We start from the raw sequence: 230686 nt of genomic DNA on the forward strand, positions 1-230686 counted from the left end.
AAGGAAGAAAGACCTCCTGTTCACTGTATAGCTTTTGCTAATAATATTGTAGAGATTGGGGAGCCAAAGGTTATCAATGATGTGAGAGATTTCCTCGAGCACAAGATGGCGTCCATTCAGGCGCATCGTTCCCAATTCCAAGCTGCTGAGCTGTTGGGCAGCAAACCTTTAAATGATAAAGAGATCCAAGCTCGTTTTGGAACAGAACATTTCTGGATTTATCCGTTTGAATGATAATGATCTGCTAACTCATATTTACTATACAAAAGCTAAGTCCGGGCATATACGCTCGGACTTTTTTTGCTCATTTTCTACAAAAAATTCATTATTATGACGTTTTTTCTCGCTTACAATCGAATTATGATAGAGACCTTAGGTCTTTACTCCCTTTTTCAATATACATAACAAAGATCGGTGTTTTTTATTCACATGTATGGTAAGGTTTGGTAGGTTGGTCGACCAAACTAAATGCTTTTAAAAAGAGTAGAGGAGAGTTACATTGAAAAAGAGAATAATTTCAATTATGGTTGTTGCTATGCTTATTTTCATTCCAATAAATGCTGATGCAATGAACGTCAATCAAAATGAGACAGACTTTAAGGCTATTGTTGCTGGTATATCAGTTAATGAAACAGCGATCATGAGCATTGATGAGGTTCCTGAAATAACAATTAACTGGTTGCGTGAGCAAGGTGCAGCTGTCAATGAGGATAGTGCTATACAGTTTGTACCTGCTACTCAAAACATTGCAACAATGCGGAGTGGTGAAATAAATGGCGAAGCCATTCGTATTTGGAATGAATTGGATGACGGCGATATAAGTGTCAATACGATATTACCAATCTCACAAGCTAACATAATAAATAAGATAATTGAGGCCGGCAAGCCAACAGGAACACCGGGAACAGTCGGTTACGGATTGAGTTCTGTTAGTATATTTACTGCACATGCAGATGCGTATAACAACGTTACTTATATTCGCCCCTTGCGGCAAGAGGTTACGGCTTATGCAAACAACGGGTTCAATATTAATAATTTTACAGCTACCTGGGTTACTTTGGGTACTCTGCTGACCTATCCAGGATATACCGCTGCATCTGAAGCGAATGATTTTCCATTCAGGCATGAAATAGTTACAAGTGTCAGTTCACCAGTTATGGGTACAAAATATACAGGGTATAATGCATTAGGTAGTAATAGGGTATTTCTTGTAGGAGGGGGGCTCGCTTGGGCTTGCGGAGTGGTTTATGATATAAATGTAAACGGTAACATTCAACATTTTGAAGTTACCGGTATCTTGTAAAACATTTTGAAGATATTGTTTCTAAAAAGGTATAGTTAATAAGTGTTTTTCCTGAGATTTGTCATCTATTGATTTCGTCAGGTAAGGAGGTGTATCCGTTTGAGAAAATCATACTTCATTCTCATTTGTGGAATAGTCGTTCTTTCGCTGTTATCTACTGCATGCAGCAAGGATAAACCTAAGTATGCTGAGCTTTTCACACATGTGGAGAAGCATAGGGCTGTGTTCATGCAGCCGCGCGAAGAAGGGCTTGCTGCTTTAAAAATTACGGATGCCGTGGGTGAATACGATACAACTTTGGGTACAATCCTGCAAGATGATATCCTAACCGTCAATCAAATGGAGTTTATACAACAGGTTGTGGTAGATGTTAATACTAATAAAATCATAGGTTACCGGATAGGAACCGTTTTCCCTAGATCGGAAAGTGGCTTTCAAAATGCAAGAGAACTGGTGCGTGCTTTTCTGGATCATTACGAACCTGTGGAAGATGAAGAGACTGACAAAGTCGAGAAATCAGTCCAAACGATTGACAGGATGACTCTTCCGTTAAAGCCACTGGTAGGAAGTATTGAAGAATCATGGTCATACGGCAAGGGTGAGAATAAAATGCTCATCACCTACAAGATGACGAACAGTCTGGAAAGTGATGATGAATTGCCGCTGAATTTTTATTTCAGCCATGAAGAGAAGTAGGGATGACAACAGAACAGCTTGGAACCCATTTTTTACAGGGTTCAGGCTGTTTTTTTATTTGTGTGAATTGATGGCCCTTGTGGCTTTGTTATTTCAAAGACAATATATGATTTACAAAAAAATTTCCAGAGACTATTATATTTCTATGCGTAATATTTTCCTTTTTTAACTAGATTATTGTAAGAATTTATCTTTGGAGGTTCAAATGAAAAAGCACGACAAAATCATTTCCTTCATCTTCATGTTCATTATGATGGTGACGGCTATTTTCTGGGTAAACTCGACCACTAGTTGGTCTATGATGGGTACCCTTGCTTCCGTGGCCTGTTTCGTACTTTTTGTATTATTGGGACTCCGCACTATACCTGTTTTGACAGATTTCGTTCTGACAAATCCAGCACCTGAAGTAACTCTGGAAAATAAAACACGGGACAGAAAGCAGGCTTGGCTATATATTATCGGCTGGGTAGTGGCTAGTCGGGTCTTGCTTATGATTATCGGTTATATATTTTTGATCATACAGAATGGCTATTCCGGCGGTTTGTTTAGCAAAATAGCTGAGACCTGGCATATATCGGGGATCGACGCTTCACATTATTTGGGCATCGCGGAGAATTGGTATGTGACGGAGGGAGATCCGAAATACCATATTGTGTTTTTCCCTTTTTTTCCAAATCTAATTAAAGTAGTTCAGGTATTCGTAGGGAATTATCTCGTCGCTGGATTCATCGTTTCTAATATTTGCTCGCTTGTCGCTGCCTTGGTCGCCTATGAGCTTGCCGCACTAGACATGCATCGAAAGAGTGCTATGCGAGTAGTAAAGTATATTTTTATATTTCCGGCTGCGTTCTTTTTCTTCATCCCAATGACCGAATCTTTATTTCTGGCCTTATCGCTGTTGTGTTTATATTTTGTGAGAAAAAAAGAATGGCTCATCGGATGTTTATGCGGTGCACTTGCAGCGTATACGCGTTCTCCAGGGGTACTGTTGATTGTACCGGTTGCGATTGAATTTGCACGGGAACTTATCGGGAATTATAAATTACTAGATAAAAAAGCGTTTATACATAAACTGACCACCGCCATTGGCTGTCTTGCTATCATATCGATGGGTTTGCTGGCTTATCTTTACATCAACTACTATGTTACGGGAAATGCTTTTCAGTTCAGTATTTACCAGAGGGAGCATTGGTCACAGAAGTTCTATCTCTTTTTCGATACCGTAAGATATCAGATGGAATATGCGGTGGGCACCTTTAAAAGTGGAGATAGCCGTTCTTTTCTCGGCATGTGGCTGCCTAATTTAATCGCTATATTCTCAGCACTAATTATCATGTTTATGGGAGCAAGAAAACTACGGCCATCCTACACTGCTTATTTTATCGTGTATTTTGCTTTCGTAGTGGGAGCTACCTGGCTGCTGTCAGCCCCGCGTTATTTGCTTGTTGCATTTCCGCTAGCTTTTGCTGCCGTTGCGCTCACTAATGAAAAGCCGAAGGATGTTGCACTCACTGTTATATCTGTTGTGGGTAGTGTACTGTACTTGGCAATGTTTGTAGCGGGGTATCCGGTGTATTGAGGAATCGTGTTAAAATAGGAGAACGCCTAGGTGCGTTCTTCTTTTTTATTGCGAATAATCTTATAGAAACGATGGTGGGTATGAAGATTGATTACGACAATCAGGTGATCGAGTTTAATGTTCAATATGGAAACGGGAAAAAAATCTCCATTCATATAGATTCGTCAGGGCGCATAACACTCAAGGTACCTAAGAAAACATCTGAAGAGACGATTAAAAGTGTGGTTGAGCGTAATGGAAAAATGATTGTGGAGAAGCTGCAAAGTCTCGAAGCGGCTCGTGAAACGCCAAAGATGATCAGAGCGTACGAAGATGAAGGAAAGTTCCTGTATCTAGGCAAATATTATTCTCTGCATGAGCTTATAGAGACAGCGGAGCTAAGTGAAGAACAACTTCAGTTAAAGCTGAAAAAGTTCTATTTCTCTAGCTGCAAGAAGCTTATAGGAGAGCGGATCACTAGGTACCAGACGCAGCTTAGAGTAAAACCTAAGAGTATCGAGATTGTAGAGTCCAGGACCAAATGGGGAAGCTGCAGCTCCGATAAAAAGCTAACCTTTAACTATCGTCTGGCCATGGCTCCCGTGGAGGTTATCGATTATGTGATCATCCATGAGTTATGTCATTTGCTGCATATGAACCATGATCGTTCCTTTTGGCGACGGGTTGGAAGCCTAATGCCGGATTATAAGGAGAAGGAAGAATATTTAGCAAGATATGGACGGGCTATGACGTTATGAAAAAAGGGTATTCCAGTGCAACTAGAGTAATGGTTGCCGGGAATACCCTTCGTTATTTTAACCCCTTTGCAGCAATCGATAGAGGTTAAGTGCCAGTTGAATCTCGAATAGCTCATCTGAGTTTTTCAGATCTATATTTAGCAAATCTTTGATTTTATCAATCCGGTAAATAAAGGTGTTGCGGTGAATAAACATCGCTTTGGCGGCTTCGGTTACATTCTGATTGTACATAAAATAATACTCCAAGGTAGACATGAATCTCGTGTTCATCGTCTGGTCATGTTCATGGATGCCTCCCAGAACTTTGTTAAAGAATGTCTCCATTTCCGTAGGCTTAATATTGGAATCCAAAAAATGATAGACAGAATAATCCTCGAAGTGAGCAATGCTCCGGCTGTCTTTATTAAACCGCTGCATGAGCCGCATAACTTCCTGGGCCTCGAAGAAGCTTCGATGGAGCGAAGCAAGTGTCTTATACTGACTGCCAATGCCGATGAGAAAATGATTTTTAGTCATTTCCTGAGCCAGCAACTGCAGCACCTCTTGAGCAAAGGCTTTCGTATCGCTTACGGAAATTGGCGGTTTATTTTCATTTTTTCCGATCAAGATGATGATTTGCTGATTGCGATAGTAACAGATTAGCTCTCCACCTGCATTACTGGACAAGCCATAGATCAAATTGACACATTTTTTGACCATATGCTCCATTTCGTATTTTCTATAAACCATGTCCGTGTAGTTTTCCAGCTGTGTAGCTTCAATATGGATAACTGTACAGTAATACGCATAGTTAACTTTAAGCCCATGCATAGCAGATAGGGAATGCAGTGTTTCTGTTGAAGTAATATTGCCAGCTAATAAGTCGTCGAAGAAGTCCTGCCTAATTTTATGCTTTACCTCTTCGATTTCCTTGGCTTTGATCCGGTCCAGTGCAAGCATCGTGGATACATGCTCTAACGCGGTGTAGTCAAATTCAACCAGCTTGCGTACCGTTTGCAGAACGACGATATACGCGTAAGCGTTACTGGATACAGAAACCGGCATAATGCAGCACTTGTACGGCTGTCCTTGAGAATAGTAGGTGCGTTTGATGGATTTTTTGATTTCAGTAATATACTTTGGGAAAGCTACCGTGAACTCTGGTGGAAAAACAGGCCTGTTCTTCACCAGTGGCAGGAATTCCTGAAGTGGAGATGGGTTATCCTTATGATCCGTATAGCAGAGTAGGTTCCAGTCTCTATCTAATATAAGAACAGGGTTATGGATCGTGTCGGACAATTCCGCCGATATTTGCTCAATACCGCCTCCTTCGAGTGCGATTTTGAACAGCGCATTATGAAGGTCGAGCGAACGTCGGTTCACTGCATCGTAATCCGCGTTGGTCTTTTCGTTAATGATCGCAATGACTCTGGACAAGGTGTATTCAAAAGGGAGCTCCAGTAGCGGGAGTCCATGCTTATCAGCAAGCTCGATCATATTCTGCGGGATAGCATCGAAATATCGCTTCATTTTGATGCAGAGTCCTGCACAGTTATTCTCCACCAGCTCATGAATGAATTTGTTCTGCAGCTCCGTGCTGTCTTTGAAGATATATCCGGTGGATAAAAGCAGCTCGTTCGAGGTCAGCCAGTCAAATACGTCCGGATTCTCGATGATATTAACTACGGAGATTTGATTGTTTAGGCCAGAATGCCCCGCAACGATCTTTATGCCTTCGATGGATTTGATTTGTAAGATATCTTTTATCGTTAGCATCAATTCACACCCCTTATCTTCACCCATTGTGCAATGTGCATAGTGATTACTTGTTGTTTTTAGTGTTCTTGTATGATGACCCTCAGTGTGCGGAGGACTACAATAAGGGTGTCAGGTAACGTTTATCCGTTAAACTGTGATATATTTCACAAAAATATCCTTTTTCACACAGAAAGCAGCTCAATCTTCATCATTCTTGGAATTTTATGAACTGAGTGTAACATCTTCTATCATTCATCATCAACCGTTAAGGTTTTTTTATGAGAACGCTTTCTATATAGGATAACCTGACAGTAAGTGACCAAACCATTATCTACTTCCTTCTCAAGGGGGCGATCAAACGGAGCATTCTCAGAGCAAGTGTACCTCTTATTTAAAAGCTGGGATATCCAGTGATAGCGCGTTCTTTCATCGGATTCGAGAATCAAGATTTTTCGGAAATGTACACAGCATATTTGAGCGGACGATAAATGTAAGGTGCAAGACAACTGATGAATTATATACCATTGCGAGCAGTAGGATAGATAATGCGCCTAATACTTTGATCACAGAGGTTAGTAGTTTTTCGGATCTTGGACTGGTTGTGGGAGAAGAAGTTTTTGCGGAGAATGATCAATTATATATTGGCACTAAGCTTTCAATATCGATCAAGGAACTGACAGTTTGGCAGAGCTCTTTATCTATTTTTCCAATAGAACTAAAGACGCTAAGAGATAATTTGGCTGCGGCAAGGGCTTATATCAATAGCTATGGAAAACCAGGCGGTATGAAGCAGTTTGCGGGTTCTAGCAGCTTTGAGAGAGAAACGATGCGGCTGCTGGAAGAACGATCTTCAGGTCTTCTCAATGCCTTGGCGAATGACAGCATGGAAGATGCTGCTCATTATGCAATTCGACTAATGGGATTAGGCCCAGGGCTGACTCCGTCGGGAGATGATTTTTTAGTTGGATTGTTTGCTGTGATCCATCTGCCTCGGAGTCCTATTAGTAAATATCAGCCGTGGTGCAGGGAAGTCGTGATCGAAGCAGCTGAATTAACGAATGAAATAAGCTATATGGCTCTGAAAAAATCGGCTTGGGGTCAGGTGAGAGAGTCAATGGGTCAGTTGCTGCATTCGCTCATGTATGAGAGTAAGGAAACTATGCTTCTTGGCTTATCGGCAGTGCTGGATATAGGTTCTTCTTCCGGAACAGATATTGCCTTGGGGATCATTAGCGGTTTGAATCTTAATCTAGAACAACGTTGGAGGTAAGATATGTCGACTAAAATAGTAATTAAAAGAAACACATACTTTGATTCCGTCTCGCTCATGTCGTTGTCGACCAAAGCGAATCAAATAGAGGGTGTCGAACAAGCTTTTATCGCAATGGCTACTCAAATGAATAAAGAGGTATTAGCGAATATAGGGCTGATAACCCCTGAGCTAGAGGAAGCTAAGAATAGTGACCTGATGATCGTAATCAAAGCAGCATCCCCTGAGCTGGCTGAAGTTGCCTTTGAAGCAATCGAAGAGCTGTTTATTAAAAAAGACAGTGCAGTTGGCGGTACAGAGCTTAAATATCCAACAATTGAGTCGGCAGTGAAGAATATGACAGCAGCTAATCTTGCAGTGATTTCAGTCAACGGAGCGTTTGCAGCCAGAGAAGCAAGAAAAGCGCTGGAGAATAATCTCCATGTCATGATGTTCAGTGACAACGTAAGCGTAGAAGACGAAATTGAATTAAAAAAAATAGCACATGAGCGTGGATTGCTGATGATGGGGCCGGATTGCGGAACCGCGATCATTGGAAATATGGCCTTATGTTTTGCTAATAAGGTTCGTAAAGGCAATATCGGCATCGTGGGTGCATCCGGCACAGGAAGTCAGGAAATCAGCGTGCGGATTCACGATTTTGGCGGAGGCATCTCACAGTTGATTGGCACAGGCGGCAGAGACCTAAGTGAACGTGTCGGCGGAGTAATGATGCTTGATGCGATGAAAGCGCTTAACGAAGACGAAGCCACTAAGGTCATTGTGTTGATTTCCAAGCCACCCGCCAAAAGTGTGGAACAAAAAGTGCTGAATGAAATCAAAAATATGCATAAGCCTGTCGTGGTCTGCTTTATCGGAGGAACGGAGGAAGCTGTTCTGGAAGCAGGTGGACATTTTGCCAAAACAACCAAAGAGGCCGCGCTGAAGGCGGTAATTCTATCCGGCATTGATGAGAGTCAAATTGACAAGCATCCGCTAAACCTTCCACTGATTGAAGAGATTAAGGTCAAGCTGAAGCCAGAACAGAAGTATATTCGCGGGTTATTCTGCGGCGGTACTTTATGTGATGAAGCAATGTATCTAGCGATGGAGAAATACGACGATGTCTATAGCAACATTCCAAAAGATCCGGAATATCAGCTGGGTGATATCCATATCAGCCAAGGACATACGTTTATTGATTTTGGGGATGATGGGTTCACTAACGGCAAACCACATCCGATGATTGATCCTTCTTCACGGATTTCCAGATTCAAGCAGGAAGCAAAGGACCCGGCGGTGGGCGTGATCATTATGGATTTTGTATTAGGCTATGGATCGCATGAGGATCCAGTAGGTGTTATGGTGCCTGCAATTATTGAGGCTAAGCAAGCAGCGGAACAAGAAGGCAGACATTTGGAGATTGTCGGCTATGTACTTGGAACCGATCTGGATACACCTTCCGTCCAAGAACAGCTTGATAAGCTGGTATCCGCGGGCGTTACCTATGCAAGCAGTAATACGAATGCAGGACTTCTTGCCAGAGGTTTTGTAGAGAAGGGAGTATAACATGAGCAGAATCAATGAGTTATTTAAGAGTGAACTTCACGTTATCAATGTCGGCCTAGAAATGTTCAAGGATGATATCCTGAAGCAAAAAGGCAACGTAACCCATCTGGAATGGAAGCCACCTGGTGGAGGTAAGCCCGAATTAATTGCCGCACTGGATGCGTTAGAGCAAGAGGGGATTGCTGCAAAGATTGAGGCTGCCAACAAGCTGGCTGTAGAGCGAATCGTGAATTCACAACCGGTATTGGTTGGTTTTGATCAAGCGATCAATGTCGTACCAGGGATGACTAAGACTACGATATTGCATGCAGGGCCTCCGATTACCTGGGATAAGATGAGTGGTCCCATGAAAGGTGCAGTTACCGGCGCTTTGGTCTTTGAGGGCTTGGCGAAGGATCTGGATGAAGCTGCCGAACTAGCGGCATCAGGTGAGATTACGTTCTCCCCTTGTCACGAGCATAATTGTGTGGGGTCCATGGCAGGGGTAACCTCAGCCTCTATGTTCATGCACATTGTAGAGAATAAAACGTATGGCAACATCGCTTATACGAACCTTAGTGAGCAACTGTCGAAAATCTTGCGGATGGGTGCAAACGATGAAACGGTCGTTGCCCGTTTGATCTGGATGAGAGATGTGCTTGGACCGATGCTGCGTGAGGCGATGAAGTTCTCTGAGAACGGCATTGATCTGCGGCTCATGTTATCACAGGCGCTCCATATGGGAGATGAATGCCATAACCGCAACAACGCTGGAACGACTCTTTTGATTCAGGCATTAACGCCGCTTATCCTGAGAACGGATTTTACTAATGAGCAGAAAATCGAAGTGTTCGATTTTGTGGCAATGAGTGATTATTTCTCCGGACCAACCTGGATGGCTCTTTGTAAATGTGCGCTTGATGCTGCCCATGGCATCGAGTATAGCACCATCGTAACAACGATGGCCCGCAATGGCGTGGAATTCGGTATTCGTGTCAGTGGAATGCCAGGCAATACCTGGTTTACCGGCCCTGCGCAAAAGGTTGTCGGACCGATGTTTGCAGGGTATAAGCCGGAAGATTCGGGACTCGATATCGGTGACAGTGCGATTACCGAAACGTATGGTATAGGTGGCTTCGCCATGGCAACCGCGCCGGCGATTGTAGCATTAGTTGGGGGAACCGTAGATGATGCCATGAACTATTCTGTGAAAATGAAGGAAATCACTACAACGGAGAATCCAAATGTGACGATTCCTTTGTTGAACTTCCGCGGAATTCCTACTGGAATCGATATTCGTAAAGTGGGTCAAACCAGCATTATGCCAGTGATCAACACGGCTATTGCCCATAAGGATCCAGGTATCGGAATGATTGGAGCCGGAATCACTCATCCTCCAATCGAGTGTTTCGAGCAAGCCATTCTCGCTTTTAGCCAGAGCATGCATTCATAGAACCACCCGCCCTTCAGGCCTATTCAAGGGCCTGAGGGCTTCATAAGCCATTGGTATGTAAGCGCTAACGATCTAGGGGGAGATTTATTATGGATCAAGTATTTATGAAGATGTTCTGGAAAAAGGGAGATTGGGCTGCATTTTTCGGGTTGCTTGCTAACAATTTAACCAATCTGCTTACGATGATTTCACTGTTAATTTTTGTAGTAGGATTTCCGGAAGGTATGGTTTACGGCAGAGTCGTTCCTGCGTTTGGACTCGCGATTTTTATCGCAAGTATTGCTTATGGCTGGTTTGGATATCAGCTAGCCAAAAAAACAGGCCGAACGGATATAACCGCATTACCTTCAGGACCTAGTGCTCCATCGATTTTTACGGTAACTTTTCTAGTGTTAATTCCCGTATTTAGAGAAACCAATGATGCATCATTTGCGCTGCAAATTGGTCTCGTATGGTGCCTGTTCGAAGCTTTGATCCTTATTGTCGGCTCATTTCTGGGAGATGTGCTGCGTAAGGTTATTCCAAGAACCGTACTTTTATCTTGTTTGTCTGGACTTGGATTGTTATTGCTGGCCATGAACCCGATGCTGCAATCCTTTGAAACACCAGTGGTTGCCTTTGTTGTACTTGTGATCATCTTTATTAACTGGTTTGGCAAATCGCCGATATTCAAAAAAATTCCTACAGGATTTCTGCTGCTGATTGCTGGAACCGCGCTGGCTTGGATATTCGGTTTGCAGAATCCAGAAGCGATCACAACGGCTCTTTCAACACTGGGGTTTAATCCACCTGAGGTGCATATTACCAGCTTAATTCAAGGGATTCCGCATGCCTTGCCATACCTGGCTTCTGCAATTCCATTGGGACTGGCGAATTATATTTTTGACCTTGAAAATATTGAGAGCGCACATGCTGCGGGAGATCCTTATAACACTCGTAACGTTATGCTAACGAACGGGGTTGCTTCAAGTATTGGTGCTTTTACAGGTAATCCGTTCCCGGTAACTGTGTATATTGGTCATGCAGGCTGGAAATCTATTGGGGCTGGACTTGGTTATACCATAGCTTCTGGTTTCTCCATGTTAATTATTTGTCTCTTTGGCATAGGGGCACTGCTGTTGTCTATCATACCTGTTGTGGCGATTGTTCCGATTCTGGTCTATGTCGGGGTCGTTACGGCGAATCAGGTGGTTCGAGAGACACCTAAAAATGAAGTGCCCGTTATCTTTATCACCTTGTTCCCATGGATTGCTAACTGGGCTTTAACGCTTGCGAACAACATTTTTAATGCGGCTGAAACTTCGGCTTCTAAGGTGGGGATTGATCTCTTATTAAGTAAAGGGGTTTATTACAATGGGCTGATGCATTTAGGAAATGGTGCACCGCTTAGCAGCTTGATTTGGGGCTCCATCACTATTTTCTCTATCCTGAATAAACCACTGCGGGCTGCTGTCTTTGCTGTAATCGCGTCTGGCCTATCTTTATTTGGGATCATTCACGCGCCGAATGTTGGATTTGCTCAAGCTTCACTTATGCCGTTCGTATACGCCTATTTGATGGTTGCAGGATTATTTGTTTATAAGCATTTTTCAGACCTTCGTGACCCAGCGAACAAGCTGCAATCCGAATAAATAATTGATAAAAAGAAATAGGAGAGCTAAAGCCATGACTAATCAAACTCTGTCAGAAGATTTAATTCAAGCAGCGGATCGCGGGGATTTAGCTGCCGTAGAACAGCTTTTAGCTCGTGGTGCCGATGTTCATCATAAGGATGCCGGTGGTCGTACTGCGCTGATGGCGGCAACGCAAAAAAATCATATTCCTCTCGCTCAAAAGCTGATTGAAGCAGGCAGCGATGTGAATGCAAGAGATATCACTATGTTATCACCCTACCTGTGTGCCGGTGCCAATGGATTCCATGAGATTCTGTCTTTAACTCTTGCCGCAGGTGCGGATACAACCAGTGTAAATCGTTTTGGGGGAACTACACTGCTTCCTTCCAGCGAGAAGGGGTATCTAAGAACTGTTCAGAAATGCCTGGAAGCAGGTGTTGCAGTTAACCATATGAATAATCTGGGATGGTCTGCCTTGTTGGAGGCAGTAATTCTCGGGAATGGTGGCCGTTTATACTCCGATATTATTCAGTTGTTGGTGGATGCTGGAGCGGATGTTCAATTGCCGGATCGTGACGGCAAATCATCGTTGCAGCATGCAGAAGAACTGGGACAGGAGAGGGTCATCCGTATTCTCAATAAAGAAAAGCTACCGATTCATTCAAGTATTCAAAGCGCTCAAGAGCTAGCTCGGGCAGAGGATTTCCGGAAAGCAAGTTTGGTTATGGAACATGCAATGCAAGAGGACAGTAATAATTCAGACTTCTATTACTATAAAGGATACTTCTTAGGGGAACTCGGGAGATATGGGGAAGCTTTGGCAGCCTATCAACAGGCACTTACTATCGAACCGGATGACCTTGATTTCTATTTCTATACCGCAAATGCCTACCGAATGATGAAGCGATCCGAGCAAGCGTTAGCAGAGTATGATAAAGCGATAGAACGCGATCCTGGCGAAAGCTTCTTCCGCTATCATAAATCCAATTATTTAAGAGAGTTGGGCAGGCATGAGGAAGCGGTTAAAGTTATGGATCAGCTTCTGGAACAGCAGCCTGAACGGTATGATTTCTCGTTTCATAAGGCGAACAGCTTGAGATCACTTGGCCGGCATCAAGAGGCAGTTGAGGCGATTGAGAACGCAATTGCTAACGATCCGAGCAATCCTTTATATCATCATCATAAGGCACAGTCACTTGGTTTACTTGGTGATCATGAAATGGCCATTCAAGAAATAGATATTGCTATCAGCTATAATCCTGCCAATCCGGATTTTCACTCCGCGAAGGAACAATTTCAGCTGGCCCTTAAACGCTAATAAATGAGGATCAACTGATCCGTCAGGAGGAATGGAATGAGTAAATTTATAGTTGTAGCCATTGGCGGTAATTCATTGGTGAAAGACAATGGCCGCGATTCTATAGAGGATCAATCTGAGGCAGTACGTGAAATTGCTGTCAATATCGCTGATCTGGTGCAAGCAGGCAACGATGTGGTGGTTACTCACGGCAACGGTCCACAGGTTGGATTCGAGCTGAGACGAAGCGAGGTGGCTTCGGAAGTCACTGGAATGGATGTTACTCCGCTGGTCAATTGCGTGGCGGGCACGCAAGGGGGCATAGGCTATTTAATTCAGCAGGCCTTAACAAATGAATTCATTCATCGCAGATTAGACAAAAAGGTTGCCACAGTCATTACTCAGGTCGAGGTTAGCAAAAATGATCCGAATTTTCAGTCTCCCTCGAAACCAGTGGGCTCCTTCTTCACGCTTGAGCAAGCAGAGGAGATGAAGCGTGCCAAGCCAGATTGGGTCATCATTGAGGATTCAGGTCGTGGTTACCGCCGTGTTGTTCCATCACCTAAGCCGATTGATATCGTTGAAAAAGACGTCATTAAATCACTCATTGAGACGGGTTATGTGGTAATCGCTGTTGGCGGAGGCGGGATTCCTGTGATCAAAACCGAAAATAATACCTACGAAGGTATCGATGCGGTCATTGACAAAGACTTTGCTACAAGTCTGCTGGCCGAACAGATCGATGCAGAATCGCTGATCATTACAACAGGAGTTCCTCAGGTATGTGTGAATTTCGGTACGCCTGAGCAGAAGGCTCTTGAAGAAGTTACAGCGGCAGAAATGTTGGTATATGCGGAGCAGGGTCATTTTCCTGCTGGCAGTATGCAGCCTAAAATTGAAGCAAGTCTTAGCTTTTTGAAAAAAGAGGGACGTAGAGTTATCATTACCAATCCGGAAAATATGAAAGCTGCGATGAGCCAACAGGCTGGCACACATATTGTAAATTAATAGGATCTAATTTATCTCATTATTTCATGGAAACCGCCACTGATCTAAATCAGGGCGGTTTTTTGACATATTCATGAATTGTTATCTAACTGTTGCTTTCAGATGGCCATATTCTGGTGAATAAAAGGAAGATAAGAGGTAAAACTATGTCCACTATAGAGAAAAAAATACATTAAAATGCGGGGGTAAAAGATGATATCGAATAAAGGAACAACACAACGTTTTACCAGGGCTACAATTCTTTGTTGTATTTGTGCATGTATGGTATTGCTAAGTGGTTGCACTAAAGCAGCGGATGAGACTCAAGTGCCTACTCCAACAGCTCAAGTAGAAACTGCAGCACCTTCTGCAGAAGCAACTACACCTGTACCTACAAATAACGTAACAGAACAACCCCTAACATCTGCGTCACCCGGCTCAAATACTGGGAAACTTCCAGAGGGGGTTAGCGTTCAGAGAGTTATCAAGGAGGTTTCGTTAAAAGATAACTATCATAAAAAGGTTGAGCTGCTAACTGACGGAGGCAAGCAGGTCACCATTACAGATTCGAATCAAAAGATTGTTTTGCAGCAGATTGAATATGACGGAAGGATCACTGCTGTTAAGGGTAAACAGGTTACTGTTCAAGTAGAGGGCGGTAAAGAGCAAACCTTAACGATTCCTGATCATATAGTCATTGAAGATGAAGACAAGCTCGGATTGAATAATGGCGTTGAAATCGAGTGGACGGTAAATGCAGATGGACAAATCGAAAGTGTGGAATTGGACGATTAAAAATTTACCGAGGTGAGCTGGATGAAATTTCTAATCGTACTTGGTAGTATTCTTGTTCCCATTGTTATGCTGATGTTACAGGGGAAATCGATAAAGTGGCGTATGGTTTTTAATGTTGTTTCGGTCTTAAGTGCGATTATCTTTGGAAATATTTCCGCCTTGTCGATTTACGAGATATTAAGAGATCGTGCTGTGTTTATGACCTCGATCCATGCGATATTTTTGAATCCAATGTTTCTTATTACCGGAGCCTATCTTGGCGTATATTTAATTTATCGGTTGATGATAATTTCGTATGATGAGGTTTATATGTGATAGGTAGAATACAAATAGGGATGTTCCCTGAAGGGACACCCCTATTTGTGTTGTTAACAGGACCGATGCTTAAGAGGACTTTCCTACAACGTTTGTTCCGCTCTTCGTGATCTTGTAGGTGATAATATCCCCATTCCAGAAGTGGAACTTCAGGATAACCTCGCCGTCTTTAACATCTTTAAAGAACGCGGGAAGCAGCTTGATTTCTTTAGTGTTATAAGAAGGTGAGAAGGTATTGCCGAATTCCTTAAATGGAGTCCAGTCCTGCGGACCTGCATTGCCACCAGCGGTATATACAGCTTCCATTGTGGCAAGCTGGTTACCATTAAAGGTGGTCGGAATGGCAAAGGATTCAGTCGTGCCTTTTGCATCGCTTAATTTAGCTGTATCATACACAATGACCTTAAGTCTCCACGCAACACCCTTGTTGAATTTCAGAGTCAGCACGGCATTTTCACCGTATTTTTGGGAAGCTGTGAGCTTTTTGAGTTGGCTGGCTTTGAGGGTGAGCTCCTCACCATTTAAGGTGTAATCTTTACCTTTGGTCAGATACTTTCCGTTGGCACTAATGGTGGTTAGCTTATTGCCGTTCAGGTTTAGCTTAACCTTGGTATCTTTGATTTGTGCACCTTTTTTTAGGTAGACCAAATCGCTTTCGGTGCTGGAGGAACGCTCCTTCAGACCAGACATTAATACATTGTGGAGTTCAGGATCAGACCACTTATAAGTTTTACGGTTGAAATGCTGCCCGTTATCCCAGAGCATGGAAGTCATTTTCTTTTCTTTCAAATAATAAGTCAGATACTCAAAGAATTTAAGCTTCTCGCCCTGTTCAATCACACCCGTGTCTTTATCGAACCCGAGTAAACCAAATTCACCGACGATGACAGGGATGCCTTTAGCTACAAATGTATTGTAAACGTTATCAAAAGTTTGAGTGATATCGTTTTTTGTATCTTTTTCAAACGTGGTGTAGCCGGCAATGTTCACACTAAAAGGCCAGAAGCCATAGAAGTGAACGGTCGCAATAATATTTGGATCGTTCAGAGCCGTAATCGTCTTATAGAGATGATCCATTCTTGTTTGCGTAGGTGAAGACTCTAATGAAGGTAATACAAGTGGGCGGAGGTCGTTTTTCCCACCGGATTTGCGCACGATTTGATAGAAAGAGTTATTAAGTTCAGTAAGCATTTGCTCCATTTTTGCTTCGTCTGTGCTTCCACCATCGGTGAATCGAGGTTCATTTATGCTCTCGAACATCAGCTTATCGGATTTGTCCTTGAAGCGATCGGCAATTTGAGTCCAGGCTGCATTATAACGTGCCAGCGTTTCATCGTGTTTTTCTTCCATATGGCTTACCCATAGCCAGGAATCATGATGGACATTAATCATGACATAAAGCTTGGCGTCCAGTGCCCAGCCGACAACTTCTTCCACGCGGTCGAGGTAGGCCTTTTCTAGGGTATAGTCTGGTGCCGCACCCATGTGAGTATCCCAGGTCACAGGAATCCGAATGCTTTTATAGCCTTGAGCGGCGATCTTTTTAATAAGATCTTGGGTCACACGTGGATTGCCCCAGGAGGTTTCATCCTCACCTGTAGCATCTAAAGTATTGCCAAGGTTCCATCCGGGCTGCATTTCGTCTACATAGGATTGGATCTTACTCTTTGGCGCTGCCTTAGCTTGTTGCTCGTCCTTAGTTGCAGCTGCGGCCATGGATGAGAACAGAGAGAGCAGAAGAGCGGTGACAAGTGTCAATGATAAGAAGGATTTCTGGATTCGCGTAGTCATTGAATTCTCCTTTGTGAGATAAATTTAGGATGCTTGGACCTGGCTTTGACGCTGTACTTGGTGGTTAGATGAACACAAACACCTCCAGTTTTATTTTGTAAACGCTTTCTGAATATACCCTAACATAGAATACACTTAGCGAGTACCTTACTAATTTGTGGTAAATTCATATAAGAATTAGTGATTTAAATTAATTTACCCCACAGTTGGATAAAGAAATTATTTGAATAACCCTACTCGTAGAAATTGGTTATTAAATAGGATTATCTCTAGCTGCCCGTTATACAAAAAAGAAATATAACATGACAAAAACATATATATTAGATATGATGAAGCATGAAAATTTAAAATTAGGAATAGGTGCCAACTATGAATGTTGCGGAAGTACAATCATAGATTGGTTAAATGGAAAGCGGGTGTGAATCCCGCGCGGTCCCGCCGCTGTGAAAGAGGAGTCCTTGCAAAATGCCACTGGGAAACTGGGAAGGCAGCAAGGGTGATGATACTTGAGCCAGAATATCTGCCTTTTTCTGTTACACCATCAAACTCTACGATCGATAGAGAGGTGCTTGAATAGTGTTTGCCAGCTATTATTGTGGTTCACTATCTTAACCTCTTGACGTTTATGTTGAGTGGTTTTTTTGTGGTTATGAGAAAGTTTATTCTGTTTTTTATCATAGGTATGAAGGGAAGGGTTATGGAAAAATGAAGAAACATAAGTTTTTAGCGTGGTTACTTATTGTAGCTGTATTTATTACGACATTCTCTACAAGTGTAATCCCGGCTCAAGCAGATGGAGCAAGCTCTACCCTTAAAGGGTATGTATCTGTATCCGTAGAGAAATTCACCTTAGGCCAAGGGTATATTAACGAACCTATTAAAGTTCCGATTTATGAAGGCGATAATGGCGCATCTTTAATAACACGTGCGCTAGGTGATGGGAATTATAGATATTTAGGAAATATAGATAGTGGTTTTTATTTATCAGAAGTTAAAGATAGTGGCAGAAGTGAAGTCAATATTCCACAATATATTTTAGATATGATTTCAGCCGATGGGAATACAGTCGGCACTAAAGCAGACCCAGATTGGTTAAGTCAGTTTGACTACACCTCCATGTCGGGTTGGATGTATGCAGTAAATAATGTGTTTCCTCCGTTTGGGATGACCGATTATAAGCCTCAAGACGGTGACATCATTCGAACTCAGTTCACCACTTATGGCTATGGTTCTGATCTTGGCGGCTGGGGGGAAATCCCAGTTCAACTTGCCAATAAGGATGCTTTAACTGCGGAAATCGCCGAGATTAATAGTGCCCCTAATAAAGAAACTATTTTGGACAGACCAGTAGTGCAATCGGCAGTTTATGAAGCCTATTCCGTGCTCGAAAACATGGCAAGCTCTCAAATAAGTGTAGATCATGCGCTTGTCGGTCTTAATAATGCATTAGACATTGAACCCCCTGTTATTACAGTAAGTGGCATACAAGATAAACAGGAAGTATCCAATAAAGAAATAAGCTTCAAAGTAGCTGTCACAGACAATGTATATAGTGACATTACTCCAGAAGTGAAGCTGAATGGAGTTACTTTATCACCTGCAAATGGGGAGTACAAAGCTACTCTGAATTCAGGCAGTAATGCAATTACTGTAACGGCTCTTGACGGAGCTGGAAACAAAACAAATGTAACTTATCAGGTTACTTACAAACTGGAAACTACAGTTGCCGTCAAACAACAGTTAGATAAAAACCTTGCTTATATTTTAAATACTGTAAAGAATCCAACGTTTGGAACAGGCAGCGGAGAATGGTCGATCCTTTCTCTGGCACGGGCGAACTATACAGTACCTAACGGTTATTATGATCTCTATTACAATAATGTAGCTACGAAAATAGCATCAATCATTAAAGAGGATGGAAAACTCGACGCCAATAAAAGCACAGAGAATTCCAGAGCGATTCTAGGACTTACCTCTATCGGAAAAGATATCACAAATGTTGCGGGATATGATCTGAGAAAAGCACTCGCTGATTATCAATATATCCAAAAGCAAGGCAATAATGGTCCGATTTTTGCTCTGATCGCGTTAGATAGCCATAACTATGAGATCCCTGTAGTTGATGGAGTTACAGAACAGACCACAAGAGAAAAACTAGTTCAGTACATTTTAGATAAAGAGGTTAAAAAAGGTACAGCAGAAGCTGGTGGCTGGGCATTAGGCGTAACCAAAGCCGATGTCGATATGACTGCGATGGCGATGCAAGCTCTTGCACCTTATTATGCAACCCGTGATGATGTAAAAGCTGCCGTGGATCGGGCCATCCAATGGCTGTCCGATAACCAAAACAATCAAGGCGGATTTACAAGCTGGGGAAGCACTAGCAGCGAGAGTATCTCGCAGGTAATTGTAGCCTTAACTGGTGTAGGTGTAGATCCGCACACTGACGCTAGATTTGTTAAAAGTGGAAATTCGCTTATTGATGCATTACTTAGCTTTGCTGCACCTGAGGGTGGATTTAAGCATATCCTCACAGGCAAAGTAGACAATATGGCAACGGACCAAGGTACGTATGCACTTGTGTCCTATGATCGTCTGCTCAATCATAGCAACCGTCTCTTTGATATGAATGATGTGAAACTGGAACAACCAGAAGAACCGGGGCCTGGGCAACCAGAGGGTCCGAAAGAACTTCCGTTACCTTCTGGGGAGAACCCGAAAGTTGAAATCCCAAATGACGCTAATGATTATATCGTTCCGATCAGCGCTGGAGATAGCAACAAAGAAATCACAGTAGCTATTTCAGAAGAAAATCAATCAAAGGTTAGTGTCAATTTACCAAGTAATAGCGTCCTTCCTCAGATAGAGGCCATAAAAGGTAACGTATCTGTAGTCATTCCTAAGGGTGCAAAAGTTACAAGTGGGGATGCCTCTGCGATTGAACTGATTTCAGCTTTAACCGGTGCAGAATCTGCACTAAAAGATAGTGTGAATCAGATTATTCCTGGGGACAAGAAGCTTGATAACATTCTTCAAGCATTTTCCATGGGTGGTAGTGCAAGAGTAGAATTTAGTCAATTTATTACGTTAACCTTTAAGGACCTTAAAGGAAAAGAAGCTGCTTATATTCAAAATGGCACCCCTCATGCCATTCAAAAATTTGCAAGTGATGACTTAGGTTTTGCAAGCGGTAAGTCTGAGTATGCCTATGATAGTGGAAATGACTTAATTGTAAAAACCAATCACTTCACTGACTACATTGCGTATGCTTCCAGTGCAGTACAAACACCTGGTGGCGACGGTGGTAACGGTAATGGTAGCGGAAATGGTGAAGGAAATGGCGGCAACAATGGTGGCGGAACCACTCCATCGAAACCATATGTAATCCTGTCCGTGGATAAGCTTACGATTAATAAGGGATATGTTGTTCCATCTGTACAGGTAGAGCTACAATCTGGTGACACAGTGTGGTCTGTACTAAAAAGAGTGCTGGATAGCCGCGGTATCGACTATAGAGATTCCTGGAACAGTGACTTTGGAAGTGTATATGTTGAATCCATAGCTGGTGATGGGGAATTTGACCATGGCAGCGGCAGTGGATGGATGTATAATGTGAATGGGAAATATCCTAATTATGGAGCATCTTCATATGACCTAAGTTCCGGGGACAGAATTCAGTGGCGTTATACTACGAATTTGGGTGTGGATCTAAATGCACCGATACCAACTACAAGCCCTACTCCAACCCCAACGCCTAAGCCTGGTGCTACTCCTGCTCCTGGTGGGGGAGCTAATCCGGAAGCCGGCGTTGATCCAAATGTGAGTCCTTCTCCAACAGTGACTCCTAAGGATCCTACCCAGAACACGAATGATATTAAACAACTGTATACAGATGCTGATAAGATCTCTTCCTGGGCCTATTCAGCGATTGAAACAGCTACAGTAAAAGGATATATCCAAGGTAATAATGGTCAGGTGAATCCGAAAGCTTATATCACAAGAGCGGAGTTCACTAAGATTCTCGTTTCTGCATTAGAATTTGATATTAAGAGTGATAAAGGTATTACCTATAAGGATGTCGCTCTAGGCGATTGGTTCTATCCATATGTGAATGCTGCGCATAAGGCAGGTCTAATCACAGGCTTTAATAATGAATTTAAGCCAAATGACAAGATTACTCGTGAGCAGATGGCAGCAATTATCGTCAGAGCATTGGCCATCCCGGCGACGAAGCCAGGAACAGCGATTAAAGATATCAACACCGTATCGGCATGGGCCAAAGCAGATGTAGAGACCGTTGTTGCGACTGGTTTGATGTTAGGTGATGATAATCAATTTAAACCTAAAGAGCTTGTAACTAGAGAAATGGCGGCTGTTGTAGCTACTAGAACCCATGATTATAAGAGTGGGAACAAAGTGGTTAGTCCGACTATTCAGAATAAAGCAGTTAGTTCTTATATTCAGAACACAGCTGCCTTTTTGCAAAAAACAGTAACAAACCCGGTTATCTCCTCGGTTGGCGGGGACTGGACAGTGTTCGGGCTGGCACGTTCAGGCGTGAAGGTTCCAGATAGTTATTACACTAAGTACTACGCGAATGTAGAAACAACTCTTAAAGAAAAAGCTGGGAAGCTGCATAGCGTAAAATATACGGAATATGATAGAGTTATTTTGGCATTAACTTCAATCAACAAAAATATTGATAAAGTGGCGGGTTATAACCTACTGGAACCGCTCGCGGATTTTGATACTGTAATTAAGCAAGGTATTAATGGACCTGTGTTTGCTCTCATTGCACTGGACAGTAATCATTACGACATTCCAGTGGTTAAGGGTGTAAAGACGCAGACGACTAGAGAGCTGCTCATTGATTATATTTTGGGCAGAGAGATCAGCGGCGGTGGATGGGCACTAGGCAGTAATGCTACAGCGGCTGATCCAGATATCACGGGGATGGTCATTCAAGGCTTAACGCCTTATTACAAAACCAACGCCAAAGTAACAGCTGCTGTGGACCGGGGGATTGCCTGGTTATCCAAAACACAGACTGCAGACGGTGGTTTTGCAAGCTGGGAATCTACAAATTCCGAAAGCATCGCTCAGGTGATTGTAGCTTTAACTGGCCTTGGTATTGACCCGCATAAGGATTCCAGATTTATTAAAAATGGACATTCCGCAGTAGACGCATTGCTTAGTTTTGCTGCACCTGAAGGTGGCTTTTATCACGTGAAGCAGGGTGGAGTAGGCAATGGAGGCGCGCAACCAGGAGAAGTAGATCTTATGGCTACGGATCAGGCGATGTATGCACTGGTTTCCTATGATCGGCTCGTTAATGGCCAGACACGTCTTTATGATATGACTGACGTCAAATAGAATTTTATTTAGAGAGATAAGCAAGGGTAGCGTGTATACCCTTGCTTATTATTTAAGGTGGGACTAGAGAAATGAACAAGAAGAAATGGTTAACCGCGATACTAATCATAGGTGTATTGGCTATTGCCTTCTTTTGGGGCGGGGATTACCAGAAGAGCCCAAACAAGGTCGCAAGTAGTAGCGTTGAGACACAGGTTATAGAGCCAGAGAACACTGCTTCCGCAACAAATGATGATGTTGAACACACTGAGGCCATCGCTACCGAGACAACAGAGATAACACCGTCAGCTACGCCAAGTGAAACAGCTAAGCCCATTGAAACCCTAAAACCAAATGAATCGGCAACACCAACGGAAGCTGTAACACCAACAGGAACTGCAGCACCAACAGAAGTTGTAACACCGGTCGCAACAACAAAACCTGCTGCAACGAAGCAACCGACCGCAACGCCGAAAGCGGCTAAAACGTCCGTGCCGGAAACGAAAGCGACGGCAAAACCAGTAATCAAACCGGATTCAAAAGTAGCGACAACAGAAACCAAGCAGGAACCGAAAAAGGATAAATTTCTTACCGATCCAGTGCCAAGCGGGAAACCTAAGCCCGTGGAATGGCAAGATGCAACGGTAGATAAGAAGAAGCAATTAACGGCTACCTTGTCCGTCTCAGCGGCAACAATTTTAGATAACATGGATATTTTTAATCAGGATAAGCTTGAAGTATTGCCGGCAGATGGTATCATTTATAAAGCGCAGAAGGTAACCTTTTATGAAGGTGAGTCTGTGTTTGATGTTTTACTAAGAGAAATGAAAAAGAATAAAATCCATATGGAATTCAGTATGACGCCGATCTATAACAGTAATTATATTGAAGGTATAAATAATCTGTATGAATTCGATGCTGGAGAGCTTAGTGGATGGATGTACAAAGTAAATGGCTGGTTCCCTAACTACGGCAGTAGCCGCTATGTTCTCAAAGATGGAGATGTCATTAATTGGGTATACACTTGTGATCTAGGTCGAGATGTGGGTGGTTATGTAGCCACAGGAGGAGCTCAGAAATAATGAAGGATAGCTTTTCTACCTTTCATCCGTTTGTGAATTTTCTATATTTTGTTGTTGTATTGCTGTTTAGCATGGTGTTCATGCATCCTATATTTCAAGTGATTGCCCTTATTAGTGCTGTAGCCTACTCAATTATGTTAAAAGGAAAAAAGGGCATCCGATTTAATCTGCTTTACATGATTCCTTTTCTGCTGTTTATGGCAGTGATGAATCCTGTTTTTAATCACCAAGGGGTAACGATCTTGTTCTATTTAAACAACGGGAACCCTATTACGAAAGAATCGATTCTTTATGGCGTGGCAGCGGCGTGTATGTTTGTGACGGTAATTATTTGGTTCTCCTGTTATAACGTCGTGATGACCTCGGATAAGTTTATTTATATATTCGGAAAAATACTGCCGGCACTGTCGTTGATTTTTTCGATGGTGCTTCGTTTTGTTCCTAGATATTTAGCGCAAATCAAGGTGATTTCTAATGCTCAAAAATGTATAGGCCGGGATGTCTCACAGGGAAATCTCCTCGCGCGTGCGCGGAATGGCATTACGATCCTCTCCATTATGACCACCTGGGCTTTGGAAAATGCGATTGAGACAGCGGATTCCATGAGATCGAGAGGGTATGGATTGCCGGGCCGTACAAGCTTTTCTATCTTTCGGTTAGATGCCCGAGACAAAGTAGCCCTCTTGATCATGACAGGTTTAATTGCGCTGGTAGCCGTAGGGGCAGTGATGGGTGAGAACACCATGAGATTCTATCCGTCGATTAAAGCGAGCGCAATTACGCCTTTTAGTATTCTTATATATATCGCTTATTTTGCGTTATGTATGATCCCAGTGCTCATCAATATGGTGGAGGCAATGAAATGGAAATCTATCGAATCGAAGAACTAAGCTTTACTTTTCCTGAACAAGAGCAAGCGGCTCTTTCGAATATTAATCTTACGATTGAAAGTGGAGACTTCATTACTATTTGTGGAAAGTCAGGCTGTGGCAAAAGCACTCTGCTTAGGCAACTGAAAACAATTCTAACCCCACATGGCAATCGCCAAGGGACGATTTATTATAAGGGTCAACCTGTAGAGGAGATCGATCAACGCACACAGGCCGCGGAAATTGGTTATGTACTCCAAAGTCCGGATAATCAAATTGTGACAGATAAAGTATGGCATGAGCTTGCCTTTGGGCTAGAGAGCTTGGGGTATGATCATTCTACGATTCGTCTGCGTGTGGCGGAAATGGCCAGTTTTTTTGGGATCCAGACCTGGTTTCATAAAAGTGTGACTGAGTTATCAGGCGGCCAGAAGCAGCTGCTTAACTTAGCCTCCATAATGGCTATGCATCCCTCGGTTCTAATCCTCGATGAGCCTACCTCCCAGCTAGATCCTATTGCGGCTTCCGATTTTCTGGAGACGGTCAAAAAAATAAATCGTGAGCTGGGAACAACCGTGATCATGACCGAGCATCGTCTAGAGGATGTTCTTCCGCTTACAGATCGGTTGATTGTGCTGAATGAGGGAGCTGTGATCGCCGATGATACCCCGCAAAAGGTGGGCGAGGCTTTAAGTAAGCTGAACCATCCGATGTTTCTGTCCATGCCCTCACCGATGCAGATTGTTGCAGGAGTAGATCATGACTTAGCGTGGCCTGTGACTGTGAAGGAAGGGCGCCAATGGTTGGATGCTTTTCTAAAGGGTAAGACTCCTGCAACGGTGGCAGAAACTCAGCCTAGCACGAAAGAGGCCGGCCCTGTAGTCATAAAGTTTAAGGACGTATGGTTTAAATATGATAAAAATGGACCGGATATCATTAAAGATTTGTCGTTTGAAGTGAAGCAAGGGCAATTTTATTGTATTGTTGGCGGGAATGGAACAGGGAAGACATCGACGCTGTCGCTGATGAGCGGGATCCTTCAGCCATACAGAGGGAAGGTTCTTATCGGCGGGAGCAACCCTGCGAAGATGAATGCCAAAGCGTTGTTTACTAACAATCTGGGCATCCTCCCGCAAAATCCGCAAACCTTATTTGTGAAAAAAACAGTCGAGCTAGATTTATATGAAATGTTATCCCAGCTCTCTTTGACGAAGGAAGAAAAAACCGCCAGAGTTGAAGCTGTGGTAAAGTTCGCAGAACTGGAACATCTCCTCTCCATGCATCCGTATGATCTCAGCGGGGGAGAACAACAGCGTGCAGCGTTGGCGAAGGTGCTTTTGTTAGAACCAAAGATTCTGCTGTTGGATGAACCGACCAAAGGACTGGATGGACCCTTCAAAGAGAAGCTAGCCGTATTCCTGCAAAAACTCAATGCCGAAGGCGTTACTATTGTAATGGTCTCGCATGATGTTGAATTTTGTGCCAAGTATGCTGAGGTCTGCGCCATGTTTTTTGATGGAAGTATCATCACTACGAATGAAGCACAGAAGTTTTTTGCGGGAAACAGCTTCTATACAACGGCCGCCAACCGTATGGCGCGTCATGTATGGAATGAGGGAGTAACGATAGAGGGTGTGATTGATTTATGTCAAAGAAGCAGATAACGGATCGTCGTTTGAGTCGTCGAACTTTATTAGCGGCACTACTAATCCTCATAGTCATTCCAGCTACGATTTTATTAGGCATCTTTGTGCTAAATGATCGGAAGTATTATTTTATCAGTCTATTAATTGTTATCTATACGATGATTCCTTTTGCGATGGTATTCGAGAACCGGAAGCCGCAGGCGAGGGAGCTGATCGTTATAGCGGTGTTAGCAGCCATTGCCGTGGCGGGACGCGCAGCCTTTTTTATGTTGCCGCAGTTTAAGCCAGTGGTTGCTATTGTCATCATCGCAGGGGTAAGCTTGGGTGCGGAGGCAGGGTTTCTGGTTGGCGCTGTTGCAGGCTTTGTCTCGAATTTCTTCTTTGGGCAGGGGCCTTGGACGCCTTGGCAAATGTTTTGTTTTGGCATCATTGGCTTCCTGGCGGGCATTTTCTTCAAGAAGGGTCTGCTTAAAAAGAATAAGCTGTCGCTGTGTATATTCGGAGGCTTAGCGACGTTTTTCGTATACGGAGGCATTATCAATATAGGCTCGTTGATGATGTTCACTTCAGAGTTCTCATGGCCGGCTTTAATGACCACTTATATTTCAGGTTTTTGGTTTGATATGGTGCATGCGATCTCGACGGTGGTGTTTTTGTTTTTTATTGCTAATCCTATGATTGAGAAGTTGGATCGGATAAAAACGAAATATGGGTTGATTGAGCCTTAGGTTCTTGGTATTAGCTTTTGGACGTTGTGCGCTTTTTACGCTGGCGGACGCTCCGCTTTTCCACAATCAGTCCGTTCTCTCCGCTGCTATCAGCGCGAATTCCAAAACACCAACACACAAACACAAATACAAACTAAAGGCTCAACGCCTCCCGCTTCGGTTTTTACCGGAAGGGGGAGGGGAACTAGTGGCTACGAATCAAGCCACTGTGACAAGCCACTGAAAAGAGAATATACCTAGTAGTGATGCTCCTAGGTGAAGACTTATAAAAACAGGCGATGTTCCGGTATCCGGTATCGCCTGTTTTTGTCGATTCTGTGGAGTATCTCATTCATTATGCCAAACGTCCTAGAAGTTCATATCCCTATTTTTTTATTTAATGTATAATTCAGAGTGGTTTTTAACATTTTCTTACGAAAAATGGAAGTAAACTAGGTAGCTCGCTCATTTAGAAAATTATAGAACCTTTAAATAAATAGATTAAAAATAATGGGGAGATTTATTTGAGCACACATGTTACCAAAACATTCAAGTCTTTAGACCAACAAATTGATTTATTAAAAGAAAGAAAACTAATTATTAGAGATGAAGAAAAAGCTAAACGACATTTATTAGAAAAGAATTATTTTGACTTGGTAAATGGATTTGAAACATTGTTATTAACTGATTCAAAAGCTACTAATAAAGAATACAATGGTCTTTTTTTTGAAGACTTTTTATTGTTGTATGATTTTGATAAAAAATTGAATTTAGAGATTTTGAAAATTATAGATAAATTTGAAATCCGTTTGAAATCTTCTATGGCATATCGGTTTTGTGAAAAACATTATTTAAATGCTTCTGATTCTGCATGTTACATTGATATTAATAAGTATACGAATCCACGTTCAAATCATTTGAGTTTACCTAAAGATTTAGCTAAGAATATTTCAGGACATAAAATATTTCAGACAAATATTTATTTCAATGGGGCTACGTATAGTAATTTCATTGAGCATTGCAGAGCTAAATATCCTTATATATCTACTTATGATCACCCGCCGTTCTGGGTGACTATTAAAGTCCTTGAGTTTGGTTCTCTCTTTAGTTTATTATTAGGATTTGAAAGAGATGTTTTTGAAAAGGTCATTGAAGATATGGGGATGAAGTACATTGATAAACAAAAGTTTATCAACTCAGTACGAATTTTTATTGAATTAAGAAATACTTGTGCACATTTTCAATTAGTTAATAGATTTCGGACATCGAATCGTTTAAGGATTGATTCGGGTTTGATAAATGATTTAGGTTTAAGAACCAAAATTAATACTGCAGGAATTTCAACTTATTATGAAATAAGACTATATGACACTTTATTAGTACTTTCCCAGTTTGAAAGTCTAAAAGATATAGAAAAGCTATTTAAAGATTTTTATTTTAGACGTTGTAATTCAAAACGTGAAAAAAGCTTAATGGTAAAGATGTTCGAAAGAATGGGGCGGGGAAAGCATTCAGATTGGTTTAAACTAGGTATTAAATGATTTTTTCTTTATTAATTTTAGAATATATGTTATTATTTATACATAAAATAATCGTGCGTGACGGCGAGTTATCCGAGACAAAGGTTAACTGTTTAGTCAAAAAAAGAGATGCTTATAAGCATCTCTTTTTTTTATTCATTTCATCATAAATAATTAAAATGAATTTTTTAAAACCTATTACCATCTATCGCTCCGTTACAACACTTTGCGATGAACTTTGCACCACGGGCTGCCTATGAGTGGCTTCAAGTGTGGAGAGGTCACCGTCCAGTGTTTTGAGTCCGGGGAGCAGCAAGGCTGCGCTGGCGCAGAGCATTGGAAGCAAGCCGGCGATGACAAAAAGTGCAGGCACACCATAGAGTTCAGCAATCGCGGCGCCGGCAAAAGCACCAAAAGGCTGTAAACCGCCACCGATTAAAAAACGGATGGAGTTGACTCTTCCTTGCAGATTGCTCGGAACCAGACGTCCATGGAGTGAAGAGCTTAAGGAGCCGAAGAAGGGGCCTATCGTTCCGGTGGCGAATACGGCGGCGAGAGCAAAAGAAAAACTAGGAAACAACCCCCATAATGTTGTAACTAAACCGATGGTCCCCAGACTTCCGAGCATGACAAACCGCCTCTTTTTAATTTCCCCTATCATGGAAATGACGCTTAGCCCGACTAAGGTTCCAAGTGCGAAAACTGTACTAAGTGTGCCCATCGTCGCCGCATCACGGTGGAGCACTTCGCGTACAAAAGGAACCATCATGGTCCAGACGGCAATGGAGCTTAGATTACTAATAGAGGCCATCATCATTATCGTAAGCATGGCGGGGAATTGTTTATAGAAGGTAAAGCCCTCAGCTATTTCGCGAACGTAGATGGCAATGGAGAAACGGCCTGGAGCTGGAGAGGGCTTGGGTAGCTTCTGCAGGCACAGCAAGGTAGTGATGGCCGCAACGTAACATAACATGTTGATGCTAAGGGCTGGCAGCGCGCCACTGGCAGCGGTCAACGCCCCAGCCAGGGCGGGGCCCAGCAAGACTGCTGCACTTTTGCTGCCATCGATGATAGCAAAAGCCCGCACCAGCTTCCGGCTATCGGCAACGCCGGGAATAACAGCCATGGCTGTTGGCATGAACAGGGCGGCGCAGGCCCCGCTGAGACCAGCGGCGACAAACAGATGCCACAGCTGCAGTTGGCCAGCCAGACCCATGCCAAGTGGCAATGCTATAGCCAGCAGGCGAATGGCTGCCAAGCAGGCCATAAAGCGTACCCGGTGGAGTCGGTCGGACAGCGGCGAGCCCAGCAAGCGCAGCAGCAGCTCAGGTATGCCGGAGCTGAGTGCGAGTGCTCCCATCGCTAGTTTGGAACCCGTCAGCTCATAGACGAGCCATTCCATAGCCAACAAGCCAAAAGCATCCCCAAAAGCACTTAAAGTTATGGTTGAGAGTAAACCATAATAGCTGCGTTTTATCATAGCCTGTTCGCTCCTTTCTTATATTTCTCGCATATACGCTTACCGTCCTTATAAGGACGCTTAAGGCGTTTATGCTTGACTCTCTAGATATGACCCAATCTGTTGCGGTAGCCCATTTAAGGCTTCCAATCGCAGGCTATACGATGTACTTTTAACGTTGGTATGGACAATGACCAGCCCTGCTGCGCGCAGCGCGATCAGATGGTAGTGGATTGTACTTTTAGAAAGTCCGACTTCCCGCACGATTTCCGTGAAATTCAACTGCTTGCCTGTAAGCAGACGAAGGATATACAGCCGCGTCTCATCCGAGAGTGCCCTGGTAAGGCGAAGTAGTGCTGGAGCAGGCCGGCCAGCTTCCGGAGGGAGAACATCACAAGAGTAGCTAGTGAACACGAATTCATCAAACATAGAGGTGGTGACCAGTGGGCGGGCATGATATTGCGGAATGATAATGACCTGCTTCAGACGTTCGTTTGGATAGAGGCGCATTCCGTCGGTTGCTGCTTCAAAGACTTCCATATCATTGTTCCCATTCAGTGTCGTTCGTCTTGACTCGGCTTCCTGTTCAAGCCCTTTGAGGATATTAGGGTCGATTCCATTGAAGTAACCCGCGTTCCATTCGCGCAGGATGTCAGAGGCAGTGTCCCTTAGCTCGGAAAGATTAGAGGGGACCGATTGGCCGAAACGTCCAGATATTTCATACAGTTCACCCGAAGTTAACCCATCAAACCAATCCAGAAAGCTGCTAACCGAACGTTCTACCGGACAGCACCAAATGTAGGGAGCCAAACTGAAATCATCAAGTTTCTTAACGACCTCTTGCATTTTACGAAGCAACATCGGGGCAAATCTTGCTTGGACTTCACGTACCCAGAGCTTACCGGAATCCATAGCAGTATGGTTCTGCTTGCTTAGAAAAGCAGTCATACTGTTCACACATTCATACATGGGGGCAAAATCGACTTCTAATTTATATTCCATGAGTTTCTCCATCCTTTGATTAAGTTACTGAAACATTTATTAGTTCTATAATTATAGAACTTTTTATTGGTTTTATTGTAAACGAACTATATTCCATTTTCAATAGCTTTTCGACTGAAAACAAAAGAAATTTTAATTACGAAAAAAAGACAGTTCCGTTGGGCACATTTTGTGCATTAGGAACTGTCTTTTGATGTCTACACAATTTATATAATTTTTAGGAGTTCTGAGTAGATTGCTCAAATATAATCAATTGATTATATAAGTGTTTGGTTATATAATAAATCTGAAAATCAGATGAAGAAGGTGTTTTTAGATTTGAAGGAATTTCAGGGCATGAATGATTTGACTCAGGGTCCTATTATGCCTACCTTAATGAAATTAACGCTTCCCATTATTGCGACGAATTTCATCTCCACAACCTATGGCCTCGTCGATATGATTTGGGTTGGAAGATTGGGAAGTGGTCCTGTTGCCGCGATTGGCACGGCGAGTTTTTTCATTAATCTAGCGATTGCATTGTCGACTATGATTACGATCGGTACAGGGATTAAGGTTGCGTTTTGTATGGGATCTGGCCAGATAGAGAAGGCTAAATCTTATATGAAAAACGGGTTTGCGATGTCTATTTTATTAGGACTTCTCTATATGAGTTTAGTTCTGTTGACCAACAATCAGTTGATTGGTTTTTTTGATCTTGGAAGTGATGAAGTTGAACGGATGGCACGACAATTTTTAATGATTTCGATCTTCGGGACGGTATTTTCCATCGTAAATACTTTGTTTGCCACACTCTTAAACTCGATGGGAAATAGTAAACAACCGTTTCAGATCTTCTCTGTTGGTCTTATGGTTAATATCGTCCTTGATCCATTTTTAATTTTTGGCTGGGGCAGTTTTGAAGGTTGGGGAGTAGCGGGGGCAGCCACGGCAACATTGACAGCGAACATCTTAGTTACGGCTCTTTTTATCATAAAGACAAGAAAGTCAGAAATCATTTCGAACACATCAGCATGGGACATTCGTCAAATGAAAGAAGTAATTCGTATGGGACTTCCGATCACAATCCAACGGGTCACCTTTACGCTCATATCGATCGTCATTGCTAAGATCATAGTACGTTTTGGGGCGGATGCGATTGCGGTGCAAAAAGTAGGGATTCAAATTGAATCTATTTCTTATATGACTATTGGAGGACTACAGGGAGCTATTGCTGCCTTTTTTGGACAAAATTATGGAGCACGCCGATTGGACCGTATAGGGCAGGGATATCGTAAGGCTTTGATCTTAACCTCCATCTTTGGCGTGATCATATCGCTTATATTTATTGCGTTCCCGCAGCAGCTATTTTCCTTGTTTTTATCAGATCAGACAAGCCTGGAATTAGGCACTGATTATATGCGCATCATTGGCTACTCTCAATTATTTATGTGTATGGAATTAATGACAGTAGGTGCGTTTAACGGCATTGGCCAAACTCATATCCCGCCGATCTTCAGTATTACATTTACTGCACTGCGAATTCCACTAGCCTTGATTTTATCCGAACCTTTTGGCCTGAATGGGGTGTGGATGTCGATTGCTCTAAGCAGTGTGTTTAAAGGGGTTATTCTTGTGTTCTGGTTTAGAAGATCTTTATTCAAAATGAACAAACAGCAGATAAACTACTAAGTAAAGGATGATCGTTGAAATGGCTTTATTAAATCGTAAACTCATACAGCTTCTGAGGGATAACCATTTGAATAAGGAGCTTTTTCACGGCGAATTTGGACTGGAAAAAGAAAATGTCAGAGTGGATCCAGAGGGAAGGCTTGCGCTGACACCACATCCTAAAGCTTTTGGCAACAAAATGGAGAACCCGTATATTCAAACCGATTTCTCAGAGAGTCAAATTGAAATGGTCACCCCTTCTTTTGATTCTATTGATGAGACTTATAACTTTCTGGAGGCGCTGCAGGATATTGTGTCGCTTGAGCTCAAGGAAGAATATCTGTGGCCGAGTAGTAATCCTCCAAGGCTACCGAATGATCAGGACATCCCCATTGCCAAGATGGGTAATCCGATTGAGGATGAATACAGACATCAGCTAGCAGACAAATACGGTCGCAAAAGACAATTGCTGAGCGGAATCCATTACAATTTCTCTTTTGATGAACAATTTCTGAGACAGCTTCATGACATAACAGATCCACAGGTGAGCTTTAAAGAATTCAAAGACGCTACCTACTTAAAAATAGCCCGTAACCTATTGCGGTACCGTTGGCTTCTTATCTATTTAACAGGCGCCAGCCCTGTTTTTGATAAGACTTATATGGAACAATGTGTAGCTCGCGGGGAAACAGATGACGACAAAAGCTTTTATTATCAGAATATGAATTCACTGCGGAATAGCGAATGTGGGTATCGAAATGAAAAACCTCTTTATGTATCTTTTGCTTCGTTAAGGGATTATGTTCATGATTTACAAGCTTTGATCGAATCGGAAGAATTATTAAGTGTAAAAGAGTTTTATAGTCCGGTTAGAGTGAAGACAGCAAGAGGCAAACATCCTTTAGAGGAACTGATGCAAGATGGGATAGCTTATTTGGAGCTTCGGTTTATTGATTTGAATCCACTCTACAAAATAGGAATCGGCAAAGAAACGATGATTTTCATTCATCTTTTTATCCTGTATATGCTGCTGAAGGAGGACGAACCGTTCGGAGTAGAGGATCAGAAGATGGCGAATCTTAATCATGATCAACTAATCATGGAAGGAATAAAGGGATGTTTGCATGATTACGGGGATTCATGTACAACGATGGAGCAGCAGGCATTAACTTGTATTCATGAGATGCAGGATATGATCCAACTGTTGAACCCGGAGAATGAAGTGTTTTTGAACGTATTGCATGGAGCTAAGAATAAAATTGTAGAGCCAGACCGGAGTTTTGCAGCTATTGTGAAGTCGGAAGTTCAACAATCCTCTTTTGTACAATACCATCTGAATAAAGCTAAACAATATGCTAAGGAAAGTCTTGCGAATGGATACCGTTTTGTGGGATATGAGGATCTGGAGCTATCTACACAGCTTCTTTTGAAGGCAGCGGTTAAACGTGGCATTAAGTTTCAATTGATCGATCGGGAAGAGAACTTTGTAGTTCTTACGCAAGGTGATCATAAAGAATATATTAAGCAAGCTACGAAGACCTCCCTTGATTCTTATAGTACGGTATTAATCATGGAGAATAAGATCGTTACGAAAGAAGTTCTTAAACAGCAAGGCATTCGTGTTCCCGCAGGAGAAGCTTTTCGAAATCTGGAAGAGGCAATGAATGCGCATGGCACTTACCGTAACAAGGCTATTGTGATTAAGCCCAAATCAACCAATTTTGGACTCGGTATTACTATTTTTACAGACGACTTCTCTAAAGAAGATTATCAAAAAGCCTTCGAAATCGCCTTCGAGTTTGATCGAACAGTGCTACTAGAGGAATTCATGACGGGTAAAGAATATCGTTTTCTTGTCATGGGTGATGAAGTAGTCGGAGTATTGCACCGGGTTCCTGCAAATGTGATTGGAGATGGTGTACATACGATTGAACAACTAGTGCACGAGAAGAATAAGGATCCGTTAAGAGGCCGTGGGTACAAGACACCACTTGAGAAAATTCAGATCGGTGAAGCAGAAGCGATGTTCTTGAACAACCACGCTCAGGCTTGGAGTGATATTCCTCCATTAAACGAAGTCATCTATCTTCGGGAGAACTCTAATATTAGCACGGGTGGTGACAGCCTGGATTTTACGGATGAGATCCCAGATAGTTATAAGGCTCTGGCGATTCAAGCGGCTAAAGCTGCGGGCGCCACTTTTTGTGGAGTGGATATGATGATTGATGACATCAAGGAAGAAGCCAATGATACCAACTATAGCGTTATTGAGATTAACTTTAATCCAGCGATTCATATTCATTGTTATCCTTATAAAGGGAAGAACCGAAAGGCGGATGAACGGATTCTGAATCTATTATTTGGGGAATAAACAGAAGCTCAACCAGTACCTTAGGTTGAGCTTCTGTTTTTAAAGGGGCAATTCGCTCCCTCACCCACTACATGTTCATGTTAGGAGTTACCCGCAGCTGCAACGCCACTAAAGTTTCTGGCTTGGACATTATTAAAGGGATCTGTTGCAGCTGCATTTGTGAAGATCTCTGCTGTGTACTGAATTTGACCTGTTGCGACAGCCGCTGGTGGTGGAATATCTACTGCTGTAAAACCGAAAGCTTCATTTTCTCTGCTGATCGCAACCCCAAATGTCGTGGTGAAAATGATCGTTCCGTTTCTGCGAACATTAACGGTATTGGTATTGAAAAGAGGATTGTTTTCTACTTTTAGAAATCCGGTCAAAAGTACGCGGACATTGCCTTGATTCTCAGCCGACACGCCTGCGGTCTGAATACCAATATCCCCAAAAACAAGGGGAGTCGCTGCTAGTGGAATAACTGCTGGTGTAGCATCCGAAGCAGCTTGGTTGGATAGTCTTAAATCTACAAACTGAATGGTCATCTTATATTCACCTCCTAGAAATAGAATATGATAGAAGGAGAGTTAACTCTTGGATTTGCTATATAATTCATCAGCTACCTACTTGCATGGCTTGATGATCAAGTGTTAAATGAAAGAAGGGTTAGAAGTTTAAGGAAAGGCGGAGCTATTATCAAATATAGGAATAAGTCTAAAAGGATATTATTGATTTCATTGATGCTGTTGGCAGTAGTTATCATTGGTGCGGTGGTGCTTGGGGAACGCGGAGGAATAATGAGTAAATCCGAGAGCTCTTTCAAAAGTCCTGCTGAACCGTCGCCCCTTATCATTACACATGAGAATAGTACAGATGCTATAGAGAATTATGTCATTCTAAAGACGAGCTGGAATGGAGCGGACTATGATCGGGCTTCCTTTTACTATACGGCTTGGCATAGTGAACCTACGCTTCTAACGGGGCTGCATCGTTTGAAACCAGGGGAGAAACTGCAGGTCGACTTTGGAGATTACGCACCGAGTGAAGTCACAGTAAAGATGGCCTATCTAACTGAGAGCTTTGATGAATCGCAGCTTCCAATTGTAGAAGTTCCTGTAACACTCGTCGAAGGGAAATATGAATTTGTGAACCCTCCAGCATCCACCAGTGATATTCCCACTTCGGGCCGCGTCTTTAGTGTTATAGCTAGATGGGGTGAGAACATCTGCGAATATGTCTTCGCATCAGATGGCAAGTTTGATAACTATGAATATGATTTGTGAGGTTAGTCGAAGATAAGAGATGTTCTAAAGCCGGTCCGGTTTTGGAATATCTCTTTTTTTGTCTCGATTTTAGACAAATCTAACGATGTGTCTATTTTTTAGACAATGTACCGTTATTGTCTAGTTGGGGAGGACTGTTAACCTGATTAACCATTTAGGGCTAAGTTTAATTAGATCGAGAGACGGATGAGAGAATACCCGTTTTTAATATTATGAAAACAACTTTAAGACGAGGGAGGAGTGAGCGTCATAGGTACAGAAACGGAAGAACTGAATTATGATGACATTCAAGGAATCGTCTTACAAGAACGGCCTACCCCCTACGTAGGAACCTATGTATTGCTGTCTATCGATCATCAACAGGACGGGAAAGTGATGCTGAAGCGGCTTCTCGACGAAGTGACGTCGGCCGGACAGTGGAATAATCCTCACGAAGGTGCTTGGGTCAACGTTGGTTTTACCTATCAAGGACTCCAGAAGCTGGGGATTCCCAAGGAGTCACTCAACAGCTTCGACCTGGAGTTCCGGGAGGGCATGGCTGCGCGGGCAGCTAAGCTAGGGGATGTAAACGAAAGCAGCCCGGAGCACTGGGAAGACCCGCTGGGTACTGACAAAGTCGATGTGGCGCTTGCTCTGTTCGCGCCTACCAAAGAAGCGCTGCTTCAAGCAGAAGAAGCAGCCCGTCGAATCCACTGCGAACTGAATGGTGTATCCGTCGTTTACCAGCTGGATGTCGGAATGAATCCTGACGGACGTACTCATCTGGGCTTCATGGATGGAATCAGCAATCCGAGAATCGAAGGAAACCATATACCCAATGCGGTGGGGCAGGAAGCGGAGATTAAAGCCGGTGAATTCCTGTTCGGGCATTTAAATGAATCCGGCACTATAACACAGGGACCACAGCCGGCAGAACTTGGCCACAATGGAAGTTACCTCAGTTTCCGCAAATTGCATATGAGGGTCGCGACTTTCCGTCGTTATTTGCGGGAGCATGCGGATAACCGGGAAGAGGAAGAACTTTTGGCCGCTAAAATGGTAGGAAGATGGCCGAGCGGAGCCCCTTTAAGTCTGGCTCCTGAAGCAGATGACCCGGCACTGGGCGAAGATGTCAGCCGACGGAACGCATTTACGTATGGGGATGATCATAAAGGGTTGAAATGTCCGGTAAGCTCGCATATCCGTCGTGCATTTCCCCGAGACAGCTTGCAGGATTCGGTTGTTAATGTGAACATTCACCGGTTGCTCCGGCGGTCAACGATGTATGGCCCTATACTGCCAAAAGGTGTAATGGAGGATGATGGTCAGGATAGAGGCCTTATTTTTGCAGGTATATGCAGCTCGTTGTCCCGCCAATTCGAGTTTATCAAGAGCGATTGGTTAAATGGAGGCAATTTCGCGGGCATGTCAACCGAGAAAGACCCTATTACCGGTAAGAATGAGGGGGAAGGGATGTTTACCATTCCGGACAAACCTATTCGCCACCGGATGAAAGAAATTCCAAGTTTTTCAATCACCAAAGGCGGGGAGTATTTCTTTGTTCCCAGTATGACTGCATTACGGTGGATGGCAGAGTTGGATCAACATATATCTAAGGAGGAATTAACATGTTAGAAGGACAAGATCAGACTAATCCGATTACAAGCGCTGGACGTGCCGGCCTGCGGGAAGGTGAAATATCTGAGCTTACCATCATTGCGCCGCTTAAAGAAGGTGGGGCGGATCGTCTCCGTGAGAAGCTGAAAAAAAGTGCATCGAGACAAGCCGAAACGATGGCGAAGATCGCGACCGTTCACGACATGCGCTTCGTAATCTTTGATAACGACACGCGGCTGTTGTTCGCGACGGCTTATGATGGAGATTGGGATAGTTATATCGATGATTTTGGAACTGAAATTCCAGAGTTGTTGAATAACATGTTTAATGAAGTGAAGGATTTTCCGGGAATTGAATCTTCGGAAGCGAAAGACTTCATCGCTAACCATCAGATCACTGCATCCGGCTGGTACAGTGCTTATCCCGATGCCACGGTCAGAGATATTTGGCGCGGACAGCGAATTACGAAGGCCTGGAACGACTTGCTTGACGCATCACAAAGCTAAATAACTAGAAAAGGGGGCTTTGTCCCCTTTTCCTTCCTGATAAATTACAAAGAGGTGAACGAAAATGAACAATAATAAATTAGTGTCGTCTGAACTCGCAGAAGAAGCGGTAAACTCCATTGAGGAGGTAGCAGGCAAATATCCGGGTTATCGACGCGCGCACGCCAAAGGTGTTGTCTACCAGGCGGTGTTCACCCCTAACGGCCAAGCGGGTCCTTTAACAACAGCTGCACATTTGCAAAATCAAGAGGTGCAAGCTCTCGTACGCTTCTCCAATAGCTCGACTAATCCGTCCATCCCTGATGTTTTTTCGCCTGCAAAAGGAATGGCGGTTCAGTTTGTATTGCCTGATGGGGGCGTGACAAGTTTGGTGACAATTACATTGCCGATCTTTTTTGCCAAAACACCGCAATCCTTTATTAATATCTTACGTACAATTAAAGAAAATTCGTTTGAGGGAGCGACCATTGCAGACAAATTCAAAGCCGTCATGGAGAAGTATTCGGAAAGCCGGGCTGGGCTTCAAGCCGTGAAAATGCTGCAACCGCCACTCAGTTTTGCAACCAACCTTTATCATTCCATTCATGCCTATTACTTCACCAATGCTGCTGGCGAGCGGCGGGCTATTAAATATGAGTGGGAACCGGAAGCGGGTCTGCACTTTCTGGCCCAGGAAGAGGTGGAGAATCGATCTCCCGATTATTTGGAGGATGAACTAATCGAGAGACTGTCCAAAGGTCCTGTGGCGTTTCAATTGACAGTAATCCTCGGACAGGAGGGAGATCCTACGGATGACCCGACGTCTGCTTGGCCTGAAGACCGGGAACGGATTGTTGTAGGCCATTTGTCGATCACCGGCGTGGCAGACGAGAAGGCTCAAGAGTACGTCTTTGATCCGACAGTTGTACCTGCCGGCATTGAATGCTCTGAAGATCCTATTCTGAACTTTCGTCATGATGCCTATGCGGAGTCACATTCCCGTCGAAGTACTAATCAGTAAGCATTTATTTTATATTCTATGAATATGATCGGGCTGTCCTAGAATGTCTGCCGACATCCTTAGGGCAGTCCTTTTAGGTATGTCTTGTGACACTCTTGTAACAGAGATTGGCTACGATAGGTTACGAGGTGAGAGAATGAAGAAGTTTAAAGGATTTATCGTATTGATTTTGTTGGCAGTCGTAGGATGCAGTGCAGCAACACCACAAGCAAATCTTGAACCGGAGAAGGAGGTAAAGAAAGAGGTCAATGAGAAGATCGCTTTCTGGGATCAACAGCGTAAAGGAACAAATTTCATGAATTCCAAATCTATACCCGAAAATTATGATGCAGCGAAAGAAAATAATATAGAGTTCATTCGACTTGCGCCAGATAAATGGGCAAAAGATAGTGATTTCCTGTTTAACGATCAACCGGATGCCAATCCAGATAAAGACTTTTTAATAGGGAATGCAGATAAATACGAGGGGCTGGTTGAGGATGATTTTACAGCGTTAAAAGCAGACTTGGATGCAGCCGAGGCGCGGGGTTCAAAAGTAGTGCTGACAGTCCTTAGTCTGCCCGGAGATCGGTGGCGACAGTTTAATGATTATACAAATGATGATCGAATCTGGAAGGATTTCAGTTATCATGAACAAGCGGCAACGTTTTGGAAGGATCTTGCGGAAAGATTAAAAGATCATCCTGCGGTGGTCGGCTATAATCTGATTAATGAGCCACATCCTGAACAAGCTACTGGATTTAATGATTTCTGGACAGAGGATTACAACGAATGGTATAGCTCAGTGGAGAATACTCCGGCGGATTTGAATCTTTTATATGAGACTATTGTGACAGCGATTCGAACCGTAGATACGGAAACCCCTATTATCGTCAATTCTGGTCTGTATGCTACACCATGGGCCTTTAAATATTTGAAACCCATCGATGATGCGAATGTATTATATGCTTTTCATATGTACGAACCCTACGAACTCACCAGCCAAAATAAGAAAAAAGGTTTAACCTATGAATATCCTGGAACAGTTAAAGTAGGTGAGGAGAAGACGGAAAAAGCATTCAATAAGAAAGCCTTAAAGGATTTTCTAGAACCTATCGCACAGTGGGCAGAAAAAAATAACATCCCTGCTAATCGTATTGTCGCTGAAGAATTTGGCACGAACCGGCTTGTAAAAGGTGCAGATCAATACTTGGCTGATTTAATCTCGATTTTTGCTGATTACGGCTGGCACTGGGCGTTTTATGCGTTCCGGGAGGATACTTGGGATGGCATGGATTATGAACTTGGCACTGAGCCACCAACCTGGGAGTATTGGGAAGCGATAGAGAAGGGTGAACAGCCTGATCGAAAGACGGTCGATAACCCGATATGGAACGTACTGACGAAGGGATTAGGTGTAGAGAAGTTGCAATAACGTAGCATGAAAATATATGAAAAGGTGAAACCTGTAAAGGATTTCGCCTTTTTCTTCTGATAATTATAGGAAGGAGAATCTACTTTGAATATTTTAATTGCGGATGATGAGAAACATATGACCACTATATTGAAGACTTATTTTGAAAAAGAAGGCTATAACGTTTGGACAGCAGCGGACGGTGAAGAGGCGCTTGAGCTCTTTTTTTCGAATAGGATCGATCTTGTAGTGCTGGATTGGATGATGCCTAAGCGAAGCGGGCTTGAGGTTTGTAATGAAATCAAGAAGGTTAGTTTGGCTAAAGTTGTAATGCTGACCGCAAGGTCTTCCCATGATGATGAATTCAGTGCCTTGGATATAGGGGCAGATGAATATATAAGAAAACCATTCGACCCAAGGGTTTTGATGCTTAGAATTAAAAAAATGCTAGGCACTGAAAAAGTGGCTGCGATTAGGGATTTAGAAATCGATTTTGAGCGGAAGAAAGTGTACAAGAATGGGGCCGAACTGGCGTTATATAAAAAAGAATTTGAATTGCTAACCTTCCTGTATGAGCATAAAGGACGTATTTTATCCAGAGATGCCTTATTGTCTGCGGTTTGGGGAATGGATTATCTGGGCGAAGAAAGAACTGTAGATACGCATATTAAGAGGCTGCGCGATAAAATTGGGGCTGACCACGTGATCACGCATAGGGGAATGGGGTACAGCTTCCATGATAAAAATTCATAAAATAAGTACGAAGTTATTGATCATGGTGAGCATTATTTTGCTGATTGTTTTTGGTACGTCTTATTTCCTGCACAACTATTTCTCAGCAGATTATTACCTATACAAAATGAAAACCAAGATCAACACCATTTATGACGAAGTAAAGGATCTCCGTTTGGATCAACTCATGGAAGATGAAAGCAGGATCGAGAACAATAATAACGTAACGATTGTTAGGGTTGAAAACAGTGGAAGTACAGCAGAAATTAACGAAAACATTCAATTTGCGTTGTTTAAAGATAAGGTGGCACTTAATAAATTTTGGATCACAGATGAGGTATTACAAAAAGTAAAACAAGGCAACACGGTTAATCTTTTATTTAATCAGGGCAAATTGAAATCGAGTCTGTTAACGAAAATATACGAGCAGGATAGCAGTCTAATCCTCATAGGAACTGTGGTTGTGCACAATACAGATGCCTTGACCCTCGTAAATCAATTCAGCTTTTACTCCATTCTACTGGGGATTATTATCAGTTTGCTGTTAGTGGCTTATTTTTCAAAAAAGATCATTACACCGTTAGAACAATTACAGGATGTCGCGAAGGATATATCCAATCTCGATTTTAAACAAGTGACGATTCAAACGGGGGATGAAATCGAAGAGCTCTCGAAAAGCATCAATCAGATGAGTCAGCGTCTAAAGAGCACCCATGCCAAATTAGAGGAGAAAAATCAAAGTTTAAATACCCTTATCTCAAGCATTTCGCATGAAGTGAAAACACCATTATCCTTAATCCAAGCCTATACGATTGGCATTCAGGACGGTCTGGATGATGGCACGTATCCGGATATCATTTTGGAGCAAGTGAAGTATACGTCGGATATGGTGGATTATTTAATTAAATTGTCCAAGATCCAGAAGTCAGAAGTGCATAAAGAGCCTTTTGATCTTAAAGAGCTTCTGCTAAAAGTGATCTCACATTATAATATTACGTTAAAAAATAAAAACATAACCTTAATGAGCGACTTTCATTCGCTTGAATCCTCAATCGTTGAAGAAGATATCAGCCAAATCGAGATAGTATTCAACAACTTAATTAGTAATGCCATTAAATATGGTGAAGAGGATTTTTTTGAAATAAAACTAGGGAGTGACACTACGCGTACATTAAAATTTACGATCTCCAATAAAACCACTCGCCTGAAAACGGAGCATTTAGCGTATATCTGGGACCCATTCTATGTAATTGAAGAGTCTCGAAATAAAGAAATCTCCGGTACTGGACTTGGTCTGTCCATCGTCGCGGAGATTCTTGGCAAAAATGATCTGAAATACGGGTCCAAATTAGAGGACTCATATATTAGTTTTAGTATTTGGTTTGAAGTTAAGGAGGGAATTTTGGAACTGTAGGAGCGTTAGCGTTCGCCTGAAAGCTTTCCGAAGGAAAGCTCGCATCGGAAGCATAAGCTGTCTCCGGATGTTATCCGCTGATAGCGGTAAAATCAAAAACATCTGGAGACAACAGCGACCGAAAGTCCAACATTCCCGCAGTTACGCACAACACCTATTAAAGATCTTTTCACCGCATCCATCGCAATATCATTAATTTAACTTCAATAGCGCCGCATTATCAATAAAAGTAGCCGTATTAAAAAGCAGCAAGACATCCTTGATATCATTTTGAGCCATATAATCACTGATGTTTCCATTATAATAACGGATATCGATCACATGGATTTCAGGCACATGCTGAGTCAGGAAAGGAATAACGCTATGTGCATAAGAGTCCTTGATGACGAGCAGTTTTTTCTGTTTGACCGTTGTTGGATCAAGCTGGCTGGTGATTTTCATGAGCGCATGTACGCCCCCTAAGAAATAAGAGTACTTATCCTTTTTCTCCAGATAACTTAGGTCATACATACTTGTTAAAGTCTCACCGGTATCTTGAATGTACATTTGGGTGGATACCTCATGATTAGGTTTGTACATTTGAATGGAATCAGGTGTGACCCCGATAAATTGCCCCCGGGTATGATAGCTTCCGAGAAATGAATTACTCACAGTCTGAATCTGGTATTCGCTCTGGGACAGAGGCTGCCAGCCCATGCTTTGAGCATAGGCTACATAAGCTAAGTAGGCACCGTAGGTTGTCCAGTGATGGTCGGTCCGATAGTAAATGGGTTCTGCGGCATGTGGGCTAAGAACATCAAATCCATTTATAAAAGTAAGGCTATCTCCTACATCCTTAGCTATTGTTTGATTCACCTCAGCTTGCGAGTAGACAGGAGCTAACCAGGGGAGACGTTCCTTGTACAAGCCAACCGATGTCGGTGCGAGTAAGAAAGTGGTGTTTGCATCAGGATTGTTATCGGCAAAGCGTTTCACAGCTGCTGCATATTGCTGAACTTTAGTGTAATCAGGTGCTGCGAATTTTTCGAAAAGATAGCCGTCTTTTCCTTTATAGATTCCGTTATTCTCTTGCTGCAGCCTCATCTGTTCCACCGCCGATTTCACCCATACCCATTTGTCCCGAAATGGAAAATGATCAGTTACAAAGCTTTCGGCCTCTTCCGCATAGGTGTGGGATAATAAATTGTCCCATGTCAGAGGGGGGGCTTTTTGCAAATACCGGTTCTCAAGCTCAGAGAAACGCTGAACAGGCAGTAAGAAAAAGAGGATAGGGACCAGAAATAACGTTGCAACAAATCCTCCAACCAGGATTCGATCCGTCTTCTGCTTCATAAACAATCACCCCCTAATGGTTAGAACCGGAAATATAAAAATGGATTAAAGGTTGCATCTACTAAGTAGGCAACAGATAGGAAAAATAATACGCCATACCAAACAAGAGCAGGAACCGATCTAGGATCCATCCGCTTGGAGAGCTTCACAGGTGTAGAGGCAAAGGTTAACACCACGAGTAGAATCGCGTTCGTGTAAGTGAAGTATAAAGTGGTGTTATTCCATAACGGCTGTCCATTAAAGCCAAGCATCGCTTGTAAGTAGCCAATGACCAGAGGAAGTTCTTCAAAAGCGAATAAGACCCATCCGATGAGTATAAGTACTACAGCATATAAATGTCTTGTCCAACGGGGGAGGCGGCTTAATAGCTTTAATCCCCACCATTTTTCAAAGATAAGAATGACCCCGAAGTATAATCCCCAGAGCAGAAAATTCCAGCTGGCCCCGTGCCAGATACCCGTGAGCAGCCATACGATGAGGATGTTGCGCACTTGAACGCCTAACCCCTGGCGGTTGCCTCCAAGCGGGATGTAGACATAGTCACGAAACCAACTGCTAAGGGAAATATGCCATCTCCGCCAAAAGTCAGTAATACTCTGAGAGATATAAGGTTTGTTGAAGTTCTCGTTAAAGCGGAAGCCGAACATGAGACCGAGACCAATAGCCATATCCGAATACCCGCTGAAGTCAAAATAGATCTGAAAAGCAAACGCAATAATCCCAAGCCAAGCGGTAAAAGCAGGCAGGGAATCTAGATTGGAGCTGGATATGGTGTGCCAGAGCAGACCGATGTTGTTGGCGAGCAGTACTTTTTTGGCTAATCCGATTATGAATCTCCGTACACCTTCTGCGAACATGGGGATATCGACCGTACGTTCACGTAGTTGCCCGGCAATGGTGTTATATTGAACAATCGGACCTGCTACTAACTGTGGAAACAGGGCTACAAATGTACCGAAATCAATCCAATTGCGTTGTGCTTTCGTAGTTCTTCTATAGACGTCAATAATGTAGGACATGGATTGAAAAGTATAAAATGAAATCCCAATAGGTAAAGGTAAATCCGTTAAAGGAATATGTGTACCGAGGAGTCCATTTATATTTTGGATGAGAAAATCTGCGTATTTAAAATACGACAAGAAGCCTAGATTAATAATGACGGAACTAACCACAATCCACTTGCGCTGCACCGCAGTCAGCTTTGGTCTGCTGAGCAGTAGACCAAAGCTGTAATCTGTAATGGTGGACAGCAACATGATTACAATGTAGACAGGTTCGCCCCAAGCATAAAAAACCAGGCTGCTTAAAAACAATATGAGGTTTTTGATTCGCCAGGGCGAAACATAATAGAGCGCTAGGACAGCCGGCAGGAATAGGAATAGGAAAAGTAGGCTGCTGAATACCATGGTTATTTATTTTTCTGTGAAGTAAGTATCGAAGTCTGCTACGAGTTTATCTTGATCCGCAGGATCAGCAATAACGAACAGGAAATAGTTACCCTTTTTAATAAGTTTATAGTTCTTGGCATTTTCGTATTGATCAGGCAGATAGGTTTCGAATTGTTTTTGAACATCTGTTGCACGCGCTTTGATGGCATCCTCAACAGTAGTCATATCTTTTACATCTTTAACTTTCAGAACCGCAATTTCGTTAGTCTTCACATTCATCATAGGCATTCTAATGCTATAATCTTCAAGCAATTCTGGGTTCAGATGATATAGCTGTTCAACTGTAGCCGCATCAAGCTCCATTAAAGATGGCTGCTCTACTTTGCTCAGCATTTGATCGACCATTTCTTTTGCAGTTAGATTCGTTTCAATGGCAGCCCCATTGTTACTGTTGTTGCTGGAACAGGCGCCAAGCACCACACTTAGTACAATGGTTAACGCTAGCATGAAGGTATGCTTTTTCAACTTAGGTCACTCTCCTTGATGTATTGTCTGAATTTCTCTAGTTACTAACGTATATAGTCGATAGAATGTTGCGCTGGGGACTTACTCCGGATACTTTACCCATATTTTTGCGGAAATATGATATTCACATGAATTCATGCAAAGATCTTCCTCTCTTAGCTTGCGCAATGGTTGGTTATACTGTTACTGTAAGATAGATAGTTTTTAATAGAAGGGGATTGAACGGAATGATCGAAGAACTGAACAATGAACTACCGGAGAATTATGAGGAATTAAAGAAAGCTGCCAACCGCTCTGCGGATTGGAGAGCGCGTCTAGAAGCAGTTGAAGAGCTGGGACAGACCAACCACAAACAAATTATCGATATCCTGACGCGTTTAATGGAGAGCGATCCTGTATATACAGTTCAAGAAGCTGCTTACCTTAAGCTGAAGGCTTTTGGTGAAGACGTTAAGGTGCCATCGAAGAACAAGCCTGAACTAGTTAAAGGCGTATCCAAGATCCTGCTGAGAATTAAAAAGAGCCTGCCAAGAGATCATTCTTACGAGGACTTCAAAGAGAAGCTGAAGAAGATGAGAGTTGACGTGTACGACGCTTATGAAGGTGAAAAAGGCGCTGACTTCGATACGTGGCTGATGAAGATGTGGACTTCCGCAAATAAGTAAAGGATGACAATATGCACACCAATAAATTGACAGAACAATTTCAAGAATACCTTAAGCTGTCCGCAGAATTACGCCCTGATTATATTGCCAGCTTGGGCAAGGGTGGTAACGAAGCAAAGATTACGGCTGTTTTGCCGGAGACTCCTGAACTGCTGAAAGCTATTTATAGCACTGTCTCAGGGACAAGCAGTGAGGAAGAGGAACCAAGCCTTATCGAATTTATTCCAGGGTACCGCCTGATTCATATGGATGAATATGAAGAGGAGATGAAGGTATTAGCTGGGATATTGGAGGAAAAAGGTCAACATCCTGATGGAATTATCTTGCCTATCTTAACGAACTATGGCAGTGATTTCATTTGTTATTATAAGTCTGCTGAGGGTGTGGAACAGGTATGTGACCTGCTCCATGATTTCGGCGATTTAATTGTGATGTATGATTCGCCTGATAAATTCCTGGAGACCTTATGCGAGTTCTACAAGCAGGAGGTTTATTTCCTGGATGAAGAGGGCTACCTCGATTGCGATTTAGTATTAGAAGGCGAAGTTGGTGCGGCGCTGAACCCGGATGCGAAATATTGGTCCGAGTAACGGCCTGATGCCAAATAAACAAAGAGCAGCAGTCCATTTATGGACTAGCTGCTCTTTATTTTTTAATAAGGTGAATTTTATGGCTATGTTTATTCCTGCGCAGCTTGGTTCTCTTGCTCACGAAGCTCTACTCGCCGTATTTTACCGGAGGTCGTCTTCGGAAGATCCTGAATAAACTCGATTTTGCGCGGATATTTATAAGGGGCTGTCCACTCTTTAACATGGGATTGCAGCTCTTTTACAAGCTCTGGTGAACCAACAATCTCATCCTTGAGCACGATAAATGCTTTAACAATGTGCCCACGGATCTCGTCAGGACTGGCTACGACCGCACATTCCTTGACGGAGGCATGCTTCATCAATGCTTCTTCTACCTCGAAAGGACCGATAGTATAACCTGAGCTAATGATGATGTCATCCCCACGACCCTCGAACCAGAAATAACCATCTTCATCTTTCTTTGCCCGGTCGCCGGTTATGAAGAATTCGCCGTGTGTGGAGCTTTCTTTTCTGCCGGGATCTTTGTAGTAGGTGTGGAACAGGGCTGGCATACTCAAATGTACGGCAATATCACCAACCACTCCAGCAGGCAGTGGCTTGCCGTCTTCGTCCACAACCTCGACTAAGCCGGGTGCGATTGATTTACCCATAGAACCAATGCGTATTGGAGTATCTTTGAGTGTTCCGATAATTAGGGTGCTTTCCGTCTGGCCGTACCCATCACGGATCGTGATATCGAATTCACGCTGAAAGGTGTTAATAACCTCTTGATTTAATGGCTCTCCGGCAGATACTGCACATCGCAGGGTAGACAAGTCGTAACGACCTAAGTCTTCTGTTTTAGCCATTAGACGATATTCCGTTGGGGTGCAGCATAATACTTGAATTTTGTGATCCTGCAATAGCTGCAAATATTTTTTGGGATGAAAGGATCCACTATATACAAAACCTGTAGCTCCGTTGCCAAGAACGGTTAAGAAGGGACTCCAGATCCATTTTTGCCAGCCGGGAGCTGCTGTTGCCCAGACGGTGTCAGATCCTTGAATATCCAGCCATTGAGGTGAGGTGATCCGCAAGTGAGCATAACCCCAGCCATGACTATGAACGACCGCTTTAGGGTTGCCGGTAGTACCTGAGGTGTAAGCGAGAATAGCCATATCATCCCGGCGGCTTGCGACTGCTGTAAAGGTATCTGGTTGTCCAACCATCAGACTTTCTAGATCCAGCCAGCCTTCACCGAGTTCGTCTGAGCTGCCAGATACGGAAAGACGGTAATCGAGAGCAGGAAGATCCTCTGAGATTTTATTCACTTCCCCGGTTACTTCGGACCAAGCAATAACGGCTCTGGCTTCAGAATGGCGCAGGCGGTAGGATAAATCTTTGGCACGCAGCATTTCTGAGGATGGAATGATGGCAAGTCCTTGTTTCAGACAAGCTAAATAGATGACATAAGCGATGATGCGGCGTGGAACCATAACAAGAATACGATCCCCTTGTTGCAGCCCAAGCTTCGCAAGTCCTCCGGCCAGCCGGTTAGCTTGTTTGCGTAATTCACCGTAAGTAATTTCCTCATAATCTCCTTGCTCATTTAACCACTTAAGCGCAATCTTCTCAGGAGCATGGCTTTCCATTTCCGAAGTGAGATTGTAGAACTCAGGTGCGATCCATTGCTGATTATCCAATATGAACCTCTCCTATATCAAACAAGATGTGTATAACTGTTCTATTTAGTATATCACGTTATCCTAGTACCAGGTACTAGTACCTTGAGTTCTTAATGAATTTCGGGTTAAGATAATATGTGTAAGGTAAACTTATAATAGACCACAAATCCAGAAAGTGAGAACTTATGTTATGAATCACACAACTTTTGATGAAATATTCGCTATTATGGAAGCCTCATTTCCTACTTCTGAGATCAGAACCTTTGAGGGACAACAGGAGTTATTGGACGTTCCAGATTATCGTCTCATTACCGAGATGAATTCTGAGGGTAAAATTGTTGCTTTTATGGCCTGCTGGGAGTTTCCCGGTTTTCGTTTTGTAGAACATATAGCAGTCGACCCGAGCATCAGAGGTGGAGGAATTGGCAAAAAGCTGATGACTGAATACATCAGTCTATCTAACAAGCCTGTCCTTTTGGAAGTTGAGCGGCCACTGGGTGAAATGGAGCAGCGGAGAATCGGCTTTTATGAGCGGCTGGGCTTTCATTTGAACCCTTACGATTATGTGCAGCCTCCTTTGCGTGAAGGAAATGAAGATTTACCACTCTTAATTATGACTTACCCTAACCCTGTTGATGAAGAAGAATTCCAACTTTATAGAGAAATTTTATATTCAGAAGTGTATAAGGTTACAACTCCGTATCAAGGTTAAAGCCCTCAGCAATCCGTTAAATCCTTATGGGATAAGCGGGTTGCTGTTTTTCTTATACAAACCAGAGCTCCAGATGAATAGTTTCTTTACAAATTGGGTACAAGTTAAATACAACTTAGAGACATATTCCTTTAAAACTTGAGCTAAAGTAAAAACCGAGATTGATCTTCTAAGGAGGCATAACATATGAAAAGTAAAAAGTTCATTATAGCAACGATGGTATTTGGGATGGCAATTACAGGTTCGGCTGGTGTGTACGCAGGAACTAAGCTGCAAAAAATCACAGCATACCTCAATCACAGCATTGGATTTAAAGTGAATGGTGCAGCTTATACGCCTGTTGATAATAAAGGTAACACATTAGCTCCGATTACTTATAACAATACAACCTATCTTCCTGTACGTGCCTTGGCTGATGTGTTGAAGGTGCCAGTGACTTTTGATGCGGCAGCGAATCAGGTCATTCTGGGTACTGGAACTGTGGTGCCGGATAAAGATACATTAACACCAGTACAGTACAGCAACGCTCAAAAAGAACAAATTTCTAAAGCTTTTGCAAATTTCGATGGGTTTAAAACGGTTTATGCACCAGCACAAATGGTGAGTGGAGACGCTTTTCAAAAAGCAGCTAGCTCTGAAGATGGAGTGTACTTTTTGTTCGACCATATGAGGGTGAACGTTTCTCCACGTGACTACTCCTATGATTACAAAGGCGATACCGTAAAGCTTTCCAATGGTACAGAAGCTAAGTGGTACAGCCCTACCAGCGATTCATTGTTTTTGACCTATAAACTGGATGATCGTTTTGTGACGATTAGTTCTCCAGACAAGGCTTTGAGCAAGGCGCAATTAGAGAAGGTAGCAGTGAATGTGGTGAAATGGAGTAAATAACTCCTTTAAAAGCAAAGCTCAATTTACAAAAAGTAAAGCAGCAAGTCACTCCGATCCGGGAGGGCTTGCTGCTTTTTTTGTTTTCGTGTCTGCGTGTTCTATTTACTGTGCTGTTTATTAGGCAGCTTTTGGCTTGGTGTTCCTTTACCGTGATTCTGTTTGTTCTTTTCTGCTTTCTTCTGGGTGTCGTGTACTTTGTCTACAAAAGCCTGAGTATCGTCCATGTTTGTCCTCCTTGATCATAACCTTGCCGTTACTGTAACCACTTTTGCCTGATTAAATACACAAGCCGTTTTTACAAACTAGTGGATCAATCCGTACATTGTGAAAATATTTAGTAGTTACTATGAATGGATGCAAGCATTTCATAATAACAGTAAGGGAGACTGATTATGAACAGGTTATTAAAACAAGCAGTATCCATGACACTAGCCTTTGTTATGGTACTGGGACTTACATTTACAGGAATGCCAGCTTTTGCAGAAGACAGCAATGAGGATGCTGGATTACTGCAATTACAAACGCTAGAGCCAATTACACTACTGGCGGGCAATTCTACATGGAAATATCTAGATAACGGAACGGATCAAGGTTCGGTATGGCGGTCTGTTTACGATGATTCTACATGGGCATCAGGCCAAGCGCCGCTTGGTTATAAAGATTCTGGGGCCGGAGTCAGCAGCAAGCAATTTGGTGCTCTGAATACAAACATAAGCTACGGCACGGATAAAAAGAAGAAATATCGTACTTCCTATTTCCGGACAAATGTAACTGTGAATAAGGAAGAAATTACGAAATCGGATAAAGTATTAGGTAATTTTGCATTTGATGACGGAGTAGTGCTGTATCTGAATGGTGCAGAAATCTACCGCGAGGCTATGCCAACTGGTGAAATCGACTATCAGACACTTAGTACAACTAATGGCAGTGATCCAAATGAGTATACAAAGGTTGATCTAACGGAAATCGTAAAAGCCAATCTGAAGGATGGAAGTAATGAGCTTTCAGCTGAAGTTCACCAGACGGGCGACACTAGCTCTGACCTTTATTGGGATATGAGCCTGATTGCTTATCCTGTAGTGGAGACAGTAGAACCTGGAGTTGGGAAGCCTGATTCTATCGCAATTACTTTTAATGGCAACCCGCAGACTAGTATGGGATTCAACTGGTATGCACCTGAAAGTGTGACTGGCACCAAACTGGAAGTAGTAGAAGCTTCTAAATTGGAGAATGGCCAGTTTCCTGCGGCAGGCGCTCAATCTTATGAAGGGACATCCGTTACAACTAGTGTGTATATGACAAAAGCGGATAAATCAGCTAAAAAACCAGTTGTGCTAACCAGCCATAAGGTAATAGCGGATCATCTGCAGCCGGGAACGGAATATGCTTACCGTGCTGGGGATGGACAAGCTGATAACTGGAGCGACGTAGGAACTTTTAAGACAGAAGGCTCCAGTAATCAGGCTTATAAATTCTTATATACAACGGATTCCCAAGGAACAACTGAAGAAGATTTTGATATCTGGAATCATACCCTTCAAGAAGGATTAGCTAAATTCCCGGAAAGTGAGTTTATCCTGAATTCTGGTGATTTGGTGGATAACGGTGATATTGAGGAGCAATGGGGATGGTTTTTCAATAAGCCTAAGGATATTTTAGCGAATATTCCGTTGGTTCCTTTGGTAGGCAACCATGAAAGTAAAAACTATAGCAATTATAGCTCTCATTTTAATTTGCCGAACGTATCGAATACAGGTGCGAAACCTGATGGTTCTGTATATTCTTTTGACTACGGTTCAGCACACTTTATGGTAATTAATACAGAATATTATGGTGCAAGCTCAAATCTTGAGAATAACGAAATTTACAATAAACAAGTGGAGTGGCTTCGTAGCGAAGCGGCAAAAAGCAATCAGAAATGGAAGGTTGTGCTTCTGCATAAATCTCCTTATTCCGTTGCCAATCACACCAATGATACAGATGTACTCTTTTACAGAGCGCAATTAACGAAGGTGTTTGATGAGCTTGGCATTGACATGGTAATTGGCGGGCATGACCACACCTTTGCTAGAAGCTATCAAATGTACAACAACAAGCCATTGACGGATATTGTTCCGGACTCAAACGGAGTAGTAACTGATCCTAAAGGTACTTTATATCTGATTACAAATGCAGCGGGCAATAAGAAATACAACGTAGCTTCAGGAACATTCCCTTTTGCAGCTAAATACGGACAGCCTGGTAAGGAAATGTTCACGGGGATGACGGTAACGAATGATGAGCTTTCTTACGAAGCCTACACCACAACAACTGGTGGTTCTACAGATTTGTATGATAACTACAGCATTCATAAATCGGAAGTAGCAGTTAAACCTGTGCAAAATGCAAAGGCTACTGCAGCAGATGGTGGTAAAATAACGTTGACTTGGGATGCGCCAGCTTCCGGTGCACCAGTGTCTGGATATCGTATTTATGAGCAAAATGATCTGGTATCGGCAAATTGGACGGTCAGTGTTCCTAATGAAGAAGGTAAAGCCTCTTATACTTACACTGTAGAAAATACTAATCCAAACCAAACCTATCAATTTGTTATCAAAGCTGTAAGTGAAAGAACAAATTCAGAAGCTGCTATCGCTTCAACGGATTCGATTAAAAAAGTTACAGTTACCTTTAATGGTGACCCAGTGAGTGCAAAAGGCTTCACTTGGTACACAGCGTTGAAGTCTACTGGAAATGATCTGCAGGTTGTAGAAAATACGGGCGTTACTCCAGACTTTGCTAAGGCTGCTGAGTTTACAGGACGTTCGGCGGTTTCCAGAAATTCAAAGGATGAATTAGTTCATAAAGCGGAAGCTTCGGGCCTGAAAGCTGATACAAAATACTACTTCCGTGTAGGGGATAAAGCACTAGGCCTGTGGAGTGCAGTGGGAACTTTTGAAACTGCCGCTAAGACAGGAGCATTTACTTTTATCGATTTGGCTGATACACAGGCTAAGACCGAAGATGAAGCGATTCTTTCCGGTGAAACGATGGCAAAAGCACTTACGACGTTCCCGAATGCTGAGTTTGTGGCGATTAACGGAGATATCGTGGATACCGGAACTAATGAATCCCAATGGAATTGGCTGCTTGGTCATTCGCAAGACACCCTACTTAACACGACAATCGTGCCAGTAGCAGGGAATCATGAGGATAAGGCAAATGCCTTCTATGAGCACTACAATATTAAGGAAGCACCGGGCTCCGCAACAGAAACAGGAGCTTATTATTCCTATGACTACAGCAATGCTCACTTTGTAGTCCTGAATACAAATGAGAATTCCGATGAATTTGCTAACTTCAGTCAAGCACAGTTGGATTGGATGAAGGCTGACGTAAAAGCAGCGAAAGCTGCTGGTGCGAAATGGATTATCGTAGCTATGCATAAAGGTCCATACACAACCTCTAACCATGCTACTGACAAAGACATTATGGGTACAAATGGAGAAAGAGCGAAGGTTGCTCCAATGATGGCTGAACTGGGCATTGACTTGGTTCTTCAAGGCCACGACCATATTTATGCCCGGACCAAGCCAATTAAAGCTGATGGAACTGCGGCAGACACAGTGAAGATCAAGGAAAGCTTCAATGGTCAAACTGTAGAGTACACAGTAAATCCAGATGGAACGATCTATCTGATCCCGGCTACAGCGGGAGCGAAGGTTTACTACAAGAACATGAAACCAGAATTGGGAGATGCGTATTATAATCTCTTCGAAGTAGCAAATGAGAATACAGCAGCTAAATACGGACCGGACCCAAGTGATGCTACGCGTCCCAAACGCGGTCAAGTTCAGACCTTTGTAGGTATTACTGTAGATGCTGGTAAATTAACAGCTGTATCTTATGAGATCGATCAGAATATTAATGATGCTAAACCATACGTTCTGGAAGAGTTCGGTATTATTAAGGAAGCAGATCCTGAAGTAAACCCAACACCAGAACCGACAACAACGCCGACAACGGAACCAACAACAGCGCCGACAACGGAACCGACAACGGCGCCAACGACAGCACCAACAACAGGATCATCAACAGGACCAGTGGCAACAACAAAACCGACAGCAACGCCAACGCCAACAGTAGCACCAACAGCTACACCAGCACCAACAACGGTGCCTACACCAACCGCAACACCAGTAGTCAAACCATCATTGACGGATACTGGCAGCCATTGGGCAGCAGCGGCTATTGAGAAAGCAGCAGCAGGGGGCTTCGTTAGCGGTTATCCGGATAATACTTTCCGTCCTAATCAGAAAGTAAATCGGGTTGAATTTATCACTATGCTGGCTCGTGCCCTGCAATTGCCGGACAGTGGTAGCACTTCAAGCTTTAAAGATTCAGCGAAGATTCCGGCATGGGCTAAGTCTTTTGTAGCTCAGGCAGTAGCTTTGCAAATTATCAGCGGCTATGATGATGGTACCTTCCGTCCTACGCAGGAGCTTACTCGCACTGAATTAGCAGTTATGGTTGTTAGGGCTCTGGGTATTACAGTAGATCCAAAAGCGACCTTAACCTTCAATGATGCTAAGGATGTACCCGCATGGGCAGTGCCATATATTGCAGCAGCAGCAGAAGCGGGCATTGTGAATGGCATAGGACAAAATCGTTTCGCACCTAACCAGGTAGCGTCCCGGGCCGAAGCAGTAACAATCATTCTGAACTTGCTGGAGAAGCTAGGAAAGTAACTAAATCGGATGGTTTGAAAAAAGATTGCCTCAAGGTCATCGTTGATGACGGAGAGGCAATCTTTTTTTCGTAGCTGGGTAGTGTGAGGGAGGAGGCGATACGGTGGTGTGGCGGAAAAGAGAAGCAAAAGAGATTACACTCCTTCATCCTCTTTATATTTTCAACCAACATATGTTTAACGACCCACTCATTGCCAGGATATCGAGCCCTGATAGCACGATAATCTTTAATTTATCCAGCATATCTTTAATTTTGCGGCTATTTGTAAGGAAAGATCTGGGTTAGATTAGGGTGGACTAATCAAAGTAAGGCAGGAGGGTTGCCAACAAAATTGAATGCGCTTGCACGACCGGGGTTGAATACAGAATGTGCCTGCACGAACGGGGTTGAATACAGAATCTGTAGGCAGAAGAGAGTAGAAGTAGAAGTAGAAGTAGAAGTAGAAGTAGAAGTAGAAGTAGAAGTAGAAGTAGAAGTAGAAGTAGAAGTAGAAGAGGGGAGGAGCAGCAGAGGGACGGGACAACAGAAGTAATCTACTTGCTGTTCGGCGACATACACAGCACACATTACGCTTCATGGATGAGAGTAACCGAAACAACTACAGGACGAGGAGAGTGGAAAATGAACCTTCACACCGGTAAAAAGGCGCGTCGTAAGCTGACATCAGCTGTTCTGGCGGCAGCTTTGCTAGTTTCAGGACTTCCCCTAACGGCTTACGCCGGCGATACGTGGCCTTTTACAGGAGACAGTGCGCCGGGTACCAATCAGCCTAATGTACATGGATATACGAGCAGCCATATTGCGAACTGGAGTCCGGCAACCGATCCGGATGCAGAGCTGTTGAGATCGCGGGTGCCGCTGCAGAAGCGGAATGCCCCATTTGCTGCAACCCAAGCTAACCCAGCGCTTAGCGCAGATACACAGATGATCAACGTTGCTGGCGACTACGGGAATGCTTTTATTGAGAACGCGCCGTATACGAACAAGTTTGCGCAGTATCATTTTAACTTTTGGCAATATATCGATTACTACTCCTACTGGCATGGTACAGTGACTGCGTATACCCCGCCGGAATATTATGATGAATTGGCCCAGAAGGACTGGCAGCAAAAATGGTTCGAATTCGGCATGCTGAACATCCCGAACCCTACCTACACCGATGCAGCGCATAAGAACGGCGTGTTGTCATTGGCGGGGATCTTTTTTTCCAATAATGACCGTGGACAGCAGACGTACAAACAAATGATAGTTAAAGATGAGAATGGTAATTTTCCGGTGGCGGATAAACTGATCGAGATGGCCGGGTATTTCGGGTTTGACGGTTATTTTGTAAATCAGGAAGAGATGAATCCGAATGTAGCGACCCAGGATATCCCCGATTACATCGCGTTTATGAAGGTGCTGCAAGAGGGCGGCCTGTATGTACAGTGGTACGACTCGCTGAACACCAATACCGGTGCTAATACGTTCGCCCGGACGATTAATGATACCAATATCTCCTTTTTAGTGGATAAAAGCACCAAGGAACCCGTCTCCAATTCGTTTTTCTTCGACTACGGGGCTGGCAATACACAGATTACCAACGCGGCTAGTTACTTAAGCAATCTGAATGCCAGTCTGGGAACAAGCTACAACTTGTTTGAAGTTGGTTTTGCAGGGCTGGAAGCAGGCCGTGACCGGTTCAAGTCCGTTAACGGAACAGCGTTGATGAACAAGCTGGATAGCAATGGCTTGCCGCGGCTCAGCTTGGCTACACTCGGTGCGGACTTTGTTCATGCCGGTCTGGATGAGGACATGAACCTGTCTTACCCGGTCTCGCACAGATCCGAAAATGACTACCAATGGATGACAAAACTGCGTGAGCAGCTATGGTGGTCAGGCCCGAACGTGGACCCTAAGAATACGGTCAAATCGGCAACCAATACCGTTGCCGATGTTTATGCCGACAACCGTTACTGGCCGGGAATCTCGTCCGTCATTGCGGAGCGTTCGGTGATTAAGGACAAGAACTTTTACACCAATTTTAACACTGGACAGGGCTTGTCCTATTCCGTGAACGGTGAAGTATCGAACCCGGATGAGTGGTCTAATATGAGCCTGCAGGATATCCCAGTGACTTGGCAGTGGTGGCAGGATACTGCTGGCAATAAGCTTACTGTAGATTTTGATTATGGACCGGAGTACAACCTTGCGAGTACAAACCGTTACAACTATGAGCAGATCGGTGCGTATAACGGTGGCAGTTCACTGGTGGTGAACGGCAATCTGAATGCGAAGAACTTCTTGCGTCTGTACAAAACAGAGCTGGAGGTCAATGGCAACTCCAAGCTGTCGATCAGCTTCAACAAGCCATCTGCCACAGATGCTTCGGCGATGGCAGTAGGACTCATCCTGGCTGATGATCCGAATACCGTCGTAGAGGTCGCTGTTCCAAACAGTGGTCAGCACTCGGACGGTTGGTTGACAAAGGAGCTGGACCTCAGTGCATACGCAGGTCATAATATTGCAGCCCTTGGACTGGTCTTCGATCCCGGGCAAGGAACAGCGTCCACCTACCAGATGAACGTCGGACAACTGCGCGTTTATGACGGGTCTGCCGTAAAGCCCGCAGCTCCTGCGGAATTAGCAGTTGCGGAAGCTTTTACAGATACAGGTGAGATGGTTGTGAAGTGGAAGCTAGATCCCGATTACACTAAGATCAAGCAATATAATGTGTACGTGAATGATGTATTTATGGGCGGCAAATACGATGAGGTGTTCTACCTGAAGCATCTCCCGGTGAAATCCGGAACCCTTAAAGTGGTTGCAGTGGGTGCGGATGGAGTGGAGGGTGAAGCGGCAACGCTGGCTTTTGATCTGGATGCGGCGGTTTCCGGAGTGAAGGTGGATTCAAGTCCGGACGGGGAGTTGACAGTGAACTGGACGAACTCCGCCCAAGCCTCCGGTGACATTACCGTTCGAGTGCAGTCTTTGAATTGGATTACGACATCCGAACCGGTGTCACAGCAAGTGGTTGTCCCGGCAGGTGCAAGCACTGCGCTGTTCACGGGGATGCCGGTAAACGGCGATGATTACATTGTCACCGTTACCGCAGGCAACACCGATCCAGTCTCGGTCAGCGGCCAGTTCATCGACACGGTTGCGGAACCTTACGCGGAAGAATGGTCCTGGACGGACGGTAAGCTGAATCTGCCGATGCCGAATACCAGAGACTGGCGGTATATGTATGTGTATGAGGATGGGAATGCAAAATCTTTTGCCACAACGTATAGCTCTGGCAATAAGCCGATGATTATCCGTGGACGGACAACTAAGGCGAGCTTAAGCTTCACCTCGTCGGCAAAAGTTGTGCATGTGGTGATGGAGGATTATGCAGGCAACCGCTCCAAACCTGTCTATCTGAAAGGAAGCTATCCCGTTCTCTTTGATGCTAATGGGGGTGAACCAGCAAATACTGTGGCCGAGGCTGTGTATGGCACTTTGCTGATGGAGCCTACAGGCATTGCCAGAGAGGGTTATGACCTGGAAGGCTGGTACATTGGAGAAGGAGAAGATGCGCGAAGATGGAATTTTGCCGAAGATCTAATAACCGGTGAGCTGAACTTGCAAGCGAAGTGGGCCTTGCAAGCTCCAAAGGTGCAGATCGTAGGGGAAGGCTCCTTCCGTGAAAATACGTCCGCGACACTAACGGCAGTTGCCACTGGCGCTGGGCAGCTGACTTATGCCTGGTATGCGGACACAGGCAGCGGTTATGGAGATGCGTTGGGAGTGTCCGCCTCCTATACTATCCCTGCTTTGACTGCCGGGATGGATGGCAATAAGTACAAGGTCATCGTCACCAATGAATCTGGTGACAGCAGTGAAGCAGAGTACACAATTAACTTAACTCCGGCTGAAGCACCATGGGAAGCGCCTGATTTCATAACCGATCTTCCTTCTGCACTTGATGTCATTACTGGTGAAGAAGTGAAGCTGTTCATACAGATACGCGGGGATGTGGAATCGGTTCGCTGGGAGACGAAGGCAGCAACCGCAGAGGAATGGACTGTGGCGGAGAGCGTGACTTCGGCGGTATACGCATTTACTGCTTCTGAAACAGACAGCGGTACGCAGTTCCGTGTGGTTCTGACTGGAAAAGAGGGAACGGAGCCTTCAACAAGAACCGGTAATGAACTTACGGTGACAGTACATCCGGCACCCGATGCGCCAATTATCACCTCTAATAGTGTAGATAAGAATCCGGCAGTTGTAGGTGATAAGGTGTCTTTTGCCGTAGTAGCTTCTGCAGTTTATGGCGAGTTAAGCTACCAATGGTTGAAAGACGGGCAGGCCATTGAAGGTGCTGTGGAGCGTAATTATACGATTCCTTCTGCAAAAGAAACAGACAGCGGCGAGTACACGGCCGTAGTCACCAACACCAAAATACTGAATGGCCACCCTTACACGGCTGTTCAAAAGAGCGGAATTATTAATTTCAAGGTCCACAATACTCCTGTATCTACACCGCAGCCGACATCGGCTCCAGGGACAGGTACGGGAACTGGTGGAACGACTCCGGCAGCGACAGCAACGCCGCTTCCAATTCCGACTAGTGCAACATTGACGGTTTCAGCAAGTACACTCAGTGCACCTACTGAGAACGGCAAAGTGACGGTAAAGGTGCCGGCAGGCGTTACAGCTATCGAGCTGCCTGTAAATGCAGGTGAGTTGCTAGGGATCCGTCAACTTGAATTGTCCGCTTCGGGAACCACACTTGGTATTGCGCCGGAATTGCTGGTGCAATTGAAGGCTCTGCTTAATGAAGCCCAAGCTTCAGGCAGCAAGATTCAGGTGAAGCTCAGCCCGGAGACTTTGAACATGAGCACACTGAAAGCAGAGCGTGGGGTGGTCTTGCGGGGTACGGGTATGACGTTTGATCTGAGCATCATCGCGGGGAATGGCACATCTAGCCGTCTTCCAAGCTTCAGCAAACCAGTAACCTTACAATGGAGTGCAACAAATACGGATTATAATACTAATTTGCTTGGTTTATATGCTATTGCTGAAGGGGGTTCGCTTACCTATCTCGGCGGAGTGTACGCGAATGGCTTCCTGCAAGGGGAGTTTAGCGGAACAGGCAGGCTGGCTGTGCTGGAGTACAATAAATCCTTCGCTGATGTACCGTCTACTCACTGGGCTGCGGACACTATCCGCCAGCTGGCGGCTAAACATCTGGTACAAGGCACTTCCGAAAATGGATTTGAACCCGCCCGCAGGATTACAAGAGCGGAATTTGTGAAGCTGCTGGCTGGCGTGCTGGGACTGCAAGATCAGGCGGAATTGAAATTTAGTGATGTGCCTTCTGGTGTCTGGTATGAGCAGGACCTGGCGCGTCTGGTCCGGGCAGGTATTGTAGGCGGACGCACTGCTGAGCACTTCGATCCGAGTGCGAACATCAGCCGCCAGGAGATTGTCACTATGCTAATGCGTGCCTATGTACTGGAGCATGGAGCGCTTCAGTCATCAGCCCCGGCAACATTCACCGATTCCGGTGAGGTAGCAGCCTGGGCGGCAGACAGCGTGAATGCTGCTTCATCACTGGGTCTGGTGAATGGCCGCACGGACGGGAAGTTTGTTCCCGGTGGCTTGGCGACCCGTGCCGAGGCTGCGCAGTTCATCTTGAATTACATCCGGTAGATTATATAGCCTCACCACGGTCTGCCCAAGGAGCCCTTTGCTCCATGGGCAGACTGTCTTTGCTTGGCGGAGGATTGCAAGCTTTTACCAGCCACAGGCAGGAAGCACCTCATGCTATACTTTATTCATAATGACAAGCAGCGAAGCTTAGTCTTCCCCCTGCTGTAGGAGGTTGCTGATGTTTCCGGGGAAATTGTACAGAAAGTATCTGAAGAATAATCTGTTTATGAAAATCATCCTGCTCTTCTCAGTCATTGCCGTGGTCACCATTATCACCTTCTCCTACCTGATGTTCTTGCTCATGTCTCAGGCTGTAGTGCAGCGGCAGATGGAGATTCAGAAACGTACCGTGGAGAGCATCAACAGCTATATTGAGCAGAAATATGACTCTGTACAGTCTATGATGCGGGACGTGTACCGGGACACGGAGCTGACTGCTAATACGTCGTATTTGCTGGAGCATCCGTATGAAGATTACGTGAGGTACCGGCTGGACCGCTATTTCAACGAAAGTAATGCTACGACGGATACCGTGCAGTTTTTTCGCAATCAAGTTGAAGATGATCCTGATATCCGCAGTTTAATGCTCTACAGTGCAGCTGAACAGCAGCTGTATGTCTATAATGACCAAGGCAAATTTCAGATTATTTCCACTAATGCAGCCCACTCTTTCGTACCGGATGCGCTGTATCTGGAGGAGGAAGGCAGTGTCACCGCTCCAAACACTTGGGTCAGTCAGGCGATCTCATCTCCGGAGGGGCCGATGTTTACGGTTCGTACCCCGGTCAATAACAAGATATCACTTCGCAACATTGGTCAGCTTCTAGTCTATTTTGATGCCAGCGAGGTCTGGGGGAGTATGGGCAATTATAAGGATGACTTCAAGGGAAAGATTCTGGTGCTGGCAGCGGATGGGGATGTGTTATTTGATACCTCGGGCACCTATTATGGAAAGCGCTATCCTTATCCCGAGCAGATGAATTCTGCCTATACAGATGGTGAAGAAGTCGGCGGGATGATCATTACTAAGCAGACTCACACCCAAGGCGGATTTACTGTGTTGAGTGCTGTACCTAAGCAGGAATTAGCCGCCACTTATAGGGGATTGCGGAACATGATCTTCATTATCTGCTTGATCTGCCTGTTGTTTGCGATTATTACGCCCACTTTATTTATCAATAATTTTGCCAGACGGACTCATAAAATTATCAAGTTCACCCGCAAAGTGAAAAACGGTGACCTGGATGCCCGGATTACCGATGTCAGAGAAGACGAGCTGGGGCAGATCTCCAAGAGTTTCAACGACATGCTGGATGAGCTGAATCTTCATATAGACCGTGTGTTCAAGGCTGAAATCAAGCAAAAGCATACCGAAATCGCCGCGCTTGAAGCCAGGGTAAATCCACATTTTCTCTACAATACCTTGGAGGTGATCCGAATGAGGGCAATCTCTCAAGGAGCTTCAGATGTCGGGGAGATGATCTACAGCTTGTCGGTGTTGTTCAAAAGCTATGTTCACCAGAAACCCAAGCATACGATGAAGGATGAACTAGAGGCCTGCCGTTTATATCTGGAGCTGTTCCGCATCCGTTATAAGGATAAATTCTCTTATACAATGGAATGCGGGAAAGAGCTTACCGGAAGAGTTGTACTCAAAATGTCGCTGCAGCCTATCATTGAAAACTACATTCTACATGGGATGCGCGTGGACAAGAATGATAATCACATCAGTGTGGCTGTGGCCAAGGATGGCCAATATTTGCGTGCGGTAGTTACAGACAATGGGCGGGGGATTGCGCCGGACAGATTGGTCCAGCTCAAAGAAGGTCTTTTGCAGCCAGATGAACAATCGGAATCATTCGGCCTGCGCAGTATTCATGAACGTTTGAAGCTGCTTTATGGCAGTGAGTATGGCATTGAATTACAAAGCGAAGCGGGTACCGGCACAACCGTGACTGTGTATTTTCCCGATCTGGGAGAGGATGATCCAAACCATGTATAAAATTTTCATTGTGGACGACGAGCCTTTTATTATCGAAGGATTATATGACATTGTGGATTGGGCAGCACTGGGGATGGAGATTGTCGGCCACGCCGAGAACGGACAGGAAGCGCTGGAGTCGTTGCGGTTTGTTCCAGCGGATATTCTGATTACGGATATTTCCATGCCGCTGATGAACGGGTTGGATCTGATCCGGGCTGTGCGGGAGATTCAGCCGGAGATCAAAGTTGTTATCCTCAGCGGCTATGATGAGTTCGGTTATCTTAAGGAAGGAATGGCGCTCGGCATTGAAAATTATCTGCTCAAGCCTATTAATTTGCAAGAGTTCCGGGCAACATTAGTGACTGCCGCCGAGAAGCTGGGTGTCTCCCGTCAAGAGAGTCAATTCAATGCGCATAGTATTTCCATTCTGCGCGATAATGTGATGTACCGCTGGCTGCGGTGCCAGATTGGGCCTAAGGAATTCAGTGAACGGACTGATTTTCTGGGACTTAGACTAGATAAGCCGCTGGTGCAGGTAGCCCTGCTTCGCCCTGAACAGGACGCTGCCGAGTTATTTCAGGCGGTGGAAGAGGTTGTAGGCGGTAACCCGTCTTTGATTGCATTCCGGGATATGGATGGAGATACCGTGCTGCTGCATCTGCTTAGTGAGTATCAGCAGGGTAAAGAAGCGGTGGAAAGGCTTCATGCGCAGCTGCTGTTATCCCTAACTGGCGGTCCGCCAATGCGTCTGTCCGTAGGAACGGTGGAGGAGATGGAGGAGGCGGCGGCTCAGAGTTATGCCCATGCAAAGATGACTCAGGAATATTTCATGCTGTTTCCAGAGCGGAATTTGCTGCATTATGAGGAAGTTCAGGACAGGCATGAGGTTGCCGTCCAAGGTATGCCGCTGAATTGGGAAGATGATCTCAAGCTGATTATGGCGAAGGATAAGGAAGCGCTGCTGGTGCGGATCCAGGATCATTTTGAGCAGCTGCGGCGGATGGAGGGGATTACACCTGTGCTGCTGCAAGGCATTGCCATGGAATGGTTGATCCGCTTCAAGATGCAGCTGCAGGAGATTCGTCATGTGGAAGAACCGGAGCTTTTCGCAGACGGTTTTGGCCTCATTCGCTCTACAGTTTCCATAAATGAACTGACTCAGATTATTCAGGAAGCCGCTACCATTACGGTAGACGCCTTAGTTCGGGACGTAAAGAGTCCAGTCGTGCAGCAGGTGCTGAATTATATCCATGAGTCCTACAATGAAGATGTGTCACTGAAGACCCTCGGTGCCCAATACCATATTCACCCGGTGTATTTGGGACAGCTGTTCCATAAAGAGGTGAATGAGTCATTCACCGAATATATCAATAAATACCGGATTGAGAAGGCGAAGGAGCTGCTGCGGAATACCTCACTTAAAGTTCATGAAATCGCTCTCAAAGTAGGCTATTGGGAGACCGGCTATTTTTACAAACAATTTAAGAAGCATGTCGGGATATCTCCTACGGAGTACAAAGGGCTTGTCTAGCGGACCCCCGCTGCAAGCTTTTTCTTTATTTTCTACATGATTTATTTAGTTTAGCTTCTGTTTGAAAATGCTTTCATAAATTACAGTAAAGATAGTCCTTGAAGGAGAAAGCTGCTGGTTTAATTCCGGATTAGGCCAGCGATCTTGAGGTAAACAAAGGGGAGGTTATACAGGAATGGGCAACAACAAAAGAAAAAGGTTTTCCCTGTTACTGACATCACTTATGGCATTCTCGCTTGCGCTCAGCGCATGTGGCGGCGATTCAAACAACGCGGCAACTAACAGTTCAGGAGCGGGCGGCGACGGTGCATCATCCGAGAAACCGGTCGAACTGATCTGGTACACGATCGGCGGACCGCAGAAGGATCTGGACCGTGTCGTGGAAGAAGTCAATAAGTACACTAAAGAGAAGATAAATGTCACCCTGAAGATGAATATGATTGATTTTGGCGATTATACACAAAAAATGCAGGTTAAAGTAGCCGCTGGTGAACCCATGGACATTCTCTTTACATGCTCCTGGGCGTTCGATTATGTGCAAAATGCCCGCAAAGGCGCTTTTATGGAATTGGACAGCCTGCTTAATGAATATGGAAAAGGCATCGTGGACACGATTGATCCGGCGTTCCTGGAAGGCTCCAAGGTAGATGGACATAATTATGCCGTACCTGCCAACAAAGAGCTTCCGGCGCAAGAAGTTTGGCGCTTCAATAAAGAGCTGCTCGACAAATATAACCTCGACATTTCCGGGGTGAACACAATGGAAAGCATTGAACCACTGCTGAAGACGATCAAAGAGAATGAACCGGGCATCACGCCTTACGCTATGGTGAAGGATTTCATGCCAGTGCTGCCGTTCGACTACATCATTGAAAAGATGCCAATGGCTGTTTATATGGACACGAAGGATTACAAGATCGTGAACATTCTGGAAACACCTGAACTCAAAAGCACTCTTGAAACCGTTCGCAAATATTACAAGGCAGGTTATATCTCGCCGGAAGTAGCAACTACAACTTCGGTGGATGATCTCTATAAATCTTCGAACTGGTTCATGGATCGTGCGGCTACCCAGCCGATGGCGGACAATCTGTGGTCGGCAAGCTACGGCTATCCTGTAGTTTCCACGCCAGCTGGCAAACCTTACATTTACAACTGGTCCGTTATGGGTTCGATGCAAGCCATCTCGGCTAACTCCGCATATCCGGAGAAAGCGATGGAGTTCCTGAACCTGCTCAACACCGATCCGGTGCTGCGCAACATGATTGACTCCGGAATCGAAGGCGTGCACTACGAGAAGACCGGTGAGAATTCTATGAAGAACCTGGATGAATCCAAGAACTATGACATGCCAACCTTCTCGCTGGGCAATATCATGATCAACTATTTGAACGAGGGTGACCCTGAGAACAAATGGGAAGAGTTCAAAAAGTTTAATGAATCCGGTGTGAATGCACCGCTGCTTGGTTTTAACTTCGACACTTCCAAGGTGACCACTGAAATCGCTGCGGTTCAGAACGTAAAAGAAGAATACTGGTCACCACTGATGACTGGAACCGTTGATCCTGACGAGTATCTACCGAAAGCTATTGAGAAATTCAAGGCAGCTGGTTTGGACAAAATTATCGCTGAAGCGCAATCGCAAATTGATGCCTGGAAAGCGTCCAACAACAAGTAAAACATCAACGTAAGAGAAGATCGGGGCAGGGGCGTGGCCTCTGGACCCGGTCTTTTTTTTGAAATATAAGGACATACAGGAGGGATCTAAGTGTGAAGACAATCAGCGGATTTATAAAAAATATTATGAATAACAAGATTATGCTGCTCATGGTTTTACCAGGTGCGCTTTGGTTTCTCTTTTTCTCTTACCTGCCGATGATAGGGACGATTATTGCATTCAAAGAATACCGCTTTAGCCGCGACGGCTTCTGGGCGAGTATTATCAACAGCAAATGGGTGGGGTTAGACAACTTCAAGTTTTTGTTTACCACCAATGACGCGTACATTATTACCCGCAACACCTTGCTCTACAATGGAGCATTTATCCTGCTTGGCTTGATCTTGTCGGTTCTGATGGCGATTGTGCTGTCCGAGATTGTGAACAAGAAGCTGGCCAAAGTGTATCAGACCGGCATGTTCCTGCCCTACTTCCTGTCATGGGTCGTTGTCGGCTATTTTGCATTTAGTTTCCTGAGCTCCGAACGCGGGATGCTGAACCAGATCATGGGCTTTTTTGGCGCAGAGTCAATTCAGTGGTATTCGGAAAAAGCCTACTGGCCGTTCATCCTGATCCTAGTCTATCTGTGGAAAGCGGTTGGTTACAACAGCGTAGTTTATCTCGCAGCTATTATGGGGATCGACAAGTCGCTGTATGAAGCGGCGATGATCGACGGAGCTAGTAAGTTCCAACAGATTCGCAATATTACACTGCCGTTGCTGAGTCCAATTATCACGATCATGACCCTGCTGGCCATCGGTAAAATCTTCTACGCCGACTTCGGTCTCTTTTATCAGGTGCCTCGTAATTCCGGTACGCTCTACAGTGTCACGAATGTTATTGATACCTATGTCTATCAAGGCCTCAAAACAACGGGTGAGATTGGTATGAGCACTGCCGCAGGTCTGTATCAATCGGTTGTCGGCTTTACGCTAGTGATGACCTCTAACTATATTGTCCGCAAATACAACAAGGATAGCGCTTTGTTCTAGAACCTCATGAAAGGAGTGGGCCATATGTCTTCCATTACTAAGACTAAAAAAGAACGTGATTTCCACCATCTCTCAAAGCCCTGGAATGTCACTTTTAATCTGATAGCCGGCATCTTTGCGTTTCTGTGCGTGTTTCCGTTTCTGTTCGTCGTGATCATCTCCTTCACCGATGAGGTGGCGCTGGCGCGGGATGGCTATAAGCTGATTCCGGCAAAATGGAGTCTCGGCGCATACCGTTATGTGTTTGAATCAGGAGATATGCTGCTGCGTTCTTATGGTGTGACGATTTTTGTAACGGTGATAGGGACGATTATCAGCCTTTTGTTTATCGCTTTTTATGCGTATGCCATTTCCCGGAAAAGCTTCCGTTACCGCAATTTTTTCTCGTTCTTCGCGTTTTTTACCATGCTGTTCAACGGTGGACTTGTGCCGACTTATATTATCGTTACGCAGTTTCTAAGCCTGAAGGATACGATCTGGGCGCTGATTTTGCCGCTGGCGGTGAATGCTTTTTACATTATGATTCTGCGCACCTTCTACAGCACGAGTGTGCCTGATGCCATTATCGAATCCGGTAAAATCGACGGGGCGGGCGAGTTCCGTATCTTCCTGAAATTGGTGTTGCCTTTATCACTGCCCGGTCTGGCTACGATTGCTTTGTTCAGCACCCTCGGCTATTGGAATGACTGGTTCAATGCGCTGCTGTACATCGACAACCCGAATTTAGTCCCGCTGCAATCGATGCTGATGCGGATCGAGACCAGTATGCAGTTTATTTTGCAGAACTCCCAGAACAGTTCGCTAAGTCTGGAAGCTCTTCGCTCCATGCCGCAGGATACATCGCGGATGGCGATGGTCGTGCTGGCGACAGGGCCGATTATTTTTGCCTATCCGTTCTTCCAGCGTTATTTCATTCAAGGTCTTACCGTAGGGGCTGTTAAGGAATGAGTTATACAGACCCGAATTTACCTGCTGAAGAACGGGCGGAGCATCTGCTCGGACTGATGACTTTGGAAGAGAAGGCCGGTCAGCTGATTCAGCCTTTTGGCTGGCAGGCCTATGAACATAGAGACGGTAAGATGACCTTGACAGAAAGCTTCAAGGAGAAGGTTGCCGGGGGCGGCGTTGGTTCGCTTTACGGGATGTTGCGCGCTGACCCGTGGACCGGTGTGACGCTGGCTACTGGCCTGTCTCCGCGTGAAGGTGCGGAAGCGGTGAATACGCTCCAGCGGTATGTGCTGGAGCATTCGCGGCTGGGCATTCCGGTATTGATCGGCGAGGAATGCTCGCATGGCCACATGGCGATCGGGGCCACCGTATTCCCGGTGCCCCTGTCGCTCGGCAGCTCCTGGAATGTAGAGCTGTATCGTGAGGTCTGCCGCGCCGTAGCGCTGGAGACACGCAGTCAGGGCGGCGCGGTTACGTATTCGCCGGTGCTGGATGTGGTGCGCGATCCCCGCTGGGGCCGCACCGAGGAGTGCTTCGGCGAGGACGCTTACCTGATCAGCGAGATGGCGGTTGCGGCTGTTGAAGGTCTGCAGGGGGAATCCTTGCAGAGCGGCGGCAGCGTGGGGGCTACGCTGAAGCATTTTGTGGGATACGGCAGCTCAGAAGGCGGCCGGAATGCCGGGCCTGTGCACATGGGCTGGCGTGAACTGCTGGAAGTGGATCTGCTGCCCTTCAAAAAAGCGGTCGAAGCGGGTGCAGTCTCCATTATGCCTGCTTATAACGAAATAGACGGCGTGCCTTGCACGACAAATACAGAGCTACTAGAGGATATACTCCGCGAAGCATGGGGGTTTGAGGGTCTAATCATTACCGACTGCGGAGCTATAGAGATGCTGGCCTCTGGCCATGATGTGGCTGAAGATGGCATGGATGCAGCAGTGCAGTCACTGGAAGCCGGCATCGACATGGAGATGTCCGGGGAAATGTACGGCAAATACCTGGTGGATGCCGTTCGTGAAGGCAAGCTGGACCCGGCACTGCTGGATCGGGCGGTCCGCCGTGTGTTGACGCTCAAGTTCAGGCTGGGCCTGTTCGAGCAGCCATTCGCTGATCCCGATGCGGCTGAACGCGTCATCGGCAGCAAAGCGCATCAAGAGCTGGCCCGGCAAGTGGCGGGCGAGAGCATCATCCTGCTGAAAAATGAAGCAGGTGTGCTGCCATTGTCCAAGACCGCCGGCACGATCGCCGTCATTGGCCCTAACGCCGATGCCGGGTATAACCAGCTCGGCGATTATACCTCACCGCAGCCTCCGGCTAAGGTAGCGACCGTGCTCAGCGGCATCCGCAGCAAGCTGGCTGCAGAGCCGGAGCGGGTGCTCTATGCACCGGGCTGCCGGATCAAAGGCGATTCGCGCGAAGGTTTTGAAGCCGCGCTCGCTTGTGCAGAGCAGGCTGATACCGTTGTTATGGTCGTCGGCGGCTCCAGTGCACGCGATTTCGGGGAAGGCAGTATCGATCTCAAGACAGGCGCGTCCAAGGTGACGGAGAATGCCTGGAATGATATGGACTGCGGCGAAGGCATTGACCGGGTGTCATTGACCCTGTCGGGAGTGCAGCTGGAACTGATCCAGCAGGTTCATCAGCTCGGCAAACCTGTGATTGTTGTTTATATTAACGGCCGTCCGGTGAGTGAGCCTTGGATTGACGAGCATGTACATGCCATTCTGGAAGCCTGGTATCCAGGCCAAGAAGGCGGGCACGCTGTTGCGGATATCCTGTTCGGCGATGTGAACCCGTCCGGGAAGCTGACTGTATCCGTGCCGAAGCATGTGGGCCAGCTCCCGGTCTATTACAACGGTAAACGTTCCCGTGGCAAAAGATATCTGGAGGCCGATTCCCAGCCTCAATATCCGTTCGGCTTCGGGCTTAGCTACACTGAATTTACGTACTCCGGGTTGAAGGTGGAGCCGGAAGTAATTGCGGCTGGGGAGACGGCTACAGTTTCCGTGGACGTTCAGAATACAGGAGACCGTGAAGGCGCAGAGGTGGTGCAACTGTACATTTCCGATGTCGCCAGTAAGGTCACCCGTCCCGCCAGGGAATTGAAGGCTTTTGACAAAATCAAGTTGGCTCCGGGTGAGAAGCAAACCGTGTTGTTCACGGTAGGGCCGGAGCAATTGCAATATATCGGACCGGATTTAAGACCTGTTGTAGAGCCAGGAGCGTTTAAAGTGCTGGTGGGTAAGCATGTAAATGATACACTGAGCACCGATTTGACGGTGAGGGGGTAAAGACATGGAACGCATTAAACGCTTCATCCGCGAGCTCTCCGAGCAGCAATGGCTAGAGGTGCAGGAATTGCGCGATTGGGAGATTTTGTCCTCGGTGTATCAATTGCCGGGACAGTATGACAAGCTGCAGCCTTATAAGGACGGCAGCAATTATGATCTGTTCCCGAGTGTGCAAGGAACGACCTATTTCTTCCGCCGTACTTTGGAGATTCCGGCTAACTGGCTGCCGGGCCACATCGGGTTGATTTTTGCTTCAGGTGGGGAAGGGCTGCTGCGGGTGAACGGTGAATCGCGGCAAGGACTCGACCGCAATCATACCTTTGTGACCCTGACAGGTGATCCATCTGGCCGTCCGTTGGACCTGGAAATCGAACTCTTCGATCCGGTCCCCGAGCCGGTGGACCCATTAAATCAACAGGCGGTGATCCAGCCGCCGATTCGGATGATCCACAGCCAGCTGGTGCTGGTGAATAGACCTGTGCAGAGTCTAATGTACACGGCAGTAGTGATTCGCGATTCGGCAATTCTGCTGCCTGAGCAGGACCAGCGTCGTAAGCGGATGCTGGAAGCTTTGTATGTGGCAATGGATCAATTCGTTGGCCTTACCACGCAGGAGATCCGCGAGGGTGGTGAGATTTCGCGAATCGAGCAGAAGCTGCGGGGCAGAGTCGGGGAGATCGGCGGTCATGCCGAAGGAACAATCCACATGGTGGGCCAGTCCCATATCGATATTGCCTGGCTGTGGCCTGCGCGCGAGACCGTGCGCAAGACGAGCCGGACGTTCTCGACGGTGAATGCCCTGATGGACGAATATCCTGACTATCAATATGCGCAGAGCCAGCCGCTGCTGTTCGAATATTTGAAAGACAATGACCCGGTACTCTATGAGAAGGTCAAGGCACGCATCCGTGAAGGACGCTGGGAACTGGTCGGCGGGATGTGGATCGAACCGGATCTGAACATTCCGAGCGGAGAATCGTTGATGCGGCAAATGCTATATGGTCAACGCTTTTATCTCGAAGAGTTCGGGCGCACCTCGCAGATTGAGTGGCTGCCGGATACCTTCGGCTACTGCGCTTCTCTGCCGCAGATTCTGCAGCATGGTGGCATCAAATATTTTATGACCACCAAGCTGGGCTGGAATGACACAAATGTCTTCCCTTACGATCTGTTCCATTGGGTCGGCATTGACGGCACGCCGATGTTGTCTTACCTGAATCATGGGGTCAATGAGAATACGCTGCCCAAAGATATTCATGAACACTATCAGTCCTTCCGTGAAAAAGATAAACATAATGAGCAGATGCTGCTCTATGGGCATGGTGACGGCGGCGGCGGGGTCACCCGCGAGATGCTGGAATATATCCAGCGTGCCGAGCTAATGGTCGGCCAGCCGGAGAGTAAATACAGTAATGCCGCGGATTTCTTCGCGGGCATTACGCGCAGTCAGCCGCAGCTGCCGCAGTGGCGGGGCGATCTGTATCTGGAGCTGCACCGCGGCACCTACACCACGCACGGCCGCAACAAGCGGAACAACCGCAAGGCGGAAGTGTTGTACCGTGAAGCGGAGCTGTGGCAGACATTAGCTTCGCCGCAGCTGGACACGAAGCAACATACCGTAGTTGCCGGGCAGCTGCATCAGGGCTGGAAGCTGATTTTAATGAACCAGTTCCATGATATTATTCCGGGCTCGGCGATTACCGAAGCATACGAGACCTCGGAGAAGGAGTACGCAGAGGTGTTTGAGCTTGGCCGTGTTGCGCTTCAGCCGGGGCTTGCGGCATTGGCCGGGAACATTAACACGTCAGGCGAGGGTACACCTTACATTGTTTTTAATGGTTTGGGTTGGACGCGGGATGCCGTGGTCGAACTTGCTCTCAGCGAAGAAGTAGCCGCCAGCGGAAACTTTGCGGTGTATGGCGAGGATAACGTACTGCTGGAAGCAGATGTCCTGACGGAGGAGGCAGCAGTTTCTGGTGTCTCGGTTCTCGTTCCTGAGATTCCGGCCTTTGGCTACAAAACAATCTGGATTCGTGATCTGTCTCAGAACACATCCGATGAAAGTAATGTAGAATCTGCCGCTGCTGAACATAATCAAACTGCTGTAGGAGCTGTTCCCTTCGGCGACCGTTGGGAGACGGACTATTATCGTATTACCTTTAACGAGCGGGGAGAAGTCACCAGTCTTTTTGATAAAAAAGGAAACCGGGAGATCGTAAAATCCGGTGAGCCGGCGAACCGCTTCCACTTTTTCCATGACCGTCCGACGCTTTGGGATGCCTGGGACATTGACAACCGTTATGAAGCCCAACCCGCCGGGGAGGCTGAACTTATAGAAAAGGCAGTGGTCCGCACTGGTGCGGTGCAGGATATTTTGCGCTTCCGCTGGAAGCTGGGCCAATCCGAGATTACTCAGGATATGATTCTACATCACCATAATCCCCGGATTGATTTCCAGACGCATGTGAGCTGGAACGAAGCCCATAAGCTGCTTAAGGTAGGGTTTCCGATTGATGTTGTGACGGATAAGGCGACTTACGAGATTCCATTTGGTGCGCTGGAACGTCCGACCCACCGCAACACCAGCTGGGAGCAGGCGCAGTATGAGGTTTGCGGGCATCGTTTTGCCGATGTATCGGAACGTGGATATGGTGTCAGTCTGCTGAATGATTGCAAATACGGTTATGACATCCAAGGCAGTACCATTCGTTTGTCGCTCCTGCGCGCGCCGAAATGGCCGGATGCTACTGCGGATCTCGGCGAGCACGACTTCACCTATTCGCTATATCCGCACTGTGGGGATTGGCGGGAGGCTCATACTGTTCGCCGTGCAGCAGAGCTAAATCATGAGCTGTATACTTTTGCCGCTTCATCAACACAGGGGCAGCTGCCGCCAACAGGCTCATTTATTGGATTCTCCGGTGAACATGTGGTGCTGGATACGATTAAGCCATCCGAGGACGGGCAGGGGACTGTTCTCCGTTTCTACGAATCCTCGGGAGGCCGTGAGCAGGTTCAGCTCAAATGGCAGCATCCAGTTCAGAGCGTCTACCTGTCCAATGCTCTGGAAGAGCAGCTGGAACTGATCGAACATACGGCTGGCGGTGAATTGGAACTTCACTTTGCCCCTTACGAGATCAAAACAATTTACATCAGAAATTAAATAATCACATCACAGATGCAAAGGAGCATATCTCACTTGGAACAATTCCGATTACCCAAAATAGCAATGCCCCAGCTGCCGCTGCCGCAGGCTGTGCAAGAAGTACTTGCCGAAGCAGAGGAGAAGCTGGCACATCGCCCGAAGCTGTTGCAGCTGTTCAAGAACTGTTTTCCGAATACGCTGGAGACGACGACTAAACTGCTGGATGACGGAACCACCTTTGTGATTACCGGCGATATTCCGGCCTCCTGGCTGCGTGATTCAGTGGAGCAGGTAATTCAATACGTGCCTCTGGCCAAAAACGATCCCGATCTCCAGCGCATTATCGGCGGTCTTATCAAACGCCATATTCAGTATATTCATATCGATCCTTACGCCAATGCATTTAATGAGTCGGCCAATGACTGGCACTGGAACACTACGGATGTGACCGAGATGTCGCCATGGGTGTGGGAGCGTAAATTTGAGATTGATTCGTTATGTTTTGTTGTGCGCCTCGCTTATACCTACTGGAAAGAGACGGGCCTGACTGATTTCTTCGACGCTGGGTTCAAGTCGGCCATGCGCCAGATTTTCGATTTGTTCAAAAGAGAGCAGCGGCATTTCGAGCAGTCTCCGTACCGGTTCAGCCGCAATAACGGCATTCCGGAAGATTCTCTGCGCAATAGCGGTCTCGGCATGCCGGTGAACTATACCGGAATGATCTGGTCGGGCTTCCGGTCCAGCGATGATGCCTGTGATTTCCACTACAACATTCCTGGCAATATGTTCGCTGTTGTCGCGCTGCGCCAGATGCAGGAATTCGCGGAGTGGGTCTTCCGCGATCTAGACTTCCTGGCTGAACTTAAAGAGCTGGAGGTTGAAGTGGATCATGGCATCAAGCTCTATGGCATTTATCGCCATCCGGAGTTTGGTCCGATTTATGCTTATGAGACCGACGGCTTCGGCAATTACTGCCTAATGGACGATGCGGGAACGCCCGGACTGATCTCCATTCCGTATCTGGGTTACGCTTCGGCGGATGATCCCATCTACCAGAACACCAGACGTTTCGCATTGAGCAAAGAAAATCCGTTCTATTATGAAGGCACAGCTGCCAAAGGGATCGGCAGCCCGCACACTCCGGAGAACTATATCTGGCATATGGCGTTGTCTATGCAGGGCATTACGGCTCAGACTGCCGAAGAGAAGCTGGGACTGATTGCCATGCTGGAAAGTACGGATGCCGGAACCGGATATATGCATGAAGGCTTCCATGTGGATGATCCTAGTGTATTTACCCGCAGCTGGTTTGCATGGTCGAACAGTTTGTTCTCGCAGCTTGTCTATCGGGCGATGAAGGAAGGTATTCTGTGAGCGGGGGCCGTATCATCCTGTTCGCGGACCCGTCTTTTCCCGGGTATACCGCAGCGGGCGGACTGACAGCGGAACAGGCACAGTCTATAGGAATACATCATACTGACCCTCCTGTTCATGCAGCACAGCTAGCCGAAACGCTGGACAGTGCCAAGGCCGGGGACTGCTTCGTTAGCTTCCATGCTCCATACTTCCCAAAGGAAGCTTGGCCTTCCATCGTCGCTTATTTGAGCAGAGGCGGCAGTTTGATCAGCATTGGCGGTGCCCCGTTTAAGCATCCAGTCCGCCTAGTCGCTGAAGAGTGGCGGGTCGAAGCTGAGCAGACTGCCTATCACCGCCAGCTGCATATCCATGAAGCGCTGCGTGTGAGCAGCGCAGATCGCATACAGCAGCATGTCGCGCTTAGAGACATTCCGCTCTTCGTAGGCGATGAGCAGCTGCTGGCCCTGTCGGATACCTGGAACCTGGTGCCGCATGTCACTAAAAGCAGTGACCTGCCGGAGCAGATGGGTTCCAGTGGACCCATGGACACGCGGATCTACCCGCTGCTTAAGGGCATTACCGCCGCCGGGCGGGAAGTTTCAGCTCCAGCTGTGCTGTGGGAGCATATCGGCGGGCCTTTTGCCGGTGGCCGCTGGATCTTCATCGGCCAACCGCTTACGCCTGATTTCTGGAATCAAGGCGGAACGGAAGCATTAACCCGCTGGGCAACTTTTGCCGCTCGGGGAGTAACAGAGCTGTGGCTGAAGCCTAACTATGCTTCTTATGAAGAAGGCGAGCGGCCGCTGCTGTTTTTGCAGGGTCAGCGGCTAAGCCGTAGCCAATCGTCACCGACATCAGCGCAGTGGACCCTGAACATCACTCTGAGCAAAGACGGGGAGTCCATCCCATGTTTCACTCACGAGTGCAAGCTTGAGGTCAGTCGCGAGCTGAACTTCCTACGTGTACCGCTTGCTATAGAAATTCAACCTGGCCTGTATCATCTTTCTTGCCATGCTGTATCGGAAGAAGGCGAAGTGCGGATGTTGCGTCAAGGCTTTTGGGGATATGACGTGGGCCTGTTATCGCAGGGGGAACCGATTAAGGCTGGAAGAGATTATTTTATCAAAGACGGTCAGCCTTTACCTGTTGTCGGCATGACTTATATGACCTCTGACGTAGCGCGGAAGTTTCTATTCCTGCCAAATGCTGATGTCTGGGATCGGGATATGGCACAGATGCGGAAGGCAGGCATCAACTGGATTCGTACCGGCATCTGGACAGCCTACCGCAATATTATGCAGGTAGACGGTCATGCCTCGGAAGAAGTGCTGCGGGCGATTGATGCTTTTCTACTGACTGCGAAGCGGCATGAGCTGCAGGTTACCTTTACGTTCTTCTCCTTTACGCCCGAGACTTGGGAAGGGACGAATCCTTATCTCGATCCGCGCAGTGTAGAAGCGCAAAAACGGTTCATCCGCTCCATCGTCGCACGGCATCGCACGACAACCCATGTCGATTGGGATTTGATCAATGAACCGTCAATGTTCGATCCGCCGCGGATTTTCTCGGACGGACCGAGCTCGGCGCGAGATAAATATGAACGCGCTGCTTTCTCTGCTTGGCTGGAAGAACGCCATGGTGATATAACTTCGCTGCAAGAGCGCTGGAATATGACGCCGCTGGAATTGCCGGATTTTGCGGCTGTACAACCTCCTGAGCGAGAAGAGATTAACTTTAGTGTGCAGGATATTCATTCCGGGAAGCGCGGCACACGTTGGCTCGACTACTGCCTGTTCTCCATGGACATGCACAACGTATGGGCAAGGGAGCTTAGCGGCACTATCAAGGAACTCTGCCCAGATCATTTAGTGACCGTAGGGCAGGATGAGGCTTTAGGTGCCCAACGGCCATCGCCGTTCTTTTATGAGCGCGATGTCGATTACACCACTGTTCACAGCTGGTGGTTGAATGACAATCTGCTCTGGGATGGAATTTTTGCCAAAACCCATCATAAACCGAACCTCATTCAGGAGACCGGCATCATGTACGTAGAGTCGCCAGACGGACGGGCTAAACGCAGTGAGGAAGAATTGCGGGCCATGCTGGAGCGCAAATATGCCTATGCGTTTGCTTCTGGAGGTGCCGGGGCTGTGCAATGGATCTGGAACACGAACTTTTATATGGATAATGCCAATGAATCACAGATCGGTGCGCTGCGGGCCGATGGGACTGAGAAGCCGGAAGCGGATATGTCTTATGATTTTGGGCGGTTCATCGGCGAAGCCGGGGGATTATTTGACGGGCGGAAGCTGGAAGAGATTGCCGTAGTTTTCCCTTACTCGAATGACTTCTCTAACCGGAAGCTCGCCTATGATGCGACTACCCGCCTGACACGGATCTTATCTTATCAGCTTCATTTGCCTTTCCGCGCCGTATCGGAATACGATCTGGCTCCGCTGGAGGCAGAGCCGGCTAAGTTGATTCTCCTGCCGAGTGTGCACAATCTGGATACTGACGCCCTTCAGCAATTGCTGGACATAGTGGAGCGTACAGGTGCCGTTCTGCTCATTACTGGAGCATTGGGTGTTGATGCGTATTGGCAGCCTTCGGATCGTATGGACGCAATAGTAGGAGCCCGTAAACTTGGCAACATGCGCCGTGAGGAGCAGCTTCTATTGAACGGACGCAAGTTTGCAGTGTCCTACGGACAGAAGCGAATCGCAGAGCTAGTCAAAGAAACGCCAGCAAATGCAGATGTTGATTCGTCTAGCTCAGGAGGTGTAGGTGATCATCTCATCGAACGCCAGCTTGGCGCAGGTCGCCTGATCTGGTGCCCGCTACCTTTAGAACTGAATGACCGCGACGAGCCGATCGCCGCGCTCTACCAATATGCTGCACAAGCCGCAGGTATCGAAACCGGGCTGGAATGGATCAGCGGTGGAGACCTGCCAGGTGTGTACGGGCGAAAGCTTGCTTTTGCAGAAGGTTCATTGTATATCTTCGTATCTGAATACGCCTGGGATGCCGGACTTGAAATAAAAGATCCTGCAACTGGAGCTCATTACTCATTTTTACTGGAGAAAGAACGTTCGGTGTTGTTTGCAGCTGATTCAGCGGGCAAGCTGGTAGCTGTCTACAGACCTGAAGAGGTTAACATTACGCTTAATAAATGCTGAAGAACTGAGGTGTACACACAGATGACCCACACAACAACCAAAACAGCCCATATCGTGTCCCATACTCACTGGGACCGTGAATGGTATTTGCCCTATGAGAAACACCACGTCCGTCTGGTTCAACTGGTGGATGCACTGCTTGCGAAGCTGGACGGAGATTCCGCCTTCCGCAGTTTTTACCTCGATGGGCAAACCATTATTCTGGAGGATTATCTTCAGGTTCGGCCAGAGAACAAAGAGAAGCTGGAGAAGTATATCCGGGATGGGCGAATCTTGATTGGACCTTGGTACATTTTGCAGGATGCGTTCCTGACGAGCGGCGAGGCAAATGTGCGGAATATGCAGATCGGCCATCAGGATGCCGAGAAATACGGTGAGCCTTCCAAAATCGGTTATTTTCCTGATACCTTTGGATTGGTCGGACAGACTCCGCAGCTGATGTTGCAGTCAGGGATTACGAATGCTTTTTTTGGACGCGGGGTGAAGCCTACGGGATTTAACAACACTGTATCGGATGCAGGTTATGAGTCCTCTTTCTCCGAGCTGATCTGGGAAGGGCCGGATGGATCCAAAATTCTCGGTATCCTATTTGCCAACTGGTATTCTAACGGCAATGAAGTTCCTGTTGAGGAAGGTGCGGCTCGGGAATTCTGGGACCGTAAGCTTGCGGATGCAGAGAAGTATGCTTCAACGGGGGAGTTATTGTTCATGAACGGGTGCGACCATCAGCCTCTGCAATTGGATTTGCCGGAAGCTATCCGCACCGCCGAAAAGCTATACCCTGAAGTGAAGTTCGTGCATTCAAATTTCCCGGACTATCTGCAAGCCTTGGATCAGCAATTATCCTCGGGTCAGCGGGAGCTCTCCACCGTTACAGGGGAACTGCGCAGCCAGCGTACAGACGGATGGGGCACCTTAGTGAACACAGCCTCAGCCCGGGTTTATTTGAAGCAGATGAACCAGCTGGGCCAGACTCTTTTGGAAAAAGTAGCCGAGCCGCTGGCCTCCATCGCCTGCCTGTCCGGACAGGACTACCCGCACCATCTATTCACCTATGCCTGGAAGACGCTGATGCAGAACCATCCGCATGACAGTATCTGTGGTTGTAGTGTGGATGAAGTGCATCGTGAGATGGTAACTCGTTTTGATAAAAGCCGGCATGTTGCTGAGAGCATCATAGATGACAGTGCTAAGTTTATCGCAGATCAAGTGGAGACTTCTGGCTTTTCCGCATACGGGGAAGATGCAGTTCCTTTTATAGTGATGAATACCACGGGGTGGAAGCGAACGGGAACGGTAACTATAGAGCTGGATGCTGAACGGTTATATCTGCGCGAGGGTTATCCTTTGGATGAGACTGCCCGCAGAATGCTGGCTGTTGATTTGTCCGGCAGGATTCTCGTCGATCATACAGGGGAGGAATTAGCGTCTACAGTGGAAGATCTGGGTTTAAGCTTTGGTTATGATCTGCCTGATGACCAATTTCGTCAGCCGTATATGTGCCGCAAAGTGAGACTTACTTTTGAAGCACGCAATGTGCCTGCACTTGGGCTTTGTACTTACGCTTGGGTACAATCAACTACGGAATCCGCTCAGGGAAGCTCTTTAATAGAAGGAGAGCGCAGCTTGGAGAATGCATCTCTCAAGGTAGTTGTTGCTGAGGATGGTTCATTTACGTTATTGGATAAGCATAGCGATACCACTTATCGTGAGTTGGGGATTTACGAGAATACCGGAGACGTAGGCAATGAATACATGTACAAGCAGCCAGAAGGTGAACAAGCGCTGACGACCAAAGGCCAGCCTGCAGTTATTAAGGTGATTGAAGACTCTCCCTTCCGTGCGGCCATTGAGATCCGAATAGATTGGGAGATTCCGGCTTCGGCGGATGACACCTTGGAGGCGGAACAGCGTGCACTTGTGTATTATCCTGAGCGTAAAGCGCAGCGGAGTGTAAATACGGTGGTTTTGAAGCTTCGTACCGTCGTATCGCTGGAGCGGGAAGGCAAAGGTGTGCATATTGAATCCACAATTAATAACCAAGCCAAGGATCACCGGATACGAATGCTTTTCCCGACCGATCTGTCTACCGATGTGCATCGTGTGGATTCTATGTTTGAAGTGGCTATCCGAGATAATAATCCAGCACCAGAATGGGCAAATCCGAGCAACACTCAACATCAGCAATCCTTTGTGGATGTCAGCAATGGCGATGTAGGACTTACGGTAGCCAATCAGGGATTGAACGAATATGAGGTTCTGCGGGATGGACGCAATACTATTGCCATCACCTTATTACGCAGTGTAGGGGAATTGGGGGATTGGGGCTGGTTCCCAACACCGGAAGCACAGTGCCTGGGCGAATACACAGCACAACTGGAGCTGATTCCTCATTCTGGTGAGGGAAGTGAACAGCGGGCATATACAGAGGCCTATCAATTCCAGATCCCTTGGACGGTATGTCAGACCGGCCTGCATAGCGGGAAGTGGAACTCTGGATATACCCCATTGGTTTGGGAGGGAGACAACATGGCCTTCTCATCCATGAAAATGAACGGAACTTCCGGCGACTTGTTTTTGCGTTGGTACAATATGTCCGCTCAGCAGACACAGTTGCAACTGGAAGTGAACAGTCCTCAAGAGTATTTATTTAAAAGCAATATCTTAGAGCAGCCTAACCCTGCTTTACAAGGAGTAACGTCTTCGGTTCACCACTTAGAGGTCGGACCATCTGAGATTGTAACTGTAGGTGCGAAATTAAGCTTCTAGGTAAAAAGATGCCCCGGCGCTTCCCTGCTGGGGCATCTTTTGATTTACTTTCTTCTATAAGACTTGTGCCAATCTTGAATGGCCTCTTGGCGGGAGGGGAATCTCAACTGGATCCAATGGTTTGTTTCCCATTCATGAATCGCCTGCTGTTTAGTTTGGTAAAAGCTGTAGTCGCAAATGTTCCAGCTGTTATACAGTTTCTGATACCATTTCCCTTTAGGGATGTCGCCAGGATAGCGGCGGACGGCTTTATTGGCTTGTTTTTTAGCCCATGAGGAACCGTGTTTCTGTTGGTCGCTGCAAACGGGTTGCTTTTTCACACTTCTGCTCATTGATTCTCCAACCTCCTTTTAGAGGGAAGCTAGAGATCATGTAAGGTCTTTATATGAATCACCTCTTTGCCAAAAAAATAATGGAATTGATACCTATGTATGAAGGGGGCTCTGATGTTAATAGATAGACGCGGAAAAGGGGAAGGCGGTTGCGATACAATTGCGGAAAAGTATGTGTTTAGTTTTATTAAAATAAAGCTTGCAATGCATCTCCATACATGATATATTCTAAGTCCGGCCAAGAAGTACACATGCCGAGCTCGAAAAAGAAGTTAAAAAAAGAGCTTGACATTAAATAGCCGAACATGATATAGTATAAGAGTTGCTGCTGAGACATTAAACGGCGCCAACGAGAACTTGATCTTTGAAAACTGAACAACGAGTGAGTAGGAAATCACGTAAGTGAAATCCAAAATTAGAGAATTAATTTTCTCGTCAGATGTTTCAAAATGAGCATATCGCTCTTTTCAATACTAATTGGAGAGTTTGATCCTGGCTCAGGACGAACGCTGGCGGCGTGCCTAATACATGCAAGTCGAGCGGAGTTACTTTGAAAGCTTGCTTTCAAAGTAACTTAGCGGCGGACGGGTGAGTAACACGTAGGCAACCTGCCCTTCAGACTGGGATAACTACCGGAAACGGTAGCTAATACCGGATAATTTCTTTTTTCTCCTGAGAGAAGAATGAAAGACGGAGCAATCTGTCACTGAGGGATGGGCCTGCGGCGCATTAGCTAGTTGGTGGGGTAACGGCCCACCAAGGCGACGATGCGTAGCCGACCTGAGAGGGTGAACGGCCACACTGGGACTGAGACACGGCCCAGACTCCTACGGGAGGCAGCAGTAGGGAATCTTCCGCAATGGGCGAAAGCCTGACGGAGCAACGCCGCGTGAGTGATGAAGGTTTTCGGATCGTAAAGCTCTGTTGCCAGGGAAGAACGTCCGGTAGAGTAACTGCTACCGGAGTGACGGTACCTGAGAAGAAAGCCCCGGCTAACTACGTGCCAGCAGCCGCGGTAATACGTAGGGGGCAAGCGTTGTCCGGAATTATTGGGCGTAAAGCGCGCGCAGGCGGCTATTTAAGTCTGGTGTTTAAACCTTGGGCTCAACCTGAGGTCGCACTGGAAACTGGGTGGCTTGAGTACAGAAGAGGAAAGTGGAATTCCACGTGTAGCGGTGAAATGCGTAGATATGTGGAGGAACACCAGTGGCGAAGGCGACTTTCTGGGCTGTAACTGACGCTGAGGCGCGAAAGCGTGGGGAGCAAACAGGATTAGATACCCTGGTAGTCCACGCCGTAAACGATGAGTGCTAGGTGTTAGGGGTTTCGATACCCTTGGTGCCGAAGTTAACACAGTAAGCACTCCGCCTGGGGAGTACGGTCGCAAGACTGAAACTCAAAGGAATTGACGGGGACCCGCACAAGCAGTGGAGTATGTGGTTTAATTCGAAGCAACGCGAAGAACCTTACCAGGTCTTGACATCCCTCTGAATCTGCTAGAGATAGCAGCGGCCTTCGGGACAGAGGAGACAGGTGGTGCATGGTTGTCGTCAGCTCGTGTCGTGAGATGTTGGGTTAAGTCCCGCAACGAGCGCAACCCTTAACTTTAGTTGCCAGCAGGTTAAGCTGGGCACTCTAGAGTGACTGCCGGTGACAAACCGGAGGAAGGTGGGGATGACGTCAAATCATCATGCCCCTTATGACCTGGGCTACACACGTACTACAATGGCCGGTACAACGGGAAGCGAAGCCGCGAGGTGGAGCCAATCCCATCAAAGCCGGTCTCAGTTCGGATTGCAGGCTGCAACTCGCCTGCATGAAGTCGGAATTGCTAGTAATCGCGGATCAGCATGCCGCGGTGAATACGTTCCCGGGTCTTGTACACACCGCCCGTCACACCACGAGAGTTTACAACACCCGAAGTCGGTGGGGTAACCCGCAAGGGAGCCAGCCGCCGAAGGTGGGGTAGATGATTGGGGTGAAGTCGTAACAAGGTAGCCGTATCGGAAGGTGCGGCTGGATCACCTCCTTTCTATGGAGAATCGTTCTCTGCAATGAGAACATTCAAATCGGAAGCTCAGCTTCCAAAACTCAGGTTTAGGCCTGTTACTCACTCGTTGCTCAGTTTTGAGAGTTTAAGCTCTCAAGTAAGACTTGATCCTTGAAAACTGGATACCGAAACGAATTTGCGTTTTAGAACATCTTTTAGCAACTTGTGTAAGCAAGTAAATGTTATTAGTGAGATGATTCCAAAGAGAATGTCATCGTATGATATTTTCCTGCGGAAAAATCAAGGTTAAGCTAATAAGAGCACACGGAGGATGCCTAGGCGCCAGGAGCCGACGAAGGACGTGGCGAACAACGAAACTGCCTCGGGGAGCTGTAAGCAAGCTTTGATCCGGGGGTGTCCGAATGGGGAAACCCAGCTGTGGTAATTCGCAGTTACTCATACCTGAATACATAGGGTGTGTAGAGGCAGACCAGGGGAACTGAAACATCTAAGTACCCTGAGGAAGAGAAAACAATAGTGATTCCGTCAGTAGCGGCGAGCGAACGCGGAACAGCCTAAACCTAAGAGCTTGCTCTTAGGGGTTGTGGGACGTCTCACATGGAGTTACAAAGGAATATGGTAGGTGAAGAGGTCTGGAAAGGCCCGCGATAGAGGTAAAAGCCCTGTAACCTAAACTGTATTCTCTCCGAGACGGATCCCGAGTAGTGCGGGGCACGTGAAACCCCGTATGAATCCAGCAGGACCATCTGCTAAGGCTAAATACTACCTGGCGACCGATAGTGAAACAGTACCGTGAGGGAAAGGTGAAAAGCACCCCGGAAGGGGAGTGAAATAGAACCTGAAACCGTGTGCTTACAAAAAGTCAGAGCCCTATTAATGGGTGATGGCGTGCCTTTTGTAGAATGAACCGGCGAGTTACGTTTAACATGCAAGGTTAAGCCGAGAAGGTGGAGCCGCAGCGAAAGCGAGTCTGAATAGGGCGAATTAGTATGTGGACGTAGACCCGAAACCGTGTGATCTACCCCTGTCCAGGGTGAAGGTGCGGTAACACGCACTGGAGGCCCGAACCCACGTACGTTGAAAAGTGCGGGGATGAGGTGGGGGTAGCGGAGAAATTCCAATCGAACTCGGAGATAGCTGGTTCTCCCCGAAATAGCTTTAGGGCTAGCCTCGGTATAAGAGTAGTGGAGGTAGAGCACTGATTGGGTGCGGGGTCCGCAAGGATTACCAAGCTCAGTCAAACTCCGAATGCCATATACTTATTGCCGGGAGTCAGACAGTGAGTGCTAAGATCCATTGTCAAAAGGGAAACAGCCCAGACCATCAGCTAAGGTCCCCAAGTGTGTGTTAAGTGGGAAAGGATGTGGAGTTGCACAGACAACCAGGATGTTGGCTTAGAAGCAGCCACCATTGAAAGAGTGCGTAATAGCTCACTGGTCGAGTGACTCTGCGCCGAAAATGTAACGGGGCTAAACACACCACCGAAGCTATGGCTAGATGCTTTGCATCTGGGGTAGGGGAGCGTTGTGTAGGGGTTGAAGGTGTACTGAAAAGAGCGCTGGACACTACACAAGTGAGAATGCCGGTATGAGTAACGAAAAGATCAGTGAGAATCTGATCCGCCGAAAGCCCAAGGTTTCCTGAGGAAGGCTCGTCCGCTCAGGGTAAGTCGGGACCTAAGGCGAGGCCGAAAGGCGTAGTCGAAGGACAACAGTTTGAAATTACTGTACCACCGTAATCCGCTATGAGCGATGGGGTGACGCAGGAGGGTAGTGACGCGGACTGATGGATGTCCGTCTAAGCAGTGAGGCTGATGTGTAGGCAAATCCGCACATCGATAAGGCTGGGCTGTGATGGGGAGCGAAAATTATAGTAGCGAAGGTCATGATCTCACACTGCCAAGAAAAGCCTCTAGCCAGGAGAAGGTGCCCGTACCGCAAACCGACACAGGTAGGCGAGAAGAGAATTCTAAGGCGCGCGGAAGAACTCTCGTTAAGGAACTCGGCAAAATGACCCCGTAACTTCGGGAGAAGGGGTGCCCCGGTAGTGTGAATAGCACGAGGGGGCCGCAGTGAAAAGGCCCAAGCGACTGTTTAGCAAAAACACAGGTCTGTGCGAAGCCGCAAGGCGAAGTATACGGGCTGACGCCTGCCCGGTGCTGGAAGGTTAAGGGGAGTGGTTAGGGGTAACCCGAAGCTATGAACCGAAGCCCCAGTAAACGGCGGCCGTAACTATAACGGTCCTAAGGTAGCGAAATTCCTTGTCAGGTAAATTCTGACCCGCACGAATGGCGTAACGACTTGGGCGCTGTCTCAACGAGAGATCCGGTGAAATTTTAATACCTGTGAAGATGCAGGTTACCCGCGACAAGACGGAAAGACCCCATGGAGCTTTACTGCAGCTTGATATTGAATTTGGGTACGATCTGTACAGGATAGGTGGGAGCCGTAGAAATCGGAGCGCAAGCTTCGGTGGAGGCGCCGTTGGGATACCACCCTGATCGTATCTAGGTTCTAACCTAGTGCCCTAATCGGGTACGGGGACCGTGTCAGGCGGGCAGTTTGACTGGGGCGGTCGCCTCCTAAAGAGTAACGGAGGCGTTCCAAGGTTCCCTCAGAATGGTTGGAAATCATTCGCAGAGTGCAAAGGCATAAGGGAGCTTGACTGCGAGACCTACAAGTCGAGCAGGGACGAAAGTCGGACTTAGTGATCCGGTGGTACCGCATGGAAGGGCCATCGCTCAACGGATAAAAGCTACCCTGGGGATAACAGGCTTATCTCCCCCAAGAGTCCACATCGACGGGGAGGTTTGGCACCTCGATGTCGGCTCATCGCATCCTGGGGCTGAAGTAGGTCCCAAGGGTTGGGCTGTTCGCCCATTAAAGCGGTACGCGAGCTGGGTTCAGAACGTCGTGAGACAGTTCGGTCCCTATCTGTCGTGGGCGCAGGAAATTTGAGAGGAGCTGTCCTTAGTACGAGAGGACCGGGATGGACGTACCGCTGGTGCACCAGTTGTTCCGCCAGGAGCATGGCTGGGTAGCTACGTACGGACGGGATAAGCGCTGAAAGCATCTAAGCGTGAAGCCCCCCTCAAGATGAGATTTCCCAATTAGTAAGACCCCTTGAAGACGACGAGGTAGATAGGTTGGAGGTGGAAGTGCAGCAATGCATGGAGCTGACCAATACTAATCGGTCGAGGGCTTATCCTAAAAATACCCCAAAAAGTGAAGAAGAAGCTGCGAAGCTAATTCCGAATACTTTCCGGGGGCCCCGTAAGAAGGGCAAACGCAGATTCGTTTCGGATTCAGTTTTCAGGCGATTAAGCCTGAGCATTTACGCTGTAAATGCCCGTTTGGTGGCGATAGCGGAGGGGTTCCACACGTACCCATCCCGAACACGACCGTTAAGCCCTCCAGCGCCGATGGTACTTGGACCGAAGGGTCCTGGGAGAGTAGGACGCCGCCAAGCGGACAACCACATTACCCGTGGTATTTTTTTTGCCCTTAATATTAATATGTCTTAGAAGGGCCTTTAGCTCAGCTGGTTAGAGCGCACCCCTGATAAGGGTGAGGTCGGTGGTTCGAGTCCACTAAGGCCCACCATATTCCCTGATAGCTCAGTTGGTAGAGCACTCGACTGTTAATCGAGTTGTCACAGGTTCGAGTCCTGTTCGGGGAGCCATTTATGGAGAGGTGTCCGAGTTTGGCCGAAGGAGCACGATTGGAAATCGTGTAGGCGCCACAAGCGTCTCGAGGGTTCGAATCCCTCTCTCTCCGCCATAAAAATTATTAGCATGGCCCGTTGGTCAAGGGGTTAAGACACCTCCCTTTCACGGAGGTAACATGGGTTCGAATCCCATACGGGTCATATCATGGAGGCTTAGCTCAGCTGGGAGAGCATCTGCCTTACAAGCAGAGGGTCGGGGGTTCGATCCCCTCAGCCTCCACCATATTATTTTCACTGACGCGGGGTGGAGCAGCCCGGTAGCTCGTCGGGCTCATAACCCGAAGGTCGCAGGTTCAAGTCCTGCCCCCGCAACCAATTTACTCTTATACATTATGTTTAGGGATAAGCTGGTATGGTGAAAATGAATAGTATATACTAATTAATGACGCGGGGTGGAGCAGCCCGGTAGCTCGTCGGGCTCATAACCCGAAGGCCGCAGGTTCAAATCCTGCCCCCGCAACCAATTTACACTTATGCATTATGTCTATGGAACCGTGGTGTAGTTGGCCTAACATGCCTGCCTGTCACGCAGGAGATCGCGGGTTCGAATCCCGTCGGTTCCGCCATTTAGTTAATTATTATTGGGGATTAGCCAAGCGGTAAGGCAACGGACTTTGACTCCGTCATGCATAGGTTCAAATCCTATATCCCCAGCCATTTATGAGAGCCATTAGCTCAGTTGGTAGAGCACCTGACTTTTAATCAGGGTGTCGAAGGTTCGAGTCCTTCATGGCTCACCATTTTGTTTAAAGTGTGCGCGTGTGGCGGAATTGGCAGACGCACCAGACTTAGGATCTGGCGTTTCACGACGTGGGGGTTCGAGTCCCTTCACGCGCACCATGTTTTTGCGGACGTGGCTCAGCGGTAGAGCATCGCCTTGCCAAGGCGAGGGTCGCGGGTTCGATTCCCGTCGTCCGCTCCATATAGATTTTGCGCCCTTAGCTCAGCTGGATAGAGCGTTTGACTACGAATCAAAAGGCCGGGAGTTCGAATCTCTCAGGGCGCGCCATTTTTATTACTAAGCAGTTATAGTATTGTTAACGGGATGTAGCTCAGCTTGGTAGAGCACCTGGTTTGGGACCAGGGGGTCGCATGTTCAAATCGTGTCATCCCGATTTTATACCTTTGCGGGTGTAGTTCAATGGTAGAACTTCAGCCTTCCAAGCTGATAGCGTGGGTTCGATTCCCATCACCCGCTTATAAAGAGAAACACCTGCCGGTATTAGGCGGGTGTTTTTTTGTATAGTTAAGCACGTATGGATACAATAGGAACTAGAGATTTTATTTGAGGAGGGGCCAATGTTTGAATTTGAAGCAAGGTTAGTCAGACCAGATATGAATGGGAGTTGGACATATCTTACGGTTCCTTTTGACGCTGAACAAATATATGAAACTAAATCAAGGATACAAGTTAAAGGAAGCCTGAATGACATTCCCTATAGAGGAACACTCATGCCGCATGGTAATGGGAAACATTTTATGGTCGTGAAAAAAGAACTGCGAGACTTAGCCCATGCTCAACCTGGAGATATAGTTCGGGTGACAATGGAACAAGATCATCAATTGCGGGAGATAGAAGCTCCAGAAGATTTTCTGGACGCACTAAGCAGCAATGAGCAGGCAGAGGTATATTATAACAGCTTGGCTTATTCCTATCGGAAGGAATATGTGAGCTGGATCGAAGGGGCGAAAAGACCGGAAACCAGAGCAGCAAGGATCCAGAAGTCAGTTAATAAGCTGGAAGAAGGTTTGAGGCTTAAATAATAGAACAGCGTCCTCCTCCTTAATATCTGGAAAGGGACGCTGCTGTAGCGGGTATATAAGGGATCGTCCTTATATAAGAACGCCTACTTCACCATTATTCACGAACTTAATGCTTTCGATCTTCACCTCTAGTTGACCTGAAGGAATCGCTAGCTGACAAGTACTGCCGAGCTCAGCCAGCAGCAGCTGCATGCCTATAGGTGACAACATAGAAATCTTGTTATCGTTAGGTTCTGCTTGGTTAGGAAATACGATGGTATAGATATCTGTAGTATTATCGTCCAAGTAACGAAGCTGCAGCTGACTTCCGATAAAGACCTGTGAATTTAAATCTTCACCATTGAACTCAGTTAGTAATTGTTCCAGCTCGGAGCAATAACGGGATAACAGCGTTTCAGCGTTGCTTCTATCCTTGCTCCGTACCGGAAAGTACTGATTTAGAAATGCGATTTTTTCCTCATCAAAATAGATAAGCTGCTGAAGCAGCTGTGTCCGTGAGCCTTCATAGATAAGACTATGGTTCATAGTAGATTTCACCCCCTCTAAGTAGCACATTCCTTGTAAACCTGTTATGGTGTGTTGCCATCTTAAAATCCCTCCTATACAAATAGAGGTCCCCCAATGGAGACCTTCTGATCAGTATACCAGCTTCTATTTGTAAATCCAATCCATTTTAAAAGGGGAATTAAAACCTTCTAAATATTGTAATGAAAACCTTTGACTATTACATACTTGGGTGCTATGATAGGCTGATGCATAGGCATTTCGTAGAAAACTGCGAAATGCCTATACTGTATTTTGAAGATATTTTTACATTAATTGTTACCTGGGGAGTGATACGCCATGTACATTTCGTTGAGTTCACATATAGATTCCAGAACTATAAAATAACTACTTAATTTATTAAAGGAGGAGATCAGGATGATTCAAGTTAAAGAGTTTGTAGATGCTGATAATTCTTATGCAGAGAATAAAGCTAATGAGTTCCTGGCAGGACTACGGGAGGAACAGATTGTGAATATCTGTTACGGTTCGGTAGTTAAATCATCACGTGATGGGGCAGAGCACCAAAGAACCACTATACTGGTCGTGTATAAGACAAATGAAAGGCAATAACTGGAACACGTTTTTTTCATGTCTATCCATTGTCTCCACGCTGGGCGTTGTGATTGTCATCATTTATTATGTTTTCAGCTAATTAGCAAAAAGAGGACCTTTCCCATCTACGGGCAAAGGTCCTCTTTAGTTTATAAGTGCATTTACAATCTTACATTCCGTCTGGTACAGATAAACCCAAACCGGATGCGATACGCTGTCCCAAGTCTGGATCAGCTTTAAAGAAATGCTCAATCTGGAGACGTTTGATATCGTTACTTTCAACAGGAGTCATAGCGCCAACGATATTTTGAACTAGACGGGTACGTTCTTCTTCAGACATTAGACGGTACAAGTCACCTGGTTGTGTATAGTGATCGTCACTATTGTAGGAGACACTATCCGCATAACCAGAGACTTCGAACGGCGATGTTTTATGCTGCGGTGATTCTTTAGGTCCTCCTAAGCTGTTAGGCTCGTAATAGGCACCGGAACCGCCATTGTTGCCCAAGGCCATACCACCATCACGTTGATAGTTCTTCACTTCTACTTTTGGACGGTTGATAGGTAAACTGTTATGGTTGGGACCAACCCGGTGACGGTGTGCATCACCATAAGCGAACAGACGGCCTTGTAGCAATTTATCAGGCGAAGCTTCAATACCAGGAACGAAAGAGCCGGGGGAGAATGTAACTTGTTCTACTTCAGCAAAGTAGTTCTCCGGATTGCGATCCAATACCATACGTCCAACCTCGATTAACGGATAATCTTTTTGCGACCAGACCTTTGTTACATCAAATGGATCAAAACGGTAAGTCTTCGCATCCTCGATTGGCATAATTTGCACGTAGAGCTTCCAAGCAGGGAAATCTCCTTTATCAATAGCATTAAACAAGTCCTCTGTATGATAATCCGGGTTTTCCCCAGCGATTTTGGCAGCAAGGTCTGCATCTAGATTTTTAATGCCTTGTTCTGTTTTGAAATGGTATTTCACCCAGACTGCATTGCCCTCGGCATTTACCCACTTGAAGGTATGGCTACCGAACCCATGCATATGTCTCAGCGTAGCTGGAATTCCGCGATCCGACATCAAAATCGTTACCTGATGCAGAGATTCAGGCGATAAAGACCAGAAGTCCCATACAGCATTCGGGTTCTTCAGATGTGTCTGTGGATCACGTTTCTGTGTATGAATAAAGTCCGGGAATTTAATCGCATCACGAACGAAGAATACAGGCGTATTGTTACCTACGAGATCATAGTTTCCTTCTTCAGTATAGAACTTCACGGCAAATCCACGAGGGTCGCGTACGGTATCAGCAGAACCTAATTCACCAGCTACAGTAGAAAAACGAATGAACAACGGTGTACGTTTGCCTACTTCAGACAAAAAGTTAGCTTTTGTGTATTGGGTTAGATCTTTTGTAACTTCAAAATACCCGTGAGCGCCTGCACCTTTAGCATGAACGACACGTTCAGGAACACGTTCTCTGTTAAAGTGGGCTAATTTCTCAAGCAAATGGACATCTTGCAGTAAAGTGGGACCGCGGTCACCGGCTGTCATTGAATTCTGATTGTCGCCTACTGGAGCACCCCAGCTGGTTGTAAGATTATTATTATTGGAGCTCATTAATAGAATCACCTCATGAGATTTGATTTTAGATTTAGTATAAGTTCTATATTAATGTTTTTTAGAGAAATTGCAACACTTTTTAAATAATTGACTCATTACAATATGTGGTAATCGTCAATACATCGTTGGCACATTCAGATATATATGATAGACAAAGTGATTAATTGCTTAGCAGAATTAAAAAAGAAACAGCGCATCCCTACCATCACTGAAGGGGTGCGCTGCATTTTTTGATATAGAAGATATTCGGTTCTTGTACTTAGGCTTTAATGTACATTCTGTTGTAATATTCATCTAACATTCTTTTGGTGGCAAACTCCGTACGGGTGGTTTCGATACTCTTTTTCATCATTTGTACCCACTGTTCACGATTCTCGTAAAAGGTTGGGAGCACACGTTTCAATAAGGTGTTGTACAGTGCATCACTATCATGCTTATCCAGAACCTCAAAGTCTGTAGTTTCGAAGCCGTCTCCAATCTGCCAGCCATTCTCGCCATCGATGCAGGCTTCCGGCCACCAGCCATCCAGAATAGAACAGTTCAATACACCGTTCATAGCTGCTTTCATCCCGGAGGTGCCGCTGGCTTCCAATGGTCTGCGTGGATTGTTGAGCCAAATATCAGCACCGCGCGTCAGCTGGGCGCCAATCGTCATATCGTAATTCTCGAGGAACACAACACTCTTTGGATACTTTTTCATCATCGCTACTAGGTTACTGACGATTTTTTTACCGTTATCATCGAGTGGGTGCGCTTTGCCGGAGAATACAATTTGTATCTTTCCAGACTCCAGATAAGGTTCGATAATTTCTGGCTGCGAGAAGATCAGGTCGCTTCGTTTATATGGAGCTGCTCTGCGTGAGAAGCCGATGAGTAAATTGTCAGCATTTAAGCTAATGCCGGAACGTTCTTTGATGAACTGGATCAGTTCGCCCTTGATCTCTTTATGCACTGCCCATAAGTCTCCATCCTGTTCGTAGGCTTGCGTCATTCTATCATCTACCCAGGTAGGAGTATGGATGGCATTAGTAATGCCTATAATTTCCGATCTTCCGGCTACTTCCTTCCACATTTTATTAGCCGTATCGGCGTGTAGCTGGGCTACTGCGTTGGAAATACGTGATAGTCTTAGACCTGCAACCGTCATATTAAATGGCTCGCCGCCGATCCGCTCCATCTGGTCACGGGTTAAGCCGTTGAACGCACTCATATACTCAAGTCGGTCGAGAGGATGGGTTTCGTTGCCTTCTTTGATTGGTGTGTGGGTAGTGAATACGACTTCTTCGCGAGTGGCTTTCCACGCTTCTTCGAAGGTATGGCCTCCGGACATTTTTTCACGGATTAGTTCGATAGCCGCTAGAGCCGCATGACCCTCATTGAAGTGATAGACATCAATAGGGATTTGCAGTGCACGCATAGCTTTGACTCCACCAATCCCAAGCACGATCTCTTGTGCGATCCGTTCTTCGCCGAACCAGCCGTACAATTGGCCTGTGATCCAGGCATCATTATTCTCGGGAATATCCGTATCCAGTAAATACAATGTGCTGTTGCCAAAATAATCAGTTTTCCATACTTTGCATACCACATCGGTTTTTCGGACTTTAACAGTTACCTTAACCCCTGTATCTTCAAGAAACTCATAAACATAATTGTGATAGGAGTCGTACGGATTGCCATTGGCATCAATCTTTTGGTCCGTGTAACCTTGTTTCCACTTCAGCCCAATAGGGATGATAGGGGCGTTGATATCTTTTGCACCCTTGATGTAGTCTCCGGCAAGAATGCCCAGACCTCCGGCATACATTTTGAAATCGGAATGCAGCCCGTACTCCATACTAAAATAAGCGACTGACGGTAATTTTTGTTCGTTCACTTGATAAGCCTCCTAATCACGGATTAGATTAAATTGCAGTGAAGCTGCGGGCATTATCTTAGGTGCAAACGTTTGCTCAAAATAGTGCAGACAATCATTGTGGAAGCGATTGCACCACTATTCTAGCACACTCGATGAATAAAAGCATAACGTCAATTTGGTGAAAACAACCATTTTGAATCCAATGGAGCGGAATTGATTGATAAAGTGGACAGAAGCCCCTAAGATAAAGAGATTGAAGAAATAATTAATGGTGGTGTCTAAGTTGGATATAGTTGTGATTGGAAGCTTGAATATGGATATGGTGGTACGTACAAACCGGTCACCAAATGTAGGAGAAACCCTGATTGGACAAGCCTTTGCTCTATCTCCTGGCGGAAAAGGGGCAAATCAGGCCGTTGCCGCAGCACGTCTGGGTGCAGAGGTTAGTATGATCGGAAGAGTTGGAAAAGATACCTTTGGTAGTGAAATGCTGGAGATTATCAGGAATGAAGGCATTCATATAGAGCATATTTCTGTAAGTGAACATGAGGCAACAGGAGTCGCCTCAATCGTTATTGAAGAAGATGGAGAAAATCGGATTATCGTGGTACCTGGAGCGAATATTGAGCTTACGGTAGAGGATATTCAGGCATTGGAGGCTGTGATTAGCCAGGCTAAGATCATTGTGCTGCAGCTTGAAATGGATCTGGCGATGAGTGAGCAGGCGATTGCGATTGCCCATCGTAAGGGGATTCCGGTCATCCTTAATCCTGCACCAGCTAGAGTGCTAAAGGATGAGATGCTGGCTCAGGTATCTTACCTGACACCTAATGAGACGGAAGCCGGGATTTTGTCCGGAATGATTGTGGATAGCGCAGAGACTGCTGAGCAGGCAGCCCGTATTTTGCTGCAAAAAGGAGTACAGAACGTAATTGTAACCTTGGGTTCAAAAGGTGCCCTGATTGTGAATGCTGAAGGTGCCAAGGCTGTTCCAGGCTTCCCGGTAAAGGCGGTAGATACAGTTGCTGCCGGTGACTCATTTAATGGCGCATTAGCCCAGCAGCTGGTCTTAGGGAAGACCTTGGAGGAAGCCGTGAGCTTCGCTAATGCTGTAGGTGCATTGGCTGTAGGGAAAGAAGGGGCGATCCCTTCATTGCCGCAGTTGTCCGAGGTCGAGCAGTTTCTAAAACGTAAATCGCTGTAGAATAGACAGTACAGGATATTCAAGATCTATACTAGATGAGATAGGATAAGGAGCTTAAATAATGAGCAGAACAGTAACCGTTAAAAATGTGATCATCGGCGAAGGAATCCCTAAGATATGTGTTCCGCTAATTGGAGCGACCTTGTCTGAGCTGAAGCAGGAAGCGGAAGCGCTGAAAGTACTGCAACCTGATTTGGTGGAGTGGCGGACGGATTTTTTTGCTGAAGTGGAAGACGTTGCAGCTGTAAAGAACGCACTAAGCGAAATCTGTTCTGTGATTCCAGATCTGCCGCTGATTTTTACTTTTCGGAGTGCAAAAGAAGGCGGAGAGAAGCAAGTCAGCACGGAATATTACACAGCACTGAATAAAGCTGCTGCCGAGAGCGGTCTAGTAGATATAATAGATGTTGAACTATTTAATGATGAGCAGGATGTAAAGCTACTGATCGAAGCTGCTCATGTTCATAACGTGTCTGTCATTATTTCAAATCATGATTTTCAGGGTACACCTCCTAAAGAGGAGATCATCTCACGGTTATGCAAGGCGCAGGAGCTTGGCGGGGATTTGCCCAAAATTGCCGTTATGCCCCAAGATGCAGGCGATGTGTTAACTTTGCTGGAAGCTACACATATCATGAAGGAAAAATATGCAGACCGTCCGATTATAACGATGTCTATGGCGGGAGCCGGGGTGATCAGCCGTTTGGCAGGTGAAGTTTTTGGTTCAGCGCTTACCTTCGGAGCTGCACATAAACCTTCTGCACCTGGCCAGGTAGCTGTCGCTGAGCTTCGGAATACATTGTCGCTGCTGCACCGCAGTCTGTGATTTCTGCTGATTGCTATTGCCTCAAAAAAAAGGCATCCGGAGTATCCGGATGCCTTTTTCTATTTTAAAATATTGTTCGTGCGCTTACGCATTTTTTCCCGTATATACATGTACGGCATCTCTTAGAAACGCAGCGAGTCCAGGGCGGCGTTTGTCATAGTATTCGGTAAAACGTTCATCATCAACATACAATTGTGCAACACCAGCATGAGCTTCTTTGGAATAGGAATTCCAGTAGAAGGAGAGCCACTCACGGTGTAGGTCTGCACTTTTTTGCGCTAATACACTGGCAGGGTCTCCATGCTCCATTGCTTGCAAGAGTGTTTCGAACATCTCTTCCTCAAGCTGTTGTATAGCGGCATATTGTTCTTCTGTCATTCCTTTAAGCTTTTGGTTGGATTGATTAATGGTGTCATCTCCGTATTTCTCCCTTATTTCTTGGCCATATTTCTTTTCGTTGTCATCTACCAGCTTTTGTTTAAAGCCTTCGAATTTTTCAGTATCACTCATGCTAATTCTCCCTTCTTTTTGAGCCAGCGTCTTTTCGACGTTAGCGATTAATAGATCTAATTGCTGTCTTTTTTCCAGTAGCTTGTCATGATGCTCCCGCAGCGCTTTGGCTCCGTCGAATGAGGGCTCTGTCATAATAGCCTTGATACGTTCCAGACTTAAGCCAAGCTCCCGATAAAATAAAATTTGCTGTAGTAGATCTACTTCGGTACGGCCATAGATACGATACCCCGAAGAGTTGATTCTCGCCGGCTTAAGAATGCCAAACTCATCGTAGTAGCGCAGGGTCCGTGTGCTGATTCCAGCTAACTCTGCGAGCTTCTGCACTGTGTATTCCGTAGTATCACCTCCTACAAATCAAATGTACACCTTTACGTAACGTGAAGGTCAAATGGTTTTTTTAGCATATCCAAAACAGCGGCAGCTACCCTCTGAATGATCATGGGGAAGTCTGCCGCTGCTATGAATAAGTCTATAATGTTGAGCTTTGCTGCTTGAATTTATTTATGGCCCATCTGTGCTGTGAAATAATTGTGCAATTCCTCCAGCTTACGAGGGTCCGCAAGGGTTGCTTTGTCTGAGAAGTAGTGTTCAACGACAAGGTCCCAGGTAGGTACAATTTTTTGTGAGGTCATAGCCTTTATGGCTACCTTAACTGTTTTGCGTTCTTTGGCATTGGAGAAGGTATCTACGTAATGCTGTGAACGCTCAAAATCCAGATCCTTAAACACGGCGCGGAAGATCTCTGACGTCATCCGTGCATCATCCAGCGCCCGGTGTGCAGATCCAGTAGGCTCAAGCTCAAACAATGCCATCGCGCTTTCCACGCTGACATCATTGCTAAGACCACGCGCACGAAGAACTCCTTTGAGCAAATCGAAATACGTAGCGGACATCCAGTAGGATTCGTCCATCTTGTGCATGCGCACATCCTGAATGATTCGCTTCATGTCTTCGCCACCCCAGGTAAGCAGCAGAACTCCGTCTGTACTTAGATCAAGCCACTCTCTAAAAGCAGTGATGACTTTGGGGAAGCGGGCGGCAATGTCGATTTCCTCTTGAGGGATACCCGTTTTTTTCTTAATAAAGGAATTTAGGGTGGAGAAATATATAGGTTTGATCAAGGAAGAAAATTCATCCTTATACTGCAGTGAAGAGTCTAACCGGACGGCTCCAATCTCAATGACCTCCATAGGGTGCTCGCTGGCAAACTTACGGCCGTTGAATTCGATGTCCAGAATAATATAATCCACAGGTACTTGCCTCCGTTTCCATGACTGACGCTGTAGTGCTTAATACGTCGACTTCTCTATTTTAACAAAAAAAGTGATGTAATGGGGAATATGGAGACAAGCTAATATTTGCACAAAAAAATGAACCAGCACAACATCTGCGTACTGGTTCATTTAATCACTATTAAAATTTAATCCTATAAAAGATTAATGTCCTGAATCGGCAGCAGGTTCAGGCATATGAATCGGCTGTTCATTTATAACGGATCCGTCATCAAGACGAAGCCAGGTATTGAAGTCTTGAGTGCCTTTGACCAGCTCGATGACGCGTGCTCCCCGCATAAAGCCTTCTTTTCCATAAGTATTGTAGCCGGTAGCACGGCCATAAGAAAGACGTATGCCATACAGGTTGCCGCTAAAATCGTTGATATGGTCATGTCCGCAGAAGGTGCCAAGCACATCACCCATTTCCAGCAAAGCTGAGAATAAGCCCGAGTTCACCTCAGGTGAGCATACACGCTCAAACTTATGCCCATGACAGACTTGTGTAGACCAGACATCCCGATATTCGGGAATTGGAATATGGAAGAAAGCCAAGGCAGGCAGCCTGTTCTCAGCAGTCTTCGGATTCAGCCGCGCAGATTCAGCCGTCAGCCAGTTGATCTGATTCCGCCCAATCCAATTGTAGCCCGGGATATCCTCATACTCGGAGTAGCCGCCAGAGTCCAGAAAATACAAAATAGCAGCCGAGTCGTCCTCCTGATCTTTAATTTCAAGAGTGTAATTGCCCGAGCCTTCCAGCTCTTCTGGACCGGATTCGGTCAGGCAGTGGGGATGTTCCAGGGCAATTTGCATCAGTTCACTCTTTGAAATCAGAGTTTCTGTGTCATGGTTGCCGAATACAAAGGTCCAAGGAATGCCGGATCTCTCCACGGCAGCGACAGCTTCACGAAAAGCTTGTGCGGGGTGCTCGCATGCCTTGTTTCCCGGTGATACAGGACCCGTGTAAATAAGATCTCCCGTGAAAACCACAAGATCAGGTTGTTCCGCATCCAGAATGCGTTCCATCAGTGCCTCGGTAAGCTGATCCTCAGCTCTTCCATCCATCCAGTGCAGATCTGTAAATTGTACGATTTTAAAAGTGCCATCTTGCTGAAATGATAAACTGTGTCTCATTAGAATAATCTCCCTTACTATCGAATATTGAATAGCAAGCTGTGGAGGCGCCAACCACTCATTGCGCCAAGAGGGCGTTGAGGGATGACGTCGTTAGAAGCATAGCTATACGCAGGTCAGCCGATCCAGATCCGCTGAGTGCAATGATCTCCAGAGTTTCTACCGATCATAATATCATATTCCCCAGGCTCGAAGACCAACTGATCGTCTTTTCCGTAGAACATTAACATTTCTCTGGTGATTTCGAAGGAAACCACCTGTTTCTCATGCGGTGCGAGTGTAATCTGCTGGAAGCCTTTCAGTTCCTTGACCGGGCGCACGACACTTGCGCTGACGTCGTGGATGTAGAGCTGAACGGTTTCCTTGCCGGCGATGTCCGAAGTATTCTCAACTTCAATGGAGGCAACCACCCGATCCGCAGCTTCAACATTGAAGCTGTTGTAAGCAAACTTGGAATAGCTCAGGCCATAACCAAAACAGAACAGCGGGTCATTCGGGCAGTCCAGATAACGGGTCACATAACGCACATTAGGATACATAGGATCATAAGGACGTCCCGTTTGATAAGCATTGTAGTAGACAGGAATTTGCCCAACCGAGTAGGGGAAGCTCATCGATAAACGTCCGGAAGGATTATAATCTCCGAACAGCACATCGGCCAGCGAATTTCCTGACTCTGTACCCAGAAACCAAGCCTGCAGCAGAGCGTCGCTGGCATCAAGAACGGGTTTCAGCTCCAGTGGTCTGCCGCTGAATACAATGGTGACGACCTTTTTGCCGGTATCCTTCAGACGCCAGATCAGCTTCTCCTGATTGGCTGATAGGCGGAGATTGGATTTGCTTCCGCCTTCCCCGGTATCCTGCTGGTTCTCACCGACAGCGGCGAGAATTACATCACAATCCTTCAGCGCCTGGTAGGCGTCTTCAATTTCATCCTCCACATCAAAAACACCCTCAAGCATGCTTCCGAGCTCACCAGTCATGGCCGTAAAAATATTTTCGGCAGATGTTTTTTGCGAAAGGCCGGTGTAGAGTGATACAGCCGGATCTTTTTCTGTCCCGGCCCAACCGCCCAGCACATGAATGGAGGTGGCGAAAGGACCAGCCAGACCAATCTTCATGCCACGTTTAAGGGGCAAAGCATCATTGTCGTTTTTGAGCAGTACAACTGAGCTAGCTCCAAGCTCCCGTGCGGCCTGCAGATGCTCCGCGCTAGGTTTCGGAGCCTCATCCACCAGCGGATCTGCATCCTTAAATGGATTATCGAACAAGCCAAGCGCGTCCTTGAGCTCAAGCACCCGGATAACAGCTTCATCGATCAAGGCGATATCAAGCTTTCCTTCCTCGACCAGAGCAGCGCCGTGGTTTAGATAGTGAGTGGACATCATCTCAATATCCAGCCCAGCAGCCAGACTTTTCTCGGCTGCCTCACGGCCATCTATCGCGGCGCCATGGGGAATCAGCTCATTAACGGAATTGAAATCGGCGATGGTAACGCCGTTGAAGCCCCATTCTTCCCGTAAAATCCCGCGAAGAAGCTCGGAATTACCACTTGCCGGGATACGGTCAATGGTATTAAATGCGGCCATCACCATGGCCACACCAGCATCTACGGCAGCCTTATAGGCTGGCAGGTAGAACTCACGCAATACGCCGGAAGACATATCCACCGTGTTGTATTCCCGTCCGCCTTCGGGAGCACCGTAACCAGCGAAATGCTTCACACAGGCAGCGATGCGTCCTTTTTCTTTTAGGTCCTTGCCCTGATAACCCCGCACCATACTTTCGGTGACACGGGCATTCAGATAGGGATCCTCACCAGATGTCTCCATGACGCGTCCCCAGCGCGGGTCGCGTACGAGATCAGTCATGGGCGAGAAGGTGACGTGAATGCCGGCAGCCGCACTCTCCTTGGCGGCGATTTCAGCAAACCTTTCACAGGCTTCAAGGTCAAAGCTGCTGCCCATGGCCAGCGGAATCGGGAGGATGGTCCGGTAGCCGTGAATGACATCCGCCATGAAGAGCAGAGGAATCTTTTGTCGGCTGGTTTGCAAATGTCGGGTCTGTTGCTCGATTACATTCCGGGCTCCAATACCATTCAGAACACTTCCGATGCTCTCCATTACCTGCGGCTTAATATTCAGTTCCTTAAATGGTCCGGTTAAATCCACGGTATCGTCCAAACCCCAATAGTGAGGACCTAGCTGGGTTAATTGGGCCAGCTTTTCGTCCAGGGTCATATCGTTCACAAGATCTTGGATAAACGTTTTAGTCATGGTTAACTCCTTCCTCGTGAGCGCATTGAAAGTTAGTTTGTTAAATAGATGTGTAGTTCCCCGCCGGGCAGCGTAAGCATGATTTTATTAGCAAAACTTACGTTAGATAGGCGACTAAGGATGGGAGTGAACCGTTTACTCTCCTGGCACACAGCTCCGAGATGCGGAATGGGCCTGAGCTATAATCAGGTTCATTTGTTGTGAAAATCATAGCATTTCTCTCTTCGGATACAGGGCTGAGGCATAAATTAAATCAGAAGAGGATTGCATCATTAAGATGTTACATATGGAGACTGACATGTCTATGAATGAAAAGTATAAAAACGTTTCCACAAACGATACACCTCGATATTAGTCTGAACACCAAAAAAAGTCAATCGCCTTTGGAAAAACAGCTAATTTATATTTTTTTACGTGAAATATGTAACTTTAGTACTTGTAATTCAAAAATAAAATGAATTGACAGCGCATACATTTTGGGAGTATGCTTCTCACACAGAGAGTTTTACAGAAACACTGGAAACGTTTCTACAACACTCGATACACTTTTTTATGAAGGTTGGGCAAACTGTTTTTATTCTGGCTGCTGGACAAGAAAGGAAGGTAATTTATGCATGTGACTGAATGCATCTTTCAAATTGGAGGTGGGCACTTTGGCGAGACTGAAGCTTGTGGGTGGAAACATTGTTCGGGAAGTCATTAAGAACAAAGTTCTTTTTCTAATGTTGCTGCCTGTAATCGTATATTTCGTTATCTTTCACTATGCTGTAATGCCTGGAGCTTACGTCGCATTTGTAGATTACAAGCTCAATAAGGGGATTTTTGGAAGTAACTTTATCGGCCTTAAGAACTTTGAGTTTCTGGTTCAAAATGGGGATCTATGGAATATTACCAAGAATACGCTGCTCTATAATATCGTCTTTCTGGCTTTAGGTAATATCATTCAAATAGTATTTGCCATTATGTTGTCTGAGATCTCAGGCAAGTGGTTCAAAAAAATATCACAATCCGTTATCCTGTTACCGAATTTCATCTCCATGGTTATCGTCGGTGTGTTTGCCTACAATATATTCAATTTCAATTCCGGGTTTATCAATACGATGTTAACTGGAATGGGGCTAGACCGTTACGAGTTCTATTCCGATCCGGGCATCTGGAAATATATTATTGTGGCTTTCAAGATCTGGGCGGGTACCGGATATGGAATGATTGTTTATCTGGCAACGATCACAGGGATTAATCATGATCTGTACGAGGCTGCTTATATGGATGGAGCGACTACCTGGCAGCGAATCCGTTACATGACCTTGCCGATTCTGAAGCCAACCTTTATTCTGCTTCTACTGTTCGGTATGGGTGGAATTCTCAAGGGATCCTTTGACCTTTTCTATAATCTGATCGGTACGAACTCTGTACTGTATCCGCAGACAGATATCATCGATACCTATGTCTTCCGTTCACTGGTGGGACAATTCAACTTCTCTATGGGTGCCGCAGTGGGCTTCTACCAATCCTTATTCGGTCTGATCCTGGTGCTTGTAGTTAACTTTATTGTACGCAAGGTAGAACCGGACAGCGCTTTGTTCTAAGACTAGACACGAAACAGGGGTGATAAATATGGAAAAGAGTACAATCAAACAGGATTCCGGAAGCATTCTCATAAAAGCAGTCAGTTATATCTGTATCGCTATCTTTGCGCTATTCTGTTTATTTCCCTTCGCGTTGATGATCTCCTCATCGTTCATGAACGAGCAGGAAATTGTTCGTGAAGGCTACAAGCTGCTGCCGAAGGCATTTTCCTTTAAGGCTTACGAGATGCTATTCAACAACTCTACTCAGCTGGTGAATGCTTATCAGGTAACTATCTTCATCACCGTAGTGGGTACGGTACTCGGACTGTTTATGATGTCGATGGCCGGATTCGTGCTCAACCGTAAGGATTTCAAGTACCGCAACTTCTTTTCCTTCTTGATTTACTTTACAACACTATTCAGTGGCGGCTTGATTCCAACATACATCCTGATGGTTAAGCACCTGCATATGAAGGACAGCTTATTCGCCATGATTCTTCCGGGTGTAGTTGGTGCATGGTCCATCTTCCTGATGCGTAATTTCATGAAGGCGATTCCGGATTCCTTATATGAATCCGCTACCATTGACGGTGCTGGCGACTTTCGCATCTATTGGCGGATATTTATTCCGCTGGCGGTTCCATCCTTGGCTACTATTGGGCTTTTCTCAGCACTAGGCTTTTGGAATGAGTGGTATAACGGGATGTTGTATATTGACAGTCCGACGAAATATCCGCTCCAATACTTTTTGCAGCGAATGGTCAATCAGACGAACTTAGGAGCGCTAATCAACTCGGGAGCGGTCATCAATACTGCTGATCTTCCGACGCAATCCATCAAGATGGCTACAGCTGTGCTGGCCACTGGACCGATTATTCTCCTGTATCCATTTGTACAGCGTTATTTCGTAACAGGCCTCACCATCGGGGCTGTAAAGGGTTAATGGACGCAATCTTCTTTTCGAAGAGCGTTTATTATAAATGAAAGTTTCATAAATAGAAGAGAAAAGGGAGGCTTACCTAAATGAAAGGTAAAAAGATCGCGTCTTCTTTAATTGCTGTCCTCATGCTTACTGGAGCACTGACAGCCTGCACATCCAAGAACAACAATGAGCCGAGTAATGATCCGGCAGCCACGAAAGCTCCAGAGGCTTCAGCCAATGCAGGCGGAGTGGATACTTCCAAGGAAGCTAAGCTGGTGTACTACCTGTGGGGCAGCGAAGGAGTTAAAAATAAAGAAATCCTCGCTGAGATTAACAAGAAGCTCAAAGCTGATCTAAACGCTACGATTGAAGTGAAGTATATTGACTGGCCGGATATCGCTACTAAGTACCCGCTGCTATTTGCTTCAGGCGAAGAATTTGATATGTCGCATGCATCTCCCGGAGCTCCGGTGTCTTATTTCACATTGGCTAGTGAAGGCGCTCTAGTGGACCTTACAGATATGCTGGATAAAGTTGCTCCTAAGCTAAAAGCGGAAATCCCGGAAAGTGTGTGGGAGAATACAAAATACAAAGGCAAAATTTACGGTGTACCAAGTCTTTATAGCGAATACACACCTGCCGGTTATGCCTATCGTTCTGACTTGCTGAAGAAATATGGAATGGACAAAATCACTTCCATTGATGATATGGTTAAATACATGGATAATGTGGTTGCTAATGAGTCCTTCCCACCAATTAACGGCAAGGCAGAAGATGCAGCCAATATGTTCAGAATGCTCGTAGATACTACAGGGATGTGGCTTAACGCTCCTGGTATATCTTTGAATGAGCTGAATCTTGTGACCAAAAGTCCAGAGGACTACAAGACCGTCTTCCATCCAGCTTTCACTCAGGAATTTGAAGATTGGGCTGTGAAGATGCGTGAATGGGCGGATAAGGGTTACTGGAGTAAAGATGTGCTGTCTGCAACCCTAGGCAGCAAGGATAACTTCAGAGCAGCTAACTCCGCAGGTTATTTGACTCATGCTCAGGACTGGATCGGCCAATACGGTGCGGATTTGAAGGCGCAACCGGAATCAGATCCTTACTTCTTTACTTTTGCGGAAGCTAATAAGAAGATCAAACGTAAGATGGGCGTTGACAACTCGACTGTAATCAGCACGAACTCAGCTAATCCAGAGCGCGCTCTGATGGTGATCGAGAAGTTCATGACCGATGAAAGCTACTACAACCTCATCCAAAACGGTATTGAAGGCAAACAATATGTGATGGAAAATGGTGTTAAAAAGCAGCCTGCAGGCTTCAACGATAAAACGGACGGCGGAGGTTTCGCTGCTTGGTCACTTCGTAATGACAAATTCGTAGTTCCTACGGATACAGAAAACCCAATCCGTAACTCCTTATTCGCAGAATGGGATAAAGTGGCTATCGATGATCCTTACAATGGCTTCAGCTTTGATCCAACCAATGTTACAACTGAAATTGCTTCGATTTCCAACGTGAATTCACAGCTCGGTATTCAATTGATGCTTGGTAAAACAAGCAAAGATCCAAAAGCAGCTGTTGCGGAGTACCGTGATCAGTTGAAAAAAGCAGGAGTTGACAAGGTCATTGCCGAAGTAGAGAAGCAATTGGCTGCGTTTGTTCCTGTCAACTAAAGAAAGTTAAGGGGTGTAAGGGAGCTATAATTCGATATAGCTCCTTTACCCATAAATGGGGGAGTAAAGTGGATGTAAATATCAAGGATATCGCGCGGATTTCCGGTGTGGGCATCTCGACGGTCTCCAGGGTAATCAATAACAAGGGACCGGTGAGCAAGTCTACACGTGAGAAAGTGATGAGTGTGGTTAAGGAATACAATTATATTCCCAATTCCAACGCGCGGAATTTGAAAACTACACAATCTAAGAACATTGCACTTATGGTCAAGGGGATTACCAATCCTTTTTTCTCTAATATGATCAGAGAAATTGAACGGCAGGTCAATCTGCGGGGCTACCCGTTTCTTATCCAGCAAGTAGAGGATGGGACCGATGAAATCAATGCTGCAATTCAACTGGTGAAGGAGAAAAATCTGTGCGGGATTATCTTCATGGGTGGAACCTATGATCATTCTGAAGAGAAGTTCAAACAGCTGACGGTTCCGTTTGTGCTGACAACGATCACCTCAACGCAGGAAGTGAACCCGCTTATTTTTTCCAGCGTTATTATCAATGAAACGAAGGAAGCCTATAAGGCTACCAATTATTTGATCTCATTAGGTCATACGAATATCGGCTTTTTAGCCAAGTCTCCATTATTGGATGAAACCACGGGCAACCGGCGGTATTTAGGCTACAAAAAAGCACTCGAAGAGCAGGGTCTGCCCTATGATTCAGGGTTGGTTGAGGATTGTGAATACAGTCCCAGCTCGGGATTTAATGCTGCGCGGAGACTGCTCAACAAGAATAAGGGAATTACAGCTATATTTGCCGCTTCCGACACGATTGCCATCGGTGCTGCCAAAGCGGTGCTTACCGCGGGGTTATCTATCCCTGATGATATTTCGATCATTGGCTTTGACGGGATCGAGATGGCTGAATATTATCATCCTTCTCTTGATACAATCAGCCAGCCGGGTACGGAAATGGCCTTATCCAGTGTAGGTGTTCTGTTTGATCTCATTTCCGGACGTTCAAACCATCAGCATATTGTCTATGATGCGGTATTGCTCAAGCGTGGTTCCTGCAAGATGATTAAACCTCGTTAAGATCACACTATAAACCTTTATTGGAGTGGAACCGAAATGCAAGATACACTGAGAATAGGTACGATTGTACGTGGTGGAGAAGCCGTTAAGGTCATTCCACAAATTGTGGGGCATGGATTTGAATCATTTAATCTGAACTTTTGGCAGACCACCGGCGAAACCGATTTGATAGAAACGGCTGCACGACTGAGGGAGTTAGCTGCTGAACATGATTTTGTCATCTCTTCTGTGGGCATCTATGGCAATCCGCTCGCAGGCAGCGGCGACAATGCCGACACGTTGGCAAGCTGGGAGCGGCTGATTGATCATGCACATTTATTTGGCACAGATATTATAGGCGGATTCACCGGCCGATTGCCAGGTTTGTCCATTGATGAGTCCATCCCGAAGTTTACAGAGGTGTTCGGAGAACTGGCGAAGAGAGCGGCAGATCGTGGCCTGCGGATTGCTTTTGAGAATTGCGCTATGGGCGGAAACTGGCAGAGCGGAGAGTGGAACATCGCTCACAATCCTTCGGCCTGGGAGAAGATGTTCAATGCCGTTCCGGCGGATAATCTGGGATTGGAATGGGAGCCTTGCCACCAGATGATCGCATTGATTGATCCGCTTCCGCAGCTGCGCAAATGGATGGATAAAGTATTCCATGTGCATGGCAAGGATGCGACCATCGCTTGGGACATCGTTAAGGAATACGGTATTCATGGCCCCAAACCTTATGTATGGGACCGAACCGCTGGCTTCGGGGATACCAATTGGGTAGATGTAATCACCATCCTGCGCCAAGCGGGTTATAAAGGTACGATTGATATCGAAGGCTGGCATGATCCAGTGTATCGTGATGAGCTGGAAATGACCGGCCAGGTGCATGCATTGAATTACTTGAAATATTGCCGTGGTGGCAGCTTTGTGCCTAATCCGGTTTAAATGGTGCCGTATGAAAACAACCCAAAAATGACCTCGAAATCCACAGTGAAGTGGAGGATGAGGTCATTTTTTATAGTTAATCCTGATTTAATCCTGAATCAGATATCCTTGTCCCAGCTGTATTTCTTTGAAGCCAGCCAAATGGCGGGCTTGAAAGCGGATAGGGGTGCTGCCGCCAACCATAATGATATTTTGGATATCGGCAGCCCCTTCTGAAGGCAGGGAAAAGGCTCTGATATAGGCGTACTCTTCGGCTAGCGTCGTATAAATCGCGTTGATCAGCGGGTCATGTTCACCTTTTCCCATTAGATTCATGAGAATATATCCGCTTGTGTTCAACTTCGAACGGGTAATACTGAAAAATTCACGGGAGATCAAATGCCTTGGTGTACCAGCGGCAGTAAAGGCATCCAAAATGATGTAATCATATACCTGCGGGTCTTCGCCTTCAAGGATCTGACGTCCGTCACCGATCACTACGTTATCTTGACTATATCCAAAGCAGCGGCGGCTTAATTCGACTACTTGTTTGTCTAGCTCGGCTACTTTAAATCTTTTGTCCGGAAAATGTCCGGCAATTGTTCCAATTCCATGCCCAATAAGAAAAACATCCTCAAAAGAGGGGAGGTTGAACTCCATGAAGTGAATGATGGCCCGCGGATATTCAAAGAGAATCCGTTGCGGGTCATTAAGATCCATCGCACCTTGAGTGGCATGATTCGAGAACTGCATAACACGGAAGGAGCCTTTTTCACCATATAGTTCTGTTGTGTCGTAGACGGTTATTTCATGATTTTCGCTATTTCTTTGAAGCTCTGAATGCAAGTGATCAATCTCCTTATACAATACTAATTCGTTTATATTCATTGGGTGTAACCCCGACAACACGTTTAAAAAGCTTGTTGAAGTAGGCAGGATCTCCATATCCAACCTCTGCCCCAATCTCGTGAACCTTCAGGTCGGGAGCATTCTTGAGCAGATGTTTGGCTTTGCGCAGCCGAATTTCCGTGATGTAGTCCGTCAGTGTAAGTCCGGTCTCTTGCTTGAACAGCTTGCTTAAATAGCTTGGAGTCAAAAAAACCATATTTGCCAAAGTGTTCAGATCCGCATGCTGATTATAGTTAGCGGATATCCAGCGTTTTATGGTTTCTATGGCTGTGCCGGACATCTCCAGACGATGGGTTCTGATTTCGGTCAGAATGTTTGTGAAATGAGCGGTAAACATCTCCTCAATGTCGCAAAAGCTCATGCTGGACGCAATTCTGTCATCCAACCTGAGGTCGGGAGCACTTTTATTGCGGGCCTCGAATTCTTGCAGTTCCTTTTGTGCAGTTTCTTCAACCCATCGACAGACCCGGAGAATTTGGTCAGGACCGGCTTGTTGTGCTTTCAGCACTGAGAACAGGTCATGAATCCATTCTAAGACGCCTGTCACATTCAGAATCTGCAGGTTATGGATCAGCGGTTCTCTAATTGTATTAAAGTGATCCAGGAGGTTCATCTCCGGCTGTTGAATATTCTGAATATTCGCGTAATGTACAGGCTCCGGATTATATATGCCCATGTTGCAGGCTTGTTTAGCATCTAGGTATGCCTGTCTAAGCTTGGATACCTCATTATAACAACCGCTGGTACCTACATGTAGGATCTTTCCGTGTGCAGATATCCGCATAATGTCACCGATATCTTTTAAATCGTTGTCTGACAGCGGCTCAGCAGAATATACAATCCAGACGTAGAGTCCTTTTTGAATCTCCAAGCTGTCGAAGCTCAACGCCTTCTCTTGCCGCAGACTGTCTGCGCAGGAGCAGACGGTTTCTCTGGCGCTCCCTTTGAGGACAAAGACCGAGAAATAAGGCTGGGGCAAGGTAAGGCTGGATAATAGGAGAGGGGAAGAGGGCTCTTCGATATGTAAGACTGTCAATAAAAGCCCGGAACGGTGGCGTTCTTCCTTGTCGCGCGCGAGCTGCCGTTCTTTGTCTAGCCGATAAAGCAGCTCGAACAGCTGCTCTTTATTAATTGGTTTTAATAAATAGTCTACAGCTGAGCTGCGGATGGCTTCTCGGGCATAATTAAATTCAACAAATCCACTCATTAGAATAGAGTAGATCTGCGGATGGGTGGCTTTTAACTGTTTAATCAGCTCCAAGCCATTGATTTGCGGCATACGAATATCTGTAATCACAACATCAAGTTGAAGTGTGCTTAACTTATCTAATAGATGTTTTCCGTCGGAGTAGGTGCCGATGACCAGAAATTCGGCGCTTTCTTTACTGATCATTCGGGCCAGTCCTTCGCGGATTAAGATCTCATCATCCACAATCGCAATACGCAGCAATCTGAGCAGCCCCTCTCCTAAATAAATTCATCTTCACTGTATTTAGCGTTAATATCCGCAATGCGCAGGGTAACACGAGTGCCGATTCCAAGCTCACTCTCAACAAGCAGACCAAACGAACTGCCGTAATGCAGGCGAATTCTTTCATTTACATTTCGTAGTCCAATCCCGAACCTTTCATTGTCCGTTCCAGTCTGCAGACTATTGTTTAAGGAACGAAGGGTGGTTTCATCCATACCGATCCCATCATCTTCTACACAGAATACGGCATCTCCATGCTCGCTCCATGCGGTGATGCTCAAGGTGCCCAGTCCTACCTTTTGATCCAAACCGTGAAAGACAGCATTTTCTACGACCGGTTGAAAGACAAGCTTAATAACAGGAAGATGAAGGAATTCGTCCGGCACGTCGATGTTAAGTCTGAACTTGTCTGGGAATCGGATTTCCAGCAGCTGATAATAATTTCTCACATGATCCAGCTCTTGTCTAATTGTAACAGCCTCTTCGTTTCGGACAATGCTGTAACGCATTTGAAGCCCAAGTAAATAGGTTAGCTTCGCCACACGTGGATCATCATTGCTCTCTGCAAGCATGCGGATGGATTCCAGCGTATTATAAATAAAATGGGGATTAATCTGGTTTTGAAGCGCCCGCATATCAGCCTTTTGCTTCCGTTTCTCCGTGATGGACACTTCTTGTAACAGATCTTTGATCCTTATGATCATCCGATTAAAATGACTGCCCAGCATCCCAATCTCATCATTATATTTGGAATGCTGCCAGACATCCAGATTACCATGCTGCACCCGTTTCATTAAGCGGACCAAGGATTTAAGGGGTTTGGTCAGGGCATGGGAAATTATAGTCGCAACAAAAAGTGCAAAAGCAATGATAATCAGTGTGGTCAAGATAAGCGTATTACGATTCTTTTGTACAGGGGACAGGATACGTGTTAAAGGAATCGTAACCATAGTGGTCCACCCGGTCTGTTTCGAGACGGTATACACTGCAAGATAAGACTGGCCATTCAAGTCTATTTGAAAATGATCCTGCTGCTGATTTACTTGCTGCAGCAACAGCTTTGTATTCAGAGTTTGTGTATCGGCAGCCAGATTCGGAACCGCGGAATCTTCACTGGCATAAATCAGATCTCCATTGTTATCTACAATGAACGTGTTTCCTTGCGTAACTGCATTTACGGGATCGATAATGCCCTTAAACAGATTGATGTCTACATCGAAAACGAGAATTCCTATATTCTGCAATGTGCTTACAGAGTTAATTGTACGCAGAACACTAAAGACCTCTTTATGGACATTCGAGTTGGTGCGGATCGTATGTCTGCCCTGAATGACAGGCGCTGCTCCGGCATCTTCACTCATGGTTCTCCATTTGGCTAATCGTTCCTCTGGATACAGTTCATTAATTCCAGCGTCTTTATCATAAAAGACAGAACCGTACTGATCCACCAAATACACGGCAATGATCTCTTCCTTAGTATGATTCAAATAGCTAAGGAACATCGCCATGCCCGTATTTTTTTCCCAGTCGGTATTTTGCTGTGTCAGGTAGACTTGCACATCGGTGTTATACAGCGGCAGGGCTGTATATCTTTTGAGGTCGGCAATATATCGGTCGATGGTATCTGAAGCATTCGATGTCATTTGACCCGCACCGTCAGTCGCATTCACAAGAACCGAGTTGAACATGGAGCGGGACGATAGATAACTTACATAAGTGATCGGCAGAGAGATCAGAAAGACAAAGATAACGATCAGCTTGCGCTCCATCGGTAGATTGGCAAGGAACAACCACATTTTGCGTAAAGTTAACCGGATGTATGATAGCATTTGCGTTGTTCCTTTCCTGTAATAAGCTACCTACCTTATTTGACCGCTCCACTGGTTACGCCTTCAAAGATGTAACGCTGCAGGAAGAAATATAGAATTACTGTTGGCAGCAGGATAAGCAGAATAGCCGCACAGATTAAATTCCATTCCCCCGAATTGACTCCTTGAAAACGCATTAGGATCGTCGTAACTACACCAAGGCTTTGTTTCGGCATGTAGAGGTAAGGGATGTACATGTCATTGTAAATGCTAATGGTTTTCAGAATAATCAAAGTAGCCGTAGCTGGCGTAAGTAAAGGGAAAATAATCGACCGATAGATTCTGAACAGAGAGGCACCTTCTACCATCGCACTTTCATCGAGATCCACGGGAATATTACGGATAAATTGCAGATATAAAATAATTTGAATTACATCCGCTCCAATATAAAGCACGATCGGGGCGCCAAGTGTATTGTAAAGCCCCATGCTTTTGATGATACCAAAAGTCGCCACTTGTGTCGTGATACTAGGAATAATGGTGGCTACTAGATATGCACCAAAGACTACGGGTTTCAATTTGAAAGAGAAGCGTCCCAATACAAATGCTACCATAGTGCCGAACAGGATGTTCAGAATTAAAGTAATAGCTATAATGATTAACACATTACCAAATCCGTTAAGTAGACCCCCGCGCTGGAAAACGGCAGTGAAATTATCGAAATTCAAAAAGCTTTTTGGCAGTGCCATGGAGCTGCTGCTGTTAAATTCGTCAGTGGATTTAAAGGCATTGACGATGACCACATACGGAGGAAAGAGTACAACAAATACGCCGATAAGCAGCGAGAAGTATTTAATAACATCTGTGAAGCGAAATTTGGAGTATGTCATATCTATTTGTCCCCTCCCCGGCTTAGAACTAGTTGCTGTACTAACAGTACGACGACGACAAAGAAGAGCAAGATAATACTCATGGCAGAAGCGAGGCCGTAATTATTGTAAGCAAATGCAGTATCTACAACTTTTTGTACGTATGTTTCGCTGGCGCCTGCGGGGCCGCCCTTGGTCAACACGAAGGGGAGATCGAATACTTCCAGTGCCCCTGTGACGGTAAGAAATAAGTTAAGCTGGATGACTGGCTTCATATTCGGTAAAGTAATTCTCCAAAGTGTTTGAAAAGGTCCGGCACCATCGATCTTTGAGGCCTCATAGATATCGTTTGGAATGGCCTGTAAGGAGGCGATGTAGATTACCATGTTATAACCCATGAAACGCCAAAATCCTGTGGACGCCAGAGAATAGTTAACCAGTCCTTCTGTTCCAAGCCAACTGGTCTGTCCTAGTCCGGTAAGACCAATGCTATTCAGGAACATATTCAGAGAGCCATTGGTGGTGTCAAAGACATAACCAAACATAAAGGCGACGGCGACACCGTTCATAATGTAAGGGAGGAACAGTAAGATTCGAAATGCATTTTTTCCTTTTAACTTACTATTGAGCACAATCGCAAAATAAATAGCGACGATATTCTGGAGAATTCCCATCGCGAAATAAGCAAAGTTATGGGTAAATACCTTGAAAATATCGGGGTTGGAGAAGACTTCGCGGTAATTATCGAGACCGACCCAAGGCTTCTCAGGGCTATAGCCATCCCAATTCGTAAAGCTGTAATAAATCAGCTTGAGTGCCGGATAATACGTGAATGTTGCGAGCAGCAACAAAGGAATCGTGAGGAAGGATACAATGATAATCGTCTTCTGTTTGTTATAGGAAAGTGTTCCGAACATCGCTAGCCCTTCTTTCATAAAAACGTGGTATGGAAAGGCAAAATGGATTATCCGTAAAAGCAATAATCCATTTTGCTCCGTAGTGTACTTCGAATCAAAAGCTCAAATTAATAACCGAGGTCCTTCTTGGCTTTAGCCCAAGCTTTATTCCACTTGTCTAATACGGTTTGTGGATCTTTGGCAAGTACAAATTCCTGTACAACAGCAGGGAGATCCAGCTGTGCCTTGTTGCCGATTTCTGTAACCTTTGCATCGTCAACAGTTCCTTCTACCAGTTCTACTCCGGTAGCTTGGAATTCTTTCAGCTGAGTCAGATTGGATTCCTTGCCTTTTAATGGAGAGATAAAGCCGGCGAAATCCTCATAACCTGAATCCTCAATCATCCATATTACGAAGGCTTTAGCTGCCTCTAAATTTTTGCTGTTTTTGGCAACGGCATAGAAGAAGTCAGGGCTAAGGGTAGCGGATGGTTTACCCGAATTGTCATAAGGGAATGGGAAGAAGCCAACATTGTCTGAAGAAGCGCCTGCTCCGATAACTTGGTTAATAACCCAGTTGCCAAGATAGTACATGGCGAATTTGCCGGAAGCGATGTCCTTTTTCGATTGCTCCCAGTTGGTGGAGTTGATGTCTTTTTCCAGATAGCCTTTTTCATTGAGCTCTCTAAGTAGGCTGAAAGCTTTGCCATAACCGTTGTCCATAGTGAACGGTGTTTCAGAGTTCAGCTTAGCATTTGGAAAATCAGGATTGCCTTCAATTAAGCGTGGTGTGTCATAAGCCCAAGTACCAAGTGGCCATTTGTCTTTAAAGTTAGAGGACATTGGAATAACACCTTTTGCTTTCAGCTTCTCGCAGGCAGCCAGGAATTCATCCCAAGTCTTAGGCGTTTCGGTGATGCCGGCATCAGTGAATGCTGTTTTGTTATAAACAATACCGGAAGTAGAGTTCCCTGTAGTAATTCCGTAAAGCTTACCATCAAAGGATTTGAAGTCTTTAAAGGTGATCTGATCGTTCAAGCCGAGATCATCCAGTGAAGCAAAATATTTCGGCAGGTCGGAGTTAGGGATGGAAGGAATAAACATAACGTCTGGAAGCTCGCCGCTGGCCATTCTGACTTTAGCCTGTTGGTTATAGTCGGTTTGGGAAGCTTCGAATTCGACTTTAATGTTCGGGTATTTTTCATTAAAGCGCTTTAAATATTCGTCATATTCTTTGCCGATCATGTCTGTTCTGTTAGTTAGGAAGGTGATTTTGCCGCTGATATCAGCTCCTGCTGCAGGTTCGGCAGTTGCATTCGTGTCACCGCCGGTATTCTCTGCGTTAGTTGCTGCGGGCTTTTCAGTTGCGGCAGCACCGTTATTCGTGGTGTTGTCATTATTCGAACCACAACCAGCAAGTGTTGAAGATAAGACCATAATCATAACAAAGGATAACGAAAATAACTTATTTCTCATAGTTTAATCCCCTTTTCGTTTTTATTGTTAGCGTTTACATGAACATTATAGCTTTATCGAAGCCGTTAATAAATGTATTGTATTATTATTTATTGTCTTTATTTGTTTTGTTTCTGCGTTTATAATTAGCATGTACCTAACAATCAGATAACAAAATACAAAGAATATCAAAAGGGTTCAATGAATTAATTGAAGTCTTATGCTATTTTTGAGAAGTCTATGCTTACAAAACTTTAGGCATCTGCTTCCGAAGCGAGTTTTGCGCGAAGTCATTCAGAGAAGTCTATGCTTACAAAACTTTTAGGAGGTATTATGAAACATTTGCATATGGATCTTGCGAAGTGGGAATTTAGAGGCTGTGGTGATGAGGAGTGGCTTCCGGCGACTGTGCCAGGTACAGTCCATACGGATTTACTAAAGAACGGGAAGATTTCAGACCCCTTTTATGGAACAAATGAACATGATCTACAGTGGATCGATAAGAAGGACTGGGAATATCAAACCTCGTTGCAGTTGGGGGAAGAGTGGCAGGAGCTTGCTTGTACGGAGCTAGTTTTTGAGGGACTGGATACTTATGCAGATGTGTACGTGAATAATGTACATGTGCTCGCTGCTGATAATATGTTTCTGGCATGGAAAGTGGATGTCAAAGATCAGTTAAAGACTGGAGAAAATAATATACGGGTGAAGTTCCGCTCTGTGGTTAAGGAAGATTTACCGAAATTAGCGAAGCTGGGTTACGCGCTGCCTGCCTCGAATGATCAATCCGAGCTTGGGGGATTAGATGAACAACGGATTAGTATTTTTGCGCGCAAAGCACCTTATCATTACGGCTGGGATTGGGGCCCGCGTTTCTTGACCAGTGGAATATGGCGTGCGGCAGCTCTGGTGGGACGTGACACCGTTCAAATTACAGACCTCTATATCCGTCAAAATGTGATTGCTAAGGAAGAAGCTCGCCTGACCGCAATTGTAGAAGTGGATGCTCCTGCTGCTTGGCGGGGAATGCTGCGAATAAGTGCCGATGGTTTGGAGTGGATGCAAGCGGTTACTTTAGAAGAAGGCAAGCAGCAATTAGAGATGAATATTGTTATATCCGAGCCACAGCTCTGGTGGTGCAGAGGGTTCGGAGAGCCTCATTTATATACATTCCAGGCAGAATTGATACAAGATGCGGAAGTAGAGGTTAGCAAAAGTGTAAAAACCGGACTCCGCAGTATTGAATTGATTCGGGAGCGTGATGCCAAAGGAGCTTCGTTTTCTTTTGCGCTGAATGGAGTTTCCGTCTTCGCCAAAGGTGCCAATCATATTCCAAATGACAGCTTCACCACAGAAGTAACCGAGGAGCGGTATCGGCATGAAATTGCCACGGCAGTAGAATCGAATATGAATATGCTGCGCGTTTGGGGTGGCGGTATATATGAAGAAGATATTTTTTATCAGCTCTGTGATGAATACGGACTGCTGGTCTGGCAGGACTTTATGTTCGCTTGCAGTATGTATCCCGGAGACGAGGCGTTCCTTGAAAATGTGAAAAAAGAAGCCGAATACAACGTCAAAAGATTGCGCAATCATCCCTGCATCGCCTTATGGTGTGGCAACAACGAGATTGATTCGGCCTGGTCACAGTTCGAGGAAAATATGGGCTGGGGCTGGAAAGAAAAACTCGGCGCTGAGCAAAGAACGACAATGTGGGCCGATTATATTAAAATCTTCCACCGTATTCTGCCGGAGGCTGTAGCCGCGTTCCATCCGGGAGTGGACTACTGGCCGTCTTCGCCGCTGCGGGAGCTGACTGGTGATATTAATCAGCATGCGACACGGATTGTGGGCGAAGGGGATGTGCATTACTGGGGCGTGTGGCACGGGATCGAGCCTTTTGAGAACTATAATACAAAGGTTGGCCGCTTCATGAGTGAATATGGCTTCCAGTCGTTCCCGGAACTAAAAACGGTAATGAGCTATGTAGAAGAGCAGGATTTGGAGCTTACCTCAGAGGTGATGCTGGCGCATCAGAAGAATGGTCGCGGTAATCTGCTGATCAAAGAATATATGGATATGTATCTGCCGCAGCCAAAGGACTTCAAAGCCTTTTTATATATGAGTCAAATCCTGCAGGCCGAAGCGATCCGAATCGCGATTGAAAGCCACAGAAGAAATAAACCTTATTGTATGGGCACTTTATACTGGCAGATGAATGATTGCTGGCCGGTGGCTTCTTGGGCGGGCATGGATTATAACGGGCGCTGGAAAGCCCTGCAATATACCGTGCGTTCAAGCTTCAAAGATGTTCTGTTGTCTATCGACGGTACAGACCGTGAGAAGGTAGACATTCATGTCGTATCTGATTTAAGAACAGCAGTGAGCGCTGAGTTGGTGCTTACTTTGTATCAGTTTAACGGTTCGGTGCTGCGAGAGTGGGCACATCCCGTTGAGCTGGGAGCTGATTCTGCTGCTATCGTATTCTCGTCTCCTGTGGCAGAGCTGCTAGAAGGTCAAGGGGTGGGTGATGTATTGCTTGGAATTTGCTTGCAGGCGGATGGCCAGGTGATAGATCACAAGCTGCATTATTTTACTCCGGAAAAAGAAATTCCATTGCAGCGCTCAGTAATTACCGTGCTGGAAACTCCAGAGAGCGGTGGATTAAGCTTCACCGTGACCAGTGATGTATTGGCTAGAGGTGTATACCTGACTTCGGAAGAGGAAGGAATATTCTCTGACAATTATTTTGACCTTCTCCCAGGTCAGACCAAGACGATAGAGTTCTCACAACGCGGGAACGATGGAAGAGACTGGATTCCTGCCGCACCTAAAGGGCTAAAGGTTCAATCGATGGTTGATTTTGTGAGCGAAGATTTGCTGTAAATCCTAAGGAGAGAAGGACTGGCACATGGGGATTTTAGTTCAGGAAGATAAGGGATTATTCCATTTACAGAGCGCAGGGATGAGTTATATTCTTCAGCTTGTTAATGATTATCCGGCACATGTGTATTGGGGCAAGAAGCTGCGTAGTGGCAGCAATTTGGAAGGGCTGTTGAATCTGGGAGGAAATAGGGGTCTCGACCGGCTCCCGCAGGAATATCCCCAATACGGCACGGGAGATTTCAGAACACCTGCTTATCAAGTTAGGCTCGAAGACGGCACTCGTATTACAGAGCTGAAATACAGCGGGTACCGGGTAGTTGAGGGTAAACCCTCACTGCCGGGTCTGCCATCTGTATATGTTGAGTCTGCGCAAGAAGCACAGACGTTGGAGCTTACACTTAAGGATGATTACGCCAAGCTGAGTGTTATTTTGCGCTATACGGTTTTTGAACATACCAACGTAATCACCCGCTCTGTGGAGTTCACCAATGCGGGGGAAACACAGCTGCGATTGCAGCGTGCACTGAGTGCTAGTGTCGATTTCTCGTCTGGCGATATGGATATGATCTATTTGGCAGGAGCTTGGTCAAGGGAAGGTAATCTGACCCGTAGACGTCTGGTGCAAGGGGGTACGACCATTGGGAGCCGCAGAGGGATGAGCAGCCACCAGTTAAATCCATTTGCAGCGCTGGTGAAACCTGAAACGGATGAAAATCATGGAGAGGCCTACGGCTTCAGTCTTGTATATAGTGGAGGCTTTGAAGCTGAGGCAGAGGTCGATTCCTTCGGGATGACCCGGTTTACGATGGGGCTGAATTCTTTTGATTTCGCCTGGCTGCTGGAGCCAGGCGAACAATTCCAGACCCCAGAAGTAGTGATGGTGTATTCTTCCGAGGGGATCGGGGAAATGTCGAGAACCTATCATCGCTTGTACCGGACCCGTTTATGCAGAGGGTTATATAGAGATAAGGAACGGCCCATTCTCGTCAACAATTGGGAAGCCACCTATTTCAACTTCGATGCGGATAAATTGGAGTCGATTGCGGCGGAAGGAGCGAAACTCGGAATAGAGCTATTCGTGCTGGACGACGGCTGGTTTGGCAAAAGAGACGCAGATAACTCCTCTCTCGGAGACTGGGTAGAGGATCTGCGCAAGCTTCCTGGCGGATTATCTGATGTGGCGCAGCGTGTGAACAATCTAGGCTTGCAGTTTGGCCTCTGGTTCGAGCCGGAGATGATCTCGCCAGACAGCGAGCTCTATCGTAAGCATCCCGACTGGTGTCTGCATGTGCCGGGACGCCGCCGTAGCGAAGCCCGCTGGCAATTGGTGCTGGACTATACTCGGGAGGATGTACGTCAGTACATTTATGAGTCACTGTCCCGGATTTTCTCGACCGTGCCCATTAGTTATGTGAAATGGGATATGAACCGTTGTTTAACGGAGATTGGCTCTGCAGAGTTACCTTCTGAACGCCAAGGGGAAACCGCTCATCGTTATGTGCTTGGTCTGTATGAGCTATTGGAGCGAATAACTTCAGAGTTTCCGCATATCCTGTTCGAGAGCTGCTGTAGTGGTGGTGGCCGCTTCGACCCAGGCATGCTGCATTACATGCCGCAGACCTGGACCAGTGACGATACCGATGCTGTGGAACGACTGAAGATTCAGTATGGAACAAGTCTGGTGTATCCGGTTAGTTCGATAGGCGCGCATGTGTCTGCCGTGCCGAATCATCAGGTAGGACGGATCACCCCGCTGTCTTTTCGTGGAGATGTAGCTATGTCCGGTAATTTCGGTTATGAGCTGGATCTTACGAAGTTTACAGACGAAGAGAAGGAACTTGTGAAGGAGCAGGTTGCGAACTATAAACAAATCCGCAGTCTTGTGCAGCAAGGGAATCTGTACCGGCTGCAAAGCCCGTTTGAGGGCAATGAGACAGCATGGATGTTCGTGTCCGATGATCAGCGAGAGGCATTAGTTTATTACTTCCGGGTAATGGCTGTGCCGCACCCGCCCCGCCGTAGCCTGAAGCTGAATGGTTTAAATCCGGAGCTGGATTACATTCTGGAGGCAAGTGGTGAGGTTTACGGTGGTGATCGGCTAATGCAGGCTGGACTGGCTCTGCCGGATATCCAGCAGGATTTTGTTAGCGGATGTTATAAATTGAAGGTGCAGGAATAGAGTTTATTGCAAGTCACCAGCAAGCCATGAGCAAGCTATGAGCAAACAATGGGCAAGTCACCAGCAAGCCATGAGCCTAGCTAGTGGTTTGCTTTTTTTTGTTCAAAGATGAATTTGAATCAGCTGAAGCTGCGGATGGCAAGGCAGCCTTGATCGTATCCACCTCCACACATATATTTCTCCTGTTATGGCATCCTGTGCAGCTACCCTTGTGCATGACGCTATAGCTTTTTTGCATGTTCATATTCCGTTCATATTGAGGTCATAGAGAGTACATCTTCATTGGTTAATCTTAGCTTAGCAGTTAGTTATGGTAGTCCAAAACACAGCTGATGACAGGAGAAGATACGAGTGGAAATAAAAGAAAGAATGAAAATGAAGGCGGGCACGAGAACAAGTAAAATACTAAACATACTACTTAAAGTAGTAGGAGCAATAATCATCGCAATCGTGCTTTTTCTCGCTATTGTCTATACAGTTAATTTAATCAGCAATAAATCGGAACAAAATAAAATAGAACCCTATGGTCAGTTAGTACCCGTAGATGGGAAAAACATGAATGTTTATATTCAAGGAAAAGGTGAAGAAACAGTCGTGCTACTACCGGGTTATGGCACAGCAGCGCCAGCTCTTGATTTTAAAGCATTAATAGATGAACTGTCGCCGTTTTACAAAGTTGTCATGATTGAGCCTTTTGGGTATGGATTAAGTGATCTGACCAAAAAGGAGCGCAGCACAGAGAATATTGTAAGTGAAATTCATGAAGCTTTACAGGCTCTTAATATTGACCGTTATATTCTAATGGGCCACTCTATTTCAGGGATATATGGACTAGATTATGTTAACAAGTATGAAAATGAAGTGAGTGCATTTGTCGGGCTTGATAGTAGTGTTCCATCGATAAGCGAGAGGAAGATCGAAGCTTCGGAATTAAGAGCTATAAATCTGCTCAAAAAATCCGGTTTAATCAGATTGCAAATGAAATTTAGTGCTGACCCAATTGCTGAACTACCATTTGATGATAAAACAAAAGAACAAATGAGACTGATCAATCGCAAAAACATATTTAATCCCACCCAATTAAATGAAGCTGGAATGATGTATTCTAATTTTAAATCAGCTGAAAGCTTAACATTTCCTAAAAATCTTCCTCTTATTTTCTTTATACAAGCGAATCAACCAGCAACGGATAGATGGATACCAGAGCATGAAAAGCAAATCAAGGACTCTGTGCATGGAAAAATAGTGAAGTTTGAAGAGGGACATTATTTATATCGCACTAAAGCAAAAGAAATCGTAAAAGACTTTCAGGCATTTATGAAAGAAATAAAATAAGTGCTGCCGTCGAGCCGACCGGATTTCAGGATTTCCTCTGATTTTCGTTCGGGTTTTTATTATTCTGTAAGATATGGGGGAGTGCCACCAGTTAACGATGCTCCAATCATTATGGTCTGGTCTGGGATAAGAATGAGAAGGCGCCTTCTACATATGATGGAGAGTTCCCTTGGTTGCTTCTAGGTTCCTAGGTACCCTGCTTCGGATCGGACTCAGTAGTCCTTATTTGCTAAAAAAGAGGCAATTGGGACTACTTTCGGACCCCAGCGACGTTATTGGCTAATTATCGCGACCATATAGGGTGTTTTGGAGTAAATAGCTGCACCTGGGTCCGATACCATCTCAAATATGCGTTTTTTTCGCAAATAGTGGCTATACGGTCCGTAAGTAAATAGGAAGTAGGGGTGGTATGAAAGAGTATGAGAAAGTATGAGGAAGTATGAGGTAGTATGAGGGGGTTTCACCAGTTAACGATGGTCTAATCTTTAGGTTTGGTCTGGGATAAGAATGAGAAGGCGCCGACTACATATGATGGAGAGTTCCCTTGGTTGCTGCTAGGTTCCTAGGTACCCTGCTTCGGATCGGACTCAGGAGTCCTTATTTGCTAGAAAAGAGGCAATTGAGGTTACTTTCGGACCCCAGCGACGTTATTGGCTAATATCGCGACCGGATGGGGTGTTTTGGAGTAAATAGCTGCACCTGAGTCCGATACCATCTCAAATATGCGTTTTTTTCGCAAATAGTGGCTATACGGTCCGTAAGTAAATGGGTAAGTACGACCAGTGGCGAGTAACCAACTAATCGAATGGGTGAGTACGACCAGTGGAGCGTGACCAACTCATCGAATGGGGGAGCCTCACCAGTGGCACACGGAGCAACTCATCGAATGGTACTTTCCAATGATCGCCGGCTGACTCGCTAATTATCCGTAGTTTCCAGTAATCTACGGTGAGCCCTATCTTTCCACAACCTCCATAAATCCCACAATGAACACCACGGTAGCCTTTTTTAAGCTAGAGCATGTCCTATTTCCCTATAATCCACATTGACTTGGGTTTGTCACACCCCTATGATGATTATTAATATAAAAATATATGACACGAAGAGGAGCGAAACATCATGGCTTTGGAGATCGAACGCAAGTTTCTGCTGCCGGAATTTCCGGAGCAGCTGATTCAAAAGGGAGAATTGAAGATTGTTACCCGTCATAATATCGATCAGACATATCTGGCGATAGATGGTGGTCAAGAGCTTCGCGTGCGTAAAATTACGGATCTGGACTCAGGTGAGGTAACCTACACGCATACGTTTAAGGATGGCAAAGGGATCAAACGCGAAGAGATCGAATATTTTATCTCAGAGGGTTTATATAATCAGATGATCGAAGCGGTAAATGCGGTAGCTTTGGTCAAAGAGCGAATTACAGCGGTGTGGAATGGCACAACGGTTGAGATCGACGTATATTCCCAGCTGAAATTGTCCGTATTGGAGGTTGAATTTGAATCTCTGGAGGAAGCGGAAAGCTTTAAAGAGCCGGAATGGTTCGGTAAAGATGTTAGTACAGAACGGCAGTACAGCAACAAAACGGTCTGGAGAGAGCTGCAAAATAAGACAAAGAATTAACGGACTTTAGCGCGTAAACGTGGTAGTATATAGGGAAAACAAGCAGAAATAGCTTTATCATCCCTAGCTAGCTTAAGGATAACGTTTAGGGTGAAACTTATAGTTAATTATAAGAATTTATAAGTGGTGCAACTATAATAGCCTTATATTTCTGCGAGAAACAGTTGTCTTCTATATAGGACGACAACATTGTTTCTTCTTATCATATATTCTTGTCATATATTCTTGTCATATATTAACGAGGGGTTCAGGAGGATGAGCATGAAGTTTATAAGCACAAGAGGTAATGTGGAACCTAAAGGTTTTATTGATACGGTGTTGATGGGTCTTGCGGACGACGGTGGGCTGATGGTTCCATCCGAGATTCCAGTGGTTTCAGCAGCAACGTTGGAAGAGTGGAGAAGTCTTAGCTATCAGGAGTTGTTCCTGAAGATTGTTGCCTATTACACCAATGATGAGATTCCTTACGAGGATTTGCAGGAAATGGTCAACACCAGTTATGCCAATTTCCGCACACCTGAAGTAACACCTATACACCAAGTGGATGATTCTTTATATGTCCTTGAATTGTTCCATGGGCCTACTTTTGCTTTCAAGGATGTAGCGCTGCAATTTATGGGTGAGCTGTATTCATATATTTCCAAAAAACAAAACAAAATCATCCACATCCTCGGTGCAACCTCTGGGGATACTGGAGCGGCGGCCATTCAAGGTGTACGCGGCAAAGAAGGCATCAAGATCTGTATTCTCCATCCACATGGTAAGGTAAGTAAAGTGCAGGAGTTGCAGATGACTACGGTGGACGATAGCAATGTATTGAATTTGTCTGTTCATGGTAACTTTGATGATTGCCAGAAGGTGATTAAGGATCTGTTCGCAGATCTGGACTTTAAAGGTCGGTATCATCTGCGTGCAATCAATTCCATTAACTTTGTGCGGATTCTGGCGCAGACTGTTTATTATTTTTATGCATATCTGCATGTCGATGGCAGCAACGAGAAGAAGATTAATATCAGCGTGCCTTCCGGTAACTTCGGTAATATTTTCTCGGGCTATTTGGCTAAGCAAATGGGGCTTCCTATTAACAAGCTGATCATTGCTACGAATGAAAATAATATTTTGGAGCGTTTCGTGAATACTGGCGAATACAAACCAGGTAATTTCACAAGCACTTACAGCCCTTCGATGGACATCCAAGTGGCAAGTAATTTCGAACGGTATCTGTATTATCTGGTAGGCGAGGATTCTGAGAAGTTATCCGCGTATATGTCTAAGCTGCAAACCGAAGGCAAGATTACGGTTGAAGGCGAGGCGCTTCAGCAGGTGCAGAAGGATTTTGCAGCGCTGGGTGTAAAGAATGATCAATGCTTGAATACGATCGCTAAGTATCAAAAAGAATACGGCTACCTGCTTGATCCACATACAGCATGTGGAATCGCGGCTTACGAAGCTTTTAATGGCCCGGATGAGATTGGCATTACCTTTGCGACTGCACATCCAGCTAAGTTCGATGAGGCAATTACTTTGATCGATATTAAGCAGGAATTCCCGGCACAGATTAAAGCATTGTTCGAGATGCCACAACATCAAACCGTAGTGGATCATGACAAGGATGAAATCGTGCGTCAGCTGCAAGCTTTTTACGGATTGTAATATCATATACAGTCCTACTTCACAGCACAGCCCCCGTTCTTGGGATAAGGACGGGGGCTGTTTGTGCGTTTATAGTAGCTTCTAACATTAACGTTGCGGCGTACGGGTCTGCTCCCTAGCTTTTTCACAAAAAGCAGCGACCTTGTAAGAGACATAGTACGACAGCATTTTTTCAGAATCGGTAAAGTCGGTGTCCAGCAGTCTGCTGATAAGATCGAGCTTATATCTGAGTGTATTCCGGTGAATGTACAGCTCGTCTGAGGTAATCTGCATGTTCCGGTTATTTTTGAGATAAACGTAAAAGGTATGATACAGATTGGACTGGTGCACAGTATCGTATTCTTGAAGCTTGAGCAGCTCTGGATGGTAGTAGTTATTATCCTCGTTAAACACAACATCAGCAGAGAGCATCTCATAGAGCTGGATATCTGAATAGTAAGTCAGCTGCTGCTGCGGGCTGAGAATGGTACCGATCCGAATAGCGTTTCGGGAGTGAAGATAGTGTCTCCTACATTGCGTAAGATTAGTGAACATATTGCTGATGCCAAGCGAGATGCCGGTTTGGGCTAGAAATTCCTGCAGCTGCTTATTTACAAGCTCTTTGGAGAGATTTCCATCATGGATCATTACAATCTGCCCGTCATAATAGGTGGAAGGACTGCCCGGAAAAAGCTGTTGCAAACGTTCTCTTAAATAATCATCATAACGGCCTGAACCTTCATACCAGGTAAGATCGAACAGCAGCACAAGCAGCTGATTCCCGAACTTTAGTCCTGCACTCCGCATCCTGTCCTGAATAATCCGGTTGTCCTGAAGCTGTTCCTCTAGCAATGCGCAGATAAAATCTTCAACTTTTATATTTTTGGCGTTGCGATAGTAGCTATTTTTGCCCATCTCTTCGGCAAGTATGGTAGCGGTGATGGACAGCAGCTCGTTATCTCTGGCACGAAAAGGATTTGTGCATCCTAGAAGCAATACATTGCCGATTTGTTTGCCGGCTACTTTTATTTTGGAGATCAGTTTGGAGTTTGATGTTTCCTCGCAGGTTACCTCATAAGATTCATCGCTTTGTTTCCCACGCTGGACACTGTTCATTTTGCTCACAGCCGCAATGAAGTCGTAAGAGCAATAACCTTTGCGGATATTATCACTCCATATGTAATCGTCGATATCGGAAAGGTCAGAGTGAGCTACAATTTTGAAGCTGCAATCAAATACAATGACGGGATTCTGCAGTAGCTCGGCAGCTGTCTGTACGATAGCTGAAAGGCCTGCACCTGAAATGTATGCAGTAAACAAAGATGCGGTATAATGCTCCATTTCGATTTTACCTGATACTTGCTCATTTAAGGAAACATCCATTCATATCGCCCCCTGGTTCAATAATAGTGCAATATGCACTATAAAGAAGTGATTTTTGGTGCTTGTAAATATATTCACAAAGTATTGGACGCCTTAAACTAAAGGTGGAGGTGCTAAGCAGATGAAATATGAAAAACTGTTTGCAGCAGGTAAAATTGGACGCCTTGAACTTAAGAATAGAATTGTATTGCCGGCTATGGGAACGTCACTGGCTGCGGCCAGTGGTGAAGCATCGGATGAAATGATTGCTTTTTATGAGGAACGTGCCGCAGGTGGCTGTGGTCTAATCATTACGGAAATTACGCGTGTGGATAATGAGACCGGAGTAGGTACACCGAACCAGCTGAATGCAAGTGACTTGCTGTTTGTGCCGCGTCTGGAGAAACTGGCAAGAGCTGTGCATCGTCATGACAGCAAAATATTCCTTCAGCTCCAGCATCCGGGCCGGCAAAATCACGGACGGCTTATTGGAGGCAAACAAATTGTTGCTCCTAGCGCAGTGATGTCTTCAGCGATTGGGGAAATGCCCCGGGAGCTGTCTACTGAAGAGGTAGAAGAGTTAGTTCGTAAATTTGTGTTCGGAGCTTATATAGCTAAAACAGCAGGTATTGATGGTGTGGAGATCCATGGTGCCCACGGCTATCTCGTAGGACAGTTTCTGAGCCCACTTACCAATCTGAGAACTGATAAATATGGCGGTTCACTGGAAGGTAGAATGTCATTCCTGAACGAAATTGTGCTTGGCATCAAAAAGACCTGTGGCGCAGGATTCCCTGTATCGGTGCGAATCGACGGCGATGAATTTGTCTCAGGCGGGATTACACTGGATGAGGCTATCCAGACTGCGAAACATCTGGAAAGCATCGGAGTGGATTGCATAAATGTAAGCTCCGGCACTTATGAATCATCCAATACGATCATTGAGCCGATATCCTACCCGCAAGGCTGGAAAAAACATCTCTCCGCAGCCATTAAGCAAGCGGTGCAAATTCCAGTGATTGCTTGTGATGTGATCCGTAAGCCTGAATTTGCTGAGAGTCTGCTACAGGAAGGAAACACGGATTTTGTAGCCCTTGGAAGAGCCCAACTGGCCGATCCGGAGTGGGGTAACAAAGCGGCAGCAGGCAAAGAAGCAGAGATCAGAACCTGTATCTCTTGCCTGTACTGTATTCAGGAAGTAATGGAGTGCAAGGTAATCAAGTGTGCTGTCAATGCCAGAGTGGGCCGTGAGCTTGAATTTGCAGAACCAACCAAAGATGGCGCTGGCAAAGTAGTAGCTGTGATCGGCGGGGGTCCAGCAGGTATGGAAGCAGCACGGATTCTGGCGCTCAGAGATTTTAAACCTGTATTGTTCGAAGCCAGAGATGTGCTAGGCGGCAGCGTGGAACTGGGAAGCCGGCCACCATTGAAGGAGAAGCTGAACTGGTTTATTGATAATATGCAGCATCAGTTAGAGGATCTGGATGTTGATGTCCGTCTCTCTACGAAACCTACGCTGGAACAACTGAAGCAACTGAACCCTTATGCGGTATTTGTTGCTGCTGGGGCACAGCCTATAGTGCCTGTTATTCCGGGAGTAAAGAAGGCAGCGGTCTGCACCGTTGTTGACGTACTTAGTGGGTCAGTTGTGATTAAGAACAAGCAGGCTGTGGTCATCGGCTCCGGCATGACAGGGCTGGAAACGGCTGAATATTTAGCCGATATGGGAAATCAGGTCACGGTGGTGGAAATGCAGCCGCGGGTTGGTCCAGATGCCTATCTGCCAAATCTGATCGACATTGTGACTAGACTGAAAAAGAACGGCGTGGAGCTCTTAGCATCAACCAAGCTGGTAGAAGTGCAGGATGGCGCGATTGTGCTTGAGAATACGTCCACGGGGGAAACTTCGCTGAAAAAGACGGATGCTGTTGTATTATCCATTGGTGTTACACCCGATCGCTCATTTGTTGATGAGTTGAAGCAGGTACTGCCTAATGTGAAGGTGATCGGCGATGCAGGCAAGCCAGGCCGAATCGGACAGGCCATTCAATCTGGATTCGAAACGGCTTTTGTGCTGAACTAAAGGGTTACTAATCTAAGGAGGGTTCATTCATGGTGAGTTTTGTGAAAAGTTTCGCAGATATGCAGAAATACGGAGGCAAGCCAACCACCTTTTATGATGCAGAGATGCTGACGGTGTATTGGGAGACCAAACCAGAGATTATCGAGCGTTTGTTGCCGAAGCCACTGAAGCCAACAAGCCGGCCGCTGGTAAATGCTTTTATCGCAAATTACCCAGCTACGAACTTTTGTCCACCTTATCGTGAAGCTGGATTGTTCGTTCTAGCGGACTATAACGGACAATTAGGCAACTACTGCCTGTCGATGCCTATTACAAGCGATATCGGGATGGCTATGGGCCGGGAAGTATGTGGGCTGCCTAAGAAAATGGCCGATGTGCGTATGAACACCTCAGAAGATGGCATTGATGGGGCAATCGGCCGGCATGGCATTGACTTTTTCAACGTAAAAGCCACTATGGATGGACACTTCAATGACAATGGAACCGAGAAGATTCTGGAGGAATATTACGGCAAAGATATCCCTTTGTATAACATCAAATATGCCAATGCAATTGACGGAAACGGCTTCGATCTGATGCCAACCTTGGTCACACAGCGTTTAGTAAGTGAGGTTAAAGTCTATAAAGCGGCTGAAGCCTCTATCACCTTCCAAGACTCCCCGCATGATCCTTGGAGTGAGCTTGAAGTTGTGAATATGCTGGGCGCGGTTTACACCGTCAGTACAAATGTGCTTGAAAAAGGTAAAATTCTGGAGCCTCTGAATCCAATGGAGTATCTTCCATACTGCTATCTCCGCTGGGACTGGTGGGAGAACAATTTGCAACCTGTTTCCTCAGTATAAGCCTACGTGTTTGAAGTGAGTTTGTGCGAAATGAAACCGAAGAAGGATCGGCTAACCAAACATTAGGAGGAATTAGAATGACTAACCTTTTTGATTTGACGGGTAAGACAGCTATTATCGCAGGAGCATCCAGTGGAATCGGGGTACAATTCGCAGAGATGCTTGCTGAGCAAGGAGCAGACATTGCTATTTTGGCCAGAAGATATGACAAGCTTGTAGCAGTAGCCGAGGATATCCGGGCTAAATACCCTGAACGCAGAATAATTCCTATCGAGTGTGATGTAAGAAAAGAGGACCAGATTATTGTGGCTGTTCAAAAGGTTATGGAAACCTTTGGCAAAATTGATATTCTGCTGAATAATGCTGGTGTGGTGGATGCGGTTCCGATTGAGGCGCTGGAAGAAGAAGCTTGGGATCGGGTACTGGATACGGATTTAAAAGGTGTTTTCCTGATGTCGAAACATGTGATCCGGCATATGAAGGAACGGAATTACGGCAAAATCGTCAATACAGCCTCAATGCTAGGCCTTACAGCTTCTGCATCGGTTCCTACGCATTCTTACAATGCTGCTAAAGGCGGAGTGATCCATCTGACAAGAGGGGTGGCGGCAACTTATGCTAAGCATGGTATTACTGTTAATGCGATTGGACCAAGCTTGTTCAAAACTGAAATGACTGAGAATACGTTATTTGCAGAAAAAGCGCTAAAAATGTACAACGCAGTGTGTCCGATGGGGCGCCCTGGTAATCCGGGAGAATTAAACGGCGCCGTGCTCTACTTTGCTTCAGATGCTTCCAGCTACACTACAGGTCAGACTTTGTTTGTAGATGGCGGCTGGACAATTATATAGAGTTCATCTGGTTCTGTAAGCTCGGGGAATGATTGTAACTCCAAAAAAAGGGTATCTCAAAAGCCATGAAAGGGTGGCTGGGATACGCCTTTTTTTGCGTTGTACGATGAGCGGTGCTCCGCCAGTAACAAGAGAATTGCTGAATTTATCAGAAATTGTCGTTAATTTGCCTTAAAAAGTAGACATGACTACCTATGAGTGAGAAAATAGCATGTAGAGTTAGTAATAACTAAAAAGGACGGGATAACATCATGACAATTCGTTTCGGGGTCATTGGAACAAACTTTATTACAGACCGCTTCGTGCAAGCCGGCTTGGAGAATGAGGAGTTTATCCTGACAGCCGTGTACTCTCGCACAATGGAGAAAGGTCAGGCCTTTGCTGCTAAATATGCGGGAGCTACAATTTATACGAATTTGGAAGATATGGTGAAAAGCAAAGATGTAGATGCTATATATATTGCCAGCCCAAATTCTATGCATGCAGAACAAGCGATTATGTGCTTAAATCACGGCAAGCATGTGCTCTGCGAGAAACCGGCTGCATCCAACAGTACGGAGCTTAAAGCTATGATTGAAGCTGCGCGCACAAATGATGTGCTACTGGTAGAGGCGATGAAATCGACCTTTATGCCGAACTTTGGAGTGATTCGTGATAATTTGTATAAACTCGGCCAAGTTCGCCGTTATTTTGCAAGTTACTGTAAGTACTCCTCCAGATATGATGCCTACCGGCAGGGGACTGTGTTAAATGCGTTTAATCCCGCTTTTTCCAATGGCTCGTTAATGGATCTTGGAGTGTACTGTTTGTATCCAATGGTAGTGCTCTTTGGCAAGCCTCAATCAGTACAGGCAGTGGGTGTCATGCTCTCGTCAGGTGTGGATGGTGAAGGAAGTCTCATTATGAAGTATGACGATATGGATGCGGTAGTTATGCACTCCAAGATTTCCGACTCCTATCTGCCAGCTGAGATTCATGGAGAGAACGGTACGATGGTGATCGACAAAATCAATGAGCCTTATCAGGTGAAAATTTACTATCGTGATGGTACAGTTGAGGAGCTTACGTTGCCTCAGGTGTTTGAACCTATGTATTATGAGGTTGAAGAATTCATCAACTTGATTAAGAATGGTGAACGGGAGAGCAGAATTAATACTCATGAGAACTCCATGGCCGCAGCAGAGATTATGGAGGAAGCCAGAGCACAGATCGGTCTCCGCTATGCCTCAGATTTATAATAAATAGAATGGGGAGCAGGACTTGAAGACTTTTAAAAAGGTTTATATTGAGATAACAAGCGTCTGCAACCTCGCCTGCAGCTTTTGTCCACAAACCGCCCGGACGAAAAATTTCATGAAGCTTGATACGTTTAATACGATATTGGATGAAATTAAACCACACAGCAATCATATTTATCTTCACGTCAAAGGGGAGCCGTTGCTGCATCCCAAGATCGGTGAACTGTTGGATGCTGCTCATGCCAAAGGGTTCAAGGTTAATATTACAACCAATGGCACGTTAATTCATAAAGCCGGACCTAAAATTCTTGGTAAGCCCGCACTGCGTCAGATGAACTTTTCTCTGCACAGCTTTGATGGGCATGAAGGGTCAGAGAACCGTGAAGGCTATCTTTCAGAGATAATTTCTTTTGTACGGGAAGCCTCAGCGCAAGGGGTCATTATTTCTTTCCGCTTGTGGAATTTGACGGAGGATAATCTGACGAATCTGGAGAGAAGCCGTAACCGTGAAACCCTTGCCCTGCTGGAGGAAGCCTTCAACTTGGATTTCAAGATCGAAGAAAAGGTTGTGCCTGGCAGTGGTGTCAAGATTGCCCCACGCGTCTACCTTAATCAGGATCATGAGTTCCGTTGGCCAGCGCTGAATGAGCCGGAAGATGACGGAAAAGGGTTCTGTCATGCCCTGCGGAGCCAAGCGGCAATCCTTGTGGATGGCACGGTTGTGCCATGCTGTCTGGATGGTGAAGGAGTAATTAACCTAGGCAACATCCATGAAACTCCGTTCTCAGAGATTGTAGAGGGGGAGCGGGCGAACAATTTATTCTATGGCTTCTCACGTAGAGAAGCGGTGGAGGAGCTGTGCCGCAAATGTGGGTATCGGCAGCGGTTCGGAACCTAATGATTGGAATGCAAACAGAACCGGGACATGGCTATTTCATGAGTCCTGGTTCTGTTTTTTAATTAACGGGATTGTATATATAATAATAGGTCTTTATAGTCTCCACTTTGGAGCGAAGGAGGAGCATATGCTGAAATCACTGGAAGCCATCGCCTTATACCGTGAAGGTGTGCAAGATCATTTGGAGGATCACCTCTGGCTGAAGCTTATTGTCCAAGCGGAGGAGCAGATTGTAAATTTGGAACGTGTGGAATCTCTGGAGGAGCTGGATCGCAGGAATCCCGTACTGGACTATGTGGAACGTAGCTTGCAGATTCTGGACCAACTTCCCCGTTCTATTTGGATAAAAGAGCTGGTGGAAGAAACGTTAATTTGGTCAGAAACGGCTAAGGGAGGTACAGCAAAGGAGCGGCTGGTTTGGCAGGAGGAAGGGATCAATTGTTTTGTACATAATTTAGGTTCCGCACAGTTATATGAGAGATATTTAGGGAAGGCTGTCTCCGAGAAAGGTTCGATGATTCAGCGGCTTATTGAGACTCATGGACTTATAGGACAGCAAATTCGCGGAGAAGTGCCGCCGGAAGTCAATAAGCCACTCCATGATATAGTGGAAGATCAGCTGCTGACCGCGGAGGAACTGGAACGCCTGCTGACCGTGCTCAATCATTGCATCATCGGAGCTGTGTCTCCCGAGTTATGGCAGAATGTGCAGCATGAAGTGAAGCAGCTTATTGAGCTGATTTCTTCAGGCAATCTTGCTAGTCCTATGCCGATGAAGGAACGACTGCGCAGAATGCGGCTGGGTCCGATCTCTAGAGGAGAGGATTTCACTACGGAATGGGCTAAGCTGACGCAGGAAGGTTTCCATGCTGAACGGTTGGTTTCATTAAGTAAGATTACCTTCTGGTATGTAGAATCTGCACTACAGACCTTTTCGCTGGAGCAATTTCTGAAGGTGATGGTGCTTGCTGCCCAGAGGGCGCAGAATGAATCCTTAAGCCATATCAGCTTCGAGCATGTCATGAACAGCATTTACTACGATTACAAGGGTGTTAAGAAGACCAATGTTTATAAGAAGCGGATTATCGAAAAATATTTAGCGGAGCTTACATGGAAGGATATCGAGCAAGGGACTTTGCCTGCTGAGAACCCTCACCTACTCTTGCGGCAATATTCTAAGGAACATCTGCCAGACACGGTATTTTTTCAATTCCAATTCTCGGCAGCGGCAGAGAAGCTGATCGAATTCTGTATGGAAGCTGAAAAATCACCCTTGTATGAACGTGCTGTATTGCTGTTATTCGATCTATTCGAGCTGCGCAGGGATGCTTTTGACCGTTTTCATAATGAAGATACCTACTTAAGCCAAATGAATAATACAGCAGATTATAAAGCTGTAATTCTAGATCATGTCACTGGAAAAAAAGTGCTGGATATCGGTCCGGGCGGCGGTGTGCTGCTGGATTTACTGGAAGAGCGTATGCCCGAGGTTACTCCTATCGGCATTGATATATCAAGCAATGTAGTGGAAGCCTTGCGACAACGCAAGCAGCGGGAAGGTCGCCACTGGGAGGTGCTGCAGGGAGATGCGTTGAACCTTAAAGATTTCGTGGAGGCCGGAACGGTGGACACGGTAATTTTCTCTTCGATTTTGCATGAGCTATATTCTTATGTGCCGCTAAATGGTAATAAGTTCAATCACGACACCGTCTCCGCAGCTCTGCGAAGTGCCTTTGCTGTATTGTCAGCTGGCGGGGTTATCATTATCCGCGATGGGATCATGACTGAACCTGCATCATTGCTGCGGAGAGTTCGCTTTCTGGAAGAGGACGGTCTGGTGTGGCTGGAGCGTTATGCGAAGGATTTTGCTGGACGTCAGATTCAGTTTCAGAGATTAGGGGAACAAGAAGTACTCATGCCCGTTAATGATGCCATGGAATTTTTATATACTTATACCTGGGGCGAAGAGGCTTATATTCACGAAGTCCAAGAACAGTTTGGTTATTTCACCCCTACGGAGTTTGCCTCATTTATTGAACAGATTTTAGGAGAGCAGGCAAAGATTGAGGTCTTCCGGCATTACTTGCAAGAAGGTTATACCGAAGCTTTGCGTGATAGAGTAAGGTTCATGGATGAGAGCGGACAGGAAGTGGCGCTGCCGGACAGCACCTGCTTTATTGTGATTCGGAAGGAATAGCCGAAAAATACATCAGCTGCATCTAAAAAAAGCAATCGGCAGACCCTCTGCTGCGGAGGAGATCCGATTGCTTTTTTATATAGAGATTCTTGCCCTTGTTAGATTAGTACTTCTAGCTGCGACTTATCAGATTCTTCGGCTAAACGTTGAATTTCTTGATAGGTAGCTAATTGTTCTGTCCGCTCATTGGTGTTCTCTTCAAAAGGTTTAATTTCTGTTGAACCTGCTTTATCGATCTGATCTTTAATTTTATCTCCCGTGTCTTTCATGGCATCGCCTAACGTTTCGTTCATTTCCGATAGTTTAGTTTCGATTTTGGATAACTGCTCCCGTTTGGCTGTTGCGGAATGAGTAGAACGAGCCTCATCCAGCTCTATTTCCTTGGTCAGAACTTTTGCCTCGCCACGCATCTTAGTGTGGGTAGAAGAAACTACCTCCATTTGGCTAACATCTTGGCTTACAGAAACAATCGTATTCAATCTTTCGTTCTGTATCTCTTGCTCGGTTTTAGGTTCATCCTTTGGATTAGCTTTTTGAGCATCTTCTAAGTTCTTTTGTTGCTCTTCGAAGCTGTATTTTGCAATTTGTTGGTCAATCGTTTGGAGCTGCTTGTCGAACTCTTTAAGTTGATCTTGAATAGATTCGAGATTATGTGAACTTTTGGTAGTTCTTTCAATCAGACTGTTCTTACTGTCGATGATATTTTGTTTTTGTTTAAGCAGGGAGTTAACCATTCCGTCCATTTTGGATTGATTTTGAAAAGCAGCCTTTGCAGATTTACTTATTGATAATTTATCTCCATTACCATTACCATTACCACTAGTATTGCTGTTTGATTTCATAGTTTTATCATTAGTTTGGTGACTAACAGATACATTAAACCTCGTTCCCATAGATGAGGTCATATTCGTTATATGCATGGTTCATTATCCTCCTACGACGATAAGATCTATCTATAATATATCGGCAAATCAGCAGTAATATTTAATAAAGAGAGCTGTTAGCCGCAGCGTTGTTTGATGGACGCTTAACAGCTTTTTTGTCCAAACTATCCCGGAAGAGGAAGATATTTTCCATTTCAGGCTTTGTAATGTCTATTTACCGGTGAATTTTTGTCGAAAGTTAGAGGGAGAAATGCCTTCTTTCTTGGAGAAGCAGGAAGAGTAGTAAGTAATATGATGGAAGCCAACCTCTTCAGCGATGCGGGCAATGGACCAGGAAGTTTGAATTAACAGCCGTTTGGATTGTTCTAGACGATAGGACAGGAGATAGGCCATAGGGGTCACACCGTATATTTTTAGCATGTTTTTGGCGAGATAGTTAGGATGATAGTTAAGTTCTTTTTGAAGTAAGGAGTTAGAGACATCACGAGTATAATTTTGCCGAATGAACAATTCAATCTTCTCGGCAAGATGAATGGCGGTTGCATCGGATGCCTCGGCCAGATCGCGGTCCAAGAATTGCAGGAACTGTTGAAAGGAGGCTTGGCGCTTCCAGTTGCGCATCGACTGGGGTTCTTGTTCCAGATGGAAAAAGAACTCTAATACCTCCATTGCCTTCTCTGATATTTCCATATACTTCGGAATAAAGATCGAGCATACATCGCAGTGATTTAAATAAGCTTTTTGTTTATGGCTTTCGATGAGCTCGCTCTGATTCTCCAGACATTCGTTCATATCCTGACACTCGATCCAGCTGCCGAAGGTCTGGAAATGAATCCAGATGATTTCTGTTTCGATAGGACAAGGGGCAAAGCCATAGTGATGGGCATCTGGACGAAGGATGAGGAATTCTCCTTCCTTTAGCTCCCAGTGCACCTCATTCTCGGCGATGGGCAACATCCCCTTTTTAACAATGATTAGATCAAATACGCCGATGCAATTACGACTGATATGATAGTCTCCAGTATTGTAGTGAGCACGGCCACAGTCTATGAAATAAGGAATAGGCGGTGTGATAAAGCTAAGAATCGGTGAGTTCATCGCGAGCCTCCAATTGGAATCCATCGTTTTTTTATGATGTAGATGAAACTAGCCTGCACCTTTCCTGAACTCCGAAGGCGAGCATTTCATCGCTTTACGGAAAACCTTTATGAAATAGCTTACATTATCAAATCCGACCTCGAATGCGATGTCGGATATTTTTCTTTCACTTTGTTGCAGCAGATCGGCAGCCTGGCGAATCCGGTATGAGTTGATGTAATCGACCGGCGTTTTACGAGTCATCATTTTGAAGAAGCGGCAGAATTGCCCCTCGCTCATGGGAATAAGCTCTGATAGATCACGGGTACGGATCGGTTCCTGATAGTTATCTTGGATATAAAGAATCACCTTTTTAAGGCGGTTAATTTTGGTGGTATCAGCATCATCTGATTGGCTGCGGTTCTCAAATCGGCCCTCTGCGGTAATCTTGGAAAGCATGATTAGCAAAGTTCCTTTCATAAAGGTCTCAAATCCGGGCATTTTATTAGCGTATGCCTCCATCATTTGCTCCAGATGATGAAGCAGCTCCTGCTGCCAAGGGACATCGGGTGTAATATGTCTCGGAAAGCTCTGGCGTTTCTCTTGCAGTGGCAAAATCGCGTTTTGCTGGATCGTATCGTACTGGGCGCTAGCCAAAAGATCAGGCAGAAATACAAGCGCACAGAATTTGCAGGGGGTGTCTTCGTTCAGCACATAGGCGGCGTGTATATCGCCAGATTCGATAAATACCGCTTCGCCCGCGCGGAGTGGAAAATATTCTGTGTCTACTTGGAACAGAATTTCTCCTTCTAGCAGCATAAAGAACTCCGCTTCTTCATGCCAATGTGTATCGAGTACATGCGTTCCGGATGGAAGTTCTATCCAATAAGCTGCGAGTGGAAACATACTATCTCCATGAACTCTGTTTTCTTTTAGCAAACTCTGAGTTGTACGGTCCATATAAAGGCCTCTTTTCTTAGAAAAACATCAAAATAGTGTTATAAATGAGCTATATAGTATTAGTTTTGTTCATTTTTTATCGGTATAATGCAACTATAAACACCAAATTGAAAGGTGGCAAGTACACAATGAAATTTACTGATGGACTCTGGCTGGTTCGTGAAGGTATCACGATTAACGGCGCAGTTCAAAATTATGTTGTAGAAAAGACTCCCGAAGGATTAACAGCAATTACACAAACGACTCCAATCACAGGGCGCGCAGCAACGCTGAATTCAACCCTGCTTACTGTAAAATTCCATTCCCCGCTTCCAGGCGTGGTAGGCATTAAAATTATTCATCATGATGGTGTACAGGAACGTGGTCCGGTTTTCGAACTGACTAAAGGTACTGGCGATCATGTGAAGATTGAAGAAACGGATCTCGAAACCGTGCTGATCAGCGGCGGACTTCGTGTAGTGATTCGCAAAGGCGAACAATGGGCGGTGGATTTCTATCGCGGCGAAGAACGTATTACAGGCAGTGGCTTTAAATCCATGGCTTACATCACCGACCAAGACGGTAACACGTACATGCGTGATGAGCTGGATCTCGGCGTAGGCGAATTCGTATATGGTCTGGGCGAACGTTTTACCGCTTTCGTGAAAAATGGACAAACCGTTGATATCTGGAACAAAGACGGCGGCACTAGCTCTGAGCAAGCTTACAAAAACATTCCTTTCTACGTATCAAGCAAAGGTTATGGCGTATTCGTGAATCATCCGGAATTGGTTTCCTATGAAATCGCTTCAGAAAAAGTAAAAAAAGCCCAATTCAGCGTAGCTGGAGAAAGCTTGGAATACTTTGTGATTGATGGACCTACCATTAAAGACGTTATTAGCAACTATACTGCTCTTACAGGTAAACCAGCGCTTCCACCAGCATGGACTTTTGGCTTGTGGCTGACAACTTCGTTCACTACCAACTATGATGAAGAGACTGTAAATTCCTTCGTAGAAGGTATGGCAGAACGTGATCTGCCGCTGCATGTATTCCACTTTGACTGCTTCTGGATGCGTGAGTATCAATGGACTGATTTTGAATGGGACAAACGTGTATTCCCAGATCCAGAGGGCATGCTGAAACGCCTGAAGGAAAAAGGCCTGAAGATCTGCGTATGGATCAACTCTTATATTGGTCAACGTTCACGCTTGTTTGAAGAAGGCAAGAAAAACGGCTACCTGATCAAAAAGCCTAACGGCGATGTTTATCAATGTGACCTGTGGCAAGCGGGTATGGGGCTGGTGGATTTCACTAACCCTGCGGCTTGTGAATGGTATGCCGGCTACCTGCGTGATTTGGTAGATATGGGCGTAGACAGCTTCAAGACAGACTTCGGTGAGCGGATTCCTACAGATGTAGTTTATTTCGACGGATCTGATCCGATGAAAATGCACAACTACTACACTCAACTGTACAACAAAGTTGTATTTGAAGTATTGGAAGAGAAGCTTGGTAAGAATGAGGCAGCATTGTTCGCACGTTCTGCAACTGCTGGCGGCCAACAATTCCCAGTTCACTGGGGCGGAGATTGCTACGCAGATTATGAATCCATGGCAGAAAGCCTTCGCGGCGGTTTGTCTCTGGGCTTGTCCGGTTTCGGTTTCTGGAGTCACGATATCGGTGGTTTCGAGAACACTGCTCCGGCACATGTATTTAAACGCTGGTTAGCTTTTGGACTGTTGTCCAGCCACAGCCGTCTGCACGGCAGCACTTCGTACCGTGTGCCTTGGGCGTACGATGATGAAGCTTGTGATGTTACCCGCTTCTTCACGAAGCTTAAATGCAGCTTGATGCCTTACCTGTATGATGTGGCTGGGCAGGCTGCAGAGCATGGCTGGGCTTCTATGCGGGCGATGGTTATGGAATTCCCGGAAGATCCAACATGTGAAGTACTCGATCGCCAATACATGCTGGGTGATTCCTTGCTCGTAGCGCCTATTTTCCAAGAAAACGGCGAAGTGAAATACTATCTGCCAGCAGGTCGCTGGACTCACCTGTTATCTGGTGAAACTGTACAAGGCGGATCATGGCGCAAAGAGAAATATGATTTCTTCAGCCTGCCACTGTTCGTTCGTCAGAACTCCTTGCTGGCAATCGGCAGCATCGACAACAAACCGGATTATGACTTTGCGGATGGCGTGAAATTTGGCCTGTATTCACTTGAAGAAGGTACTACTACTTCTGCAACCGTACGTGATCTTAAAGGTGCTCCTGAATTGACTGTGAAGGCTGCCCGCAAAGGCAACAGCGTAACAGTTACTGCAGAAGGCAGCGGTAAAGAATTCTCGCTTTCCCTTAAAGATCTGGGAGCTATCGCTTCCGTAGAAGGTGCAGAGCAAGTGGATGAGACTAGAGTGAAAGTAAACGCAGGTGCAAAATCCGCATCGTTTACCATTACATTGAAATAAGATGATTTCTTAAAGCATATTGATATAGCCATAACCTCTCTTGTAGATTGGGTGAATGATCCGTTCCCTGGTTTATAGGAGAGGTTTTAGTGTTACAATCTTAACTAATAACGGGGGAAACGTTATGAATACTAATTTAATTAAGGGAAGTGGAGTTTTGAATCAGACGGACTATACCTCTGCTACGGTTCTTTCAACCGCCGCTAATTTTATTATGAATAGGCAAGAACCTTTTACACATACCTTCCGGACTTATATTCGTTTACGGGAAAACGGCCCGGTGCAGCTGAAATTTTGGCATAGCAATGCGGTGGATTCCACCTGGGATCAAGGGCTTGAAGCTTCGGGCAGTGAACCTGGGGGCAGTTGGGTGATCGAATCGGCTTTTATCGCGGATGGGGGCACTGAGCCAAACGGAGCTATTATTGAGCATACACAACATGCTGTCACTTTTGAAGGCAATGTCTCCAAGTCAGTAGCGGCCGGTGAATGCTTCTGGAGTGATGAGACAAGCATCAACCTACCTGATGGCCATTACTTAGCGTTTACATGGACGATTAAGACAACTACTGCGGGCAAATCCATTCCTTTCAACGTAGAAGGGATGCTGGCAACCGCTTATGATGCGCCCGGAAATCTGGCTGCACAGGAATCAGCCGATGGGTTTACAGAATCTGACAAGCTTTTGGTACTGCCAAGCTATATCGGATATAAGAAAGCTGTGAATAAGAAGCTAGTATTTTTGGGAGATTCGATTACTCAAGGTGTGCGGACATTAAAGGACGGATACGAATATTGGGCAGCGAGAATTGCGGATGGTCTTGGTGCAGAGATTGGTGTATGGAATCTCGGCTCAGGCTGGGCTAGAGCGTATGATGTAGCTGCGGATGGCCCTTGGCTTCACAAAGCTAAACAGAGTGATGAACTGATGATTGTCCTCGGCGTAAATGATATTGATATTGGCTGCCGCTCTGCAGATGAGTTACTTGGTGATCTGACAACTATTATTGCTAAGATCAAAACAGCAAATGCTGATGCTAGTATTATTCTAAGTACGGTGCCGCCGTTTAATTTTCAGGAGGCAAGAGAAGAGACTTGGCGTAGAGTGAATCATGAAATCCTGACTAACCCACCCGCTGGAGTAGACCGTGTGTTTGATATAGCAAGCCTATTATCGTTGCCTGCACCAGACGATCACCGGATCAGACCGGAATATATGAGTGGACAAGACGACCCGCATCCGAACGGCATAGCCGGTAAGACGGTTGCGGACGCCTTTTTAAACTGGTATTGATCAACTCTTAAATGTGTCCCGGTAGTCCTTAGGTGAAGATCCAACCTGTTTCTTAAACACTTTGCTGAAATATTTAACATCATGAAAACCGACCATTTCGGAGATTTGGGCCAGCTTCAGACGAGGATTCTGCAATAGTAGTTTAGCTTTATCTATTCGAATATTAACAATAAAGTCGGAGAAGTTAATCCCGTATTCCTGTTTGAATCGGCGAGAAATATATTCACGGCTAACAAAAAACTTTCCGGCCACTTCCTGTAAGGACAGGTCGGAAGCGTAATTAAGCTCGATGTATTTGACGATATCATGCATCGGATTACGTTCTTTAGCTTGTTTCAGGGCGATTACTTCGGCCAGCTCCTGCATTAGGGTATACGACCAGTCACGCCAAGCGAATAAGGAGAACGAGTAACCGTTCGTATAAGGAGCTGGGTGAAGCTGGTCGGCCTGTTCAAGCTCGGCCAGTGCGCCTTCAGCTTCAGGGCCTAACATTTCCCGTACCAGCTGGGAACGAAATAGTAGAGCATCATTTTTCCATGAGTTTAGGATTTCTGGTGTCACAACCCCACCTCGGCTAAGCTCATCTACCCAGTGCTGCGCAGCTGTTGATAATATCTCTGGACTTCCGCTGATGACTGCCATTTTCCAATCTTCCTTGACGTCAGCAAAGTTCGTTGTTGATACATTACCGCGAACCTCTGCTTTGGCGATCTCTTTACGATCTCTGAACTCCTCGGAGGAAGAGGAGAAATGGCAGTAATCCTCATGAATTAATAAGTTTCGGCGTTGTAAGGCCTCTGCCACCTCTGCACGCTGATAAGGTAACTGCTTAGGTAAGTTGCCGATGCTGCTGATTCCAAAATGCATTCGGACCTGCAAGGTAGAGTAGATGCCATGATTGATTCTGCCTATTAGCTCGACCACAGAGGTTTGAATATCCCACAGAATAATCGCAATCTCCGGAGGACCTCCCCAATAACGAAAAGCAACACCCTTAAGCGGACTGTGCAAAAATTCATTACAAATATTGACGATAGCGTAGTTCATTAGCTCGGTGTCTCCGCCAAAACGTTTAATCAACGGATTGTTACCCGCATCTGTCTGCACCAATATTAACCGAGCGGAATGGATGTTTTCCGGAATGATACCATCACTGCATAACCTCCGCAAAGATAAATCAGAATTGATCGGATCATCAATTAGTGCAGATAATAGCTTTTCCCCATAAATGGGCTTGAACTCATTAAGCTGAATACTCTGTTTCTGCCGTTCGCTTCGGTCGTCTTCTTCTGAGCGCCAGGCTGCAACTGCTTTAGCTACCGCTACATTGATTGCCTCGGCTTCGATAGGTTTCAGGATATAATCAATACCCCCATGCCGCACAGTCTGCCGTACGAACTCAAAATCATTATGTCCGCTGACTACAATAAACTTAGTGTTGCCGGCGAATTCGTTCACCCAGGTCATTAACTCTATCCCATTACCTGATTCCATCATCATATCCATAATGACTAATGCTGGTTTAGCCTGCCGGATGATCTCGATGGCTTCATTTCCATTTCCGGCTTCCAGAATTTCATCTATTTGATGGGCGTCCCAGTCGACAAGCAGTCTGACTGCCTTTCTAACTCTTGCCTCGTCATCAACAATCAACGCCTTCATATCTTTTCACGCTCCGCTATAATTTCAATTTCCAATTTCACTACTACTCCGCCTGCTCTAAGGTTATCCACAGTTAAAGTGGCACTATCTCCGCACACAAACTTGAGTCGAGCCAGAACGTTCGGCAGACCAATACCTGATCCTGTAGCTTCCTTGGTTTGCTCTGTATTTCTTAATAAATCTATATCTGTTCTAGTAGGATGCTGTAGCTTCTGCTTTAAAAGATCTAACTTCGCTGAAGGGATCGCATTTCCGTTATTTTGGATACAGATTTCCATCCGGTTGTCATCCACTCTTGCTGCGGTGATTTCAATGAATCCGTCACTGCGGGAAAGATTAAAGCCGTGTTTGAAATAGTTTTCTACAATAGGCTGTAAAATCATTTTCGGCATAAACGTCTCTAAAAGTGATTCCTCCATATCGTAGCGGAAACTGAACTTATTTTCAAAACGTTCCTTTTGCAGTTCAATGTAGGCTTTGACATGATCCAGCTCATCCTTAACAGTTACGATCTTCTCCTCATTGTACATGCTGTAGCGCATCATTTTGGCTAGAGCTGAAAGAAGTGAGTAAATTTGGGGCACTTTAAGCTCTAAGGCCAGCGTGCCAATGATCTGTAACGTGTTATTCAAAAAATGCGGGTTGATTTGTGCCTGCAGTGCCCGCAGTTCATTGGTCTTATTGGACAATTCCAGCTTGTACTCTCTTAAAATCAGGTTGTTGATCGTGTCCATCATACTGCGGAATCGCTCGGTAACCACGCCAATCTCATCTTTGCCCATAGGTTGAATTTCAACATCAAGATTACCGGTCTGCACCTGATTCATGTAACGAGTCAACTGCTTGATAGGAGCCGTGATTCGAAAAGAGATCAGGGTCGTTAACGTGGCAATTGTAATCAAAAGTAGAACAAGGAGGAATATATTGATCGCTGCCGCCTCATTGGCTTCCCGGAAAAGATAGGACGTAGGAATCTGCTTCACGAGGGTCCAATTTAAACCTTGGGTTTCGATTCTTTGGTAAATAAACACAGCATCTTCCTCTTCAAAATACCCTTGCGAGCTTTGATTTGTGGCGATTTGCTTGTTGTACCAAGAAGCGTGTAGGCGCTTGCCGTATTCCTCACTGTTGCTTCCGTATACAATCCTGCCATCGCCATCCAGCAGCCAAATGTTCTCCTGCTTCTGATCATATAACTGGCTGACGATGTCGGTAAGAGCCGTTAGCTTAACATCGATCGACAGGAAGCCGAGTGGGGTGGTAGTTGGAATCCTTTCAATTCGTCTATGCAATGTAAACACAGGCTCCGGTATGAGTTGCGGGATAGGTGAGGTTAGGCCATAGCTGTGACTTATATGTGTACTTTGTATAAACACAGGAGAACTGCTAGTGATCTCTGAGTCGGCATAAGGGGGGATACCCTGCCAACGTTTGGGTGTATTTTGGGTGAGCAAAGTGGCTTTTCTATCCTTTACACCGTAAAGATACACCTGGGATATATCTGGCATGGATGAAGAAATGTAATTTAGAGAAGAATAAATTCGTGTATTTGCTGCCATATCCTCATATCCCGCTTCGAGCAGTCTGTAGAAATCTGAATCTGAATAGACGATAAGGGAGAGACGATTGATCTCCTGAATCAGACTTTCGATGTTTCTATTGCCTTGAAAGAGGAGGTTCGTATTCTCATCTACTGCCCTTGTTCTTAGGGATTGAGTGCTATAGTGATAGCTAATAAACATGGTGGCCATAATACAGATTAACGTTGGCAGTAGGATAAAAACGATCAATTTTGTGCGAATCGTGTTCCATTTCATCGAAATTTGTCACATCCGATCAATATTTTACACCTGAAAGATCACTTTAGTAGGTGTGAGGTACCCTGAAAAAAACAGATAATATGTGTATAAAGCATAAACAAGTAAGTGAGCAAAAGAAAGGGGGGGGCAATAAATGCGCGGCACTAAGTTGTCCCAGTTAGGTCAACAGCTTTTTTTCGTTGGTCCGGCAGTTTTGTTTTTTACCTTAATAACGATTATCCCATTTTTGATGGGGATGTATTACTCTTTCACAGATTGGAACGGTGTATCCGGTAATGTAAGTTGGGTCGGATTTCAAAACTTTTCCACTATTTTCTCAAATGACCCTGACTTCTGGTCTTCCTTTTGGTTCACGGTAAGATTTACGGTGTTAGGTGTGATTTTGACTAACGTGGTAGGCTTCTTCTTAGCTTATCTGTTAACTAAACCTTTAAAGACACGTAACATGCTTCGGACTATTTTCTTTATGCCGAACGTTATCGGGGGATTGTTGCTTGGTTTCATCTGGCAATTTATCTTCATCAAAGGGTTCGCCACTATGGGCGACCTGACAGGATGGTCCTTCTTTAATCTTCCTTGGCTCGGTGATGCCACAACAGGATTCTGGGCGATTGTAATGGTCTTTGTTTGGCAGTCTTCCGGTTATCTAATGGTTATCTACATTGCCTCGTTGAGTAACGTATCTAAAGAAGTACTAGAAGCGGCTGATATTGATGGTGCTTCCCGTTGGCAGGTGCTACGCAATATCGTAGTTCCGCTAATTATGCCTGCTGTAACTATCGGATTATTCTTGGCCATCTCCTGGTCATTCAAAATGTTTGACCTTAACTTGTCCTTGACGAAGGGCGGACCGTTCAAATCGACGGAATCCGTTGCTATGAATATTTACAATGAAGCCTTCCTGAACAATCGTTACGGGCTGGGTACTGCAAAAGCGCTGCTGTTCTTTGTAATTGTAGCCATCATTACTCTGATTCAGGTCCGTATCACGAAGAGCAAGGAGGTTGAAGCGTAATGAAACCTACGGAAAAAAAGAGATGGAATATTGGTACGGAAGTGATAATGATCCTTCTGGCGCTGCTCTTTCTCTCTCCATTCTATTTCTTGCTCGCAAACTCGGTGAAATCCTTCGGTGAAATTCTGAGTGATGCGGCAAGCTGGCCAAAAGTATTTATGTGGTCGAACTATTCAACCGCCTGGAAATTAGCCCGTTTCGGTGAAGCATTCCGAAACTCGGTTATTATCACAGTGATCAGTGTTATTCTAATCTCTCTGTTCAGTGCGATGGCATCCTATCGTATGGTTCGGGCGAATACGAAATTCAATCAGTTCTTGCTGCTTATCTTTGTAGCAGCAATGGTAGTTCCGTTCCAAACGATTATGATTCCTATTCTGAAGGTCGTAAATGTTATTGGAGTAAACAACTCTTTCCTTGGTTTGATTATCACGAATCTAGGAATCAGTGTTCCGATGGCGATCTTCCTGTTCCACGGCTTTATCAAGTCCGTTCCTCTTGAAATTGAAGAGGCGGCTACAGTAGATGGATGTAATCCTATTACCGTGTTCTTCCGTATTGTGCTTCCTTTGCTGAAGCCAATGGTGATGACAACAATCGTGCTAAATGCACTTGGAATATGGAATGACTATCTGTTGCCATCCTTGATTCTTCAGGCACCAGAGCTTCGGACCATTCCACTAGCGACTTTCTCCTTCTTTGGTCAATATACCAAACAATGGGATATGGCACTTCCGGCTCTCGTAATCGGGGTCGCACCAATTATCATTTTCTACCTGTTTATGCAACGTTACATTGTTGAGGGAATAGCGGCTGGCTCGGTGAAAGGTTAACACCGAGCCCTCCGTTCCAAATATTTTTTAAGCAGTCCACTATTTTAAGGGGGAATATATAATGAAGAAGAAACACTCCGCAGTTGCTCTATCAGCAGTAATGGCAATGAGTTTAGCTCTAACGGCATGTGGTGGTAATAATAACGCTTCTAGTAACTCACAAAATGGAAGCGCTGGCACAAATTCAGGTGAAGTGAAGACCGTTAAGATCTTCCAATTCAAAACTGAAATCGTAGAAGGCCTCAATGAGCTTAAGGTTGAATTCGAAAAAGAATACCCTAACATCAAGCTGGATATCCAAACAGTTGGTGGTGGTGCGGACTACGCAGCAGCATTGAAAACTAAATTCGCTTCCGGCGATGCGCCTGATATTTTCTCCAATGGTGGATATGCAGAAATGGAACTTTGGGGAGACAAGATGGAAGATCTGTCCGACCAACCTTGGGTAAAAGATCTGATTCCTATGGCTGCAGAGCCTATGACTAAAGATGGCAAAGTATACGGTATGGCAATGAACCTTGAGGGTATCGGTATTGTGTATAACAAGGACTTGTTCGCTAAAGCGGGAATCACTGAAACTCCAAAAACATTGTCACAGCTTGAAGAAGCAGCTAAAAAGCTGCAAGCTATCGACGTAACTCCTTTTGGTAATGCATATCAGGAATGGTGGCTGCTAGGTAACCAAGGGATCAGCGTAGCCTTTGCACAACAAGATAATGTAGATGAATTCATCAAAGGTTTGAATGAAGGAACTGGTACAATTGTAGGCAATAAAACGTTTGAAGAGTGGAGCAAGTATCTCAAACTGACTTTACAATACGGACAAAAGAATCCTTTGACCACAGATGCTAACACTCACCTGGCAATGTTCGCAAAAGGCGAAACTGCAATGATGCAAGAAGGTAACTGGGCACAAACTCTTGTTGATAACATCACTCCTGATATGAACATTGGCATGTTCCCTATGCCAATCAATGAAGATGCTGAGAAGAATGACAAAATGACTGTTGGTATCCCTGCGAACCTTGTAGTCAACAAAGAATCCGGTTCTAAAGAAGAAGCAAAAACGTTCTTGAACTGGTTGGTAACTTCCGATATGGGTAAAGAGTACATCGTTAAAAAATGGAAATTCATCCCTGCTTTGTCCACAATCGAAGCAACACCTGAAGACATCGGTATGCTTGGAGCAGACGTATGGAACTATGTAAAAGAAAACAAAGTTTATGGCCTGCAATCCTCTAAATTCCCTGATGGTGTAACGCAAGAATTTGCCAGCGTGATTCAACAGTTCATTGCTGACAAGGTTGACGTTAACGGTTGGATGACTGGTATGCAAGCTGCATGGGACAAGCTTAAAAAATAAGTAAAGCACATTATAGAGAAGATTTAATGGATATTAGTGGTTAACAGAAGCGCTCTCCGTATACCTCATCAATTTGAGACGGGGAGCGCTTTTTTTGGGAAACAGGGCTGATTATCAAGGGATGGGGAGAAGCGCCAATGAAACGATATGATCATGTTCAGATGGGTGTGGACTATTACCCGGAGCATTGGGATGAATCCATGTGGGAACCAGATATCAAGTTGATGAAAGAAACAGGTGTTAAAGTAGTCCGGGTTGCTGAGTTCGCATGGAGCCGACTGGAGCCGGCTGAGGGGAATTACCAGTTTGAGTGGCTGGACCGTGCGCTGGACCTTTTTCATCAATATGATCTGCAGGTTGTGATGGGTACGCCAACAGCTACACCACCAAGATGGTTAACGACGAAATTTCCGGATGTGCTTCCGGTGTTTGCTAATGGAGAGATTTTTCACCCGGGGGTACGTGGACACCGCTGCTATAACAGCACATCGCTGCGTGAGTATGGCAGCCGTATTATTCTGCGTCTTGCCGAACGTTACAGTGAACACCCGGCCGTCATAGGCTGGCAGACTGATAATGAATTTGGCATGTTGGATTGTCATTGTGACGCTTGTAATACTGCTTTTCGAGCATGGGTACAAGCTAAATACGGAACACTGGCTGAGGTCAATGCAGAATGGGGAACCGTTGTTTGGAGCGGGGAGTACAGCGATTGGAATGAGCTTACCGTGCCGTTGGGCGGATCACCTCATCAGAATCCATCTTTTCTGCTGGACTTTCAGCGGTTTCAGTGGGATTCGGTGGTAGCGTTTCAGACAGCGCAGATCAATATTTTGCGTATGATTTGTCCAGAGCATTTCATAACCCATAACTTTCACAGCTATCCGCAGCGTCTCGATATGTACGCAGTGGGTGCAGATCTGGACGTGGCTGCGTTTGATTATTATCCGAATACTTCGCCAACCAAACAAGAGACAACGCCTTATAGCGGAGCACTTTCATTGGACGTAACCCGTGGCATCAAACGCCAAAACTTCTGGATCATGGAGCAGCTGAGTGGATCTCCGGGTTGTTGGATGCCGATGTGGCGAACCCCTTATCCGGGACTAATTCGTGCCTATGCATGGCAGGCGATTGCTAGAGGTGCGGATACTGTTGTTCATTTTCGCTGGAGAAGTGCAACTTCAGGAGCAGAACAATTCTGGCACGGGCTGATTGATCACAGCAATGTTCCCGGACGCAGATTAGCGGAGTTCACGCAGCTATGTCATGAGGTTAATGGGCTGAGCGGCAAGCTCCAAGGAACGATGCTGAAAAACGAAGTGGCTATCCTCCATTCTCATGAAGAGAAGGCTGCGCTGGATATTCAGCCGCAGGCAGAGGGCTTTGATTATTATGAGAACATTAAGCAGATTCACCGGGCGGTGACCAAGCTTGGCATGGGCTGCGATGTTATCGACCTCAGACAACCGCTTGATGGATACAAAGTAGTAATCGCTCCAAATTTATATTTGCTGGATGAGGAGATCGTACGTAATCTGGAGGATTTTGCCCTCGCTGGCGGGACCTTGCTGATCACCAACCGTAGTGGCGTCAAAAATATAAACAACATCGCAGTCATGCAACCGCTGCCTGGGCAGCTGAGCTATTGTACCGGCGTTGAAGTGCTGGAGTATGATCCGATTGGCGTTGAAACACATGTCATCGTGGATGCGGAGGGTAACCCATATGAATGTACGCAGTGGTGCGACATCCTCCGACCTGTAGTGGCCCAGCCAATTGCCTGGTATGGTGATGATTTCTATCGCGGCACACCCGCTGTAACTGTTAATTCCTTCGGCAAAGGTCAGGTTTATTACTTTGGAACCCATGCGGAAGAGCAATACTGGTCAGTTCTATTGGAGAACCTGGCTAAGGAAAAAGGGTTGTTATGCTTTGCAGGATTGCCAAACGGAGTACAAGCCTCCGTGCGGACTGGAGATCAGGGAAGCTTCTTGTTCCTGCTTAATCTGAGCCGCGAGTCGGTGATCGTTCCGTTGCCACGAGAATACAGCAGCCTGCTGGATAATAAGATTCGATCGGGAGAGCTCCAGCTCGAGCCGTATGGTGTTGAGGTGCTGGAGATTTGAGTGGTTTTGAGTAAAGAGATTTTGGAGTGGGTTTGGGAGTGTGGCAGGAGAGGGGAAAGTGGAGTGGGGAATGTGTGGAGTAGGGTGAAGTGAAGGTTGGTGAAGATGGAGTGGGGGATGTGTGGAGTAAGGGTGAAGTGAGGTTGGTGAAGATGGAGTGAGGGATGTGTGGAGTAGGGTGAAGTGAAGGTTGGTGAAGATGGAGTGAGGGATGTGTGGAGTAGGGTAAAGTGAGGTTGGTGAAGATGGAGTGAGGGATGTGTGGAGTAGGGTAAAGTGAGGTTGGTGAAGATGGAGTGAGGGATGTGTGGAGTAAGGGAAGAGCGGTGTAGGGGAATGTGTGGGGTAGGAATAGTGAAGTAAGTGGAAGTGTGGAGTAAAAAATGAGTGGAGTAGGGCATGTAGAAACTTCAACAGAAGCACAACAGAAGCACAACAGAAAATAGTTGCACTTCGTACACTTATTTGAAGTGTTGGAGTATTTAATTGGTTTTAGTTGCACTTTGTGCAGCTAAAAATTGGCTAATCCCGCTGCAAGGCCATATTCCGAGAATATAGTTGCACAGAATACACTTATATGGATAATATCTGCCGTGCAGGCTATTTTAAGTGTACAAAGTGCAATTATTTCGTCTGACTTACTCATACTGACTGAAGAGAGCTGCACAATGGAGTCCCCAACATGAGCAGATTTTCACAAGGAGTCCACCATGTGCAGATCTGCACGATCCATCTCACAGGTGCCGTACACTCGCAGCCAAATGCACCCAGCCACCGTACCGTACCGCACTTCACCGTACCGCCCAATTCTACACAATAGTAGCGCATACCATACTCTTACTACGTTCTAGCCGCATATTCGCAGCGAGCAATTTCTCCACAGCAGGCGGGGCATATTTAATGTAGGCGTCTAAATTGCTCCGGCGTAGTCCCGGATTGCTTGCGAAAAGTGGCTACATAATGGCTGACATCGCGGAAGCCGACTAGCTGGGAGATAGCTTTTACCGTAAGATCGGGTTGGCTTACGAGCATTTCTTTGCTTTTGCGGATGCGTAACCGTACGAAATAGGCATAAGGCGAGAGTCCGAAAGTTTGGACGAATAGGTTGTTAAGATAGCGCCCAGATACGCCTAGTTCATCGGCTAGATCGTTCAGTCCAAGATCAGGATCGCCATAATGGCTGTCCATCCATTTTAGCAGTGGCTGCAGCTTATCTACATTGCGGGAAATCGCCGTATTATTTTGAAGCTGGCCATATTTACTCAAAGTAAGCAAAAAACGATAAGCATCTGTGGAGGCGCCGAGACCAAACATATCCTGATAGGCATCATGACGATCCAGCATTTCCTTCAGCAAATTGGGGAGAGGCGCTTCATTTTCCCAACGGTAAAAAGAATTACTATTCATCCCAAGGGTCTCCAAAATAGAGTGTGCCGAATCGCCACCAAACGTTAGATAATAGGTACCCCAGTTTTTGGTGGAAGCCTCATAAAGATGGGGTGTATAAGGAAGTAGTAATACGCCGCTGCCTTCGGGCAGGGAAAAGGTTTTATTGTCAAAATGGATGATCCCTTCACCTTCTGAGGTTTGAAGCCAATGATACGTGTCATAACCATCGGGGCGGGATACTTTTTCCTGATCATGATTGTGCCCCATACTGTCTAAAGTGATTGGCAAGTGCTGTCCACCTTCATGGACGAATACGATCCTGCGATGCATGATTTCGGACAATGTTATCCTCTCCTGTTAGTTCTATATTCTTATATGTATGAGATATTATTTTATATTTAAAGGGCAACCTTAACCATTTACAATAGATATATAATTATACTATAAAGGGTGTGCGAAGTGTGATTAACGATAAATTACCTAAAATTTGGTACGGTGGAGACTACAATCCGGAGCAATGGGATGCGCCAGTATGGGCTGAGGATGAACGGATGTTCAAGCTGGCGGGAATTGATGTTGCCACAATTAATGTGTTTTCCTGGGCTTTAATCCAACCTTCCGAGGATACTTATGATTTCTCCTCATTGGATGAATTAATGGATAGACTATATAAAAATGGAACTTATGTATGTCTAGCTACAGGAACAGGAGCACATCCAGCTTGGATGGCTCATCGTTATCCTGAAGTGACCCGTGTCGATGTGCAGGGCAGAAAACGTAAGTTCGGCGGACGTCATAACTCTAATCCGAACAGTTCAGTTTACCGCAAGTATGCAGCGAAGCTGGCTGGTAAGCTGGCAGAACGCTACAAGGATCATCCGGCACTGGTAGCTTGGCATATTTCTAATGAATATGGTGGCTATGATTATTCCGAACAGTCCGCTGCTGCCTTCCGTGTCTGGTTGAGGGAGCGTTATGGTTCGCTGGATGCTTTGAACAAGGCTTGGAATACACGCTTTTGGGGACATACGTTTTATGATTGGGAAGAAATTGTGGTGCCAAATGAGCTGAGTGAAGAATGGAACGGTAACCGTACTAACTTCCAAGGAATCTCGTTGGACTATCGCCGGTTTATGTCTTATAGCTTGCTCGAATGTTACAAAATCGAATACGAAGCGATCAAAGAACACAGCACTAACGTACCTGTTACAACGAACCTGATGGGCTTTTATCCGGAGCTGGATTATTTTGAGTGGGCCAAGCATATGGATGTAATTTCTTGGGACAACTATCCTTCACTGGACACACCGGTCAGCTTTACAGCAATGACACATGATCTTATGCGTGGATTAAAAAATGGCCAACCATTCATGCTGATGGAGCAAACACCGAGCCAGCAGAACTGGCAACCGTACAACTCTTTGAAACGTCCAGGCGTTATGCGTCTATGGAGTTACCAGGCTGTAGCGCGTGGTGCAGATACTGTGTTGTTCTTCCAACTGCGTCGTTCGATAGGGGCTTGTGAAAAGTATCATGGAGCGGTAATTGAGCATGTGGGTCATGAACACACACGGGTATTCCGTGAATGTGCTGAGCTGGGTAAAGAGCTGGAGCAGCTTGGAGATCAACTACTGGATGCGCGCAGTGCAGCTAAAGTAGGGATCATCTACGATTGGGAAAATCGTTGGGCGCTTGATCTCTCAAGCGGACCGTCGGTTGCCTTGGATTACGTGAATGAAGTCCACAAATATTATGATGCGCTGTATCAGCAAAATATCGAAGCCGACATGATCGGGGTCGAAGAGAACCTGTCCAAGTATGAAATTGTTATCGCACCCGTAATGTACATGGTCAAGCCAGGTTTTGCAGAGAAGGTTGAAGCCTTTGTAAAAGCGGGCGGCACATTCATTACGACTTATTTCAGCGGTATTGTTAATGAGAACGACCTTGTAACGGTTGGAGGTTATCCAGGCGAGTTACGTAAAGTGCTTGGAATTTGGGCAGAGGAAATCGATGCATTACTGCCAGGTATGAGCAATGAGCTCGTGCTGGATAAAACGTGGGGTAGCTTGAGTGGTTCTTATAAATGTGATCTGCTCTGCGATCTGATCCATGCCGAAGGGGCAGAAGTTTTGGCGGAGTACGGTTCTGATTTCTATAAAGGAATGCCTGCATTGACTGTGAATAAATTTGGCGAAGGTAAAGCTTATTATGTGGCGACTAGCCCAGAAGCTGGATTCCTACAAGGATTCTTAGCGAATCTATGTGCCGAAAAGAACATTCAACCGCTGGTAACTGCACCGGAAGGTATCGAATCTGTTCAACGTGTGAAGGATGACGTATCTTACTTGTTCTTACTGAACCACACTGCCGGGGATTTAAGCGCGGATATTGGGGCAGCTGAGCGTACTGATCTACTGACAGGTAATGTAATCAGGGGTTCAGCAGTTGTACCGGGTCGTGGAGTATTGATTTTGTCGGATAAAAAATAGTTGAGTCTCGTCTAACCTATATAAATTTGAAATCCCCACTACAAAACGCTTTTTTGAAGCTGATCGTAGATGGGGATTTTTTTCTGTTATTTTTTGGTAGTTCAGTCGCTGCTCTTTTTGCCTTCAGCCATCCCCATTGGGGTTCCGCTGCTTAAGGTAATGCTCTCCGCCACAGTGGAATCTGATTTAAGCGTATATTGGATAATGTCATCAGCTTTCAGGTCAGCTAAGCTGATCGTGTTCTCCTGACGCGTACCATTGTCAAAGGTCATCGTTACAATTTTGGTATCAGCATCAATTGTAATATCTGTGGTTTCCTCGGAGAAGGTTTGCTGCATCCCGCCGCCCTGTGGTCCACCACCTTGTCCACCGCCGTCAAGGGCTCCGCCTTCCGGTATTCCCCCCTCTGGAGGTGTACCGTTTTCTGAGCCTTGATCACCTTCGGGTTTTTCCTGTGGAGTACCAGCCTGGCCGTTCTGCATATCGGCTCCAGCCGTATCTCCAGTGCCTTGTGCGGGCGGGGAAGGCATTTCTGACGTATAGATTGTAATTGTGTTGTCGCTAATACTCTTAATCTTGCCGAAATTCATGGACATGCCGGGTCTGCCGTTTTGTTGATTACCGTTTCCTTGAGATTGCTGTGCCTCAGTGTTGTCTGCGGGTGTTGTGTTCGCTGGGTTATTAGCAACAGCTGTTCCTTCGGACTCCGAATTGGTGCTGCAGCCAGCCAATAGTAGAGAAGCGAGTAGACTTCCTGAGATCATAATCGGTATTAATTTCTTCATTTATTTTCTCTCCTTAATAGTTTTAGATTGATTAGGAGAAATATATCAGACGGTTCTGAAAGGCTGCTTAAGATCAGCTGAAAGTTTGCCTAAAGAAATAGATCATGTAAATGCTATATAATAATCATATAAGTGGGATAAAACTCTGCAAAGGTAAGTCATGGTAAGAGATAACCAACGTTCAGGAAAGAGGCAGTACATGAAGAATTTACTCGTAACAGGCTACCGTGCGCATGAGCTCGGTATTTTTGACAATAAGCATCCGGGAATTCCTTATATCAAAAAGGCGCTGTCTAACAGATTAAAGCCGCTAATTGAAGAAGGCGTCGAATGGATTATTACCCCCGGCCAGTATGGTGTCGATCTTTGGGCTTGTGAGGTGGTATGTGAACTCAAGACTCAATATCCTGAATTGAAATTGGGGATCATTACGGCGCATACTGGACAGGAAGAGAAGTGGAAGGAAGAGAAGCAGGAGGAATACCGACGTATTATTGCGGGTGCGGACTTTTGCAGGGCGGTCAGTAATGCCCCTTATGACGGCAGCTGGCAGTTCAGGGCCAGAGATGACTTGTTGTTCCGCAAAAGTGACGGGATATTGCTCTTTTATGATGAGGATGCGGCGGAAGGCAGCCCGAAGTTTTTTAAAGAACGAGCGCTGAAGCTGCATGCAGAGGGGGACTACGAGCTGTTTCTTATTCATTCTGATGAGATTCAAAATATTGCCGATGAAGAAAATCAGCGAGATTATGAATAAAGCTACGAACGAAGACATTGCGAAATAAAAAAGCCCGAATCGGCATTGGGAAATCACCGTTACGGGCTTTAGTTTCTATTTGAACGAGAGGCGGAGAATAGGATGAGTGAGGTCAATCAAGCAGATATTTGTTATGTTATTTTGCTTAGCCCGACGAATCAAGACCGTAGAGACATGGAGATTATTCGTGGTCATGTTAAGCATTTACAAGAGCTGGACCGTAAAGGACAATTAGTGCTGTGTGGTCCCTTTAGTGATTGTCCTGGCGGTATGGTTATTGTAAGAGCGAACTCACGCGAAGAAGCCGTTCTCCTTGCCGAAAAAGATCCTTACGTGCTCTCTGGCATTCGTAGCTATGAAGTGCGTACATGGAGTCTGTCCCATGAGGGAAACAGGCATTTAGGTATTGTTCCGCTCCAGGAATAGGTTTAATCAAATGAAGCTTTTTAGCGAAGGTGCTTTTCGCACTTTGTAATGCTGCTCATAGGCATAGGCTAGCTTGATAAGCGTAGGCTCCTGATAAGCTTTTGCTGAGAAGGTTACACCAAAGGGAGCGCCGGCCGAAGTGTATCCAGAAGGAACGACGATGGACGGATATCCTGCTCTGGAAGTAATTCTGGCGCCAAAATCGGCAGGGAACAGCAGGGCATCCAGAGTGTATTCTTTCATAGTGGCATCGATCCCTTCTTCCTTGCACAGCTTCAGGTCAGTCGCACGATGGCGTAAATATTGAGCTTCGCTTTGTGTGCCGGAGGAGGTATATTCCGCATCTATTAATGTAGCTTGACCAAATCTCAAAGTCTCCACAGGGTGTGCATGATTAAAATCAATAATATCCTTCAAGGTTCGCATAGGTGCTCCTGGACCCAAATGAGATAAATAAGCATTCAGTGCTGTTTTGAATTCGTTTAATACCACCGAAGAGTAACTAATTTCGCGGGCGGTCTTAATATCCGCAGGATCAATGATGGTCGCTCCAAGCTCTCTCATTCTGTCGACGGAAGCGTTGAACAAAGCAAGCTGCTCATCTGTGAGCTCCTCAAAATAATAATCACGTGGTATCCCAATCCGAGCGCCCTGCAAACCATTCGGATCAAGGAATACAGTATAATCCTCGTGGATTTTACCTGTATTTGTTCCCATAGCTGCATCGTGCTGATCCTTGCCCAGCATGGCGTTTAGCAGTAACACGGCATCATGAACGGTTCTAGCCATAGGGCCTGCGGTGTCTTGTGTATTGGAGAGCGGCAGGATTCCTGAACGGCTGAGCAGCCCCACGGTTGGCTTAATGCCGATGATGGAGCCCAAATTACCGGGATTAAGAATCGATCCCGAAGTTTCTGTGCCAACAGAGACCGTACAGAAATTACAAGCGACAGCTACTGCTGAACCCGCACTAGAGCCGCCGGTTGGCGTAGAAATATTGTAGGGGTTAAGGACTTGCCCGCCACGGGAGCTATAGCCGGAGGGCATGCCGTTCGTCATAAAATTGGCGAATTCGGTCATATTGGCTTTACCCATAATAATGGCGCCGGCTTCACGCAGCTTGGTAACTATAAACGCATCTTCCCCGGCAAAAGAATTCGCCAAAGCCAGCGAACCCGCACTTGTATGCATTTTGTCCCCAGTATTGATATTATCTTTCAATAACACAGGTATCCCGTGCAGGGGGCCGCGTGGGCCATTAATTGCCCGTTCCACATCCAGAGATTCTGCGATAAACAACGCATCAGGATTAATCTCCAGTACAGAGTTAATCGTCAGGCCGTTTTTGTCGTGATCAGCAATGCGTTCATAATACATGAGAACTAGTTGTTTTGACGTAATTTCTCCGGCTTCTAATGCAGCTTGGATGTCCGGTATGGTGGCCTCTACGATTTCAAAACTCATATGCGTTCACGCTTCTTTCCCTCTAGGATATGGCTTCTCCTTCATCTAACCATAATTTGGGTGTCGTTGGTAGTTTTCTTTTTAGACTTACATTTTGATTGGCCATTTGATATATTCAGGTGTGCATTGTAATTTTTTTATTTTTCTAGATTAGGAGCTAAATTAAGAACATGAAAAACCACAACTTTGCTTCAAAAATTATCACTTTTTTTGTGGTGATGATAAGTTTTGCTGTTTTATCTTCAAGTCAAGCCTTTGCGGAAGACAGTGATCTCAAATGTTATTTGGACGGTAAGCAATTACATTTTAATGTAAGTCCTATACTGAAAGATGGAGTTACATACGTACCTATGCGGGCGATCTTTGAAGCTTTAGGCGCAACTATTAAATGGGATAATCATGCGAAGTCGGTCTCAGCGGTTAAAGGGGATATTAACATTTTTTATCTGGTCAAGGAAGGAAGAGTAATTGTAAACGCCAAAGAGCATGAGCAAGTCTTAAAGGGTATCAATTTTCAAAATAATACACTAGTCCCTTTAAGATTTATTAGCGAAGTGTTGGGTAGTAGTGTCACTTGGGACGAAGGTACAAAATCTATTTACATAACCTCACCAGTTGCCGAGGAGAAGCTTATTGCCCCGGTCAACAGAACAATTTCAGTAGGAAGCCAAGAGCAATCAAAATCGTTATCAGATGAGAGAAACAGGTTTGTTATAATCGTAAAGCACTACGGAATTAAAAATAATCAGCTGTATAGCTTGCTCGAATTTTCTAACATGGATAATAAAGACATCTCAATAAATTTTAAGTCTGGTGATCAAAAAATCATAAAGACATTCTCAAAGGAAAAGGACCCCATGCCGACTCTGAAATTTGAAAATTGTACGGAAGTAACCCATAAAGTAGTTATCGATAATATTGGCGGGAATATATATAAAATCCCGGAATTTTCAGTTAATCAGGCGTGTGTCAGTTCCAACCAATCCCAACAAGATGCGCTTGATGTATGGCGGAACAACAATTCCGGCCTCTCGGAATTAGGCAGTAACCTCGTGTCTGTCCGTAAATATATTCAAGATCAGACGGGTGGGCTGCAAAACTTTGTGATCCCGGCCAATAAAGCTGAACAGCTGATCTTGGTCGCCCCAGTTGGAGGGAAGGATAGGTTGGTTGTGGAGGGCGGTTATTTTGTAGGAGGTCTATCAAATAAGACTATAGAATTCCAACTAGATTATGAAGTGGTTTCCGAGCTCGATTTGGGTATTTATAGTTACATATATACGGAACCTGTATATTAAGGATCGTTTTATTAGAAAAGAGGTGTCCGAACGGCCAAAATAAATGGCTGCTCAGACACCTCTTTTGTTGTGAGTGTGTAGATTAAAGTCTGACAATTACTCCTGCGCTGCTGTAAATCCCTCTTCCGCTAAATATTCTTTAGCTTCCTCAAGCGTTTCAAACGCCATCTCCAGATTGAGGTCGGCATAGACATACCATAAATCATCCTCAAGCTTTAGGGTTAGGGTTTGGCCCTCATCATTAGTCCAGAGTGTATCGGCAGTTGCCGCAGCCTTTTTCTTTCTTTTGCTGGCTACAGGAGCATCAGGAATGTAAATAGACAGTGAGGTGATGGAGGCATCCAGCAAACTGCGCAGCTCGGATTCCGAGTAGTCGCGAATATTCACGAAGCCCTTATCGTCTGTCTCGTAGCCCCGCAGTAAGCCTGCGAACACATAGCCATTACCATTTGGATGCAGGTGAAAAGCCACGGTTTTCTTATCATGCTGGCTTTCCTCGTAGTGATAGTTCACGCGCCCAAGGGATACGTTTTTGCGTTCCAGCTGGGGGTAAGAGTCGAGAATCGCTAATTTTTGTTCAAAAGTAAGCATATACAGCCTCCGGTTTTCGGTGTGATTGTGCACATGATTATACCATGTCGCTGGATCGCAGACTATTTTTTAATCATCAAGCGGCAGAGACAGCACGAAGGTGCAGCCTTTGTCTGAGTGCTCCTCAAGCACGAGGCTTCCGTTCATAGATTCGGCCAGCAGACGGCTGAAGGTTAGGCCGAGTCCTAGACCACGCAGTGTGCTCTGCTTATCGCTGCCCCGGAAGAAGGCTTCGAAGACATGCTCACTATGATTGGATGAGATGCCAAGCCCGTTATCTTGAACACGGATTTCGGCAAAGCCATGACCTTGCTGCTCCAGCAGGTCTATCGTAAGCTGCACCCTTCGATCCGGAGCTTTGGCTTGTACGCTGTTATTAAGTAGATTGACGATAATCTGCTGGATACGAAGGGAGTCCCCACGCAAAAATAAGGGATTGATCGGCATGTGGAGCACGGGTTCAGCAACATCTTCCGCCTGTGTCAGTTTCCATTGATATACGATTTCTGATAGTAGTGGTACGGCATCGAGTCGGTCGTGACGAACGGAAACCATTCCTGCAGTCAGGGCATTGTAATCCAGAAGGTCGGCTACCATTCGCTGCAACCGCCCAGCCTCCAGCAGGGCAATATCCAGAAATTCCGCAGCTTCATCACCTTCAACGACCCCTTCGCGGACGGCATGCACCAGGCCTTTAATAGAGGTTACGGGTGTTTTCAACTCATGGGAGACTCCGGCCAGCATTACGGCTCGAGACTGCTCAAATTGCTGTAACTTGCCTGCCATCTCTTCAAAAGACATCATCAGCTCATGAATTTCCCGCTCTTTAGCATCCTTATCTAGAACGATATCATAACGGCCATGGCTGATTTGAGCCGCTGCCTCGACTACCTTCTGAATGGGTTTTGCCAGTTTACGAGATAAGAGGTAAATGGTTAGCCAACTTAAGATGATTAGAAACAGCAGCAGTATGGAGAAAAATATGATCTCCTCCTGTGGAATATGCCGCAGTGATTTTTTGGATTGCAGGACAATAACCTGTCCCAGTGTTTTGTCATCCGAATTTATGGGAGCCACAGCAGCTTTGAACTCCGGACTGCGGGAGTCGTTCAGGCTATCATTTAGCTTATATCTCATTTCCTTGTCAGTTAGAGGTGGCAGGGAGAATAGCATTTGACCTTGTTGATCAGTAATGATCACGCACATCTCTATGGTTAACTTGAAAAACCGCTTCCGGTCTTCGATCAGTTTTTCGAGATTATGGCTGATTTCAATGGAGCCTTCCATATTTAAGCTGCGATCTGCAATCTCCTGTGCCAAAAGCCCCGCAGTCTGCAGACGATTGCTCATAGCCTCCTGACGGATCCACCATAATGTAGCTAAAGCTGTGAGGAGCAGGCCTACACTAATAATGAGTAGATAACGTATCGTCCAGTAAGAAAGGATAGAGGTACGTTTGGCGTTGTTTCTCTTTAAGTTGTCCATAATTGATATCCCGTCCCCCTTAGGGTACGGATTTCCCCCTCACTAGTAGGCCAGTGCGACAACGCTTGGCGTAGTCTTTTGATCGACAAATCTACCGCCCGGTCGCTTCCTTCATAATCCATTTCCCATACAAATTCTATTAATTGCTCACGCGTACAAATCTGATTAGGTCTTTCAGCGAGAAATAACAGCACTGACATATCCCGAGGACTAAGACTCAGCTCAGCCCCATTTAAAAAGACAGCACGTGCTGTGAAGTCGATAAACAAACTGCCATAATGCCGTTTACGGCTGCCATCAGACCACTGCGAGGGACGGCGTAAGACAGCGTTCACGCGTGCTACCACCTCCTCGGGAATAAAAGGTTTAGACATATAATCATCCGCACCACCGTCGAGGCCGGCTAGCCGGTCATTGATCCCATCTCTTGCCGTCAGCATGATCACAGGGCAGCTGCTTTTTTCACGGATGAGCTTAAGCAGTTCAAAGCCGTCCATGTTTGGCAGCATGATGTCTAGTAATACTAATGAAGGAGGAGATATAGCAAAAGACTCCAGCGCAGCGCGTCCATCGGCTACACGGGTGACTTGAAAGCCTGCTTTTTTCAGATAAGCACTGAGGACCCTAGAGATGGCTTCTTCATCTTCTACAACAAGAATGGATTTCGTCAAATTGGAGTACCTCCAGTCCATAAAATTTACGACAAGTTTAACACATCATAGCCCGTTCTGCTCTGACTTCTTCCCGACATATTGCTTTGTTAGAATGAGGGACGAGCTTGAAAGCATACAGAAATTATGAATATTGGAGGGAACAGGATGAAGAGAAAAAGAATAGCCTTGATCGCTGCAGGAGTTATTATCGTAGGAGTAGTCACAGGTTATACATTACTGGATAAATCGCTGGGCAATAATGTAGAGATCGAGTCCGTGATTCCAAATCAAGCAACCACAGCAGATGCTGGAGAGACAACAAATAACACTGGAGCATCAGCAGGGGTGGCGGTCACAGCCGAACAATTAAACGGGGATTGGACCCTTGCGGAAACCTCTAAAGTCTATTGGTCAGTGACGACCTCTAAAGAGACAGTAAACTTCGTAGACAACAAAGTTCAGGGTACCTGGAAGGTAAATATAGAGGATTCTACTTCGATGGCCGGGGAAGGGACAGTGGATATGAGCGCTCTGGATTCTGGCAATAGCCAACGGGACGAGCATGTAAAAGGAGAGGATTTTCTATCCGTTACGGAATTTCCACAATCCACGTTTGTAGTGAAGTCATTTTCGGAGCTGCCGGCAGAATGGACTGAAGGAGCAACTGTGCCTGTTGAAATGCAGGGGACGCTTACCGTAAAAGGAGTAGAAAAGGACGTCACCTTTCAGTCGCAAGCGGTGTATAGCGGGGGACAGTTGATGTTGTCGGGAACGACAACAGTGGCCTTTTCTGACTTTGGTCTAAGCAATCCCCACACCGTTGTGCTGGATACAGAAAATAATCTTGAGGTTCGCTTGGAACTTGTGCTGACAAAATAGTAGCTCTTTCGTAAGGATAACGCTGCTGTGAAATTTATAGAGAGACTGTACTGAAGAGATTTTCCCAGGCTGTGTTGGCTTTTGGGAGAGTCTCTTTGGTTTGGAATGAATTGTATGTTTTAATAGTAGTATCTGTCGAATAACTAGCAATAGTGGAGGTGTTCTTTGTGATCAAGGTGGCGGCAGCAATTATACATAATGAAGAAGGGCAGATTCTTATTGCCCGGCGGCGGCAAGGTAAATCGCAGGCAGGTCTGTGGGAATTTCCTGGTGGCAAAATAGAGCAGGATGAGAGCATCGCAGAGTGTCTGCAAAGAGAGCTTCAGGAAGAGATGGGGATCACAATCCTTCCCTATGAGAGCTTTGGCATGAACGAGCATAACTATGGAGAGATAAAGATCCAATTGATTGCTTGGAAAGCGCGGTATCAGGGAGGTGTAATTGATCTGGTCGATCACGACGAACATAGGTGGGTGCTTCCGGCTGAACTGGATCAGTTCATGTTTGCTCCGGCTGATCTTCCTTTTGTAGAACGTCTAGTGATGGAATCAAAGCCGGATTGAAGGGAGATATAATATAATGTAGAAGAAAGGAAGAGCTTAAATGCCTGTATATGAAAAGCTAGTGCGTGACGGCATCCCCGATTTGATAGCTTCTCAAGGTAAAGATTTTAACACAAGGATATTAGAGTCCAAAGAATACATAACTGAACTACGTAAAAAATTGCAAGAAGAGTCGAAGGAATATTTTCAGGCAGCAAGTGATGAAGAAGCTCTGGAGGAGCTTGCCGATATGCTGGAAGTGATTCAGGCTCTGGCGGAGACACACGGGAGCAATAGCGTGGAGCTGGAGAAGCAACGTGCAGAGAAAGCTAAACGTCGCGGTGGATTTAAGAAGGGGATATATCTGATTGAAGTGGAAGGAGGGTAAAACGTTGTTCAAAACCAAACTGACGATGATCTTAAGCAGTGTGGTGGCCTTGATTCCTGTAGCTATTTATTTATTCCTTTATTCCAAAATGCCGGATACCGTGCCGATTCATTATGATGGGAACATGGCTGATCGATTTGTAAGTAAAGCTAGTCTGGAGGTTATTTTGCAAAGCGGGCTGGGTTGTTTGGGATTCATAATCATGAAGCTTTTACAGTTCCTTTTGCAAAAAGCGTTTATTCAAAGCTCTAACGAGCACTCAGCGGCCTTGAGCAAGATCTGGAATATTGCTATTTTGGTGGTGACGGTGGTGTTTGCTGGCATCAGTTCCTATACATTCATTAGAATGGTCTGATAGAATTAAAGAGACTTAGCAGAAGGATTAGGAGGAACATGCAAATGAAAATGGATAACGCTTACAAGGTGAGATGGGGAATTATTAGCACAGGCTGGATTGCTCATCAATTTGTTACTGATTTGGCGCATGCCAGTAATGGTGTGGCTTATGCCGTTGGGTCAAGATCTCAGGAAAGTGCCGATGAATTTGCTAAAAATCATGGGATTCCGCATGCCTATGCAACCTATGAGGAATTGCTGAATGACCCGAATGTAGACGCGGTATATATTGGAACGCCGCATCCTTTTCACAAAGAAAATGCTTTAATGGCGCTGCGTGCAGGCAAAGCTGTCCTGTGTGAGAAACCTTTTACCGTAAACAGCGGTGAATTGGAAGAAGTTGTGGCCTATGCTAGAGCACATAAGCTATTCCTGATGGAGGCAATGTGGAGTCGCTACATCCCGGCGATTGTGAAGGTTAGAGAATGGATTGCTGAGGGTAGAATCGGTGATGTTCGTTTGGTGAAGGCAGACCTAGGGTTTCGTACCGACTGGAACCCGGAAGGCAGATTGCTGAATCCGAAGCTGGGCGGGGGGGCGCTGCTGGATGTGGGGATTTATCCGGTTTCTTTTGCCTCCATGGTGTTTGGACCTCATCCTGAGTCTATTTCCAGCACAGTGCACATAGGTGAGACTGGAGTGGACGAGCATTTCTCGATGCTGTTGTCATATGGTAACGGGAAAACCGCTTCGTTGAACGGTGGTATTCGTCTTAACATGTTGGAGGAAGCGCATGTGTTTGGCACAGAAGGCCGTATTATTGTAGAGGGTACATTAGTGAACCCGAAATCGGCTGCGCTTTATATAGGAGATGAGAAGGTAGAGAGCTTTGTGGACGACCGTGCTTCTATTGGATATTGTTTTGAAGCGGAGGAAGTAGGACGTTGTCTTCAGGCAGGGCTTACAGAGAGTCCGGTGATGACATTGGATGAATCGTTAGCGATTCTGAAACTGCTGGATCAAGTGCGTGCACAGTGGGGGCTTAAATACCCTGGAGAGTAATTAAAATATAAATTAAACACCCCTCGGTGCAGTGCTACACAAGTAGCTCCGAGGGGTGTTGTTATATTAACTCAGCTGCGCTAGTTCTGATTATTGGCGTTTTTGCCTGCCTGGACCCAGCCGGCCACTTCAACGGTACGCTTCGCTTGATGAAAAACAGCGTCACGGATCCGATCCTGATCTTCGATCATTTTACCGTCTCCATCTACACTGACACTTGTTCCGTAAGGGTTGCCTCCCGCACCAAATGTGACTGGATCGGTATAACCGGGTGCTGCAACAATGGCTCCCCAGTGATACATCGACGTGTAGAGTGCCAAAATCGTAGCTTCTTGTCCACCATGCGGGTTCTGTGCTGAGCTCATGGCGCTGACGACTTTGTTTACTGTTAATCCTTTGCCCCAAATACCACCGGTTGTATCAATGAACTGCTTCATCTGGGAAGCAATGTTACCGTAACGGGTTGGGGAACTAAAAATAATCGCATCCGCTTCGACTATATCGTCGGGTGTGGCGACTGGGATATCTTTTGTTTTTTCAGCTAGGGCTTTCATGGCTGGATTTGCTTGAATTTTGTCCTCGGGGACCAGTTCCTGCACCTTCAGCAGTTTTACCTCAGCTCCTGCTTTTTCTGCGCTTTCCGCGGCCCATTGTGCTAGCTGGTAGTTAGTTCCTGTGGCACTGTAGTAGATGACAGCTAATTTGATTTTTGACATGCTGTAGTCATTCCCTTCGAGTGTAGTTCCATACTATTAATTACCCTAATGGTGTCTTTATAACCCAGAATGAAATCAATCTATTCGAACTGGACAGACAGATGTCCACTTTGCCTGTATATACTAAGTTCAAGCACAGGAAATGAGGGAGAATGGATGAATACTTATTTTGTAGAGAAAGCAAAAATGACCTTGGCGGGGGTTAGCATACGCACAACTAATGAAGCAGAAATGGGACCTGATGGAGGTTTGTCGCCGCTGTGGGAAACTTATTTTCAGAGTAATATTGCGGGGCAGATAGCTACGGTAAATCCTGAGTATATCTATGCTTTGTATACGGATTATGAGAGTGATGCGAACGGAGCGTATACCGTTGTGATCGGGCATGAAGTAGCTGAGGAGAGACATATAGAGGGAAGGCAGCTAGAGGAAGGCGAGCTAGAGGAAAACGAGCTAGTGGAAAGCGAGCTAGAGGAAAGCAAGCTAGAGAAAAGCGAACTAGAGGAAAGCGAACTAGTGGAAAACCAGTTCACCTATGCGGCTGTACCGGAGAGCAAATACATGGTTTTTAAGACGATAAAAGGTCCGGTATTTGAAGTAGTCGTGCAAGCGTGGGGGGAGATTTGGGCGTACTTTAAGGAGTCTGGGGAGGTAAGAACTTACACGGGGGATTTTGAGATTTATGATTCACGGAATTTTGACCCTGCTGACACGCAGGTTGAGATTTATATTGCGATTGAATAGATAGGGGAAGGATGGTTTTGTGTGCTTAGTGGGTTAAGTGCTTAAGCGGGAGATTTTAGGGAAAGTGTTATAGGAAGTGTTTATAGGGAAGTATTTTATAGGGAAAAAGGGATTTAAGGGAGTTGCTTCTGATAGTAGTATCAAGCAGCTTGCGAGAGAAAGGGGGGCTGCCGAGAGGTAGTCCCTATTTTTGCTGACGGCCAGGTACCGGGGAGAAGGGTTACTTGACGGTGGAAGAGAATATAAACAGCTTAAAATTCTCGGGATGTGTTGTTAATCTTTGCTGAGGCTTGCATTTAGGCAGACGGGGGGAGACATAAGAAAAGCCCTAGAGTATATATACTTAACTAATGTGTCTGCGGAAAAATATACGGTAAAAATCCCGTAGATTTGCTGGATTGGGCTCAAGTGGCGGGGATGTACGGTAAAAATCCCGTAGATTTGCTGGATTGGGCTCAAGTGGCGGGGATGTACGGTGAAAATCCCGTAGATTTGCTGGATTGGGCAGAAGTGGCGAGAATGAACGGTAAAAATCCCGTAGATTTGCTGGATTGGGCTCAAGTGGCGCGAATGAACGGTAAAAATCCTCTACATCAGCTGCATAGCGTCGAATTAGTCAGAAATAGGAGCAAAAATGCTCTATATTAGCCGCCCCGAGCTAAAATAGCAGGAAAGAGAGGCAAAAGTGCCCTACATTAGCCGCCCCGAGCTAAAATAGCAGGAAAGAGAGTCAAAAATGCCCTACATTAGCGGCAAACGCCGCTTGGACCTAGTCAAAGTTAGTTTGATGGAGGAGCTAGTGGAACTGTTGTTGTTAGTGGAGTTAATGCGCTTAAGGAACTGATTCAGTTGGTGAAACTAACGGAGTTGATAGAGCTAATGTAACTGTAGAAGTTAATGTAGTCGGCAAAGCTAGTTAGTTAAGCAAATGTGGTTGATGGAACTGAGGTGATTGGTGAAGCTGTTGTAGTTCATGTAGTTTCATGTAGTTCATGTAGTTCATGTAGTTCATGTAGTTCATGTAGTTCATGTAGTTTATGTAGTTTATGTAGTTCATGGAACTCATTGAGTCGGCGGATCCGATAGAGTTGAAGTAGAGATGACCAATTAGCCAACACACAAATATACAGAAATGGAGAATGCCAAATGGGAAAACAATTTACCGCTATACTACCTGTACATGAAGCGTTTATTCTTCGGCAGCACCTATTTTTCGTAGGGTCAGCGCCGCTTTCAGAAGATGGGCATGTTAACCTTTCGCCGAAAGGACATGATTGTTTTCGGATATTGTCTCCTAATCAGGTGGCCTATCTAGACATGACTGGCAGCGGTAATGAGACGAGCGCGCATCTGCTGGAAAATGGAAGAGTGACGGTTATGTTTTGTGCGTTTGAGGGGCCGCCTAATATTTTAAGACTGTATGGAACAGGGGCTGTGATTTTGCCTGAATCAGGAGAATGGGAAACACTGTCCCCTTTGTTTACATCTCTGCCTGGAGCTAGACAGATCATTTTGATAGATGTTCATAAAGTACAGACTTCCTGCGGATTTTCGGTCCCATTCATGAGTTATGCGGGTGAGCGGGATACGTTGCAGCGTTGGTCTATCCAAAAGGGCGAGGCAGGCCTGAAAGAATATAGACAAGAGAAAAACACTAAGAGTATAGACGGGCTACCCACACCTCTTGGACAAAAAAACTGACCAGAGAGGGTCTCCCATACTTATGGTCAGTAGAAGGAAGGCACAAACCATAGGGTTGCTTACTTAAGTCATTAAAAGTTGTCTGCTTCGTATATGTACACCCAAGCCGCTATAGTTGCTTGACTACTCATTATAAATGTTCACTAGGTGGATACAGTGTATGCTATAAACCATTACATTCGATCTCATTAGGCAAAGTAATAAGCTAATTGAACGCAACAAGTAATCCGTAATCCTGTAACCTGTAATCCCGTAATCAAAAAAATGAAGGACATAAGGGTGACGATTCATTTGGCATCCCATTGGAGGGTTTTTTAGAGTGTCTTTCCCTATTTAATAGTCTATTAAACTTATTGCTTTTACTGTTATTTCTATCATCGCATGCTCGTTTATTTAAACTTATAATGAAGGCGATGGGATGGGCTGCTTTTCCATCAATCATCGTTTACATTCTCATGTAGAAGTTATTTTACGTAGATTAATAAACGGACAAAGGAGATACAGCATGCTGCCATCACTCGCATTTCTTAAACGTCAATTAGAGGGGATTTTACGCAATAAATTTGCACAGGGGCATCAAACCTCGGGTTATTTAGCCAAGCTGGAACAGCTTCCCGCAAGCTATGATGCCTATCTGGAATTCGCTCATAGCTTGGTGGCCATTCCAATGAGGGACAATTGGCCTTACTATGAACCAAACGATTTACAAGAGATATGGCAGGAATGCGATCCGGCACGACCTTTAGGCCAGGTCGGCATCTTGAATCTTAAGGATAGCTCCAAGCGTGTGGAGGCGGGATTCCTCGCTTCAGTCTGTGGTTCAATGCTAGGCAAACCGATTGAGGTAAACCCCAGCTTGTCGGAATTGCGTAAAGCTTTAACTTCTGTAGGGGAATGGCCACTGAATGATTACATTTCTGATGAAGTTCTCCATGCTTTAGATCGTCGACATTGGTCTTGGTTTGAGACGACGCGGGGGCGGATTCGTTATGTGGCACCTGATGATGATATCAATTACACATTAATGGGAATGATGGCGTTAGAACAATTTGGCGATGGTTTTACGAAAAGAAATTTAAGAGATTTATGGATAAATCATCTTCCGATAAGTACTACTTGGGGACCGGAGAGGACCATTTTGCTTCGATCGGGGATTAGCTATCTGGAGCATGATAGAGAACTATTCAATCATTCTGAAATAGAGGCTTGGCCCGACTTCATGGTGCAAGATACAGAACTATGCGGAGCAGCGATTCGCGCAGATGCTTACGGTTATGCCTGCCCCGGTCAACCCGCTCTTGCCGCTGAGCTAGCTTGGCGTGATGCAAGTTTTACACATCGCCGGACGGGGATCTACGCCACGATGTTCATCGCCGCTGCGATTGCAGTTGCGCAAGTGCTGCGCGATCCTATTAAAATAATAAGTACTGCACTGCAATTCGTACCTGGAAGGAGCCGATTCTATGAGATTACTCAGGATTGCCTGCAGAGGGTAGCGAATGCAGATAACTGGCTGGAAGCTTATCAGAGCATTAACCATAAGTATGCAAATTATAGTCACTGTCAGGTTTATCAGGAAATAGGTACCTTAATTAATACATTTCGATTTGCAGACAATGTCGGTGACGGGATATGCAAGCAGGTGATGCAAGGCAACGATACGGATAGTTTTGGAGCAACAGCAGGCTCTCTGCTCGGGGTTTATTTCGGTTCTGACAGCCTGGAAACAAGATGGCTTGAGCCTTTCCAAGACCGGATTCATACGGGATTATCTAATTTTCATGAGCAAAAGCTATCCCGTTTGGCTGAGCGGATGGGGCGTTTGCCAGAGCTGTTGCATACTCACCAACATCGAATTGAACCCAGCGAGCTCTATGTAAACGAGAACACCGATTTAAACCTTTGAATTTGATTTCATCAAAAAAATGGTTAAGTGGGACCTATATAGAAGTGCTTTAGAAATTAAAAGTGCCAATTGAGTAGCTGAGTAAAAGTCACCGTGCTTAATGCAATACGACATTATCCCGTAACAGGTTACTTTTTGATTTTTTTCATCTATCCATAGACTGCTAGTACATGGAAAAAAAGACACCAACCCCCGGTTAGTGTCTTTTTGTCTAGCAACAGGTACTGCTAACAATGGCAAATTTGCTTGAAGATGTTACATCAAACGTAGATCACATAAGGGATGATGCGTAACCAATGGTGTGAAAGCGTCTAGAGCAGATTACTTGAAAGTTCAATGGATTGTTAAAAACATCCACAATAGGTAAATTAACGAGACTTAGACTACAGGATAATTACGAATGATTAACGAGCTATGTGATCTTCATGGCATTACGTACCTATTAACCATCGAAGCGCTGTTCAACGCTAGTTGCTATAAGTGGTGGAGCTTACAGGATCGTCGAGCCGACACAAAGACAAGGTTATCCCGTATGCCGTATGCCGTATGCCGTATCCTGTATCCTGTATCCCGTATCCCGTATCCCGTATCCCGTATCCCGTATCCCGTATCCCGTATGCTGTATCCCGTATCCCGTATCCCGTATCCCAAATCCCTACCGCCCAAAGCTCATGCTACCTACGGATTCCACTATAAACACAGGCACATATTGCTCGCCCATGTCTGTTCCAACGAGCTCATATCCATTCTGATATTGGCCACTAACTAACGCGTTACCTGTAACGGAACCCACTTCTCCTTGGAGCAAAATATAAATCCCATCCGAGTAAGCAAGACTATTGCCGAAGTTATCTACGACGATCTCACAATGAAAAGAGACCTTTTCAAAAGGATGAGTGGTCAGATCCGCAGCTGAGATTACGGCATACTCCTGAACAATCTCCGCGAATTGATAGATGCCGTCTACTTTACGGTAAAGTGCCGTTTGCCCGTCAACACCGTCTCCAAGATCTGCATTAGGCACGAGAATAGAGTCATCCGGCTGCAGTTCATAACTATCACCAGCTAAAGAAAATAACTGCGAAATACCATTCGATTTCATCTCATACGCTGTGAAAAGGGTGCGTCCACCTTCAACCTCAGATTGGGCTAAAACCACAGGTACACCTGAAGAGGTTGCCAACTGTTCATTAAAAGTAAGACTGCGCAGACTCTCGAAGCGTGGCAAGCTGTTTCCGGTTAATGTGACCACATTGTCGTCGTTATTCATCGCGGCATAATAGAGCACGCCACTATTATCCGTCCCGGCAACGATCACTTTTGTGCTCGATAGTCCTTTGCGTGAGATGACGTTGTTGTATTTGTCTTGCTCTTCTCCCCCAGGAAGGAGGCGAACAGGCTCTGCGATATTCCAGGCAATTCTAGCAGCGGCAATGTTTGTCGAAGTATCTTCTAGCGGGGCAAGATCTCCGTATAATTGTATCGCCTCGGCATATTGACCTTTAGTAGTCAGACGTTTGGCATTTTTTAGTAGCTTAGCCTTAGTGGTATCGATCAAAGTCAGCACCTTTGATGAAGTGATACCTGCCGATCCTGCAAAATTACGATAAGCTACAGCATGCCCTGCAAAAGCTGTGATATTGTCACCTTCAAGATCCTTGTTCAGGATGATCTTCCCGCTGCTTTCTGCTTGTTGAAGTACCCAAGGAGCTTCGTAATTATGCTGGCTATAAGCACTCATCAGGGACAGGGTGCTTTCCAGCATGCCGGTAAAGTTTCCTGCTCCTGCTAAGGATTTTAATATAGCTGTGTCATGGCTTTTAAACTTTGAGGCTAGTAAATCCTCTTTGGAAGCTGTACTTCCATAATAAGCATCAGGAATCTGCAAAAGATTCCATTTGAAGTTCTCTTCATTACTCACCCCTCCGCTCTGGTTCTGGGCAAGCTCGGCAAGGAACTGCTCCTTAAACTGACGGAAATAAGAGGTGAACTGGTCTGAAATGCCTGAGGCCGACGATAACTGGCGATAATAGGATTCATAGGAACCGCCTGGCTTCATATATGTAGCTTTTAAACTGAGCAGAGCTTGATAGCTCTTCATAAATCCGGTAAAATCCTTAGTCGCTGCTTCCTCCTTAGTAGAGGTTAACAAATCATTCAGAACCTTGCGGATGTCTGTGATTGGAGCTAATTCATCCAGACGTTTTGCGACTCTTTTTTCCTGGTAATCAATGGAATAGTTGGCCGCTGCTTGACGGTACTGATTCTCTGCATTAATCAGATCCCCGGCAGCGTAGAGACGGTCGGCTTCTTTGGTGATTTGTATTTTATCTGCGATGAGAAAAACCTTCTGTCCAAGCAGCACAAGCATGCATATACACAAAATGATCATAAAGTTTCGCAGGGTTATTAATTGTTTGAACGTCATATAGAGTAGCCTCTTTTTTCAAAATATAAGAAAGCCTAAGAAAGTATAAGTTTCACGGTATACATCATCCTTATATTTCTTTGAGAAACGGTTGGTTGTCATCAATAAGGATGTTTGCTTTATATTGGTTCATCTTGGCTTTCAGGTCTATTGGACCTCCGGGTCCCAGCGATATTTAGCTTCACGAATGTCAGCTACCCTGAGGTCTAAGCCGTTCCAAGGTTCATGGGGATTCGCAGCAATGAGTTTGGACAACCGCATAAAACGGTCCTTGGGCAGATCTTGCACGTATCGGCCAATCATATTGGAGTAGAGCAGGGCATAACGCTTCATTCTTACCGCCGCTCCTGCAACGCTCGTAAGGATGGTTAAGCCGTTAGCCATCTGGCGAATCTCCACTTCATAGTTCTTCACGTAGCGTAGTGTGCGATCCTTAATGAGATCAGGACGGACTTTAGCGATCTCGCCGATATATTCGGCTAGCAGTGGTTCGAAGTCTTTTAGAAGAAGCTGCTCCAGTTCTAGATCCATATCCTTGCGGAGTAAAAATCCATGCAGCAAAGCCACTCGCTGCCGCGCGATCCGGTCGCCGCGAAGCAGGATGGAGAGCTCGCGCAGCTTCTCATAGGCAAGAACATCATCCTCACGGAGTACGGAGACAGCTTCCTGACGGTTGACCTCCAGCCCTTCCTTGATGATGCCGATCCCACGACCAAGCAGCTCATTGAGAGAACGAAGATTCTCGTTCTGCCTTACTTTTCGCTGCGTATAGTACAATAGTCCAGCAAGCACAAGACCCCCGGCACCACACAATATCATTTGTTGGATGCTATTTCCAAAATAGACAGAGGCTAGTGTGAGCAGTAAGATGAATAGTAGGCGGGTATGCATCTTCCGTCTGGCTAGTGATGCTGCGTGCTGCTCTACAGCAATAAGTGAGGCTCTGCCACATTTGCTACAGCGGTCTTCGCCAAGAGCGGTATACCGCCCGCAGTGGCGACAGATTCGCAGCTTGTCATAAGCGTAACGCGGGGCCTTGAAAGGCCGGAAGGTAACGGGTCTTTTCTTATTCACGGCCTTTATCGCCTCCGTTCAAAGCGGCTAGCAGTCGATCGTTAATATCATCACGTGTCAGTGGTTTGCGCTGATGTGCGGCATAAATGGAAATCTGAATTACGGCAATTAGGAACGTAATCCCAAGAATGACGTATGAAATCATGGAACAATCCTTTCTCATGGACGCTCTGCAGTCCAGATGGCTTTTAGAATGATAATCTTCTATGCATCAATGCACTGGGTCCGGCGGTCCTAAAGTTGAAGTTTACAAGGTTTAATTATATCATAATGGCATGCTATTTACAGATTTTAGCGATAGTGCTGAACCTGTCATATGTGCCTAATATAACACAAGAGGAGCCCTATTTATGCTTCGTAAATATCAAAGTATTAGAACAACCAAGACTCTCTTTCTACGTATCTTTCCGGCATTGCTCCTGGCTCTTTGTCTAGCTGCCTCGCCTTTTGCAGCTGTTAAGGCCTATGCGGCAACGTCGGCGCAATCTCACATTGACGCTGTGCTTCTTATTGATGTCAGCAACTCCATGAAGACTAGTGACAAGAACAAAATCGCCAACGAAGCGATGAAAATGTTCATAGATATGTTATCCACCCAAGGTGATAAAGTAGGTATTGTTGCCTATACCGACAAGGTGCAACGGGAAAAGGCCCTGCTGCAAATTAGCTCGGAGAGCGATAAGCAGGATTTGAAGGATTTTATTGATGGTTTGGACCGAGGAGCTTACACCGATATCGCTATTGGCGTAGAGGAAGCTGTAAAGGTTCTGCAGAATGGAAGTGACCCTTCCCATGAGCCTATCATTGTAATGCTCGCTGACGGCAATAACGATTTCAATAAAGCGACAGGCCGGACGCAAAGTGAATCAGATAAAGAGCTGACGGCGGCCGTAGAGGTTGCCAAAAAAAATGGCTATCCCATCTATACTATTGGACTAAATGCAGATGGCAAGCTGAATAAACAAAGCCTCGCCAACCTGTCCAGTGAGACGGGTGGTAAAGCATTTTCGACGGACTCAGCAGATGATCTGCCGCAAATCCTGAGTGAGATTTTTGCCAGCCATTTGAAGCTGAAGGTAGTGCCTGTGCAGTCGATTACTGCAAATGGCGATTATCAGGATGTGACCGTCAACGTGCCTAACGGCAGTGTTTTGGAAGCCAATATCTCAATTATGTCTTCACAGCCTGTGACAGCGAAATTAACGGACCCGTCAGGGAAAGAAGTTACGATCCCCTCAAACAATGTCCTGCTGTCCAAGTCTTCTACTTATAGCTTGATTAAGCTACTGTCACCGCAGGAAGGAGATTGGAAACTTCAGGTTAAAGGTGTGCCAAAGGATAAGATTGATATTAATCTAGTCTTTAACTATGACCTGGAGCTTAAGATCGATGCGCTGCCATCAGCAACCTATAAAAAGGGTGATGAAATCGACATCACCTCCCATCTGTTCAGCAACGGTACTCAGGTAACACTCAGTAATTTGTATCAAGATATGAAGGCGGTACTGCTTGCTACAGATATTGATACAGGTGATGTGCAAGAAATCGAACTGGATAACTCCGGAGCTGTCTTCAAGGGTACATTTGAGGTAAAAGAAAGCCATAACTACGAGTTGAAGGTACGGGCAGAGGAAAGCAGCTTTTATCGGGAAAGTGCACCTATCCAGATCAGCGCGAAGACAGGCGGAGCAGCAACAACAGCACCTTCTACAGGGACTGGCAACGAAGAACCCCTGAAGGAAGCCTCATCCAAAACCCTGTATTACATTATAGGGGGCATTCTTTTAGTGCTGGCAGCGGGTGCAGCATGGTATGTGCTGAATAAGAAATCGGCACGTGGTTTTGTTGGACAGCTGGTAGTAGAGGTTAAAGACAGCAATACGGGTGAGAAGACCTACCCACAATATAAGAAGCTTGCAGGCTTCAAGGGCAAGTTCAGCCTTCATCAGCTGCTGCAATTGGCGCCTGAACTGAAGGAGAGCGAAACTGTTATTTTCACACCGGCTAAGAATGACCGATTGCTGTTACGCAGCGGAGAAGGTGTTACTGTGGAGAGATCCGGACGTGCTGCGGATGCTTCGCGTGGTCTTGAACTGAAGAGTGGGGACCGCGTTTCAGTATCTCTACAGACGGTAGATAAGACGATTTATCTGGAATATTTAGTATAGTAGGCAATGGCAATGTATGCCGCAGAAACAGTTTTGCTGCAAGATATCTGAAGTACAGCTTCCGCAAAACTTTTAGGAGGATAAGCATATGAAACCAGTAGTAAGAGAGCATATACAGCAGTTGGATGTATCACTAGGCGGCGGGATTGTCAGCGATAAAATCAGGGTGGATACGATTGATAATCCGATCCTGATCATTGGACTAGGCGGCACGGGCATTGATGCCCTGCTGCGTCTTAAATATCAGATTAACCGCCGCTTTAAACTGCCGGAGGATCCTATATCCAAGAAGAAACGGGACAAGCCGGATAATGTAGAATTTCTAGCTTTTGAGACGAATGAACAGGATCGCGGAAAAAAATACAAAGGCATTGGGCTGGACCCGCAAAATGAATTTGTACTCCTGGCGAATGCGGAAATCGGCGGACTGCTACAGAACCGTAGTATCCTCGATTCGTACATTACGGATTGGCTGTCACCTGAGCTGAGTATCACAGATGGTATGAATGGTGCTGCTGGTGTGCGGCAGGCTGGACGTCTGCTTTTGTTCACCAAGATTAATCAGGTTGTAGGCGCGATTGATAAGAAGATCAAGACGTTATCCGTAGGCACTAACAAAAAGCTGATGGTCTTTCTGCTGACAGGTCTGTCGGGCGGTACAGGCAGTGGGGCTTTCTTGGATATTGCCTATATCGTGCGCGGTATTATTGAACGTGACTATGGATCAGCCGGTATTGACCGTGTGAACACGCTGGGTTATCTCTTTACACCTGACGTGAACCTGTCTAATAAAAGTCTAAGCGAGCACACGCGTGAATATATTCGCAAGAACGGTTATGCAGCGCTAAAAGAGCTGGATTACTGGATGAATGTGGACAGTCGTGGTGAGCGGTTCCAGCAGCAATACGGTAATATTTTGACAGTAAATTCACCGCTGCCTCCATTTAATCTATGTCATTTGATCTCTGCAACGAATACCGAGGGTAAGCTGCTGGAGAATGCGTACGATTACTGTATGAACGTAACGGCGGAGAACATCACGAACTTTATGGCGAGTGAAGAAAAACAGTCTGGTGAAGAATTCGCCATCCATGATTATATCAGCAATATCCGCACCAACATTGCGCAGATGAACAAGACCTACCCAGCTAACTATGAATACAACATTATCGGTGCCTCGTCCGCTGTGCTTCCGATTGAGGAAATGACGACTTACCTGGCTTTCCGCTTGTTTGATAAAATGGAAAAAATGTTCCAGCAGGCGCCAGGTCAAGAGGATGTAGAAAAATTCGCACGTAAGCTTGGAATTGATCTCGACAGTATGATCAAGACGTTTGAATCCCGTGTGCCTGAGCCGTTGCCAGGCTACGAGAACAGCGAACGCTTGAGCCATGCCAATGTTGTTAAGAATCAAGTGGTAAGCATGGATACAGAGCTGGAGCAGAACTTCCTGGCTCGTGCCCGTGAAGAATATATCAAATCGAAAAAGCAGCTGCCTGGCGAAATTGTGGGACGTTTCAGTGAAGAGCTGGAGCGCATATTCCTGCATCCAGAGCAAGGACCGTTCTACGTTTCCCGCTTGCTGTATACCGAGAAGGGCTTCTGTATTTTGAAGCTGATTCAGTCTTATATTGAGGCTTTACGTGAAAGCTTGTTGCGTTTGCCACGTGATATTGAGACAGCGCAGGACAGTGCGGATGAGAAGCTGAGCGATGCCCGCAGTGCTTTTGTCTCCAAAGAGAAGAAGAAAAATGCCTATATTGAGGCTAAAATCAATGAGTATTGGCTGCACGCCGATGTAGAACGCACTGAGCAAATGATTCAATTTTACGAGGACTTATATGAGCTCTTAAACGATGAGAACAGCCGGATTTACGGTGTGTTTACAGAGATTCTTAGTGCGCTTAGCTCGATTTTTGCCAAGAACGGGGACATCCTTATCAATGGCGAAGAGCAGGCAGACTATAAAGGAAACAAAACTTATTATTGGAACATTGTGAACGTGCCGGATATTTCGGCGACCATCTCCAAGATTATGGATCAGAAGGACGGCGACGACCTGATTCGTGACTTCACCCGTGAAATGCTGAAGCATTCCGGACGTTGGGTCAAAGAGCAGGAGATTGATATCGTTCGCTCAATTTCGGAATTCCTTAGCGATAAGTTTGGGGATCTGATTACCCGTTCGATGGAGGATTTCCTTGTGATGAAATTCGGCCATGAAGAGCCGCTGGATAAATTCGTTGAGCGGATTATTGCCGGTAAATTGGACGAAGAGGCTGTGCCTACCTTCCACCTTAGCAATAGCTCAGGCAGCTTACATTTCCCATCATGGGGTTTCGTTTCCGTGCCTGTTAAAGCGCCGGGTATCCTAAAAGGGATTCGTAATTATCAGAATAATGCGCTTGGCAAATCGCAATTTACGATCAAGGAGAGCCAAGTGAAAAACCGTATTTTCTGGCTTAATACACGTAACGGTGTGCCACTTTTCGTATACACGCCGCTGCGGGTGTTTGAAGAAAACTATGAGCGGACCATTCTCGACAAGGAAGGGATCGGCCGCCATCTCGTGATGACGGATAAGAACAACTGGACGTATCTGCCTTCTCCGATTCCGGAAAAATCATGGGGCGACACTTACGTCAATTCTCGTGTACGTGATTATAACGCTAGAGTGCGTGCAGACTTTGCAAAAGCGCTGGCAAGTGGAGTCATTATTGAAAAAGGTGTAGATGAGAACACAAGTAACAGATATTCTGTTGTGTTCACCAAACCTTTTGATCTGGACGCCATTTTGAACGGTTTCGATATGCAGCTGCAATCTACACGCCCAAATCTCGGTGAAGTGAAGAAGGCGGTTGATGAGCTGAAGAGCCTGCGTGAGAAGGGCTTGGAGCGGGAAGGCATTAAAGATATCTTTGGCAGCATCAACAAGGACATGGCGCAGGAGAATCTCATTCGTTCACCGCAGCTGATTTCACGTGTTCGTGTGGAGCTGGCTAAATATGCTGAACTGACTGCCAAAGCCGCTGAGCTTGAAGGTGTGCTTCATCAATATCTGGACGAAGATAAGTGGATGGATCAGTTCATTGAAGCTTTGTATACGGACAGCATTATCAAAAAAGGCGCACTCTACGTTTATGACCGTGATGAAGAAGAGGACGCTTGGGAGCCGTTTGCTAATTTGATGAAAGAGCGCAGCTACGTAGAGTATGCCGTGTATCGGCACTTCCGGGAGCTGGATGAGAAGAGCCGCAGCGTACTGCTGCGTAAGGCAGCACGTCGTGCAGGTGAAATGACTGCCGCTGAAGACGTTACCCCGCTGCTCTATAAGCTGGAAGGACTGTATGTATCATTCCTGGAAGCACGCGACAGCTTGGAGTACGAACGGGTAGAGTATGAGAGCGGCGATGAGATGTACGGATTCTACAAGAGCATGACTAGCAAGCTCGGCAGTATCCGCAGAAAGTTGAAATAGGCCTATGATCAAAACACAGGCATTATCTTATGGTGAACAATATGCGGTACAGGAAGAGGCACAGCGCAGCAAAGGGGATGGACGCAGCAGCATCCATTACCCTGCCCTGTTTCTGTTCGTAGGCGACAAGGTTGCTCCGGCCATCGGTCCGGTGCTGGATAGCTGCGAACGAAAATGGGATAACGCCGGCGGTGTTATGGCATTACATGCTGTGACAGGTGCGGCAAAAGAGGGAATAGACGGAAGTATAAGTGGATCTGTTGCGGGAGGAAAAGACCGGGTGCTGGCCATGGCCTTGCCGGAAACGGCAGGGTCAGATCCACGCACTGTGCGTCATGAACTTTACCGCAAGTTTCATGAGGATACACGTTATCTTGCTGAAATGAATAAAGTTATCCGGCGGCTGAGCAACAGTATAGCGGATTATGGACGTCTATATTCATCTTTTGACGTCATCCATCTCTCTATCATTACGCGGGTTGATGATCCGCTTAATGTATTGCTGCCGGAAATTACACTGCTGGCTCGTGCTGTACTCGGCCAGTCCTTTAAGTCCGTACAGACAGATCTCTACGCTCTGATCAATGAGCGGGAGCAAGGGGATAATTTTGGATATTCCAGCTCAGTAGGGCTGGCTTTTCTGCGTGAATTGGACAGAATGCAAGCTACGGACTATAAGTTTAATGCGCCGTTACTTGTGACGGAAGACGGTCTGTCGATTCCAGTTGCCCATGGTCCTTCCGCATTATTTGACCTTGTGTATCTGCTCTCCGATAAGAATGAGCGCGGTATGATGTCTGCACACGGTATGGATGACAACTACGAGATTATTTCTCATATTAGTCTGCTCAAAAATCGGGTCCGCCCGGCTTCTGATCAGGCTACTGGTCATGGCGGATATAACAATATGACCTTCAAAAGCGGCATCAGGGGCAGCACTGGAAGACAAGGCTACGCCTCTGCTGGCTTTTCCGGGGTAAGAAGACCTAATGTTCAAATTGCTTTGGCGGTGCTGTATCATGCGTTCCGGCGGCTTGTCTCCGATATGCGTGAGGGTAGTTCGTGGACTATACGTGAACGGCAGGCGTTGTTAGGGCTGGACCCTGACAGCTTGCGGGAACACGCGGTACACCTACTTCCGGAGAAAGACGGCCTGAATGAAATGACGGGGTTAATGAGTCACGGACGCCCTACCTATAATGAACTGAAGCAGCTGTCACTTCGTGAAGCTGAACGGCAGTTGTTCGGTGACGGGGGCGAAGCTTATTTCCGCAATAACTTTGTGGCAGAGTCAAACCGGAGAGTAGAGGGAATGAATCCATTACGCCAATGGCGCACTATGCTGGCGGCACAGGAAACATCTACGCCAGCGGTAAACTTTTATCAGCTTACGGAGTGGACGGCAGATCGTGATGAAGCCGGAAGTGTGCTCCATCTTTTACGTCAGCATATGGCAGGCTTACGTTCCGCGATTCTCTCCATGCAGGAGGAGCTTGAGGATCTTTACGCAGAAAGCGTGGAGCGCCAGCCGTTCCAGCGTGTGCCGCTTTTTGATAAAAGAACAGTACGTAACTTCATTCATTATTTATTCTCAGCCGTATATGGCAAAAAATATGAACTATTGGGCCTAGAAAGTGAGCTTGCCCTATGCAGTCGTTTGGAATCTGCACTTGAGCAGCTTCATATGGAAAGTATGGCTCGTGTGAAAGCTATGGAGACTTTGGAGGAAGAATTGCGTATTACTGTTATGGACAGCATTGGGCGAACAAACGAAACAACGGGTCAGAACGTAATGGAATACTACCGCGTAGTCACAGAAGAAGTGATGAAGGATATCGAAACCCGGCGTGGACCTGGAATATTCTTCAGTGAGAAGTACATGGGCAGTATCTCCAAGCTCTTAGAACAAGGGAAAGAAGCTGTGATTGAGCGTTTGATTGATATTTGCCGCCGGGAGCTGCTGACAGCAGAACCTTTTAATTTATCTTTTGAGGAAGAGCTTCTGCGGCGTGCAAATGTTGCGGCAGCCTATGAGAATCGTCAGGTTCTATCGAGGGAAGAGCTGTTCAAGCGCTTGTATCATAATTTGGAAGAGGGCGCGGCCATTAATGTTCGGCTATTCGAATACACGCAAGAGCATCGTCATGAGGAGAAATATTTCTTCGGAGACAGCTCATCAGAATTCCTACGCTACGCCTTTGGAGTGGATGAGACAACCCGGATTTACCGGTTAGGATTCGTGCATGAGCAGCGGAGGAGCGGAGTGGAGAAGCTAAACCTGATGGGCGGCTTTCATTTAGAAGACCTGCTCTATTATCGCAACGGTAAGGTCTATTATGAGACTTATGCTCAGAATGGCTATCAGCTCCATGGGCTGAGTGAAGATCAGCTTCCTGAGATGCGCTGATGGCGTAATAGATAGGTCCCCTCACTTTAAGTCCCTTTATTGCCTTGGTGCAATAGAGTCATCGGATATAACTCTTAATTAGATTTCTGGGATAGGGACATTTCTCCTTATTTCCACTGCACACTATGCAATAGAATAGAAATAGATGTTTCTCCTATTCCATTCTATTGCACAAAGTGCAATTTGGGGGATGATAACACATCCGGGTAGCCCGTTTATCAGGCAGCATAACCCCCGGAATGTTTAAAGGATAAGAGTACAATTCAGATTTTACCCGGAAAGGAAGTATAACGATGCAGAGAAAAATCAATCTGCTGCTGCTCTTCTTCAGTCTGATCGGCGGCGGGGTCGCCTTTCTTTTTGGCGAATGGCTGCTAAGCTGGTATAACGATCTGCCTTCCATCCTGCTTGTGGGTATTTATTTTGCTATTGTGGCGCTGGGAGTCGGTGTAGGCTGCCTGCTTGCAGAGATGATCTCGCCACGACTGAACGGAGCTTCATGGAAGCAGCGCTATCTGGGGTTATCGTGGAAGCTGCTGCCTCTGATGATTGTACTTGCACTTGGTGTTGGAGCTTTAACGGAGTTTGTTTATGAGCTGAATTTTGGCGGAGCCAGACCAGTTAAGAATGTAGTAATGGCTATCGATGACTCAGGCAGTATGACACAGAGTGATCCCGATAATAGCCGGTATTCCGCAGCAAAAGCGTTAATTACAAAAATGGACACTGACAATAAGGTAGCCGTGGTGACCTTTAACAACGAAGCGGTAGTTGTCCAACCTTTAACGCCACTCTCAAATTCGGAGAATCGTGAGAAGGTGCTGACTGCAATCGATAATCTGCAGCCAACCGAAGGCGGCACGAATATTAGCGGTGCGGTCTCAGAGGCACTCAAGGAGATTGACAGTGACGGCAAAAAAGACCAAGGAGCCATGGTCATCTTGTTGTCTGACGGAGTGAGTAATTTCGATACCACAAGAGAGTTGCAGGCTTATGTAGAGCGCGGTATTGCCGTGAATACCATTGGTCTGGGCTTGAATGATCCAGCAGGCACTCAGCTGTTGCAGGATATTGCGAGAGTGACAGGCGGACACTATTATGATGTCAAGGATTCAGCCCTGCTGGGCGATGTGTTCCAGCAGATCTATGACCGTCTGGGAGATCGGACGCTGCTAACTGAGCGCAGTGATTCAACGGCAGACAGTCCTTATTATGCTGCGGTTCGTATTTTGTCACTGATGTTGATGGGAGCTGCGCTTGGATTAGGTCTGGGAATTATGTTTGATAACCGTCATTTGGCTAAAAGCTTTGGGATTGGCGGCGTAATATCAGGCTTGTTCGCAGGACTGATTCTGGAATTTGGACTTAGCGGTGACTCCTTTACAGATAGTCTTATTCGTCTTCTGGCTGTTCTTATATTAGCTGCTATTATTGCATTATTTACAGGCGTCATTCCGGTAGGAGAAGGACGTATTTATCGAAATAGAAGAAACAATAACGCAGCGCCTGCACCAGCATCGGATAACTTTCCGGGTCGGCGCAGAAGCCGGAACAGCAAAGGATTCTAGTGTAGCGGAAAGGGGTTTACAGTAATGAGGTACGCCGAGGTTAATGCTTCCGCTCCGGGAATAACGGATGTGACATCTCAAGTGGATGACCGATTCTGTACGCTGAGATGGCGCTGGCCGGACGGCGTGCAGGCGGTGTACATCCACAAAACCTCCGCAGAAGCGGCTGACATAGGAACCGGAGATGATCCGCCGGTCGGGATGAAGCTCTACACTCGTGAGGAATACAAATCTAACAATGGTTATCGTGATCGATTGGATGAGATCGGATTGATATCCTATACGATATTTGCTCGTCTTGCTGAGAACGGTGAGACTGCCCTGGTGAGGCAAAATGATGGTGTGAACCGGGTGATGGTCAGTGCAGGCAAAGCCCGGATCTATTATTCCATTCAACAAAAAAAAGCCTTATTCGGAAAACAAAAGACCGTACATATGGCGATTACGGCAGAAGTGCCCGTGGCACGGGATGTCCTCTGTTATGTCAAGAAACGTGGAGGGCATCCTGCAGGGAAAGAGGATGGTATTCTCTTTCCCTTCGTCCAGGATTTCGCTCCTGGACGCAATGTACTTCCGCCGATTGAAATCGGTAAGGATGATTTTGTACGCATCTTTTTCACCGATGGCAAGAAATATGGGCTTTATTACGAATTGGTACCGGAGTGAGACTGGGTCTACGCGTACAAGCGGGTAATGAGCAGTGCGTTCATAGCAAGTACGTAGATACAACTTTTGGGAGGATGAGTAGATGTCTTTTTTTAGCCGTTTTATGAAAAAGAATCAGCCGGAGCCGCGGCCGCTTTTTTACGATATAGTGTGCCCGTATTGCTTCACCAAGTTCTCTCCGGAGGATGTCGTCTTTCGGGCTATGCACAGCCGGGAGGACGATGAAAATTACGCATTGGGTGAGGATGACGCCTTGAACAAATACCGTGAGCGCTTTGGGCTTGATACGGTAGATGACATAGAAGCGATTATCAACCCGGCGGATATTCCGGAAGAATATCATCATTACACGGATCATGTGTTAACTGGGCTTACGGATCGTTACGGTGTGCTTACGCGCAGACGGCTTTGCCCGTCCTGCCATAATGAGCTGCCGGTGACTGCCGGGAAGGTGCCAAGTAACATCATCTCGATTATCGGGGCATCCCAAGTCGGGAAATCGGTGTATATGACCTCGCTGATCCACACATTGCAGCATACTACAGCAGGTCATTTTGATGCCGCTTGTATGCCGCTTAATGCAGAGATTAGCCGTAAGTTCCGTACATTGTATGAGGAACCGCTTTTTGAGCGTGGAGATCTGTTGGCTTCTACACAGAAGGAAAAAATGCAGGAGCCTTTTATCTTTCAATTTGTCTTTAAGGATGAAAATAAACCGCCACTGACACTTGTATTCTTTGATGTAGCAGGTGAGGGTATGGTGGATCAGGATTATCTTGGACTTCATGGTCAGCATATCAAGAACTCTGCGGGTATTTTGTTTATGGTCGATCCGCTGCAAATCCGTTCTATCCGTGAAAAGATTCATATTAACATCGGTGACCGCCCGGGAGAATGGGTCTCACAATATGACGAGCCGCGCGATGTGGTGCTGACGATGTTCGGTGATTTTATTGCCTATCAGGAAAAGAGCAAAACAGACATTCCAACAGCGGTTGTGCTTGCCAAAAGTGATATGCTGCATTCACTGAAGGATGAGGATGGCGATTACATCAAGTCCAACAGCAATGTGTTCAATAACTATGTTCACCGCAAAACATTAAACATGGACGAATTTCATAATATCGACGGGGAAATTCGCAGATTTATTGGTAAGGTGGACAGACCCTTTAAAGATACAATGGATGTTTATTTCGCGAATACGGGTTATTTTGCAGTATCTGCGTTGGGCAGCAACCCTGTGAATCAAAAGATTGAGGGTGTAGTTAGCCCGATTCGTGTAGACGAGCCTTTTATTTGGCTGCTGCATAAGCTGAAGTATATTGAGGGGAGCGACGGCCCGTGAATGTTTTCTCAGGGTCAACAATCGCCCAACAGATGTACACCCGCGAACGTCGCGGAGTGTTTCGTTCCACAGAAGGCTTCGATACGGTAGCGAAATCAGATAGTCTAGACAATAATTTTGTGAAAAAAATCCTTCATCCCTTCTGCCTCTACGATGCTCCTGCGGAGTTAACCGCACGTGGAGAGAAGGATGAGGCTGCATATCCTGGTGCGCTGCACCTATTTCATGCTGAGAACGGGGATACAGTTATTGGGCTTAGTCGTTATCAAGCGGCCGATTTCACAGGCCAACGAAGCGCTTTTTTTGCACATAACTATGTAGTTCCTGCTTCACGTTCCGAAGAAATTGTGCAGAGCTATGGAGACTGGCTGCATGCTGATTTTGCAGAGCGTTATACGGGAGAGCTTGGTGGAACCTTGCCGGAGCTGCCCTCTATTCCAGTTGTTCGCACAGACCGCAGCCCTGATCCAATTGCAGGCTTACGCCTGTTAGGGATTGATGAAGGGATATTCAAGGCATTATTGCAAGCGGTGATGCTCTCTGTAGCAGGTAAGAAAAAAATCTACGTGGCTCTAAACGTACCTATCACCGAGTTGTCCGCGCGGGCGGTGGAGCTTACAGAAATTCTGTATAGCGTGCTGCCGTATGAATTCCGCCGTAGATTAGGCGTGATTACGTATGCGAATGAACCGCAAAGCCGTAAATATATACATCTTAGCTTTGTGGAAAAAGGTTCACTTCGTCCCGGTGACCGCAGTATTGAGAAGGATTATACCTTTGATTTGGCTTCCGGACGGATGGGGAATGTCGATTTTGGCGAGACCCGCCAGCCTTATGCTGATTTGGTGTGGAAGCTGTTACTGCTGAATCCAGGAGATATTAACGACTTCGTAAGCTTCGCCGATCAGATTCTGCGTGGAGAGAGTCCTGAGCACAAGCTAACCCTTTCTTTCTATAATGAGCTGGCTATATTTTATGAGATTGAGCAAGGGAACGAGCATTTATATACGGAAAACAAGAGTGCGGTGCTAAGTGGTTTGCTTTCTTACCTTAAACCAGACGGTGCAATTCATTCTAGAATCCGCTTGAATGATATTTTCCTAGAAAGATTTGACCGGGAATTTGATCTGATTCGGCAAAGAAATGTGCCAGATCCGGCGATTATGGAATGCTTTAAAGAGTATTTTGTACTTAAGGATCACAATTACAGGGTCAGAATCGTGGATTATTTCATCAATGGGATGCTTCATAGTGTGGAAGCGGGCCGCAAGGATATTTTGAGTGCTGCTTACGGGATCATTGAGAGTAATGATGAGTTAAGTGCAGCTTACTTCCAGCGCGTGATGTCTGAAACTTATTTCCGTAAGCAGCTGCTTGAGCCTTACATGGAATCAAGACTAGCTGCGGCGTCCAGATCTGCGGATATTCTGAGCTTTGTGCTCCATTGGGGGCGGTTCCTGCCAGTGGCGTTAGAGCAGTCTTTTGCTCAAAATGCTGTGAAGGATTATTTGCTAGAAAAGCTCCAGCTGGAGCATGATCCGGTGGCTTCTGTGGCGGAAATTCATGAAATTGTAGATAAGGCAGAAAAAGATCGCCGCAAAGGAACAGGAGTTGCTCCTAAGGCACTCTCCCTAATGCAGGATCTTGCTGCTTCAGCAGATAGATTCTTACTGAACCGCTTATCGCTTTCTGATATGACGCAGGAGGAGCTTCTGGAGGTAGTTTTTTTACGGTATGGTAATGTTGTCGATTGGCAGCCGCCACTGGATAGGATTAGCAAGCAGAAAGAGAATGCGCTGCGTGCCGCTTACCGCTGGTTTGGTGAAGAGAAGCCGAATGAGGAGATTTTTACAGGATTGTCTCCGCAGGAACTAGACGATGTGCAGCTACTGGGTCGTCGTTTGCTAAAAGAGGCGCGTGTTCTGGAACCCTTTGAACGGCTTCCGCTAGCCTTTTACTATACAACTCAGCGTGAAGGGGGTCCGCTGGATTACGATGCGCTTCTGGAGCTGTTAAAGCGTAAAGCCGGTTCCGACAAAGAAATCATCTATCGGTTTTTTGCTTGGTCGCAAGGCAATCCTTTATTTACGGTTTCGAATAAAAAGCTGCAACCGGGTTACCGTAAGGCGATTCTGAAGTATTTCCTGAGCAGTGATCGTGAAGCGTTCAAGAATCGGGAATTCCGAAAGAACTATGTCGCGGCAGCTCGGCCTGCTCTGCAAAATGTGTACAATGAAGCCCGCTCCCAACTGGCTTCCCCGCTGGCGCGCTGGATCAGCCGCAGCCGATTTCGACTCTTAATCTCCGGCTCCATTACGGGTATTCTGGTGATTATTGCAATTATCGTATTCAGTATGCTGCGTCCGGATGATACGAAGACGGCTCTGCCGGGGACAAGCCCTGAGCCGACCCCTGTCCAGAGTGCAGGCAATATGCTGCCTCCGGCTTCAGTATACTTGAAGGATCAGAGCGTCGAAGGAGATAAGGGGAGCAGCATATTGGTGTTCACCTTCGCAAGTGCAGATGACTGTGTGCAGTTTCAACCGACTGAGGTTAGTTTAATGTCTTCGTCTACAGAGATAGATAAAAGCTTTAAGGTCGCTGCTACAAATGGCACTTGTCCAGTGCCGTCAACGGATGGGACGGATGAGGGAAACACCGCTGACGAGTCAGATACCGCTGGCACTACTGGAGGAACAGCAGAAGGTGCAGATGCTACTAATTCTGTAGCTGATGCATCTCCGTCTCCTACGCCTTCCTCTGATACTGAGAACAGTACTGGGTTACCTTCCGCAACAGCTGTGACTGAAGGTGAACAACCTTCCTATCAGGTTGAGGTTACATTGGAGTCTGGAGCGACAATTCTAGAGAAAAGTATGATCAAAGCCGGAAGATTTACATTGATCGTAGATCTCGATCCTAATATTCCACCAGCTTCTGATTCAAGTGCTGAACCCTCCCCGACTGCAAGTCCGGATGGAACAGTCGAATAACAAGCTTTCTGAACAGCAATAACTACCGGAAGGTGGCGTATTGCTGTTCATTTTTTTGCTGCCCATACTAAGCTTTTCTATAGACATGCTATGTATTAATAGATATGATTATGGATGTCAAAATAAGATACTACATACTGGAAAAGGTGCAGACTAAATCAATCTAGTCGTCTGCTTAAAAGGGAAGTCCGGTGCAAGAGTCCGGCGCGGTCCCGCCACTGTATGTGCGGAGCGTTTCTTCTATAAGCCACTGCCCCGAAGGTAGGGTGGGAAGGTGAAGAACAGCGATGAAGCATTAGCCAGGAGACCTGCCTTTTTCGTGAGCGTTTCTATTCTTCGTGGGGTAAGAATGTGGAACATATACAGATGGACTGTTGGCAGGAAGCAAGCGCCGCAGCCTCAATTTGTAATCTTCCCTGACCGCCCTCCAAAGGGGCGGTCTTTATGTTATGCGTCTTATTCCCGGCAGTACCCATTCTTATACAGAAAGAGGTTAAACAATGAAGAAAATCATGTCTTCCAAGTTTGTAGCACTTGGGCTGGCCTTATTCATGGTCATTTCAATTCTAGGAACATCTCTTGCTCCGGCGGGACAAATATTTGCAGAAGCGAGCGCTGGCGCCGGTCTGGAGGCAACTGCCGCGGAGCGGATTAATGTTGCGGATGCGACTTATGCGGCTGCAGAATATCTCTTGAAAGGTGGCGTGCAATCGGATTGGCAAGCCATTGGATTAGCGCAAGCAGGGTACAAGCTGCCGGCTAGTTACCTTTCAGAGCTTGAGAAAAAAGTAAAGGATGCAGCTGGCGATTTCACCAATGTAACCGATTATGCTCGAATCGTGCTCGCAGTGAGAGCGATTGGTGCAGATCCTACTAGCTTTGCTGGTAACGGAACGACTCCTGGCTATAATCTGATTGAGAAAATTTATAATAATAGCAAGCTCAGTGAACAGACGCTTAATAATCCGGTATATGCTTTACTTGCGCTGGATTCTGGTAAATATAATATCCCAAGTGACGCGAAATGGACGGCGGATAAGCTCCTTACGGAGATTCTCTCCAAACAGAATCCGGATGGGGGCTTTGCACTAACCTCAGGTGCAAGTGAGCCTGATATGACAGCGATAACCTTGACGGCTCTGGCGGCACATAAAAATAATCCCGAAGCCTACTTAGCAGGGCTACAAGCCGTAGCTTGGTTATCTACAGCTCAAGATAGCCATGGGGGTTACGGTGACAGTGCTGAAAGTAGCGCACAAGCAATCCTTGGACTCACCTCCTTCGGAGTTGATCCTAGTGGATTAGAATACACCAAAAACAAAGTGGATCTAATGGAGAACCTGCTTAGCTATCGTCTAGCTGATGGTAGCTTCACCCATAGCCGTGGTGGAAGCAGTAATATTCTGGCGACAGAGCAAGGTCTTCAGGCGCTGGTTGCCTATAATTTGCTATATAAAGGAAGCAACAGTAAGCTATACGATTTTTCCAAATCCTCCATTCAGAGCTCACTCATCTACGCTCCAGTAACGATTGAGGGACCACAGGCCACGTTGGCACAAGGGTACGCCTATGCTGGCAACGCACTTGGAGCGTTAGAGAAGCTGGCGCTTCAAACGAACTTGCCGATCACAAATCCTTCGGGCAGTTATGTGACTGGCATCGGAAGTATTGCTGCTGGAAGCTTTGGTGGTTATGACGGATGGATGTATGTTGTATCACGTGACGGAAAATGGATTAATCCCGATGTAGGCATGAGTGATTTTGTACTTAAAGATTCAGATCAGGTACTGGTTTATTATGCCGGAGATGACACTAAGCTTGTGGATTCCGTTACGCTTTCCAAAGCAAATCTTAAAGAGGGCGATTCCTTTACCGTCACTGTAACTAGTAAGACGTGGAAATGGGACGCTGCTACGAACACTTCCTCTCCTGTAACTGCAAAAGCTGCGGGTGTTCAGGTCCAAATTGGAGCTCAGACGGTAACGACGAATGCTAAAGGTGAGGCCGTATTCTCAGGAAATATGCCCGCAGGTGACTATACACTGACTGTAACTGGCTACCGTGAAGGCAAAGCCCCAACGATTGCTAAATATACAAAAGCTCTAAAAGTGATTTCTAAGAATGTAACAGCTTCGCTAACCGTTGAAGGCCCGGAAGGGTTGATTAGTGAGGGGACTTTGAAAGCCTCCAATGCCCTTGAAGCGTTGCAACAACTAGGGTCTACCGATGATTTTAAAGTAGATATCACCAAATCGTCTTATGGCAACTTTGTATCAGGTATCCATGGAGTTTCGCAAGGTACTTACGACGGATGGTGGAGCTTCGTGGTATCACGCGGCGGGGAGTGGATATATCCAAGTGTGGGTATGGATGCGTTCGAACTACAGGAATCCGATCGTGTACTTGTCTATTATGCAGGAGAAAATACACAGGTTGTAGATGCTGTGGTGCTTACCCCATCACAGCCAAAAGCTAATGAAGCTTTTACTGTAAAGGTTTCACAGAAAAAGTGGGTGTGGAATCAGGAAAGCTTAACTTCTGATCCGGTTACCTCACCGGCTGCAGGTGTGCAGGTTTCGGTTGGTGATAAGAAGGTAATCACGAATGAACAAGGTGTGGCTGTTGTTGATGGGGGTCTCCCAGCAAATAGCTATACAATAACTGTTACCGGTTATGCTAAAGATAGCGTACCGAGCGTAGCGCGTTATACTCAGTCTCTGACTGTCGGATCGTCTGTTATTGCTCCAGCAAAAGCTACCGCTACCCTCTCAGTGATTGGAGATAGCCGGAAAGGAACCATCCTAGCCAGTACAACAGTAGCTCTAAAAGAGGGCGAAACGGCTTATAGCTTACTAGTCAGTCAATTAGGGACTAAGGTAGTATCATCCGGCAACGCTGGAAGCATCTACGTGAAATCTATTGACGGGTTGGCTGAATTTGATGGAGGTCCAAGCAGCGGATGGAAGTATAAAACGAACCGGGATGCTGATCCAAGCATCAGTGCAGACAGTTATATTTTGCAGAACGGTGATACTTTGTACTGGTACTATACCTCTGGAGAATAAGGAAGAGGAAGTTTGATTAGGCGGGCACACATGGATTCGGAGTAATAGCGGATCGGGTGCCCGCCCTTTTTATATTTGAGGAAAGTCGTTTTATGACAATATATACTTTTATTCGACACAATATTTTAAAAATCATCAAACTCTTAGCCCTTCCGACCGATAAAAATAGATAGATCATAAGATAATGTGAAGGCGGAGTGTAGATGAAAAATTTGAAAGTGAAATACAAAATAGGGCTGCTTTTGGTATTCGCAGTAATTATGGTGAATGCTGTAGGGGGCATAGGCATCATCACAATGAACAAAATGGCCGAAAAGACAAATGAGACATATAATGAAAATTTATTGCCTGTTTCTTACGTAGGGCAGATGCGTACGAATAATCGGGCTATTGAATCCTATCTTTTGGAGCGTTTGATTAGCGTTGATGCCAGCAAAAACAAAGAACTTTCTGAGAGTATCCAAGTGAAGGTTCAAGATAATAATGAACTTATGAACAAGGTGAAAGCGATTCAGTATAATGATCCTGCTATTGTAAGTAAAATCAAAGAGTATGAGTCCTTTTTGCCAGATTATCGTGCACAGCGGGATAACATTATAAAGATTGCTGATAGTAATCATAATCAAGAGGCCTATAAAGTATTTTCAGGCGAATTTAACGAATCCCGTGAAAAAATGATCAACCTGCTTAAAGGAATTAGTGATTCTTTGCTTAAAGATGCTGATGAACACAATTCAGGTTCCATGGCAACCGCTAAAAGCATGCGTGTAAACAATACCATAATGATTACTTTCGCTTGGGTGATTTGTATCTTGATTAGTATTGCAATCATTCGCCTGATAACAAAACCGCTTAAAGAACTGCAAGGACTAATGAAGCGGGCAGAAGATGGAGATTTGACCGTGGTAGCAACGTACACCGCCAAGGATGAGATCGGCCAAATTAACAGTTCATTTAACAATATGCTGCAGGGCTTGCGGAAGATGATGCAAGGGATTGCAGAGAGTGCAGAACTGCTGTCAGCTTCATCGGAAGAGATGAGCGCTAGTGCTGAGCAGACCTCATTGGCTTCACAAATGATCGCTGTATCTTCTGGAGAGATTGCCGCGGGTTTTGATGAGCAGACAGAGAGCATTAACAGTACAACACGTTCCATAAAAGCAATGACCAATGATATTGCAGCCGTAGAGGGCAGCAGCTATGAAATGTCGGATCTAATGGGAGTAGTTTCCGGTTCATCGGATCGTGGAGTAGAGGCTGTAGACCAAATCATTGTGCAGATGAAGGAAATTGACCTCAGTGTAACTCAGAGTCAGGAGATTGTTTCTAATCTGGGGACATTGTCACAAGAGATTAATACAATTATTACAACGATTAACGGTATTGCTACACAGACGAATCTGCTTGCGCTCAATGCTTCTATAGAAGCAGCACGGGCTGGTGAGCATGGACGGGGATTTGCTGTAGTTGCTGGAGAAATTCGTAATCTGGCGGAAGCAACTAGAAATAGTTCTTTGCGGGTTACAGATATTATTACACATATCCAAAAGCAAACCGAAAGCGCAGTAGAATCCATGGCTTTGGGTACTGAGCTAGTCACCAATGGCGTAGTTCAAAGTCATCTGGTATCTCAAGCTTTTCATGAGATTCAGACTTCCATTAAAGAAGCTACCTTACAGACAGCGGAGATTAGAGAAGCGGTTGCTCATGTGGCCATGGAATCACAAGGTGTCGCAGCAGCTATGGAACAGGTCAACGTTATATCTAGTAAAGGTGCAGAAGGTGTTCAGGACACAAGTGCAGCGAGTCAGGAGCAACTATCCGCAATGGAGGAAATGTCGGCTTCAGCTCAGTATTTAGCGGTGCTCGCAGAAGATCTGCAAAAGACATTGTCCAGCTTCAAACTATAGACTTCATAATAATATTAAAACAGCAGAGCAGCGGTTCTCCAGTAACGGAGATCGCTGCTCTGCTGTTTGTGGTTATAGCAGATTGGGAGCAAGTGCGAGCCAACTGATCTCAGTTGGTCAAGGGGAGGGATGTAAGCTGGTCTCAGTAGGTCAGGGGGGAGAGATGTAAGTTGGTTTCAGTAGGTTGCCGGGTAAACATATGCTATGTGACCTCCAGCGACACTAGAGTCAAGACGGAGGCGTGGAAACAATAAAAACCTTGGGGATGCTCGGTATGCTCGTACTCCGGAACCTGTACCCCGTACCCCGTACCTCGTACCTCGTACCTCGTACCTCGTACCTCGTACCTCGTACCTCGTACCTCGTACCTCGTACCTCGTACCTCGTACCTCGTACCTCGTACCTCGTACCTCGTACCCCGTACCCCGTACCCCTAGTGTTCCCGGCTGATCTCTAGTTTTTCAAACACACTGTCTACTTGATATTCCCCAGTTTAAGGTCATCTGGGTCCGATGCGTGGAGTCATACTCATCCTCATATGCTATCGGACTCAGTAGCCGCTATTTGCCCATTTATCGCCATTGGAGCGAAGTTTCGGACTCCAGTGCAACTATTGGTGTGGAAAACACTGATAACGGGTGTTTTTTGCACCAATAGCGGCTATGAGGTCCGATAGCATCTGAAATATAGCTAAATCCAGCAATTAAGGTCTTCTGAGTCCGATAGCGTGGGCTCATACTCATCCCCATATGCTATCGGACTCAGTAGCCGCTATTTCCATATTTATCGCCATTGGAGCAAAGTTTCGGACACCAGTGCAGCTATTGGTGTGGAAAACGCTGATAACGGGTGTTTTTTGCATCAATAGCGGCTATGTGGTCCGATAGCACCCGAAACAGAGGCAAATCCAGCAATTAAGGTCATCTGGGTCCGATACCGTGGGCTCATACTCATCCCCACTGGTTTGGCGGACACAGCAGACGCCATTCGCTCATTTATCGGCTTTGGAGTGGAGTTTCGGACACAGCCGCCGCCGTTTGTACATTTATTGGCTTTGGAGTGGAGTTTAGGACTCAGTAGCCGCTATTTCCATATTTATCGCCATTGGAGCGAAGTTTCGGACACCAGTGCAGCTATTGGTGTGGAAAATACTGATAACGGGTGGTTTTTGCACCAATAGCGGCTATGTGGTCCGAAAGCACCCGAAACAGAGGCAAATCCAGCAATTAAGGTCATCTGGGTCCGATAGAAAAACTCGGGAGCATGAATGTGGTTGGATTAAACAAAAATTAGTGTTTAGTTCAAGACCAAAAAAAGAGGGAATCCCAACAGCTAGTTCACAGCTGTTGGGATTCCCTCTTGATTTTTTCAAAAAAACTCAGCGTGTATCCTTCCAGAAATTCAGAGGTTTCAGATCTGAGCTAATGACGTGGAATGTATAGCCTTCTTTTTTCAATGACTCTAAGATACGCGGAAGTACTTTAAGTGTAGCTTTTTGATCATGCATCAGAATCACTGGATTGGTCTGCGATTTCTGCAGCTTATGAACCTGATTCATAACCGAATTATAGATCGTTGTACTAGCATCCTTGTATTTCCAATCCTCTGAGTCCACGTTCCAATCCCACAGATGATAACCTTGAGCCAAGACTTTATCTCTAAAGGCCTTTGTGAAATAAGGCTTGCTTCCATAAGGAGGACGAATCAGTGTAGTGCTTTGACCTGTAATCTTTTTCAAAATGGCGTTATCGTTATCCATCTCTCCCAGCGCAGCCGCAGGTGAAGCATAAAACTTCTCTTTCCGGTGCGTCATTCCATGCAATGCGAGACCATGTCCTTCATTCGCAATCCGTTTCACTTGCGCAGTATGCTGGTTCATATTCGGTCCGATCATGAAAAAAGTTGCCTTCGCATCATATTTTGCCAAAATATCAAGCAATGTAGAAGTTGTAGCCGTTGGCCCATCATCAAAGGTGAGGTATACGGTCTTACCTTGCTTCCCAACAGTTGGCGTAGAAGTTCCAGGAGTTGCGGTTGGCTTCAATTCCTTTTTAAACTTACTTACAAATGTTGCATCATCTAATGTAGCCGAGCCATCTTTTACACGCAATAAATATTGATCTGCTTTAAAGGAAATTCCAAAACCAAGATAAGAGGTCAATTTCAGTGGAACCATTGTTTTTCCGTTTTTCAAAAATGTACTCATGGATATGGTCTTTCCATCGCCTAGAGTAGCTGTTGCATGATCATTCAGCAGTTTGATTGATCTGTTCTGACCTGTAACTTTTATCCCATCGCTCACTCCAGTTAGCGTTAACTTAAGTTCCTGTGATAGATCACGTAGAGGAACGTAATAGGTATCTTTTACCGAAACTGCTTCAATAGTTGTTAACTTATCGTTCACACCTAACCTAAGGGAGCCTGCACCTGCTGCATTCACTGAATCTATCGCTCGTATTGATCCGGAACCAATGAATAATACGATTAATAATAGCCATACTTTCTTTAAAGACATCGTCAAAAATCTCCTATCTATGTATATTTGTCTATTACCTTATCATACATTGATAGAATGAAATTTGAGAGATTGTAACCCCCAGCAGAATAATTTGTTACCTTTTAGAAGTTAACTGTGATTTCAACCACAATCATAAAAAGCACGCGACTCCAGCTAAATACTGGCGCATCAACAAAAAATGGTTAAAATCACCCTGTTTTGCGCAGAATAGATGTGTCTAAATTAGCAACTTTAGTAAACTATTGAACAAAGTTTGAACGGAATTTTTCAACCCATAAACAGCGCCGTTACAGTGATCTTTATCATACTATTAGAAACTTGTAACAAATTGATCACACATATTTAACTTGTTCGCCATTATTAAGGTCTTTTTTAGGCTAAATGGAAAAATAAGTCTTTTGCTTTCTTCCCCATAAATTCTTACTATATATTAAGGTTAATGTTGAGGGTTAATAAAAGAAGTATTGAAGGAAGGAGCTTAAGCATGAACAAAAAGGGACCGTTATACGCTTTATTTCTCAGCCTAATTTTACTCTTGCCAGGATGCAGTTCAATCGCTGTTCTGAATCCGAAGGGGCCGGCTGCAAGAACTTTATCTGACACGATCATTCTCTCCATTGTTATGATGCTCGGCGTTCTGGCAGTTGTCTACATCTTATATGTCTTTGTGCTTTTGAAATACCGTGCTAAAAAAAGCAACGAAGATTATATTCCTCCTCACGAGGAAGGAAACAAATGGCTGGAGGCTATCTGGATTACCATTCCGATTATTATCGTGGCATTCCTCTCCGTAGTCACCGTCAAAACAACAGTAGATGTAGAAAATGTTGCAGCGGATTATAAAGATCAGAAACCGCTTGTAATTTATGCTTCCTCCTCTAACTGGAAATGGCATTTCAGCTACCCAGAAGAAGGTATCGAAACAGTAAACTACGTTAACATTCCAGTTCACCGCGCTGTAGAGTTCAGACTGTATTCTTTCGGTACGATCTCAAGTCTTTGGATCCCACAATTGGGAGGACAAAAATACGCGATGAGCGACATGATCACAACCTTGCATCTTTCAGCTGATACTGTAGGTTCTTATGTCGGAAGAAATGCGAACTTTAATGGTAAGGGTTTTGCCCACATGGAGTTTGAAACACTTGCGATGACAGATAAGGACTATCAGGAATGGGTGAAAGACGTTAAAGAAACGGCGGGTCCACTGACGGAAGATGAATTTAAAGGTCTTTTGGAAATGGAACATGTCGGACGTAAAACGTATACGAATACTCACTTATCCTTTAGCCCGCCTCCGGGAAGCCATGGTGACCATATGAGTAATGGTGGCACTGAAATGGATACGGATAACGGAAGTATGGAGCATCAGGATAATAAAGAAATTCACCCGACTCCAGCACCATCCAGCGAGACGGAATTCAACACCGAGCCTAATCCAGAACTGGATGAGCCGACACCTAGTTCTCCATTAGAAGAGAGCACAACACATGACGGACACTAGTCAATGTTAATTGAACAACTTGAAAGGAGCGATTCCTAATGGATTGGGATAAATTTAAGGTCCACGGCGAACCCCTGATATACGGAGCTATGGCAAGTATTGTTCTGGCTACAATCGGGATTATCGTCGGCCTGACCTATTTTAAAAAATGGGGATATTTATGGCGCGAATGGTTGACTACTGTTGACCACAAACGTATTGGGATTATGTATATCCTCGCTGCATTGCTTATGCTTTTCCGCGGCGGCGTTGACGCTATTATGATGAAGCTGCAAACAGCAGCCCCGGACATGAAATTTCTTGACGCACAGCATTACAACGAGGTATTTACAACACACGGCTTGATTATGATCCTTTTTATGGCCATGCCGTTTATTATCGGTCTGATGAATGTTATCGTTCCGCTGCAAATCGGTGCTAGAGACGTTGCCTTCCCGCGTCTGAATGCTGTCAGCTTCTGGCTCTTCTTCTTTGGAGCTATGCTGCTTAACATTTCGTTTGTTATCGGGGGATCGCCAGATGCTGGTTGGTCCGCATATTTCCCGCTAGCAAGTCTAGAGTTCAGTCCAACGGTGGGTAATAACTATTACTCGCTCGCACTACAAATTTCAGGTATTGGTACGCTCCTCACAGGCGTTAACTTTATTGTAACGATTCTGAAAATGCGTGCACCAGGCATGAAGTTGATGAAAATGCCGATGTTTACTTGGTCCGTATTGATCACCAACGTAATTATCGTATTCGCATTCCCTGTGCTTACGGTTGCACTCGCGTTGATGATGTTCGACCGGTTGTTCGGCTCTCAATTCTTTACGATGGCCAATGGCGGTATGGATATGTTATGGGCCAACCTGTTCTGGGTATGGGGTCACCCTGAAGTATATATCGTTGTCTTACCGGCATTCGGTATTTATAGTGAAATTATCGCCACCTTCTCTAAAAAGAACCTGTATGGATATACATCCATGGTATTCAGTATGTTGATCATTTCCCTCTTGTCCTTCCTAGTATGGGCTCACCATTTCTATACAATGGGTCAAGGTGCTATGGTTAACAGCTTCTTCTCGATTACAACCATGGCCATTGCCGTACCAACAGGTGTGAAAATATTTAACTGGCTATTTACCTTACGAAAAGGGCGAATAACCTTTACGACACCTATGCTATACACCCTGGCCTTTATTCCGATCTTTACGATTGGTGGGGTAACAGGTGTCATGCTGGCTATGGCCAGTGCCGATTACCAGTACCATAATACGATGTTCCTGGTTGCCCATTTCCACTACGTTCTTATTCCGGGTGCGGTCTTCGCCGTTATCGCAGGGTTCCATTACTGGTTCCCTAAAGTATTCGGTTTCCGTCTGAATGAACGTCTTGGCAAGCATGCCTTCTGGTGGATTATCATTTCCTTTAACGTATCGTTCTTCCCGCTGTTTATTCTCGGACTTAAGGGTATGACCCGCCGACAATACACCTATTCTGCGGATACCGGATTTGGCCCGCTGAGTATGGTCTCATTCGTAGGTGCGATCGGTCTCGCTATTGGATTTGTAATCCTGGTTTATAACATTTACTGGAGTACTCGTTACGAACCAAGAGATACTGATGGAGATCCGTGGGATGCACGTACTTTGGAATGGGCAACGAAAAGCCCGATTCCAGCTTACAACTTCGCAGTGGTTCCAAATGTAAAAACACGCGATGCTTACTGGTCTGCTAAACAAGATAAAGTACCGCTTTTTGAAGATAAGATTACTAAGATTCATATGCCTAGCAACACAGGAAAACCATTTGTTCTGGGTGTTATCTTCTTCATTGCAGGGTTCTCTCTGGTCTTCAGTCTTTGGATTCCAGCGATCCTCTCTGGAGTAGGTATCCTCATTGTTCTAGCTGCTATGTCCTTTGATCGGGATCACGGATTCTACATCCCAGCAGAAGAAGTTATTGCTACTGAAAAGAAATTGCGGGGTGAGACAGTATGAAAATAGATGCGTCTAAGCCGCTTGAATACTCAACAGAAGAGAATAGTAATAAAATCTTTGGCTTCTGGGTTTTTCTAGGAGCGGAGATTGCACTGTTCGCTACGTTGTTCACTGTTTATTTTGTAATGGTAGACCGTTTTGCCAGCGGCCCTAGCGGGCCGGATCTTTTCGAAATTGGTCCAGTAATGATCGAAACATTGCTGCTGCTGACAAGTTCGTTCACGATTGGTCTTGCAGTTCATGCCATGCGGCATGGTTACCAAAAAGCCATGATGGTCTTTTTCGGACTAACCCTTCTAATGGGCCTCGGCTTCCTTGGTATTGAAATCACGGAGTTTGTCACTTATGTTCACGAAGGGGCTACACTTCAAACCAGTGGTTTCCTATCCAGTCTCTTTGTACTGCTGGGAACACACGGAGCTCACGTATCGTTCGGTTTCCTGTGGGGTGCGGCTATTCTAATCCAGTTGAAGCGTCAAGGTATTAATCCGGCTACGGCCAATAAATCCTTTATCTTCTCGCTGTACTGGCATTTCTTGGACGTTGTCTGGATCTTTATTTTCAGCTTCGTCTATCTGAAAGGACTGATGTAGCATGATGAAGCAATTGTTTCCAATTCGCCATGTGATGGGTTTCTTAGCCTCTCTTGTCCTTTCTGTGGCTGCACTTGCTGTAATCTACCTTGATCTATCCAACACTGCGAACATGGCTATCCTGCTTGTTACAGCCCTCATTCAGGCTTCCTTGCAGCTCTTCCTGTTCATGCATATTGGTGAATCAGCAGATACCAAGAAAGAACTTTACATCAATATCGCCTATGCCTTATTCGTTGGTCTAGTTACGATATTCGGTACGCTCTTCATCTTCGTATGGGGCTGGTATGCTTAATTACAGACGCTAATACTCAAAGGGACGTCTCTAAAGCCAAAATGGCTTAGGGACGTCTCTTTTTTTGCGTTTATTTAGGAGGTTTATTGTAGCGGATGCCCGGAAATGTGCGTCTTTTTAGGCAATAGCTGCACTGGAGTCCGGAACTTCGCTCAAAAGGCGGAAAATGTGCGAATAGCGTCATCTGGGTCCGAAAGCTACGGGGGAGATAAGGGGGGGCGGCGCGATCGGACTCAGATGATCTTAAAAGCGGGAAACAGCGGCGTTTGGATTGGTAACGGACCCCAAAGTCGTTATTGGTGTAAAAGGCGCCCGAAATGAGCGTCTTTTTGGGCAATAGCTGCATAGGAGTCCGAAACTTCGCTCAAAAGGCGAAGAATGTGCGAATAGCGTCATCTGAGTCCGAAAGCCAGGGGGATGAGGATGGCACAACGCTGTCGGACTCAGGTGACCTTAAAAGCTGGAATCAACGGTATCTAGAATTCTAAGGGACCCCATAGCCACTATTGGTGTGAAAAATGCCCCAAATGAGCATCTTTCTTGACAATAGCTGCACTGGAGTCCGGAACTTCGCTCAAAAGGCGGAAAGTGTGCGAATAGCGTCATCTGGGTCCGAAAGCTACGGGGGAGATAAGGGGGGCGGCGCGATCGGACTCAGATGATCTTAAAAGCGGGAAACAGCGGCGTTTGGAGTGGTAACGGACCACAAGGTCGTTATTGGTGTAAAAGGCACCCGAAATGAGCGTCTTTTTGGGCAATAGTTGCAACTGAGTCCGAAACTTCGCTCAAAAGACGAAAAATGTTCGAATAGCGTCATCTGAGTCCGAAAGCTACGGGGGATGAGGATGGCACGGCGCTGTCGGACTCAGGTGACCTTAAAAGCGGGAAACAGCGGCATTTGGAGTGGTAACGGACCCCAAAGTCGCTATTGGTGTGAAAAATGCCCGAAATGAGCGCCTTTCTAGGCAATAGCTGCACTGGAGTCCGAAACTTCGCTCAAAAGGCGGAAAATGTGCGAATAGCGTCATCTGGGTCCGAAATCCATGGGGGATGAGGGGAACTTGGCGCGATCGGACTCAGATGATCTTAAAAGCTGGAAACAGCGTCATTTGGAGTTGTAACGGACCCCAAAGTCGCTATTGGTGTGAAAAACGCCCCAAATGAGCGCCTTACTAGGCAATAGCTGCATAGGAGTCCGAAACTTCGCTCAAAAGGCGAAGAATGTGCGAATAGCGTCATCTGAGTCCGAAAGCCACGGGGAATGAGGATGGCACGGCGCTGTCGTACTCAGGTGACCTTAAAAGCTGGAATCAGCGTTATCAGGGTCCTAAAACTACTGTGGATGAGGTTGGCTCGGCGCGATCGGACGTAATTTTGATTAATAGCAAGGGATAGATAGATCCCCAAAGGATAATCTTGGGGTTTTTTTGTTGACATATAAATCAAACTGTATTAATAATAGTAGTACAGTTAATACACACCATAATGGATTTAATGCAAGATAGTGGAAGGAGGAAGGTTATGTTCGAACTGGACGTTCGTAGTCGGAAGCCGATTTATGAGCAGCTGACCGATAAGGTCAAGGAGATGATTCTGCATGGTATTTTGCAGACGGATGAACAGCTACCTTCTGTAAGGACGTTATCCCAGCAGCTAACCGTGAATCCCAATACGATTCAGAAGGCTTACCGTGAATTGGAACGTGAGGGGTATATCTATTCATTACAGGGGAAAGGAAGTTTTGTAGCCCCGATGAAAAAAGAACAAAATGCGATCAAAAAAGCGGAAGTCCGGAACGAGTTGCTGAGGCTGATGGCGGAGGCGGTATACCTTGGGTTCACCGCAGCTGAGATTAGTTCTTTGTACCAACAAGTGGAGAAGCAAAGAGAAGGAGGGAAGAGTGATGATTGAGATTCGGGGAGTCAGCAAATTATTTCAAGGCGAGAAGGCAGTCGACGATATCTCTTTAACGGTACATAAAGGAACAATTTATGGGCTGCTCGGCTCTAATGGCGCAGGCAAAACAACGCTGCTCAAAACATTGGCGGGCATCTACTCTCCAGATAAGGGGACCGTGCGGGTGGATGGTGAAGCGGTATTCGAACACCCGACGACTAAGCAACGGGTTATTTTTATGCCGGATGCTCCTTACTTTTTCCCACAATCCACCATGCTGCAAATGGCGGCCTTCTATCGCTCGATTTATCCGAGCTGGAATCAGAAGCGTTTTGAAGATTTGGGAACCGTATTTCAGCTCGATAAAAAGCGCAAGCTCAGTCGTTTCTCCAAAGGGATGCAGCGGCAAGCGTCATTCTGGTTATGTTTAAGCTGTATGCCGGATGTGCTGATTATGGATGAACCGATTGACGGATTAGATCCGGTGATGCGGCGTCAAATCAAAAACCTGCTATTTCAGGAGGTAGCTGAACGCGAGTTGACGGTAATCATTTCTTCCCATAACCTTCGTGAGATTGAAGATCTGTGCGATCATGTCGGGATTATGCATGGTGGGAAGATGTTGATTGAGAAGGATCTGGATGATCTTAAGGCGGATACACATAAGATTCAAGTGGCGTTTCGGGATGAACGGCATGAGATTCCGTTAGCTGCCAAGCTACAAGTTCTGCATCAAGAGCGCCGGGGAAGTGTGAACCTATATATTGTAAAAGGGGATCGTGAACGGATCAAAGCGGCTTTTCAGGTGTACGAGCCATACGTATTCGATTTGCTTCCATTAACGTTAGAAGAGATCTTTATTTATGAAATGGGGGATGTCGGATATGACGCGCAGCCATTACTACTTTAATAGCAGTATTTTTCGCCAGAACTTCCGCCAGCATGGCTGGATAGGGATTATATATGCACTCGGCTTATTATTTGCACTTCCATTACAGCTCTTCATGAGCAGCAATCCGGATGCAAAACCGCAGGAAGTTGATCATTTATTTCGCATAGCTGGTAGTGTGCAAGCCTTGTTTATCATTACGATCCCAGTTGCCGCAGGACTATTCTTATTCCGATACCTTCAGGCAAAATCACCCGCAGATCTTTGGCATAGCCTGCCTTTACGCAGAGAGCATTTATTTACAGCTCATCTGACGAGTGGACTTACCTTACTATTGCTGCCTGTTTGGTTAACTGCTGGGGTGGTTGCCGTTGTTAAGCCGTGGAGTGGTAATTTTTATATTTTTCAAGGCGCAGATATTTGGCAATGGTGTATTACAGTTAGTATTCTGACTTTGTTCCTCTTTTGCTTTAGTGTTTTTGTGGGAATATGTACGGGCCAATCTATTCTTCAGGGAATTATCATTTATATTTTGCTTATTCTTCCTGCTGTACTGATCTCATTAATCCACAGCCATTTAGCTATGTATCTTTATGGATATGCAAATGCAAACTCTAACTTGCGTGATTCTATTTCGCAGATATGGTCTCCTTTTGTTCATATCGTGTATTATTTTACCGGCAAACCCTTCACCAATACAGAATTATGGATTTATGGGGTATTGGCACTTCTATTTATCGGGTTGTCGTACCTGTTATACCGTAAACGTAATACGGAAAAAGCGGGTCAGGCTATTGCCTTTGGATATTTCAACCCACTGTTTAAAGCAGGGGTTATGTTATGTGCCATGCTTATTGCCGGTAATTATTTTGCGCAAATGAAGCAACAGCAAATGGGCTGGGTGATTGGTGGATATGCCATCGGAGCCATTATTGGTTATGTTGCCGCAGAAATGATTGTTCGGAAAACATGGCAGATTATGACGCGTAAAATGGTAGCTGAGTTTGCAGTTTATGCGGTAATGATAGGGTTACTTCTGTATATCCCGGTATCAAGTGTTACGGGGTATGAAGCCAGAGTGCCTTCCGGTGATAAGATTAGCGGTGTATATATGGGAGCTAACTACCGGTTGTATACCCCAACGGATGATTTGTACACTACACCCTACATGGGGCAGAACCCTTTTTCCGATGATAAAGATTATATAGAAGCTGTCCGTAAACTCCATCAAGCGGTAGTTGCAGTACGTCCAGAACTTACCTCACGACAATACGTTTATGAATATTTTACTCTGGCTTATCAATTGGAGAACGGCGATAAGCTAGTGAGGGAATACTGGATCCCTAATAAGGGGTTTGAATCAGAGCTCGAGGCGGTTAAGGATACCGAAGCTTACAAGTATGAAAAGTATGATTTAGCTCTCTTAGACAAAGACCTGGATTTTATGTGGGTTACTAACAGGAATAAAAAAGTAGCCATTTCTGATCCCGGGGAAATTTCAGAGCTAAAGGAGATTATCAAACGCGAAATTTCGAATATGTCCTACGAAGTACAAATAGATAAGGACGGAAAACCTGATGTGGCTAATATCCAAGTAGAGGTGAAGACAAAAGAGAACAGTAATCAAGTTATTACAGATTATGGTTATTATTATCCATGGAAATCTTCTTTCCATGAGCTTGAAAAGTGGATGAACGAAAAAGGTTATGCCGATAAAATACAAATAACAGCTGAAGATATCCAATCGGCAGAGATTATAAAAGATGATTATATGGACGAGCAAACACCTAAGAACCCTACTAGTCCTGAACAAAGAGTAGCGCTTGCACGCGAAAAGAATCGTACGGCTGTTACGAAGGATAAGACATTATTAACAGATATTTTGGACCATCATTTCCATTATGGTGTTGAGAATGGCAACTACATTGTGAAGTTGATGTACAAAGAGGGTTATAGCGATTTCGTAATGTTAAAAGAATCGGATATGACGCCTGAATTGAAAGCATTGCTGAAATAAGTTAAGAATAAGTTTAGAATAAGGTAAGTAAAAGATTACAGATAAAAGACTACTGGTTTACATAAACTGGATAGTTGGATTATGCTTTTGGAGATACGATAAGGATGAAATGGAACTTTCAGGTCAGCCTCTGAACCAGTATATTCGTTTCCGGTAAAATAACATCGCTGTATTAACTGGTAAGGAGTTTTGTATTTAGGTGAAGCCCGACCATGGACGATAGAGTCCATGGTCTTTTTTGCATAGTAAGAGGTAATACATGGATGTGTGATTGCTGTAATGCCTCTGGAATCTGCTTCGAAGAGATCCTTTACTGTAGAATAATATAAATAGGAAAAATTGAGGTGTAAATATAATGTTAAACAATACAGCGGAAGTGTCGTTAAGTAAGTTTATGACTAAGCTGCTTCGGCATACCCCAGAGCAATATGGTCTTATTTTGGATCCAGAGGATGGTTCCTGTAGGTTGGATGATTTACTGTCTGTTATTGTAAGCACTCCTAGATGGTCAGAGGTGACTGTGGGAGATATTCGGCAAGTGGTCGCAGATTGTGACAAGCAACGATTGGAAATCATTGACGACCGGATCAAAGCCCGGTACGGGCATAGCCATACAAAAATCACTTATGGGCCGGGGACTCCGCCTGCTATACTTTTTCACGGAACTCATTCTGGTGTGCTTTCTGTGATTTTGGAGGAGGGGCTCCAATCGATGGGACGGCAGTATGTTCATTTGTCTGAAGGGACTCATTTTGCCAGTTTAGCCGGAAGTCGCAGAGGGAAATTGATATTGTTAACCGTTGATACGATTAGAGCGGGTCAAATGGGTGTAACCTTTTATAATGCGGGTAATAAGGTATGGTTGGCAGGTCATATACCGCCTTCCTGTCTTAAGGTGTATACCCCGTAAGTTGAACTAGATCGACGTTTGGTTAGGAGGCATAATAACATGGATGAAATTCCAGATCACTTAGATCACGGATTACAGATTGTATTTATTGGGTTCAATCCTAGTATCCGTTCTGGCGAGGTAGGACATCATTACGCGAATCCGCGGAATAATTTCTGGAGAATATTACATCAGTCTGGGCTTACTCCCCGGTTGTATGATGCGTCTGAGGATGGGGACTTGCTTAAGCTGGGCTATGGGTTTACAAATATTGTTGCCCGTCCCACACGGGGAATCGACGATATTACTCGTGAAGAATACCAGGAGGGTCGGGAAATGCTTCGCTCCAAGCTGGAGAAATATCGGCCTCAAGTCGCCTGTTTTGTAGGTAAGGGTGTATATACAGAGTTTAGTCGCAGAACAAAAGCTAACTGGGGATTTCAAGGGGACGTGCCTCCAAATATAGATGGCGTTCGTGAATTTGTTGCACCCTCTTCTAGCGGATTAGTTAGAATGCCGATGGAAGAGATCGTTGGGATTTATCGCAGATTAGCCGAGTTTACGCAAGAGAACGATGGGTGATTGATGTATTTGGAGTTAGGGTGCTAAAGGACACAGGAGTCGTTAAAAGTAACAAATCACTCTAATTTGTGCGCTATCGGACACCAATGCAGCTATTGGGTGGAAATAGACTGAATATGAGTCCATTTTGGGTAGATAGCGTCTCTGGAGTCCGAAAACACGACTAAATGGCCGAAAATCCACGAATAACGGCGCCTGAGTCCGTAAGAGTAAAAGCTGGGGAATTGGCCATGGATCTCCGTAAATCCGTAAATCCGTAGACCCCGCAGATCCCGCAGATCCCGTAGCTCTCGCAAGCTCTGGCAAACTCCCGCATCTTAGCTATCTCTCGCTACTCTAGAATACACTCAAACACAAAAGGAGCAAGATTCCATATTGGAATCTTGCTCCTTTTGTAACTTCAAAGGGCAGTCTCAGTATATGAGACATGCCCTTAGTCCCTAATACATTAGGTCTCAATCAGCAGCAGAATGATAGAGGATAAGGATAGGCAAACACTAATCAGGCAAAGCACGGCAACGACCTGCTTCTGGTTCAGGCCTGCCCGAAGCAGGCGGTAATGAGCCTGGGTGGCATCGGCTTGATAAATGGACTTGCCTTGGATGAAACGTTTGACTACGACAAAAATGTTGTCGAAGATCGGTACGCCCAGCGCCAGAATCGGAATGAACAGCGACAGGACGGTGGCTTGCTTGAACGCTCCGTCGAGTGCAATTACCGCTAGGATGAAGCCGAGAAAGGTTGCCCCGGCGTCGCCCATAAAGATTTTTGCGGGCGGCTTATTGTAGCGCAGATAAGCAAGCGTAACGCCAATCAGTGAAATTGCCATAATGGCAGATGAGGATTGCCCCTTTGCCAGTGCGACAACAAATAATGTAATCGCCGAAATGGCCGTCAAGGCACCAGCCAGACCGTCCATGCCATCCGAGAAATTAATAACTGTGGTTACACCGAAGATCCAGATAATCGTCAGCAGAAACGATAGAATGACAGGCAAAACGATATAATCGCCTGAGAATGGATTGTAGAATCCGGTAAAGGCATTGCCAGAAACATAAACCAGGATCGCTGCGCTAACTTGTACAATTAACTTGGGCAGAGCTGGGAAATCTTTGCCTTTCGTTTTGTACCAATCATCCACCGTGCCTATGGTCAGCAACAGTACGCCACCTACAAATAATGCGACAGTCTCCATGGAGAAATCACGCGCGAACACCAGATAAGTGATAAAAAATCCGATGAATATGGCGTAGCTGGCCGTTAGCGGAATGGGCTCTCTATGAATTTTACGCTCAACGTCCTGCCGAGGCTTGTCCACAAAATCAAGCCGAAAAGCAAGCTTGCCGAGCGGCGGAATTAGAAAGTAGACGATAAGAAATGACATTAGAAATGATAAAACGTATAAAATGACGCTCACCACCGTTTTCTTTTTAAAATACCACAGATCGATTAAATCTACCTTAAAAAAGTAAAATTTTGTCGTGAGGGGTGTGAAGTTGACTTGCCAGCAACGCTGTAGTACCTTGTTGAGAAAAGCCTTTGGGGGATATTTATGAAATACGATGTTATTTTATTTGATGCCGACGATACGTTGTTTGATTATGGAATGGCAGAAAGTCACGCATTGTCTAATGCCTTTCTACACTTTGGGATGCCCACAGGTGCAGCAGATTATGCTGCCAGTTATCAAGAGATTAACCACGCATTGTGGAGGGATTTAGAACAAGGAAGGATTTCATCTGCGGCGCTGCGGGTTGAGCGGTTCAATCGGTTGTTTGCTGCACATGCGCTTGAGCTTGATCCTGAAACATTCAGTGAGGCCTATCTACGTTTCTTAGGCGAAGGAACCTTTCTGATGCAGGGAGCAATCGAGCTATGCGGAGAGCTTGCAGATTGCCGCCTGGCGATTATCACGAATGGAATCAAGGATGTGCAAACTTCCAGAATCCAAGGCTCGCTGCTGAGTGATACATTTGAGCAGATCATTATCTCAGAGGAGGCAGGATGTCAGAAGCCAGAGACGGGGATTTTTGATTATGCTTTTGCCAAATTGGGGATTGAAGATAAGGAAAAAGTATTGATTGTGGGTGACTCCTTAACCTCTGATATTCAAGGCGGAATTAATTATGGGATTGATACCTGCTGGTTTAACCCGCTAGGGAAGATTAATGAGTCCGGCGTTCAGCCAAAATACGAAATCCGAAACCTGTCGGAGCTACTAGATATTGTAGGGAAAGCTACTAACCTTCAATAATAAAATAAGGTGTGAGCGCATAAGCGGCTCACACCTTTTATTTAGTAACCTGAAGAGGTTTATTGCCGAGTATCCAGCGGCTTCAGATAAGCCTCGATTTGCTGGCGTTTCGATTCCAGAAATGGCGGCAGCGCAAGGGATTCACCTAAACTTTCCATAGGCTCATCTGTAGCAAAGCCTGGTCCGTCTGTAGCCAACTCAAAAAGGATGCCGTTAGGCTCGCGGAAATAGAGGGAACGGAAGTAGAAGCGGTCGACGAAACCGGAATTAGGAAGCTGTGCCTGGCGGATGTGTTCGATCCATTGCTTCAATTCGTCTTCATTATCTACGCGGAATGCGACGTGATGTACCCCGCCACGTCCCAAATGCTCTTGCTCCAGATCATTGCGTTCCTCCAGATGAACCTCAGCACCTGATCCGCCTTCACCAGTCTCGAATACGAGCACATCTGGCTGACCGGCAACTGTTGAAGGGTAGGTTCCTATACGGCGGAAGCCGAGCAACTGCTCCAGCACTACCGCTGTATGTTCTGCACTTTCTACTGTGAGATGTGCGGGTCCTAAGCCTACAATGCCATATTGGGCAGGTACTGGGCTTTTAGCCCAAGGAGTACCGCCGGCAACACCGTTATCATTTTCGTCGGATACGAGAATGAAACGTTGGCTCTCGTGATCGCGGAAGGATAAAGTCTGGCGTCCACCAAGTTCCTGTATCGTCCCATGCTCCACGTTAAGCTCGGTGAAGCGTTGCTCCCAGTAGGTAAGTGCGGCATCGCTTGGCAATCGAAGGGAGAGCGCGGAGATGCTGTTATTGCCCTCTCGGTTGCGGCCTGCCATCGGAAGCTCGAAAAAGGTTAATTCGGTTCCGGGATTCCCCTTCTCATCTCCATAGAATAAATGGTACACTGAAATATCATCCTGATTTACTGTTTTTTTAATGAGACGCAGTCCAAGTACCTCTGTATAGAACTTAAAGTTCTCCTGTGCTTTGCCTGTAATAGCTGAGACATGGTGAAGTCCTTTTAACGTTAAACTCATGGTAGTTACCTCCGTGTAAATGCTTTGGGTTTGTGGATTATTTTAATTTATTGTTAATATATCGATAAAATCTTTGGTGAATATTATTAAGTTACTATAATTTTAATAGTAATAAGAAATTTTTGCAAGTGGATATTAATGTTTCATGAAATTTAATTCATACATAAGGAGAGAGAATAGTGCACACAACAACAAGCTTGATGAAACAATTACAGGAGTTAGGGATTGATCCACGGGGGACCATTTTAGTTCATTCCTCGTTAAAAAGTGTTGGCGAAGTAGAAGGAGGCGCGAACACGGTGCTGGATGCACTCAGTGAATATATGAAGGATGGGCTGCTTGTTTTGCCAACGCATACATGGGCTTATATTAATGCGGATAATCCGCGCTTCTTTGTTCAAGATTCCCCATCTTGTGTAGGGATATTACCCGAGCTGTTCAGAAAACGTCCAGGTGTTGTCCGCTCTTGGCATCCGACTCACTCTGTAGCGGCTTTGGGTGTTGATGCTGAGGCGTTTACTGCAGGGGATGAACGTTGGGATACGCCATGCGCCCGTGGTTCAGTGTGGGGCAAGCTGCTTGATCGGAAGGCGGAAATAGTACTGCTGGGCGTCGATCTGCGGCGGAATACGTTCATTCACGGTATTGAAGAGTGGGTGGATATTCCGGGCAGAATGACGGATAGTCATGAGGAATTATATACGGTGACGCCGGGTGGCGATGAAATCATGGTGCCTTCTCGCAGACATTGTGGTCTCTCTTGGTCGGAGCATTTTTGGAAAGTGGAACGCGAGCTTGAGGAAGGCGGTGCCATGCGTAAGGGGAACTTCGGGGATGCACTAGTTAGAGTGTGTGGAACAGTAGAAACGACGGATATTTTAAGCCTGATGCTAAAAGAGAACCCTGATCTTTTCTCCGATAATGAACCGCTGCATGGTGAGTCCAAACCAGATCCGCTTCCAAAGACCAGACGTGAACAACCGTAGGTGGGAGAGGCTAAACCATTTTTTCAGCTCGCACAATCTGGAAGACGCTATCAATGTATGGTATATTAATCTCACTAAAACATAGTAAGGAGATTGGAAATGGAAAAAACATTGGTCTTTGGACACAAAAATCCGGATACGGATACTATTTGTTCGGCAATTGCTTATGCAGCACTCAAAAAAGAATTAGGCTGGGATGCTGAGCCAGTTCGTCTGGGTGACGTTAGTGGTGAAACGCAATTTGCGCTTGATCATTTCGGAGTTGAGGCTCCTCGTCTGGTAGAGAACGTAGCTGGAGAAGCTAATCAGGTTATTCTTGTTGACCATAATGAACGCCAACAAAGTGCGAATGACATTGATCGAGTGCGTGTAATTGAAGTTATCGACCATCACCGGATCGCTAATTTTGAGACTGCACATCCGTTATACTACCGTGCTGAGCCAGTAGGCTGTACTGCTACTATTCTTAACAAAATGTATAAAGAAAACGGTGTAGCTATCCCTAAAGACATCGCCGGATTGATGTTGTCTGCAATCATTTCTGATTCCTTGCTGTTTAAATCTCCAACCTGCACCGCTGAAGATGTAGCTGCAGCACGCGAATTGGCTGAAATCGCTGGTGTAAATGCAGAAAGCTACGGCCTTGATATGCTGAAGGCTGGTGCTGATCTTAGCGACAAGAGTATCGCTCAACTGATCTCCTTGGATGCTAAGGAATTCAAAATGGGTGAATACAAAGTAGAAATCGCCCAAGTGAACGCGGTTGACGTTAATGATGTACTCTCCAAGCAGGCTGAACTGGAAACTGCACTGACTTCCATTATTGCTGAAAAAGAATTGGATCTGTTCCTGTTCGTAGTTACAGATATCCTCAACAACGATTCGGTGGGTCTGGCTCTGGGCCGTGTTGCAGGTGCAGTAGAACAGGCGTACAACGTGAAGCTTGATGACAATAAAGCCCTTCTTAAAGGTGTAGTATCCCGTAAATCACAAATCGTACCGGTACTTACAGAGACGATTGCTAAACTGTAAAGCATTTTGACAGTTGTCTATGAGAGTAGATTGGATAAAAAGAGCTCATGCCCCATCAGTAGTTAAGATGGTGACATGAGTTCTTTTTGTTTTACGGCGTATTCTGCTACAATATTTTGGGAGGGGATCCAACTGATCCTCTTCCAATTGCATGAACTTTGAACCAGCATGAGGAATATGACAAAGGGATAGGGGATATTGGAAATGGAATTGTTTGCAGCATTGGAACGGGACGACTACGAGGAATTATTATTTTGTCAGGATAAGGCATCGGGATTAAAGGCGATCATCGCGATTCATGACACGACACTAGGACCAGCACTGGGTGGAACGCGGATGTGGACCTATGCTACGGAAGAGGAAGCTATTGTTGATGCGCTTCGATTAGCAAAAGGGATGACCTATAAAAATGCAGTATCCGGCCTGAATTTGGGTGGTGGGAAAACAGTAATCATTGGAGATCCCAAGAAGGATAAAAATGAAGCCATGTTCCGTGCTTTCGGAAGATACATACAAGGTTTAAATGGACGGTACATAACTGCTGAAGATGTAGGGACTACGGAAGAGGACATGAACATTATTTATCAAGAGACAGATTATGTTACTGGCACCTCACCAACGTACGGTTCTTCGGGCAATCCGTCACCAGCAACGGCTTACGGTGTTTACCAAGGAATGAAGGCAGCCGCTAAAGCCGCCTTTGGCAGTGATTCGCTCGAAGGGAAGACAGTAGCTGTTCAAGGTGTGGGGAACGTGGCCTTTACACTGTGCAAACATCTTCATGAAGAAGGAGCACAGCTTATCGTAACGGACATCCATAAACCAGCCGTTCAACGTGCAGTAGAGGCCTATGGCGCCAAGGCTGTAGATCCAGGCGATATCATCAGTGTAGATTGTGATATTTATGCTCCTTGCGCTCTTGGAGCGACAATTAACGATGAATCCTTACGGTTAATCAAGGCGAAAGTGATTGCAGGAGCTGCTAATAATCAGCTGAAGGATTCCTCGCATGGTGATGCACTTCATGAGATGGGGATTGTATATGCTCCAGATTACGTGATTAATGCAGGTGGCGTCATTAATATTGCGGACGAGCTGAACGGCTATAATAAGGAACGTGCCTTTAAGCAGGTGGCGAAGATTTACGACAATATTACCCGCGTAATGGAAATTTCCCGTTTGAACGGAATACCTACTTATGCCGCTGCAAACCAGCTTGCAGAGGACCGGATAGCGCTATTAAGAAATAGCCGCAGCACCTTTCTGCGTAATGGTCAACATGCACTTAGCAGAAGATCGCTGCGGGGATAAGCTGTAAAAAAAACTCGGCAATTTCCATCCGATTACAACTTCGGAGGGACTGCCGAGTTTTTTATGTTCTTTTATTTCTACAAGAAACGTTTATTTTATTTCGAGGACGGTAACGTGGTTTCTGCTTATTCCTAATTACTGAACCTTTTGCGGTTCTGGGTAAGTGACGCCGAAGGTGTCGACCGTCACCTTTTTCATGACTGGTGGCTCATCTGGACGATCAGAACCGTCACGAGGCAGGCTCACAATTCTTTTTACAGCTTCGATTCCTTCAGTTACTTTACCAAAAGCGGCGTAGCTTCCATCTAGACTAGGGTAAGCTGCATCCATAATAAAGAACTGGGAACCGGCAGAGTCAGGAGCCTGTGATCTTGCCATGGATAGAACACCTTCTGTATGCAGAAGGTTATTGGTGAACCCGTTGCCAGAGAATTCTCCAGCGATACTGTAACCCGGGCCTCCCATACCTGTACCATCAGGGTCGCCGCCTTGAATCATGAAGTTAGGAATTACTCTATGGAATATAGTGTTATCATAAAATCCTTTTTGAATAAGTGAGATGAAATTGTTTACGGTGTTAGGGGCAACCTCAGGGTATAGCTCAGCTTGGATGATATCCCCGTCTCCCATTTCAATGGTTACTAAGGGATGACTTGCCGTAGCTGAAGGAACGCCTTCAGTTGGGGCTGCACCTTCCCCAGGTGCTGATCCGCTGCTTCCATTATTACTGCTTGCATTGTTATTGTTTGGCTTGTTACCGCAACCTGCCGCAATAACCATGACCAGGCATAACATGATCAGAAGAATAGCGGATTTTGTTCGTGTAGACTTCACTAAATAATCTCTCCTTTTTATTGAATAATCTCGTAGGTACTTCCCATAATACCTCCTTTGTCCTATTACATGCAAAGGTCAGTTATGACTTCTGGGATTGGCACATCTTAAAAAGAAGTTTACAATGGTAGGATGTTTCCAAAGAGAACATCGAGAAAGGATGTGCATAGGATGCTCTTTTCGTGGAAGCGGAATTTGATCGTGCTTTGGGTAGGGGTTTTCTTTTGTAGTACAGCTTATTCGATCTCGATTCCCTTCCTTTCCATTTTTTTGAGCGACGAACTTGGGGTTTCAAATCATTTGGAGATTTGGTCAGGGGTTAGTTTTGGAATAACCTTTCTTGCCAGCGCTTTAATCTCTCCCTATTGGGGTTCGCTAGCCGACAAGTATGGTCGGAAACCGATGCTTATTCGCTCGGGTTTTAGTCTGGCAGCTTTATACCTTATTAATTATTTTGTACATGATCCTTATGTTTTTTTGATTGTGCGTGTGCTGCAAGGACTGCTTGCCGGTTTTGTTCCAGCAGCTATTGCAATGGTAGCCACCAATACACCTGAGCATAAGACGGGGTACGCTTTAAGTATTATGTCTACAGCCGGAGCGACAGGTAGTATTATTGGGCCATTAATTGGCGGTGTAGTGAGCTATTATACCAGCAACCGGATTGCTTTTTTATTCTCAGCGGGTATTGTACTTATCTCAGCGCTCATTGCTACTTTTTTTGCAAAAGAGGAGAACTTCGACCGTTCGGCTCCAAGGTCACATGTAAGTGATGATATCAGGGAAGCGAGAAGTAACCGAGCTTTTATTACTTTGCTCTCGCTGGCGGGAATCAGTACCTTCTCCGTTATGATTCTGGAACCGTTAATCCCAATTTATCTACTGGACATGGGGATCTCCAAAAATAGTGCCTCGCTAAGCTCGGGAATCGTATTCTCTGCTGTGGGGATTGCTACGGTGCTGATGGCTCCGCAGTGGGGCAGACTCGGCAGCCGAAAAGGCTTTGGGATGATCTTATTTATTGGTCTGATCGGGGGCGGGATCGGTAATATTCTACAGTTTTTTGTTTCGGGCTATGTAGAGTTCGCTATCCTTCGCTTTGCATACGGCTTGTTCTATGCAGGTGTGCTGCCGTCAGTCAATGCCATGATTGTACAAGTAATTGAGCCGGGATTCCGTGGACGGGCCTTTGGCCTGAATCAGGCGGCATCTCAGCTTGCGACGATGGCTGGACCGATTATCGGCGGCTTATTGGGCGCGGTTATTCCAATTCGCTGGGTGTTTGTAATCAATGGAGTGATGCTGCTGGTAGCAGCGATATTGGTTAAGACCCGCAAGCTGGAAGCGCAAATCGCCGCTGCTCGTCCCGCAGAACAGCCAACAACGATGCAGAGCTAACTGCTACCTCATTGAGCATGTCGTTATTTAGAAGAAACAACATAAAGCCGCCGCGCTCACAGCCCGGCGGCTTTATTCATATTAAGCTGCTATTCTCCCTGCGAACCGTTCAAAACGTCTGTTCCCGGCATAACATCCACTGGCGGGGAGGCAGGGTCAATAATGGAATTTGGATATACATCGTCTGCATCTGGAACATCCTCCAGCGGCTGATCTTCTTCTTCCATCTCCAAGAGTTCCTCATCCTTAGTATAATCCGTATCATCTAGGGTTAATCCTGCGGTTTCAGCGGCTAGATATGCATCGGATTCCACCAGCTCATCTCTTTCGATTACATCCTTAGGTGAGTTTAAACCAATATCTGCTGCCAAGTATTTATCGCCAACCAAGACAGGATCTGCGTCATCATCAACAATATCCTCTTCATCCATATCAGCTTGTATATAACGTTCATATTCAAAGTCAGCTTCAGTTTTATTTGGTGAACTATCCATAGCCGTTCACTCCTTTTTTATGATAAAATTTGAACTTCCTATGTTTATCTTTACCCGTTTGACCATGATCGAATCGCTGATCCAATAAATGGGTATGTCTATATTGGATTAGTAAAAAATGGGTGAAAGCAAAAGCCGATGAAAAACGTTCTTTTTCGAGAAAATTTACAAGAATAGGCAGGGATAGTGCGAAGCTTGTCGAAATTAAGAAGCATATATGAACGTTTAAACAACTAATGAATTACTGAGGTGCTACGATGAAGTTGCCAAAGCTCAATATAGCGGCTGCTTTTTTATTAATTCTACTGCTGACCGCTATGGTTCCTTTTGGTACGGCGATAGTGAGTGCTGAATCATCAGACTCTACGCTGCCCAATTGGGAGATTAAATTTGAACGTATAGAAATAGATCATATTGAAGAAGCTGTGGCAGCTCTTGATGAAGAATGGACTCGTGTTATGCCTCATGGGAAAAGCCCAGAGACTCCAAGTGGAGCAACCTCAGCCTGGCTGCGGTTTACTTTACCACAAATTAGTGATAAATCTGCGTTATTCATAGATAAAGTATATGGAAATAATGTTAAGGCTTATTTAAATAACGAATTAATATATGATTCCGGAAAAGATTTTAATTTCAATGGCAGTAAGGTTTTTATTCCTCTGTCCAAAAGTGTTGGAGGACAACAGCTATATTTATGGACCCATGGTGGCAGCAAAGACTTAGGGATCCACGGCGAAATAAGAGTAGGCCAATACGATGAGCTGTTATCTGTTTATGTAAAGCAGGGCTTAATGGATCTGATCATTGGAACGACGCTTATTTTTATTGCGGTTGTACTGCTGATCTGCTCGCTATTCATGAGAAAAGGCTATTTTTCAGGCGGATATCTATTGGTGCTGATTATTTTATCCATTGGCGTCTTAGTGGTAACGTATTCATCGTTCCTGCCGACAATCCTCGGCGATTATGGAGAGATCGTACTTGTTTTCTTTGATGTAGCTTTATATACGCTTTTGCCATCCTTTACATTTTATTTTGAGAAAATATTTGGTCCAGGGAAAAAGAGAATCGTTACACGTTTCCGTAAGTTTCAAATTGTCTATTCTGTATTTTGTTTTTCCCTAATGGTTATTAATATTCTTCTGTCCTATCAGGTGGATGACTTTTATCGATTGATGACTACGAGTGTGCTAGGTATCCTTATGATTGTACAAATTATACTTTTGATCAGCTTAGCGTTTATACACGCGAACCGTGGCAATGTAGATGCTGTTATTTTTACTTCAGGGTTCTCAATATTTGCTTTCATGTCTCTTAGTGAACTGGTCATGTTCTATGCATCGGGGCAATCCTATCAATTATATTGGTGGAAATGGGGAATGGTGATTTTCGTAATTGCCTTAATCGTCATTCTGGGAAGAAGGTTTACTCGAAACCATGAACAACTTATTGAATATTCCCATCAGCTTGAGAAGTTCAATAATGATTTGCAGCGCTCGGAGAAGATGGAGATTATTAGTGAGCTGGCAGCTTCGGTTGCCCATGAAGTACGGAATCCATTGCAGGTTACCCGGGGGTTTCTGCAGATTCTTGGGGAGCGTTCAGATCAAAAGGAGCGGGAATATCTGCAAATGGCAGTGACAGAACTGGATCGAGCTACGCTCATTATTACAGACTTCCTAACCTTCGCTAAACCAGGACTTGAAACCGTAGAGCAGCTTGATGTGTCTGAAGAGTTGAGGCATGTGACGGGTATTCTTTCTCCGTTAGCGAATCTGCAAGGGGGCGTCATTGAACTTAATCTGCAGCCAGGACTTTACGTTACTGGATCATCTGCCAAGTTCAAGCAAGCGTTTATCAACATTCTCAAAAATAGCATCGAAGCTTTAAAGGACAATGGGCTGATTAAAGTCACAGCCTGGAAGTCTGGAAAACATATAATAATCAGTGTTCATGATAATGGGGAAGGGATGAACCGGAATGAGCTGGCTCGGTTAGGGGAACCTTATTACTCCAATAAGACCAAAGGAACGGGGCTTGGACTGATGGTAACCTTTCGGATTATTGAGGCGATGGAGGGATGCACTGAGTTTCGCAGTGAGAAAGGGGAAGGGACTGAAATTATAGTAAAAATACCAGAACTTAGAAGAATTTAGAAGTAATTTATGATAATTCCGTTTTTTAGAAGGAAAGAGTGAGGGGCTGAGCGAAGTAGTACAGACAGAATATTGTTTCTGATACTTACTTCTGAGGTGCATATATGCGCTTGATGATTAAAGTCCTACATATAGCAATAGCTCTTACTCTCCTTCTGATAGGATATAGTTCAATTGTTGTATCAGCAGCGACCCCATATCCATCCCAAGAAATTACCAGTTGGCAGATGAGATGGGGCGATGGAACCGAAAACAGCGGCATAGAGGTTCCACAGAATAATGACCAGCAGTATTGGATAAATGTGAATGCTACGAAGGAAATCCCACATCTGCCATCAGGCGTATCCACTTCTTGGACTCGTATTTCCATACCTAACTTTAGTTATATCTCCCCTTCAATCTACATTGATACTTTATATGCTCTTCATGTGAAGGTGTATGTGAACGACCGTTTGATCTTCGAGGAAGATCGTAATTATATTAAGGATAACTATTCTTTGTTGTTGCCTTTGAGTCAAAGCGATAGTGGGAAAACATTATACATTTGGACTGAAACGCTGCAGGATAGAATCGGAATTAAAAATGAAGTAGTGATCGGTGAACACAACCTGTTAATCAATGATTATATTAAAAATGGACTCAGCGATGTGATTTTGGGCTGTGCTTTTTTTCTTGTGGCTATCGTTCTATTTATAAGCTCTCTCTACATTAATAGGGACTATTTTTCCAGTGTGGCTTCACTAGCCGTTGTAATAGGTTCAACCGGAATTCTCTCGATAACCTATTCTCCTTTTATTTATACCTTTTACAGCGATTTAGGCGCGATTAGTAATGTATTTCTTGATTTGGCTTTATTCTCACTTTTACCGGCGCTTACTCTTTTATTTGAAAAAATATTTGGCAGTGGAAAATATGCGATCGTCCGTCGTTTTCGTCAATTTCAAGTCATTTACTCCTCATTTTGTTTGCTATGTCTTTTGATCAATTTTCTATCGAATAATAGCTATATTGAGTTTTATTATTTTGTATCCACCACTATTATCGGGTTCATCCTCATCCTTCAGTTCATCTTGCTGATCGTATGTGTGATTATATTTTCGCTTAAAGGGAATAGGGACGCTATCATTTTTGCCATTGGCTTTGGAACGGCTGCATTTACTGTAGTGTCAGAGTTACTGTGGTATTACATTCATAAGGGGAACTATGATTTATTCTTGTGGAAGTGGGGCATTGTTGCCTTCATAATCTCCTTGATCGTAATTCTGGAGCGAAGACTAGCCTATAGCCATCAACAGGTTGTTAACTATTCTAAAGAATTAGAGCGTTTTAACAACGAATTGCAGCGTTCAGAAAAAATGGAAATTATTAGCGAGCTTGCTGCATCTGTTGCTCATGAAGTGCGGAATCCACTCCAGGTAACTAGGGGTTTCCTTCAGCTGCTTAGCGAGAAATCCGTTGGTGAAGAGGAAATATTTATGTCGATGGCCCTTAGTGAGCTGGATCGTGCTTCCGGGATCATTACGGATTTCTTAACCTTCGCAAAACCGGAATTTGAGACGATTTCCAGTCTGAATTTGTATAATGAATTTAAGCATATTGAGAGTATTATGCAGCCGCTTTGTCATTTAAATGGAGGAAAAATGATTCTCGATGTATCGGGCGAATTATGGGTGAAGGGGAATTCCTCAAAGTTTAAGCAAGCCTTCATCAACATTATCAAAAATAGCATTGAATCTTTCCGTGACGAAGGGTTTATCTATATGTCGGTGTATGCGGAAGAGGAGAACGTAATCATTCATATCAAAGACAACGGGGAAGGGATGGACGCGGATGTCCTGCACCGATTGGGAGAGCCTTATTTCACTAAAAAGAATAAAGGGACAGGTCTTGGATTAATGGTCACTTTCCGTATCATCGAAGCTATGCAAGGTAAAGTGAAATTTACAAGCAAAAAAGGAGTGGGAACCGAATCCATCACCATACTGCCATTGGCAGAAGCTCCGGATGATTCTCACTCCTTAGGGGGTTAATCTTGTTGTCTTACCACGAACCGCGTGGTGCTGCGGTTGCCTTCAATACATCGGATGTAGGACTTGGTGGAATTACAAGATAGAATTCGTTGGAGCCTTCTTCAACGGCTTTCAAGGTAACGCTGTCGGGAATAATTACGCCTAGTGCTTCTTGGAGAGCCGCTTTTGGGTCTGAGAGTAGTCTTTTCTTGAAACTTGGATCTTCCCATGCCTTTTGAATGACTTGATTTCTAAGAATTGCTTCTGACATAATAATCACCCTTCCCAAATTGTATATATTTACCTTTAATAATATAACATAGCAAAACTACTAATACTATTCTTTTTATTACAAAATAATAGAATTAATGGACATTTTTTGACAACCAATGATATAATCCTCCGTTTAGCAAGAGCTGCTTGTCCGCTTCGATGGAATCAGAGATCTGCTGTAAGTTACTTACTAGCATGGAATGGAACGCAATAAGATGAGGGGCATCAAGGTCGGAAGCTGTAACTTTGTTATGTGTGTCGTGTGCTAATTGCGTATAGGTATGTAGACCATTTGCAGTGAATAGATAAAATTCGACCTCTTGCGAAGTCAGTTTAGCTGCACTGCTGTTTGGCAGATGTTTGCGAGTTAGGGAGAGAAGACAATTATAGTTGCCCGCGGATAAATCTTCTTTCCAGTCCTCATAGTCATCCAGCATTTGCAGTGTAAGCAAAACTGAATGGATAAGCTCTTCAGCTTGCGGCACTAAATCACTCTTTCCAGACATCAGAAGGGCAGCAGTGCTGGATAGCTTGAGCGGACTGGCTTTATAGGCAATTTTGACCCGATCATTAAGAAAATAGTCACTGGTATTTTCGTTGCTAACACTATCTGCCCACTCCATGATATAACGATTAAATAAGATCCAGAAAGCGGATGGCTCCGGAAATAGTATCCGGTAGATATTTAAAAATTCGACATAAAGCAAATTTGCCAAGGGCAATTTTTCGTATGCGGAGGATTCTTGGCTGTCCATCAGGTCATCCTGTATGAAGAAATACAACATAAAAAAGACGTTGCCCATCGACATCTGGCGAGTAACCTCTGCAGAGATTCCGCATCCCTTCTGCAGCCAAAAGGGTAAAAGATAACATATGTAGTTTTTGTGGCTTTCAGCGTTAAATACGTTAAAATGCTCAAGATAGGACATACCTTGTTGATTTAGAGGTTCTGGAAATTCGGAAATAATCCGTCTGCTTTCTTGGAATACCAAGCGTAGTTCATCTTCGTAGTCATTTAGCCAATCCATAACAACCCTCCTATAAAATTTTTACGAAAATGGTTCTTTTGCCCTGATTATAGCTTTCTCTTTATTCCATTACAACTAAAATTTAGGAGGTATTAGCAAATATGGAATGGTATACTTTCGGCCAAATGCTTATGGCGATTCGAATGGGTCAAAAGGCGGAAACACCGGATGGCCGCATGGTTATGCGTACCTCCACAGGACTTTTTTGGATAAACGGAATCCTGCAGGGAAAAGTGGTAGAAATCAAAGACTATCTGTTCTCTGACCTATGGCGAATCTATGAGGATGAGGAAAGCCAGCAGGAGGGAATTGGAAGGGAACAACACGAGCAACGTGAGCGGGAGATGCTTGAGAATCAATATGAAGAGCTGCGCTGGGCGAACCGAAAACGTTAGTTCAACGTTCGATTACCCAACAGCAGCTATATAGAGAATCTTAATAAGAGGGATTAGGAACTTACGGATGCGGAGAGCTCTGATTTTAATGCTTCATATTGACTACGCAGGCGTTGAAGTTTCGAGATACTTTGCTCCAAGCCGCCGAGCCGGTTGCGTTCCGTCCACAAGAGACGATATTGGTGAAGGAGTACATCAAGATCATTGATTTGCTTCGTAATCAGCGCAGGATCAAGCGAATCTGGTGCTGATGTCAACTGTAGCTTGATTCTGCCAAGCTGCACAGCATGCTTCACGAAATGGATGCCATTACTCAATTCTTTCAGCACAAGAGCAGCATCCTCGCATTGAAGATCTAGCCCCGATAGCCGCGCCTCAATGGAGAGCAGATATTCTTCGAGATGATTGAAGTGTTCCTCAGTAAGCTTCTCTATGATTAGGAAATTGTCCAGATGGGTACGCAGCAGCAGGGACATTTCTGCATCATTCGAACGGTTGATACTGGATTCAAGCTGATAGTAATTGCCGAGATCCAGGAGCAGCTGGCCAATTCCCTCAGAACGATCTGCAAAAATAAATCTATTTAAATACTGTGCAGTATCTGCTTCCAGATTATGATCTACACTCCAGGATAGGGCTGCGCCGTAGGCGAAGCCGGCATAGCTGACCGGCAGATGCTGCCAGTGTCCAAAATCTCCCCAATCCGTAATGAGATAACCGATAGCACCGTTGTTTTTGCCATGAATAGCTGCACTGCGCAGATTGGCTAACATATTGTCCGTGCGTCCTGTAATGGAGTTCCATGAGCTGGTGCCTGGGCAGACATAAAAAGGAATACCTGCTTCACGGAATTTGAGTGTATCGGACTCGAAGGGATGCTCCGCGCTATAACCCCATTCCATAGCAATAATATCCTTAGGAAGCTGAGGAATCAGTTCGGGATGCTGGATAATGATATCGCCCCAGAATTGCATCGTTTTGCCACGTTTTGTAACCAACTCATAAATTTTTTGCAGGAATGATAAATAGAGTTGACCTTTGCCTTGAGCTTCAGCCAGAGCTTTGTTTTTACCAAGGCCGAGTTCATAGGTCTCATCGCAGCCTACATTAAACTGATTGGAGCTAAAGTAGGGCAGCAGATCGTCAAACATTTTGTCTAGCAGAGGTAGTACATTAGGATCTTCGGTATCAAAAGTACCAGGGTGCATAAATAAGCCTTCTGGATAAACGTCCTGCGCATACAAATTCTTCGGAAGCATAAAGCCTTCGGGAATTTCAGCTAAAGCGTTGAATTCTGGACGAGAGAGCCAGCCCTCCATATGCCCAAAGCTGTTCTGATTGGGAACAAGCTCTATATAACGTGCTTTGCAATAGGCATCCAGAAGCAGGATTTCCTCTCCGATAATTGGGGTTTCAAGCTCCCAGACTTGAGGGAAGGATTCATAAGCGAACGGAGCACCTTCTATATATAGCTGAAGTTCATTCATTTTCAAATCAGCCATAAGGTCAATGATCCGGTACAAGGTTTCTTGCTTCGGGATTTTATTGCGGCTGATATCTATGAGCAGGCCTCTGGCTCCAAAATCAGGTTCATCGCGAATATGCAGCTGAGGTATAGATTTTCCACTTTGTTCTATGATTTGTTTCAGGGTTGCTGCTGCGTAGAAGGCGCCTACAGGAGAGCTATAGGAGACAACGATACCCTTCTGATCGACAACAATCTCATACGCCTGTGCAGACAATAATGGCACATAGTTAAAGTTACAGACAGATACAACGGTTGGACGTAAGCCAATGGATAAAGTCAGCTGCAGATTCAATGCTTGTGCAATCACTTCCTGTAGTTTTCGTGCAGCTGGCATGGCAGATTGTTCTTCCATATTAGGAAGCACGATGCTTCCGCTTGTTGGGAAATGGAAGGAGCCTTGTGACAATGTGATTTCACGCGGATTAGGGAAAAGCAGTAGTGTAGAATGATTAAGCATAGCGTGGACACCTCTTATTCATGTAGAATATGATCATCTTCACAATAACCTTATCACTACTAAACAAGGGGAGGAATGCCTATAATGTCCAAGCACATGGATTATATGATCAGTCCATATCCAATAAGAATTATTGATCCGAAGGTTGAATCCTCCAAGCTGAAGCTCAAGAATATAAGGGTGGGACAGGCAGGACATCTGCCAGGAAGAACGTTATTCCGTTCAGGTGTAGTTTTTGAGCACTGGGCCATTGTTTACATAGTGTCAGGTAGTGGCTCCTACATGGAGATTGGGGGAAAAGAGCAGCAGGTACGTGAAGGCAGCTTATACTTTTTCCGCCCAGGTTACAGTTATAACTTTGGTCCACCACCGGGAGGCAGCTGGGATGAGTATTATATTAACTTTAATGGCACGCGTGTATCGGAATGGCTGGAATCGGGCCTCATAGCCGGGGGAAATGTTTTTCAAGCCCAATCTATAGTAGGTCTTACTACCTTATTTGAAGAAGTGCTGGAACGGATGGAGAGCGGAGAACCTGTAGATGCGGATCGGGCAGCATTATTGCTCGAAAGAATGCTGCTGGAGTGTTCTTTTATAATAGAAGAAAAAAGTTGGAATTCTCAGGCTGATTATATGCGTCAGATTCGGGAAGACCTGAACTTATGCATTTATGGTGAAATGGACCTAGAACAAATAGCGGCAAAACATCATGTTTCGATGTCTACGCTTCGTCGTCTTGTTCGGCGCAGCAGTGGATACCCGCTTCATGAATATATTCACCGTCTAAAAATGGCGGAAGCCAAAAAGTTGCTTTTCAACACCTCATTACAAATTAAGGAAATTTCTAGTATGCTTCATTATAATGATCCGTTCTATTTTTCTCGTTTATTTAAAAAATATATGGGGATCGCACCCCAGCTTTGCCGGAATAACATTTAAATCGACATCATCCTACTAGAGTCCCAACAGCAATTGTTATAATTTGTATAATTGTTGTCGTTTTATAAGATATGTTGAAAATTATGGATTAATATTACATAAATACGTTAGTTCTTATTAACTATAGTGGATAAAATTCCAAATTTTAGTGATAAAACCTACTAAAAAAATAATAAATTTTTTGTAACTATTTTTCAAATGGAAGCGCAAACATGGGAAATGTCAACTTGTTATTGTGATTTTTCTCATGTATGATGCTTTTATCGAGCACAGTACAATCTTACATTTTCCAAAAAACTGGAGAATAGGGTGGTGGGATGAAAATCAAACCAACTGCAGAAGACAAACTGATTGCGTATTACAGGTATTTTTCATTGTCCCTCACATCACTCATGTATCTTCTAGATCAGACGGGACCTTCCATAATTTATAAATCACTTATTATTGCTATACTTGTTATGTTTGCACAAACGTTCTCATTTTGTTATCGAAGGCTACGCAGCAGGCCGAAGACTCTCGTCCTGGCTGTTAGTATAGAGATGGTGGGAATTATCGCATTGACCTTGTTTACGGGTGGGTACGAAAGCTCTTTTAGGCTTTATGTGCTAAATCCTGTATTGATTGCTGCAGGGTCATTGTCCATTTATTTTGGATGGTCGTTGCTCTTAAGCTACATCAGTATTTTTGCGGTGCTCTGTTATTTTTTTATCAATTCTGCGAACAGAAATTTTCTGGAAATTGTATTTATAAATGGGAATCTGTTTCTAACACTGGTACTTACGGTTATAATAATGCAGATCGTTAATCGGATGAAGCGGCAACGTGAAGAATCGAATGCCCGCACGAAAGAGACGATGGAGCATATCAAATCCCTGTACCATATCGTGGAAACCTCAAGCCAACATGATTTCATGAATATCGGTCAAGTGATCACCGATTATGTTGTTAAGCTAACGAAGCTGGATAAGGCTTTGTTTTGGTTCGCCAAGAAAAGCGGAGAACCAGCTCCGCAGAGCAGGCAGACCGGCTGGCAGCAGGAAGAGGAACAGTTCCTATTCTCAGAACTGGGAAAACATGAGCATGAATGGAGATTGCAGCGAGAGCCTATTTTTAGAAATCTGCCGGGATTAGGAGATTTCCTGCTGATGCCTGTACGGATGAGCACCCGTTTTGTAGGGATGATTGGACTCAAGCTGGAGTCTACAGAGGGGCTGGAAGGCCGCAGATGGTATATTCAACAATTGATATTCTTATCTGAGCTAAGTGCGAATATTCTTGAAAGACATGAGCTTGGTGTGATCGAGAACCGGTTGATCATCACGAACGAACAGAACCGGATTGCGGATGAAATGCACGACAGTGTATCGCAGAGCCTTTTTGGTATTGTGTATGCGACGCATTCGCTGAAGGAATCGTGGAAGAGAATGTCAGATCATGAGCTAGAAGAACAAATAGAGCTTATTCATGATTCTGCCACAAAGGTTGCTAAAGAACTGCGGATCACGATCTACAGTCTTAGCTCCAAGAAGAGTGGCGGTCCTACTTGGTTGGGCATGGTAAGATCACATTTGAAGAGCTTATCCAGGTTAAATGATGTTGATATTGATTTAAAAATAACGGGCGATGATTTCAGTCTCCCTTATCCTTACCACAAAGCGCTTTTTCGGATTATCTCCGAAGCCACTGGTAATGCCATCAGGCATGGTGCTGCCAGTCGAGTGGAGGTAGAACTGTCTCTGAAGCCGACTTGGATTCGATTATTGATTTGTGATAATGGTGTTGGTTTTGATACTGATTTGTTATGGATTGAATCTGAAGATAGTGTAAGCGGACTTGGCATGAAGAATATGCAATATTTGACCCAGTCGCTCGGCGGCGACTTTCAGTTGTCCAGTAATGAGAGCACAGGAACAAGAATTATGATTTCGATTCCTGTCGGTGTAGCTGAATTAAAGAATGCATAAACTTTAGGCGGGAGGTCGTTTCTGTGAAAATCGTCATTGTAGATGATCATCCTTTAGTTAGAAGAGGACTGGCATCTGTCATTTCAATGCAGCCGAATGTGCAGTTTGCAGGTGAGGCAACGAATGGCCAAGAAGCGCTTCTTGTGATTGAGGAGACGCAGCCTGATCTCGTATTGATTGATCTTAAGCTAGCAGATGAATCGGGATTGGATGTCATTAAGACAGCACGTGCTCGTGGTATCGTTAGTAAGTTCATTTTGTTGACGTCATCTGCGAGCAGAGAGGATTTCCTGAAGGCTGAAGAAGTACTGGTAGATGGATATGTACTGAAAGAGGCGTTGCCTGAGGAGTTACTGTTTGCTATCCAATTGGTGCACAAGGGAAGAAAGTATTACGATCCTGGTCTGATGGAAGATAAAATGCGCATGAGTGGAAGCAGCCCAACGGATGAATTGACACCCAAAGAAAAGGAAGTCCTGATCGAGCTGGGACAGGGCGCATGCAACAGAGAAATTGCTTCACGTCTTTTCATTAGCGAATTTACGGTGAAAAAGCATGTCAGTCAGATTTTAGCAAAATTACAGGTGGCTGATCGTACACAGGCAGCGCTTTATGCAAATGCTGTCGGATTAACCAAATATGAAATGTCATACGAGTGAAAATTGAAATAATTCGTAAGCATTGTACATGAACACGGACAGGTTGTCCGTGTTTTTTTGTGCGTTAAAACTTAAATTAGCCCTATATATGGCACTAAAGTATACCTAATCCCCCTCTTAAGAGGTATAACGTCTTACTCCAAAGTGAAGAGGAAAGTGATGGTATGAGCCATGTGGCGAATGGTGTGGATTGATAGAATTAAAGCAACAACTGAAACTTTCATGAATGCTTTCAGAATGTAATTTTAGCGGAAGGAGGGTTACTGTGGAAAAGACGATTCTGGATTACATTAACCTGATTAAAAAAAGGTTTTGGCTCATCATGGTGTTCGTTTTGATCTCCTGTGCTACGACTTACTATGTTAGCAAAAACTTCGTTGAACCCGTCTATTCCGCTTCCGGACAGCTGCTTGTCAACAACATCGCCAAAGCTCCCGAGAGCAACAATCTTAACGATTTGAGCTTTAGCCTGAATTTAATTGAGAGTTACAAGGAAATTATGAAATCACCAACCATCATGAAAAGCGTAATAGAAAATCACCCGGAGTTTGGTCTCACGGCCGATGAACTAAGTCAGAAGCTTGAGATTAAAACCTCAGAGAAGAGTCAGGTGATCAACCTCAATGTTCAGGATGAAAGCTACACCAAAGCTGCCGGGATCGTAAATGCGGTATCGCAGACATTCATTCGAGAATTGCCGTCGCTGATGAGGGTAGACAATGTTACCTTGCTGACACCGGCCGATCCGACTGATGTTCCAGGGCCCTCGAACGGCGGGTTTGCGATGAATCTCATCATTAGCTTTGTTGTATCCCTTATGGCTGCATTAGGAATTATTTTGCTGATGGAAACACTTAATGGCACATTAAGGTCTGAAAAGGAAGCGGAATATGACCTTGGTCTACCGGTAATTGCTTCGATCGCAACCATTCGCAAACGTGATTTGGGTAAGGCGGCAGGCGACACCAGAGTGAAGGAGGGTGCTTATGTTGCGGCTAAATAAGAGTCTGGTTACAGACGTTAATCCATCCTCGCATATCTCCGAATCGTTCCGATCACTGCGCACATATATACGTCAGCTTGAACTAGCGCAGGGCGGCGGTGGAAAAGTGCTGCTCTTTACATCAGCAGAAGCTGGGGCAGGCAAGACGACAATCTTGTCGAATCTCGCGGTTTCTTTCGTCCAGGACGGCAAGAAGGTAGCGGTGGTTGACTGCAATCTGAGACATCCCGGTCTTCATACCGTGTTTGAAGTAGAGGGGAGTGACGGGCTTGCGGCTTATTTAAGTGGGCAAGAGGAAGCAGATAACATCGCAGTCCTCGGAAACTTAGCCAATCTGTCAGTCATCCCGGCGGGAAAAACTCATGTTAGTCCGCCGGATTTGCTGGGAAACCCCAAAATGACCGCTTTGCTTGAGGAACTAAAAGAAAACTACGATCTGATCCTGCTGGATTCTCCTTCGGCAGTCGATTTCAGTGATGCTCGTATATTGGCACCTCAAGCGGACGGCGTGATTCTGGTGGCCAGATACGGAAAGTCCAAACGGGAATCGATTCGCAAAGCGAAGACGCTGCTTGAACAGACCGGCTCTAATCTAATCGGAATTGCCATGAACCAGGCGAAGTAAATGTTTATGCTTTCGAAGTGAGTTTTGTACGAAGTCAAATCATTGAAGCTAATGCTCACAAAACTTTTAGGAGGTAAAGTGCGATGAAAAAGGTAAAAAAAGTAATCATACCCGCGGCAGGACTAGGTACGCGCTTTCTTCCTGCAACGAAAGCCATGCCTAAAGAAATGCTTCCGATTATCAATAAACCAACCATTCAATACATTGTTGAGGAAGCTATTGCTTCCGGTATTGAAGATATCATCATTGTTACTGGTAAAGGTAAAAGAGCCATTGAGGATCATTTTGACAATGCGTTTGAGCTGGAGTCTAGGCTTCTGGAAGATGGAAAGCTGGATCTGCTTAAAGAGGTTCAACGTTCAGCTAAGGTAGAAATTCACTATATCCGCCAGAAAGAACCGAAGGGTCTCGGGCATGCCGTATGGTGTGCAAGACGGTTTATCGGAGATGAGCCATTCGGTGTCATGTTAGGCGATGATATCGTCACAGGAGCCGTACCTTGCCTTAAGCAGCTGATCGATCAATATGAAGAAACACAAAACTCGGTTATCGGAGTTCAAGAGATTCCTGATGAATTCACGAATCGTTACGGTATTATTGAACCGGATTTGCAGGACGGTAAATTGTATCGGGTTAACAATTTTGTAGAGAAGCCGCCACTAGGTACGGCACCTTCCAATCTAGCGATCATGGGCCGGTATGTGTTTACGCCGAAGATCTTTAAGTATCTCGATTTGATGGAAGAAGGCGCTGGCGGAGAGATCCAGTTGACAGATGCCATTCAGAAGCTGAATCAGAGCGAACGGGTATATGCCTATAATTTTGACGGAACAAGATATGATGTCGGCGAGCGGCTTGGATATATTTTGACAACACTTGAATTTGCACTGCAAAGCGAAGATTTGCGCTATCCGGTGATGGATGCAATGGCGGAATGGCTGAATAAAATGGGACAAACCAGCTTGAGTAGTTAAGTTGAGTTCGCAAAATTTTAGATGAGGAGGATGAGCATGCAAAAACTGCCGGAAGACTACGAGGCGGTCCTGCCGAAACTTTACATGCTGCATACCGATGAGAGAAGGAAAGAAGCAGAGTCCTATTTGATAATGAAACGGATGATCGATATCTTTTTTTCCGCTCTTGGTCTTCTCGTGTTAATGCCATTATTTGTTGTCGTGGCGATTCTGATCAAGCTGGAGGATCCGAAAGGAAAGGTGTTCTTTCGGCAAAACCGGGTTGGGAAGAATGAAAAGCAATTCCCGATGTATAAGTTCAGATCCATGGTCAGTAACGCTGAGGAGTTAAAAGAAAACCTGATGGCCTATAACGAAGTGAGCGGTGCCATGTTCAAGATTAAGAACGATCCGCGGATCACACAAATAGGGAGATTCCTGCGCAAGACGAGCATCGATGAGCTACCTCAGCTGTGGAATGTGCTGATAGGTCAAATGAGTCTGGTCGGTCCTCGTCCTCCGCTTCCAGAAGAGGTGGCTCAGTATACGGATTATGACAAACAGCGTTTGACGGTTACTCCAGGTTGTACCGGATATTGGCAAGTAAATGCCCGAAACAGTGTCGGCTTCGACGAAATGGTACAGCTGGACTTAACCTACATCCATATTCGGAGCACCATGCTGGATCTAAAAATCATTGCTAAAACCGGACTGATGTTACTCGGTTCAAAAGATGCTTATTAATAATGTGGAAATTAGGTGAATGCCGATGCGTGAATACGGAGACGTTCCTAAGCTTTCCATTATCATCTGTACCTACAACAGAGCACCTTTATTGATCAAGACGCTTCAGTCACTTTTAAAGCTGGATCACTTAGAGCAGGCGGAGATCATTGTTGTGGATAATTGTTCCAAGGATGATACTGAAGCTTGCGTCAAAAAGTTTATAGGAAAGCATGGAGCTGATGTGGATATCCGCTACATGATGGAGCCGATGCAGGGGCTTTCAGCGGCTAGAAATACAGGAATTCTGGCTTCCAAATCGCCGCTGATTGCCTTTCTCGATGATGATGCCATACCTTGCCAGCGTTGGATAACAACGATTGTCAGTACTTTCGAGAGTAAACCGGAGGTCATGGCTATGGGAGGCAAAATCGCTCCGATATTTGAAAGTAAACGTCCGGACTGGTTGATTAAACCCTTTGAGCTTCCGTACACGATTGTTGATTTAGGTAGCCGGATTAAGGAATATCCCAAGCAACTTCATCCTTGTGGGGCCAATATGGCGATGCGGAAGCTCGTATTCGACATCAGTCTTTTTCCCCTAGATCTCGGAAGAAAGGGTGATTCTCTGCTCTCTGGTGAAGAGACCTGGTTATTCGGACAGATTCAAAAAGAAGGGCATTCCATCCTCTACCATCCGGAAATGGCGGTTGACCATTTCGTTCCGGCGGCCCGTTTGACGGAAGACTGGATTATGAGGCGCTATTATAGCCAAGGTATCTCTAACGCTATGAAAAGCGAAGGACTAAAAGGCAAGCTGCTTCTAGTGGGAAAGACAGCCGCTAAGCTCGTGTATATCCTGGCTGATTCTATCCTCTCAAGAAGTAAAGGAAGAAGGCTTTTGAATAAATGCAGGCTGGAGAGTATTCGTGGAACGCTTCATATGATTCTCAATCGGGAGAGGCATTCCGCAGCGGGGTGAGGGATTAACATGACAAATTTTGAGTGGGGCTCCAAATTAAATGTTTTGCCATACGGGATGCTCTATCTCATGTCGGCCCTGTTCTTTGGAACGGCGGTCATCTACCAGCCGATGATTGCGATAGCTGCCGTGCTTCTGATAATTTTGCTGGGAATCTCGATTTCACGGCCTGAACTGATCAGTTATTTCGTTCTAATCACGACGGCAATATCGATTAACTTTTTATATGATGGCAGCATGTTCGGAATGGAGATACTGTCCCTTTATAAATTGGTTATCGTGATGCTGCTTGTTCCTTGTATTCTGGTCAATGGCTTGCGGTTTCGTCTGAGTCACCCCTTGTGGGCAATGGTAGCGCTGCTGGTGATTACCTTTGGGTCTTCGATCTGGCTGCCGGAAATGACCTCATCCATTGCAGTTAAAGCTTTTATCGGTCTATCCATTCCATTCGTATTTTTATTAATCAACTGGAAAAAGAATGTAGCCGAGCTGCAAATCAAAATTATCTGTATGCTTCCCCTTGTTAGTGTAGTGGTTGGTTTGTTGCTGCAGCTTGCGCATGTTCATAATTTTCTCAACATCGAGTATACAGGCGCTGTACGGATTCAGGGGGCTAATATTCCTGCGCATCTAGCGATGCTGGCCTTTATGGGAGTAGCGATTCCATTTATAGAGGTGAAGCGGAATCCGCAGCAAGCACGCTTTTTCTATATCATGTTAGTTCTAAATTTCTTTATCTTGATTGGAACAGGAACAAGAGGGCCTATATTGGCACTTGGACTTACCGTTCTCTATTACTTCTATGATATTCTCCGCCAATATTTGAAGGGCAGAACCTATCTGCTAATTCCGTTGATGGGTGCATTTTTCCTGATTATGGTCGCCGTTTTCTGGCAGCTCGATAATTTTGAGAAACGTTCCTTTGAGAGACAGACAGATACGGCTGTTGATTTATCAGGAAGGTCAGAGGCATGGGAGTATTTCTTAAACAAGGCTGCGGACTCTCCTTGGTCTGGTAGAGGGCTTGGAGCAGTGACGGTAGCAAATGATGGAACATTGTATAAGGGTTTTGTAGTTCCGCACAACGAGTATATCCGCTTTTACTTCGATGGGGGATATATTGGCGCTATTCTGTTGATGTTCTCTTTATTGGCTGTATTTATTCTGGTGTACAGAGCATTGGCTCCGCCGATCA

Annotated in this window: 167 protein-coding genes, 15 tRNA genes, 3 rRNA genes and 2 riboswitches (2 of these 187 cut by a window edge); of the genes, 137 read left to right on the forward strand and 48 right to left on the reverse strand. The window is 45.4% G+C overall.

Annotated elements, in window-relative coordinates:
* From bshB2 to NST40_RS03830, 5 genes are all read left to right on the forward strand, one after another.
* A protein-coding gene (gene bshB2, locus NST40_RS03810) for a bacillithiol biosynthesis deacetylase BshB2 (protein ID WP_342410412.1) crosses the window boundary here: on the forward strand, positions 1–234 show its end. The gene continues 420 nt to the left of window position 1, outside the view; only the last 234 of its 654 coding nucleotides appear in the window; the start codon falls outside the window, past its left edge; it ends in the stop codon at positions 232–234.
* A gap of 265 nt (positions 235–499) precedes the next feature.
* Positions 500–1303 carry a hypothetical protein gene (locus NST40_RS03815; protein WP_076128604.1) on the forward strand — a complete coding sequence of 268 codons (804 nt, stop codon included), beginning with the start codon at positions 500–502 and terminating at the stop codon, positions 1301–1303.
* A 99-nt stretch (positions 1304–1402) separates the two neighbouring features.
* Positions 1403–1999, forward strand: a complete 597-nt coding sequence (locus tag NST40_RS03820; RefSeq protein WP_076128606.1) for a hypothetical protein — start codon at positions 1403–1405, stop codon at positions 1997–1999.
* Positions 2000–2204: 205 nt separating this feature from the next.
* Positions 2205–3578 carry a hypothetical protein gene (locus NST40_RS03825; protein ID WP_076276981.1) on the forward strand — a complete coding sequence of 458 codons (1374 nt, stop codon included), beginning with the start codon at positions 2205–2207 and terminating at the stop codon, positions 3576–3578.
* 80 nt (positions 3579–3658) lie between these two features.
* Positions 3659–4315 (forward strand): SprT family zinc-dependent metalloprotease, encoded by a 657-nt coding sequence (locus NST40_RS03830; RefSeq protein WP_038574107.1) that lies wholly within the window; start codon positions 3659–3661, stop codon positions 4313–4315.
* Positions 4316–4372: 57 nt separating this feature from the next.
* On the opposite strand, the gene NST40_RS03835 is transcribed toward NST40_RS03830, so the two are convergent.
* Positions 4373–6070, reverse strand: a complete 1698-nt coding sequence (locus NST40_RS03835; protein WP_076220287.1) for a PucR family transcriptional regulator — start codon at positions 6068–6070, stop codon at positions 4373–4375.
* A gap of 541 nt (positions 6071–6611) precedes the next feature.
* Here NST40_RS03835 and NST40_RS03840 point away from each other — a divergent pair.
* From NST40_RS03840 to NST40_RS03875, 8 genes are all read left to right on the forward strand, one after another.
* Positions 6612–7322: a DUF2877 domain-containing protein gene (locus NST40_RS03840; RefSeq protein ID WP_342410413.1), complete on the forward strand. Its 711-nt coding sequence runs from the start codon at positions 6612–6614 to the stop codon at positions 7320–7322.
* A gap of 3 nt (positions 7323–7325) precedes the next feature.
* Positions 7326–8870 carry an acyl-CoA synthetase FdrA gene (gene fdrA / locus NST40_RS03845; protein WP_342410414.1) on the forward strand — a complete coding sequence of 515 codons (1545 nt, stop codon included), beginning with the start codon at positions 7326–7328 and terminating at the stop codon, positions 8868–8870.
* A gap of 1 nt (position 8871) precedes the next feature.
* Complete coding sequence (locus tag NST40_RS03850; RefSeq protein ID WP_076276985.1) at positions 8872–10302, forward strand: DUF1116 domain-containing protein; 1431 nt, start codon at positions 8872–8874, stop codon at positions 10300–10302.
* Positions 10303–10391: 89 nt separating this feature from the next.
* Positions 10392–11933 carry a xanthine permease gene (locus tag NST40_RS03855; protein ID WP_342410415.1) on the forward strand — a complete coding sequence of 514 codons (1542 nt, stop codon included), beginning with the start codon at positions 10392–10394 and terminating at the stop codon, positions 11931–11933.
* A 34-nt stretch (positions 11934–11967) separates the two neighbouring features.
* Positions 11968–13233: a tetratricopeptide repeat protein gene (locus NST40_RS03860; RefSeq protein WP_076276986.1), complete on the forward strand. Its 1266-nt coding sequence runs from the start codon at positions 11968–11970 to the stop codon at positions 13231–13233.
* A gap of 36 nt (positions 13234–13269) precedes the next feature.
* On the forward strand, positions 13270–14220 hold the full coding sequence (gene arcC, locus NST40_RS03865; RefSeq protein ID WP_076105343.1) for a carbamate kinase: 951 nt from the start codon (positions 13270–13272) through the stop codon (positions 14218–14220).
* A gap of 192 nt (positions 14221–14412) precedes the next feature.
* Complete coding sequence (locus NST40_RS03870) at positions 14413–14994, forward strand: hypothetical protein (protein ID WP_076221251.1); 582 nt, start codon at positions 14413–14415, stop codon at positions 14992–14994.
* Positions 14995–15015: 21 nt separating this feature from the next.
* Positions 15016–15309 (forward strand): transposase, encoded by a 294-nt coding sequence (locus NST40_RS03875; RefSeq protein WP_342410416.1) that lies wholly within the window; start codon positions 15016–15018, stop codon positions 15307–15309.
* A 69-nt stretch (positions 15310–15378) separates the two neighbouring features.
* On the opposite strand, the gene NST40_RS03880 is transcribed toward NST40_RS03875, so the two are convergent.
* Positions 15379–17100, reverse strand: coding sequence for a cellulase family glycosylhydrolase (locus NST40_RS03880; RefSeq protein WP_339246463.1), 1722 nt, complete (start codon positions 17098–17100; stop codon positions 15379–15381).
* Positions 17101–17441: 341 nt separating this feature from the next.
* A riboswitch (cobalamin riboswitch) is annotated at positions 17442–17643 on the forward strand.
* Positions 17644–17805: 162 nt separating this feature from the next.
* On the opposite strand from NST40_RS03880, the gene NST40_RS03885 reads away from it, so the two are divergent.
* The 6 genes from NST40_RS03885 to NST40_RS03910 all read left to right on the forward strand — a co-directional run bounded on the left by NST40_RS03885 (position 17806) and on the right by NST40_RS03910 (position 28297).
* Positions 17806–22473 carry an S-layer homology domain-containing protein gene (locus NST40_RS03885; protein ID WP_342410417.1) on the forward strand — a complete coding sequence of 1556 codons (4668 nt, stop codon included), beginning with the start codon at positions 17806–17808 and terminating at the stop codon, positions 22471–22473.
* Between the two features lie 71 nt (positions 22474–22544).
* Positions 22545–23534, forward strand: a complete 990-nt coding sequence (locus tag NST40_RS03890) for a DUF4430 domain-containing protein (RefSeq protein ID WP_341001191.1) — start codon at positions 22545–22547, stop codon at positions 23532–23534.
* On the forward strand, positions 23534–24424 hold the full coding sequence (locus tag NST40_RS03895) for an energy-coupling factor transporter transmembrane component T (protein WP_076130087.1): 891 nt from the start codon (positions 23534–23536) through the stop codon (positions 24422–24424). Before NST40_RS03890 ends, NST40_RS03895 begins: the two co-directional genes overlap by 1 nt.
* Positions 24397–26067, forward strand: a complete 1671-nt coding sequence (locus NST40_RS03900; protein ID WP_076276991.1) for an ATP-binding cassette domain-containing protein — start codon at positions 24397–24399, stop codon at positions 26065–26067. The genes NST40_RS03895 and NST40_RS03900 overlap by 28 nt, the downstream gene beginning before the upstream one ends.
* Entirely contained in the window at positions 26049–26777 is a 729-nt protein-coding gene (locus tag NST40_RS03905) for an ECF transporter S component (protein ID WP_036684891.1), read from the forward strand. The genes NST40_RS03900 and NST40_RS03905 overlap by 19 nt, the downstream gene beginning before the upstream one ends.
* A gap of 503 nt (positions 26778–27280) precedes the next feature.
* Positions 27281–28297 carry an Abi family protein gene (locus tag NST40_RS03910; RefSeq protein ID WP_076276992.1) on the forward strand — a complete coding sequence of 339 codons (1017 nt, stop codon included), beginning with the start codon at positions 27281–27283 and terminating at the stop codon, positions 28295–28297.
* A 184-nt stretch (positions 28298–28481) separates the two neighbouring features.
* On the opposite strand, the gene NST40_RS03915 is transcribed toward NST40_RS03910, so the two are convergent.
* Entirely contained in the window at positions 28482–29756 is a 1275-nt protein-coding gene (locus tag NST40_RS03915; RefSeq protein WP_076219452.1) for an MFS transporter, read from the reverse strand.
* Between the two features lie 69 nt (positions 29757–29825).
* The gene (locus NST40_RS03920; protein WP_076219451.1) at positions 29826–30737 is read right to left on the reverse strand and encodes a winged helix-turn-helix domain-containing protein; all 912 of its coding nucleotides are present in this window, start codon (positions 30735–30737) and stop codon (positions 29826–29828) included.
* 318 nt (positions 30738–31055) lie between these two features.
* Here NST40_RS03920 and NST40_RS03925 point away from each other — a divergent pair, with 318 nt between their 5' ends.
* Together NST40_RS03925 and gshAB are read left to right on the forward strand one after the other, a co-directional pair.
* The gene (locus tag NST40_RS03925) at positions 31056–32408 is read left to right on the forward strand and encodes an MATE family efflux transporter (protein ID WP_256719010.1); all 1353 of its coding nucleotides are present in this window, start codon (positions 31056–31058) and stop codon (positions 32406–32408) included.
* A 19-nt stretch (positions 32409–32427) separates the two neighbouring features.
* Entirely contained in the window at positions 32428–34758 is a 2331-nt protein-coding gene (gene gshAB, locus NST40_RS03930) for a bifunctional glutamate--cysteine ligase GshA/glutathione synthetase GshB (protein WP_342410418.1), read from the forward strand.
* 80 nt (positions 34759–34838) lie between these two features.
* On the opposite strand, the gene NST40_RS03935 is transcribed toward gshAB, so the two are convergent.
* Positions 34839–35282, reverse strand: coding sequence for a hypothetical protein (locus NST40_RS03935; protein ID WP_036684901.1), 444 nt, complete (start codon positions 35280–35282; stop codon positions 34839–34841).
* Between the two features lie 183 nt (positions 35283–35465).
* On the opposite strand from NST40_RS03935, the gene NST40_RS03940 reads away from it, so the two are divergent.
* The 7 genes from NST40_RS03940 (at position 35466) to NST40_RS03970 (ending at position 42661) form a co-directional block, all read left to right on the forward strand.
* Positions 35466–36020, forward strand: coding sequence for a hypothetical protein (locus NST40_RS03940; protein ID WP_076179117.1), 555 nt, complete (start codon positions 35466–35468; stop codon positions 36018–36020).
* A 240-nt stretch (positions 36021–36260) separates the two neighbouring features.
* Positions 36261–37634, forward strand: a complete 1374-nt coding sequence (locus tag NST40_RS03945; protein ID WP_081393696.1) for a Dyp-type peroxidase — start codon at positions 36261–36263, stop codon at positions 37632–37634.
* Positions 37628–38122 carry a hypothetical protein gene (locus tag NST40_RS03950; protein WP_111502622.1) on the forward strand — a complete coding sequence of 165 codons (495 nt, stop codon included), beginning with the start codon at positions 37628–37630 and terminating at the stop codon, positions 38120–38122. Before NST40_RS03945 ends, NST40_RS03950 begins: the two co-directional genes overlap by 7 nt.
* A gap of 64 nt (positions 38123–38186) precedes the next feature.
* Complete coding sequence (locus NST40_RS03955; protein ID WP_248549453.1) at positions 38187–39122, forward strand: catalase family peroxidase; 936 nt, start codon at positions 38187–38189, stop codon at positions 39120–39122.
* A gap of 136 nt (positions 39123–39258) precedes the next feature.
* Entirely contained in the window at positions 39259–40536 is a 1278-nt protein-coding gene (locus tag NST40_RS03960) for a cellulase family glycosylhydrolase (protein WP_076219448.1), read from the forward strand.
* Between the two features lie 84 nt (positions 40537–40620).
* Positions 40621–41268 (forward strand): response regulator transcription factor, encoded by a 648-nt coding sequence (locus NST40_RS03965; protein ID WP_076276995.1) that lies wholly within the window; start codon positions 40621–40623, stop codon positions 41266–41268.
* Positions 41252–42661 carry a HAMP domain-containing sensor histidine kinase gene (locus NST40_RS03970; protein ID WP_342410420.1) on the forward strand — a complete coding sequence of 470 codons (1410 nt, stop codon included), beginning with the start codon at positions 41252–41254 and terminating at the stop codon, positions 42659–42661. Before NST40_RS03965 ends, NST40_RS03970 begins: the two co-directional genes overlap by 17 nt.
* A 192-nt stretch (positions 42662–42853) precedes the next feature.
* Here the strand turns inward: NST40_RS03970 and NST40_RS03975 are convergent, their stop codons facing one another.
* The 3 genes from NST40_RS03975 to NST40_RS03985 are packed head-to-tail and all read right to left on the reverse strand — an operon-like array spanning position 42854 to position 45906.
* Positions 42854–43993 carry a DHHW family protein gene (locus NST40_RS03975; protein ID WP_342410421.1) on the reverse strand — a complete coding sequence of 380 codons (1140 nt, stop codon included), beginning with the start codon at positions 43991–43993 and terminating at the stop codon, positions 42854–42856.
* A 20-nt stretch (positions 43994–44013) separates the two neighbouring features.
* On the reverse strand, positions 44014–45399 hold the full coding sequence (locus tag NST40_RS03980; RefSeq protein ID WP_076220123.1) for an MBOAT family O-acyltransferase: 1386 nt from the start codon (positions 45397–45399) through the stop codon (positions 44014–44016).
* 6 nt (positions 45400–45405) lie between these two features.
* Positions 45406–45906, reverse strand: a complete 501-nt coding sequence (locus NST40_RS03985; protein WP_036684911.1) for a DUF4358 domain-containing protein — start codon at positions 45904–45906, stop codon at positions 45406–45408.
* Positions 45907–46133: 227 nt separating this feature from the next.
* On the opposite strand from NST40_RS03985, the gene NST40_RS03990 reads away from it, so the two are divergent.
* Both NST40_RS03990 and NST40_RS03995 read left to right on the forward strand, forming a co-directional pair.
* Positions 46134–46571, forward strand: coding sequence for a HEAT repeat domain-containing protein (locus NST40_RS03990; RefSeq protein WP_036684913.1), 438 nt, complete (start codon positions 46134–46136; stop codon positions 46569–46571).
* An 11-nt stretch (positions 46572–46582) separates the two neighbouring features.
* The gene (locus NST40_RS03995; protein ID WP_076185078.1) at positions 46583–47161 is read left to right on the forward strand and encodes an SMI1/KNR4 family protein; all 579 of its coding nucleotides are present in this window, start codon (positions 46583–46585) and stop codon (positions 47159–47161) included.
* An 89-nt stretch (positions 47162–47250) separates the two neighbouring features.
* On the opposite strand, the gene NST40_RS04000 is transcribed toward NST40_RS03995, so the two are convergent.
* Complete coding sequence (locus tag NST40_RS04000) at positions 47251–48846, reverse strand: AMP-binding protein (protein WP_076276998.1); 1596 nt, start codon at positions 48844–48846, stop codon at positions 47251–47253.
* 169 nt (positions 48847–49015) lie between these two features.
* Here NST40_RS04000 and NST40_RS04005 point away from each other — a divergent pair, with 169 nt between their 5' ends.
* Both NST40_RS04005 and NST40_RS04010 read left to right on the forward strand, forming a co-directional pair.
* Positions 49016–49537, forward strand: a complete 522-nt coding sequence (locus NST40_RS04005) for a GNAT family N-acetyltransferase (protein ID WP_036684918.1) — start codon at positions 49016–49018, stop codon at positions 49535–49537.
* A gap of 186 nt (positions 49538–49723) precedes the next feature.
* Entirely contained in the window at positions 49724–50428 is a 705-nt protein-coding gene (locus tag NST40_RS04010; RefSeq protein WP_076130101.1) for a hypothetical protein, read from the forward strand.
* 98 nt (positions 50429–50526) lie between these two features.
* Here the strand turns inward: NST40_RS04010 and NST40_RS04015 are convergent, their stop codons facing one another.
* Positions 50527–50652: a DUF4023 domain-containing protein gene (locus NST40_RS04015; protein ID WP_051491363.1), complete on the reverse strand. Its 126-nt coding sequence runs from the start codon at positions 50650–50652 to the stop codon at positions 50527–50529.
* A 168-nt stretch (positions 50653–50820) separates the two neighbouring features.
* On the opposite strand from NST40_RS04015, the gene NST40_RS04020 reads away from it, so the two are divergent.
* From NST40_RS04020 to NST40_RS04080, 13 genes are all read left to right on the forward strand, one after another.
* On the forward strand, positions 50821–55155 hold the full coding sequence (locus NST40_RS04020) for an S-layer homology domain-containing protein (RefSeq protein ID WP_342410422.1): 4335 nt from the start codon (positions 50821–50823) through the stop codon (positions 55153–55155).
* A gap of 320 nt (positions 55156–55475) precedes the next feature.
* The gene (locus NST40_RS04025; RefSeq protein ID WP_342410423.1) at positions 55476–55688 is read left to right on the forward strand and encodes a hypothetical protein; all 213 of its coding nucleotides are present in this window, start codon (positions 55476–55478) and stop codon (positions 55686–55688) included.
* Between the two features lie 89 nt (positions 55689–55777).
* Entirely contained in the window at positions 55778–60832 is a 5055-nt protein-coding gene (locus NST40_RS04030) for an S-layer homology domain-containing protein (protein WP_342410425.1), read from the forward strand.
* 178 nt (positions 60833–61010) lie between these two features.
* Complete coding sequence (locus NST40_RS04035; protein WP_076208103.1) at positions 61011–62834, forward strand: sensor histidine kinase; 1824 nt, start codon at positions 61011–61013, stop codon at positions 62832–62834.
* On the forward strand, positions 62827–64347 hold the full coding sequence (locus NST40_RS04040) for a response regulator transcription factor (protein WP_076105357.1): 1521 nt from the start codon (positions 62827–62829) through the stop codon (positions 64345–64347). The genes NST40_RS04035 and NST40_RS04040 overlap by 8 nt, the downstream gene beginning before the upstream one ends.
* 175 nt (positions 64348–64522) lie before the next feature.
* The gene (locus NST40_RS04045; protein WP_076130103.1) at positions 64523–66025 is read left to right on the forward strand and encodes an ABC transporter substrate-binding protein; all 1503 of its coding nucleotides are present in this window, start codon (positions 64523–64525) and stop codon (positions 66023–66025) included.
* A gap of 101 nt (positions 66026–66126) precedes the next feature.
* Positions 66127–67056, forward strand: a complete 930-nt coding sequence (locus tag NST40_RS04050) for an ABC transporter permease subunit (protein ID WP_036684959.1) — start codon at positions 66127–66129, stop codon at positions 67054–67056.
* 24 nt (positions 67057–67080) lie between these two features.
* The gene (locus NST40_RS04055) at positions 67081–68004 is read left to right on the forward strand and encodes a carbohydrate ABC transporter permease (protein ID WP_076219931.1); all 924 of its coding nucleotides are present in this window, start codon (positions 67081–67083) and stop codon (positions 68002–68004) included.
* On the forward strand, positions 68001–70295 hold the full coding sequence (locus NST40_RS04060) for a glycoside hydrolase family 3 N-terminal domain-containing protein (RefSeq protein WP_342410426.1): 2295 nt from the start codon (positions 68001–68003) through the stop codon (positions 70293–70295). The genes NST40_RS04055 and NST40_RS04060 overlap by 4 nt, the downstream gene beginning before the upstream one ends.
* A 4-nt stretch (positions 70296–70299) precedes the next feature.
* Positions 70300–73458 (forward strand): alpha-mannosidase, encoded by a 3159-nt coding sequence (locus NST40_RS04065; protein WP_342410427.1) that lies wholly within the window; start codon positions 70300–70302, stop codon positions 73456–73458.
* Between the two features lie 36 nt (positions 73459–73494).
* Positions 73495–74814: a glycoside hydrolase family 125 protein gene (locus tag NST40_RS04070; protein WP_342410884.1), complete on the forward strand. Its 1320-nt coding sequence runs from the start codon at positions 73495–73497 to the stop codon at positions 74812–74814.
* A complete protein-coding gene (locus tag NST40_RS04075) occupies positions 74754–77972 on the forward strand; it encodes an alpha-amylase family protein (RefSeq protein WP_342410428.1) in 3219 nt (1072 codons plus the stop codon). Before NST40_RS04070 ends, NST40_RS04075 begins: the two co-directional genes overlap by 61 nt.
* Positions 77973–77993: 21 nt before the next feature.
* Positions 77994–80741: an alpha-mannosidase gene (locus NST40_RS04080; protein WP_342410429.1), complete on the forward strand. Its 2748-nt coding sequence runs from the start codon at positions 77994–77996 to the stop codon at positions 80739–80741.
* A 44-nt stretch (positions 80742–80785) separates the two neighbouring features.
* Here the strand turns inward: NST40_RS04080 and NST40_RS04085 are convergent, their stop codons facing one another.
* Positions 80786–81073, reverse strand: a complete 288-nt coding sequence (locus NST40_RS04085) for a hypothetical protein (RefSeq protein ID WP_076221172.1) — start codon at positions 81071–81073, stop codon at positions 80786–80788.
* 474 nt (positions 81074–81547) lie between these two features.
* Here NST40_RS04085 and NST40_RS04090 point away from each other — a divergent pair.
* From NST40_RS04090 to NST40_RS04180, 19 genes are all read left to right on the forward strand, one after another.
* Positions 81548–83105, forward strand: a 16S ribosomal RNA gene (locus tag NST40_RS04090).
* A 262-nt stretch (positions 83106–83367) separates the two neighbouring features.
* Positions 83368–86293: ribosomal RNA gene (locus NST40_RS04095) — 23S ribosomal RNA — on the forward strand.
* A 142-nt stretch (positions 86294–86435) separates the two neighbouring features.
* Positions 86436–86552 (forward strand): 5S ribosomal RNA (gene rrf / locus NST40_RS04100).
* Together the 16S, 23S and 5S rRNA genes with 15 tRNA genes alongside form the textbook arrangement of a ribosomal RNA operon.
* 57 nt (positions 86553–86609) lie before the next feature.
* Positions 86610–86686: transfer RNA gene (locus tag NST40_RS04105), tRNA-Ile, on the forward strand.
* A 3-nt stretch (positions 86687–86689) separates the two neighbouring features.
* Positions 86690–86765 (forward strand) — tRNA-Asn (locus tag NST40_RS04110).
* Between the two features lie 5 nt (positions 86766–86770).
* A tRNA-Ser gene (locus tag NST40_RS04115) sits at positions 86771–86863 on the forward strand.
* Positions 86864–86879: 16 nt separating this feature from the next.
* A tRNA-Glu gene (locus NST40_RS04120) sits at positions 86880–86951 on the forward strand.
* 6 nt (positions 86952–86957) lie between these two features.
* Positions 86958–87033: transfer RNA gene (locus NST40_RS04125), tRNA-Val, on the forward strand.
* A gap of 15 nt (positions 87034–87048) precedes the next feature.
* Positions 87049–87125, forward strand: a tRNA-Met gene (locus NST40_RS04130).
* Between the two features lie 71 nt (positions 87126–87196).
* Positions 87197–87273: transfer RNA gene (locus NST40_RS04135), tRNA-Met, on the forward strand.
* A 25-nt stretch (positions 87274–87298) separates the two neighbouring features.
* A tRNA-Asp gene (locus NST40_RS04140) sits at positions 87299–87376 on the forward strand.
* 16 nt (positions 87377–87392) lie between these two features.
* A tRNA-Gln gene (locus NST40_RS04145) sits at positions 87393–87467 on the forward strand.
* A 7-nt stretch (positions 87468–87474) separates the two neighbouring features.
* Positions 87475–87550: transfer RNA gene (locus tag NST40_RS04150), tRNA-Lys, on the forward strand.
* 15 nt (positions 87551–87565) lie between these two features.
* A tRNA-Leu gene (locus NST40_RS04155) sits at positions 87566–87650 on the forward strand.
* A gap of 7 nt (positions 87651–87657) precedes the next feature.
* Positions 87658–87732 (forward strand) — tRNA-Gly (locus NST40_RS04160).
* 10 nt (positions 87733–87742) lie between these two features.
* Positions 87743–87819: transfer RNA gene (locus tag NST40_RS04165), tRNA-Arg, on the forward strand.
* A gap of 32 nt (positions 87820–87851) precedes the next feature.
* A tRNA-Pro gene (locus NST40_RS04170) sits at positions 87852–87925 on the forward strand.
* A gap of 12 nt (positions 87926–87937) precedes the next feature.
* Positions 87938–88008: transfer RNA gene (locus NST40_RS04175), tRNA-Gly, on the forward strand.
* A gap of 101 nt (positions 88009–88109) precedes the next feature.
* Positions 88110–88574: a YdeI/OmpD-associated family protein gene (locus NST40_RS04180; protein WP_076219780.1), complete on the forward strand. Its 465-nt coding sequence runs from the start codon at positions 88110–88112 to the stop codon at positions 88572–88574.
* Between the two features lie 69 nt (positions 88575–88643).
* Here NST40_RS04180 and NST40_RS04185 read toward each other — a convergent pair whose 3' ends face one another.
* The gene (locus tag NST40_RS04185; protein WP_036686880.1) at positions 88644–89099 is read right to left on the reverse strand and encodes a GreA/GreB family elongation factor; all 456 of its coding nucleotides are present in this window, start codon (positions 89097–89099) and stop codon (positions 88644–88646) included.
* A 396-nt stretch (positions 89100–89495) separates the two neighbouring features.
* Here NST40_RS04185 and NST40_RS04190 point away from each other — a divergent pair, with 396 nt between their 5' ends.
* Entirely contained in the window at positions 89496–89690 is a 195-nt protein-coding gene (locus NST40_RS04190) for a sporulation protein Cse60 (RefSeq protein ID WP_036686883.1), read from the forward strand.
* Positions 89691–89841: 151 nt separating this feature from the next.
* Here NST40_RS04190 and katA read toward each other — a convergent pair whose 3' ends face one another.
* Both katA and glgP read right to left on the reverse strand, forming a co-directional pair.
* On the reverse strand, positions 89842–91299 hold the full coding sequence (gene katA, locus NST40_RS04195; RefSeq protein WP_076187446.1) for a catalase KatA: 1458 nt from the start codon (positions 91297–91299) through the stop codon (positions 89842–89844).
* Between the two features lie 262 nt (positions 91300–91561).
* The gene (gene glgP / locus NST40_RS04200) at positions 91562–93178 is read right to left on the reverse strand and encodes an alpha-glucan family phosphorylase (RefSeq protein WP_076219778.1); all 1617 of its coding nucleotides are present in this window, start codon (positions 93176–93178) and stop codon (positions 91562–91564) included.
* Positions 93179–93434: 256 nt separating this feature from the next.
* Between glgP and rbsK the strand changes: the two genes are divergently transcribed.
* A complete protein-coding gene (gene rbsK / locus NST40_RS04205) occupies positions 93435–94364 on the forward strand; it encodes a ribokinase (RefSeq protein WP_342410885.1) in 930 nt (309 codons plus the stop codon).
* A gap of 61 nt (positions 94365–94425) precedes the next feature.
* Positions 94426–95190 carry a type I 3-dehydroquinate dehydratase gene (gene aroD / locus NST40_RS04210; RefSeq protein ID WP_076276801.1) on the forward strand — a complete coding sequence of 255 codons (765 nt, stop codon included), beginning with the start codon at positions 94426–94428 and terminating at the stop codon, positions 95188–95190.
* Between the two features lie 84 nt (positions 95191–95274).
* Here the strand turns inward: aroD and NST40_RS04215 are convergent, their stop codons facing one another.
* The 4 genes from NST40_RS04215 to bglX all read right to left on the reverse strand — a co-directional run bounded on the left by NST40_RS04215 (position 95275) and on the right by bglX (position 100384).
* Positions 95275–96027 carry a MerR family transcriptional regulator gene (locus NST40_RS04215; protein ID WP_076219776.1) on the reverse strand — a complete coding sequence of 251 codons (753 nt, stop codon included), beginning with the start codon at positions 96025–96027 and terminating at the stop codon, positions 95275–95277.
* A 173-nt stretch (positions 96028–96200) separates the two neighbouring features.
* Entirely contained in the window at positions 96201–96953 is a 753-nt protein-coding gene (locus NST40_RS04220; protein WP_036686897.1) for a 3'-5' exonuclease, read from the reverse strand.
* 186 nt (positions 96954–97139) lie between these two features.
* A complete protein-coding gene (locus tag NST40_RS04225) occupies positions 97140–98108 on the reverse strand; it encodes a metallophosphoesterase family protein (protein WP_076219775.1) in 969 nt (322 codons plus the stop codon).
* Between the two features lie 116 nt (positions 98109–98224).
* Positions 98225–100384, reverse strand: a complete 2160-nt coding sequence (gene bglX / locus NST40_RS04230; RefSeq protein ID WP_076276802.1) for a beta-glucosidase BglX — start codon at positions 100382–100384, stop codon at positions 98225–98227.
* A 644-nt stretch (positions 100385–101028) separates the two neighbouring features.
* Here bglX and NST40_RS04235 point away from each other — a divergent pair.
* The 5 genes from NST40_RS04235 (at position 101029) to NST40_RS04255 (ending at position 106571) form a co-directional block, all read left to right on the forward strand.
* Positions 101029–101973: an ABC transporter permease subunit gene (locus tag NST40_RS04235; protein WP_305953532.1), complete on the forward strand. Its 945-nt coding sequence runs from the start codon at positions 101029–101031 to the stop codon at positions 101971–101973.
* A 28-nt stretch (positions 101974–102001) separates the two neighbouring features.
* Entirely contained in the window at positions 102002–102898 is an 897-nt protein-coding gene (locus tag NST40_RS04240) for a carbohydrate ABC transporter permease (RefSeq protein WP_076105429.1), read from the forward strand.
* Positions 102899–102978: 80 nt separating this feature from the next.
* The gene (locus NST40_RS04245) at positions 102979–104556 is read left to right on the forward strand and encodes a DUF3502 domain-containing protein (RefSeq protein ID WP_076105428.1); all 1578 of its coding nucleotides are present in this window, start codon (positions 102979–102981) and stop codon (positions 104554–104556) included.
* A gap of 68 nt (positions 104557–104624) precedes the next feature.
* The gene (locus tag NST40_RS04250) at positions 104625–105647 is read left to right on the forward strand and encodes a LacI family DNA-binding transcriptional regulator (RefSeq protein WP_036686912.1); all 1023 of its coding nucleotides are present in this window, start codon (positions 104625–104627) and stop codon (positions 105645–105647) included.
* A gap of 36 nt (positions 105648–105683) precedes the next feature.
* Entirely contained in the window at positions 105684–106571 is an 888-nt protein-coding gene (locus NST40_RS04255; protein WP_342410430.1) for a sugar phosphate isomerase/epimerase family protein, read from the forward strand.
* A gap of 87 nt (positions 106572–106658) precedes the next feature.
* Here NST40_RS04255 and NST40_RS04260 read toward each other — a convergent pair whose 3' ends face one another.
* From NST40_RS04260 to NST40_RS04285, 6 genes are all read right to left on the reverse strand, one after another.
* Positions 106659–107438: a fused MFS/spermidine synthase gene (locus NST40_RS04260; RefSeq protein WP_081387489.1), complete on the reverse strand. Its 780-nt coding sequence runs from the start codon at positions 107436–107438 to the stop codon at positions 106659–106661.
* Entirely contained in the window at positions 107410–108909 is a 1500-nt protein-coding gene (locus NST40_RS04265; RefSeq protein WP_076220070.1) for a response regulator, read from the reverse strand. Before NST40_RS04265 ends, NST40_RS04260 begins: the two co-directional genes overlap by 29 nt.
* 17 nt (positions 108910–108926) lie before the next feature.
* Positions 108927–110759 carry a sensor histidine kinase gene (locus tag NST40_RS04270; RefSeq protein WP_076220069.1) on the reverse strand — a complete coding sequence of 611 codons (1833 nt, stop codon included), beginning with the start codon at positions 110757–110759 and terminating at the stop codon, positions 108927–108929.
* A 35-nt stretch (positions 110760–110794) separates the two neighbouring features.
* Positions 110795–111628: a carbohydrate ABC transporter permease gene (locus NST40_RS04275; RefSeq protein WP_076130664.1), complete on the reverse strand. Its 834-nt coding sequence runs from the start codon at positions 111626–111628 to the stop codon at positions 110795–110797.
* A 2-nt stretch (positions 111629–111630) separates the two neighbouring features.
* A complete protein-coding gene (locus NST40_RS04280; protein ID WP_076220068.1) occupies positions 111631–112524 on the reverse strand; it encodes a sugar ABC transporter permease in 894 nt (297 codons plus the stop codon).
* A 107-nt stretch (positions 112525–112631) separates the two neighbouring features.
* The gene (locus NST40_RS04285) at positions 112632–113978 is read right to left on the reverse strand and encodes an extracellular solute-binding protein (protein ID WP_342410431.1); all 1347 of its coding nucleotides are present in this window, start codon (positions 113976–113978) and stop codon (positions 112632–112634) included.
* A gap of 312 nt (positions 113979–114290) precedes the next feature.
* On the opposite strand from NST40_RS04285, the gene NST40_RS04290 reads away from it, so the two are divergent.
* From NST40_RS04290 to thrC, 5 genes are all read left to right on the forward strand, one after another.
* Positions 114291–116843 (forward strand): glycoside hydrolase family 2 protein, encoded by a 2553-nt coding sequence (locus tag NST40_RS04290; protein WP_342410432.1) that lies wholly within the window; start codon positions 114291–114293, stop codon positions 116841–116843.
* Between the two features lie 25 nt (positions 116844–116868).
* Entirely contained in the window at positions 116869–119022 is a 2154-nt protein-coding gene (locus NST40_RS04295; RefSeq protein ID WP_076220473.1) for an alpha-galactosidase, read from the forward strand.
* A 369-nt stretch (positions 119023–119391) separates the two neighbouring features.
* Complete coding sequence (locus tag NST40_RS04300; protein WP_076194460.1) at positions 119392–120357, forward strand: alpha/beta hydrolase; 966 nt, start codon at positions 119392–119394, stop codon at positions 120355–120357.
* 1119 nt (positions 120358–121476) lie between these two features.
* Positions 121477–121980, forward strand: a complete 504-nt coding sequence (locus NST40_RS04305) for a CYTH domain-containing protein (protein ID WP_036680734.1) — start codon at positions 121477–121479, stop codon at positions 121978–121980.
* Between the two features lie 261 nt (positions 121981–122241).
* Positions 122242–123633 (forward strand): threonine synthase, encoded by a 1392-nt coding sequence (gene thrC / locus NST40_RS04310; protein ID WP_076276806.1) that lies wholly within the window; start codon positions 122242–122244, stop codon positions 123631–123633.
* An 87-nt stretch (positions 123634–123720) separates the two neighbouring features.
* Here the strand turns inward: thrC and NST40_RS04315 are convergent, their stop codons facing one another.
* A complete protein-coding gene (locus tag NST40_RS04315) occupies positions 123721–124995 on the reverse strand; it encodes a helix-turn-helix domain-containing protein (protein WP_076194388.1) in 1275 nt (424 codons plus the stop codon).
* A 121-nt stretch (positions 124996–125116) separates the two neighbouring features.
* Here NST40_RS04315 and NST40_RS04320 point away from each other — a divergent pair, with 121 nt between their 5' ends.
* From NST40_RS04320 to NST40_RS04345, 6 genes are all read left to right on the forward strand, one after another.
* Positions 125117–127057 carry an NAD(P)/FAD-dependent oxidoreductase gene (locus NST40_RS04320; RefSeq protein WP_076219701.1) on the forward strand — a complete coding sequence of 647 codons (1941 nt, stop codon included), beginning with the start codon at positions 125117–125119 and terminating at the stop codon, positions 127055–127057.
* Positions 127058–127086: 29 nt separating this feature from the next.
* Positions 127087–127899, forward strand: a complete 813-nt coding sequence (locus tag NST40_RS04325) for an acetoacetate decarboxylase family protein (RefSeq protein WP_081387490.1) — start codon at positions 127087–127089, stop codon at positions 127897–127899.
* Between the two features lie 77 nt (positions 127900–127976).
* A complete protein-coding gene (locus NST40_RS04330; protein ID WP_342410433.1) occupies positions 127977–128750 on the forward strand; it encodes a glucose 1-dehydrogenase in 774 nt (257 codons plus the stop codon).
* A gap of 251 nt (positions 128751–129001) precedes the next feature.
* The gene (locus NST40_RS04335) at positions 129002–129988 is read left to right on the forward strand and encodes a Gfo/Idh/MocA family oxidoreductase (protein ID WP_038568824.1); all 987 of its coding nucleotides are present in this window, start codon (positions 129002–129004) and stop codon (positions 129986–129988) included.
* Between the two features lie 22 nt (positions 129989–130010).
* Positions 130011–130886, forward strand: coding sequence for a radical SAM/SPASM domain-containing protein (locus tag NST40_RS04340; RefSeq protein ID WP_341001212.1), 876 nt, complete (start codon positions 130011–130013; stop codon positions 130884–130886).
* A gap of 127 nt (positions 130887–131013) precedes the next feature.
* Positions 131014–133083: a class I SAM-dependent methyltransferase gene (locus NST40_RS04345; protein WP_342410434.1), complete on the forward strand. Its 2070-nt coding sequence runs from the start codon at positions 131014–131016 to the stop codon at positions 133081–133083.
* A 98-nt stretch (positions 133084–133181) separates the two neighbouring features.
* Here the strand turns inward: NST40_RS04345 and NST40_RS04350 are convergent, their stop codons facing one another.
* The 3 genes from NST40_RS04350 to NST40_RS04360 all read right to left on the reverse strand — a co-directional run bounded on the left by NST40_RS04350 (position 133182) and on the right by NST40_RS04360 (position 136004).
* Positions 133182–134003: a hypothetical protein gene (locus NST40_RS04350; RefSeq protein ID WP_342410435.1), complete on the reverse strand. Its 822-nt coding sequence runs from the start codon at positions 134001–134003 to the stop codon at positions 133182–133184.
* A 174-nt stretch (positions 134004–134177) separates the two neighbouring features.
* The gene (locus NST40_RS04355; RefSeq protein WP_342410436.1) at positions 134178–135065 is read right to left on the reverse strand and encodes a helix-turn-helix transcriptional regulator; all 888 of its coding nucleotides are present in this window, start codon (positions 135063–135065) and stop codon (positions 134178–134180) included.
* A 48-nt stretch (positions 135066–135113) separates the two neighbouring features.
* Entirely contained in the window at positions 135114–136004 is an 891-nt protein-coding gene (locus tag NST40_RS04360) for an AraC family transcriptional regulator (protein WP_076129611.1), read from the reverse strand.
* A 128-nt stretch (positions 136005–136132) separates the two neighbouring features.
* Between NST40_RS04360 and yicI the strand changes: the two genes are divergently transcribed.
* Both yicI and NST40_RS04370 read left to right on the forward strand, forming a co-directional pair.
* Complete coding sequence (yicI, locus tag NST40_RS04365; protein WP_076219663.1) at positions 136133–138454, forward strand: alpha-xylosidase; 2322 nt, start codon at positions 136133–136135, stop codon at positions 138452–138454.
* Positions 138455–138578: 124 nt separating this feature from the next.
* On the forward strand, positions 138579–139748 hold the full coding sequence (locus NST40_RS04370) for a GDSL-type esterase/lipase family protein (RefSeq protein WP_076129609.1): 1170 nt from the start codon (positions 138579–138581) through the stop codon (positions 139746–139748).
* On the opposite strand, the gene NST40_RS04375 is transcribed toward NST40_RS04370, so the two are convergent.
* Together NST40_RS04375 and NST40_RS04380 are read right to left on the reverse strand one after the other, a co-directional pair.
* Entirely contained in the window at positions 139749–141410 is a 1662-nt protein-coding gene (locus NST40_RS04375) for a helix-turn-helix domain-containing protein (protein WP_076219662.1), read from the reverse strand.
* Positions 141407–143227 (reverse strand): sensor histidine kinase, encoded by a 1821-nt coding sequence (locus NST40_RS04380; protein WP_076194393.1) that lies wholly within the window; start codon positions 143225–143227, stop codon positions 141407–141409. Before NST40_RS04380 ends, NST40_RS04375 begins: the two co-directional genes overlap by 4 nt.
* 136 nt (positions 143228–143363) lie before the next feature.
* Here NST40_RS04380 and NST40_RS04385 point away from each other — a divergent pair, with 136 nt between their 5' ends.
* The 4 genes from NST40_RS04385 (at position 143364) to NST40_RS04400 (ending at position 148570) form a co-directional block, all read left to right on the forward strand.
* Positions 143364–144245: a sugar ABC transporter permease gene (locus NST40_RS04385; RefSeq protein ID WP_036680772.1), complete on the forward strand. Its 882-nt coding sequence runs from the start codon at positions 143364–143366 to the stop codon at positions 144243–144245.
* Positions 144245–145078 (forward strand): carbohydrate ABC transporter permease, encoded by an 834-nt coding sequence (locus tag NST40_RS04390; protein ID WP_036680774.1) that lies wholly within the window; start codon positions 144245–144247, stop codon positions 145076–145078. Before NST40_RS04385 ends, NST40_RS04390 begins: the two co-directional genes overlap by 1 nt.
* Before the next feature lie 61 nt (positions 145079–145139).
* On the forward strand, positions 145140–146441 hold the full coding sequence (locus tag NST40_RS04395; RefSeq protein ID WP_094902687.1) for an extracellular solute-binding protein: 1302 nt from the start codon (positions 145140–145142) through the stop codon (positions 146439–146441).
* A 137-nt stretch (positions 146442–146578) separates the two neighbouring features.
* Positions 146579–148570 (forward strand): beta-galactosidase, encoded by a 1992-nt coding sequence (locus tag NST40_RS04400; protein ID WP_341001217.1) that lies wholly within the window; start codon positions 146579–146581, stop codon positions 148568–148570.
* A gap of 897 nt (positions 148571–149467) precedes the next feature.
* Here the strand turns inward: NST40_RS04400 and NST40_RS04405 are convergent.
* Complete coding sequence (locus NST40_RS04405; protein ID WP_256718995.1) at positions 149468–150301, reverse strand: AraC family transcriptional regulator; 834 nt, start codon at positions 150299–150301, stop codon at positions 149468–149470.
* A gap of 119 nt (positions 150302–150420) precedes the next feature.
* Between NST40_RS04405 and NST40_RS04410 the strand changes: the two genes are divergently transcribed.
* On the forward strand, positions 150421–152451 hold the full coding sequence (locus tag NST40_RS04410) for a beta-galactosidase (protein ID WP_342410437.1): 2031 nt from the start codon (positions 150421–150423) through the stop codon (positions 152449–152451).
* 101 nt (positions 152452–152552) lie between these two features.
* On the opposite strand, the gene NST40_RS04415 is transcribed toward NST40_RS04410, so the two are convergent.
* Positions 152553–153236, reverse strand: a complete 684-nt coding sequence (locus NST40_RS04415) for a hypothetical protein (RefSeq protein ID WP_342410438.1) — start codon at positions 153234–153236, stop codon at positions 152553–152555.
* Positions 153237–153435: 199 nt separating this feature from the next.
* Between NST40_RS04415 and NST40_RS04420 the strand changes: the two genes are divergently transcribed.
* Positions 153436–153993, forward strand: coding sequence for a DUF1273 domain-containing protein (locus tag NST40_RS04420; RefSeq protein ID WP_036680784.1), 558 nt, complete (start codon positions 153436–153438; stop codon positions 153991–153993).
* 102 nt (positions 153994–154095) lie between these two features.
* Entirely contained in the window at positions 154096–154419 is a 324-nt protein-coding gene (locus NST40_RS04425; protein WP_051491142.1) for a YciI family protein, read from the forward strand.
* Positions 154420–154425: 6 nt separating this feature from the next.
* Here NST40_RS04425 and NST40_RS04430 read toward each other — a convergent pair whose 3' ends face one another.
* A complete protein-coding gene (locus tag NST40_RS04430) occupies positions 154426–155883 on the reverse strand; it encodes an amidase family protein (protein WP_076219585.1) in 1458 nt (485 codons plus the stop codon).
* A gap of 170 nt (positions 155884–156053) precedes the next feature.
* Between NST40_RS04430 and NST40_RS04435 the strand changes: the two genes are divergently transcribed.
* Positions 156054–157181, forward strand: coding sequence for a copper amine oxidase N-terminal domain-containing protein (locus NST40_RS04435; RefSeq protein WP_341001222.1), 1128 nt, complete (start codon positions 156054–156056; stop codon positions 157179–157181).
* A gap of 96 nt (positions 157182–157277) precedes the next feature.
* On the opposite strand, the gene NST40_RS04440 is transcribed toward NST40_RS04435, so the two are convergent.
* From NST40_RS04440 to NST40_RS04450, 3 genes are all read right to left on the reverse strand, one after another.
* The gene (locus NST40_RS04440; protein ID WP_076099543.1) at positions 157278–157772 is read right to left on the reverse strand and encodes a hypothetical protein; all 495 of its coding nucleotides are present in this window, start codon (positions 157770–157772) and stop codon (positions 157278–157280) included.
* Positions 157773–157841: 69 nt separating this feature from the next.
* Complete coding sequence (locus NST40_RS04445; protein WP_076276817.1) at positions 157842–159257, reverse strand: HAMP domain-containing sensor histidine kinase; 1416 nt, start codon at positions 159255–159257, stop codon at positions 157842–157844.
* Positions 159245–159928, reverse strand: a complete 684-nt coding sequence (locus NST40_RS04450; protein ID WP_232061150.1) for a response regulator transcription factor — start codon at positions 159926–159928, stop codon at positions 159245–159247. Before NST40_RS04450 ends, NST40_RS04445 begins: the two co-directional genes overlap by 13 nt.
* Positions 159929–160075: 147 nt before the next feature.
* On the opposite strand from NST40_RS04450, the gene NST40_RS04455 reads away from it, so the two are divergent.
* The 5 genes from NST40_RS04455 (at position 160076) to NST40_RS04475 (ending at position 163117) form a co-directional block, all read left to right on the forward strand.
* Positions 160076–160789, forward strand: coding sequence for a YceI family protein (locus NST40_RS04455; RefSeq protein WP_076219582.1), 714 nt, complete (start codon positions 160076–160078; stop codon positions 160787–160789).
* Positions 160790–160956: 167 nt separating this feature from the next.
* Entirely contained in the window at positions 160957–161352 is a 396-nt protein-coding gene (gene mutT / locus NST40_RS04460; protein WP_076185009.1) for an 8-oxo-dGTP diphosphatase MutT, read from the forward strand.
* A 40-nt stretch (positions 161353–161392) separates the two neighbouring features.
* Positions 161393–161719 (forward strand): nucleoside triphosphate pyrophosphohydrolase, encoded by a 327-nt coding sequence (locus tag NST40_RS04465; protein WP_076276819.1) that lies wholly within the window; start codon positions 161393–161395, stop codon positions 161717–161719.
* Positions 161720–161723: 4 nt separating this feature from the next.
* Positions 161724–162074 (forward strand): DUF1648 domain-containing protein, encoded by a 351-nt coding sequence (locus NST40_RS04470; RefSeq protein WP_081387265.1) that lies wholly within the window; start codon positions 161724–161726, stop codon positions 162072–162074.
* 50 nt (positions 162075–162124) lie between these two features.
* A complete protein-coding gene (locus tag NST40_RS04475; protein WP_076129619.1) occupies positions 162125–163117 on the forward strand; it encodes a Gfo/Idh/MocA family oxidoreductase in 993 nt (330 codons plus the stop codon).
* Between the two features lie 80 nt (positions 163118–163197).
* On the opposite strand, the gene wrbA is transcribed toward NST40_RS04475, so the two are convergent.
* Entirely contained in the window at positions 163198–163833 is a 636-nt protein-coding gene (gene wrbA / locus NST40_RS04480) for an NAD(P)H:quinone oxidoreductase type IV (RefSeq protein ID WP_076138996.1), read from the reverse strand.
* A 156-nt stretch (positions 163834–163989) separates the two neighbouring features.
* Between wrbA and NST40_RS04485 the strand changes: the two genes are divergently transcribed.
* The 4 genes from NST40_RS04485 to NST40_RS04500 all read left to right on the forward strand — a co-directional run bounded on the left by NST40_RS04485 (position 163990) and on the right by NST40_RS04500 (position 168184).
* On the forward strand, positions 163990–164577 hold the full coding sequence (locus NST40_RS04485) for an effector binding domain-containing protein (protein WP_342410439.1): 588 nt from the start codon (positions 163990–163992) through the stop codon (positions 164575–164577).
* A 417-nt stretch (positions 164578–164994) separates the two neighbouring features.
* Positions 164995–165225: a hypothetical protein gene (locus NST40_RS04490; RefSeq protein ID WP_342410440.1), complete on the forward strand. Its 231-nt coding sequence runs from the start codon at positions 164995–164997 to the stop codon at positions 165223–165225.
* 498 nt (positions 165226–165723) lie between these two features.
* Complete coding sequence (locus NST40_RS04495; RefSeq protein ID WP_076308981.1) at positions 165724–166278, forward strand: pyridoxamine 5'-phosphate oxidase family protein; 555 nt, start codon at positions 165724–165726, stop codon at positions 166276–166278.
* Between the two features lie 505 nt (positions 166279–166783).
* Positions 166784–168184 carry an ADP-ribosylglycohydrolase family protein gene (locus tag NST40_RS04500; protein WP_076308980.1) on the forward strand — a complete coding sequence of 467 codons (1401 nt, stop codon included), beginning with the start codon at positions 166784–166786 and terminating at the stop codon, positions 168182–168184.
* Between the two features lie 655 nt (positions 168185–168839).
* On the opposite strand, the gene NST40_RS04505 is transcribed toward NST40_RS04500, so the two are convergent.
* The 3 genes from NST40_RS04505 to NST40_RS04515 form a co-directional block, all read right to left on the reverse strand.
* Positions 168840–170612, reverse strand: a complete 1773-nt coding sequence (locus NST40_RS04505; protein WP_076276822.1) for a hypothetical protein — start codon at positions 170610–170612, stop codon at positions 168840–168842.
* A gap of 147 nt (positions 170613–170759) precedes the next feature.
* Entirely contained in the window at positions 170760–171686 is a 927-nt protein-coding gene (locus tag NST40_RS04510) for a hypothetical protein (RefSeq protein ID WP_036680808.1), read from the reverse strand.
* Positions 171679–171831 (reverse strand): hypothetical protein, encoded by a 153-nt coding sequence (locus tag NST40_RS04515; RefSeq protein WP_155986556.1) that lies wholly within the window; start codon positions 171829–171831, stop codon positions 171679–171681. Before NST40_RS04515 ends, NST40_RS04510 begins: the two co-directional genes overlap by 8 nt.
* 205 nt (positions 171832–172036) lie before the next feature.
* Between NST40_RS04515 and NST40_RS04520 the strand changes: the two genes are divergently transcribed.
* The 9 genes from NST40_RS04520 to NST40_RS04560 all read left to right on the forward strand — a co-directional run bounded on the left by NST40_RS04520 (position 172037) and on the right by NST40_RS04560 (position 191286).
* Positions 172037–173854, forward strand: coding sequence for a vWA domain-containing protein (locus NST40_RS04520; protein ID WP_342410441.1), 1818 nt, complete (start codon positions 172037–172039; stop codon positions 173852–173854).
* 88 nt (positions 173855–173942) lie between these two features.
* The gene (locus NST40_RS04525) at positions 173943–177332 is read left to right on the forward strand and encodes a tubulin-like doman-containing protein (RefSeq protein ID WP_076194441.1); all 3390 of its coding nucleotides are present in this window, start codon (positions 173943–173945) and stop codon (positions 177330–177332) included.
* A gap of 4 nt (positions 177333–177336) precedes the next feature.
* Positions 177337–179739: a transcription initiation factor TFIID gene (locus NST40_RS04530; protein WP_081387491.1), complete on the forward strand. Its 2403-nt coding sequence runs from the start codon at positions 177337–177339 to the stop codon at positions 179737–179739.
* A 293-nt stretch (positions 179740–180032) separates the two neighbouring features.
* Positions 180033–181307 carry a VWA domain-containing protein gene (locus NST40_RS04535; protein WP_076129588.1) on the forward strand — a complete coding sequence of 425 codons (1275 nt, stop codon included), beginning with the start codon at positions 180033–180035 and terminating at the stop codon, positions 181305–181307.
* 24 nt (positions 181308–181331) lie between these two features.
* Positions 181332–181973, forward strand: a complete 642-nt coding sequence (locus NST40_RS04540; protein ID WP_076219741.1) for a beta-mannanase — start codon at positions 181332–181334, stop codon at positions 181971–181973.
* 82 nt (positions 181974–182055) lie between these two features.
* On the forward strand, positions 182056–183318 hold the full coding sequence (locus NST40_RS04545) for a hypothetical protein (protein ID WP_076129587.1): 1263 nt from the start codon (positions 182056–182058) through the stop codon (positions 183316–183318).
* On the forward strand, positions 183315–186311 hold the full coding sequence (locus NST40_RS04550) for a glycosyltransferase (protein ID WP_342410442.1): 2997 nt from the start codon (positions 183315–183317) through the stop codon (positions 186309–186311). The genes NST40_RS04545 and NST40_RS04550 overlap by 4 nt, the downstream gene beginning before the upstream one ends.
* Before the next feature lie 127 nt (positions 186312–186438).
* Positions 186439–186642, forward strand: a riboswitch (cobalamin riboswitch).
* A 169-nt stretch (positions 186643–186811) separates the two neighbouring features.
* Positions 186812–189376, forward strand: a complete 2565-nt coding sequence (locus NST40_RS04555; RefSeq protein WP_076276825.1) for a DUF4430 domain-containing protein — start codon at positions 186812–186814, stop codon at positions 189374–189376.
* A gap of 203 nt (positions 189377–189579) precedes the next feature.
* Complete coding sequence (locus NST40_RS04560; RefSeq protein WP_076276826.1) at positions 189580–191286, forward strand: methyl-accepting chemotaxis protein; 1707 nt, start codon at positions 189580–189582, stop codon at positions 191284–191286.
* 1378 nt (positions 191287–192664) lie between these two features.
* Here NST40_RS04560 and NST40_RS04565 read toward each other — a convergent pair.
* Positions 192665–193801: a polysaccharide deacetylase gene (locus NST40_RS04565; RefSeq protein ID WP_076129583.1), complete on the reverse strand. Its 1137-nt coding sequence runs from the start codon at positions 193799–193801 to the stop codon at positions 192665–192667.
* Between the two features lie 487 nt (positions 193802–194288).
* On the opposite strand from NST40_RS04565, the gene qoxA reads away from it, so the two are divergent.
* From qoxA to NST40_RS04610, 9 genes are all read left to right on the forward strand, one after another.
* Positions 194289–195308, forward strand: a complete 1020-nt coding sequence (gene qoxA / locus NST40_RS04570; RefSeq protein WP_036680822.1) for a cytochrome aa3 quinol oxidase subunit II — start codon at positions 194289–194291, stop codon at positions 195306–195308.
* A 38-nt stretch (positions 195309–195346) separates the two neighbouring features.
* The gene (gene qoxB / locus NST40_RS04575; protein WP_076129582.1) at positions 195347–197290 is read left to right on the forward strand and encodes a cytochrome aa3 quinol oxidase subunit I; all 1944 of its coding nucleotides are present in this window, start codon (positions 195347–195349) and stop codon (positions 197288–197290) included.
* The gene (gene qoxC / locus NST40_RS04580) at positions 197287–197883 is read left to right on the forward strand and encodes a cytochrome aa3 quinol oxidase subunit III (RefSeq protein ID WP_042124373.1); all 597 of its coding nucleotides are present in this window, start codon (positions 197287–197289) and stop codon (positions 197881–197883) included. The genes qoxB and qoxC overlap by 4 nt, the downstream gene beginning before the upstream one ends.
* A 4-nt stretch (positions 197884–197887) precedes the next feature.
* A complete protein-coding gene (qoxD, locus tag NST40_RS04585) occupies positions 197888–198178 on the forward strand; it encodes a cytochrome aa3 quinol oxidase subunit IV (RefSeq protein ID WP_036680878.1) in 291 nt (96 codons plus the stop codon).
* Between the two features lie 1521 nt (positions 198179–199699).
* Positions 199700–200089, forward strand: a complete 390-nt coding sequence (locus tag NST40_RS04590; RefSeq protein WP_036680827.1) for a GntR family transcriptional regulator — start codon at positions 199700–199702, stop codon at positions 200087–200089.
* Entirely contained in the window at positions 200082–200984 is a 903-nt protein-coding gene (locus NST40_RS04595; protein ID WP_036680830.1) for an ABC transporter ATP-binding protein, read from the forward strand. The genes NST40_RS04590 and NST40_RS04595 overlap by 8 nt, the downstream gene beginning before the upstream one ends.
* Positions 200938–202980 carry a hypothetical protein gene (locus NST40_RS04600; RefSeq protein ID WP_143759854.1) on the forward strand — a complete coding sequence of 681 codons (2043 nt, stop codon included), beginning with the start codon at positions 200938–200940 and terminating at the stop codon, positions 202978–202980. The genes NST40_RS04595 and NST40_RS04600 overlap by 47 nt, the downstream gene beginning before the upstream one ends.
* 355 nt (positions 202981–203335) lie before the next feature.
* The gene (locus tag NST40_RS04605) at positions 203336–203890 is read left to right on the forward strand and encodes an RNA 2'-phosphotransferase (RefSeq protein ID WP_342410443.1); all 555 of its coding nucleotides are present in this window, start codon (positions 203336–203338) and stop codon (positions 203888–203890) included.
* A 39-nt stretch (positions 203891–203929) separates the two neighbouring features.
* Positions 203930–204451, forward strand: coding sequence for a mismatch-specific DNA-glycosylase (locus tag NST40_RS04610; protein WP_076276828.1), 522 nt, complete (start codon positions 203930–203932; stop codon positions 204449–204451).
* Between the two features lie 448 nt (positions 204452–204899).
* On the opposite strand, the gene NST40_RS04615 is transcribed toward NST40_RS04610, so the two are convergent.
* Complete coding sequence (locus NST40_RS04615; protein WP_076129282.1) at positions 204900–205835, reverse strand: MraY family glycosyltransferase; 936 nt, start codon at positions 205833–205835, stop codon at positions 204900–204902.
* Positions 205836–206003: 168 nt separating this feature from the next.
* On the opposite strand from NST40_RS04615, the gene NST40_RS04620 reads away from it, so the two are divergent.
* Positions 206004–206705, forward strand: coding sequence for a YjjG family noncanonical pyrimidine nucleotidase (locus NST40_RS04620; RefSeq protein WP_076194170.1), 702 nt, complete (start codon positions 206004–206006; stop codon positions 206703–206705).
* Between the two features lie 59 nt (positions 206706–206764).
* On the opposite strand, the gene NST40_RS04625 is transcribed toward NST40_RS04620, so the two are convergent.
* Positions 206765–207742 carry a ring-cleaving dioxygenase gene (locus NST40_RS04625; protein WP_076276829.1) on the reverse strand — a complete coding sequence of 326 codons (978 nt, stop codon included), beginning with the start codon at positions 207740–207742 and terminating at the stop codon, positions 206765–206767.
* Positions 207743–207921: 179 nt separating this feature from the next.
* Here NST40_RS04625 and NST40_RS04630 point away from each other — a divergent pair, with 179 nt between their 5' ends.
* The 3 genes from NST40_RS04630 (at position 207922) to NST40_RS04640 (ending at position 211071) form a co-directional block, all read left to right on the forward strand.
* Positions 207922–208728, forward strand: a complete 807-nt coding sequence (locus tag NST40_RS04630; protein WP_076129279.1) for an AAC(3) family N-acetyltransferase — start codon at positions 207922–207924, stop codon at positions 208726–208728.
* A gap of 99 nt (positions 208729–208827) precedes the next feature.
* Positions 208828–209760, forward strand: coding sequence for a manganese-dependent inorganic pyrophosphatase (locus NST40_RS04635; protein WP_076129278.1), 933 nt, complete (start codon positions 208828–208830; stop codon positions 209758–209760).
* A gap of 204 nt (positions 209761–209964) precedes the next feature.
* A complete protein-coding gene (locus NST40_RS04640; RefSeq protein ID WP_076276830.1) occupies positions 209965–211071 on the forward strand; it encodes a Glu/Leu/Phe/Val dehydrogenase in 1107 nt (368 codons plus the stop codon).
* 135 nt (positions 211072–211206) lie between these two features.
* Here NST40_RS04640 and NST40_RS04645 read toward each other — a convergent pair whose 3' ends face one another.
* Complete coding sequence (locus NST40_RS04645) at positions 211207–211866, reverse strand: peptidylprolyl isomerase (protein ID WP_076276857.1); 660 nt, start codon at positions 211864–211866, stop codon at positions 211207–211209.
* Between the two features lie 210 nt (positions 211867–212076).
* Between NST40_RS04645 and NST40_RS04650 the strand changes: the two genes are divergently transcribed.
* Positions 212077–213303 carry an MFS transporter gene (locus NST40_RS04650; RefSeq protein WP_076129276.1) on the forward strand — a complete coding sequence of 409 codons (1227 nt, stop codon included), beginning with the start codon at positions 212077–212079 and terminating at the stop codon, positions 213301–213303.
* Positions 213304–213392: 89 nt separating this feature from the next.
* Here NST40_RS04650 and NST40_RS04655 read toward each other — a convergent pair whose 3' ends face one another.
* On the reverse strand, positions 213393–213797 hold the full coding sequence (locus tag NST40_RS04655) for a hypothetical protein (protein WP_051490926.1): 405 nt from the start codon (positions 213795–213797) through the stop codon (positions 213393–213395).
* 257 nt (positions 213798–214054) lie between these two features.
* Between NST40_RS04655 and NST40_RS04660 the strand changes: the two genes are divergently transcribed.
* Both NST40_RS04660 and NST40_RS04665 read left to right on the forward strand, forming a co-directional pair.
* A complete protein-coding gene (locus NST40_RS04660) occupies positions 214055–215953 on the forward strand; it encodes a sensor histidine kinase (protein ID WP_076218274.1) in 1899 nt (632 codons plus the stop codon).
* 113 nt (positions 215954–216066) lie between these two features.
* Positions 216067–217983 (forward strand): sensor histidine kinase, encoded by a 1917-nt coding sequence (locus NST40_RS04665; RefSeq protein WP_256717070.1) that lies wholly within the window; start codon positions 216067–216069, stop codon positions 217981–217983.
* 10 nt (positions 217984–217993) lie between these two features.
* On the opposite strand, the gene NST40_RS04670 is transcribed toward NST40_RS04665, so the two are convergent.
* Both NST40_RS04670 and NST40_RS04675 read right to left on the reverse strand, forming a co-directional pair.
* Positions 217994–218233, reverse strand: a complete 240-nt coding sequence (locus NST40_RS04670; protein WP_170914256.1) for an NHLP leader peptide family RiPP precursor — start codon at positions 218231–218233, stop codon at positions 217994–217996.
* 94 nt (positions 218234–218327) lie between these two features.
* Complete coding sequence (locus NST40_RS04675) at positions 218328–219263, reverse strand: hypothetical protein (protein WP_076218272.1); 936 nt, start codon at positions 219261–219263, stop codon at positions 218328–218330.
* Between the two features lie 101 nt (positions 219264–219364).
* Here NST40_RS04675 and NST40_RS04680 point away from each other — a divergent pair, with 101 nt between their 5' ends.
* A complete protein-coding gene (locus NST40_RS04680; RefSeq protein ID WP_076137149.1) occupies positions 219365–219658 on the forward strand; it encodes a hypothetical protein in 294 nt (97 codons plus the stop codon).
* A gap of 53 nt (positions 219659–219711) precedes the next feature.
* Here the strand turns inward: NST40_RS04680 and NST40_RS04685 are convergent, their stop codons facing one another.
* Entirely contained in the window at positions 219712–221643 is a 1932-nt protein-coding gene (locus tag NST40_RS04685) for a glycoside hydrolase family 20 zincin-like fold domain-containing protein (RefSeq protein WP_342410444.1), read from the reverse strand.
* Between the two features lie 84 nt (positions 221644–221727).
* Between NST40_RS04685 and NST40_RS04690 the strand changes: the two genes are divergently transcribed.
* The 9 genes from NST40_RS04690 to NST40_RS04730 form a co-directional block, all read left to right on the forward strand.
* Complete coding sequence (locus NST40_RS04690; protein ID WP_038568894.1) at positions 221728–222582, forward strand: helix-turn-helix domain-containing protein; 855 nt, start codon at positions 221728–221730, stop codon at positions 222580–222582.
* 317 nt (positions 222583–222899) lie between these two features.
* Positions 222900–224546 carry an ATP-binding protein gene (locus NST40_RS04695; RefSeq protein WP_076129270.1) on the forward strand — a complete coding sequence of 549 codons (1647 nt, stop codon included), beginning with the start codon at positions 222900–222902 and terminating at the stop codon, positions 224544–224546.
* A gap of 23 nt (positions 224547–224569) precedes the next feature.
* The gene (locus NST40_RS04700; RefSeq protein WP_036676623.1) at positions 224570–225205 is read left to right on the forward strand and encodes a response regulator transcription factor; all 636 of its coding nucleotides are present in this window, start codon (positions 224570–224572) and stop codon (positions 225203–225205) included.
* A 265-nt stretch (positions 225206–225470) separates the two neighbouring features.
* Positions 225471–226208, forward strand: coding sequence for a Wzz/FepE/Etk N-terminal domain-containing protein (locus NST40_RS04705; RefSeq protein WP_076129269.1), 738 nt, complete (start codon positions 225471–225473; stop codon positions 226206–226208).
* The gene (locus NST40_RS04710) at positions 226192–226833 is read left to right on the forward strand and encodes a CpsD/CapB family tyrosine-protein kinase (RefSeq protein WP_076129268.1); all 642 of its coding nucleotides are present in this window, start codon (positions 226192–226194) and stop codon (positions 226831–226833) included. The genes NST40_RS04705 and NST40_RS04710 overlap by 17 nt, the downstream gene beginning before the upstream one ends.
* A gap of 83 nt (positions 226834–226916) precedes the next feature.
* Positions 226917–227807 (forward strand): UTP--glucose-1-phosphate uridylyltransferase GalU, encoded by an 891-nt coding sequence (gene galU / locus NST40_RS04715; RefSeq protein ID WP_042185171.1) that lies wholly within the window; start codon positions 226917–226919, stop codon positions 227805–227807.
* 30 nt (positions 227808–227837) lie between these two features.
* Positions 227838–228530: a sugar transferase gene (locus NST40_RS04720; protein WP_076129267.1), complete on the forward strand. Its 693-nt coding sequence runs from the start codon at positions 227838–227840 to the stop codon at positions 228528–228530.
* A 25-nt stretch (positions 228531–228555) separates the two neighbouring features.
* Positions 228556–229491, forward strand: a complete 936-nt coding sequence (locus tag NST40_RS04725; protein WP_036676610.1) for a glycosyltransferase — start codon at positions 228556–228558, stop codon at positions 229489–229491.
* 9 nt (positions 229492–229500) lie between these two features.
* On the forward strand, positions 229501–230686 hold the 5' portion of the coding sequence (locus NST40_RS04730) for an O-antigen ligase family protein (RefSeq protein ID WP_036676609.1). It continues 161 nt past the right edge of the window; the window shows 1186 of its 1347 coding nt (coding positions 1–1186); its start codon is at positions 229501–229503; its stop codon lies off the right edge, out of view.

The organism is Paenibacillus sp. FSL R10-2778 (genome assembly GCF_038593035.1).
Taxonomy (GTDB): Bacteria; Bacillota; Bacilli; order Paenibacillales; family Paenibacillaceae; genus Paenibacillus_AQ; species Paenibacillus_AQ odorifer.

Excerpts from the sequence above, each read along its gene's own strand:
- NST40_RS04275 (WP_076130664.1), bottom strand. The coding sequence starts at position 111,628 with ATGACATACTCCAAATTTCGCTTCACAGATGTTATTAAATACTTCTCG.
- NST40_RS04190 (WP_036686883.1), top strand. The coding sequence starts at position 89,496 with ATGATTCAAGTTAAAGAGTTTGTAGATGCTGATAATTCTTATGCAGAG.
- NST40_RS04695 (WP_076129270.1), top strand. The coding sequence starts at position 222,900 with ATGAAAATCAAACCAACTGCAGAAGACAAACTGATTGCGTATTACAGG.
- qoxA (WP_036680822.1), top strand. The coding sequence starts at position 194,289 with ATGAACAAAAAGGGACCGTTATACGCTTTATTTCTCAGCCTAATTTTA.
- NST40_RS04650 (WP_076129276.1), top strand. The coding sequence starts at position 212,077 with ATGCTCTTTTCGTGGAAGCGGAATTTGATCGTGCTTTGGGTAGGGGTT.
- NST40_RS04520 (WP_342410441.1), top strand. The coding sequence starts at position 172,037 with ATGCTTCGTAAATATCAAAGTATTAGAACAACCAAGACTCTCTTTCTA.
- NST40_RS04020 (WP_342410422.1), top strand. The coding sequence starts at position 50,821 with ATGAACAGGTTATTAAAACAAGCAGTATCCATGACACTAGCCTTTGTT.
- NST40_RS04180 (WP_076219780.1), top strand. The coding sequence starts at position 88,110 with ATGTTTGAATTTGAAGCAAGGTTAGTCAGACCAGATATGAATGGGAGT.
- NST40_RS04425 (WP_051491142.1), top strand. The coding sequence starts at position 154,096 with ATGAGTGAGGTCAATCAAGCAGATATTTGTTATGTTATTTTGCTTAGC.
- NST40_RS04060 (WP_342410426.1), top strand. The coding sequence starts at position 68,001 with ATGAGTTATACAGACCCGAATTTACCTGCTGAAGAACGGGCGGAGCAT.
- NST40_RS04345 (WP_342410434.1), top strand. The coding sequence starts at position 131,014 with ATGCTGAAATCACTGGAAGCCATCGCCTTATACCGTGAAGGTGTGCAA.
- fdrA (WP_342410414.1), top strand. The coding sequence starts at position 7,326 with ATGTCGACTAAAATAGTAATTAAAAGAAACACATACTTTGATTCCGTC.
- NST40_RS04725 (WP_036676610.1), top strand. The coding sequence starts at position 228,556 with ATGCGTGAATACGGAGACGTTCCTAAGCTTTCCATTATCATCTGTACC.
- katA (WP_076187446.1), bottom strand. The coding sequence starts at position 91,299 with ATGAGCTCCAATAATAATAATCTTACAACCAGCTGGGGTGCTCCAGTA.
- NST40_RS04530 (WP_081387491.1), top strand. The coding sequence starts at position 177,337 with ATGATCAAAACACAGGCATTATCTTATGGTGAACAATATGCGGTACAG.
- NST40_RS03880 (WP_339246463.1), bottom strand. The coding sequence starts at position 17,100 with ATGACTACGCGAATCCAGAAATCCTTCTTATCATTGACACTTGTCACC.
- NST40_RS04710 (WP_076129268.1), top strand. The coding sequence starts at position 226,192 with ATGTTGCGGCTAAATAAGAGTCTGGTTACAGACGTTAATCCATCCTCG.
- NST40_RS03890 (WP_341001191.1), top strand. The coding sequence starts at position 22,545 with ATGAACAAGAAGAAATGGTTAACCGCGATACTAATCATAGGTGTATTG.
- NST40_RS04005 (WP_036684918.1), top strand. The coding sequence starts at position 49,016 with ATGAATCACACAACTTTTGATGAAATATTCGCTATTATGGAAGCCTCA.
- NST40_RS03860 (WP_076276986.1), top strand. The coding sequence starts at position 11,968 with ATGACTAATCAAACTCTGTCAGAAGATTTAATTCAAGCAGCGGATCGC.
- NST40_RS04540 (WP_076219741.1), top strand. The coding sequence starts at position 181,332 with ATGAGGTACGCCGAGGTTAATGCTTCCGCTCCGGGAATAACGGATGTG.
- NST40_RS04680 (WP_076137149.1), top strand. The coding sequence starts at position 219,365 with ATGGAATGGTATACTTTCGGCCAAATGCTTATGGCGATTCGAATGGGT.
- NST40_RS04075 (WP_342410428.1), top strand. The coding sequence starts at position 74,754 with ATGGTCGAACAGTTTGTTCTCGCAGCTTGTCTATCGGGCGATGAAGGA.
- NST40_RS04240 (WP_076105429.1), top strand. The coding sequence starts at position 102,002 with ATGGAAAAGAGTACAATCAAACAGGATTCCGGAAGCATTCTCATAAAA.
- NST40_RS04435 (WP_341001222.1), top strand. The coding sequence starts at position 156,054 with ATGAAAAACCACAACTTTGCTTCAAAAATTATCACTTTTTTTGTGGTG.
- NST40_RS04545 (WP_076129587.1), top strand. The coding sequence starts at position 182,056 with ATGTCTTTTTTTAGCCGTTTTATGAAAAAGAATCAGCCGGAGCCGCGG.
- NST40_RS03955 (WP_248549453.1), top strand. The coding sequence starts at position 38,187 with ATGAACAATAATAAATTAGTGTCGTCTGAACTCGCAGAAGAAGCGGTA.
- NST40_RS04420 (WP_036680784.1), top strand. The coding sequence starts at position 153,436 with ATGAAGAATTTACTCGTAACAGGCTACCGTGCGCATGAGCTCGGTATT.
- NST40_RS03900 (WP_076276991.1), top strand. The coding sequence starts at position 24,397 with ATGGAAATCTATCGAATCGAAGAACTAAGCTTTACTTTTCCTGAACAA.
- NST40_RS04065 (WP_342410427.1), top strand. The coding sequence starts at position 70,300 with ATGGAACGCATTAAACGCTTCATCCGCGAGCTCTCCGAGCAGCAATGG.
- NST40_RS03995 (WP_076185078.1), top strand. The coding sequence starts at position 46,583 with ATGCACACCAATAAATTGACAGAACAATTTCAAGAATACCTTAAGCTG.
- NST40_RS04660 (WP_076218274.1), top strand. The coding sequence starts at position 214,055 with ATGAAGTTGCCAAAGCTCAATATAGCGGCTGCTTTTTTATTAATTCTA.
- NST40_RS03920 (WP_076219451.1), bottom strand. The coding sequence starts at position 30,737 with ATGGAATATAAATTAGAAGTCGATTTTGCCCCCATGTATGAATGTGTG.
- yicI (WP_076219663.1), top strand. The coding sequence starts at position 136,133 with ATGAAATTTACTGATGGACTCTGGCTGGTTCGTGAAGGTATCACGATT.
- thrC (WP_076276806.1), top strand. The coding sequence starts at position 122,242 with ATGAAGTTTATAAGCACAAGAGGTAATGTGGAACCTAAAGGTTTTATT.
- NST40_RS04290 (WP_342410432.1), top strand. The coding sequence starts at position 114,291 with ATGAAACATTTGCATATGGATCTTGCGAAGTGGGAATTTAGAGGCTGT.
- NST40_RS03875 (WP_342410416.1), top strand. The coding sequence starts at position 15,016 with ATGAAATTTCTAATCGTACTTGGTAGTATTCTTGTTCCCATTGTTATG.
- NST40_RS03905 (WP_036684891.1), top strand. The coding sequence starts at position 26,049 with ATGTCAAAGAAGCAGATAACGGATCGTCGTTTGAGTCGTCGAACTTTA.
- NST40_RS04640 (WP_076276830.1), top strand. The coding sequence starts at position 209,965 with ATGGAATTGTTTGCAGCATTGGAACGGGACGACTACGAGGAATTATTA.
- NST40_RS04355 (WP_342410436.1), bottom strand. The coding sequence starts at position 135,065 with ATGAACTCACCGATTCTTAGCTTTATCACACCGCCTATTCCTTATTTC.
- aroD (WP_076276801.1), top strand. The coding sequence starts at position 94,426 with ATGAGCAGAACAGTAACCGTTAAAAATGTGATCATCGGCGAAGGAATC.
- NST40_RS03895 (WP_076130087.1), top strand. The coding sequence starts at position 23,534 with ATGAAGGATAGCTTTTCTACCTTTCATCCGTTTGTGAATTTTCTATAT.
- NST40_RS04380 (WP_076194393.1), bottom strand. The coding sequence starts at position 143,227 with ATGAAATGGAACACGATTCGCACAAAATTGATCGTTTTTATCCTACTG.
- NST40_RS04225 (WP_076219775.1), bottom strand. The coding sequence starts at position 98,108 with ATGAGACACAGTTTATCATTTCAGCAAGATGGCACTTTTAAAATCGTA.
- NST40_RS03825 (WP_076276981.1), top strand. The coding sequence starts at position 2,205 with ATGAAAAAGCACGACAAAATCATTTCCTTCATCTTCATGTTCATTATG.
- NST40_RS03835 (WP_076220287.1), bottom strand. The coding sequence starts at position 6,070 with ATGCTAACGATAAAAGATATCTTACAAATCAAATCCATCGAAGGCATA.
- NST40_RS04430 (WP_076219585.1), bottom strand. The coding sequence starts at position 155,883 with ATGAGTTTTGAAATCGTAGAGGCCACCATACCGGACATCCAAGCTGCA.
- NST40_RS04505 (WP_076276822.1), bottom strand. The coding sequence starts at position 170,612 with ATGACGTTCAAACAATTAATAACCCTGCGAAACTTTATGATCATTTTG.
- NST40_RS04370 (WP_076129609.1), top strand. The coding sequence starts at position 138,579 with ATGAATACTAATTTAATTAAGGGAAGTGGAGTTTTGAATCAGACGGAC.
- NST40_RS04475 (WP_076129619.1), top strand. The coding sequence starts at position 162,125 with ATGGATAACGCTTACAAGGTGAGATGGGGAATTATTAGCACAGGCTGG.
- wrbA (WP_076138996.1), bottom strand. The coding sequence starts at position 163,833 with ATGTCAAAAATCAAATTAGCTGTCATCTACTACAGTGCCACAGGAACT.
- NST40_RS04635 (WP_076129278.1), top strand. The coding sequence starts at position 208,828 with ATGGAAAAAACATTGGTCTTTGGACACAAAAATCCGGATACGGATACT.
- NST40_RS04415 (WP_342410438.1), bottom strand. The coding sequence starts at position 153,236 with ATGAAGAAATTAATACCGATTATGATCTCAGGAAGTCTACTCGCTTCT.
- NST40_RS04305 (WP_036680734.1), top strand. The coding sequence starts at position 121,477 with ATGGCTTTGGAGATCGAACGCAAGTTTCTGCTGCCGGAATTTCCGGAG.
- NST40_RS04675 (WP_076218272.1), bottom strand. The coding sequence starts at position 219,263 with ATGGATTGGCTAAATGACTACGAAGATGAACTACGCTTGGTATTCCAA.
- NST40_RS04260 (WP_081387489.1), bottom strand. The coding sequence starts at position 107,438 with ATGAATATAAACGAATTAGTATTGTATAAGGAGATTGATCACTTGCAT.
- NST40_RS04295 (WP_076220473.1), top strand. The coding sequence starts at position 116,869 with ATGGGGATTTTAGTTCAGGAAGATAAGGGATTATTCCATTTACAGAGC.
- NST40_RS04375 (WP_076219662.1), bottom strand. The coding sequence starts at position 141,410 with ATGAAGGCGTTGATTGTTGATGACGAGGCAAGAGTTAGAAAGGCAGTC.
- NST40_RS04280 (WP_076220068.1), bottom strand. The coding sequence starts at position 112,524 with ATGTTCGGAACACTTTCCTATAACAAACAGAAGACGATTATCATTGTA.
- NST40_RS03850 (WP_076276985.1), top strand. The coding sequence starts at position 8,872 with ATGAGCAGAATCAATGAGTTATTTAAGAGTGAACTTCACGTTATCAAT.
- NST40_RS04560 (WP_076276826.1), top strand. The coding sequence starts at position 189,580 with ATGAAAAATTTGAAAGTGAAATACAAAATAGGGCTGCTTTTGGTATTC.
- NST40_RS04045 (WP_076130103.1), top strand. The coding sequence starts at position 64,523 with ATGGGCAACAACAAAAGAAAAAGGTTTTCCCTGTTACTGACATCACTT.
- NST40_RS04320 (WP_076219701.1), top strand. The coding sequence starts at position 125,117 with ATGAAATATGAAAAACTGTTTGCAGCAGGTAAAATTGGACGCCTTGAA.
- NST40_RS03970 (WP_342410420.1), top strand. The coding sequence starts at position 41,252 with ATGATAAAAATTCATAAAATAAGTACGAAGTTATTGATCATGGTGAGC.
- NST40_RS04595 (WP_036680830.1), top strand. The coding sequence starts at position 200,082 with ATGATTGAGATTCGGGGAGTCAGCAAATTATTTCAAGGCGAGAAGGCA.
- NST40_RS04655 (WP_051490926.1), bottom strand. The coding sequence starts at position 213,797 with ATGGATAGTTCACCAAATAAAACTGAAGCTGACTTTGAATATGAACGT.
- NST40_RS04245 (WP_076105428.1), top strand. The coding sequence starts at position 102,979 with ATGAAAGGTAAAAAGATCGCGTCTTCTTTAATTGCTGTCCTCATGCTT.
- NST40_RS04035 (WP_076208103.1), top strand. The coding sequence starts at position 61,011 with ATGTTTCCGGGGAAATTGTACAGAAAGTATCTGAAGAATAATCTGTTT.
- NST40_RS04445 (WP_076276817.1), bottom strand. The coding sequence starts at position 159,257 with ATGGACAACTTAAAGAGAAACAACGCCAAACGTACCTCTATCCTTTCT.
- NST40_RS04325 (WP_081387490.1), top strand. The coding sequence starts at position 127,087 with ATGGTGAGTTTTGTGAAAAGTTTCGCAGATATGCAGAAATACGGAGGC.
- gshAB (WP_342410418.1), top strand. The coding sequence starts at position 32,428 with ATGGCTTTATTAAATCGTAAACTCATACAGCTTCTGAGGGATAACCAT.
- NST40_RS04665 (WP_256717070.1), top strand. The coding sequence starts at position 216,067 with ATGATTAAAGTCCTACATATAGCAATAGCTCTTACTCTCCTTCTGATA.
- NST40_RS04485 (WP_342410439.1), top strand. The coding sequence starts at position 163,990 with ATGAATACTTATTTTGTAGAGAAAGCAAAAATGACCTTGGCGGGGGTT.
- qoxD (WP_036680878.1), top strand. The coding sequence starts at position 197,888 with ATGAAGCAATTGTTTCCAATTCGCCATGTGATGGGTTTCTTAGCCTCT.
- NST40_RS04015 (WP_051491363.1), bottom strand. The coding sequence starts at position 50,652 with ATGGACGATACTCAGGCTTTTGTAGACAAAGTACACGACACCCAGAAG.
- qoxB (WP_076129582.1), top strand. The coding sequence starts at position 195,347 with ATGGATTGGGATAAATTTAAGGTCCACGGCGAACCCCTGATATACGGA.
- NST40_RS03855 (WP_342410415.1), top strand. The coding sequence starts at position 10,392 with ATGGATCAAGTATTTATGAAGATGTTCTGGAAAAAGGGAGATTGGGCT.
- NST40_RS03870 (WP_076221251.1), top strand. The coding sequence starts at position 14,413 with ATGATATCGAATAAAGGAACAACACAACGTTTTACCAGGGCTACAATT.
- NST40_RS04055 (WP_076219931.1), top strand. The coding sequence starts at position 67,081 with ATGTCTTCCATTACTAAGACTAAAAAAGAACGTGATTTCCACCATCTC.
- NST40_RS04010 (WP_076130101.1), top strand. The coding sequence starts at position 49,724 with ATGAAAAGTAAAAAGTTCATTATAGCAACGATGGTATTTGGGATGGCA.
- NST40_RS04360 (WP_076129611.1), bottom strand. The coding sequence starts at position 136,004 with ATGGACCGTACAACTCAGAGTTTGCTAAAAGAAAACAGAGTTCATGGA.
- galU (WP_042185171.1), top strand. The coding sequence starts at position 226,917 with ATGAAAAAGGTAAAAAAAGTAATCATACCCGCGGCAGGACTAGGTACG.
- NST40_RS04085 (WP_076221172.1), bottom strand. The coding sequence starts at position 81,073 with ATGAGCAGAAGTGTGAAAAAGCAACCCGTTTGCAGCGACCAACAGAAA.
- NST40_RS04330 (WP_342410433.1), top strand. The coding sequence starts at position 127,977 with ATGACTAACCTTTTTGATTTGACGGGTAAGACAGCTATTATCGCAGGA.
- NST40_RS03960 (WP_076219448.1), top strand. The coding sequence starts at position 39,259 with ATGAAGAAGTTTAAAGGATTTATCGTATTGATTTTGTTGGCAGTCGTA.
- NST40_RS04030 (WP_342410425.1), top strand. The coding sequence starts at position 55,778 with ATGAACCTTCACACCGGTAAAAAGGCGCGTCGTAAGCTGACATCAGCT.
- NST40_RS04525 (WP_076194441.1), top strand. The coding sequence starts at position 173,943 with ATGAAACCAGTAGTAAGAGAGCATATACAGCAGTTGGATGTATCACTA.
- NST40_RS04385 (WP_036680772.1), top strand. The coding sequence starts at position 143,364 with ATGCGCGGCACTAAGTTGTCCCAGTTAGGTCAACAGCTTTTTTTCGTT.
- NST40_RS04390 (WP_036680774.1), top strand. The coding sequence starts at position 144,245 with ATGAAACCTACGGAAAAAAAGAGATGGAATATTGGTACGGAAGTGATA.
- NST40_RS04465 (WP_076276819.1), top strand. The coding sequence starts at position 161,393 with ATGCCTGTATATGAAAAGCTAGTGCGTGACGGCATCCCCGATTTGATA.
- NST40_RS03950 (WP_111502622.1), top strand. The coding sequence starts at position 37,628 with ATGTTAGAAGGACAAGATCAGACTAATCCGATTACAAGCGCTGGACGT.
- NST40_RS04395 (WP_094902687.1), top strand. The coding sequence starts at position 145,140 with ATGAAGAAGAAACACTCCGCAGTTGCTCTATCAGCAGTAATGGCAATG.
- qoxC (WP_042124373.1), top strand. The coding sequence starts at position 197,287 with ATGAAAATAGATGCGTCTAAGCCGCTTGAATACTCAACAGAAGAGAAT.
- NST40_RS04610 (WP_076276828.1), top strand. The coding sequence starts at position 203,930 with ATGGATGAAATTCCAGATCACTTAGATCACGGATTACAGATTGTATTT.
- NST40_RS04350 (WP_342410435.1), bottom strand. The coding sequence starts at position 134,003 with ATGCATATAACGAATATGACCTCATCTATGGGAACGAGGTTTAATGTA.
- NST40_RS04685 (WP_342410444.1), bottom strand. The coding sequence starts at position 221,643 with ATGCTTAATCATTCTACACTACTGCTTTTCCCTAATCCGCGTGAAATC.
- NST40_RS03980 (WP_076220123.1), bottom strand. The coding sequence starts at position 45,399 with ATGGTATTCAGCAGCCTACTTTTCCTATTCCTATTCCTGCCGGCTGTC.
- NST40_RS04515 (WP_155986556.1), bottom strand. The coding sequence starts at position 171,831 with ATGATTTCATACGTCATTCTTGGGATTACGTTCCTAATTGCCGTAATT.
- NST40_RS04185 (WP_036686880.1), bottom strand. The coding sequence starts at position 89,099 with ATGAACCATAGTCTTATCTATGAAGGCTCACGGACACAGCTGCTTCAG.
- NST40_RS04440 (WP_076099543.1), bottom strand. The coding sequence starts at position 157,772 with ATGCTTACTTTTGAACAAAAATTAGCGATTCTCGACTCTTACCCCCAG.
- NST40_RS04600 (WP_143759854.1), top strand. The coding sequence starts at position 200,938 with ATGAAATGGGGGATGTCGGATATGACGCGCAGCCATTACTACTTTAAT.
- NST40_RS04490 (WP_342410440.1), top strand. The coding sequence starts at position 164,995 with ATGTACGGTAAAAATCCCGTAGATTTGCTGGATTGGGCTCAAGTGGCG.
- NST40_RS04720 (WP_076129267.1), top strand. The coding sequence starts at position 227,838 with ATGAGCATGCAAAAACTGCCGGAAGACTACGAGGCGGTCCTGCCGAAA.
- NST40_RS04495 (WP_076308981.1), top strand. The coding sequence starts at position 165,724 with ATGGGAAAACAATTTACCGCTATACTACCTGTACATGAAGCGTTTATT.
- NST40_RS04315 (WP_076194388.1), bottom strand. The coding sequence starts at position 124,995 with ATGGATGTTTCCTTAAATGAGCAAGTATCAGGTAAAATCGAAATGGAG.
- bglX (WP_076276802.1), bottom strand. The coding sequence starts at position 100,384 with ATGACTAAAACGTTTATCCAAGATCTTGTGAACGATATGACCCTGGAC.
- NST40_RS04300 (WP_076194460.1), top strand. The coding sequence starts at position 119,392 with ATGAAAATGAAGGCGGGCACGAGAACAAGTAAAATACTAAACATACTA.
- NST40_RS03990 (WP_036684913.1), top strand. The coding sequence starts at position 46,134 with ATGATCGAAGAACTGAACAATGAACTACCGGAGAATTATGAGGAATTA.
- NST40_RS03915 (WP_076219452.1), bottom strand. The coding sequence starts at position 29,756 with ATGATAAAACGCAGCTATTATGGTTTACTCTCAACCATAACTTTAAGT.
- NST40_RS04620 (WP_076194170.1), top strand. The coding sequence starts at position 206,004 with ATGAAATACGATGTTATTTTATTTGATGCCGACGATACGTTGTTTGAT.
- NST40_RS04690 (WP_038568894.1), top strand. The coding sequence starts at position 221,728 with ATGTCCAAGCACATGGATTATATGATCAGTCCATATCCAATAAGAATT.
- NST40_RS04625 (WP_076276829.1), bottom strand. The coding sequence starts at position 207,742 with ATGAGTTTAACGTTAAAAGGACTTCACCATGTCTCAGCTATTACAGGC.
- NST40_RS04255 (WP_342410430.1), top strand. The coding sequence starts at position 105,684 with ATGCAAGATACACTGAGAATAGGTACGATTGTACGTGGTGGAGAAGCC.
- NST40_RS04535 (WP_076129588.1), top strand. The coding sequence starts at position 180,033 with ATGCAGAGAAAAATCAATCTGCTGCTGCTCTTCTTCAGTCTGATCGGC.
- NST40_RS04335 (WP_038568824.1), top strand. The coding sequence starts at position 129,002 with ATGACAATTCGTTTCGGGGTCATTGGAACAAACTTTATTACAGACCGC.
- NST40_RS04555 (WP_076276825.1), top strand. The coding sequence starts at position 186,812 with ATGAAGAAAATCATGTCTTCCAAGTTTGTAGCACTTGGGCTGGCCTTA.
- NST40_RS03885 (WP_342410417.1), top strand. The coding sequence starts at position 17,806 with ATGAAGAAACATAAGTTTTTAGCGTGGTTACTTATTGTAGCTGTATTT.
- NST40_RS04605 (WP_342410443.1), top strand. The coding sequence starts at position 203,336 with ATGTTAAACAATACAGCGGAAGTGTCGTTAAGTAAGTTTATGACTAAG.
- NST40_RS04565 (WP_076129583.1), bottom strand. The coding sequence starts at position 193,801 with ATGTCTTTAAAGAAAGTATGGCTATTATTAATCGTATTATTCATTGGT.
- NST40_RS04500 (WP_076308980.1), top strand. The coding sequence starts at position 166,784 with ATGCTGCCATCACTCGCATTTCTTAAACGTCAATTAGAGGGGATTTTA.
- NST40_RS04590 (WP_036680827.1), top strand. The coding sequence starts at position 199,700 with ATGTTCGAACTGGACGTTCGTAGTCGGAAGCCGATTTATGAGCAGCTG.
- NST40_RS04400 (WP_341001217.1), top strand. The coding sequence starts at position 146,579 with ATGAAACGATATGATCATGTTCAGATGGGTGTGGACTATTACCCGGAG.
- NST40_RS04080 (WP_342410429.1), top strand. The coding sequence starts at position 77,994 with ATGACCCACACAACAACCAAAACAGCCCATATCGTGTCCCATACTCAC.
- NST40_RS04455 (WP_076219582.1), top strand. The coding sequence starts at position 160,076 with ATGAAGAGAAAAAGAATAGCCTTGATCGCTGCAGGAGTTATTATCGTA.
- NST40_RS04040 (WP_076105357.1), top strand. The coding sequence starts at position 62,827 with ATGTATAAAATTTTCATTGTGGACGACGAGCCTTTTATTATCGAAGGA.
- NST40_RS04615 (WP_076129282.1), bottom strand. The coding sequence starts at position 205,835 with ATGTCATTTCTTATCGTCTACTTTCTAATTCCGCCGCTCGGCAAGCTT.
- arcC (WP_076105343.1), top strand. The coding sequence starts at position 13,270 with ATGAGTAAATTTATAGTTGTAGCCATTGGCGGTAATTCATTGGTGAAA.
- NST40_RS03935 (WP_036684901.1), bottom strand. The coding sequence starts at position 35,282 with ATGACCATTCAGTTTGTAGATTTAAGACTATCCAACCAAGCTGCTTCG.
- NST40_RS04645 (WP_076276857.1), bottom strand. The coding sequence starts at position 211,866 with ATGTTATGCCTGGTCATGGTTATTGCGGCAGGTTGCGGTAACAAGCCA.
- NST40_RS04670 (WP_170914256.1), bottom strand. The coding sequence starts at position 218,233 with ATGTCAGAAGCAATTCTTAGAAATCAAGTCATTCAAAAGGCATGGGAA.
- NST40_RS04270 (WP_076220069.1), bottom strand. The coding sequence starts at position 110,759 with ATGCTATCATACATCCGGTTAACTTTACGCAAAATGTGGTTGTTCCTT.
- NST40_RS03975 (WP_342410421.1), bottom strand. The coding sequence starts at position 43,993 with ATGAAGCAGAAGACGGATCGAATCCTGGTTGGAGGATTTGTTGCAACG.
- NST40_RS03830 (WP_038574107.1), top strand. The coding sequence starts at position 3,659 with ATGAAGATTGATTACGACAATCAGGTGATCGAGTTTAATGTTCAATAT.
- NST40_RS04285 (WP_342410431.1), bottom strand. The coding sequence starts at position 113,978 with ATGAGAAATAAGTTATTTTCGTTATCCTTTGTTATGATTATGGTCTTA.